General features: G+C 66.5%; 121 protein-coding genes, 2 tRNA genes and 4 pseudogenes (1 of these 127 cut by a window edge). 48 read left to right on the top strand and 79 right to left on the bottom strand.

Annotated elements, in window-relative coordinates:
- Window positions 1-136 precede the first annotated feature (136 nt).
- Together OHB12_RS33860 and cobC are read right to left on the bottom strand one after the other, a co-directional pair.
- The gene (locus OHB12_RS33860) at window positions 137-1258 is read right to left on the bottom strand and encodes a Nif3-like dinuclear metal center hexameric protein (RefSeq protein ID WP_327114247.1); all 1122 of its coding nucleotides are present in this window, start codon (window positions 1256-1258) and stop codon (window positions 137-139) included.
- Between the two features lie 65 nt (window positions 1259-1323).
- Complete coding sequence (gene cobC / locus OHB12_RS33855) at window positions 1324-2364, bottom strand: Rv2231c family pyridoxal phosphate-dependent protein CobC (RefSeq protein ID WP_327114245.1); 1041 nt, start codon at window positions 2362-2364, stop codon at window positions 1324-1326.
- Window positions 2365-2408: 44 nt separating this feature from the next.
- Here cobC and OHB12_RS33850 point away from each other — a divergent pair, with 44 nt between their 5' ends.
- Both OHB12_RS33850 and OHB12_RS33845 read left to right on the top strand, forming a co-directional pair.
- Complete coding sequence (locus OHB12_RS33850) at window positions 2409-2933, top strand: low molecular weight protein-tyrosine-phosphatase (protein ID WP_327114243.1); 525 nt, start codon at window positions 2409-2411, stop codon at window positions 2931-2933.
- Window positions 2933-3841, top strand: a complete 909-nt coding sequence (locus OHB12_RS33845; protein ID WP_327114241.1) for an SURF1 family cytochrome oxidase biogenesis protein — start codon at window positions 2933-2935, stop codon at window positions 3839-3841. Before OHB12_RS33850 ends, OHB12_RS33845 begins: the two co-directional genes overlap by 1 nt.
- A gap of 233 nt (window positions 3842-4074) precedes the next feature.
- Here OHB12_RS33845 and OHB12_RS33840 read toward each other — a convergent pair whose 3' ends face one another.
- Window positions 4075-4992 carry a cobalamin biosynthesis protein gene (locus OHB12_RS33840; protein WP_327114239.1) on the bottom strand — a complete coding sequence of 306 codons (918 nt, stop codon included), beginning with the start codon at window positions 4990-4992 and terminating at the stop codon, window positions 4075-4077.
- 149 nt (window positions 4993-5141) lie between these two features.
- Here OHB12_RS33840 and sigJ point away from each other — a divergent pair, with 149 nt between their 5' ends.
- Entirely contained in the window at window positions 5142-6104 is a 963-nt protein-coding gene (gene sigJ / locus OHB12_RS33835; protein ID WP_327114237.1) for an RNA polymerase sigma factor SigJ, read from the top strand.
- A 42-nt stretch (window positions 6105-6146) separates the two neighbouring features.
- Here the strand turns inward: sigJ and ald are convergent, their stop codons facing one another.
- Together ald and OHB12_RS33825 are read right to left on the bottom strand one after the other, a co-directional pair.
- Complete coding sequence (ald, locus tag OHB12_RS33830) at window positions 6147-7262, bottom strand: alanine dehydrogenase (RefSeq protein ID WP_327114235.1); 1116 nt, start codon at window positions 7260-7262, stop codon at window positions 6147-6149.
- 129 nt (window positions 7263-7391) lie between these two features.
- Window positions 7392-8165 carry an MBL fold metallo-hydrolase gene (locus OHB12_RS33825; protein WP_327114233.1) on the bottom strand — a complete coding sequence of 258 codons (774 nt, stop codon included), beginning with the start codon at window positions 8163-8165 and terminating at the stop codon, window positions 7392-7394.
- 140 nt (window positions 8166-8305) lie between these two features.
- Between OHB12_RS33825 and OHB12_RS33820 the strand changes: the two genes are divergently transcribed.
- From OHB12_RS33820 to OHB12_RS33775, 10 genes and pseudogenes are all read left to right on the top strand, one after another.
- The gene (locus tag OHB12_RS33820) at window positions 8306-9313 is read left to right on the top strand and encodes a GlxA family transcriptional regulator (RefSeq protein WP_327114231.1); all 1008 of its coding nucleotides are present in this window, start codon (window positions 8306-8308) and stop codon (window positions 9311-9313) included.
- Window positions 9314-9887: 574 nt separating this feature from the next.
- Window positions 9888-10163, top strand: coding sequence for a hypothetical protein (locus OHB12_RS33815; RefSeq protein ID WP_327114229.1), 276 nt, complete (start codon window positions 9888-9890; stop codon window positions 10161-10163).
- 633 nt (window positions 10164-10796) lie between these two features.
- Window positions 10797-12338, top strand: coding sequence for a hypothetical protein (locus OHB12_RS33810; RefSeq protein WP_327114227.1), 1542 nt, complete (start codon window positions 10797-10799; stop codon window positions 12336-12338).
- 11 nt (window positions 12339-12349) lie between these two features.
- Complete coding sequence (locus OHB12_RS33805) at window positions 12350-15244, top strand: DUF6603 domain-containing protein (protein ID WP_327114225.1); 2895 nt, start codon at window positions 12350-12352, stop codon at window positions 15242-15244.
- 24 nt (window positions 15245-15268) lie between these two features.
- Window positions 15269-17620: a hypothetical protein gene (locus OHB12_RS33800; protein ID WP_327114223.1), complete on the top strand. Its 2352-nt coding sequence runs from the start codon at window positions 15269-15271 to the stop codon at window positions 17618-17620.
- Window positions 17621-17654: 34 nt separating this feature from the next.
- Window positions 17655-21650 carry a hypothetical protein gene (locus OHB12_RS33795; protein WP_327114221.1) on the top strand — a complete coding sequence of 1332 codons (3996 nt, stop codon included), beginning with the start codon at window positions 17655-17657 and terminating at the stop codon, window positions 21648-21650.
- Window positions 21650-23245, top strand: coding sequence for a hypothetical protein (locus OHB12_RS33790; protein ID WP_327114219.1), 1596 nt, complete (start codon window positions 21650-21652; stop codon window positions 23243-23245). The genes OHB12_RS33795 and OHB12_RS33790 overlap by 1 nt, the downstream gene beginning before the upstream one ends.
- 18 nt (window positions 23246-23263) lie before the next feature.
- Window positions 23264-24439 (top strand): hypothetical protein, encoded by a 1176-nt coding sequence (locus OHB12_RS33785; RefSeq protein ID WP_327114217.1) that lies wholly within the window; start codon window positions 23264-23266, stop codon window positions 24437-24439.
- A gap of 394 nt (window positions 24440-24833) precedes the next feature.
- Window positions 24834-25019 carry a hypothetical protein gene (locus OHB12_RS33780; protein ID WP_327114215.1) on the top strand — a complete coding sequence of 62 codons (186 nt, stop codon included), beginning with the start codon at window positions 24834-24836 and terminating at the stop codon, window positions 25017-25019.
- A 267-nt stretch (window positions 25020-25286) separates the two neighbouring features.
- Window positions 25287-25889, top strand: a pseudogene (locus OHB12_RS33775) (TetR/AcrR family transcriptional regulator); the annotation flags it as partial.
- Here OHB12_RS33775 and OHB12_RS36560 read toward each other — a convergent pair.
- The 9 genes from OHB12_RS36560 to aceE all read right to left on the bottom strand — a co-directional run bounded on the left by OHB12_RS36560 (window position 25812) and on the right by aceE (window position 38514).
- Entirely contained in the window at window positions 25812-27710 is a 1899-nt protein-coding gene (locus OHB12_RS36560; protein ID WP_442799909.1) for an Eco57I restriction-modification methylase domain-containing protein, read from the bottom strand. The pseudogene OHB12_RS33775 and the gene OHB12_RS36560 sit on opposite strands and share 78 nt — an antisense overlap.
- A gap of 142 nt (window positions 27711-27852) precedes the next feature.
- Window positions 27853-28338, bottom strand: coding sequence for a winged helix-turn-helix transcriptional regulator (locus OHB12_RS33765; protein ID WP_327114211.1), 486 nt, complete (start codon window positions 28336-28338; stop codon window positions 27853-27855).
- Window positions 28339-28385: 47 nt separating this feature from the next.
- Window positions 28386-29759, bottom strand: coding sequence for a C4-dicarboxylate transporter DctA (gene dctA, locus OHB12_RS33760; protein WP_327121714.1), 1374 nt, complete (start codon window positions 29757-29759; stop codon window positions 28386-28388).
- Window positions 29760-29974: 215 nt separating this feature from the next.
- Window positions 29975-31408, bottom strand: a complete 1434-nt coding sequence (locus OHB12_RS33755; RefSeq protein ID WP_327114209.1) for an acyl-CoA carboxylase subunit beta — start codon at window positions 31406-31408, stop codon at window positions 29975-29977.
- Window positions 31409-31531: 123 nt separating this feature from the next.
- Window positions 31532-32782 (bottom strand): KasA/KasB family beta-ketoacyl-ACP synthase, encoded by a 1251-nt coding sequence (locus OHB12_RS33750; RefSeq protein ID WP_327114207.1) that lies wholly within the window; start codon window positions 32780-32782, stop codon window positions 31532-31534.
- A gap of 10 nt (window positions 32783-32792) precedes the next feature.
- Window positions 32793-33095 carry a meromycolate extension acyl carrier protein AcpM gene (acpM, locus tag OHB12_RS33745; RefSeq protein ID WP_327114205.1) on the bottom strand — a complete coding sequence of 101 codons (303 nt, stop codon included), beginning with the start codon at window positions 33093-33095 and terminating at the stop codon, window positions 32793-32795.
- 120 nt (window positions 33096-33215) lie between these two features.
- Entirely contained in the window at window positions 33216-34130 is a 915-nt protein-coding gene (locus OHB12_RS33740) for an ACP S-malonyltransferase (RefSeq protein WP_327114203.1), read from the bottom strand.
- A 128-nt stretch (window positions 34131-34258) separates the two neighbouring features.
- Window positions 34259-35593 carry a PucR family transcriptional regulator gene (locus OHB12_RS33735; protein WP_327114201.1) on the bottom strand — a complete coding sequence of 445 codons (1335 nt, stop codon included), beginning with the start codon at window positions 35591-35593 and terminating at the stop codon, window positions 34259-34261.
- An 11-nt stretch (window positions 35594-35604) separates the two neighbouring features.
- Entirely contained in the window at window positions 35605-38514 is a 2910-nt protein-coding gene (gene aceE / locus OHB12_RS33730) for a pyruvate dehydrogenase (acetyl-transferring), homodimeric type (protein WP_327114199.1), read from the bottom strand.
- A 211-nt stretch (window positions 38515-38725) separates the two neighbouring features.
- Between aceE and OHB12_RS33725 the strand changes: the two genes are divergently transcribed.
- The 4 genes from OHB12_RS33725 to OHB12_RS33710 all read left to right on the top strand — a co-directional run bounded on the left by OHB12_RS33725 (window position 38726) and on the right by OHB12_RS33710 (window position 40465).
- Window positions 38726-39283, top strand: a complete 558-nt coding sequence (locus OHB12_RS33725; protein ID WP_327114196.1) for a hypothetical protein — start codon at window positions 38726-38728, stop codon at window positions 39281-39283.
- Window positions 39284-39409: 126 nt separating this feature from the next.
- Window positions 39410-39832 (top strand): DUF3052 domain-containing protein, encoded by a 423-nt coding sequence (locus OHB12_RS33720; RefSeq protein ID WP_327114194.1) that lies wholly within the window; start codon window positions 39410-39412, stop codon window positions 39830-39832.
- A gap of 76 nt (window positions 39833-39908) precedes the next feature.
- A complete protein-coding gene (locus OHB12_RS33715; RefSeq protein ID WP_327114192.1) occupies window positions 39909-40373 on the top strand; it encodes a peroxiredoxin in 465 nt (154 codons plus the stop codon).
- A gap of 17 nt (window positions 40374-40390) precedes the next feature.
- Window positions 40391-40465 (top strand) — tRNA-Val (locus OHB12_RS33710).
- Window positions 40466-40584: 119 nt separating this feature from the next.
- Here OHB12_RS33710 and OHB12_RS33705 read toward each other — a convergent pair.
- Entirely contained in the window at window positions 40585-41400 is an 816-nt protein-coding gene (locus OHB12_RS33705) for a hypothetical protein (protein ID WP_327114190.1), read from the bottom strand.
- A 338-nt stretch (window positions 41401-41738) separates the two neighbouring features.
- Here OHB12_RS33705 and OHB12_RS33700 point away from each other — a divergent pair.
- Window positions 41739-42882 (top strand): IS3 family transposase gene (locus OHB12_RS33700; RefSeq protein ID WP_327114188.1). Its coding sequence is split into 2 segments (ribosomal slippage): window positions 41739-42004 and window positions 42003-42882, totalling 1146 coding nucleotides; the frame shifts between segments, so codons are not numbered across the junction.
- A 42-nt stretch (window positions 42883-42924) separates the two neighbouring features.
- Here OHB12_RS33700 and OHB12_RS33695 read toward each other — a convergent pair.
- The 26 genes from OHB12_RS33695 to OHB12_RS33575 form a co-directional block, all read right to left on the bottom strand.
- Window positions 42925-43149, bottom strand: a complete 225-nt coding sequence (locus tag OHB12_RS33695; RefSeq protein ID WP_327114186.1) for a hypothetical protein — start codon at window positions 43147-43149, stop codon at window positions 42925-42927.
- A gap of 1858 nt (window positions 43150-45007) precedes the next feature.
- Window positions 45008-45463 (bottom strand): hypothetical protein, encoded by a 456-nt coding sequence (locus OHB12_RS33690; protein WP_327114185.1) that lies wholly within the window; start codon window positions 45461-45463, stop codon window positions 45008-45010.
- Between the two features lie 38 nt (window positions 45464-45501).
- Complete coding sequence (locus OHB12_RS33685) at window positions 45502-46332, bottom strand: DUF2637 domain-containing protein (protein ID WP_327114184.1); 831 nt, start codon at window positions 46330-46332, stop codon at window positions 45502-45504.
- Window positions 46329-46685 carry a hypothetical protein gene (locus OHB12_RS33680; protein ID WP_327114183.1) on the bottom strand — a complete coding sequence of 119 codons (357 nt, stop codon included), beginning with the start codon at window positions 46683-46685 and terminating at the stop codon, window positions 46329-46331. Before OHB12_RS33680 ends, OHB12_RS33685 begins: the two co-directional genes overlap by 4 nt.
- Window positions 46682-47170, bottom strand: coding sequence for a hypothetical protein (locus OHB12_RS33675; protein ID WP_327114181.1), 489 nt, complete (start codon window positions 47168-47170; stop codon window positions 46682-46684). The genes OHB12_RS33680 and OHB12_RS33675 overlap by 4 nt, the downstream gene beginning before the upstream one ends.
- Window positions 47167-47652, bottom strand: coding sequence for a hypothetical protein (locus tag OHB12_RS33670; protein WP_327114179.1), 486 nt, complete (start codon window positions 47650-47652; stop codon window positions 47167-47169). The genes OHB12_RS33675 and OHB12_RS33670 overlap by 4 nt, the downstream gene beginning before the upstream one ends.
- A complete protein-coding gene (locus OHB12_RS33665; RefSeq protein ID WP_327114177.1) occupies window positions 47649-49349 on the bottom strand; it encodes a hypothetical protein in 1701 nt (566 codons plus the stop codon). The genes OHB12_RS33670 and OHB12_RS33665 overlap by 4 nt, the downstream gene beginning before the upstream one ends.
- A 2-nt stretch (window positions 49350-49351) precedes the next feature.
- The gene (locus tag OHB12_RS33660) at window positions 49352-50026 is read right to left on the bottom strand and encodes a hypothetical protein (RefSeq protein ID WP_327114175.1); all 675 of its coding nucleotides are present in this window, start codon (window positions 50024-50026) and stop codon (window positions 49352-49354) included.
- Between the two features lie 2 nt (window positions 50027-50028).
- A complete protein-coding gene (locus tag OHB12_RS33655) occupies window positions 50029-50553 on the bottom strand; it encodes a hypothetical protein (RefSeq protein ID WP_327114173.1) in 525 nt (174 codons plus the stop codon).
- A gap of 22 nt (window positions 50554-50575) precedes the next feature.
- Window positions 50576-50746 carry a hypothetical protein gene (locus tag OHB12_RS33650; RefSeq protein WP_327114171.1) on the bottom strand — a complete coding sequence of 57 codons (171 nt, stop codon included), beginning with the start codon at window positions 50744-50746 and terminating at the stop codon, window positions 50576-50578.
- A 38-nt stretch (window positions 50747-50784) separates the two neighbouring features.
- Window positions 50785-52896, bottom strand: coding sequence for a hypothetical protein (locus tag OHB12_RS33645; RefSeq protein WP_327114169.1), 2112 nt, complete (start codon window positions 52894-52896; stop codon window positions 50785-50787).
- Complete coding sequence (locus OHB12_RS33640) at window positions 52896-53678, bottom strand: hypothetical protein (protein ID WP_327114167.1); 783 nt, start codon at window positions 53676-53678, stop codon at window positions 52896-52898. The genes OHB12_RS33645 and OHB12_RS33640 overlap by 1 nt, the downstream gene beginning before the upstream one ends.
- Window positions 53675-54052 (bottom strand): hypothetical protein, encoded by a 378-nt coding sequence (locus tag OHB12_RS33635; RefSeq protein ID WP_327114166.1) that lies wholly within the window; start codon window positions 54050-54052, stop codon window positions 53675-53677. Before OHB12_RS33635 ends, OHB12_RS33640 begins: the two co-directional genes overlap by 4 nt.
- The gene (locus OHB12_RS33630) at window positions 54049-54468 is read right to left on the bottom strand and encodes an RRQRL motif-containing zinc-binding protein (protein WP_327114164.1); all 420 of its coding nucleotides are present in this window, start codon (window positions 54466-54468) and stop codon (window positions 54049-54051) included. Before OHB12_RS33630 ends, OHB12_RS33635 begins: the two co-directional genes overlap by 4 nt.
- Window positions 54465-54806 (bottom strand): hypothetical protein, encoded by a 342-nt coding sequence (locus OHB12_RS33625; protein WP_327114162.1) that lies wholly within the window; start codon window positions 54804-54806, stop codon window positions 54465-54467. The genes OHB12_RS33630 and OHB12_RS33625 overlap by 4 nt, the downstream gene beginning before the upstream one ends.
- Window positions 54803-55237, bottom strand: coding sequence for a hypothetical protein (locus OHB12_RS33620; RefSeq protein WP_327114160.1), 435 nt, complete (start codon window positions 55235-55237; stop codon window positions 54803-54805). The genes OHB12_RS33625 and OHB12_RS33620 overlap by 4 nt, the downstream gene beginning before the upstream one ends.
- On the bottom strand, window positions 55234-55386 hold the full coding sequence (locus tag OHB12_RS33615) for a hypothetical protein (protein WP_327114158.1): 153 nt from the start codon (window positions 55384-55386) through the stop codon (window positions 55234-55236). Before OHB12_RS33615 ends, OHB12_RS33620 begins: the two co-directional genes overlap by 4 nt.
- A complete protein-coding gene (locus OHB12_RS33610) occupies window positions 55383-55598 on the bottom strand; it encodes a DNA-binding protein (protein WP_327114156.1) in 216 nt (71 codons plus the stop codon). The genes OHB12_RS33615 and OHB12_RS33610 overlap by 4 nt, the downstream gene beginning before the upstream one ends.
- A gap of 159 nt (window positions 55599-55757) precedes the next feature.
- Window positions 55758-56612, bottom strand: coding sequence for a GntR family transcriptional regulator (locus tag OHB12_RS33605; protein WP_327114153.1), 855 nt, complete (start codon window positions 56610-56612; stop codon window positions 55758-55760).
- A complete protein-coding gene (locus tag OHB12_RS33600) occupies window positions 56578-57426 on the bottom strand; it encodes a hypothetical protein (RefSeq protein ID WP_327114151.1) in 849 nt (282 codons plus the stop codon). Before OHB12_RS33600 ends, OHB12_RS33605 begins: the two co-directional genes overlap by 35 nt.
- Before the next feature lie 102 nt (window positions 57427-57528).
- The gene (locus OHB12_RS33595) at window positions 57529-58626 is read right to left on the bottom strand and encodes a tyrosine-type recombinase/integrase (protein WP_327114149.1); all 1098 of its coding nucleotides are present in this window, start codon (window positions 58624-58626) and stop codon (window positions 57529-57531) included.
- A 541-nt stretch (window positions 58627-59167) separates the two neighbouring features.
- Entirely contained in the window at window positions 59168-60967 is a 1800-nt protein-coding gene (locus OHB12_RS33590; RefSeq protein WP_327114147.1) for a serine/threonine-protein kinase PknD, read from the bottom strand.
- Between the two features lie 655 nt (window positions 60968-61622).
- Window positions 61623-62288 carry a nitroreductase gene (locus OHB12_RS33585; RefSeq protein WP_327114145.1) on the bottom strand — a complete coding sequence of 222 codons (666 nt, stop codon included), beginning with the start codon at window positions 62286-62288 and terminating at the stop codon, window positions 61623-61625.
- Window positions 62289-62617: 329 nt separating this feature from the next.
- Window positions 62618-63094 carry a MarR family winged helix-turn-helix transcriptional regulator gene (locus tag OHB12_RS33580; protein WP_327114144.1) on the bottom strand — a complete coding sequence of 159 codons (477 nt, stop codon included), beginning with the start codon at window positions 63092-63094 and terminating at the stop codon, window positions 62618-62620.
- A 197-nt stretch (window positions 63095-63291) separates the two neighbouring features.
- Window positions 63292-63624: a DUF6463 family protein gene (locus tag OHB12_RS36555; protein WP_442799907.1), complete on the bottom strand. Its 333-nt coding sequence runs from the start codon at window positions 63622-63624 to the stop codon at window positions 63292-63294.
- 121 nt (window positions 63625-63745) lie between these two features.
- Complete coding sequence (locus tag OHB12_RS33575; protein WP_327114143.1) at window positions 63746-64360, bottom strand: DUF2867 domain-containing protein; 615 nt, start codon at window positions 64358-64360, stop codon at window positions 63746-63748.
- Between the two features lie 36 nt (window positions 64361-64396).
- On the opposite strand from OHB12_RS33575, the gene OHB12_RS33570 reads away from it, so the two are divergent.
- Complete coding sequence (locus OHB12_RS33570; RefSeq protein WP_327121712.1) at window positions 64397-65002, top strand: TetR/AcrR family transcriptional regulator; 606 nt, start codon at window positions 64397-64399, stop codon at window positions 65000-65002.
- 161 nt (window positions 65003-65163) lie between these two features.
- Here OHB12_RS33570 and OHB12_RS33565 read toward each other — a convergent pair whose 3' ends face one another.
- From OHB12_RS33565 to OHB12_RS33545, 5 genes are all read right to left on the bottom strand, one after another.
- Window positions 65164-65937 (bottom strand): hypothetical protein, encoded by a 774-nt coding sequence (locus OHB12_RS33565; RefSeq protein WP_327114142.1) that lies wholly within the window; start codon window positions 65935-65937, stop codon window positions 65164-65166.
- A 1508-nt stretch (window positions 65938-67445) separates the two neighbouring features.
- A complete protein-coding gene (locus OHB12_RS33560; protein ID WP_327114141.1) occupies window positions 67446-67979 on the bottom strand; it encodes a DUF3145 domain-containing protein in 534 nt (177 codons plus the stop codon).
- Window positions 67980-68074: 95 nt separating this feature from the next.
- Window positions 68075-68908 (bottom strand): serine hydrolase domain-containing protein, encoded by an 834-nt coding sequence (locus OHB12_RS33555; protein WP_327114140.1) that lies wholly within the window; start codon window positions 68906-68908, stop codon window positions 68075-68077.
- Window positions 68909-69144: 236 nt separating this feature from the next.
- Window positions 69145-70275, bottom strand: coding sequence for an NDMA-dependent alcohol dehydrogenase (locus OHB12_RS33550; protein ID WP_327114138.1), 1131 nt, complete (start codon window positions 70273-70275; stop codon window positions 69145-69147).
- Window positions 70276-70421: 146 nt separating this feature from the next.
- Window positions 70422-71411 carry a phosphotransferase family protein gene (locus tag OHB12_RS33545; RefSeq protein ID WP_327121711.1) on the bottom strand — a complete coding sequence of 330 codons (990 nt, stop codon included), beginning with the start codon at window positions 71409-71411 and terminating at the stop codon, window positions 70422-70424.
- A 330-nt stretch (window positions 71412-71741) separates the two neighbouring features.
- On the opposite strand from OHB12_RS33545, the gene pabB reads away from it, so the two are divergent.
- The gene (gene pabB / locus OHB12_RS33540; protein ID WP_327114136.1) at window positions 71742-73988 is read left to right on the top strand and encodes an aminodeoxychorismate synthase component I; all 2247 of its coding nucleotides are present in this window, start codon (window positions 71742-71744) and stop codon (window positions 73986-73988) included.
- Between the two features lie 196 nt (window positions 73989-74184).
- Here the strand turns inward: pabB and OHB12_RS33535 are convergent, their stop codons facing one another.
- On the bottom strand, window positions 74185-74676 hold the full coding sequence (locus OHB12_RS33535; protein ID WP_327114134.1) for a hypothetical protein: 492 nt from the start codon (window positions 74674-74676) through the stop codon (window positions 74185-74187).
- A gap of 129 nt (window positions 74677-74805) precedes the next feature.
- Here OHB12_RS33535 and OHB12_RS33530 point away from each other — a divergent pair, with 129 nt between their 5' ends.
- Window positions 74806-76845, top strand: coding sequence for a TerD family protein (locus tag OHB12_RS33530; protein ID WP_327114133.1), 2040 nt, complete (start codon window positions 74806-74808; stop codon window positions 76843-76845).
- 2 nt (window positions 76846-76847) lie between these two features.
- Here the strand turns inward: OHB12_RS33530 and OHB12_RS33525 are convergent, their stop codons facing one another.
- The 5 genes from OHB12_RS33525 to OHB12_RS33505 all read right to left on the bottom strand — a co-directional run bounded on the left by OHB12_RS33525 (window position 76848) and on the right by OHB12_RS33505 (window position 81429).
- Complete coding sequence (locus tag OHB12_RS33525) at window positions 76848-77567, bottom strand: TetR/AcrR family transcriptional regulator (RefSeq protein ID WP_327114132.1); 720 nt, start codon at window positions 77565-77567, stop codon at window positions 76848-76850.
- A gap of 8 nt (window positions 77568-77575) precedes the next feature.
- Window positions 77576-78805, bottom strand: a complete 1230-nt coding sequence (locus OHB12_RS33520) for a cytochrome P450 (protein ID WP_327114130.1) — start codon at window positions 78803-78805, stop codon at window positions 77576-77578.
- Between the two features lie 324 nt (window positions 78806-79129).
- Window positions 79130-80557: a DUF1254 domain-containing protein gene (locus OHB12_RS33515; RefSeq protein ID WP_327114128.1), complete on the bottom strand. Its 1428-nt coding sequence runs from the start codon at window positions 80555-80557 to the stop codon at window positions 79130-79132.
- Between the two features lie 124 nt (window positions 80558-80681).
- The gene (locus tag OHB12_RS33510; RefSeq protein WP_327114126.1) at window positions 80682-81110 is read right to left on the bottom strand and encodes a hypothetical protein; all 429 of its coding nucleotides are present in this window, start codon (window positions 81108-81110) and stop codon (window positions 80682-80684) included.
- A gap of 25 nt (window positions 81111-81135) precedes the next feature.
- Window positions 81136-81429 (bottom strand): hypothetical protein, encoded by a 294-nt coding sequence (locus OHB12_RS33505; protein ID WP_327114124.1) that lies wholly within the window; start codon window positions 81427-81429, stop codon window positions 81136-81138.
- Between the two features lie 411 nt (window positions 81430-81840).
- Here OHB12_RS33505 and OHB12_RS33500 point away from each other — a divergent pair, with 411 nt between their 5' ends.
- A complete protein-coding gene (locus OHB12_RS33500; protein ID WP_195033234.1) occupies window positions 81841-82116 on the top strand; it encodes a hypothetical protein in 276 nt (91 codons plus the stop codon).
- A 150-nt stretch (window positions 82117-82266) separates the two neighbouring features.
- On the opposite strand, the gene OHB12_RS33495 is transcribed toward OHB12_RS33500, so the two are convergent.
- Window positions 82267-83559 (bottom strand): vWA domain-containing protein, encoded by a 1293-nt coding sequence (locus OHB12_RS33495; RefSeq protein WP_327114121.1) that lies wholly within the window; start codon window positions 83557-83559, stop codon window positions 82267-82269.
- Window positions 83560-83856: 297 nt separating this feature from the next.
- Here OHB12_RS33495 and OHB12_RS33490 point away from each other — a divergent pair, with 297 nt between their 5' ends.
- Both OHB12_RS33490 and OHB12_RS33485 read left to right on the top strand, forming a co-directional pair.
- A complete protein-coding gene (locus OHB12_RS33490) occupies window positions 83857-84465 on the top strand; it encodes a TetR/AcrR family transcriptional regulator (RefSeq protein ID WP_327114119.1) in 609 nt (202 codons plus the stop codon).
- A 6-nt stretch (window positions 84466-84471) separates the two neighbouring features.
- A complete protein-coding gene (locus OHB12_RS33485; RefSeq protein WP_327114117.1) occupies window positions 84472-85932 on the top strand; it encodes a hypothetical protein in 1461 nt (486 codons plus the stop codon).
- 298 nt (window positions 85933-86230) lie between these two features.
- Here OHB12_RS33485 and OHB12_RS33480 read toward each other — a convergent pair whose 3' ends face one another.
- Window positions 86231-86911 carry a hypothetical protein gene (locus OHB12_RS33480; protein ID WP_327114115.1) on the bottom strand — a complete coding sequence of 227 codons (681 nt, stop codon included), beginning with the start codon at window positions 86909-86911 and terminating at the stop codon, window positions 86231-86233.
- 97 nt (window positions 86912-87008) lie between these two features.
- Between OHB12_RS33480 and OHB12_RS33475 the strand changes: the two genes are divergently transcribed.
- The 3 genes and pseudogenes from OHB12_RS33475 to OHB12_RS33465 form a co-directional block, all read left to right on the top strand.
- Window positions 87009-88151, top strand: a complete 1143-nt coding sequence (locus OHB12_RS33475; RefSeq protein WP_327114113.1) for an AI-2E family transporter — start codon at window positions 87009-87011, stop codon at window positions 88149-88151.
- A gap of 96 nt (window positions 88152-88247) precedes the next feature.
- Window positions 88248-88763 (top strand): OsmC family protein, encoded by a 516-nt coding sequence (locus OHB12_RS33470; RefSeq protein WP_327114111.1) that lies wholly within the window; start codon window positions 88248-88250, stop codon window positions 88761-88763.
- A 48-nt stretch (window positions 88764-88811) separates the two neighbouring features.
- A pseudogene (locus OHB12_RS33465) lies at window positions 88812-88946 on the top strand (O-acetyl-L-homoserine sulfhydrolase); the annotation flags it as partial.
- A 94-nt stretch (window positions 88947-89040) separates the two neighbouring features.
- On the opposite strand, the gene OHB12_RS33460 reads toward OHB12_RS33465, so the two are convergent.
- Window positions 89041-89889, bottom strand: a complete 849-nt coding sequence (locus OHB12_RS33460) for an RNA-guided endonuclease TnpB family protein (RefSeq protein WP_327114109.1) — start codon at window positions 89887-89889, stop codon at window positions 89041-89043.
- 83 nt (window positions 89890-89972) lie between these two features.
- Between OHB12_RS33460 and OHB12_RS33455 the strand changes: the two are divergent.
- From OHB12_RS33455 to OHB12_RS33445, 3 genes and pseudogenes are all read left to right on the top strand, one after another.
- A pseudogene (locus OHB12_RS33455) lies at window positions 89973-90243 on the top strand (PLP-dependent transferase); the annotation flags it as partial.
- 511 nt (window positions 90244-90754) lie between these two features.
- On the top strand, window positions 90755-91633 hold the full coding sequence (locus OHB12_RS33450) for a hypothetical protein (RefSeq protein WP_327114107.1): 879 nt from the start codon (window positions 90755-90757) through the stop codon (window positions 91631-91633).
- A gap of 175 nt (window positions 91634-91808) precedes the next feature.
- Window positions 91809-91982 carry a CsbD family protein gene (locus OHB12_RS33445; protein ID WP_327114105.1) on the top strand — a complete coding sequence of 58 codons (174 nt, stop codon included), beginning with the start codon at window positions 91809-91811 and terminating at the stop codon, window positions 91980-91982.
- A 52-nt stretch (window positions 91983-92034) separates the two neighbouring features.
- On the opposite strand, the gene OHB12_RS33440 is transcribed toward OHB12_RS33445, so the two are convergent.
- The 6 genes from OHB12_RS33440 to OHB12_RS33415 all read right to left on the bottom strand — a co-directional run bounded on the left by OHB12_RS33440 (window position 92035) and on the right by OHB12_RS33415 (window position 97469).
- Window positions 92035-92628, bottom strand: a complete 594-nt coding sequence (locus tag OHB12_RS33440) for a SanA/YdcF family protein (RefSeq protein WP_327114103.1) — start codon at window positions 92626-92628, stop codon at window positions 92035-92037.
- A gap of 172 nt (window positions 92629-92800) precedes the next feature.
- Window positions 92801-94858 carry an MMPL family transporter gene (locus OHB12_RS33435; protein WP_327114102.1) on the bottom strand — a complete coding sequence of 686 codons (2058 nt, stop codon included), beginning with the start codon at window positions 94856-94858 and terminating at the stop codon, window positions 92801-92803.
- A 236-nt stretch (window positions 94859-95094) separates the two neighbouring features.
- Window positions 95095-95907 (bottom strand): RNA polymerase sigma factor SigF, encoded by an 813-nt coding sequence (locus OHB12_RS33430; RefSeq protein WP_327114101.1) that lies wholly within the window; start codon window positions 95905-95907, stop codon window positions 95095-95097.
- A complete protein-coding gene (locus tag OHB12_RS33425) occupies window positions 95900-96334 on the bottom strand; it encodes an ATP-binding protein (RefSeq protein WP_327114099.1) in 435 nt (144 codons plus the stop codon). The genes OHB12_RS33430 and OHB12_RS33425 overlap by 8 nt, the downstream gene beginning before the upstream one ends.
- 120 nt (window positions 96335-96454) lie before the next feature.
- On the bottom strand, window positions 96455-96928 hold the full coding sequence (locus OHB12_RS33420; RefSeq protein ID WP_327114097.1) for a hypothetical protein: 474 nt from the start codon (window positions 96926-96928) through the stop codon (window positions 96455-96457).
- A gap of 115 nt (window positions 96929-97043) precedes the next feature.
- The gene (locus OHB12_RS33415) at window positions 97044-97469 is read right to left on the bottom strand and encodes a VOC family protein (RefSeq protein ID WP_327114096.1); all 426 of its coding nucleotides are present in this window, start codon (window positions 97467-97469) and stop codon (window positions 97044-97046) included.
- Window positions 97470-97619: 150 nt separating this feature from the next.
- Between OHB12_RS33415 and OHB12_RS33410 the strand changes: the two genes are divergently transcribed.
- Together OHB12_RS33410 and OHB12_RS36550 are read left to right on the top strand one after the other, a co-directional pair.
- Window positions 97620-98594: a GlxA family transcriptional regulator gene (locus tag OHB12_RS33410; RefSeq protein WP_327114095.1), complete on the top strand. Its 975-nt coding sequence runs from the start codon at window positions 97620-97622 to the stop codon at window positions 98592-98594.
- A pseudogene (locus OHB12_RS36550) lies at window positions 98587-98694 on the top strand (AraC family transcriptional regulator); the annotation flags it as partial. The gene OHB12_RS33410 and the pseudogene OHB12_RS36550, both read left to right, overlap by 8 nt.
- Window positions 98695-98789: 95 nt before the next feature.
- On the opposite strand, the gene OHB12_RS33405 reads toward OHB12_RS36550, so the two are convergent.
- The 3 genes from OHB12_RS33405 to OHB12_RS33395 form a co-directional block, all read right to left on the bottom strand.
- A complete protein-coding gene (locus tag OHB12_RS33405) occupies window positions 98790-99323 on the bottom strand; it encodes a DUF5994 family protein (protein ID WP_327114093.1) in 534 nt (177 codons plus the stop codon).
- Entirely contained in the window at window positions 99320-100627 is a 1308-nt protein-coding gene (locus OHB12_RS33400; RefSeq protein ID WP_327114091.1) for a fatty acid desaturase family protein, read from the bottom strand. Before OHB12_RS33400 ends, OHB12_RS33405 begins: the two co-directional genes overlap by 4 nt.
- An 84-nt stretch (window positions 100628-100711) precedes the next feature.
- A complete protein-coding gene (locus tag OHB12_RS33395; RefSeq protein WP_327114089.1) occupies window positions 100712-100885 on the bottom strand; it encodes a hypothetical protein in 174 nt (57 codons plus the stop codon).
- 250 nt (window positions 100886-101135) lie between these two features.
- Between OHB12_RS33395 and OHB12_RS33390 the strand changes: the two genes are divergently transcribed.
- Both OHB12_RS33390 and OHB12_RS33385 read left to right on the top strand, forming a co-directional pair.
- Window positions 101136-101792: a TetR/AcrR family transcriptional regulator C-terminal domain-containing protein gene (locus OHB12_RS33390; protein WP_327121709.1), complete on the top strand. Its 657-nt coding sequence runs from the start codon at window positions 101136-101138 to the stop codon at window positions 101790-101792.
- The gene (locus OHB12_RS33385) at window positions 101789-102292 is read left to right on the top strand and encodes a DUF5994 family protein (protein ID WP_327114087.1); all 504 of its coding nucleotides are present in this window, start codon (window positions 101789-101791) and stop codon (window positions 102290-102292) included. Before OHB12_RS33390 ends, OHB12_RS33385 begins: the two co-directional genes overlap by 4 nt.
- A gap of 13 nt (window positions 102293-102305) precedes the next feature.
- On the opposite strand, the gene OHB12_RS33380 is transcribed toward OHB12_RS33385, so the two are convergent.
- Window positions 102306-103016, bottom strand: coding sequence for a TetR/AcrR family transcriptional regulator C-terminal domain-containing protein (locus OHB12_RS33380; protein ID WP_327114085.1), 711 nt, complete (start codon window positions 103014-103016; stop codon window positions 102306-102308).
- Between the two features lie 263 nt (window positions 103017-103279).
- Between OHB12_RS33380 and OHB12_RS33375 the strand changes: the two genes are divergently transcribed.
- Window positions 103280-103741, top strand: a complete 462-nt coding sequence (locus OHB12_RS33375) for a DUF5994 family protein (protein ID WP_327114083.1) — start codon at window positions 103280-103282, stop codon at window positions 103739-103741.
- Between the two features lie 13 nt (window positions 103742-103754).
- Here the strand turns inward: OHB12_RS33375 and OHB12_RS33370 are convergent, their stop codons facing one another.
- From OHB12_RS33370 to hsaA, 3 genes are read right to left on the bottom strand one after another with little or no spacing between them, the layout of a single operon-like run.
- The gene (locus OHB12_RS33370; RefSeq protein WP_327114081.1) at window positions 103755-109505 is read right to left on the bottom strand and encodes a polyketide synthase; all 5751 of its coding nucleotides are present in this window, start codon (window positions 109503-109505) and stop codon (window positions 103755-103757) included.
- Entirely contained in the window at window positions 109505-110638 is a 1134-nt protein-coding gene (locus tag OHB12_RS33365) for a 3-oxoacyl-[acyl-carrier-protein] synthase III C-terminal domain-containing protein (RefSeq protein WP_327121707.1), read from the bottom strand. Before OHB12_RS33365 ends, OHB12_RS33370 begins: the two co-directional genes overlap by 1 nt.
- 2 nt (window positions 110639-110640) lie before the next feature.
- Window positions 110641-111780, bottom strand: coding sequence for a 3-hydroxy-9,10-secoandrosta-1,3,5(10)-triene-9,17-dione monooxygenase oxygenase subunit (gene hsaA, locus OHB12_RS33360; protein WP_327114079.1), 1140 nt, complete (start codon window positions 111778-111780; stop codon window positions 110641-110643).
- Window positions 111781-112116: 336 nt separating this feature from the next.
- Here hsaA and OHB12_RS33355 point away from each other — a divergent pair, with 336 nt between their 5' ends.
- The 3 genes from OHB12_RS33355 to OHB12_RS33345 all read left to right on the top strand — a co-directional run bounded on the left by OHB12_RS33355 (window position 112117) and on the right by OHB12_RS33345 (window position 115494).
- Window positions 112117-112854, top strand: a complete 738-nt coding sequence (locus tag OHB12_RS33355) for a hypothetical protein (RefSeq protein WP_327114077.1) — start codon at window positions 112117-112119, stop codon at window positions 112852-112854.
- A 723-nt stretch (window positions 112855-113577) separates the two neighbouring features.
- A complete protein-coding gene (locus tag OHB12_RS33350) occupies window positions 113578-114240 on the top strand; it encodes a CatB-related O-acetyltransferase (RefSeq protein ID WP_327114075.1) in 663 nt (220 codons plus the stop codon).
- Between the two features lie 291 nt (window positions 114241-114531).
- Window positions 114532-115494 carry a DUF389 domain-containing protein gene (locus OHB12_RS33345; RefSeq protein WP_327114074.1) on the top strand — a complete coding sequence of 321 codons (963 nt, stop codon included), beginning with the start codon at window positions 114532-114534 and terminating at the stop codon, window positions 115492-115494.
- A 154-nt stretch (window positions 115495-115648) separates the two neighbouring features.
- Here OHB12_RS33345 and OHB12_RS33340 read toward each other — a convergent pair whose 3' ends face one another.
- A complete protein-coding gene (locus OHB12_RS33340) occupies window positions 115649-118057 on the bottom strand; it encodes an FHA domain-containing protein (protein WP_327121705.1) in 2409 nt (802 codons plus the stop codon).
- Window positions 118058-118630: 573 nt separating this feature from the next.
- Entirely contained in the window at window positions 118631-118864 is a 234-nt protein-coding gene (locus tag OHB12_RS33335; protein ID WP_327114073.1) for a hypothetical protein, read from the bottom strand.
- A 425-nt stretch (window positions 118865-119289) separates the two neighbouring features.
- On the opposite strand from OHB12_RS33335, the gene OHB12_RS33330 reads away from it, so the two are divergent.
- Entirely contained in the window at window positions 119290-120105 is an 816-nt protein-coding gene (locus OHB12_RS33330) for an NAD(P)H-binding protein (protein WP_327114071.1), read from the top strand.
- A gap of 387 nt (window positions 120106-120492) precedes the next feature.
- Here the strand turns inward: OHB12_RS33330 and OHB12_RS33325 are convergent, their stop codons facing one another.
- Together OHB12_RS33325 and OHB12_RS33320 are read right to left on the bottom strand one after the other, a co-directional pair.
- The gene (locus OHB12_RS33325) at window positions 120493-120870 is read right to left on the bottom strand and encodes a hypothetical protein (RefSeq protein WP_327114069.1); all 378 of its coding nucleotides are present in this window, start codon (window positions 120868-120870) and stop codon (window positions 120493-120495) included.
- On the bottom strand, window positions 120867-121139 hold the full coding sequence (locus OHB12_RS33320; protein ID WP_327114067.1) for a hypothetical protein: 273 nt from the start codon (window positions 121137-121139) through the stop codon (window positions 120867-120869). Before OHB12_RS33320 ends, OHB12_RS33325 begins: the two co-directional genes overlap by 4 nt.
- A 198-nt stretch (window positions 121140-121337) precedes the next feature.
- Here OHB12_RS33320 and OHB12_RS33315 point away from each other — a divergent pair, with 198 nt between their 5' ends.
- On the top strand, window positions 121338-121622 hold the full coding sequence (locus OHB12_RS33315) for a hypothetical protein (protein WP_327114065.1): 285 nt from the start codon (window positions 121338-121340) through the stop codon (window positions 121620-121622).
- A gap of 255 nt (window positions 121623-121877) precedes the next feature.
- Window positions 121878-123752 (top strand): hypothetical protein, encoded by a 1875-nt coding sequence (locus tag OHB12_RS33310; protein ID WP_327114063.1) that lies wholly within the window; start codon window positions 121878-121880, stop codon window positions 123750-123752.
- 1399 nt (window positions 123753-125151) lie between these two features.
- Here the strand turns inward: OHB12_RS33310 and OHB12_RS33305 are convergent.
- Window positions 125152-125580 (bottom strand): phage integrase N-terminal SAM-like domain-containing protein, encoded by a 429-nt coding sequence (locus OHB12_RS33305; protein ID WP_327114061.1) that lies wholly within the window; start codon window positions 125578-125580, stop codon window positions 125152-125154.
- A gap of 97 nt (window positions 125581-125677) precedes the next feature.
- A tRNA-Ile gene (locus OHB12_RS33300) sits at window positions 125678-125751 on the bottom strand.
- 118 nt (window positions 125752-125869) lie between these two features.
- Between OHB12_RS33300 and OHB12_RS33295 the strand changes: the two genes are divergently transcribed.
- Window positions 125870-126322, top strand: coding sequence for a nitroreductase/quinone reductase family protein (locus OHB12_RS33295; protein WP_327114059.1), 453 nt, complete (start codon window positions 125870-125872; stop codon window positions 126320-126322).
- Here OHB12_RS33295 and OHB12_RS33290 read toward each other — a convergent pair.
- The gene (locus tag OHB12_RS33290; protein WP_327114058.1) at window positions 126307-126468 is read right to left on the bottom strand and encodes a hypothetical protein; all 162 of its coding nucleotides are present in this window, start codon (window positions 126466-126468) and stop codon (window positions 126307-126309) included. The two genes, OHB12_RS33295 and OHB12_RS33290, sit on opposite strands and share 16 nt — an antisense overlap.
- A 63-nt stretch (window positions 126469-126531) precedes the next feature.
- Complete coding sequence (locus OHB12_RS33285; RefSeq protein ID WP_327114057.1) at window positions 126532-127521, bottom strand: zinc-binding dehydrogenase; 990 nt, start codon at window positions 127519-127521, stop codon at window positions 126532-126534.
- A gap of 556 nt (window positions 127522-128077) precedes the next feature.
- Between OHB12_RS33285 and OHB12_RS33280 the strand changes: the two genes are divergently transcribed.
- From OHB12_RS33280 to OHB12_RS33260, 5 genes are all read left to right on the top strand, one after another.
- Window positions 128078-128590 carry a hypothetical protein gene (locus tag OHB12_RS33280; protein WP_442799906.1) on the top strand — a complete coding sequence of 171 codons (513 nt, stop codon included), beginning with the start codon at window positions 128078-128080 and terminating at the stop codon, window positions 128588-128590.
- A gap of 329 nt (window positions 128591-128919) precedes the next feature.
- Complete coding sequence (locus OHB12_RS33275) at window positions 128920-130311, top strand: WS/DGAT/MGAT family O-acyltransferase (RefSeq protein WP_327114055.1); 1392 nt, start codon at window positions 128920-128922, stop codon at window positions 130309-130311.
- A gap of 205 nt (window positions 130312-130516) precedes the next feature.
- The gene (locus OHB12_RS33270) at window positions 130517-131263 is read left to right on the top strand and encodes a glucose 1-dehydrogenase (protein WP_327114053.1); all 747 of its coding nucleotides are present in this window, start codon (window positions 130517-130519) and stop codon (window positions 131261-131263) included.
- A gap of 311 nt (window positions 131264-131574) precedes the next feature.
- Complete coding sequence (gene mbp1, locus OHB12_RS33265; RefSeq protein ID WP_327114051.1) at window positions 131575-131826, top strand: microaggregate-binding protein 1; 252 nt, start codon at window positions 131575-131577, stop codon at window positions 131824-131826.
- A 141-nt stretch (window positions 131827-131967) separates the two neighbouring features.
- Window positions 131968-132858 (top strand): DUF5996 family protein, encoded by an 891-nt coding sequence (locus tag OHB12_RS33260; protein WP_442800162.1) that lies wholly within the window; start codon window positions 131968-131970, stop codon window positions 132856-132858.
- 131 nt (window positions 132859-132989) lie between these two features.
- On the opposite strand, the gene OHB12_RS33255 is transcribed toward OHB12_RS33260, so the two are convergent.
- Together OHB12_RS33255 and OHB12_RS33250 are read right to left on the bottom strand one after the other, a co-directional pair.
- Window positions 132990-134477 (bottom strand): sialate:H+ symport family MFS transporter, encoded by a 1488-nt coding sequence (locus OHB12_RS33255; RefSeq protein WP_327114048.1) that lies wholly within the window; start codon window positions 134475-134477, stop codon window positions 132990-132992.
- An 11-nt stretch (window positions 134478-134488) separates the two neighbouring features.
- The gene (locus OHB12_RS33250) at window positions 134489-135418 is read right to left on the bottom strand and encodes a dihydrodipicolinate synthase family protein (protein ID WP_327114047.1); all 930 of its coding nucleotides are present in this window, start codon (window positions 135416-135418) and stop codon (window positions 134489-134491) included.
- A gap of 243 nt (window positions 135419-135661) precedes the next feature.
- On the opposite strand from OHB12_RS33250, the gene OHB12_RS33245 reads away from it, so the two are divergent.
- Window positions 135662-136363 carry a FadR/GntR family transcriptional regulator gene (locus tag OHB12_RS33245; protein ID WP_327114046.1) on the top strand — a complete coding sequence of 234 codons (702 nt, stop codon included), beginning with the start codon at window positions 135662-135664 and terminating at the stop codon, window positions 136361-136363.
- 331 nt (window positions 136364-136694) lie between these two features.
- On the opposite strand, the gene OHB12_RS33240 is transcribed toward OHB12_RS33245, so the two are convergent.
- Window positions 136695-230686: the 3' portion of a LacI family DNA-binding transcriptional regulator gene (locus OHB12_RS33240; protein WP_327114044.1), read on the bottom strand. It continues 15772 nt past the right edge of the window; only the last 93992 of its 109764 coding nucleotides appear in the window; its start codon lies beyond the right edge, outside the window; the stop codon is at window positions 136695-136697.

Raw genomic sequence — 230686 nt, 5'->3', positions numbered from 1 at the left:
TCATGCGCTAGTTGTACCCCGCACGAGCCGCGCAATTCACCCGAACCGACCACTGCATCCCCGCGCGAACGCGGTCACGCCCCGATCGTTACGACTCCGTTGTCAGGACAACGGCATTCGGGTCCCGCACCGGCGGTCAGCCGGATGCTCGCACCGTCCACGGGTCGGTGCGCAGCGTGGACACGCGGGTCTCCAGGTCGGGCAGCGCGGTCCGGACAAGCGATTCCGCCTGTGCACACCAAGGGAATTCGGTGGCCCAGTGCGCGGCGTCGACGAGGGCGGGGCCACCCCGGCGCAGGTGCTCGTCGACCGGGTGGTGCCGCAGGTCGGCGGTGACGTAGGCGTCGACGCCGAGACGGGCCGCGGCGGTCAGGTAGGAATCACCCGCGCCGCCGCAGACCGCGACGGTGTAGACGGTGCGGTCGGGATCGCCCGCGGCGCGCACGCCCCACGCGGTGGGTGGAAGTGCGGCGGCCACCCGATCGGTAAAGGCCCGCAACGACTCTGGCTGCGGCAGGGTGCCGACCCGGCCGATCCCCCGCGACGAGGGCAGCAGGGCGCGTTCGCTGATGTGGTAGGCCGGGTCCTCGTAGGGATGGGCGTCGCGCAGGGCGGCGAGCACCGCCGAGCGGGCCGCGGGCGAGGCGACCACTTCGACCCGGTCCTCCTCGACATGCTGGAGTTCGCCGAGGACGCCGTGCGCCGGATTCGCCCCGGCCACGGGACGGAATTGACTGTTGGCGGGCACCCGCAGTGCGCAGTCCCGATAGTTCCCGCTGCCGCCGGCGCCTGCGGCGAAAAGCGCGGCCAGCACCGCGTCTGTGTGCGTGCGCGGCACCTGGACCACCCAGTTGTCCACAGCGGATTCGGGCTTCGCATCCAGCGGACCGGTCACAGTGAGACCGAGGGCCGCGGCGAGCGCGTCCGATACTCCGGGATCGGCGGAGTCGGCATTGGTGTGCGCGGTGAACAGGGCGCAGCCGGATCGGATGAGCCGGTGCAACAGCGCGCCTTTCGGCGTGTCGGCCGCGACGGTGTCGACACCGCGCAGCAGCAGCGGGTGATGCACGACCAGCGCTTGGGCGCGCCCATCGATCGCCTCGTCGACGACGGCGGCGGTGGCATCGACCGCGAACAGCACGCGGGTCAGCTCCTCCGCGGGATCGCCACAGACCAGGCCGACCGAGTCCCAGGACTCGGCCAGCCGCGGCGGGTAGGCCGCGTCGAGCACCGCGATGAGATCCGCGAGCGTGGTCATCGTCCACCTTTCTTCGCTTCGGTCATGCACTCCCACATTCTGTTTCGTTCGGCTTCGCCCTTCGGTCATCGCATACCTGTTGACCGGATTGCGGCGACCAGCCGATCCACCTCCGGTCCGTCTCGGACCGCGACCCTCAGATGATTCGGGCCGAGACCGGGGAACGTGTCGGCCCGGCGAACCGCGATCCCCCGGTCTGCCAGATGCTTGCGCAGCAGTGCGCCGTCCGCGACGTGCAGCAGCAGGAACGGGCCCTCGGCGGGGGTGTGCACATGCACGCCGAGTTCGGTCAGCCGCTCGATCATCGCGGCGCGTGCCGCGGCGACGGCCTCGGCGCGCCGCTCGGCCTCGATGACCGCCGCCTCGTCGGCGGTGGCGGTGATCGCCTCCAGCTGCAGCGTGCCGAGCGGCCAGTGGGCTCGCCCGCGCTCGAGCCGAGCGAGAAGCGCGGGATCGCCGAGAAAATAGCCGCAGCGCAGACCCGCGAGCGCCCAGGTCTTGGTGAGGCTGCGCAGCACAAGGAGGTCGGGCGCCGCGTCCGCGGCGAGCGATTCGGGTTCGCCCGCCACAGCGTCCGCGAACGCTTCGTCGACCACAAGGGTGCGGCCCGGCCTGCGCAGCGCGCGAACGGCGTCAGCCGGGTGCAACACGGAGGTCGGGTTGGTCGGGTTGCCGAGCACCACCAGATCTGCCTCGACGGGCACCGAGGCGGAATCGAGCAGGTAGGGCGGTGGCAGCAGCACCCTGGTCACGGGAACGCCCGCGTCGCGCAGCGCGAGTTCCGGCTCGGTGAACGACGGATGCAGCACGGCGGCCAGCCGCGGTGCGAGGCGGGGCAGCATCGCGAAACCCTCCGCGGCGCCCGCGAGCAGCAGCACCTCGCCGGGAGCACGGCGGTGCCTCGCCGCGACCGCGCGGCGCGCGGCGTCCGCGTCCTCGGCGCTCGGATAGCGGCCGAGCGCTCCGAGCCGGGCGGCCAAGCGCTGCCGCAGCCACTCCGGCGGCGCCGCGCCCTGGACGTTCACCGCGAAATCGAGCATGCCCGGACGTGCGTCCACGTCGCCGTGGTGGCGCAGTTTCGCGCGATCGACACTGTCCTCGGGCACGAGACGACACCCTACGTGGCGGTCCCGGCGCGAGACCGGCCAGAATGGCAGTCGTGGGTCAGCTGCACGTGTCGTTCGTCTGTACCGGCAACATCTGCCGTTCTCCGATGGCGGAAAAAATCTTCGCAGCGCATCTGTACCGGTCCGGACTGGCCGACCGGGTGCGGGTGAGCAGCGCTGGCACCGGGTCGTGGCACGTCGGCGACGACGCCGACCCGCGGACCGACGCGACGCTGCGCAAGTACGGCTATCCGACCGGTCATGTCGCCGCCGCATTCGGCGCCGCACACCGCGACGCCGATCTGGTGGTCGCGCTGGACAGCTCGCACCAGCGAGAACTGGCCCGCCTCGGCGTATCACGGGAGCGGCTGCGGCTGCTGCGCACCTTCGACCCCGACGCCGACGACCAGGACGTGGCCGACCCCTACTACGGCAGCGCCACCGACTTCGATCTCGTCCGCGACCAGATCGAAGCGGCCGTCCCCGGCCTGCTCGACTGGGTGCGCGCCGAGCTGCGCACGACCGCCGAGTCGCCCGACCGGAGCCCCCTCCTCGACGGACGATCCTGATGCGCAGGCTCACCTTTCTATTGCGCCCCAGCTGGCTGATCCTGGCGGTGCTGGTCGCCGCGTTCGCCTACCTGTGCTTCACCGTGCTCGCGCCGTGGCAGCTCGGCAAGAACACGGCCACCTCGCATCGCAATCAGCTGATCGCCGATTCGGTGCGAGCCGACCCGGTGGACGTCACAACGGTGTTCGGCGACACGGCCGCTGACTCGCACACCGAATGGCGCCGCGTCACCGCCTCCGGCGATTACCAGCCCGACTCCACGGTGCTGGTGCGGCTGCGCCACCTCGACGGTGCGCCCGGTTACGCGGTGCTCGCGACGTTCCGGCTGGACGACGGGCGCGTGCTGCTCGTCGATCGCGGGCTCGTCGCCGCGGTGGACGGGTCCCGCCCACCGCGGATCCCCGAACCGCCCACTGGGCCACAGCGCATCGAAGCGCGGATCCGCATGTCCGAAGGCGTCACGCCCGGCAAGGACCCGAGCGTCCAGGACGGCTACCGCCAGGTGTACTCCATCGACACCGCCCAGGAGTCGACGGTCCTCGGAAAGCCCGTCACCGCCATCCCGACCGGCGAACGCGGCGGCTACCTGCAGCTGAGCGAGAACCAGCCGGGCGTGTTCACACCCACCCCACTCCCGCAGCTCGACGCGGGCCCTTATCTGTCCTACGGCCTGCAATGGCTGGCCTTCGGCATCATGGCGCCGCTGGGGCTCGGCTACTTCGTGTACGCCGAGATCCGGGAGCGGCGGAAGGAAAAGGGCGCCGCCACAACAACTCATGCCAGGACAACTCGCGCCGTGACGACTTCCGCCGAGGCAGGCTCGGCCGAGGCAACCCAGGCAACGCCGACCGAATCCGCCGCACCGACCGCCGAGGCCCGCCTGGCCGACCGCTACGGCCGCGGCTGATCAATACTGCGCACGACCACGTCGCCGCCTCCTGCGACGTGCGGAAGACCAGAATCCGACCAGCGATTCGGTTCGTTACCGCGCCGCTTCCGACCCACACGGCCGATCTGAAGGACGCTGGTGCCGCCGATCGGCCGGATCGGGCAGCACCTCAGGAGCGATGCTCGACGCCGAAGAGCCGCCGCTGTGGCGAGCGCCGGCCCAGCCAGGACCACCTGGACGCGCGAAGCGGATCAGCGCTCGACGGCGGCGACAGCGGCGGCGAGCAGGGCGGCGGCGAGTTGCACGGCTTCGGAGAGCCGGACCGCACGGCGCAGATCGTCGACGGTGGGTGCGGGGCCGTCTCCGAGCAGCGGGCGCTGCTCGACGCCGTGCGGATACTGCGTGCGGCCACCCAACCGGACGCCGAGCGCGCCCGCCATCGACGCTTCGACTACCCCGGCATTGGGGCTGGGATGCCCCGCGGCGTCGCGGCGCCAAGCGCGCAGCGCCGCGGTGGGGCGTCCGCCGACAAGGGGCGCGAGCGCGGCCGTGAGCAGCCCGGTAAAGCGGGCCGGGATCAGATTCGCCACGTCGTCGGCACGCGCGGCAGCCCAGCCGAAGCGCAGGTAGCGCTCGTTGCGGTAGCCGACCATCGCGTCGAGCGTGTTGATCGCGCGATACCCCAGCAAACCGGGCACGCCCGCCACGGCGCCCCAGACCACCGGAGCGACGGCCGCGTCGGAGGTGTTCTCGGCGATGGACTCCAGGGCGGCGCGCGCAAGCCCGTTCGCGTCGAGCACATCCGGGTCGCGACCGCACAGCGCGGGCAGCAGCGCACGAGCACCGTCCAGATCGCCGCCGGCCAGCCGGTCGGCCATCGCACGACCGGTGCGCGCCAGGCTGCGCCCGCCGAGGACGGTCCAGGTCGCGACCGCGGTCGCGGCTACCCCGCCCCGCCGCGCCACCACACCGAACCCGACAACCGAACCGACCGCGAGCACCTCGTGCACCAGCCCCGCCACGCGCCGGTCGGCATAGGTCACCGACTCCAGCGCCCCGGCCGCCGAGCCGAACCCCGCCACCGGATGCCCTCGCCGGGGATCGCCGAACACCCGGTCGAGCGCGAATCCGAGCAGCAGCCCGACTGCGGTGGAGGTCCCCTTCTGCACCTGGCGAGGCTATCGGGTGGGTCCGACGGTGGGAGCGCCCGGCCGGGGCGTCACCGCCGGGTGGACGTCACACTTGCGGCCCCAGCGTCATCGACCTGGTGACGCATTCATACACTCGCCCGTGGGGGCCCGACGGCGAAAGAACAGTAGTGACTTCCGAACAGTCCTCCTCCCCGGAGCCCCTCGACCAGACCGAGCTGGCCCATCGGTTCGAGGAACACCGGCCTTATCTGCGCAGGCTCGCCTACAGCACGCTGGGTAGCCTCACCGACGCCGACGACGTGGTGCAGGAGGCGTGGCTGCGGTTGCAGCGCCAGCACGAGGCGGGCACCGCGGGCGAGATCGACAACCTGCGCGCGTGGCTGTCCACGGTGACCGGACGGCTCGCGCTCGACCACCTGGGCTCGGCCCGCGTGCGCAGGGAACAGTACGTGGGCGAATGGCTGCCCGAGCCCGAGGTGACGAGCTGGGACGACCCGGCCGATCGGATCACCCAGGACGAGCGGGTCACCACAGCCTTGCTCGTCGTCCTCGAATCACTGTCCCCTGCCGAACGCACGGCCTTCGTGCTGCAGGACGTGTTCGGTATGAGCGGCCCCGAGGTCGCCGAGGTGGTCGGCCGCACCCCGGCCGCTGTCCGCCAGCTCGCCTCCCGTGCTCGCAAGCACGTCGAAGACGGCACCCCGCGCTTCCCCGCGTCGCCCGACGAGCAGGAGAAGGTGGTGTCGGCCTTCGCGCTCGCCTGGCGTTCCGGCGACTTGAGTGCCCTGCTCGGCGTGCTCGACACCAACGTCAGCCTCACCGCCGACGGCGGCGGCAAGGTGCCCGCGATCCGGAAGCCCGCGCACGGCGCCGAACTGGTGGCCAAGCTGCTGCTCGGCTGGTATCACGCCCCGTCCACGGCGGGCGCCTGGGGCCGCGCGGTGCTGGTCAACGGCCGGCCGGGTCTCCTGATCTTCGACGGCACGCACACCGGTGTCTTCTCCTTCACCGTCGACGAGGGCCGCATCGTCGCGATCGACGTGGTCCGCAACCCGGACAAGCTCCACGACCTGCCCACCAGCGGTCAGCCCGACTGGTACCTGGGCGAGGGCCGGACCGGCAACGCGTAGCCGCGTGTCATCAGCACTCGCCCGGCCCACGAGATCGCGAGATCAGCCCGCGATGCCCACCGGTCGCGGCGCCGTATACCCATGTGCGGCGGCGACTTCGACCGACACCAGCCCGCCCGCGTGCGCGGTGAGTCCGTGGGCCAGCTCGGAATGCGTGGAGCAGGCGTCCTTCCAACCGAGCTCGGCGATCGCGCGGACGTACGGCAACGTGGCGTTGGTGAGCGCGACCGTCGAGGTGTGCGGGACGGCGCCGGGCATATTCGCGACGCAGTAGAACAGCGAATCCGCCACGCGGAAGGTGGGATCCGCGTGCGTCGTCGGGTGCGAGGCGGCGAAGCAGCCACCCTGGTCGATAGCGATGTCGACGAGCACCGAGCCGGAACGCATGCCCGCGACGAGTTCGTCGGAGACCAGTTTCGGCGCCTTGGCGCCCGGGACCGGCACCGAGCCGATGACGAGGTCGGCGGCCACCACCGAGCGCCGGATTTCCGCCGTGTTCGACGCGACGGTGGTGACCCGGCCTGCGAACCGAGCGTCGAGTTCACGCAGCCGGCGCAGGTTGGTGTCGAGGACGCTGACGTGGGCGCCCATGCCCACGGCGACGGCGGCCGCGTTCGACCCCGCGACGCCGCCGCCGAGCACGACCACCTCGGCCGGGCGCACGCCGGGGACGCCGCCGAGCAGCAGTCCCGCGCCGCCGAGCGGGGCCATCAGGTGATACGCGCCGATTTGGGCGCCGAGCTTGCCCGCGATCTCGCTCATCGGGGCGAGTAGCGGCAGCGAACGGTCGGCGGCCGACACCGTTTCGTAGGCGATGGCTGTGATCCCGGAGCGCAGGACGGCGTCGGTGCACTCGCGCGAGGCGGCCAAGTGCAGGAAGGTGAACAGCACCTGGCCGCGCCGCATGCGCGGATACTCTTCGGCGATCGGCTCCTTCACCTTCAATACCAGGTCGGCCTCCCACCAGACCTGGTCGGCGCCCGCGACCAGCCGTGCTCCCGCCGCGGTGTAGTCCGCGTCGCCGAAGCCCGATCCGGCGCCCGCGCCTGCCTGCACCACTACCTCATGTCCGTGCCCGGCCAGTTCCCCGGCGCCCGCCGGGGTCAGGGCTACCCGGAACTCTTGCTCCTTGACCTCTCGTGGGACTCCGATCCTCATACCGCCATCGTGGCCCCGTCACCGAGCAGGCGCCACGACCGACGCGCCGATCGCGCACGACGAGCACCCGGCCATCTCCGTCGCGCCACTTTGCCCACCTGAGCGAGCAGATGGTGTACCGCGGCGTGCTCACCAGCCGAGGGCGGCCTCCTTGCCCAAGGGTGGGATGTGCAGCTGGCCGGCGCGGTCCGCGTAGCGGAAGACGCGGGCGAGGTGGTCGAGCGTCTCGCTGAAGTGGGCCCAGCCCTCGCCGTGTACCGGGATGATCATGGCGTCGCCGAGCAGTTCGGCGGCCAGCAAGGCGGTGCGGGCGTTCAGAGTGGCGTCGGCGTCTCCGAACCGACCGACATTGGCGGCGCCCACGTTGAGAACTGCGATGTCGATCCGGCCGATTCGCTCGACGATCCGCGCCACCACGTCGACGGAGGCATTGTCACCCGAGACGTATACCGTCGGCTCCCGGTCGGCTTGCAGGACGAAACCGGTGACGATCCCGCTGAACGGCTCGCACCCCTCCGGGCCGTGCAGCGCGGGCACGCCGGTCACGCGTACCCCGTGCACCGTCACGGTCTCCCAGTTCTCCAGTCCGCGCACCCCTTGGATCCGGGTCGCCGCGCCGGGCGTGGACAGCACGATCGGCACCGTGGTCAGAAATGCGCGACCGGAGTTGTCCAGGTTGTCGGCGTGCTCGTCGTGCGAGAGCAACACGATGTCCACCGGGCCGGTCTGCTCCGGCAGTACCGCGGGGCCGGTGAGTTTGTGCAGCGTGACGGGGCCCGGGTAGTCGCCAGGCTCGTCGAAGGTTGGGTCGGTCAACCAGGTGCGGCCCGCGTAGTGGAACCCGAGGGTCGGTCCGCCGACGTGCAGAACTTCGAGGGTGGCGCGTTCGATCGTGTCGCTCATGACTGCGCCTCGCCGGCGCTCGGCTCCGTCATGCGCATCGCGCGCTGTGTTGATGCTTCGCTCGGTCATGCCGTCGATCGTGTCCTGGCCGCGGCAACGTCAACAGTGGCCCGTGAGCCCACGATCGCTAAAATCGGGCCATGCGTACTGTGGCCGTCGTCGCCTTCGACGGGATCAGCCCGTTCCACCTGTCCGTCCCGACCCTGGTCTTCGGCCGGGTGGGGGTCGGCGGTCCGGCACCGTACCGGGTGGATGTCTGCGCCGAACAGCCCGGAAGCCTGTGCACCCCAGCCGGTTTCGACATCGACGTCCGGCACGGGCTCGAAACCGTTGCCTGCGCCGATACGGTCGTGATCCCGAGCTGGGAGTGTGACATGCCGCTGTCGGAGGATCTGCGGACCGCCCTGCACGACGCACACGCGGGCGGCGCCAGGATCGTCGGCCTCTGCCTCGGCTCGTGGGCAGTGGCGGCCAGTGGGCTGGCCGACGGACGCGAAGTGACCACACACTGGGCAACGGCCGCCCAACTGGCCCGCGCCTACCCAGCGGTCCGGGTCCGCGCCGACACGTTGTGGTCGGACCTCGGCGACATCGTTACGTCCGCGGGCGTGGCCGCTGCCCTCGACTGCTGCCTGCACCTGGTGCGCGGGGACCTGGGCAGCCGCGAGGCCACCGAGCTCGCCAGAGCGATGGTCACCGCCCCGCACCGCAGCGGCTCACAGGCGCAGTACATTCCGGTGGCGGTACCCGATGCCGCCGACGACGACCCGATCGAACGCGCGATGGTCTGGGCGCGAACACACCTCGGCGACCCGATCGACCTCGATGGCTTGGCACGGGTCGCGCTCATGTCGCGGCGCACCTTCACCCGCCGCTTCCGGGACCGCACCGGCAGCAGTCCACAGCAGTGGCTGCTGTTGCAGCGCGCCGACCGCGCGCGGCTGCTACTCGAATCCACCAGCGACACCATCGAACACATCGCCACCGAAGCCGGATTCGGGACGGCGGTGAGCCTGCGCCACCACTTCCACCGCATCCTCGGAACCAGCCCGGCCGCCCACCGCGCCAGCTTCCGGGGGGCACGGCTAGTAACAACCGACAACGCCGGAGCCCTGGGAAGCGGCCGCACTCACCCGACACGTCGATGACGACCTGAAAGTCGCTCTGCACGTCCTCGCCGGTCCCGAGGTACGCATCGAGATCTCCGGATTCGCCTCATCCCCAGATCCGCACGATCGAATGAAGCTCAACCGGAAGTAGATCTTCGTTCTACCAGCGGGAACCGGCCCGGACTCGAAGACGGTCAGGCTATTCCCGCCACTCGAGCATCCAAAATTGGCCTTTGTAGCAGTACTTGGTGATTACCGCCCACCCACTGTCCTGGAGCGCCTTCTGTTTAGCGAGGCATTGGTCCTTGTAGATGAACATTTCGGTCGCAGCGCTGGCCGTTCCGGATGCACTGAGCATCAGCGCCCCCGCAGCCATTGTCGCCGCTACCGATCGAAATAGGATCTGATGCCGACGCATCTTGGTGTGCATGAAGTTTTGCTCCTCTGCTGGTTATTGGACAACCCCGATTGGGTCGAACAGTGAAGATTCAACTGCATGGGCAGGTGGAAAGTCGACAACCAAGCCAGTTTTCTGCACCCTTTTACATATTCTTGAGCTTGGTTCCTCGTATTGACATGAAACGAATCGGTTACGCTGCTTGATATTTCGGGTGTGAGCGATGATCTTCGGATGGACATGCGCAGGCTTTCCCTGGCTCAGCAGGAGGCGTTGCGGAATCCGGTGATGGCAGCACTGTTCGGCCACCACGCGGGCTCCGAAGTCGTACCGGGTCATGACGTAAACCTCTCCGCTCTAATGCTGCGTTCCTCAAAGATCATGTACCTTGTTGCTGGTCTTGGTGGTTCGGGTGTAATCGAGGTGGGTTCTGCCGAAGGTATTGATTGCGCGTCCGGCGCGGGATGCATTGGAGGAGCGAAAGATTCGTAAGATTGCAGCGGCTCGGAATGCGCCTGGAGATTGGACCCGGCGGGCGCGGATGATCACAGCCAGTTGGGATGGAAAGTCCACCGCGCAGATCGCCGGCGAGCTCGGCTGTCATCCACAGATGGCTCCAATTCCGGGTTGGTCTCGTAAACGGGTACCGCTCACTAGCAGATCATCAAACCAAAGGCCGAGTAGGTAATTGCACGTTTGTCGTTGGGGCGGTCTCCTCTGGGTACAGCGGTTACGAAGTTGAGACCACGCGGTCGGGTTCGCTCTTCGGACCGCAATCTGAATTCATCATCGATTGCTCGCGGAATACGGAATCCGCGGCGTGCCGATGACAACCGGTCGGTATTATAAATGACGACTCGACCTAGGGGATTGACGCACTCAATATGCCTGTGTAATATAATCCGCAATTGCGGACTGCAAGGGTCGAAACATCGTAAGTTCAAGATTCAGTCGCCGTTCCCGACACAAGACACCATCGATGCGGAAATTCCCGCGAACAGGTTTCCCAGAATTCCGCCTCGGACAGCATCGCGCATGCCTGGCCTGAAAGGCCACATCGGCGAGACCGTCCGGCACCTGCCGAAAGCGAGACTCCAGTTCTCGTGGAGGAGTATCGAGTAAGATATGAAATCCTACGATGCAGCGTTCTCAGCCTCTTTTCATACCCCCTGGCAGAACGCCGACAGCAGCACCCACGGCGCGACGGTGCCTCCGAGTGCGTACTTCCTGTATGGCAGCGGAAATGGAGCCGATGGAGTTCGGTACGACCGCTATGCGTGGGCGGCAGACCAGGGAAAGCCGTGGCTCGGAGACCAGCCCCTCGACAGCGGATCACTGTTCGACCTGCTCGGCGGCATCAGCATCTTCACACCCGACAACCCCCGCGGCCTCGACGGTACCAAGCCATTGGACGCCGCGCTGTGCTTCGAAGGCGCATCCAAAATCTACCTATTTCAGGGCGGGAGTTGTTACCGGGTCTCTATCGCAAAACCCACCTCGCAGGAATTTGATACCGATACCCAATCCCGGACCATCAAGAGGGTGTTCGGGTATGATTTCGACGATGGCGAAGGTAAGGAATTCCCCTTCGGGTCGGTAGACGCAACCCTGTACTCCCCGAGAGATCATAAGATCTGGTTCTTCCACGATACCGACTGTGAATCCGTCGACTACCTCGACTTCAAACCGGACCACTGGAAGGATCCCTCCGCCGGCGGCACCGTGCCCAGCATCCGCGGCGCATGGCCCGACCTCCCACGCGAATTCACCGACGAGGTGGCCTGGGCCGTCACCCTCGTCAGCAGCGATGACGGCACATACCAAGACCGCGCATATCTCAGTAACGGCACCGCGGTGTGCGCCGTCATCCCCAGCACCCATGAGCCAGCCGGTTATACGGTCATCTTCACCGAACCGGGTGACCATCCCTTTTCCACCCCCGCGAATGTATCGCGAATCACCATAGAATTGTGGGGCCCCGGCGGCGCAGGCGGCATACGTGGCTTTGAATACGATACCGCCAACAACGTCGGTGGTAACGGCGGCGCCGGCGCCTACATCAAACACGTCATCACTTCCGTGCCATCCGGTCCGGTGACCGTCCATGTCGGCGGACAGGGCGAATACACCTGCTACCCCGCACAGAGCCCCACACTCGTCGCCGGTGGTGGTGGGGGCGGTGGTGGGGGCGGAGGCAACGGCAGCTACGACAGCTATGGCGGCTACGGCGGCTACGGCGGCGGTGGCAATGGCGGTGCCGGTGAGTTCGGCAACCTCGGCGGCAGCGGGGGCAGCGGTGGTGTTGGCATCAGCAGCGGCGATGGTGGCGGCGCCGACGGCGACGGCGACACCGGTGGCAGCGGCGGCAGTCCTGGTGGCGGCGGCGGAGGTGGAGGCGACGGCGAGGACGGCGGAGGCGGAGGCGGAGGAGGCGGAGGCGGCTACCAAGGCGTGGGCGCCGGCGGCAACGGCGGTGGTTGCCGTGGCGGTGGCGGTGGCGGCGCCCAAGGCCCGAGCCACTATCCCGCGAATGCTGTTTTCAAGCCGTGCGCCGATGGAGACCCACGGACCCCGTATACGCGGCTCAACAACAGTGCGGGATTCGGCGGCGTCGATGGCGACCAGGGAGGCGATGGCGCCGCCCGCATAACCGTCGAAATCAGCTGAAGAGGTGAGGCATGACCAGCTACGAGTCGGACGAGCGCACTGTGGCGGAGATATTGGCGGACTACGGCATTCATCCCGACGGTGTCGATTCCATGCCGGGGGTGTCGCTCGCGCCGAGGATCAGGACGCGACAGACAGGTAGCTTGACGCCGGAGGATCCTCTCGTGGTCTACGGGGAATCAGACGACGACGCGAAACGTTTCGTGTTCCTGCTCGCCGGCGTGCAGATGTCGAATGAGAAGCCCATCTATGTTGCGTTGTCTGCCAGCAAGACCGACTACAAACTGGGACACCTGCCTTTGGTCGGGGGCAACGTACCCGAATACGGGGACGTGGTTCTGGATTACGGCGGTACGGGACTGGTGACGGGTACGCTGGGGCCGGACGACCTGACCCGGATCAATCAAACGCTCAGCGCGGTCGATTCGAGCTTTCCGTTGCGTTTCCCTTCGAGATTCAAAGGTCTCGCCCGAACCACGGGGTGCGCGTTTCTCAATTTCAGGCTGCTCGACAAGGGGCATCTGATTTTCGTTCCGCATCTGACGCAGGATTCCGTGCCGGCCTGGACGGACGTCGATTCCGGGATCGGAAGCCTTTATGTGCGCCGCCTGGGATGCACGTACGAGCAACACGACGGCGGCCTGTTCACCCTGAAGGCATGGGTGGACGGCACAGTGGCGATAGGGAAAGCAGCGGATCCGGACCCCGCGGAGCGGAAGGACGCGCAGGCCGGCGACAAGGGAATTGCCCTCGAGGTGATCGGCCTCAGTGTGGGGTTCACCACCAATGCGGACTACACCTGGTCTCTCGCCGTGGGCCTGCCGGAGGGATACGGCCTGCACTTCGTGCGGAAACCGGTCGAGATCGGCGGCGGTTTCGCCGTAATCCACGACAGGCCGGAATACGAAATCCTCGCCGAGGGTGGAGTAATGCTCTCCATGCCCGGCCTGAACTTCGAACTCCTGGGCGCTTATGCGCGAGCCCACCCGGGGAATGTGTCGCCGGCTTTCCCCATGGTCTTCCTGTTCCTGCTGCTGCGGCTGACCGCCGAGTCGGAGAATACTCCGCCGCAGGGCGTGGAGGTATTTCCCGGCGTGATGCTCACCGGCCTGTGCTTCGGTATCGGGATGAACTGCGAGCTTCAGGTGCCCGGTCCGGCCCAGGTGTTGAAGTTCCCGCTCCTGACCCCGCTGATGTCCGGAGCCCCCGCCGCGAACAGCCCCTTGGAAGTGGTGGACCGCCTCACGAGCACCGACGGCGACCTCCACACCAGGTGGGTGACGCCTCAGGATGGCACGTTCTGGTTCGCGGTCGGTGTCGCGGCGAACATCGTCGAGGTGTTCGACATCTGGGCGCTTCTGGTCATCTCGCTCCCGCAGAGCGGAGAATGGGCCGGCGCCCTGATCGGGACGCTGGATATGTCGGAATTCAGGAATATCTTCAAGGTGAAGGCTGCCATCGAAGCCGAGGTATCGGCAGATCTGGTGGCCGTCGGCGCCACACTCGCACCCAATAGCTACCTCTTCAGCGAAGATTTCATCAGCATCTCGGGCGCGATCGACCTTTACGTGTACATCGGCGGCGATTATCGGAACCAGTGGGTGCTGACCGCAGGAGGATATCCGGTTGGGTACACGCGCCCCGGTTACTACCCGAACGTCCGAGACCGGCTCGGAATATCGGCCAGGACTCCGGTCGGAAAAAACCAGTGGCAGGGGGTGTCGGGGCAGGCATACCTGATGTTCTCCAATTCCGGGATGGCGGTCGGCGCCAGCCTGACGTTCACACTTGTGGACCTGAAAATTTGGAAGCTGAGCATCAAGGGCTGGTTTGCCGCCTCCTTCGACTTCTGGGTTCAGTGGCATCCCTTCTACATCGATGCTTCGGTGCGGCTGAGTGCCGGGCTCCAGGTGAAATTTCTGGTCACCGTAAAGCTGGAAGTATCGGTGGGGCTGTCCATCTGGATGCCCCGCTTCGGCGGCAGAGCAGAAATCAGGCTTCCCTTCGGTGTCAAGTTCTACCCCACGTTCGGCAACGATCCGGCGCCCCCAGCTCCGCTGTCCTGGGACGAGTATGTCCAGCAGATGCTGCCGGGCGATGGGCGGCTGCTGGCGCGGGCCGAGTCCGGGCTACTGCCGGTCCCGGGGACTCCCGACGCCGACGGCAGCACTCCGGGCCCGCGGGACTCCGGCCCTGACGATGTGTGGAATGTGTCGGTCCACGGATTCGTCTTCTCCACGTCGTGCGCGGTTCCCTCCACCAGCATCGTCGTCAACGGCTCGCAGAGTTCGGCGGCCCATGCGACGACCGACGCGGAGGATGGCCAGGGGCTGAGCGTGCGGCCGATGGGCCACGGTAAGGGCGAAGGTCTCGAGTCCATCCACACCGTGACCATCACCCACGAGGACACCGGTCATACCGTCGATCTCCACCAGCAACACTGGGTGGTGGACCATGTCGCCCAAGGTGTCCCCGAGGCGCTGTGGGGGAAGCCGCTGGACCGAGACGCCGCACCGGATCTGAGTTCTTCCGGCCTCGTCGACGCTTGCACCGGCCTGCGCGTCCGTATCCCCGACGCCACGCTCGGCGCCTGCATCCCGGCCATCGACTCGGAAGACCTCGACGTCGAGCCCGTCGACCCCGACAGCAGCCTGCCCATCAACCCCACCGCCACGACACCGCCCGACCAGCCGCTCCCGAGCGCCGGCCCTCAGGCCGTCACCGTCATCGCCACTACCCTCACCGCACAAGCCGCCGCACGCACCCGCCTGGACGCGGCCCTGCGGCGCTGCCGAACCCTCGCGGGAGACATCCAGGACTACAGCCCGCACACCGACGACGCTCTCACCCACTACGAAGCACGCGTCACGCACGGCCTCTACACCACCGACCCCCTCACGCTCTGAACACCGGGACGTAGGAGAACTCTCATGGCGACACCACGCCTCATCACCTTCTACGACTCCTACACTCCGTTCCTGACGGGAGGTAGGTATGCGATCACCATTCATCAGGAGGTTCGCGACGCCGGCGGGCATTCGCTCAGTCATCCCGGGGAAAGCGGCGATCAATTTCCCGAAGTCACGCAGCATTTCGAGGTGCATGCTCCGCGTTTCGCCCTGCAGCCCGGATTCGTGCACGCGGTGCACCCGCCGTCCGGCGCGGTAGGTCCCTTCGACAATCAGCTGGCGCATGTGAGCCTGACCCGGCTGACGCTGCCATGGGAACAGATTCTGGCCGATGGCACCGATGGAGAGTACGAAGGCGAACGCGTTCCATGGATGGCGCTGCTCATTTTCGCCGAGAACGAGTTGCCCGGAGACCCGCACGCACAAGGTAAGGCGGATACCAAATACACCGTCCAGGACGTGCTCGACCTGCACAAGGACCCCCGCTCCACCGTTCTCGGCCCCAAGATCGATCCCGATACGGTCATTCCTCAGGTGTTGCAGGGCCAATGCCGGACGATCGATGTTCCGGCGAAGGTGTTCACGGCGGTCATTCCTCGTTTCGACGAGTTGAATTATTTGACGCATGTCCGTGAGGTGACCGAGCGTCCCACGCTGTCGGCGAAGTCGAAGATGTCGGCGGAAGAATTCACCGAGACAGGGCAATACACTCTTGTGCTGGCGAACCGGTTCCCCCGCACCTACGGGAACTACGCCGCCCACCTCGTCTCATTGGAGGGCTTTGTCGACTGTCTGAAGCCGGAGGGGGGTCCTCGAACACCGGACGGCATCGGTTCCGTGCGGCTGGTGTCACTGGTGTCGTGGTCGTTCACGTCGCATCCGGACCCCGGGGGACACTTCTCCGAAGTCGTCCACAACCTCGCTCTGCCCGGCGAGACCCACGATGACGAGCAGCACCCGAATCCGGATCATGACAATGCGCTGTCCCTGCGACTGCCACCACCGGCCGACGAGGACACCGAAGAGACCGCGGAGGTGAACAAGCGCCTGCGGTGGGGGTATGCGCCGCTGTCGTATCTGACCGCCGAGGGAGAGCAGACCTTCGCCTGGTACCGAGGACCGCTGATCCCCGTGCCGCCGCCTCCGCTCCCGCCCGGCCTGCAACCCTTCACCCGAGCATCCGATTCCGGGGACCATCGCGCCCAGGCAGACGCGGCACCGGTCATCGGCACGCCCGATGGGTTGCTGATCTACATCCCGCAGTGGGGTGTGTTCGATCTGACCTACGCCGTGGCATGGACGATGGGGCGGCTGCTGGCACTGTCCCACGCACCGGCCCGCTCCGCCCAGAAGGCATTCCGGCGAAAGGCCCGCACCGCCTTCTCAGCAGCGGTGACCCGCCTGACGACCCCGCCCGAGATCAGCGGCCTGGACCCACGCACCCTGACCACCACGGCAGCCATAGCTCACCCGCGGCCCGCCACCGACCGGTTGCACACTCTCCTCGCCGACGGTCTGGCGAGGCGCCTGACCCGGCGGCGCGCCCGGCCCGGCGCCGTGTCGACGCCCAAGGCCCAGCCCCCCGCCGCGCCAACCCCAGCACACCGGTTGCGTACCGTCCTCGAGCGCGGCGAGGTTCATGAGGCGATCGCCCGCGGCTTGGCCGACGAGACGGGACCGGTCGGCGACATCATCGACGCTCTCGCGGCACTGGATTTGGTGCCCTTCGATCACTTGGTGGCCGACCAGCGGATGCTTCCCCAGGAGAGTGTGCGCTTCTTCTACGTGGATCCCACGTGGATCACCGCGCTCGTCGACGGGTTCGTCAACGCCGGTGTTCAGACCACCACGGACAACGTCCTGCAGGAGACGGTCCTGCGACGCTTGGCGGCCGAAGCCAACACCGTCCCATGGCCCGAGGCCGGGCTTCTGTTGCGCTCCCGGCTGGTCCGCGACTGGCCGGGACTGATCATCGAAGGCGACAAGGACGGGCGGCCGGTCGAGATCGTGCGCCGGGAATACCTTGCCCCCGACCTGCTGCTGTGCCTTTTCGCCGAAGTTCCCGACACGGTCACGCTCGCCGAGCCGCATCAAGATCTATATATCGGCGCTCAGGTCGAACACGGCGATCTCTTTCTCGACTTGCGATACCTGGCAGACAACGGCCGGACGGGCGCGCCGATCAGCGACGATGACAACGTCCCTGCCTATCTGCGTGCCGGGACCGACACCATGGACATCCATCGGATCGCGCCCCAGCTCACCCGACGCCTGCACGAACTCGGTCAGCTGCCGGACGGTGAATTGACACCGGCCGGGTTCGCGGTGCAGTTGATTCAGTCCCCAACCCGACAGACATTCAAGCAGCCGTAGCGGCCCACCGCCCTCGAGTACTGGGGAGCTTACGATGACCCACCCGTTGATCGTTCCCGTGCAGATCAAAACCTACCTCGTCAACACAGTGGCGAGTGAACGCGAAGAAGGCTACGGACATTGGACCCTCGACTTCACCGATCCCACGAATCTGGCGGTTCCTCCCGAGCCGTATCCCGACCCTCATCTGGATGACCAGCCCGAGGTAGGCGCACATGTGCACTGGTCGCTACCGCACGCGCTACGTGCCCACCAGGCCGAGGGGAACGAGTTTCCGCTGGTTCCCAACCGGTGGCTCGTCGTGCGCTCCAGCCGGCCTGCGGGCGCATCCCCCTCCTTCGAGGCCTGGGTAGCGGAAAGCGACAGTCTCGTCGATCCGGACACCGTCGAGGACTCGAACAGTCCGGGCCGCGACGCTTGGCAGAATTACCCGTGGCAGGGGAACCGTTCTCCCTATCCATTCACGGTGCCGAGGACGGACCAGTACTACACCCGGGGAGATCTCAAGGAGGGAGCGATCGGGCGGGCGTTCGAGATCAACGCCTGGGAGGAGAAGAAGACAACCGATCTTTTTCTCACCGCGATCGGTCCGGGACTTCCGGACTTCTGCGGTTTCCTGCCGTATCACCGCGGCGTCTTCTCGTTCTACGACAATCTCGACGGCGTCGATCGAGCGACACTGGATTATCTTGTGGTGGGCTGGTATTCGGACCCGGCCGAGGACATCCTCGCCGCACGCCGGAAGCAGCGTTCGGCGCTCGGGGCGCCGGATCTGACCTCGCTACTCGACGCGTTGGGCTGGGCACCCGGTCGCATCGAGACGGACAGGGTCTCGGTATACGCCGGGACGGCGTTACGGCTGCCGTGGGACAGAACAAACCGTGACTACCCCCAGGGGAATCTGCCCGACAGCGCGAGCCAAGCCCACCTCGCGGTGGGCCACAACACCGCCGAGGCCCAAACTGCCGACCTGCACAGTGAAAGTGACGATGTCGCTGTCGGCCGACTCCTGCATGCCTTTCTCACCGACGGCCTCGAAACACTCGACACCGCGCCGCAAAAGTTCGACGACCGTGTGCACAGCTCGTGGTTCATCCCGCACGACATCGGCCACGCCTGGACTATCACCGACGCGCCGGGATCTCGGACCTCCGTGACGGAGGACGAACTGAACAAGGAGCGGGAATGGCTGGCCGAACTCAATGAAAAGCAATACCGATACAACCTGCTCGCGCGCAACGAAATCGGATTGCAGAACAGGTTGTACGACCTGTGGCGGCTGGGCAAGATGCCGCCCGAGGACGGAGGTGCCGGACGACCGGCGGACTTCGACCCGGGTACGGCGATCGACAAGCTCGCGTCCGGACTGCGGCGAGTTCAGGATGAGATGAAGGGCCTGCTCGCCGAGGCGGACGGGATCCCGTACGGGGCGACGGCGGAGGAATTCGAGGCGAGCATCACCCGGTACGCCAGGGCTCAGGGTCTGGATCCGACGTGCCAGAATCCTGATGGGATCCACCGCGCGCTGAAAGCTGTCCCGCTCCCCCCTTTCTACGCACCCTATGATCCGGTCGTCGTGCTCGGCGGGGTGAATGCCGAGGAGGAGCAGTATCCAGAGGCGCTGCCGTGTCGTTCCGACGATCAATTGGTGGCCGCCATGCTCATCGACAACGATATGCAGCCGCCCCCGGAACCGCCGCCGCTGCCCGACTGGAGCGCCAAACTTCCGGGCCACGTGCGGGCGTGCTTTACCGGCCTGTTCCGTGAGTTCACGCTGCTGTCCCGGGCCGCAGCTCGCGGCACCGCCGAGGACAACGACCTGGTCAAAGACATCGAAACCCTGGTTCACGGCGTCTCCGAGGCCTTCCACGATGCCGCAGGGCAGGCGACGGGCCCGGGATACTTCACCGGCATGTGGGACCAGCCGTGGTCGCCGGTCTACCTGCTGTGGGAGATGGACTACTACCCCATCCCGGCCGACGCCAACGACGGCTACCACTGGGTCTTCGACGCCGGCAGCGGCCGTTACCGGCTGACGAAAACCGGTGCCCCGCAGCCGATACCCGCATGGAAGTTCGTCGGTCGTTCCGCTCTGACCGACCTGCCGCGGCACCTGGTGAACGGCGCTGTCGAACGACACCTGCGCCGCTACACCGATGCGCCCCTCGAAGCGCTCGAGGATCTGGCCGGTCGGCTCGGCGTCGGAGAGATCTCGCAGATGCTGGACGGTTTTCACCGGAACCTGGATCAGCGCATGCCGGGCATGGGGGTCAAGCCGAACGAGAACGACCCGAGCGAGAGCCACCTGTGTGACGTGCTTGCCGGCTACGACTACCCCGACAGCGGCTTCCCCTCGCCCGACCCCGACGTGATGGCCCCGACCGCGAAAATCCGGTTTTTCCCTGCCTGCGCAGGACAGTTCGTTGTCACCTTCGCCGGTGTCGTGGACTCCATGGGACGCAACTTCACCTACATCGATGCTGGCATCGGCGGCGAACTCAGCCCCGCACAGCGCCTGCCGTGGATCGCCGACACCCTCGAGCCCAGCACCGAGAACAACGAACCGATCACGGTGGGTGAGAAGTGGACGAACCCCGGCTGCTACGTGCAACTGGCACCACGCATCACCGGACCGACTCGGCTGCGATTCGACTTGGTCCCTGCCAACACTTCCGCCGCCGTCCCCGGGGCGGTCATCAACGACCCGCCGGTCGTGGCCACCTCGAGCGAACCGGCCCCGACTCCGGCGCTCGGGTGGCTGCTCCTGAATCACCTCTCCCAGTCCCTGCTCGTTCATGACGAGTGCGGGCGCGGCATCATGGAAGCCCGCAAGGGGATCGGCACCGACGGGCACACCGAAGGGGCGGCCATCGATTGGGCCACCCTCCCCTACTACCCCCACCACGACGACCCGACCGACCCGAACGGCGACTTCGCCCGCACATGCCCCGAGCTTTTCGGCTTCCTCACCGGCCTGCGTAACGGCGGCACCGAGGCTTTCGACGCCCTCATGCGGCGCATTGACGACTCGGCCGCCACCGCCCCGCCTCCCGGCAACGACGGCACGATGGTGGCGCCGCTGATCGGGATGCCCGTCGCGCTGCTGCGGGCCCGGCTGACTCTGGAGAGCTTTACGCTGCCCATCACCGATCCCAGCTGGGGCAGCGACTCCGCGCCGTACCCGGTGCTGGACTTCCCCACGCCCGACTACCTGAAAAAGCAGTGGAGGTGGAACATCCGGCTGGGCGGCCAGCAAGAGAACGACGACGGCGTCATCGTGACCACCGACGGCCTGATCGGCTACTTCACCCACAAGACCGACGGCCCCGACGGACCTGTCCTGCAGGGTGAGAACACCGATTACAGCGTCTTCCGCACCGCCGACGGCGGGGACAGCGGCTACGCCCGCAAGATCACCGCTCAGGACCTCGCGTTGCCGGTCAACCTCGCACTCATGCCGGAAAATCCGCATGCTCACGGTGACGACCCAGTCACACCGGTCGTCGCCTACGTGACGATGCTGGCCCACCCGTGGGCAGAGATCAACGCAGTGACCGACATCTTGCCCGCGGTCAGCGTCCGCCTGCCCGACGAAGCTTTCCGCACACCTCTGTCACGATTGCAGATCGCCTGCCGGGTCGGCCCGATCCTGGCCGGCACCCGGCCCGCCCCGACCAGCCAACCCGATCCGAACACCGGGGAGGTCACCCAGGTGACAGGCATGGTCATGCCCCGCCCCGACGCGTGGACCGGCATCTGGGACTGGTCCGAACCGCGCTCGGACGGCACCGGTCGCACGGCTCTGAGCCAGGCGGCGCAGACCGCCGTGCCGTGGGACCACTACCCCATCACCTCTCCCGACGTCGTCGCTCACCTCGACCAGCCCAATTCCGTCGCCCGCACCGGCTATCTGACCCTGGCCACCACCCTCGACCAGATTGCGTCCCCGACGCAAGACATGCCGGAGACGACGAACTCCTCGCAGGTTCCCATCGATGCGGCGACTCGTCCGCACCAGGAGCAGCCCTAGTGACCAGCCGCAACGAACCCCACCCCGCCGGCCAGGCTCCCACGGGGCCGCCGGTGCAGTTCTGGCCGACCGGCGACGACGGAACCTTCGAGAATTTCTACGCCGACGACACCCCGATAATCCGAGGCGAAACCACCACCCTGCATTGGACCTGCACGAACAACCCGGTTGTCCACTACTCCCTGTACTACAACACTGGTGGTGAAGACGCCCGGCAGGTCACGGTGAACGACACGGACCTGTTCCAGAGACAAGACCCCGACGACCCCGACAGCCCACTCGAATACGCACTCCCGAACCCCGGCGACCCTGGCAAACTCCTCGATTTCGCCTACCCGACCGAGCCCCTGGACGGCATCGCCGTGGGCTACCACCTCCAGGCCGTCTGCAAACAGCAAGGAGTCGAAGAAACCCAGGACCTGACCACCGCGACATTCGTCCATCGCGGTGATCTCGAAGCCGGCAGCATCAACAGCCTCACCGGAACCACCCACATCCTCACCGAGACCCAGGAAGGCTTTGCCAACAACACGCAATACCTCGCGCTCACCGACGGATTCCTGTGTGGTTCGGTCACCGACGACAGACTCTGGATTCAGGTCACCCCTGCGAACCCCAGGACAGGCGGGCGGGCCGGTATGCCCTCCACCTGGCATCTCCTCGTCGCCGACACCGACTCGCGGGGCGCATACAACTGCAACCTCACCATTCCGATCGGCAAGCACAGCACCCTCGCATTCGGGCTTCCCGACCCGCAGGCATACAGCCTGACCTGGCACCCTGTCGGCACCGGAAACCTCACCGACAACCTGGCAGACAGCGTCGAAGCGCCGCTGCGCGCCCCCACCGCCGCCCATGCCGACGAAGCTGCCGGTGCCCAGTGGCCGGAAGACCGGCCCGTCGAAGACTTCTATCCCGCAAACCTCACCGTCCATGCCGGTGACATCACCGACCTGCATTGGCACGGACCCGAGAACAGTGAGGGTTCGCCATTCGGCTATACCCTCACCTACAACGTTTCCAGCGGACCCGACACCCGGACGGTTCGCCTGGACAACGACCAGATCCGCGCCTATCGCACCACCGATCCCGGAAACGAGAAGCTCGCTTACTTCACCGTCCCCACCGAGCCTCTCAACGGCATCGGTGTCGGCTACCACCTCCGAGCCACCTATCAGCCCGACGGCGATACCCCTGCCTCCATGGACCTGACCACCGCCAGTGTGATCCTGGGTGGCGACCTCCGAGCCGGCCACCTCCGCGTCACCGGATCGAGCCGTATGCTCCACACCGGTCAGACGCCTCTCGAGCATGGCACCGACTACACCGCACCGACAGACGGATTCCTCTTCGGCTCCGTCGCCGGCGGCACACTCCGTGTCGAGATCACTCCGCCTGGCGCCTGCGGCCCCGTCCCGCCGGAAGGCTTCACGATCACTTCGGACTCCGCCGAGGACCTCCACGGCCGGGACAATCAGAACTTCACACTTCCCATCCGCAAAGCCAGCAAGGTCACATTCGCCACAACCGGAGACGCGGACCTGCAACACAAGCTCAGCTGGCACCCTCTCGGTCCCGAAGACCTCGCGCAATAGCACCCGGAGGAGCACACGATGAGCAACGGCGACGGCGGTCCCCTCCCCATCGTTCTCGAAAACTTCAGCACCGATCCGGAAACACCCAATGCCGGTAAGAACGTCACCCTCTATTTCTCGTTCAAGAACGAGACGAACAGCGACATCACCTGTCAGGAAATCGCCATCGACCTCAATCCCGGCGATACTCCCGAGAATCTTTGTACCGACCAGGCCGTCCAGGACTCCATAATCACACCGTCACATCCCGGTAGCTGGGATTTCAAGCACGCATTCGACAAAAATAAAAACGTTCACTACCTCTCCCTCACGCCACACAACAGCCGCCACCCTGTACTCGGCCCCGGTGACTCCCTGAACGTCAAGGTCACGGTCAAGGTCAGCGACAAACTCCGATCCGATGACCTCACGACAACCATCATCACGGTCACGGAACACATCGGTGACGCACGGCCGTCTCAGAACATCCCGCTCGCAAAATGCCCCGCGGGAACCGTATTCGACAGTTTCCGCGCCGACCCGCCGGACAAGGTCCTCGTCCGGCAGGGCGAGCACCTCCAGCTCAGCTGGTCGTGCGATCCGATCGGATTCGACAAGGGTGCAACCCCAGGCAAGCCGTACTACACCCTCACCATCGACTACGACCAACTCGCCGGCCCCATGGACATCACCGACCTCAACGACGACGGCGCAGGCGCGTACACGGGCCCCGGCGAAAGCCATTCCCTCACCCTTTCCCACACCACCCTCTTCATACTCACCCTCACCTTGTGGGACAAAACCCACCAGCAAAAACGCACCCATACACTGACCACACTGGTCACCGTCCAACCAACCGATGTCGACCTCGACAACCTCTCCATCGATTACACCGCCAGCATTCTGACGGATCCCCATCTCATCACCACTACCGGAAACCACACCGCGACCACCGACGGGCTCCTGCTGTGCACCGTCCGGGGCGAGCATTCCGGCATCGTGGTCAAGGTGACAGGCCCCGGTGAACAAGAAGTCGATTATGCGATCAACACCAGCACAGCGGACCCCTACAACGACCCCACCCAGTTCACCGGCCGCAGAATGGTTCTGCCCATCGCCCGGGACAGCAACGTCTCCATCAGCTCGCCAGAAAGCGACGGCACCTACCGAGCGGCATGGTATCCCCTCGGAACCGGCACCCTCGCGAAGCAGTGAGTGAAGGCGCACCAGGCCGCGCTGCTCACCGCCCCAGACGTCCGTTGCCGCTGTCCAATTCACGGCCGCTTCGGCGCTTTCGGATCGGTGCGCGTCAGCAGCAGGGGGACTGTAAGTGTGCCCGGCAAGGTCCGCCGCGAACTGGGCGAGTCAGAGCAAGGTCGCATTCGCCTGAATGCGACCGCCTATGTACACAACACAGCCCGTCACCGCACGGCAAATGAGGTGTGATACAGGCCACATTTATCGAAGGCATCACCAGAAGCGCTGATAACATTCAGCCAGCGTGCCCGGTGACCCGGGGTCTCCTGCCGGAACGGTTGTCGTGCGGCTCGTAGCGCAGTGGTGAACCAACCCGGGTCGCTGAGCGAGCGTGCAGGCAGGAGGTATCACGGTGTCGTACGTGCAGTCGGGTGTACACCGGCCCAAGGGGCGGATCAGCGTGGCCGACATCGCGGCCCAACCAGGCGGAGTCGAGGCACTCCAGCGTCGGGTTCATGAATTACGTTCCACCGGTGTCGATTTCGCCGCGAACGCGATCGAGCAGGAAATGGCCGAGTTGAATCTACCCCGCCAGTGACTCGAACACCATGGTCGCCGCGTGTCACGTTGCCACGGTGATTGGGACAAGACCGGCCGCGGCGTGCTGATCCAGCGCCATCAGCGCGGCCGCATCCGCACCCATTTGTCAGCCACCATCCAGGCGCGGACGCCGCGGTCTCGACGATGAACGGCAGGTGAAAAGTCCCGCGCGCAGGGCATTGTCGTCGCGTCGGATGGTCAAGATCGCCTGACGCTCGGTTCCCGTCGGGCATGCCCGACCACACGACGGTATCCCGGTGGAATAATGAACGTCCCCGTCCGCTCCGTCGCTGTGCCGCTCCGCGCGGCCGACCCGCCTGGCGTCCGCGCCGAGACCACTGGAGATCCGATGCCCACCGTTCCGCCCATACTCCAGCGCATCCTGGACAAGCCAGTCGCCGACGGCGAGAAGCTGCTGGAAAGCGCACTCTCGGCGTTCCTGGACTTCGGCATCAAACGGACCAGCATGGGCGAGATCGCGCGCCGCGCGGGCATCAGCCCGGCCACACTGTACCGGCGCTACGAGTCGAAGAACGACCTCGTCGAGGCGGTGAGCGTGCGGGAAGCGCAGCGCTTCGTCGCCGCTATCGACCGGCAGGTGCAGGCCGTTTCCGGCACCGATGATCAGCTTGTGGAGATCTTCGTCGCCTTTATCGGCGCCATCGCGGGCAATGAGTTGCTGCGCCGACTGCTGCGGACCGAGCCCGACCTGATCCTGCCCCGGCTCACCACCGACGCGGGACCGATCCTCTCCGTCGGCCGCGGCTATCTGGCCGAGAAGCTGCGCGAACTACGGGATGCCGGCAGCACGCACGACTTCGACGCCGACCTGGTCGCCGAGATCATGGCCCGGCTGGCGCTCTCCCTCGCGCTCACGCCCGACGGCCTCATCCCGGTGACCGACCAGGATGCCGCCCGCGAGTTCGCCCGCCGCACCCTGCTGCCGATGGTCGGGGTCGGGGTCAGCGCCTAGCCGGAGTCCGAACGCCGCCGCCACGCGCTCGTCCAGCTCGGCCTGGGCCGCGGCGTCGGGCGAACGGCCTTCGACCAACTCGCGGACCAGATCGACGACGCCCGTGGACCGGGCCGTGGCCGGGTCGGGTAGCGGAAGCCGCGACACGTACTGGGTGATCCAGCGCCGCCTGCCGGAGTACAGACGGTTGCCGCAGACCGCGTCGTAGAACCGTAGCCCGAGCGCCGAATTGGCTACGCCCATCAGCAGATACGCCAGCTTCTCCGCGGCGGGGCCTGCGCCGGCCAGGTCGGGCAGCGAGATCCAGTAGCAGTCGCCGTTGACCACCGCGCCCGAGCGGTCCAGCGCGAAACGAGGACGATCGCTGATGTCCGGGAAGACGAGCTTCGGCTCGCGCCACAGGTGCGGGCGCTGCGGAACCCAGATCTCGAACCACGCCCGCCCGCTCGCGGTGACATAGCGGCGAGCGGCGAGCGTCTCCTTGTTGGCCAGCAGATACGCCGCGGCGTCCGGAAAGTCGGCGAGATCGACGGGGGTGCGGTGTGAACGTGCCAGGTCGTAGGGGTACAGCACGCGGATGTCGCGGTGGCGGGTGGCCAGCCACGGGCCGAGATCGTGGTGGGTGATCAGGGCGAGCAGGAGTTCGGGCTCGGGGCACGGGTCGGCTTCGGTCCAGCGGTCGGAGATGAAAACGCTGTCCGCGGTGGTCTTGATGCCGACTCGGATGCGCGCGACATCACCGAAGCTGCGCCAGGTGGCGGCGCCTACCTTCGCCAGCCAGATGTCGACCGCGTCGTGCGACATCCGCCACGCGGCGTCGGGTTCGCGCGTGCCACGTGGCACGGTCTTCTGCTCCGATGCGAAACGCGGCGTCGACCTGTCCTGCGGATGCCGCCCGGTCACCAACCTGCCGACCTCGACGGCGAAGGTGCGCCCGTTGTGCTGGACGAGCGAGCGATGATCCGCTGTCAGCGCATCGAAAAGATCCTTTTCACCTGGTATTTCGCCGGAACTCACCTGGTACGCGGAAACGTAGCGGCAGTTGCCACGGCAGCTGTCGCGACGCGCGATGGTGATCGCGGGCAGCACAGCCGCCGCGAAGAGCTTGGTATCGCCCAGGTCGTACAGTTCGACCGGCGTCAGCTCACTCAGCAGCAGCCGCCGGATGTTCGCACCCGCCTTAGTGGTCAGGAATCTATTGGCGCACAACAGGCCGAGCATGCCCCCGGTAGGCAGCAGCCGTGGCAGCGTCGCGACGAACGGATGCGTCAGATCGATCCGTCCACACAACCCGAAACGCTTGCTCAGCAGCTGGGCCGTCGATCCGCCCAGCTGCTGGGTCCGCACGTACGGGGGATTGGTGATCACCGCGTCGAACGAACCGTCCGCGAGCTCCGCCTCGACCGCGATAAAGTCGGCCACCTGCCAGTCCACGACAATCCCTGCCGCACCGGCCCGTTCGCGCGCCACCGCGAGCGCGTCGCCGTCGAGGTCGTAACCGGTCAGGGCCAGCCGCGCGCCGGGAAATCGCGCCGCGACCTCCGTGTGCACCGCGAACAGCAGTTCGCCGTCACCGCAGGCCGGATCGAGCACGCGCAGGAGCCCGGATGCCGACGGCACGGCGTGCCGCAGCAGCCTGCCCGCCAGGAACCGCGCCAGCGCGGGCGGCGTGTAGTGCCTACCGTGCCGCTTTCGGTCCCGCGCCTCGGAAGCCATACCCGGATTCTGCCTCGTCCAGGCGCTGCGATCGCGACAATGCGAACAACCCGTTCGCCGACCGGCAGCGGCTCGTCGCGCTGGTCCGGATCGAGACATTCGATGCCGGCGTCGGGTCTTACGCCGCGGCGCCCAAGGTGATCTAGCGTCCTGTTTCCGCTGACGCCGCTACGCCGGAGGAGTCGGGCAGGCCGGGGCCCGGCTCCGGCGCCACCTCTCCGGCGGTGAGTTCTCTTCCGCACGAGTCACATTCGAGCCGCACGTGCGCCTCCCCGACGCAGTCGCGGTGACGGTAGCGCACCGGAGCGCCGTCGGGCGCCATGTGGGCGTCGTCCCAGTCCCGGATTGCCAGAAGAATCGGGTAGAGGTCGTGGCCCTTGGGGGTGAGCCGGTACTCCTCGTGCGCACCGAGGGCGGCCTTCCGCTTGACCAGGATGTCATGTTCGATCAGCCGGTCCAGGCGGTCTTGCAGTCGATTGCGGGAAATACCGAGTGCGCTGTGGAAAGCATTGAACCGGCGGACACCCGAGAAGCAATTGTTGAGGACCAGCAGAGTCCACCGGTCACCGAAGACCACGAGCGGGCGCGTGATCGAGCACGGCGCATCGGCCAGTTCTTCGTAGCGCACCCGACGATGCTACCGATAGGTCCCCCCGTCCCTGTGCCTGGGAAATCTCACGATCCCGCAGGCTGATCCCGGGTGTAGGCCACCATCGGATCCTCCTCCGGCCGCGGCGCCACCGCCTCGCCGTCGAGCACTGCGCGCATCCGCGCAAGGTCCAGCTGACCTTCCCATGCCGCGACCACGACGGTGGCGACACAGTTGCCGAGCAGATTCACCGTGACCCGCATCGAGTCCATGATGCGATCTGCGCCGAGCAGCAGCGCCACCGCCGCCACCGGGATGGAGCCGTGCCCGATGGCGCTGATCGTGGCCGACAGCGCCAGGAACGACGAACCGGGCACACCCGCCATCCCCTTCGAGGTCAGCATCAACACCCCGACCGCGGTGATCTGCTCCCCCAGGCTCAGGTCGACGCCGAGCGCCTGCGCCAGGAACAGCACGCAGATAGACAGGTACAGCGTCGCACCGTCGAGGTTGAATGAGTACCCGGTCGGGATCACCAGGCCGGTCGTCGCTCGGGAGCACCCCGCTTCGGTCAGCTTGATCATGATCCGCGGCAGAACCACTTCGGTGGAGGCGGTGCCGAGCGCCAGAAACAACTCGTCCTTGATGTACCGCACGAACTTCCACAGATTCACCCCGGCGAACACCCGCGCCACCACCGCGAGGACGAGCAGGAACAGCATCGCCGCGCCGTAGCAGCAGGCGATGAGCTTGCCGTAGCTGCCGAGCGAGGACAGGCCGTATTGGCCGACGATGTAGGCCATCGCGCCGAACGCGCCCAGCGGCGCCAACCGCATGATCCATCCGATGATGGTGAAGAAGATCCGCCCGATGTGGTCGACGGCCTCCAGAATCACCGGCGGGCCGTGCTCACCGAACTTGGCGAGGGCCAGCCCGAACAGCACCGCGAAGAACAGCACCTGCAGCAGCGCGTTTTCCGCGAACGCGGAGACCACCGACGCCGGAATGATGTTCAGCAGGAACTCGACGGTATGTGGCAGCTCGCCGCTGCCGGTCTTCTGCGCGATCTTGTCCGCACCGGTGGCCAGGGTCTGCGGGTCGATATCGAACCCGGCGCCCGGCTTGACCAGGTTGCCGACCAGCAATCCGAACAGCAGCGCGAAGGTGGTGACGACCTCGAAGTAGATCAGCGCCTTCACGCCGATCCGCCCCACCGATTTCATGTCGCCGACGTGGGCGATGCCGAGTACCACCGTGCAGAAGATGATCGGCGCGATCACCATCTTGATCAGCTTGATGAATCCGTCGGCCAGCGGTTTGAGATCAGCGCCGAAATCCGGCCAGATCGCCCCGAGCACGATGCCCGCCACGATGGCGACCAGCAACTGCACGAACAGCGACCGATACCACGGCGTCCGCGACCCCACCTCGTCGCCCACTTCCCCCGAGGATTCAATCATCACAGCCACGCGACGAACCCTACGAATCCCCCGTATCGTCCCGGTGTCCCCCGTGTTGCGTCTTCGCTACCCCATCGATATATCCCGACTTCACGCAACCGCTTACGTCTCACGCATGCGACGGCATCTGCGAGGAACCGAGCCGCCGTGCGGAGTCCGGTAGGAAACGCACAGTGGGCCCCGGATGACCGGGGCCCACTGTGGTGTGCGGTGGGTCAGAGCGGGATGTTCTTGTGGTTGCTCGCACGGGACGGCGCTGCCGCCAAGGCTGCGGCGATGACGCTGCGCGTCTTGGCCGGGTCGATGACCTCGTCCACAACACCGATCGCGACGGCACGCTCGACGCCACCCGCGATGCGCTCGTGCTCTGCGGTCAGCCGCTCGTGCAGCGCTTCGCGCTCTTCCTCCGGCGCGGCCGCGAGGGCCTTCTTGTGCAGGATGCCGACCGCGGCCTTGGCGCCCATCACGGCCACCTCGGAGCCCGGCCACGCGTAGACCGCGGTCGCACCCAGCGAGCGGGCGTTCATCGCGATGTAGGCGCCGCCATAGATCTTTCGGGTGACCAGCGTGACCCGCGGAACGCGCGCCTCGGCGAACGCGTGCAGCAGCTTCGCACCGCGGCGCACGACACCTTCCCACTCCTGGCCGACGCCGGGCAGGTAGCCCGGTACGTCGGTGACGACGACCAGCGGAATGCCGAAGGCGTCACACAGCCGCACGAAACGCGCGGCCTTCTCGGCGCTTTCGGAGTTCAGGCAACCACCCAGCCGGATCGGGTTGTTGGCCAGCACACCGACGGTGCGACCGCCGAGGCGGCCGATGCCGGTGACGATGCTGCGCGCGTAGCGGCCCTGCAGCTCCTCGAACGTCGACTCACCGTCGACGTTGTCGAGCAGTTCGTGAACGATCGGCTTCACGTCGTAGGCGCGCTTGGCCGACTCCGGCAGCATCGCCTTAAGGTCGATGTCGCCGTGCTCGGCCGCGGTCAGGTCGAACTCGCCCTGCTCGGCGAACATGGACACCAGACGGCGCGCCCGATGCATCGCGTCGGCCTCGTCGTCGGCGACGATGTGGGTGACACCGGACTTCTTGCCGTGCGTCTCCGGCCCGCCGAGGGTGGCCATGTCGACCTGCTCGCCGGTCACGCTGCGCACCACGTCCGGACCGGTCACGAAGATGCGGCCTTCCGGCGCCATGATCACGATGTCGGTCAGTGCGGGACCGTAGGCGGCGCCACCAGCGGCGAAGCCGAGCACCACGGAAATCTGCGGAACCAGGCCAGAGGCGCGGACCATGGCCTCGAAGACCAGGCCTACCGCGTGCAGGGCCTCGACACCCTCGGCAAGGCGAGCGCCACCGGAGTGCCACAGCCCGACCACCGGGATGCCGGATTGGATGGCGGTGTCGATGGCGTCGACGATGTGCTTGCAGCCCGCCACCCCCATCGCGCCGCCCATGACGGTGGCGTCGGAACAGTAGGCCACGGTGCGCACGCCGTCCACCTCGCCGATAGCAGCGAGCACGCCGGACTTGTCACGCGGGTGTAGCGGAAGAATGGTGCCGGGATCGAAGAAACGGTGGAGTCGACCCACCGGATCGCGCGGATCGGCTGTTGCCTCCTCGGGAAACGCGGGAGCGATGATTGTCATCGCGCTTTCTCCTCACCTCACTGAGTTCGCCGCTACTGCGGCTGCGTATGTCGAATCACGGCGGGGTCGTGCCAAATCCAGTTGGCCGACCCCGCCGTGATCCTTGTGCAGTCGATCGCGCGGCTATGCCCGACCGAAGGCGAGCGCCACATTGTGCCCACCGAATCCGAAGGAGTTGTTGATCGCGTACTCGATCTCCTGGCGCCGGGCCTCGCCCTTCACCACATCGAGGTCGATCTCGGGGTCCTGGCTTTCCAGGTTCAGCGTCGGCGGGACAATGCCGTCCCGGATGCTGAGCACGGTCAGTACCGACTCGAGAGCGCCGACGGCGCCGATCGAGTGGCCCAGGGCCGACTTGGGTGCGTAGACCGAGGCGTGGCTGCCGACGGCCTTGCTGATCGCGTTCGCCTCGGCGGTGTCGCCGATCGGCGTCGCGGTCGCGTGCGCGTTGATGTGGGTGATGTCCTTCTTCGTCAGCCCAGCGGTCTGCATCGCCCTGGTCATCGCCCGCGCCGCGCCATCGCCCGTGGGGTCGGGCGCGACCAGGTGGAAGCCGTCGGAGGTGATGCCGGCGCCGAGCAGGCGCGCGTGAATCGTGGCACCGCGGGCCTTGGCGTGCTCCTCGGTCTCGATGACCATGAGGGCACCGGCCTCACCGAAGACGAAGCCGTCACGGTCCTTGTCGAACGGGCGCGAGGCACCCTTCGGGTCGTCGTTGCGGGTGCTCATGGCGCGCATCATGGTGAACGCCGCGATCGGCACCGCGTCGATGAAGCCTTCGACGCCACCTGTGACGACGATGTCCGCGTCACCCATGACGATCATCCGCCACGCATTGGCGATCGCCTCGGAGCCGGACGAGCATGCCGAGACCGGAGTGACCACTCCTGCCCTGGCCTTCAGTTCGAGACCGACAACGGCCGACGGGCCGTTCGGCATGACCATCTGCACAGCCAACGGCGAAATCTTTCGATAACCACCGTTCTTCAGCTTGTCAACCGAGTCGATGAGAGCGTCGCCGCCACCCAACCCGGTGCCGATGGCCACACCCAGCCGCTCCGAGTCGACTTCCGGGCTGCCCGCGTTCCGCCACACCTCGCGACCGAGCACGGTCGCGAGCTGCTCGACGTACGCCATGCGCCGGCACTCGACACGAGTCAGCAGGGTGTCCGGCCGGACCTTCAGGTGGCCGCCGATGCGGACCGGAAGGTCGTATTCCTCGATGAAGGAATCCTCGAGAACGTCGATGCCGCTCTCGCCGTTGAGGAGTCCCTTCCACGTCGCATCGACGTCACCCGCGATCGACGTGGTCGCCGCCAGGCTAGTTACGACGACGTTGGGGAAGTTCCCGTTCAAGGTGGAAGGAGTGGTCACAGTTTCGGCCCTACTCGGCGTTGTCGAACTTGGCCTTGAGCTCAGCGGCCGCGTCGGAGTTCTCGGCCTCGAGCTTCTGGATGTAGGCGACCGCGTCGCCGACCGTCTTCAGGCTGGCCAGATCCTCGTCGGGGATCTTCACGCCGTACTTGTCCTCGGTCTGAACCGCAATCTCGACCATGGACAGCGAGTCGATGTCCAGGTCATCGACGAAGGATTTCTCGATCGTCACCTCGGACGGCTCGATACCCGTCACCTCCTCGATGATCTTGCCGAGCTCCTCGACGATTTGTTCCTGGGTCAGAGCGGCCACTTCGTGGCTCCCTTCTTGTTACTTTGCAGGGCTTTACTTGGTTTTTCGGATCGAGTAGGGCGATAGTTACCGCCCACTCGGTCACAACCTTGCATATGGATGCACGGTCGCGGAGGAAAGCTAGCCGGATGTGGTCAGCTCAGACAACGCGGGGAGGTCTTGCGGGGTCTTCAGAGCAAGCGTCGGCGTGCCCTTCAGCTCCCGTTTCGCGATACCGACAAGGGCGCCCGCCGGCGGCAGCTCCGCCACCGCCGATACCCCGGCCTGCCGGACGGTCTCCATGCACAGATCCCATCGAACGGGCCGGGTGACCTGCGCGGCAAGCTTGTCTATCGCATCCTGTCCGGACGCGACCGGCTTGCCGTCGAAGTTCGAGAGCAGGGTCCTGGTCGGCTCGTCCGGCGTGATCGTCGTTATGGCTTCCGTCACAGCATCCTGCGCCGGGGCCATAAAGGCGGTGTGGAACGCTCCCGCGACAGGCAACGTGCGAACCCTGGCTTTCTCCGGTGGGTTCGCGGCGAGCTCCGCGAGGGCGTCCAGCCGACCGGCGGCCACGATCTGGCCCACCGCGTTGCGGTTGGCCGGGACGAGGTCGAGGTCGAGGAGCCGTTCGAGCACGGCGGCCTCATCGCCGCCGAGCACCGCGGACATGCCGGTCGGCTCCAGCGCGCACGCCTTGGCCATTTCCGCTCCACGGATAGCGGCCAACTTGACCGCGTCGTCCGCAGAGATGACGCCGGCGACAGCGGCGGCGGCGAGCTCACCGACCGAGTGTCCGGCGATGATGGTAGTGGTCGGCAGGGAATCCTGCGCGATTTCGGAGAACGCGAGAAGTGCGGCGGCGACCACCAACGGCTGGGTAACAGCAGTGTCGGTGATCTCTTCGGCCGTCGCGGTGGTGCCGAGACGGACCAGGTCGAGGCCGGAAGCCTTCGACCACAGGGTCAAGCGATCATTCGCGCCTGGAAGGTCGAGCCATGGCGCGAGCATGCCGGGTGTCTGGGAGCCCTGTCCTGGGGCGAACAACGCGATCACGTCTCTAAGAAAACACTGTGAGGCAGGCCGCACGAGATGTCGACGCCACTGAAGGTTTTGAGCAGGTTTTGTGGGAGTCCCACAAATGTCCACGTGGCTGGTCCCGATCGAGCGATTCCACGAACCCGTTACAAGCCCTCGGGGCCCAGTGCGGCATGAGTGACCTCTGGGGTTGATGTTGACGATTCGTTACGGGTTCGTGTCAAACGACCTACTGTGGCGGCGATCTGCAACACATACGCATCCCGCGCATTCATCGGATCACGACCCGTGATCTCGGCGATGCGCTTGAGGCGATACCGAACCGTATTTGGATGGACGTACAGCTGACGCGCACACGTCTCGACCGCTCCACCGCAATCCAGATAGGCATCGAGGGTGTCCGCCAGCGACGACCCCGCCGCAGCCAACGGTAGGACAAGGTACTCGTTCAACGCGTCGATCGCAGCTCGATCGCCCAACAAGGCGCGTTCGGGCAATAGTTCCGTCGCGTGCACCGGCCGCGGCGCCCCGCGCCAGCCCACGACGGCCTCCATGCCGGCCAGCGCTTCCAGCGCGCTGGCGTGCGCAGCGCCCAACGTGCGGGTGGTCGGGCCGATCACCACGGGACCGTCGGAGAACACCTCGGCGAGCAGGTCGGCGAGGAACGGGGAGACATAGGAGGAATCGCCCAGATGCCCGGAGACGACCATCACCAACCGGGTGCCCTGGACCACGGCCAGCGCGGCGCGGCCATGCCGCGCCGCGATGGAGTGCACCGCTCCCACCGAGGAGACGCCCTGCTCGCCAGGCGGGGTGCCCACCAGCACCGTTGCCGGTGCGGTGGCGTCCCAATTCAGCGTCGCGGCCCGGGAAAGCATGTCCGGGCCGGTGTCCCCGCGCACCACGGCATCGACGACGAGCGCCTCCAGCCGGGTGTCCCACGCGCCGCGCGACTCCGCGGCGCTGGCGTACACCGAGGCGGCGGCGAACCCGAGCTCCCGCCCGTAGCGCAGCACCGCCTCGGTGAGTGCGACCAACTGCCGGTCGTTGCGCGCGAGGGCGGGCAACCACTGCTCGAAGAACTCCATGGCGACGCGAACCATGTCCACGGTTTGGCGCAGGGTGAGCCGCCGCGCCAGGTCCTGCGGGATCACCTGGAAGGCGTCGAGGCTGAACCGGATGTCGCTGTCCGGGTCCTGTAGCCATTCCAGGAAGTTCACCACCGCGGTCTGCACCAGCATCTGCACACCGGCACGCTGGGCGGCATCCAGATCGGTGAAGAACGGCAACCGATCCTGCATCGACCCCACCGCCTCGGTGGAGAGGCGGCCGGAGAACTGCTTGACGCGTTTGAGCAGCGTGTCCGGAAGGGGGTCGCGGGTCTGCCGGTTCGGGGAGAGCGCACCGGTCGGCAGATACACCTCGTGCTCGGACGAGCCTTCGGAGATCCGCCGCGGCCGCGGCGGTTTACGGTCCACCATCCAATGTTCCGCTACGCGAGTTCTTCTTCGGCGCTTGCCGCGGGCTTCGGCGCGGCGTCCACATCATCGATCCGGTACTTCGCCGCGGCCTCGACGGCCTTGGCGGGGTCGATCTTGCCCGTCCGGCCGAGACCCGCCAGCGCGGCGACCGCGATGGATTGTGCGTCGACATTGAACACCCGACGCGCGGCGGGGCGAGTGTCGGAGAAACCGAAACCGTCCGTGCCGAGCGTGGTGAAGTCGCCGGGCACCCACTTGCGGACCTGATCGGGCACCGCGCGCATCCAGTCGGTCGCGGCAACGTACGGGCCCTCGACCCGGGACAGCGCCTCGGTGACGTACGGGACACCCGGATCGGTGCCCGGGCTACGCAGCGCGGCGATCTCCTTGTCCAGCGCCTCCTTGCGCAGCTCGCCCCACGAAGTCACCGACCAGACGTCCGCCTGCACACCCCACTCCTCGGCCAGCAGCGCCTGCGCGCGCAGGCCGTCCGGCACGGTGACGCCGGAGACCAGGATCTGGGCGCGCACTGCGCCCTCTCCCCCACGCTTGTACAGGTAGATGCCTTTGAGCAGGCCGGGGATGTCCAGGCCTTCCGGCTCGGCGGGCTGCTGGTACGGCTCGTTGTACAGGGTGATGTAGTAGAAGATGTCCTCGCCGCCGAACTCGCCCGCGTTGCCGTGCGGATGGGTGCCGGGCAGCGCCACCGCACCCTGCGGGGGAGTACCGCCGCCGTACATCCGGCGTAGGCCGTCACGCACGATGTGCGCGATCTCGAACGCGAACGCCGGGTCGTAGGTCACCACGGCCGGGTTGGTCGAGGCGAGCAGCAGCGAGTGTCCGTCGTTGTGCTGCAAGCCCTCACCGGTCAGCGTGGTTCGCCCTGCAGTTGCTCCGAGCACGAACCCACGGGCAAGCTGGTCCGCGGCCGCCCACAATCCGTCGCCGGTGCGCTGGAAGCCGAACATCGAGTAGAAGATGTACAGCGGGATCATCGGCTCGCCGTGGGTGGCGTACGAGGTGCCCGCCGCGGTGAACGACGCGGTCGATCCCGCTTCGTTGATGCCCTCGTGCAGGATCTGCCCGATGGTGCTCTCTTTGTAGGCAAGCATCAATTCCGCGTCGACGGACGTGTACAACTGCCCGTTTCGGTTGTAGATCTTCAACGAAGGGAACCACGAGTCCATACCGAAGGTCCGTGCTTCGTCGGGGATGATCGGGACGATCCGCTTGCCGATCTCCTTGTCCCGCAGCAGCTCCTTCATCAGCCGCACCAGCGCCATCGTGGTGGCCACGTTCTGCTTGCCCGAGCCCTTGCGCACCGAGCGGTACGCCTCGTCGCCGGGAAGTTGCAGCGGCTTTGCCGCAGTGCGACGCTCGGGCAGGAAACCGCCCAGCGCTGTGCGTCGGTCGAGCATGTACTGGACCTCACGCGCCGCCATGCCCGGGTGGTAGTAGGGGGGCAGGTACGGATCCTTCTCCAGTTCGGCGTCGCTGATCGGAATCCGCTGCAGGTCACGGAAGTCTTTGAGGTCCTGCAGGGTGAGCTTCTTCATCTGGTGCGTGGCGTTGCGGCCCTCGAAGTGTTTGCCGAGGGTGTAGCCCTTGATGGTCTTGGCGAGGATCACCGTCGGCTGGCCCTTGTGCGCCATGGCGGCCGCGTAGGCGGCATACACCTTGCGGTAGTCGTGGCCGCCACGCTTGAGGTTCCAGATCTCCTGGTCCGTCAGATCGTGCACCAGCGCCTTGGTGCGTGGGTCGCGGCCGAAGAAGTGGTCACGGACGTAGGCGCCGTCGTTGGCCTTGTAGGTCTGGTAATCGCCGTCGGGGGTGCTGTTCATCAGGTTCACCAGCGCGCCGTCGCGGTCGGCGCCGAGCAGCGCGTCCCACTCGCGACCCCAGATCACCTTGATGACGTTCCAGCCCGCGCCGCGGAAGAACGACTCCAGCTCCTGGATGATCTTGCCGTTGCCGCGCACCGGGCCGTCGAGGCGCTGCAGATTGCAGTTGACCACGAAGGTGAGGTTGTCCAGGCCCTCCATGGCCGCCACGTGCGCGAGACCGCGCGACTCCGGCTCGTCCATCTCGCCGTCGCCGAGGAACGCCCACACGTGCTGGTCGGAGGTGTCCTTGATGCCGCGATCGTGCAGGTAGTGATTGAACCGCGCCTGGTAGATGGCGTTCATCGGGCCGAGGCCCATCGACACCGTCGGGAACTCCCAGAAGTTGCTCAGCAGCCGCGGATGCGGGTAGGACGGCAGCCCGTGGCCGGGGCCACCGTGGCTGTACTCCTGCCGGAACCCGTCGAGCTGATCGGCCGAAAGCCTGCCCTCCAGGAACGCGCGGGCGTAGATGCCCGGGGAGGCGTGACCCTGGATGAAGATCGAATCGCCGCCGCCGGGGTGATCCTTGCCGCGGAAGAAGTGGTTGAAGCCGACCTCGTAGAGCGCCGCCGAGGACGCATAGGTCGAGATATGCCCGCCGACGCCGATGCCGGGGCGCTGGGCGCGATGCACCATGATCGCGGCGTTCCAGCGGATCCAGGCGCGGAAGCGCCGCTCCACTTCTTCGTCGCCGGGGAACCACGGCTCGTTCTCCGTGGGGATGGTGTTGACGTAGTCGGTAGAGGTCAAGGATGGGATGGCGACACGACGTTCACCGGCCCGCTCCAATAGGCGGAGCATGAGGTAACGCGCACGACCAGGGCCTTCTCGATCGAGCATCTCATCGAACGACTCGAGCCATTCGCTGGTTTCCTCCGGGTCGATGTCCGGTAGGTAGGACGCCACCCCTTCGCGGATCACCCGCACCCGTCCGCCGGGCTGCGGAAGGTGCGATCCGTTCGGATCGCCGCTCGCGGCGGTGGCGGAGTTGGTGCCAGCGGATTTCGCTGGAGCGGAAGAGTGGATCAGGTCGGTCAAATCTGCTCCTCGTACAGGGGTGGACATGCTGATGGCGTCGGTATCCCGGGGCGGACACGCGTGGTCGGCGGACCGCCCGTTGACGAAAGGTTCGGGCGCACCACCCATCCTTCCCGATGGCGCGTCCCAGGTCATCATGTCAGCCGGAAATCCAGTACCGTTCGACAGGCAAGGTGTCGAGCCGTGGGAGCCGTGAGGAGCGGGGAGGACGATGAAGTTACTGGACCCACGTGGGTTCGGAATGGTGTGCGCGACCGGGGCGGTCGCGATCGGGTTGGTCGTCGCGGGATGCGCGAATCGGGTGGAGGGTTCGCCGAGTCCGAACGCGAGCGACCTGGCGGCGTACAAAACCGAGGCGACGTCCTCGTCGGCGGCGGCGACTTCCTCGCGGCGGGCGGCAGCGCAGGCCAAGGCGATCTCCGACAACTGCGGCCCGTTCCCCACCACTACCGGCGCCGGTGTTTCGAAGTACAACGAATTCGTCGACGCGCATGATTCGAACGCGCCCGACTACGTCGCCAAGCGGGATGGGGCCGCTTCCACCCTCGAGGACGCCGCGAACACGGTGGAGCGCGGCGTGAGCGCCGTCAAAGACACGCTGCCGCCCGATCTGGCCAGCAAATTCACCGAGTACGTGAACGCGGCACGCGCGCTGGCCGACGAGACGCGCAGGATGACCTACACCGCTCCGGTCAGCGCGCTCAACGACGCGAGCAAGCGGGTGAACGACGCTCGCAACGTCGTCCGCGACTCCTGCCCCAAACGCTGAAACAGCCGTTGACACTTCGGCACAACGCGACATTCGGTGCCTATTTCGTCGGATCAGCTTGCGCTGAAGCCCGTAACCATGTTCGCTTGCAACTAACTACTGTCGGGAGTTGAGGAGGACACCACCGTGGTCGCCGCGGCGGACGCGCAGAACTACGCTCAGAAGCTTGGCATCACACACGGCTTGGTTGTCCAGGAATTGGGTTGGGACGAGGATGTCGACGACGACCTGAGGGCCGACGTCGAGGACTCGATCGGCGGCGAACTCGTCGACGAGGATTCCGACGAGGTCGTCGACGTTGTGCTGCTGTGGTGGCGCAACGGGGACGGTGATCTGGTGGACGCGTTGATGGACGCGATCAGCCCGCTCGCCGACGACGGTTTCGTCTGGGTACTCACACCCAAAACTGGGCAGCCGGGCCATGTAGAGCCCAGCGAAATAGCAGAATCCGCACCTACCGCCGGTCTTACCCAGACCTCGGCGATCAACCTCGGCACCTGGACGGGTAGTCGTCTGGTGCAGCCCAAGGCGCCCTCGAAGCAGCGCTGACCCACTTCGCTATGGTTTTCACCGGGCGGTCTCGCACGGCCGCCCGGTGAAGACCCGACACGATGGAGGACTTGCGATGCCACTCGAGGTCGGCACTGTCGCCCCGGATTTCACACTGAGGGACCAGAACAACCAGAACGTCACCTTGTCGGATTTCCGCGGCAAGAAGAACGTGCTCATCGTGTTCTACCCGCTCGCGTTCACCGGGATCTGCCAGGGTGAGTTGTGCAAAGTGCGCGACGAGCTGCCGAAGTTCCAGAACGACGACGCGGAAATCCTCGCGATCTCGGTCGGCCCGCCACCCACACACAAGATCTGGGCCGCCGAACAGGGCTACACCTTCCCACTGCTGTCGGACTTCTGGCCGCACGGCGCGGTGGCTGACGCCTACGGCGTCTTCAACGAGAAATCCGGCTATCCCAACCGCGGCACGTTCGTCGTCGACCGCGAGGGCCGCATCCGTTTCGCCGAGATGAACGGCCCCGGCGAGCCCCGTGACCAGGCGGCTTGGGAGAAAGCGCTCGCCGCGCTAGATTCATAGACCGTCGGCAACGATCCGGGCGTATAGCTCAGCGGTAGAGCACTGGTTTTACACACCAGCGGTCGGGGGTTCGATCCCCTCTGCGCCCACCAACGTCGATGCAGCTAGAGGGCATCGGCAACGTTCGAATCGTTTGCCCCACGCACGTTTCGTGGGGCAAACGTGGGGCAGCGGAATCGCAATTGCCACGGATCGAGACCCCATTGCCACTTCAACCAGGCTGCAGCCTCTTCACAGGCGACCCCTCTGCGGTCAGAACTCTGGCCGCTTTTCGGGAGGCAGCGTCATACTCAGCCTTCGGCCGGAGGCGGACTTGCCGCATAGTGGGATAAGTCCAGCCCGGTTCTCCAGGTTCCGGACCCCAGTCATCAAGCCACCACGGCATGATCTCCAACACACTGTCGATAGATCTACCGTCGGGCCAGACTGCGAACTCTATTCCGAACATGCGTAGCGCATAGATGCAGTTGTTGACGTAGCTCAGGCCGGCCAGCACATCTCGCGCCTCATGCTCAGTGATGGTGACGGTTCGTCGACTGTGCTGCGCCCAGCCGTCGCTCTGCGTCATCTCGTCGGGCTCGCGGTATGGCACTCGCAGCAGAGTTACGGTCTGGTTAGGGGTAGCCCCTTCGATCGAGATGAAGTGCAGCATGTGGCCGAGATCATCGCGCATTGCCTTTGCGCTCTCGCACTCGGCTGTCCACTCGGTGTCGCTCGGCAGTCGGACGTTGATCTTTCGCGCGATTCTGCGCATGTCGCGGGCGACATGCTCGCCGTCGGGGTAGAAGAACGGCGGATCAGTCGGTGGGTCTTCAGCAAGTACGTAGCGGAAGAACCGGATCTGCTCAATCACCGTCTCCCACGCCCCGCACACCTGCCAGAGCAGACGCTCAATCGGCGGGGAGGGGATGAATAGCCGCTCCTCGGCCTGCTGGTCCGCTTCGATCCGCCGACGGATTTCGCGGGAAGTCATCAGTCGTGGCTTATCGCCGCCCTGATCGGGCGCGGGGTCATCTGCGGTGCTCACTTGGCCAGGGTCCTACGCAGGGTCGCACGACCGATACCCGGGGTCTCGGCGATCAGTGACATCGGCCGCCGTGGCCCGCATGCGCTCGGCGAGGTTGACGCACAGGCAGCAACTCGACTTGAGCGCACCCTTCCTGTTGTGGTCCATCCCTCACCTCGACCCGACCGCCACACTCGCGCCCTAACTGCGTTGCCTCGGGAGAGATTGGTTACACGCCCTGACGGTCAGCGGCGGCGCTTACTGGCCCGGTATGGCGATGGCCCGTTCCCAATGAATGAGACCACTCGGTATTAGAGTCCCGTTGGCCCTGGTGAGGGCTGGAAGGGACACTGAGGGACATGGCAGGACGTAAGCGGCATTCCGCGGAGGACATCGTGCGGAAGCTGCGCCGTGCCGACGAGCTCGCTGCCGCTGGGCAGACGGGTGAGCAGATCGCTGCTGATCTGGGAGTGTCGGCGGCGACGTTGTATAACTGGCGCCGCCAGTACGGCGGGGTGGACACCGATGCCGCGAAGGAGCTCAAGGAACTGCGTGAGCAGAACGCGAGGTTGAAGCGGCTGCTGGCGGACGCGGAGCTGGAGAAGGACGCGCTGCGGGAGATCGCGAGGGAAAATTTTAGGCCCGGCCAGCAAGCGGCGGGCTGTTGACATGCTCAAACAGGTGATGGGCATGTCGGAACGGTTCGCGTGCAAGGTGGTTGGGCTGCATCGGTCCACGTATCGGCAGCTGCCAGCTGCGCAGACCCCCGCCGATCCGGATGTCGGGTTGCGGGTCTGGCTGCGTTCCTATGCCACGAAACATCAAGGGCACGGGTTCCGGCGTGCGTGGGCGGCGCTGCGGTTCGATGAGGGCTCGCAGGTGAACAAGAAGAGGGTGCACCGGCTCTGGCGGGAGGAAGGCTTGCAGGTGCGGGCGCACTCGCCACGCAAGCGGGCGGGGTGCTCGACTACGCCGCTGGTTGATGCGGATGCACCGAAGGTGGTGTGGGCGTTGGACTTTCAGTTCGACTCCACCACGGATGGGCGCGCGGTGAAGATCGCTTCGATGATCGACGAGCACACCCGTGAATCGCTGCTTCACCTGGTGGAGCGCTCGATCACCGCCGAGCGGCTGGTGGCCGAGTTGCAGGAGGTGTTCACCGCGCGCGCTGGGCCACCGAAGGTGCTGCGTATGGACAACGGTCCTGAAATGATTTCCCATGCGCTGCAACAGTTCTGCGCCGACCGGGTAGGGATCGTCTATATCCCGCCCGGCACGCCGTGGAACAACGGCCATATCGAATCGTTCAACCGGCGGTTACGCAGCGAGTGCCTCAACCGCAACCACTGGACGAGCCTGCTCGAGGCCCGCGTCGTGATCGGCGACTTCAAGGACGAACACAACCGACGGCATCGGCATTCGGCGCTGGGCTATCTGACCCCTGCCGAGTACGCTGCCCGCTGCAGCCACACCCACCACCCCGTGGCCTGCAGCATCAACTGAATCCGGACGAAACAACCCGGACTCCAATGCCGGGTGGTCGCCTTATCGGGGACTGGTCAGCGACACATCGCGCTCGTCGATGTGCCACTTGGCTGGCGGGTAGAGCTGCCGGACGATGTCGATGTCACCGGCGAAAACCTCCGGCAACAGATAGTCCGGTACGAGCACGCCGAGCCCGGCAACCTGGTCCACATCGATAGGAACCTGCTCGGCCCGACAAAGGCGTTTGAGTGCGGCTTGCCGCGACGACGAAACCTTGCCGGTCACAACGAGATCCGAGTCCAGCATCGACGACAGGTCAGGGATCGAATGCGCTGTAAAAGCGCGCGAAGACCGCCACACTGTAATTGAGAGCAGCTATGACTGCTGGCGATTCCCGCGGCAGAGCTATCGAGCGGATCGAGGTATCGGGATGACTGAGCAAGCGCAGCCGACAACCGTGTCCGATCCCGAACAGTATCTCGCGGCAGCAGAGAAGCTGATCCTCGAGTTGCCGGTGCAGACAGAGTTCATCAACGCGGACGTACACAACGCGATGCGAGCCGACGGATGGCCAGAGTTATCTGAGCCTCGCCGGTTCGGCCCAATGCTCCTGCGGCTGCGTGGTGAAGGTTTCATCGAGAAGGTGGGGTTACGGTCCACTCGAGCGCGTTCACATGGGGGTATGACCTCGGTGTGGCGGCGCACAGCGAGGAATCAGTCAGGAACAGGTGATGTGAACGGCGCTCGGCATACCTGACCGACTGCCGACCGGTAGCTGTTTCCAACGCTGCAAAGTTGCTGCCGGGGTCACTACTGCACCGGGTCGGCACTCGGTCCGCCCGCTTGGAGCCGCGGTAGACCAACACATCTTGACTTGCGCACCCTGACCCTTTTGGGCGGCCTGCCTCCGCGGCGAGCGGATTCTTTTCCGCGGCCCCCGGGTCGCGCAGTTCTTCGGGCTGTAGCGATGGCTGGTCTGTGTGCTGTGTGTCCCTCTCGGTGTGGCCTGAGGGCTTCTCGATCGCCACGGCGGCGGGCGTCAAGGGTGGCGCAGCCATCGGCGCAGCCGACGCGACGTAGGAGCGCCCTTGATGCCCGGTGCCGGGGTGATAGCCCTTGTTCAGGCCACACCGAGAGGGACACACAGCACGCCCGCGCGCAGGCCCGCGCGACCGCCAGGTCGCGGTACCCGCTCCTGATCGCGCCGCGCTACGCACCCTGCCACCACGCACAGCCGCGTGCAGTAGACCGCAGCTACGCGTACCTGACGCCACCACCGTCACCGACTCTTACGCAACCATCTAGCCAACTTTCCGATGCCCACCCAACGCAACCAAAGTCTTTGTCTTTTCACCCCACCCCCATCTACCTCTCTGACCTGTTTTGATTTTGAATCTCTCCACCCACCCAGTTCCACATCTCGTCCCCGTTTCACGTAGTGGGGATGAGATGTGGAACTGGGTGGGTGGAGGGATTCAACGGCGCGAAGCGTCGTTTTCGCAGGTCAGAGAGGTAGATGGGGGTGGGGTGCGCCTGCGAAAAGTGGAGACAAGTTGTCTCCACTTTTCGCAGGGTTTTCACCCGGTTCTCGCCGGGTTTTCGCTCTCCGGCGGCGCGCGAGATCAACTGCTGAATCCGGAATTAGGACACAGGAATTCAGCCCAGTTCCTGGCGCTGGGCGGTCAGAACCGAAGGCTCTCGAGGTCTGCGGCGAGCATCTTCGGAGACTCTTGGCGCAGTGATCTGCTACCGATCGGCAATCGATCTGGATGGCGGCGCGGTGCGCCGTGCGCGGCCTTCGGCCGCGTGTCCCTGGTGCGGGGTCGCCTGCATTGTGTTCCCGCGCCACTCACGCCTCAAGGGCGCCTACGGCGTCGCCTGCGGCGATGGCCTGCGGCCACCCTTGACCCGTGAGCCTCTGCGCGAGAAGAGCAGGCTATAAGGGGCAGGCCGGTGGCCTGCCCCGGCGGAGGCGCACGCGCCCCCGCACCAGGGACAAAAACAGCCCGCCGACGTTTCGGTCGGCGGGCTGGTAGCGAAGAATAGGACGGGCCCGGACGCTGAGCTGCTCCGGGTACGCGAAGGCCCCTGCCGACTGGGACTCGGCAGGGGCCTTCTTGCTGGTCAGACGCGGGTCAGGCGACTACTCGTCATCCGCACCGAGGTACGCGGCGACCTCGGCGAGAGACGCGTCGTTCGGCGGCTCGTACTTGGCCTTGTACAGCTTGGGTGGTGCGTAGTCGGCGTTGAACGCCGTCCCGGTGCCGGTGTACTGGATAGTCACCCGGGCACCGTTACGCAGATCACTGTCGCCCGCGGCGAGGATCGCGGCCTTGAGCGCCTTCTGCAGGTTGCCGCGTACGAACAGCTTGCGGGCGCCGTCGTCGTCCGGGTCGGTCTGCCAACCGGTCAGGATCACTACTTCCAGCTGCCGAATTGGGTTGCCTTGCCGCAGTTTCGGCTTGCCGGTCTTCGGGTCCTTCTGCGCGGTCAGCTCCTGCGAGACGACCAGACCGGCCACGGTCGTGCCGGGCTCGTCGTTCTTGCCGAACGCGCTACGGATGACCTTCGGCTCCTCGGCCATGATCCACGATGTCATTTTGGTTACTCCTTGGTTATCGATGCTGGGTTGTGGGTTTATCCGGCGATCAGCCGGACGTTTTGGGGTGCGGGCAGCGCCAGCTGCTCCGTGTGGGTGTCGCCCTCGGTCTTGATGCGGGCGAGGATCTTGCCGACAGTGCCGTGATGCAGACCGACGATCGGGGCGATGTCGCGGTAGGAAAGGCCGGCCAAGTGCAGCCGGAGGATCTCCGCGTCGCGTACTGCTGTCGCATCGATCCCGACTGATGTCGCATCCATATCGGCGTATGTCGCCTCAGTGTCGCCGCTGTAGCGGGCGATGTCGCCGGTCGTCTTCTCGGCGACGGGTGCTGTCGCCTTCGGCTCCGGAATGCGCGGGACCTCCAGCAGGGCGGTGAGGGCGTGCGTGACGGCCAGCGCGGCCACCGGAGCGGCGCCAGCCACAGCCGCGGCGGCGAACTGAGGCAACTCCAGATGCTCCGCCTTCCACGCATGGACGCCATTGCCAATCAAAGAGACCAGCTCAGCGGCAGCGAGTTCAGCCCAGAAGAACCAGCGCGTGGCTTTCGGGATCCTCACGCCGATCTTCTCGCGCCGGTTCAACGCGACCAGAGAGAAGGCGGCCTGAACGATCGGGCCGTCCACGATCACCGGGGCGCCCCACGCCAACCAATCCGGGATCCCGGACATCATCGCCACCCCATGCAGCGCGATCGCCGACCACGAGAACGCCGCAATACTCACTGCCGCAAGCGACAGCAAGGCGACAACCTCAGCGACATTCCACGACGGCGGCGACGCCACCGGCGACATGTCGGCGGCGGTCGGCGACAGGGCGACGCTGGATGGCGACATGGCGGCGGCGGGGTGCGACAGGGTGTCGCTCATCGTTCGATCCCTTCCCGGTTGCGGTTGGTGACAAGGCCCGCGAACGCGTGCCCGTAGATCGGTTGCGGGACCAGACGCTCACGCTCGGCGTGCAGCGCGTTCTCACTCGCGAGATCCAGCGCGTTGTCAAGATCGCTAGCAAGCTCCCGGTTACGGTCCTCCAAATCGGCGGCGCGATGCTCGGCGGCATCCCTCTCCGCGATCACGGCAGCGAGCTGCTCCTCCAGCACCGCCGCACGCTCGTTCGCCGCAATGACCCGAGCTTCCAGCTCGGCGTAAGACTCCAGGGTGTAGGGGCGCAGCGGTTCGAATCCGTCAGCCTGGGACTGCTGACGGGTCTCGGTAGTGGTCACCGCTCCATCTCCTGCCCGCAGTCACGATCGTTGACCAGACCGGAGAACGCGTGACCCGGAATCGGTGCCCGGTCGGTCGAATCCTGACCGATCTCTGGCGACGAGATGTTCCACTCGCCGTTGCCGGTCAGTTCTCGGACGTGCAAAAGGCTGCGCTCCTGCATCGGGGTGAGTCCCGCTCGGTCGACCGCGACCTGATTCATGAACTGGTGCATGGTCTCCGGAGACCGCGACCAAGCCCTTTTGGCATCGAACAGGTAATTCCACGCCTGTCCGTAGTCGTCACCACGGTGAGCCCACTTCCTGAAGACCTGGTGAGCCTCGTCGGACAGCCCGTGCGCCTTCTCGTCGGTATCGGCCTGCCCCGCTGCTTCACGCAGATCCAACAGGCGGTCGAAGTCTGCCCGCATCAACATCTCGTTCGGGTCCTCGACTCGACCCACATAACGGTTGATGTACCGGTCATCCAGATCGTTGCTGCTCATCGCTCCATCTCCTGTTCCCGGTCACGACCGTTGATCAGGCCCGCGAACGCGTGACCTTTGATCGGTGTGCGGTGTGCCTCGGTCAGCGATTCCGACCAGGAACCGTGCCCGGTCAGCTCGCGGGCCTGCTGCTGGCTGCGCCACTCGGTGCCGGACAAGCCGCATAAGCCCGCGGCCTGGTCGATGTTGATCTGCTCGTGGAAACGGCACATTACTTCGGGTGACCGTTTCCAGTCGTCGTGGGCGTCTTGCAGGTACTGCCACGTCTCGCGCTCGTCGCTGAGCTGGCCGCCCCACCGCTGGTCGATCGCGTCGGCCTGGTTGCTGAGCTGATAGCGCTCTTCCGCGGTCTGCACGTGCGGCATGTTGTCGCGTATCTCCTGCATGCGAGCGAAGTCCGCGCGCATCAGCACTTCTTCTGGGTCGGCGACTTTGTCGACGTACTGGTTGATGTACAGGTCATCGAGTTCGTTGGTGCTCATCGCTCCATCCCTTCTTCCCGGTCGCGGCCGTTGACCAGGCCTGCGAAGGCGTGGCCTTTGATCGTCTGGCGGCCGTTGGTGTTTCCGTTGGTCGCGACCTGCTCGGCTTGCCGCTCCGGGCTGCCGTAGCGCTCGTGCGCCGGTGTGCGCTCGGCCAGCTTCTGCACGGCCTCGTCGCGTTCGCCGCGCAGTTGGTCACGCTCGGCGGTCATCGCGGTCAGCTGCCGCGTCAGCCGGGCGTTGGCGTCGGTCAGCTGGTTGTTGTGCTCGATCGACAGCCCGTGACGGGTGGTCAGTTCCGCGATCCTGTTGTCCCGCTCGGAGACCCGGTCGCGCAGCTGGTTGTTGCGGTTGGCGGCATCGACCAAATCACCGGATAGCTGCTCGATCTCGTTGGCGCGGGCGTAGAGATCTTCGGCGAGCTGGTCACGCTCGGCCGCGATCTGTTGCGGCGTAGCGGTCAGCTTCTGCTCGTCTCGCCAGCGTTCGTGCTCGATGCCTTCGCCCCAGTACGCCACCTCGTCGGCGACCATCGCTCGGCCACCCTCAGCGCGGAACAGCGGATCGGTGCGGTCCTCGGCGGTTGTGTCGTGGACGGCGACGTGCACGGTGGTCCCGGGCGCCGACCGAATATCGGCCATCTGCCGACGCGTCCACGCCGCAGACTCGGCCTCGGTCGCGTGGTGACCGGTCTCGTACACGACCTGGTTGGCGTTCTCGGGCAGGTAGGTGACGGTGCTGCTGAAACGTCCCGAATCCTGCTCGGCCTCACGGGCCCGCAGCTGGAAATCTTCACGGTGCACCTGACCGGTCAGCGTCCGCTCACGCAACACGGCCTCCCGCCCGGCCAACTGCTCGGCCACGATCTCGGGACGACCCCAGTCGCTGTATTGCGCAGCAGCGTTGAAGGTGTCGGTGGTCTCAACATGGAGGGTGGTGCCGTCGGCCCACCCCGTGTGGCTGATGCTGCGCTGCAACCAACTGGTGGCGGAGTGCTCGGTAGCGAACGAACGAGATTCGGTGAGCACACCACCATCCGGATCAGTCCACGTCATCTGCGCGCTGTAGCGGTAGCGGGTGACCTGGGCCGCGTCGATACGCGCGAGCAGCGCCTCCTCGAGATTGGCGCGGCGCGCGGCGTCCAGGCCCTTCTGCCAATCCTCACGCTCCCGCTCGGCGCGCTGGTTGACGTTGGCCGTCTCGCGGGCCACACGGGCGCGGTAGTGCAGCGCCTCAAGCCCTTTGACCTTGTGGGCGCGGGAGAACAGGTTGCCGGTCTTGAACTCCGGGAACACCGTCGCGGCGTCCAAACCGTCCAGGGCGATGCCCTGTTCGGTGCGGGTCAAGTGCCCGTCGCCGACGAACTGGCCGGCCAGGCGGTCACGATGCTCGGCCAGAGAGCGGGCGTCGCGGGCGCGGCGGTCATGATCCACGCGCGGATCGCCTGCCCGGTGTGTGACTGCTTCGGCGTGCAGCCGGTAGCGGTTCACCGCCTGGTTGGTCCAGGACAGGTGATGGGCGCGGGACTGCTGCTGCTCGCGGTGCTCCTGGCGGACCAGACGCGAGATCTCCTTGCGGGCCCGGCGGCGCTCCAGCCAGTTCGCTGCCTGGGCGTGCCGCTGCATCGCGGTCATCATCGCGGTACTGAACTTGCGTGCCTCGGCGACGATCTCGTCTTCGGGACTGCGATCGGACATGATCAGATCTCCTTCACGGAATCGGTGTTGGTGGCCTCGACGGCGTCGGGGCCGATGAAATCCGGGTACTGGTAGGGCGAATCGGCCGGGATCTCGACGGGTGTCGGGGCGGGCCGGGGTGCCTGCCTGGGCAGCGTCGGCGGCGCGAACTTCGCAGTGTTCATGCGGGTTTCGGCGGACTGCATAAGCTGTTGGTCCAGCAGCGACAGCCGCCGATGCACATCCCGGCCGCGGCGGCGGTGGAACTCATCGAGCAGCGCGGCGAGATGATCGCTCCAGGCACGGTGCTGCTCGACACCTCCGATCAGCCACGGGTTTTCGTGGACCTTGGTCTCGGCGTGCTCGATCCCCGTGATCAGCTGTGGCACCGACAGTTCCTCCAGCGAGGCAACCGGGTGCTTGCCGCCGATGAATCCCGGCACGAACTTCGCCCGGATCTCCGCGGTGATTTCCTGCCGGGCTCGGGTGCGCGCACGGGAACGGGAACGCTCGGCGTCCTCCAGCCGCTCCAGCTCGGCACGGTCGGCGGGCGAGAGTCGGCGACGGGCCAGAGCCCGTTCCGCCTGCCCCCACAGGTCCATGTCATCGAAAGCGATGACTCCGGCGACGGTGACAGCACCGGCGACAACGCCTGCGGTCACGCCGACGATCGCGGCCCGGAAGTCGTTGTGGTTCATGCTCAGTTCTCCTTCTGGTTGGGTTGTGCGGACTGCTGAGTGCAGGACGGGGTGGCGGTGCGGCGTTCTGCTGCGCGGGTGATGTGGCGTTTGATCCAGCTGGCGGAGTCGGCGATGGCGTAGCCGCTCATGCGCGCGGATTCGATGGGGCTGGGGCGCCCGGCACACATCCACACCGAGAACCCCGACAGTCCGAGGCCGTAGACAGCGAGCGGGCCGGTCATCGGCAGGGTGGTGGCGGCGACCACACAACCGGTGGTGGTGGTCAAGGCGGGAGCCCACAGCCGCAGGCCGTCCCGGATCCGGGTGGCGCGGTCGACGTGCGGGGCCAGCGCGCGACCGAGGTTGCCGCCGTCGGGGACGACGGTTTCCTGCCGCTGGATCCGCTCGACCAGCTTCTTGGTTGTGCGGCTGGACATGTCCTCGGCGAGCGGGGCCAACAGGTCCATCTCGGCTTGGCGCTGCTCGTCGGACAGGCCGGAGATTTCCTCTCCGTGGTCCTCGGGGTTGATGTTCGGAACAGACATGTGCGGTGATCTCTCTCTCGGGTTAGTCGTGACGGCGGTTGATCAGCGAGGCCAACAGGCGGGCATCCAGCGGGGACACCCGACCGAAGCGGGCACCGCCAGAGACGGCGGCCAGCACGGCCACGCGGTCGGCGAGCTGGTTCGGGTCGAGCAGGAACGTCCCGCCGTTCGTGTCGCGGTTCGGTTTTGACATCGGTTGTGCTCCTTTGGATTTCGTGGGTTCGTACTGGTTCAGGCGTGGCGGTGTTTGCGCAGGTCGATGACCGGCGCCAACGGTGAGGGTTCGGTGGTGACAGTCCGCATCTGGGACAGGCCGGGCAGCGGACGCAGCGAGGCCAGCTGCCTCTCATCGAGCGGGGACACCCGGCCGAAGCGGGCGACGCCACCGGAGACGTGCACGACGTCGCCTTTGCCCATGGCGCGCAACCGGTTCGGGTGGACCAGCAGCTTGTCATTGGCCTGCACGTTGCCTTCATCGCCTGCGGCTGAGCCGCCGATGAGCTTGCGGGAGAGGTCGAAATCGCGGCGGGTGCCGTAGTTTTCGGCGAGCTTGTCGCCCTTCTCCTGACCGCCGAGCAGTGAGCCACCCGAGGCGGCGGTGACCAACGCTTCGCGGGCGTCGTCGTCGTGACCGAGCCCGTTCCAGGACTGGGCGAACCACCAGGTGGAGATCCCGGCCTTACGCAGCCGCTCCACCCACGCCTTCGCCCGGGTCTTGCCATCAGACACCGCAGAGAACTCGTCCACAGTGAGGAAGGCCTGGCGGCCGTGTTTACGGTCGGCGAGCTGTTCGAGCATGCAACCCAACGCCGCGAACTGGGCACGGGCCCGGTCCGGGGACTTGATGCCCTCCAAGATGACGTAGAGGACATCGAAGTCGGTGAACAGCTTGTCCCCGTCGAACGCATCACCGAGTGACCGGTACAGGTTGCCGAACTCCGCACGCGCGGAATCCATCACCGGCTGCTTACCGGCCTTGGTCGAGGCGATCTCCGCGTCCACGCCCGGCACACCGGCCCACGGAACGGTGTCGTCCCAGGTCCCGCCCCACAGCTTCGCGAGCTTGTTGACATCGAACCGGGACAGGAACTCGATCCAGTTCCGTGGCGGGTTCTCCCCGACCGGCTTGCCGTCGACCACCTTCGCCGGGGCGTCCACGATCAGGTGGATCAGCGTCTCGCGGATCTCGTGGAAGTACTTCTCCGTATCTGAGGTGGGTGTCGAGCCGCCCGAGATCATCGCCGACAGGATCGAGCGCAGGTCATCGACCTTCGGTGTCGACCACAAGTCCAAACCGGTGGCATCGGGGAAGATCCCGATCCGCTCCTTGGGCACCCCGAGTGCCTCGAACCACGGCATCAGCTTGCTCGCGGCCTTCCGCGAGTCCGGGCCGCCGTTGCAGTCGATCACCAACACCAAAGGCCGGCCGGGACGATCCAGCCGCCACCACTGCCGATGACGCTGCCAACCGGTCACGAACCACGACACCAACATCCGGTTCATCAACGTCGACTTGCCCTTACCAGAAGAGGCGACGCTGGTCCCGTGCTCGTTCATCTTGATCCACGGCACGATCAGCCGGGTCTCGTTGCGCGCCAATAGTGCCCGCGTCCGCGACTTCGCTGGAGCCTGGGTCGACTCGGTCGCCAGGCGGCCGATCACCGGATGCGGGTTCAAACCCCCGGTGGAAAACGGCAGCCGGTAGCGCGACAACCGCGCCGCCGCGCGCTGCTCGCGCTGGGTGCGCAGCCACAACGCCCGCTCCGTGGCCGCAGGAGACTGCAACCCGTTGGTCGCGATCTGCACACGCCGGTTGGTGAAGGCGAACATGGCCGTGATCCACGCCGCCGGGATCAGCAGCACCGTCATAGCCGCGAGCCCGTGCGCGGGGTTACCGGCCACCAGCTCCGCAGCGCCCGCGGTGAACTGGGTGACCGGGGCCGACCAGTCGCACCCGTTGAGCATGATCGCTGAACCCGGCATCGCGACAGCCGCGCCGATCATCCAGTTCCGCAGCCGGGCCGGGGACCACGCCAACAGGTTGGCGACCAGGAAGATCGCGCCCGCCGACACCAACCCGAACACCGCACAAGTGCCCGCAATCATCAACGCGTCGATGAACCCGTCCAAGGTGATCTCCGGCAAGGTGATACCGAACAGATTGCCGTCGTGCCCGCTGATCGACGGGAACGTCGGATCGATATGCGGGGAACCGGTACCCGGAACCTGGGACTGCTCCGGGACGGCCGGTACCTGCGACGGATACGGCTTCGCGCACTCAGGACGGAAATCGATCACCTTCTGGCAGACCGAATCCTGGTGAATAGGGAAATCGGTGCTCATCACGACACCGCCTCTCCGGTGTCGCGGCCGACGAACGCGGCCTGGTTGATGTGGTCAGAGGCCCCGCCCTCGATCACCGATAAACCGGGACGAAGACTGCGAGCCGTACTGGTAGTGGTGGTGTCGCCGAGCACTTCAGCAAGCGCCGCCACCCGCACAGACGGGCCATCCACACCGGAAGCAGCGCGCGCAGCAACCTTGATCACGTTGCTGATCTCGCCGTTCCTGCAGTAGTAGATGACCTTGTCGCAGTCGGCTTTCCCCGCAGCCTGCTTCGCCTTGGCGACCGCAATCCGGGCGGCGGCTGCGTTCTTCGCAGTCAGCTCGACCTCGACCGCCCAGAACTCGCCCTCGCTGGTGTAGAAGCGGCCATCATGGATGTGCGGGCGCGACTCCCCCGCCTTGACCGGGCCAACCTGGGCACGCAACTCCCGCTCCGAAATCCACCGGTCCAGATCCAGCCCGACCAGCGCCAATCGCACATCCAGCACAGCTCGCACATGCGCAGCCATCTTCGGTGTCGGCGTCCAAAACTGTGTGCTCAGGCCCGTCAGACCTTCGATCGCCGACCGGGTCGGAAACACCCACGTCGGGCCCGGCACCGGCCGGACCTTCAACGACGAGATCAGCTTGGCCTCACGCCACTTCGCCACATGCCGATACGCGCTCGACATCCGCACACCCAGCATCTGAGCGACCGCATCCAGTGGCGCCCCATACATGAAGGCCAAAATCGTCAACACGGTCATCTGCCGCGGACCGATCCGAAATGCTGTCATCACCTCTCCCATCCCTCGCGATCTCGACTGGAGATCAGGCCCTCGAACGCGTGACCCCGAATCGGAACCCGGTCGGCCTGAACTGATTTCTGCTGCTGGCCCGCCTGTTCGGCCTGCTCGATCTCCGCGACCGTCACGTACTGCGGCGACACCGGCCGCAACCGCTGACCCGAACCCAGCCATTGACCCGGCCCACGGCCAGCAGTCCGGACCTGCTGCGGCTGCGGGTCATCCACCCGGACCTGCCGACCGGACTCACCACGACAGCGCGCACCCTCTGCCAGGTGCGGCAAATCGGTGACCGGAACCAGCCGAGACGCAGCATGAACCTGGGACTGCTCACGCTGCTGCGGCTGCGAGCTACGACGGCGGCTCACCGCTCCCACCCATCCCCATCACGACCAGAGACCAGGCCAGCGAACGCATGCCCCGCAATCGGCTCCCGCGCAGACGGGTCAGCCCAGCCAGGGCCGGGATCCCCGGCCGTTTCCAGCTCCGACCGGTCCATGCCGCGCCGCTCCGCAGCACGCAACTGGTGCTCCCGCGTCGCCCGCGCCAACGCCTCCAACTGCGCAGGCGTCGCCTCCCGCTTCGCAGCGGCGAGATTGACGTCATAGAGATATGCAGTCAACGGCTCCCGGTCGGCACGCCGACGCCGCTGCACCTTGGCCGCGATGTCCTGGCCATTCGGGCGCAAACCGTCGGCAGCCAACTGGCGACGGGTCCGCAAATGCGTAGGCGCGGTGCGCCATTCGTACACCGGGATACTGCCCTGCTGCGCTGGTGCGGTCATCGCGTCACCACCGGCGCCTGGGAGCCCGGGACGCACGACCCCGGCGGCTCCGCCGGAACCCCGGCATTGACCGGACGGCAGATGTTCGGCGACGGCGTGTAGTCCTGGTAATCGACCCACGCCGCCGTGCACCCGCCCATCGCGACGAGCAGCAGCAGCCCGAACGCTGCGAGCCGCACCGCCGGCGGCAAAACGCCCAGCGGCGCGTACACCGCGCCCATACCGGTGAACTCCGGACCAGCCATCGAATGCAACGGGTTATGCGGACCACGGCCACGGTCGAAATGAGTGACCGTGTACCCCTGAACAGGCGGGTCCTGCCGCCACGGCGCAGTCACCGCGACCACCCCTGATCACTCCCGGACCGATCATCCAACGCACACCCCGGCCGATACTCGGCGAGGGCGCTGTCCGGCCCTGCCTGCGCCGGGCTCGGAGTATCGGCCTGCTCACGCTCCGGCTGCGGATACTCCCGGACTTTTTCGGCCAGCTCCCGCGCCGACCCAAGCCAGCGCGCCGACACAGCGGCCATATCTTCGGCTGCGTAACCGAGACGCTTGACCGTCCCTTCGATGTTGACGCTGCCGAACTCCTCAGGGCACCACTCGGTCGGACCCGGCTTGTCGTACCGGTCGGCGTGCGCCTCCAACGCCCGATAGCGGGCCTGCAACACAACCGTCCGCTGCCGCAACAACTCCCGCTCACGGATGATCGCGTCCAACTCATCCAACAGGTCCGCCGGATCATGCAACGGCTCGCTCGTGCTCATCGCCGAACCCCCCACTGCCGCGATGAACGCCACAACGCCACCGCGCCCAACAGCAGCGCCGTGAACCCGACAACCTCCGGCGCCGTCAGCACCAGGTAGCCGATCGACACGGCAGCAATCGCGAAGCCGAACGTCCTGCCACGCATCACGCCGCGCCGCCTTCGCGCAATGGACGCACGAGCGCAAGCACCTGGTCGCGCTCGACCTTGATCAGTCGCGGGCCGACCTGGAAGCCCTCCAGCAAGCCGCCCTCGACCCAGCGCCGGACGGTCCTCGGGTGCACTCCGCCGGCCAGCTCCGCCGCATCCCGAAGGCTGATCAGAGTCGCGCGCTCGCTGACCGAACTGTTTCGTCTGCTCATGAATGTCACTCCTTTGACGACTTGTCATTGTGTATACCTAACAAGGTATACCTAGTTGGGTATACACACAAGAGTCTAGGTATACCCAGTCGGTGGAGTGCACGAAAAAGGGGCCCGACCAGGCAATATGGTCAGGCCCCTAAAGAAGACGAAGGAGAGCTAGGGCGCAGGAGCCGCTTCCGCCGAACCCGGGCCGGAAGCTCCAGGGAGGGCCATCCGGAAGAGGAATGCGGTGTAGAGGTCACGGGGGTATGAGATGGTCGAGATCATCAGAACCCCGCCGTCCGCAGTCAGATAGCGCTGATTTACGGACTTGACCAGCTCACCAGGAGTGGTTCCAAGCCAATCGGCATGCGTTACAGCGGGAAGCGAATCGCTGATCGTCTCCTCAAGGAGCGCCGCGGTTTCGACCCCCGGAGCACCGATCGGCTGGTAGGTGTCCGAGATCGAGATTGGACGCCTGTCCTCGCTCGCACGAGTGATCACATGGACCAGTTGAGCACCCACCTCGACGCCTAGCTTCTCGGCCAACTCATCCGTCGCCTCGACCGTCGAGGTGTCGCGCTCGACCACGACAGAACCATTCGCAGACTCGTTTCGGAACGTAATCTCAGGGTCCTCGAGCTGCCGCTCAGGTGACACCCGTGTGTGGTTCGGGCTATCCGCCACAAACGTTCCCTGACGACGCACCGTCCGGACGAGTCCCTGACCGAGCAGTAGCTCGACCGCCTTGCGGATCACGATCCGCGATACACCGTTCCGCTCCGCCAACTCGTCGAGACTGCGCAACTGTGTCCCAGGCGGAAGTTCGCCCGCCCGAATCTGGCGGGAAAGTTCGCCCGCGATTCTCACGTATGCCGGTTCTGTCATGTCATCCCCTATCGAATGGTCACGGTGGGTCAGAATCCCTCCGAGGTCCTTTGTATACACAACTAGGTATACATACAACCATCCTAGGGTGTCGGTCGGGTATCCGGCTTTACGTCCGCCGTGACCAGCACTGAGCCCGGTCATGCAGGTTCCACCACGTGACGAATTGTGCGTCTTCGTCCACAAGCTCCCACGCTGCTTCAAGTTTGTCGAAGAAGTCGTCGACTCCGGTCTTCCCCCCGCGCGGTTCGCCAATGTAGATCAGACGGTCGCCGCCTGCACGCTCGTATGAGTCCAGCGCATCTATGGACATGCGATTGCCCCACCCCGGCGGCCAGCACAGAAACAGCAAGCGACGCAACTCCTCGCCTGACTGCCGAGCCTCCGCCAGTTCGGCCAGATTTCCGACGTGCCCCCAAACAGACTGCTGCCCAGGACTGTCCCGGAATGACGCATTGGCTTGCTGGTCGGGTGGCTCCGAATCGAAGGCCAGAACGTCGAGTCCGATACGACGTAGTTGACTTGCCCAATAGCCGCGGCCTGCGCCCAACTCCAGCACTCCCCGACCGGCCGCCATCGCCGCCACCCATTTCAGGGTTTCCGGGGCGGGCACTGCGTAGGCGAATGCCTCCTGCAACACGGTCTGAGCGAACGCCAACCGAACGGACCCGGTCGGGTCGCCGCCGTTCACTTCCCGCCTGCCATCTCCCGCTGCAGCGGCACCGACTGACGGGCCAACGATGTCCCAGTACGGATTTGTGCTTTCGCCTCCGGCCATGAAGTGGAGTAGCCGAATGTCGAAAGCATGGTCCACGTCGGCGTTGCCGGTGCCGGACAGCCTGGGCGCCGTATCCAAGTAGTCGGCAACTACGGGATAGGTTGTGCGGAACCGCTTCTCGTCACCAAGTAGACCTGCCAGCTCGTCACGACGCTCCTGCGTCAGTAGAAATCCCGTCATACCGTCGATTGTGCCGATATCGACGAACGCCCGTTCGCGAGTTGGCGCAGTCGAGGCAACTCAGCGAGCCAGGCAGCGCCTCAACTCCTCGGCATCGCCGACCTAACCGAGAACGCCGCGCACGCTCTCCCACTGACTGTCCGCCAAGCTCGCGTAGCGCTGGGTCGTTCGTAGCGATGCGTGCCCGAGGAGAGTCTGAACCTGCTGGATAGGCACGCCCGCGCGTACCAGTCGGCCCGCGTACGTGTGCCGCAGATCGTGGGGCCGCACCTTTCCCAGTCGTCGTTTGTCGTCGCCCTCACCGACCCACGCCACACGTGACGCGGCCTGGAAGCGCTTACCGAAGTTGTCCGCGTCGTACGGCCGGCCATCGACATGCGCGAGAAGCAGTCCACTGCGGATCGATCGGCCCGCCACGTATCGCACTGGGGCCGGTTCACCGAGACCGTCCCGCTTGATCGCGGCCACCAAGATCTTGGTCAGCGTGTCACCAATCGGGATCACCCGCTTCTCGTGGTCCTTCGGAGGCTTCATTCGACGTGCCGCTTTGTCCCAAGCCCATTCGATCGAGATCGTCTTTCGCTTGAGGTCGATGTGCTCCTTGTGCAAGCCTTGGGCCTCGCCCATCCTCATGCCGGTTCCGATCAGTACGTCGACGATCAATCGATCTGCCGGTTCCAGCGGCTCGCGCAGTGCAGCGTATTCCTCGATCTCGAGAAACCGCTCAGGGGACGGACCTGCCTTGGGCAGGTCGATGTCTTGGCATGGGTTATCTGCGATCAGCTGCGCTTTGCGCGCGGCCTTCATCGATCCACTCAGTAGGTGGTAACACTTCTCCACGCTGGTCGGCGCCATGGCGTCGCGTAATTCTGCGACCCACTCCTGTACGTCCTGCTGGCTGATCCCCTTCAGCAGTACGTGCCCCCATCGGGGCGTCAGATGCTTGCCGATACGTTGATCGTCAATCTTCTGGGTGCCCTCTTCGACGGTCCGCAGGGCCTTCCATTTCGGCAGCCACTCACCCCAGGTCATCGCTGGAGCCGGGCGCGTGGGGTTCTCACGCTGCTGGTCTTCTTTCGCAGTCGCCTTGCGCTTCGCGAGATCCTTGCTCGTGAAGATCCCGGCGCTCCGCTTCTTGCCGAACGCGTCACGATAAATTCCGCGGTATCGCCCGCTCGGAAGCTTCTCGGCCCATCCCACGACTTGCCCCTTCCCGGTTCACTTCCGCCTGGGTGCAGCTGTTCACCGGGGCGCTGACACGAGTCACTGTACGTGGGGCAGCATGGCATCGTAAATGGGGCAGATCATGGGGCAGACAGGTGTCATTCCGTGTCACCCTGTGTCTAATTTGTCACTTGGCTGCGAGCGTGAAACTTGCTGGCCTGCACGGATATCCTGCGCCGTACACGCTGGCTGCCGACCTAATCGGTCCGCAACCACTGTGCTGGTTTTACACACCAGCGGTCGGGGGTTCGATCCCCTCTGCGCCCACCGAAGAAGTACCAGCTGAACAAGGGCTTTCTAGGCCCGACCTTCTGCTCCAGGCGCATTATGTGGAGCACGTAACCATTCCAGCCAAGCCGCCTGCCATCACCACGGGGCCGCACCATCGCCCGCTGCCACCCCAGATTCCGAACACTCACACATCCGCTCGCACGCACAGCGAAGCGATGAGTCATGCACCACTCCAGGTTCGGGATGTTGCGACGACCACTAGAACCCCAGTACGCGGAACGAGGGTTCAGCCGACCGCGAGTTTCACCACCGAATTGGGGCCCAGGTCGGTGACGTATATGTTGCCCGCCGTGTCTACCGCCACACCCTGGGGATTCTTCAGGCCGGTGAACGGCAGCGGGGTCGGCGTCGACGCGCCCGCCGCCAACCTCACCACCCATTTATTACCCCAGTCGACGACGTACAAGTCTCCCGCCGGGTCGACCGCCATACCCTGGGGATCTTTGAGCCCAGTGAACGGCAACGTGGTCGGCGCCGGCGCGCCCGCCGCCAACCTCACCACCCGCTCGGTACTCAATTCGGTGACGTATACGTTGCCCGCAGTGTCGACCGCCACACCCTGGGGATCTTGGAGCCCAGTGAACGGCAGCGGGGTCGGCGCCGACGCGCCCGCCGCCAACCTCACCACCCGATCATTACCCCGGTCGCCGACGTACACGGCTCCCGCCGTGTCGACCGCCACACCCTGGGGATCTTTGAGCCCGGTGAACGGCAGCGGGGTCGCCGTAGACGCGCCCGCCGCCAATTTCATCACCCGATCGTTACTCGTGTCGGTGACGTAAATGTTGCCCGCAGTGTCGACCGCCACACCCTGGGGATTATTCAGGCCGGTGAACGGCAGCGGGGTCGGCGTCGACGCGCCCGCCGCCAACCTCACCACCCGATCGTTACCCATGTCGGTGACGTATACATTGCCCGCCGTGTCGACCGCCACATCGGTGGGCAGGCTGACGCTGGTGAACGGCAGCGGAGTCTGTGACGAGTAGCCCGGGGCGATAGCTGTGGGCGAGTTGCCACCGCCGTCTGATTCCCGTTGGACACCGATGACGACAGCTACAGCAGCCGCCACCATAACCGCGACCGCGGCGGCGAGCAGCCCGGCGGTCTTGGGCGACATTCTGATTCGCCGCCCATGGCGCACAGCCACGCCCCGGGTGGTGCTGACCGCGGAATCGCCCACCGCGGCACAGGCCGCCGCGGCCAGCTCGCGCACGGTCTGGTAACGATCGTCCGGGTTTTTGGCCATTCCCTTGGCGATGACCGCATCGAACGCAGACGGTACATCGGGTGTAGTGGTGCTGGGACGCGGCGGCGGGGTGTGCAGGTGATGGGCGATCACACCCTGCACCCCCGCTGCGCTCGCAAACGGCGGTCGGCCGGTCAGGCACTCATACAGCACGCACGTCAACGCGTACACGTCCACTCGGGCATCGGGCTTGACCTCCGCGCCGATCTCCTCCGGCGCCATGTAGGCGACGGTGCCGATGGTCTCGCCGATCGTGGTCAGCGTACGGTCGTCGGCGGCGTGGGCGATCCCGAAGTCGATCAGGGAGGCGAACTCATCGACCCCTAAAAGGATGTTGGTGGGTTTGACATCGCGATGGACCAGCCCGGCGTCGTGGGCCGCCTGCAGCGCGCCGGCCACCTGTGTGATGATCGCCACCGCCCGCCGCGGCGACAAGGCCCCTTCTCGGCTGATCACCTTGCGCAGGTCGGTGCCCTCGATCAAGCGCATATTCAGGTAGAGCCGACCGTCGATGTCGCCGAAGTCGTGGATGGGGATCACATGCGGCTCGGTCAACTGCGCCACCGCCCGGCACTCCCGGCGGAACCGCTCACGCAGCTGCTCGTCATCGGCGAAGCGCTCGGGCAACACCTTGAGCGCCACCACCCGGTTGGTCAGCGAATCATGCGCCCGCCACACCTGGCCCATGCCTCCCTGACCCAGTAGCGACAGAAGCCGATAGCGTCCGAACGCCTCCGCTGACAAAGTGGCGTCCCCGCCACCCACTGACGTGTCATCCATTGTGCCGTCCTGTGACCACTCGACTGGCAAACGGTGTACTTGCTTGCATTCCAACCCCCGACTGAGCTGGTAGCCCCACGCTAGTTGCTTTAGCCAGGCCAGACAGTCGAGATTCGGCGCTATCGTCGGCGCGCGAATTTCCCAGCCATGCTCGTGCCCAGCAAGTACGCGGCCGGGCACTGCCCCGCCACCGGTGCGAGTGCGCGGACCGTGCCCGGAAATCCGCCAACAAACCTGTCGCAAGTTCAGCGTACCTCTGAGCCATACGACCAACTTCGTGAAGCTGGTCGTCCAGCACCACTCGGAGGCTACAAGGTACGCCTTCTCCACGTCCGTCTCCGCGATGAATTCGTATTTCACTGCTGGCGGCTCGCGACGAAGGCGGCCGCTTTTTCCAAGAATTCCGCCTTCATGCGCAACTCCCGGTTCCCCCGCTCCAGCTCACGCAACCGAACAATTCCTCTGCAACCGGACACCTCACGGCCACCGAGTCGCCGACTCGGATGAGATCCGGCGCGATAGGCGCTGCGGCGCTCTGAGCGACCAGGGCGACGCCGGGCATGATCGCCTGGCCGAACGGAATAACGCGTGCGCCTTCTGCAACGTCCTCCGGATGTCCTGCCAGATCACCGAGAACGAGCTGAACTTCGGCGATCTAACCATCGACGAACGTGACCGTCTCGTCGAGCGGCGCCCGGCCCGTACGGGCGTCATCTACCGTGACGTCCTCGAACCCGATCGACATGCCACAGAAGAGGATGAGCTCATCCGGGGGTGACAGGACCTCAGCGACGGTCTTGCGATACACCGACCACGCCATCTGCGGGCAACTGTGCAGCCCTTCGGCGCGGAGCAGCAGCATGACGGTCTGCAGATACATGCCGACGTCGGCCCATTGGGCCGGGCCCATGTCGCGGTCGATGTAGCAGAACAGGGCGGCGGGCGCGCCGAAACAGTCCCAGTTCGCGGCAGCGGCCCTCTGGCGCGCCTCCCAGTCCTCGCGCGAAATACCGAGTGCGCCGTAGCGCTGCTCGCCGAAGGCGGATCGGCGCTCGCGGTACGGCGATTTCAGCGCGGGTGGGTACATCTCGTACTCCCGCTCGTCCCAGGGGTCGCCGATGGCCACTCGCTCGCCGGCGCGCTTCTCGAGTTCGGCCAGCGGCGCGCCGGTCAACACGTAGACGTGCCACGGCTGGATGTTCGATCCGGACGGCGACCAAGCCGCGGCCGATAGCACACGCTCCAGAACCTCCCTGGGGACAGGCTTGTCGGTGAATCCGCGCACCGCTCGTCGGCTCGTAACCGCCTCATAGACGTCCATGATCACCTACCTCCAAGCTCCCCCTCTGCTCAACGCGTCCGAGTTCGTTACATCCATGATAGTATCATTCAATAGCATATCATTCAATACTATTCGGTAGCATAAGTGGCCCAGCACACCATAAGAAGGGTGGCTTATGCCGGAACCGACTACGAACATGATGGGCGGTTACTACTCCGCCACGGGAACGATCTTCACCCTGGCCGACGCGGACCGCGCCGGGATCGTCGGCGCGGAGCAACAACGGCCCCTGCCCCGAGTCCGGATTCGCCGCGAAAGCCGCGTGAGACGGCGCGCGCGCCCACGTGACAACCGCCACGCTGACGCGCCTAACCGTCAGCGGACAGGAATCGGGTGAGCAGATCCGTCAACTGCTCGGGTTCGCCGTGCCCCAGCACAGCAACCAGACGCTCGGCCAGGGGCTCCGCCGCCACGTGAGCGGCCTTGAAGAGCTCGAGGCCCTGAGGTGTGATCTCCACCGCCCGCACCCGCCGGTCCCCCGGAACGGACTTACGCACGGCCAGCCCCCTACCCTCCAGGTCGTCCACGACGCGCATGATCCCCGCCTTGTCCGAACCCGTCGCCTCCACCAAGTCCCGCTGTCCTGTGGGCCCGCGGTCGACCAGCACGATCAGCACGGCAAAATGCCGCAACTCGATGCCGAGCGGCCGAAGCGCCTCCGCCATCACCGCCGCCGCGCGCCAATGCGCCCGGCGCAGCAGCAACCCGAGAGCGAAGGGCGACGCATCCCCGGCGCGGCCGGTCGCGTACGAGGCGGTCGTCTGCTGAGAAATGTCTGCGGCCATGAGGCGACCTTACCAGAAATTAATATCACTCGATACGGTATCATTTGAAATTATCTACTGTGCAACCAGGCATTCAGCTCATCCGCGTCGTCGGCTTCCCGGCTCGGACCCGGCCGACTACCCGACCTCGGATACTTGCCTCAGCCGCACTGGCAGCACAAGAGATGGGCCCCACAACCGCCGCCGGCGGGCGCGAATCACACCATGTCCCTCTCCCGGCCTCGGGCTGCTCGCGACCGATCATCCTTTCGGGCCGCCAAGACGATGAGTGCCCCGGAGATGATCCCGGCGAAGAACGGGGACGGCACAAGAAGGACGCCGCCCAACACACACCACGCCGCGAGGCCCCAGCCGATCCCGGCGGGCACAGCGACCCCACGTCCAGCGAGATGCCATGTCAGGCAACCCAAGAGAATCAGGGGCACGGCGAAACTTCCAGGACCGCCCCAGAAGGTGACTTCATTCTGCAGGGACTCCACCGACCGAATTGCGTCTCCATCCGCGAGCACGAGCGGGACGGCTGCCCACATGCCCCGATCCACCCAGCGGTGATGTCCGACCAAGCGACGAGCGCCAGCAAAGATAAGTGCCCTACTCCCAGCACGAGCATGATCCCGCTCGCCCAGCGGAGCAAATGCTTTCCGGAGTTCATCATGACCTCTCTTCTTCACACTCGGCTGCATGATCGCGGTCGCACCAGGCTCGTTCCCATTGCCGGGTCAGGGCCGGGTAGACGATGAGGTATCGGAACGGGGCGATGGCGGCCATGTAGAGCCGCCCGAACCACCCGTTGGGCTTGACGAGGACGGCCATCCGCAGCTCATATTCGCCGTTCGCTCCTCGAACCCAGCCGAGATGCATCACGGTGTGCACCGTCTTGTTGGCAAGCTCGCGAGCGGACTCCTTATCGAGCTCGTAGACCGCATCGAGGGGCATGCCCTCGTTGTCCGGACCGCGGGAAGCGGCGCGGACGTCGCCAGGCAGGCGGTCGCGCAGCGAGGCAACCCGCGCACCGATGCCCGCTGACGGTTTGTCCCAGCCGAGGAGCGCACCGAGCTTCCACCGCACGGCGAACAGGAACCGCACCGGCCACGCCTGCTGCACGGGTCCACCAGCGGCTCGCATCGCCGCGAGCATCGCCGGGAAGTCGTCAGGCCCGGCTCCGGGAGTGCGGAACGCCCACACGTCCTCGACCGAGAAGTCGCTTGTCAGTTCGTGGATGCGCCACGACTGCTCGGTGTAGGTGGTCTTTGCGAGTCGCGGCATGAGTTGACCCCTCATCTATACGGTGCCGTACATTTCATATGTACGGTATCGTATAAATTCAATGCGCTCAATGGAGGTGTCCCGATTCCTGCCGTGCCCCGCACAACACGAGCCCGCTGGATAGACGCGGGCCTCGAAGCCCTCGCACGGGGAGGACCCGACGCAGTCCGCGTCGAAACGCTCGCCACCGAGCTCGGCGTGACGAAGGGCGGGTTCTATGGGCACTTCGATGGCCGTCCCGCGTTCCTCACGGAAATGCTCGACGAGTGGGAACGCCGCTCCACCAAAGACGTCATCGCCCAGGCCGACGCTGACGGCGGCGACGCCGCCGACAGAATCCGGCGCGCCGGCCGACTGACCTTCTCGGAAGACCTTCACCGGATCGATCTCGCGATCAGGGCCTGGGCCCACCGCGACCAGTCCGTCGCGACGCGCCTGCGGCGCATCGACAACGAGCGGATGCAGTTCCTACGGAAGATGTTCGGCGCCTTCATCACCGACCCCGACGAGATCGAGGCACGCAGCACCCTGGCGTTCGCGCTCGCGATCGGCCGCCACTTCATCGTCGCGGACCACCCTGGGTACACCAAACGCGAAGTGGTCCAACTTGCGGGAGAACACCTCTTGCGCCCGCAACTGTGAAACGTCCGATTCGCGCGCTCTCGCGGCCTTCGATGAACTGCGGGCCCACCGAACCCCTGATCACCATCGCGAGTCTGTCCAGCAGTCGCCAGCACAGCCACGACCAGACCTCAGGGGGAATGGGGCGCCATCCCCGGCACCCCGCAGCTCGGGAATCCCACCTATCCCTCTAGAGCTTTCCTTGCACGCTTTTCCAACGATTTGATGTACTCGTCCAGCAAAAACCCGCCGAAAAACCCTATAACAGATAACCTCCATCCGACCAGCCGGACGCTTTCCCGATCGAGCAGGATTCCTTTATCAGTGACAAAGACATTCACACCTTCTGCCAATATGAACACCGCAAATGAGACCAGTATCGCCTGAAAGAAGTCATAGAGACGTCGGCGCCAATCATATCTTCCCGAAGCTATCGAATGCCGCAGCATGACACCCAAATACGTAGCGAACAATATCATTGCATACGCCCATACAAGAGGGGGAATCAGACCCCCGTCCACTCTCAGTAAAGCCGCTATCCATCCGACAACCAAACTCAAACTGACAATCACAGAAGACACAGCATCCGAAGCTCGAACTTTGGCAATCGGATTACGTCGGGCAAAATCCACCGCAGCATCGAGCAGCTCACCGGCCCACGTCCCACTCTCTCGCCAAGGCCTCTGGAGCACCGCTACCTCTTCAGACGTGTAGAACCGCTTGAAGTCTCGCCATGCATGTTCCGATGCTCCACCGAATATCGGGACTACGAACACCGGCTTCCCGAGGGCTTCGGCAGAGTATATTACCGTTCCGGTGCCTCGCTCCGTCCCGGCGAGTGAGATAACTAAATCAGCCTCGTTAATTGATTTCAGATGAACTACTCGCCAGCCCCCATCCACGTAGCGCTGGTCGATTTCTACATTGTTCAGTGAACCGAACAACTCTGCCGTCACTCGATCCGCTAGCGGATCCGCGAGACCCCGATCCAATCTATAGAAAATTACCCGCGCCACTTCAGCAGTTTGATCCATTCCTTCCAGAACATATCTGTCGGCCGTGGACTCACTTGTCGAACAGAGTATCACCCTATGGTTTTGTCGCGCCAAGACGCTACCCAGCGCTCTACAAGCGGACCTGAAGTCATTCAAATTTTCATCCGATTGATCACGGAATGAACCTACAACCAGAATCTTCATCCTGAGAATCGCACTCCCCTTGTCAAGAACGTATAAGCAGTCCCCCCAACCACCACGCCTCCCTATCGGCCAGGCTTGCGGTTGCGCAGGGCACCCGTATCCCAGGGTGCTCAAAAGGATAGCCGCACTTGGGAACGGCACGCCGCCGCATTTCGCCCACTCGCCACACTGGCCCGCTTCCAAGACGCCCGAAGTGCGTCGGCGGGTGAGCAGACCACCGTTCCGGCCATCTCGTCCTCATCGGCGTCCTCACCGACCCTGCCCGCGAGGCAAGCGACCCCGCTGACGACGGGGTCGCTTGCCTCGCGGGTGTGCGTGGTCAAGGTTCTAGGTACAGACGCTCGCACGGAAGGCGAGGCAGCCCGGTGGCGTCGCCGGGGATAACGGTCACCGCGTCGGCGCCGACGGAAATTCGGCGCCGGTACTATGCGAGTAGCGCACGCGCAGCAGGTGAATCACGCCATCGCACACGCACCAGATAGCGGTCGCCCCGTCGTGCTCGGTGGTGCGTGTCTCAGCAATAGTCCGCAGCCCTACCGGGCGTCGCGCAGGTCCGGCACACGCGCGCACGGCGTCGACAACGGCGATCCCGGATGGCCGGAGTGTGTCGCGCGGTGGATGCACTCACATCCGCGAGATACTGCGCGAAGACCGCCTTCGGGCTGCGTGACAATGCTCGCGCCCTGTACGAACGCGTCGGCATCGCGGCCCATTGGAGTGGCGTGCGGCCGCTTCCGGATCTTCCGTTTGCAGCTCGCCAGCCCTCTCGATTCAGTTCCCGCTGACGGGCCGACGTCGTTGGTGGCCCTTCCAGCGCCATTGCTGGATGCGGGACTGTTCATAGATGTAGCGGTCTCGCTACCTCATCTGTTCAATTGAAGGTCGCGGAACCGTCTTGGGGTGGCCCGCTGAGGCCCTGACAAGAACGGTACGTCGAGCGTCGATGGAGAATAAGCGTCGGAACCGACATCTTTCGCGTGTTTTCCGACATCGTCACTTCCTCACCGATGAGGCCGGGTTGGAGCAGCTGTATTCGTGGCTGCCGATACCGGAATATCCTCGGTCCCAGGCTGGTGCCGGGATTCGCTGGTTCGCGGGCCCGGATGTTCTGTTGCGCGTGGACCGAGCAGGATGGCTGTTTGTCCGGGCACGCACTCCCGAAGCATTGGACCGGGTCCACCGCTCCTTGCCCGGAGATTGGTAGCTCGTCGAGAATTCTTGGCAGGGAGGTAGTTCGACGGCGCGCACGGATCGCGTGATTACGTCTATCCCACGTCGCGACGCAGCCAGGTGACCTCGGCGCCGGACTCGGTTCCGTAGCGGTAGATTTCGAGGTCCTCGTCCCAGTCGGTGCCGAGGGCGCGGTCGATTTCCGCGGCCAGGTCGTAGGAGGAGTACTTGCCGAGTTCGCGGGTGGCCTGCAGCATCGCGCGCAAGCGCATCTCACCGATGGTGACGTCGCCGTTGGCGCTGGTGGAACCGTGCCACAGACCCAGGCCGGGGACGAAACTGTAGCGCTCGCCGTCCACGCCGTCGCTGGGGTCCTCGGTCACCTCGAAACGCAGCACCGGCCAGGAGCGCAACGATTGGGCGATCCGGGAGGCGGTACCGACGGGACCGATCCAGTCGCTGGTTGCGCGCAGTTGGCCGTCGGCCGGTTGTGCGGTCCAACGCAGTTTTGCCGGGGAGCCGAGGGTCGAGGTGAGTGCCCACTCGACATGCGGGCACAGCGCGGCAGGCGACGAGTGGATGTAGACCACACCCGCCGTCGCATCCGCGAACTGACTCGATGCTCGCACCACCAATACCTCCAGCTTCGACGAGGAACGTCTTCCCCAACGACTCGTCGAACTGGCGTTGCCCGAGTGTACTGGAGTGCCCGAAGTTACACGTGTTACTTTGCGATCGTGTTGCGTGCGGCTTTCGCCTCCGCAATGACGGCATCGCTGAAAGGCGGCCAGGCCGCACGCGCCCAGTCGCCGAAATTCTCGTCGCTCAGCGCAAGGCATGCCACCCCTGCGATCGGGTCGACCCACAGAAAAGTCCCGGATTGGCCGAAATGACCATACGTGCGTGGCGAGTTCGTGCCACCGGTCCAATGCGGCGTCTTTCCGTCGCGAATCTCGACACCGAGCCCCCAGTCATTGGGGCGTTGCGAGCCGTAGCCGGGCAGCACGCCATTGAGTCCGGGGAATTGGACCGAGGTGGCCTCGGAGTGTGTTTGGACGGAGATCAACTGCGGGTCCAGCAATTCGGCCGCGAAACGCGTCAGGTCGGCAGCGGTGGACCGGCCCGCGTGTCCGGCCGGGCCCGCGAGGACTGACGCCGTCATGCCGAGCGGCTGGAACACCGCGTCGCGCAGATACTCCTCGAACGCGATACCGGTCTGCTCGGTGACGAACCCGGCGAGCACCTCGAAGCCCGCACTCGAGTAGATCCTGCGGGCACCGGGGGCCGCCTGGACATCGGTGGTGTCGAACGCGAGTCCCGACGCGTGCGCCAGCAGGTGGCGCACCGTGGCGCCCGGCGGCCCGGCGGGCTGGTCCAGTTCGACCGCGCCCTCCTCCACCGCGACCAGCACGGCGTAGGCCACCAACGGCTTGGTCACCGACGCGAGCGGGAACACCCGGTCGACCTCGCCCTCGCTCGCCGTGCCGCCGTCCACGGTGACCACCGCCGCCGCCGCGTGCCGAACCGGCCATTCCCGAATCTGTTCAAGTGAACGCACGCTGCGAGCCTACGAGAACCCCGCCGCTGCCATCGACTCACCATGCGTGACAAGCCCGAGATGCACTTCGCGGGCCGGCAGCAGCATGTCAGCCGATACCCGATCCCGGACGACGACGTGGCATTCGAGCGCACCTGGCGGGCGAGGGGGACGCTACGGTTCGACCTCGGCGAACCGGTCCCGTACGACCTGATCGCACAGACGCCACCCCGCTCGCCGAACAGCGCTGATCCGGTCTACCAGTCTGCTTCGGTGTACTTGATGATGCCGCGAATGTTCTTGCCGTCCAGCATGTCCTGGTAGCCCTGGTTGATCTCCTCCAGCGAGTAGCTGCGGGTCACCATGTCGTCCAGGTTGAGTTGGCCGGACTTGTACAGCGCGAGCAGGCGCGGCGCGTCCTGGCGGGCGTTGCCGCCGCCGAAGATGCAGCCTTTCACCGTCTTCTGCAGCATGGACAGCAGGAAGCTGTTCAGCTTGACGTCGCTCTCGTCCATCCGGCCCATCGCGGTGACCACCACGGTGCCCGCCTTGGCCGTGAGGATGAGGCCCTCTTCGATGTACTCGCCGTGCATCTCACCCATGGTGAGGATGACGTTCTCGGCCATCCGTCCCTCGGTGGCCTCCATCAGCGGCATGATGGCCGCGGCCATGCTCTCGTAGGTGTGCGTGGCGCCGAACTTCTGCGCCTGCTCACGTTTCCACGGGTTCGGGTCGATGGCAACGACTTTCGAGGCCCCGGAGAGCACAGCGCCCTGCAGCGCGCTCATGCCGACGCCGCCGATGCCCGCGATCACCACCGTCTCGCCGGGAGACACCTGGGCGACGTGGGTGGCGGAGCCGAAGCCGGTGGGGACACCGCAGCCGACCAGGCACGCCACCTCGAACGGAATACTCGGATCGATCTTCACCACCGAGGTGTGGTGCACCGTCATGTACGGCGCGAAGGTGCCCAGCAAGCACATCGGGATGACGTTCTCGCCGCGTGCCTGGATCCGGTAGGTGCCGTCGCTGATCGCCTGCCCCATCAGCAGGCCCGCGCCGAGGTCGCACAGCGCCATGCGTCCGGAGACGCAAGCCGGACAGCGGCCGCAGGCAGGGATGAACGACAGGATCACATGGTCACCGATCTGCAGGTCGGCGGGGGTATTCGGCCCCAGCTTCGTGATCACGCCCGCACCCTCGTGGCCGCCCATCACGGGATAGGCGGGCATCGGGGTCGCACCGGTCACGATGTGGTGGTCGGAGTGGCACATGCCGGCCGTTTCCAGCCGGATCTGCACCTCGCCTGCGACCGGGTCACCGACCTCGATCTCCTCCACCGACCACGGCTGGTCGATCCCCCACAGGATCGCGCCCTTCGTCTTCATTCCTGTCGACCCTCTCGCATGCACGTGCTTATATGTGACTGCACCCACAGTACGAGAAAAATGGAACGCGTTCTAGTACCGGCCAGAAAATTCAGCGATATGGCCGAACAAGCACTCCGAACGCGTTCCAGTCCTGAGCCGAAAGGTCATGCCATCAGGCGCTGCGCCCGCTCGAAAAGCTCCAGCGTGATGGCGTGCAGGAAGTCGCCGACCCGCTTGGGCGCCTTGCCCGCGAACGCGCGGGCGTGCGTGCCCTCCAGGACGATGCCGAGCTTGAAACAGGCCAGCACGGTGTACCAAGGGACAACGCGCAGATCGCGATCGGAGAACCGGCCGTAGTGCGCGACCATCTCCTCCGGGGTCGGCAGACCGCCGACCGCGCCGAGCTTGCCGACCAGGGCCGCGCCGGTGGTACCCGGCTCCGGCCGGGTGGCGATCTGCCAGCCGAGGTCGAGCAGCGGGTCGCCGATCGTGGACATCTCCCAGTCGACCATCGCCGCGACCTGCGGACCGTCGAAGGAGAACATCATGTTCGCCAGATGGCAGTCGCCGTGCAGGATCCCGGGCGTCCAGTGCGCGGGGCGGTTACGGTCCAGCCACTCCCCGACCCGCTCCACCCCGGGGATCTCCGGCCCCGGGTAGCCCTCGTTCACCGAGTACGACTCCAGTTCGCCGAGCCAGCGCGGCACCTGCCGCTCGAGAAAGCCCTCCGGCTTGCCGTAATCGGCCAGGCCGAGCGCCTGGTAGTCCAGCGCACCGAGCCGCGCGACGGCCTCGACCGCGGACAGGCCCATCTGCCTGCGGATCTCCGGATCGCTCGCGTGCGGTTCGGGCAGCTCGTTCTGTGGGTTGAACCCGTGGATCGGCTCCATCAGGTAGAAGACCGCGCCCAGCACTGATTCGTCGGGGCAGGCCGCGATCACTCGGGGCGCGCGCACCTCGGTGCCGTTGAGCGCGCCGAGCAGGCGGGCCTCACGCCGGATCACGTCGTTGCTCCTGGCGCGCAAGTGCTTCGGCCCCCGACGCAGCACATACCCGCGGCCGCCACGGACGAAGCGAAGCATGATGTTCTGCGTTCCACCACCCAGCACGGTCACGTCCTCGAAATCGCCGGCGGGAAGCCCCTGCTCATCCATCCACTTTCCGACGACGGCGAAGTCGACGACCGCGGGATCCACATCCGCTCCTCCGCCGCTCCGCGCCTTTTGCCGATCTGTCGGCGCCTCCGGAGTCGCGTCGCGGACCGGCGGTTCATCCGATCGCCCGGTTTTGGACGTACCCGGGGAGTTACCCATGTGCTGTTCCGCCTCTCCGAGGATTCAGACCGTGCCAGTCGGGTGGCACCGGATTCGCGCCAGTCGCGTGAGAGCATGAGCACCCATATCTAGCACGCCGTCACGAGCTGCCTCGCTCCCGCCATCGTAGGCGCGGGCCTCAGCCAGCCGTTGGCGTAGTGTTCTGCACAAATGCGCACGCTGTTGATCGACAATTACGACTCGTTCACCTATAACCTGTATCAGCTGATCAGCGAGGTGAACGGCGTCGAGCCGACGGTCGTGCGCAACGACGAGGTGCGGACCGTCGCCGAGCTGGAACTCGCCCGCTTCGACAACGTGGTCGTTTCGCCGGGGCCAGGACGGCCGGACGTCGCGCGGGACATCGGGATCTCCGCGGCCGTGATTCGCGAGACCGAGTTGCCGTTGCTCGGGGTGTGCCTCGGACATCAGGGCATTGTGGTCGCGGCGGGTGGCGTCGTTGCCGCGGCGCCCGCGGCAAGACACGGATTCCTCGACCGAATCGAGCACGACGACCGCGACCTGTTCACCGGAATCCCGCAGGGCTTCACCGCCGTGCGGTATCACTCGCTCTGTGCGCTGCGGCCGCTGCCGCGGGACCTGGAGGTCACCGCGGTGGCCGCGGACGATGTCGTCATGGGGGTACGGCATCGCCGGAGGCCGCAGTGGGGTGTGCAGTTCCATCCCGAGTCGATCGCCGGCGAGTTCGGCGCGGCGATATTGCGCAATTTCGCGAATCTCACCGCGGCGCACCGAGTTCGGTCGAATGCCGGGCGCGCCGCCGTACCGCGACACCCGGAGGTGGCGGAAGGCGAGATCGCTCCGGACGCGAGCACCGCGGGCCCACCCTTCCCCACTCCGATGTCTGCACTAGCGCCCGAGCAGTTCCCCGCCGCGGCAGTCCGATTCGAGCGCTTACGGGGCGAATCGTCCTTCGCGCGAGCGGTTTCGGCTCGCACCGAGCACTCGGCACCACTTTCCCGGACGTTCCGGCTCCAGCAGGAGGTGATCGAGCGGGCGATCGATACCGAGAGCGCGTTCGTGCGGCTGTACGGCAACTCCCCCACGGCATTCTGGCTGGACAGCGAGCACGTGGAACCCGGTTTGGACCGGTTCTCGTTCCTGGGTGACGCGAGTGGTCCCCATGCGGAGGTGCTGCGCTACCGGGTGGGCGACGGCGAGGTGACCGTGGAGTCGTCCGACGGCCATCGACGCACCGTCGCAGGCGGCATTCTCGACTACCTGGCCGCCGAACTGCGGGCGCGGCAGCTCGAACTTCCCGATCTGCCTTTCGATTTCGTGGGCGGGTATGTCGGCTATCTCGGCTACGAGGTCAAGGCCGACTGCGGCGGAGACGCGGTCCATCGCGCACCGACACCGGACGCGCAGTGGATTTTCGCCGACCGGATAGTGGTGGTCGATCACATGGGTGGGCGGACACATCTGCTCTCGCTCACCGACGCGACACCGGATACGGTCCGGGCGGGCGCCGACTGGCTGCGCGATACCCGAGAGACCCTCGAAACCCTTCCGACCTGGACGAATCCGCCGATGCTCGAGGTGCCATCGGACCGCGAGGCCGTCGCTCCGCTGCTCACGCGCGGCCGCGAGCGCTACCTCGCCGACATCGCGGTCTGCCAGGAGCGACTGCATGCAGGCGAGTCCTACGAGATCTGCCTGACCGACAGCGCGACGATCCCCGCCCGCGAAGACGACGGACTCGACTTCTACCGCACACTGCGGCGCTGCAACCCCGCGCCGTATGCCGCCTACCTACGCTTCGACGACCTCGACATCGCCTGCTCCTCGCCGGAGCGCTTCCTCAAGGTCGACCGCCGCCGCGCCGTGGAGAGCAAGCCGATCAAGGGCACCGCGCCACGCGGCGCCACCCCCGCCGAGGACGAGCGTCTGCGCCGCGAACTGGCCGACAGCTCGAAGACCAGGTCGGAGAACCTGATGATCGTCGATTTGCTGCGCAACGATCTCGGCCGGGTCTGTGAGATCGGCAGCGTGTACGTGCCGAAGCTGATGGCCACCGAGCAGTACACGACCATGCATCAGCTGGTGTCCACCGTGCGCGGCAGGCTGCGGCCCGAGGTCGACGTGGTCGACTGCCTGCGCGCGTGTTTCCCAGGCGGCTCGATGACCGGCGCGCCGAAACTGCGCACCCTGGAGATCATCGACGCGCTGGAAACCGAAGCGCGGGGGGTCTATTCGGGCACCATCGGCTTTCTCGGGCTCGGCGGCACCGCGGACCTGAACATCGTGATCCGCACCGCCGTGCGCTACGACGGCCACTGGCGGATCGGTGCGGGCGGCGCCATCGTGCTCGATTCCGATCCCGAGGACGAATACCACGAGGTCCTGCTCAAGGCGGCCGCCGCCTTACGCGCGGCCACAGTCCACGCGCCTCGCTGAGTTCGAGCGGGCCCCCGTACCGCGCCACAGGGTCCGGCCACCTGTCCCGCGAACTCCAACCTCCGCCTACCGCGGTGGCCTGACCCGTGAATTCCCTGCCGCGATACGGCGGCTATCGCGTGGGGGATGCCGCAGGGCCGACGATCACAGCGGTTCGCCCGCCCACCGGCTGGCGAACTTCGTGTGGCCGCCCATCTCACCTACGCCGCTTGGTCGACTTCGGCGGCGGCTCGACCGGCTTCTCCGGTGTGCTCAGGCCGGTCAGCTTGCCGAGCAAAGCTACGCCGGGCACCTTCGACAATCGGCTGAGCACGTCCTCGCCGAGCGCGATCATCGCCTCCAGCCTGGGCAGCAACCTGTCGTAGGCCGCGAAGGCCGGATCGGCCAGCGCCAGCGTCCGATCCAGGCGATCGATCGTGGAATTCAGCCGCTCGACGGCGATCGACAGGCTCTCGACCAGGTCGGGCAGCTGCGCGGCCAGCTGGGCCGATGCCGGAGGCAGCCGCACCGCTGCGTCGAACGCCGAACTCGCGGTCAGCTGGGCGGCTTCCAGCGCCTGGCCTGCCGCCGTCTGTGCCGCTTCGACCGTGGCCTGCGCGGCGGCCAGGATGTCGGAGGGACCGGGCACCCGCCCACCCGGCAGCTTCGGGGTCGAGGGCCTGCGACCCGGGCGTTTCGGGTTCGTCATGAGAACACTGTGCCGTACCGCACGGTACGAACGCGGTATTGCGGGAACGCGCGCGTTGTCCGCGCCCCGCCGAGGGATGGCACCTCGCGCGTTCGGCGTGTCGGAGGGTCGTGGCATAGTTCGAGCACGATGAAACTCAGCAAAGGCGCCAACGCGCCGGTACCGACATCCCTTCTAGCCGTGGTTGTTTCATGGCGGTCGGAGCATGCGGTGGACGCGCACGCCTTGCTCCTGGAGGGGTCCGGCACGGTCCGCTCGGACCGGGATCTGGTGTTCTACAACGCACCACGCCATGTCTCCCAGGCGGTGACACTGGACCAAGAGCCCGCGCCGCGGACGGCGCGGCTGAGCGTCTCACTGCCGCGCACCGAAGCGGACGTGGATCGGATCGTCGTCGCCGGCTCGGTCGAGAACGGAACCTTCGGCGACATCACCGGTTTGACCCTCACCGTGCACGCCGTCGACGGGGCGGTGGCGACCTTCGAGATCGAGGACGCGGACGCGGTGCGCGCGCTCATGTTCGGCGAGTTCTACCGCAGAGATGGGCGGTGGCGGTTCCGCGCCGTCGGCCAAGGCTGGGCCAGCGGCCTGGCGGGACTGGTCACCGAATTCGGCGTCCAGGTCGACGATCCGGCGGACCCGGCCCGCACGACGCACCCCACCGACCCATTCCGTCTGCACCGATCCGCCCGGACGTCGCCGTCGCAGGAAGTGCGCTCGGCGCGGTCGGCCACCGGCGCACAACCGGACCCGGCTCCCCCGGGCCTGCGCGATCGGCACGACCTCGCTCCGGTCCGGCACTTTCCACACGGGTCCTTCGCCTCCGATCCGCCCCGTAGGAGTGCTCAGTCGGCGCGAGAGGACGGAGCGACCGGGCTCACCTCCGATGACGTTGTGGTGCAACGGTTTTCTTCGAGTGACGACGACGCCGACGGCCGCACCGGACAAGAAGCGGCGCACAACCGGTCGGACGCAAGCGCCTCCGTCCGACCGCGCACTGACCTGCTCGACCGCGCCGAGACCGCCGCCACGCTCGGGTCGTACCGCCCGGTCGACCTGACTCGGCACACATCGGAAACCGCACCCGCCGCGCCACCACCGCCCCCGAATCCCGATCTGGCCGACTGGCATTCGGACCCCGAGGCACCGGAACGCCTGCGCTGGTGGGACGGCACGGAGTGGACGAGCGCCACCTGCCAGCACCACCCGCCGAGCAATCGACACTGCGCGCGCTGCGGACATCCGCTCCGCCGCAAGCTGCTCGGCGGTCTCGCGCCCTGCCAGAGGTGCGAGCTGGAGATCGAGGAGTACCTCACCCATTGGCACACCCAGGCGTGGCGGGTGCTCACCACACACGGTCCGCGCGGACCCGTATGGGCGGCACTCTGGGCATCGTTGCGCTACCAGCGGATAGACGCGGACGCGGGCCGCCGCGCCTTGCGCGCCGTGGCGCTCAGCTACGTGGAGCGGCTGGTCACCTTCACCTTCGCCGACGGTGAGGTCCAGCACGCCGAACTGGAGCTGTTCGAGCAGGCGGTCACCGAGTTGGCGCTCGGCGGCCCGCTGATCGAGGACCTGCGCAGGCGGATGCACCGCGGACGCACCCTTTCCCGGCTGCGTGCGGGCGATCTACCGGTGGTCCGCACGCCGGGCCTGCACCTGGACCCCGAGGAGAAGGTGCACGTGGATCTGCCCGCGACACACGTGCGTCAGCTCGCCCGTGGCCCGAAGCTCACCGAGGGCAGGCTGATCGGCAGCAACAAGAAGCTGCGGTTCGTCGGTGCCGGCGCAGGCACCGAAATGCCGTGGTCCCGCATCATTTCCGTGCACGCGGAGCAGGAGACGGTGGTGATCGCGGCCACCTCGTCCCGTGGCGGTGGGACATTCGCCGTCGCCGATCCCGACTACGTCGCCGCCGCACTGGAAGGCGCGTTGCGTGTGGCCAAACGCCTGGTGCTCACGCCCGGGCAGCGCGACACCCGCAGCATCCCGCAGGAGGTCAAGGCCGAGGTGTGGCAGCGTGATGGCGGCAAGTGTGTCGAATGCGGCGACGGACATTACCTGGAGTTCGACCATGTCATCCCGCTCAGCCGCGGCGGAGCGACCAGCGCGACCAATCTCCAGATCCTGTGCCGCTCCTGCAACCGCGCCAAGGGCGCGCGCATCTGAGCTCAGCCCGCGATCAAGCCCGCCGTCCGTCCCAGGTCGGCAAGCATGGCGTCGAACAGGATCTCCGGATTGGCCAGCGGGATCGGATAGTTTCCGAAGACCTCCAGCGTGACGTGCCCGTAGAGTCTGGCCCAGATCTGGATCATCAGGTAGGTCACCCCGAGATCGAGCTTCTCGGCCGGGAACTTCTGGCCTGATTCGGACAGGGCCGCGAGCAGTTCGGTCTGGAAATGCAAGAGATCCTCCCGCAGTCCTGGCGGGATGACATCGGTGGGCGGGGTGACGATGTCATAGGTGGCCAGCAGCCTCCCCGCCGCACCTAGGAAGATGCGGCCGAACGGCTCATCGAACCGGCGCAGCGCCCGGTCGGCACCGGGCGAGGCGAACACCAGGGTGAACTCCCTGGTGTGTGCCAGCGCCCAGCGCCGGAAACCACGGCAGATGGCGAAGAACTGCACCGCTCCGTCGTCGGGCAGCGTGGCGATCTCGGTGGTCAGCTCCCCGGCCAGATCGGCGCAGAAGTCCAGGCGCAGCCTGTCCAGCAGATCGTCCAGCGACTTGTAGTACCGGTACAGCGCGGGAGCGGTGACACCGAGCTCACGCGCGATCGCGCGCAAGGTGACGGCGGCGGGCCCCTGCCCGACCAGCAACGTGCTGGCGACCCGCCGGATATCGGCGTCGCTCACCACCGGCGAGCGGCCCCGTGGTTTGGATTGATGCACCAGTCGATTCAAGCGTATTCGACTTCCCAGCGCTTGATCCCGTTCAGCCAGCCCGAGCGCAGCCGCACCGGATCGGAGACCTGCCGCAGGTTCGGCATCACGTCGGCGATGGCGTTGAACATCAGGTCGATCTGCAGCCGGGCCAGGTTGGCGCCGACGCAGTAGTGCGTGCCGGTGCCGCCGAACCCGACATGCGGGTTCGGGTTTCGCAGCACGTCGAAGGTGAACGGATTCTCGAACGCGTCTTCATCGAAATTGGCCGAGCTGTAGAACAATCCGATCCGCTGGCCCTTCTTGATCTCTTGGCCGCCGAGCACGGTGTCCTGGGTCGCGGTGCGCTGAAACGCCGTCACCGGGGTGGCCCAGCGAACGATCTCGTCAGGTGTGGTGCGCGGACGCTGCTGCTTGTAGGTCTCCCACTGCTCCGGGTTGTCCACGAACGCCTTCATGCCATGCGTGATCGAGTTGCGGGTGGTCTCGTTGCCCGCCACCGACAGCAGGATGACGAAGAACGCGAACTCGTCCGAGCCGAGTTGCTCACCGTCGATGTCGGCGTTGACCAGCTGGGTGACAATGTCGTCGGCCGGGCACGTGCGCCGCTGCTCGGCCATGCTCCACGCGTAGCCCATCACCTCGGCGGTGGCGGCATGGTGGTCGCCCTCGAATTCCGGATCGTCATAGGAGATCATCTGATTGGACCAGTCGAAAATCTTCATCCGGTCTTCCTGCGGGATGCCGATCAGCTCGGCGATGGCCTGCAGCGGCAGCTCGCAGGCCACCTGTTCGACGAAGTCGCCACCACCGGACTTCTTGGCCTCGTGCACGATCCTGGCGGCGCGTTCGGTGAGCGCGGCGCGCAGGTTCTCCACCGCGCGCGGGGTGAAGCCCTTGGAGATGACGCGGCGGATCTTGGTGTGCTTGGGCGGATCGAGGTTCAGCAGCAGCATGTCGCCGAGCATGTCGATCTGCTCGCGGGTGGTTTCCTCGTTGAACCGGATGATCGCGGTGTTCTCCTGCGAGGAGAACACCTCCGGGTTCTTCGAGATCTCCTTGATGTGGTCGAGCTTGGAGACGACCCAGTACCCGCCGTCGTCGAAGCCGCTGGCGCGGCCGGACTGGGCACACCACCACACCGGGGCGGTGCGGCGCAGCTCGGCGAACTCCTGGATGGGCAGGCGGCTGGCGAGCAGGTCGGGGTCGGTGAAGTCGAATCCGGTGGGGATCGAGGGCGTGGTCACGGCTAACTCCTACCGGTCTGAGCGTGGCGCAGACCTCACGACATTGTGTGGAACATGGTCCAAGAGGAGATGCAACCACAGAACAGGCCCTCGTGAACAGTGTTTAGTAAAACCTGTTTACTTTCTATGGCGAGGACGCGCAGGTCTACCTGGAGACGTTCGAGGAGGCGGGACTACTGGGCAACGAGGACTTCCGCACAACCGTCTACGAGGATGTTTCGTTCGGATCGCGAGTGGCCCAGCAGAACTCGCATGCGACGAGCGACGACGAACTGCACCCGACCCGCGAGGTCCCGCGCTGGACCTGGGCGGGCGAAGACCTGCTCAGGGCAGCGGTAGAAGCCGCGGGGGTAGCCAACGTCCGTGCAACGCTTCCTCTTTCGGCGCGAACATGGCAAGGCTCACCGAGAACTGACCCGCTTCCGGGATAGGCAGCCAGTTGCCCCTGAGGATGCTCGGTCCGGGATCGTTGTGCTGGAGCGTGAGGTCCAGGGAGCCATCCGCATTGAACACGACCGGAGCGTGATGGCCGATCGCGTAGATCTCGGCCGGGTTGGGCACCAGGTAGCTATCGGCGCCATAGGCGGTCAGTGACCAGAAGGCGTTGACCGGCGGCAGCTGGCCGGGTGCGAAGTGCAGCCCGAAGCGGCCCGTGCTACCGGCGGCGTCCGCCGTGGCGAACAGCGTCGGAAAAATGGAGTCCTCGGGCAGAGTGGCGCCGAGACCTATCCAGGCGATGACGGCGCGCAGCAGGTAGTTGGTGCCATACCTGCCGATGTCAGGGTCGAAGACCCAACCGTTCTCGTTGACCGTCCGCGCACCCAGAGACACCGGGATCTGCTCCTTGGCGGTGTCGGCCGCGGCAGTGAGTTCGCTGTCGGAGATGCCCTTGACCTTGCCACCCGGCCGGATGCCGATGGTCGCGAAGCGTCGCATCGCGGGCGCGTCGTCGGGCGCGGGCGGATTGATCGACATCACCGCGCACATCCGGTGGAAAAAGTCGCGCGCGCCCATCTTCGCGACCTGCTCGGCCAACGGCTGCGCCTCCGTCCACCTACTGGGCGGCCCGGCGGGCGCGGACGGGCCGGTTCCTGCGAACCACGCGCTCAGCGGCATCAGCTGCAACTCCTGCTGCAGCTCGTGGACGACGCGGATGTCGTTGTTGCCGCCGACCTGTATCCGACAGGTCAGCCATACCGTCGGCGTCGGCATCGGCATCGGGGTGAGACCGTCCGGCAGTACGCCCGACCAACCGGGACCGGTCACCACGTAGGTGTACGGCGGCGTGGCCGACTTGGCTTGCGGCCGAAGGCTGCTCGGGTTGTGCACGTTGTTCGTCCAGGCATCGAGCAGTTGCACCAGCCAATACCGCCCTCCGCCCATCTCGGGGACCCGCAGCACTATCGGCTCGCCCGTCAGATCGAGCCAGGCGGTCGAATGCAGGGTGTCCAGGTCCGGCCGCACCACGTCTCGTTGCGCGGGGGTGGGCAACGCCGAAGCATGCTGGAACCGGTTGGCGGGTGCAGTCGCTCCGTCCGCTGCGCGGGTGAAGTCCATCAGCACCAGCGGATAGCCGAAAATATAGGCGTCTTTGGCGATCGTCGCGGCCTCGCCGGTCCCGGTGCGGGCGGTCGAGCCGTCCTCGTCCGATCCGCCGCACGCCGCCACGCCGATCGCGGCCACCGACGTCACCGCCATGCCGAGCACGGCGCGCCGCGATACCACGGGCCTGTTCTCGGTCCTGTCGTCCATGGTCCTGCTCCGCCTCCGATTCTATCGGGTACCGCGCGAGATCCGCACCGGAGTATAGCTACCCTCCGCCGCGAAAATCGCTGGTCAGCGCCTTGAGGCGCAATAGACCCGAGCAGCACGGTGATCAGTGCGTCGACCAGGTCGGTGACCGGCGGGCGCGCTCAGTGCTCCACCGGTGCGCTGGAGCACTGAGCGCGCCGAGGAATAGGGCGTCGCCATCAGGCACCCGCCCGGCGGAAGGTGGCGCACGCCCGACCGCGCGGCAAGTTTTCGCGAAACCGGCCCTGGCGTGCGTGCGGCCGGGTCGCCGCCACCGCGTCGCCGACGCCGACAATCTCTTCCCATCCCAGTTCGGCCGCGGATCGATGGCCACGGCGTCGAGGCAGAACTGCCCGCGCGACAGCCGCGCCACCGCGCAGAGATCGATGACCGAACTCTGCGCGTAGGCGTCCGCGAACTGCGCACGAGGCGAGACCTGTCGCTGCGATCCGGCAGCCACTACGTTGCGCTCGGTGCCGCTCCCCTTGCCGCTGATTACAGCCCGGACCTGCACCCGAGGATCGAGGAGCGGTCCTCGGTCAGATCTCCAGGATAGTGTTCATGATCGTGCCCGCGCTGGTGGCGACAACACCACCGATCATGGCTCCCGCGATCATCTTCGGCGACTGCAATGCGCCACCGGTCCACTTCTCCCAGGCGAATCTGCCGCCCGCGTAGACGATGCTGACGATGCCTGACAGCAGCGCGAACCAGGTCAGATACCGGACGAACTGCAACAGCTTGTCCGACAGAGGAGGCGCCTCCGGCGTCGGATTGCCGATCTGCGCCAGTGTTGTGATCGATTCGCCGACCGACGCCAGAATGATGCTCACCGTCTACTCCCTACGCTTCAGTACAACCTTGCCGTCGCCGAGCTGCCACACGAAAGCTGTTCGACTACCGAAGAATTCGATCGTGAATGAGAATACGGGTCCGGCCGCGCCACCGTGTGCGCGTTCCGCCGAGCAGGCACGGTACCGGCCGCGAAACCCGGTGCGGGGATCAAAAATCGAACCACGCCCAAGTGGTCACAGCAACCGCCGACGAGTCCGGCGGCGCACCATAGCCACGTGCTCGATCGCCGTGCCCCACTCGTCTTCCAGAGCTACGACCACCTGGCAAGGCCGTAGGATGCACGAACTCCCCTGCGCCACATCGACCCGCCTGCATCACGACGGACAAACGGATACGATCGTCAGAGCGAATCACTGCCCCTGTCCCGAATCCAGAATGAGCGAACGACAATGATCCTGGCCGCCGCTTACGACACCCTGGCGCAGATCGGCAACCCCACCCCCGAGGCTCCGCCGATTTCTGACAAGTTCCTTCAACTCGTCCGCTACCTGACGTGGTTCGTGCTCCTGTCGGGCGTCTGCGGCATCATCTACGCGGGCGGCCGCTTCGCCTGGGAGAAGTGGACCGGCGGCGGACTCGAGTCGCCGAAGATGGTGGCGGGCGCCATGATCGGCGGCGTCATCGCCACCAGCGCGGGCACCATCATGAACGCCGTCATCGGCTGACCCGGACCGGCACGGCGCTAAGCAGAACTCCCCGATAGCTTCTCGCTATAATTTCTGGTGGTGTCGAGTGGGACATGGCGTCGCGACTTTCAAGATTCTCCGCGAATGCCCCACGCACGCCAGATTTCCTGACGTACGAGCCGAACGGTTTCAGCGCAGGATACCCGCGACCCGCGCGGCACGCAGCCAGTCCGGGAACTCGCCGAGCAACCGTGCGTACAGCACGGTGTCGTCGATCTGATCGATGTCGTCGAGAGCGAAGAAGCCCGCGTTGTCCACCACCCGGTCGGTCATCTCATCCAGCGAGCGTAGCAAGCCGTAGTTGGCCCGGCCGAGGCCGATGAACTGCCAGAACGCGGGCAGCCGTGAAGCTTCCCGCATCAACGCGGCGATCTCGCGCCTATTGGCGAAACCGCCGTCGGTGAAGAACAGCACGAGGGTGGGGCGGTCGCCGGAACGCAGGGAGTCGATGATGTCACGCATGATCGGCAGTTCGTCATTGCGGCCGCCGATCCGGTTGTAGTCGATACCCGCGTGGGTTCCACTGAGGTGCAGGAAGGTCTGGGCCCATTCGTCGCCGTGTTCCACCTCGATATCAGGCAGCTTTGCGAAGAAGCGGGCGTAGAGGTACGCCTCCAGGGTGCCGTCGTCATCGAGCTGAGTGGCGACCGGAATCATCCGCTGCACGACGCGATGCACCACCTGGTCGCGGTACTGCCGGTTCATGCTGCCGGTCTTGTCGATGACCAGCACGACGCGGGCGCGAATTCCGAAGGCGTCCTTATCGATCAGGACTTTCGCCACTTCCCGCTTGCGCAGATCCAGCTTCGCCCGCTTCTCCAAAGAGAGCTTCGCTTCACCCGGCACGGTGAAAACCTCAACCGGGCGAGCGGACCGGGACGGCGCTTTCGATTGCGGCGGCGTCGAAGGGGCTCGGTCTGCGGGCTCGTCGTCCACCGTCACACCGTGATCGGTGACGAGCGCGGCGAATCCACCTGCGTAGCCTTGACCGACTGCCCGCACCTTCCATTGCGCGTTCCGCCGATACAACTCCAGCGCGATCACCACCGATTCACTGTCGAGCCCCTCGATTCGATACTCGTACAACACCACCCCCGCTGTGTCGGCTACCGTCGCCACCGCCGCCGCGAACCGGCCGAAGGTCGCCGTCGGATCGTCGAGCGTGAGCACCGCGCGCAACTGTGCGATGCCCTCAGGCAGTTCGGCGAGCGAAACCTCCAGCGTGGCAGGCGTTCCCGGCTGTAGCGACACTCCCGGCGCACTCGGCTGGTTGAAGAACACGAAGTCCGCGTCCGATCGCACCCGCCCGGCTTCGGTCACCAGCAGCGCCGACAGGTCTACCGCGGCCTCGGTCCGCACCGAAACCAACACCCGATCGGCCCCCAGCGTCCCGTTCTGCCCCTTCACCAATGCAGCGCCCACCGAGACTCCCAGCCGAATCAGATCGAAATCGCTACCACGACCAGCCTCAGCCTAGGACAGCACCGGACCCGGCCCACCGACTTCCAGTTCGCCGGATCGAAAGAAGACCTGCGATACGAACCACATCCGGTGCGCCTTGCGCGCGATCACGCACCCCCTGGACCGACCCCGGAGGACCGCCGAACCTACTCCGCACCCGACCCGACCGACAGTTTGTCGCGCCGCCAGATACCGGCAGATAGATACGTTGTCGTAGCTACGATTGCATAGCTACGACATAGTTGCTAAATTGCTCTCGTGAGCACGCCACGCACGCCGAGGGGCCGGCGCACCAAAGCCGAACTACTCGATGCCTGCCGATCCGCCGTCATCGCCGAAGTCTGCGAATTCGGGCTCGGCCGACTCGGAATGGAAGGTGTCGCACGACGGGCCGACACCGCGAAGACCTCGCTGTACCGGCATTGGGACACCGCCGAGGACCTACTGCTCGACGCGCTGCGGCATGCACACCCGGTCGAACTGCCGTCGCCGGAGGGCGGTCAGCTCCGTGCGGATCTGCTGCGCGCACTGGCGCAGTTGACCGGCTGGCTCGCCAGCCCGGCGGGGGCGGCGACCGCGGCGGTCCTGGCCGAACGGGCACGCCGCCCGGAGCTGGTAGAAGCCATGTACCGCACCGTGTTCGACTCGCGCGGTGGCCGGTTCACCCGCACGGTGCTCGAGCACTACGCGTCGCTGGGCGAACTCGACGCCCGGCTACTGACCCCCGTCGTGACCGACATCGGCGAGGCGCTCGTCATCAAGTACCAGATCGACAACGGGCAGTTGCCCGACGAACGGGCCAGGGCGGCGATCGTCGACCAGGCGATCCTGCCCGCGCTCGGCTTTCGCCGTTTCAGTGAGGAGTAACCCGATATGACACAGCCACTTCCCTGCCCGGTCCAGGTGGACTGGACGACGACCACCAGCACGTCCCGCACCACACTGACCACACATCTGTGGACGGCGCCGCCGCTGCGCCGCGATTCCCCCATCCACGACAAGGCATTCGACGCGCTGCGCACCCTCGACGCCGATCTCGTCCGCTTTCTGCCGTGGTTCTCCCATCCGCGCCTCGCGGTCGCGGAGCTGATGCCGCCAACGGAATCCGAAACATCCTGGAACTTCGACCTTCTCGACCCGATGGTCGAGGACTTCGTCGCCGCTGCCGACGGACGGCCTATCGTCGCGAACTTCGCGACGATCCCGGCGTGGATGTTCCGCACGGCGGAACCGGTTGCCGTGTCCGCGGATCCGAACGAGATCCATTGGGGTTACGAAGAGGGCACCGAACTCCGCGACCCGACACTGAACGAAATCGCCGACTACTTCTACCGGGTCGCCAGCTGGTACATCGCAGGCGGTTTCACCGACGAACTGGGACGCTGGCACGAATCGGGCCATCGGTACCGCTTCGCGTACTGGGAGGTGCTCTGCGAACCCGATCTCAACCATCGGATCTCCCCGGAGCTCTACACCCGGCTGTACGACGCGGTTGTCGAACGTCTGCGCCCCCTCGATCCGGAGATGAAGTTCATCGGATTGTCCCTGAGCCACGTGCATCACGACCCCGAGTACTTCTGGCACTTCCTCGACGCCGCGAACCATCGGGCGGGCATCCCGATCGACGCGTTCTCGTACCACTTCTACGCCTCGCCGGAGATCGTGAATCCCTTTGCCGCGGAGGGCAACGCGCCGTACTCATCCTGGCGCGACATCTTCTTCGCCCAGGCCGACGGCTTCGTCGAGCAGGTGCGCTACATCGAGTCCGTCCGCCGCCGCCTCGCGCCGGACACCCGCACGTTCATCAACGAACTCGGCACCTTTCCCGCCGATGTGATGAACCCGGAACCCGATATCCCCGAGGAGTACTGGGCGCTCAGCGCCGCTGTGCAGTCATATCTGTGGGCCCGGCTCGTAGACGTCGGGATCGACCTCGTCGGCATCGCCGAGTTCATGGACTATCCGGGCATGATTCCCGGTACCACGTTGCTCGACTGGGAGACCGGAACTCCCAACCTGCGCTACCGAGCGCTGGCGCTGCTGCTCGAGCACTTCGGCCCGGGAGACCAGTTGGTCACCACCGCGACCGGGGTACCGGTGATGCCCGACAGCCGGGTGTACGCGCAAGGGTTCCGCACCGCGTCGGGATCGCGAAAAATTCTGCTGGTCAACAAAACCGGCAGTCCCATCACGGTCGCGATCTCCGGTGACACCCCGGCGATCGGTCATCTGGCGCAGATCGGCGCGGCCGGCACCGACGCTCCGAGCACGGCAACCCTGTCCGAACCGAGCTTCGTGTTGGACGGCTTCGCCACTGCGGTCGTCACGTACTGACCGGCCCCACTCCCCACAGGCCGGTAGTTGCACGACCGGCCCCGGTTCGCCGCGGCCCGCGGTCGACAGCTCGGTTCGACCGGCTGGACCGCGGCCCGGCGCATCGCCGTGTGCGGAACGAGTCCGCGGCTCCGGTGCTGTTGCGCGCATGCGGCCGAAGACGACCGTGCGAAAGGTGAGATGGATTTCCAGCACAGATCTGCGGGTTCGAACATGGCGCTGCCGGTAGCCGGCGCCGACGTTCGCCGCCACAGCCGGTTCACGGCGGGGGTCGGTGCGCCCACTCGCCTCCCCCGGTTCACGCTCCGACGAACTCACGATCGCCGTACCGCACTGTGACGAAATCCCAAGTTCCGCCGACCCTTTCGACGAACCGCCGGGTCGGCTCCAGATCGGCGATGTCCGCAACCAGGATGAGCGTATTCTGCTCGGTGACCGAACCGCCGACCAATCGCTCGCGCGCCACCGGATCGGCGACCAGCGCGTCGTGGAACCGCCGCAGGTCGATGTCGGCGACCTCGACGATGAACGCATCGATTCCTGGCGCACCGGCCGCGCGGTGCTCGAACGTCAACACCGACTCCTGACCGAACCGCGCCCGCACCTGCTGCGCGATCCGTCCGAGGTCGGCACCGTCGACGCAGGCCAGATGAAATTCGCGCGAGCGCTCGTAGGTCGCGTGGTGCCGCTCCTGCGACCAGAAAACCCCACTCACCAGCGTCGACCCCACTGGAAGCGCGACATTGCGCACGGCGATCGCGTCGACCGCAAGTTCGAACCCCTCCAGTCGATTCCGCAGCCGATGATCCGCCGGATCGGTGATCGTCTCGGTGTTGTCGGTGGCGAACAGCTCGGCGGTGGGACGCAACGGATCGCCCGCCGCACACGCCCCAGGCGCGGCCTGCGCCGCCCCCACGGCCCCGACCGAGGACCCCACGAACACCACCGCGAAAACAGCCGCGACCCGTGCTGCGATCATCCGTTCCTCCCGGCTGGACGACTTCCCGACAAAACACTGCACCTTATCTCCAGGCTGAGCCCTGCTCGACACCGTGACCTCGTGCCAGACTTGGCCCGTGAGCGAACCGAACAAGGACCAGGTACCGGATGACCGCGCGACGCGGGATCGGGGCGACGTCATCGGCGCGGGCATCCTGTGGCTCGCCAAATGGGCGCTGTGTGTTGTCGCGATCGCGGCGGGTGCGTGGGTGCTCGGCTTCCTGGTCGCCAAGCTGTGGGTGGTGATCCTGCCGGTGGCTCTGGCGATCGTGGTCTCGACCGTGCTGTGGCCGCCGACGCGCTGGCTCACCACACACGGCCTGCGGCCCGCCGCGGCAGCCTCGATCGCGGTACTCGGGTTCATCGGCCTGCTGGCCGGGGTCATCGCGCTGATCGTGCCCTCGGTGGTGGACCAGGCACCCGAACTCGCGGACAAGTCGACCGAGGGTGTCAACAAGGTGCGCGACTGGCTGCAGGGTCCGCCGCTGAGAATCCGCGACGAACAACTGGATTCGGCGGTCGACGCGATCGTGTCCCGGCTGCGGTCGAGCTCCGAGCAGATCGCGACCGGCGTGTTCAGCGGCGTGAGCACCGCGACATCGATGCTCGTCGCCCTGTTCCTCGTGCTCATGCTCACGTTCTTCTTCGTCAAGGACGGGCCGCGCTTCCTGCCGTGGCTGCACCTCGTGTCCGGCAGTCGCAATGGCAAGCACCTGGCGGAGGTGCTGAACCGGATCTGGGTGGTGCTCGGCGGGTTCATCCGCACCCAGGCGCTGGTCAGCCTCATCGATGCGGTACTGATCGGGGCGGGTCTGGTGATCCTCGGAGTGCCGCTCGCACTGGTGCTCGCGGTGATCACCTTCCTCGGCGGATTCGTCCCGATCGTCGGCGCGTTCGTCGCGGGCGCGCTCGCGGTGCTCGTCGCGCTCGTCGGCAATGGGTTCGTCACGGCGCTGATCGTGCTCGGCATCATCGTCGCCGTGCAGCAGCTGGAAGGCAATGTCCTGCAACCGGTATTGCAGAGCCGCAGCATGCGGCTGCACGCCGTCATCGTGCTGCTGGCCATCACCGCGGGTGGCTCGCTGTACGGCATCATCGGCGCCTTCCTCGCGGTGCCGGTCGCCGCCATCGTCGCGGTCGTCCTGCGCTATGTCGGCGAGCAGATCGACGCGGCAATCGCTGCCGTACCGGAGCCGGAAACCGAACCTACTCCCGAATAGCCGCAAGACAATTGGGGGAGGTCGGCGCACCACTGTTGGACTCAGCCCGAGTGTAACTATCGCCATCGCGCGGTGTCGTTCCTAGCGTCAGTGCGTATGACGACCGACCTGCGCACGCCGCTCAACGACATCGCCGACGCCACGGCACGGGCCGTCGCGGACGACCCGGCGAACGCGCTGGTGGTGTTCCGCGCTTCCGGCACACCAGAGGGAACGGTGGGCAGCGCGGTCACTCTCGGCAAGCACACCGTTCGAGTGGACGAGCCGCCCGCGCTCGGTGGCGCGGACACCGCGCCCAACCCCGTCAAGGTCTACCTGGCCTCGCTCATCGCCGGCCAGGTGGTGACCTACCGGTTCTGGACCCAGCGGCTCGGCATCACGATCGACGATCTGGCGGTGACGGCCGAGGGCGATCTCGACGTGCGCGGGCTCTTCGGTCTGGACGACGCCACCCGCCCGGGGTTCCAGGCGGTGCGCGTGACTGTGCGGGTCAGCGGACCCGAGACCGAACAGCGCTACGCCGAGCTCCAGCAGGCCGTCGACGTGCACTGCCCGGTCCTGGATCTCACCACCGGAGCCACTCCGGTGGACACCACTTTGATCACCGCCTAGCCGCACCCCCAGCACGACCCGATCGCCCACACGAAGGAGGACCATTCGATGACCGAACCCAACCTGTCCGACAACTGGAGCTTCGAGACCAAGCAGATCCACGTCGGACAGATACCCGACGGCGCGACCAACGCCCGCGCGCTGCCGATCTACCAGACCACCTCGTACACCTTTCGCGACACCCGGATCATGAACCGTTGCGTGAGTTTCAGCGCTTGTCGGCGCTGAGGTTCTTCCTGCGTCGTCGACTGCTGCCCGGCCCGGAAGGGCCGTGGTCTTACGCGGTCTCGGCGAGGCGTTTCACCTCTTCGGGGAACTTCCCGGCGAGGACCACATGGTCGGGTTCGGTGTCGGCGAGCATCGCGGCCAGCAGGTTCCCGGCTGCGTTGTCGTCACGGTCATGCACCACACCGCAGCCGCGACACTTCCAGGTCCGGTCATTCAGGGTCAAGCCGTGTTCGACTCGCCGGCAGGCACCGCAGGTCTTCGACGAGGCGAACCAGCGGTCGGCCTTCCACACCCTGGACCCGTACCAGCCGACCTTGTACTCCAGTAGACGCACGAACTCAGCGAACCCGGCATCGGAAACCGCGCGCGCCAGTCTCCGGTTGGCGGCCATACCTTTGACATTCAATGTCTCCACCGCGATGGCCGTCTTGGTTCTCGCCAACCTCGTGGTGGTCTTGTGCAGAAAATCCTTCCGCTGGTCGGCGACCCGCAGATGCCGCCGCGCCACCCGCACCCGGGCCTTGTTCCACTTGTTCGACTTCGGTCGGCAGCGTGCGAGTTTCCGGTTCGCGCGGTAGTTGGCGAACCCGGCCGCCCGAACCCGGCAGGCCTCCTTGGGCACCCGCGACGACAACATATTCTCGGTGAACCACGGAAACCGGGACCGATGCGCTGCGCGCCATTCCTTTTCCAGCGCCGGCGCGGTCCACGGTACCTCGGTCAACTGATCACCGGTGAAACCGTAGGACTCCTCGGCCTTGCGCTGCGCCCACTTCTTGGCCACCGTCTCCAGGCAGAAGTTCTCCACCACCCGTGACAACCCGGCATGCCGACCCATTATCACGGCGTGCTCCGGATCGGGAGCGAGCTCGAAACGCACCCCCTGTTTGTGACTCACTCACGCCCCTCTGCGATCCCCCAGGTCCGCACCGAATCGAACATACAGACGATAGCCGAGAAACACAGAGGAACAAGCGAACAGTTTCGAACCCCACCGATGACGCGGTGGAACAGCGCATCGCCGCACTCGAAGGTGGTGTCCGCCGCACTGCTGCTGGCCTCCGGCCAGTCCGCGGAGACCTTCGCGATCCTCAACATCGCCGGAGCGGGCGACCACATCGTCGCCAGTCCACGGCTCTACGGCGGCACCTACAACCTGTTCCACTACTCGCTGCCCAAACTCGGTATCGAGGTGAGCTTCGTCGAGGACCCGGACGACCTCGACCAGTGGCGCGCGGCGATCCACCCGAACTTGCCTCGCAGACCGTTGGCCGGTTGAACGTTTCCATTACGGCAGCGAATCCGACATCGGCAACGCCGTCCACTGCGACGCCTCGGTCGCATACGGTACCAAATGTGTCGTCTCCGATGCTCGATTGTGATTGGCACGCGCCCTACCTTGTGCGGACGATCGCATCGTCCGGTGTCGCCGTCGAGCCGCCGACTAGTTGGGGGCTTCCGACGCGGACAGCGGGGCGAACACCCGTTTCGATCTGGTTTTTCGAGCTCAGACCCGAAGAGTAGGCGGAAGAAACATTGTCGTATCTGGCAATTGCCACCTGAAATAGGTACGTCCGACCGCGAAATGCGGCGATACCGCGATCTGGTGCGGTTTCGGGTATACGAATCGTCACGCGAACCGATGCCTCGACCGACCGAAAAGACCGACCGGAAAAGAATTCATTGCGATCTTCGCATCCAGAAGACACCGCAGATCCGAACTAGAAAGGTAGGTAGGAACCCCGGTTCGAAATGAGGTAAGCATGGGCACAAAGCCGCCCGGAACATCTGTTCATCCCTTCTACCGTCGCGCCGCCTCCCTCATCGTCGCGGGGGCGATCCCGCTCTCGGTGACCGTGGCCGGAGCCGCGGCCGCCGCGGCCGATCCACTAGCACCCGACATCACCATCCAGATCCCCTTCGGACGGGTACCCGCCATCGCCACGGTCCCAGCCGCCGATCCCGCCGATCCCGGCTCCGTACCAGGTGACGCCGAGATACCTCCCATACCTCCGGCACCTCCGATACCTCCGGTAACTCCGGAATCTCCGGTACCTCCGGAACGCCCTGCGTCGACCGGCCGCAACGACATGAGCGCCACTCGGCCGATGCCGGACCCCAACAAGCTCGCGCCCATCGATCCCCAGCGCCTGCATTTCCCCAACCCCCTCGCCCCCGCTCCGCCGGTCGCACTGATCGAAGCCCCCGCGGGCACGCTGCGGGTCGGCAGCCTCATAATCGGCAGGCCGGACTGGTTGACTCCCGAACAGGGCAAACAGTTCAACGACGCGATCGCGGGCTCGGAAGCCGGCATGGCGCAGAGCCTGGATTCGGCGGGCTTCGAGCCATCACGCTCTGACCGGATCGCCGCCGGCGTACTCGGCGCCACCACGATCGGCGCGTCGGTAGGCAGCATCGTGGCTGCTCCGGTCGCCTCGATCGGAGCGGGTATCGGCGCGGTCGCCGGCGCCATCGCCGGCATACCGATGTTCCCGACCGGAACGGTGGCCACCACCATTTTCGGCGCCGCCGTCGGCTACGCGTTCGTCGCTTCCCCTGCCATCGCCATCGGCGCGGCTATCGGTGCGGCGGTCGGCGTCGCCGAAGGCCTTCTCACGCCACCCACGATTCCGGCCTCATAACCCGGCTTTCCGGCAAGTTTCACCAGCGCACGATTCGACCAGGAAGACCCGGTTTCGGCCGGGTCTTCCTGGTTGCGGTGACAACACCGCACGTTTGGCCCCGTTGTGACGGGTTATGGCCCAGTAAGACCGGCCGGATATGGCAAGCCGGTCTCCGCACCGAGGAGGTTGTGACATGGGCACAGTCGACAAGGCGAAGAACAAGGCCCAGAATCTCGCGGGCAAGGCCAAGGAAAAGGTCGGCGAGACGACAGACGACCGGGAAAAGCAGAACGAGGGCCGCGCCGATCAGGCGAAATCCGACATCAAGGACGCGGGCGAGAAGGTGAAGGACGCCTTCCACCGCTGATCGAGCACGGCTGGCAGACCGAGCGGATGGCCGCACGCCGCGGTCATCCGCTTCAGTTACGCAAAACGGCTTTCGGCGCGGCAAACCACTCACGAATAGTGTTGCGGAACTTTGTCACCCTACGCGCTTCGCAGGGGGCCACCACTCCGTCGGCGTCGATGCCCGCGGCCCGACACAGTGCCACCGCGCGCGGGAGATGCCGCCGCTGGGTGACAATGATCGCGCGATCGATGCCGAACAGTTGTTTCGCTCGCAGGCATGTCGCCCACGTCGACAGTCCTGCGCCATCAGCGCGGATGAGCGCCGGGTCGACGCCGCGTTGCACGAGATAGGTTGTCATCGAGGCGATTTCATCGCCCGAGGCGCCGGCCGCCGCTCCGGACACCAGGATCTCCCCGGCCCGGCCCGCGCGCACCAGCTCGATCGCGGCGTCCAGCCGCCCACGCAGATACGCCATCGGCGAACCATCCGGGGCGATCTTCGCTCCGGGCACGATCACCACGGGAGCGCTCGGCGCCTCCGGGGCGGCGAATCGGTGCCCGGACGACAGCCGCCACAACCGCAGGTTCGACCCGATGACCAGAAGGGCCGGTACCACAGCGCCGCCGACGAGCACCCACCGTGGGTGCGCTCCCCCACCGGCCATGCACCCCTCCCCGTGTCTCGTCATCGGTTCGCTGCGCTCGCGGAAAGCATCGCGCCGCATCGACAATACGCAGCGCACGACAGCGCCGGATTCCTGCTGGTTCCGCGTGCCCATCTGGGCTGGTCGACGTGTGCACCGACCGCGACCCCGGCTGGTCACGGACCGACCGCGGTCAGCTGTCCTCCTCGACGCGCCACAGGTCGCTCGGCCACCAGACGCTCCGCCCGATCAGGCTGAACAGCGCGGGGATGACCACGGTGCGGACGACGAACGTGTCGAGCAGGATGCCGAGGCCGACCACGATGCCGATCTGGGTGAGCGTGATCAGCGGCAGTACGCCGAGCACACAGAAGACCGCGGCCAGCACGATCCCTGCGCTGGTGATCACCGCGCCGGTCGCCGACACCGCGCGGACCATGCCCTGGGTGGTGCCGTGCGACAAGGTCTCCTCGCGGGCCCTGGTGACCAGAAAGATCGTGTAGTCGACCCCGAGTGCGACCAGGAACAGGAACACGAACAGCGGAACGCTGATGTCCAGCGCGGAAAATCCGAACACGTACTCGCTGATCCAGCTGCCGAGACCGAGCGCGGCCAGCGCACTCAGCACGGTGACCGCGACCAGCAGCAGTGCGCCTGGCACCGCACGCAGCAGCGCGAGTAGCACCACGAGCACTACGACGAGGACCAGCGGAATGATCACCATCCGGTCCCGACCGGCGGCGGATTGGATGTCCAGCGCCTGCGCGTCGGTGCCGCCGACAAGCGCGTCGGCCCCCGGCACCTCATCGACCGAGGCACGCAGCGCTTCGATCGTGTCGAGCGCCCGCGCGGAGGCCGGTGGCGCATCGATCACGACCGCCCACCGGGTCAGCCCGGTCGGCGAGGTACCTGTCCGCCATATCTGTACCACGCCCTCGGTTCGATGGAAGGCTTCCTCGACACCCGCGGCCGAGCCACTCCGGGCGAGCACGATGGCCGGATCGGACGCGCCGGGCGGGAAATGCTGCGCGAGCGTGTCGAAACCCGCCACGGACTCGGCGCGGACGCGGAACTGTTCGATCTGCGGAAGTCCGATCTGCACGGTCAGCAAACCTGCCGCACACACGGCGAGCACCGCCATCGCACACCCAGCGACCACCGCGGGCCTGCGCACCACCCCGGCCGCGACCGTGTGCCAGATCCCCTCGTTCATGGTGTCCCGGTCGTCCGCACGTGGCACGAACGGCCAGAACACCTTCCGCCCGCACAGCGCGAGCGCAGCGGGCAGCGCCAGCAGGACGAACACGACGGCCACGAGCAGGCCCGCCGAGGCCATGGTCCCGAGGCTTCGCGTGCTGGGCAGTGCGGCGAGCAACAGCACGAGCAGCGCCGCGACCACCGTCACGTTGCTCGCCAGAATCGCGGGTCCGGCCCGGCGCACCGCCTGCCGCAACGCCGCCCGGTGATCCGATTCCCGGTGCAGCTCATCGCGATAGCGCGACACGAGCAGCAGCGCGTAGTTGGTTCCCGCGCCGAAGACCAGCACGCTCGTGATACCGGCGGTCGAGCCGTCGAAGGTCAGTCCGGTGAGGTCGGCCAGGCCGGTTCCGACGCCGGTGGCCACCCGGTCGGCCGCGCCGACCACGGCCAGCGGCACCACCCACAGAACTGGAGAACGATAGGTCGCGATCAGCAGCACCGCGACCACGGCCGCGGTCGCCGCCAGCAGGAGGACGTTGGCGCCGGAGAACGAATCCGCGATATCGGCACCGAACGCGGGACCGCCGGTGACCTGCAGGATCAGCCCGTCGGGCAGCCCGTCCGCCGACGCAGCCCGGATGTCATCGACGCGGTCGGTCAGGGCGAATCCGGTCAGCTCGGCAGACACCGGCACCTGACCGATCGCCGCTTTCCGATCCGGCGAGGTGATGATGGGCCCCGCGGACGGCTGCCCGGCGGCGCGGGCCGTCGCCGCGGCCGCGGCGGCGCGGTCGTCATCGGTCAGGTCGCCGCCGTCGGCGCGGGTGACGACCACGATCGCGGCGTACGAGCCCGCGTCCGGAAACTCGGTCAGCGCCTGCTCGACCCGCGCGGACTGCGCCGACGTCGGCAGCGACATGGGCGCCTGCCCGGCTGCTTCGTTCTCCCCCACGGCGCCGATCAGCCCCAGCGACGCGGCGACGATCACCAGCAACAGTACCCAGGACTTGCGAGCGGTCACCAGCGACGCGTACCGATCCCAAGCATTCACCTGGCAACCCTCTCAGCTTCCGAAATATCAAGCAATCGAGACACTCGCCTGCTGACTCCCGTGTGCGAGAGGACACGATGTCGCCGAAGGACCAGCCACGCCGGAGCCGAACACGACCGATCCGAGGCCGATGTATCGCTACGACCTGCTGGTACAGCTGTACCAGATGTCCACGACGCGCCGGCGGGGCCGCGCGGCGACGAGGCTCGAGCTCCCCGGCCGAGACAGCCTGGGTGTCAGTCTCGTAAAGCCTGCTCGCGCAACGACTTCAACGTCTTGGACAGAATGCGCGACACCTGCATCTGCGAACAACCGATCCGCTGGGCGATCTGCTCCTGGGACATGGAATCGAAGAAGCGCATCACGAGCACCTGCTTCTCACGTTCCGGCAACGCGGCGAGCAGCGGTTTCACCGCCAAATAGTTCTCGACGGTGCCGAAGTCGGGGTCCTCGGCGCCGAGGGTGTCCAGCAGGGAGAAGCCGCCCGACTCCGCCTCGTCGGTGTCGGACGCGGCGTCGATCGACGAGGTTTGATAGGCGTTGCGGGCGATGAGCGCCTGGGTCACCTCGTTCAGATCGGCGTCCAGTTCGTCGGCGATCTCCCGCGCCCGAGGCATGCGGCCGAGCCGCTGCGACAGAATCTCCACCGTGGGACCGATCGTGGACTGGATTTCCTTGAGCCGACGCGGGACTCGCACCGACCATGCGTAGTCGCGGAAATGCCGCCGGACCTCGCCCATGATCGTCGGCACCGCGAACGACAGAAATGTGGAGCCGTGCTGAGGATCGAACCGGTCGACCGCGGCGAGCATGCCCACCCTCGCGATCTGCAGCAGATCCTCGAAGCTCTCCCCGCGACCACTGAACTTCCGTGCGATGTGCTCGGCCAGCGGCAGACACCGGCCGATCAGTTCCGCGCGCACGGTCTCCCGGCGCGGATCGTCCGCGGCCAGCGCGGCCAGCTCCGCGAACAGCGGTTCGATGTTGTCGTAGCTGTCTCCCCTACCCGGCTTCCGCCTGGAAGCACCCGGATTCGGCTCGCTACTCATTCGAGCCGCCGCGGACCCAGCGGAAGTCGACGACAGTCGGGTAGCCGCCTACAGCGGCGTCGTAGACATCCTGCGACGTGGCTACCGAGTCGGTCAGCGTCGCCACGATATGCCAGCCGAAGCTGGTCTCATCCGGACTGGAGTCCGACACCGCGACCGAGGCGACTCGCACCTGCACCGCTTCGTCGTCGAAAGAGAACGCACAGTCGATCACCGACCCCTCTACCGCGTCCAACACCAGCGCACTGGCGACCTCGTCCAGGGCAAGTCGGATATCGGTCACCTCGTCGATGCCGAAATCGGCCATGAGCGTGACGGTTTCGGCCAAGGCACGCAACATCGCCAACTGCTCCGACTCCGCGGGCACCTGCACGCTGATCGTCCCGGTCCTCGTCGTAGCGGGAGGAGTCCCCTCACTCTTGCTCATGCACCGCTCCCAGAAGTCGCACCGTCAGTCGGAGCGACCAGCCTACGCCCTCTCGCGCGCCGGTCCGAAGGGACATGGCACGATGCGAGCATGTCGCACGGCGGGCCGGGCGGCAGGATCTCAGCCGACGCCGCCGACAGCAACCGGCGGCAGACAACGGCGACCGTCCCCGACCTGTTCGACCAAGTCTCCGTAGGCGATCTCCAGTTCGGCCAGCCGGGTCCACTCCGCATGCATCTGGTCGCCGCCTGGATCCTCGTGCATCAGCAGATGGAACGCCCGGTCCGCCACGGCCGCGATCCGATCGATCACCTCGCCCAGGCTCGCGTCGTGCAGGCGTGCGCCCACCGCTGGGCACGGCAGGTGCAGCGTCGCCCACGTATTGATCCGATCGACCAATTCGGCGCGGCGGCTGTCGATGTCGACACCGGGCCGCCGCTGATGGCGGCTGCGCCCGTGCAACTCGGTCAGTTCACGGGCCCACCGGCTCACCGGTCCGTCCACATGCTGGCCGCCCAGCGCGCACAGCAGGGTGCTCGGGCTCGGCAACGCCGAACCGGTCGCCTTTCCCTCTTGCGCACGCTGGACGAGCATCGGCCTACCTCCTCGGCACAACCACGCCGATTCCGCGGCCGGTCGTCAGGGCCTTCATCAGGACGTTTATTCCGGGTAGTTCATGCTTGGGCCTGCGCCATCCGGTGACGGGCCGTCACAGTGGCGAGGTGAGTTCGAGATGGATGCCGTCGGGATCGAAAAACGCCAAGATCGCGATGCCGAAATCCGCCATTTCGGTGATCTCGCCGTGTTCGATTCCGGCCGCGGCCAGACGGGCGGCCGCCGCGACCAGGTCGTCGCGGGACGGAACGGTGAAGCTGAGATGGTCGAGCCCGACGCGGTCGGCATCGAAACGATCCGTCGCGGGCGCCACCGGGCGCAGGCCGAGCAACATCCCGTTGGCCTGGAACACCACCCCGCCGAACAGCTGCATAGGGTCATTGCGCACCACCGGGTCGTCGGGGCTGCCCGGAGATTCGGCGGCGATCGGGAATCCGAGGACATCCCCGTAGAACGCTCGGGATCGAGCGATGTCGGTCACCGTCAACCGGACGTGGTGAGTGCCGGTTGTATCGATCATGGTCACGCAAGCTCCCCAGGTGAAGAGGTACGGTGGGCAAGTCGGCCGCACCGGCCCGCGGGGCCGGTGGCGAGCCGCGTCCGATGACAGTAGGACAGATTCCAACCAAAACGGAGTGTCGCAAACGACATGTTCGGTACTGTTCCCGACATGGACGTCGCTGTCTTCGTCGTGGACGGCGTTGCCGACTTCGGGTTCGCCGCCCTCCTGGAGACCTTCAACACCGCAAATGCCGTGCGATCCGAACTCGCCGACCCGCCGCAGCCGTGGCGGGTCCGAACCGTGTCGTTCAAAACCGACATACGCTCGGGCAACGGCTACACCGTGCCGACGATTCCGCTCGACGAACTCGGCGACGAGTTCGATCTGATGATCGTGCCCGCGGTGAACGTGCTGGCCGCCGAGGCGCTGATCGAACTCGTCTCCGCGCGGGCCAGTCGCCCCGTACTCGATCGCTTGATCGCGGCGCGGGACCGGGGTGTGCACCTCGCAGGCGCGTGCACCGGAACGTTCTTCCTGGCCGAGGCCGGAGTGCTGGACGGCTCACCCGCGACCACGAGTTGGTGGCTCGGCCCAGCCTTTCGCCGTCGCTACCCCCTCGTCGAGCTGAACGAGAGTCGGACGCTGTGCCGCGGCCGTAACGTCATCACCGCGGGCGCCTCGCTGTCGCACATGGACCTAGCCCTGTCGATGATCGCCGCGAGGAGCCCCGCGCTGGCCGAGCGCGCGATGCGCTACCTGGCGGTCGGCGCCGGGCGACCGCAGCGCGAGTTCATTATTCCGGAGGTCGTCGCCAGGGGAGATTCGATGACCGCCGCGTTCGAACGGTGGGTTCGCGACCATCTCACCGAGAACTTCCGGATTTCACACGCCGCCAAGGCGATCGGTGTCACCGAACGAAGCCTGCAGCGCGCCACCCATGCCGAACTCGGCATGTCTCCCAGCGAATTCGTGCACGACATCCGACTGGAGCGGGCAATGCACCTGCTGCGGACCACCTCCCTCACCGTGGACGCGGTCGCGGCCAGGGTCGGCTACCTCAACGCAGGCACCCTGCGCAGCCTGTTCCGACGCCGCCGGGGCATGTCGATCTCCGAGATCCGGACAACCCGCGTCTCGTACTGACGACACCCTCGGCGCAATCGCGCGCCGAGTCGGCTACAGCGACGGCTACGCCCTCAGCGTCGCCTTCGCTCGGGCCAAGGGCGTACGGCCCGGCGAATTCCTGCTCAAAGGTGCCGAACGGACGCGACTGATACCGCGGTGACCGACAGTGCTGCGCGGCAACGAGACCCGTGCCTCAGCACACCGATCTCACGGTCAATGCTCCGCGCCACCTTCGGAAACCCAACGTTGCTCGGCGGCGGCTCGTTCGGCGCGGTCGCTGCGCTCACGTACGCCGATCATCAGCAGTTCGTCGACTGCCGATTCGTCATTCGTGGCGGACGCGGACGTCATCATCGCGAACGCGTCGTGCGCGTCGGTGTATGGCGGGACCACGAGCAGGACCAGCCTGCAATCCTTCACACCGAGCATTTCGACAGTGTGAGCAGTCCCGTATCGATATCCGGCACATCGCACCGTCCGGCCGGCAACGACGAGTTCGCTGGGCGTTCCCGCCCATTCGCCGAGCGGGTACGCCACATGATGGACCGGGCCGATCCGGGCAGCCAGGACCGCGAGTAGCGCCGGAAGTTCACGCACCAGTACATCACTATGCGGCCACCACGCTCCGTCAACGTAGCCGGTCTTCGGCGTTGTGTAGCCGGTCTTCGATGTCGGAGGCTTCAACTGCACTCGCGGTGCGAGGTCGCCGTGCGACCGAATTCCGGCGCGGGCCTTGGATTGCTTCATGGCCGGCGCCCCTGTCTCGGCCCCGAATCGGCCGACTCGATTCGGATCGGGCGATAACGCGACATGAGCGCGCGCGAGGTGACGCCGATATGTCGACCGTACCGGCTACGGCCGGCCCGACGTAGCGCTGTACGCAACCCGCTTCGTCCGAGTGGGTGGTCGGTATCGGATGCTTCGACGCCGTCGAACTTGCGTTCCGACGCGGTCTCGGGTGCGTCGTCGGAGGTGGCGATCAGGAAACTGTCCGGAAGGGCCAGTTTGTGAATGGTGCGCAGGGTCAGCAGGTACTGGCGAAGTAGAGACCCGGAGGTGTAGGGCAGGTCGTATTTGTCGCACAGTGCCCGCACTCGAACGGCGATCTCGGCGTAGCGGTTGCTGGGTAGGTCAGGGAAAAGGTGGTGCTCGATCTGGTAGCAGAGGTTCCCACTGAGGAAGGCGAGTAGTGGACCCGCGGAGAAATTCGCGGTGCCCAGCATCTGCCGCAGGTACCACTCGGGTTTGGTTTCGTGCTCCACGACGGTGGGTGCGAACTTCTCCGCGCCATCGGGGAAATGACCGCAGAAGATCACCAGATACGCCCACAGATTGCGCATGATGTTGGCACTCGCGTCCGCGGCAAGTGTTCGCCGCCAGCGTCGCCCGCTGAACGCGGGGAACAGCACATAATCCTTGCCCGCCTGCCGCGCGATCTTCTTGACCAACGCCCTGATGTGGGCGGACTTCTGCGCGGGTGTCGCGGCACGGTCGCGTTCGGAGTACAGGTCGTGCAGCGCGATACCCCACTCGAAGGTGGCCGCCAGCAACAGATTCTGTAGCGGCTGCAGCAGGTGTGCTGGGCGCCATCGCTCGTCACGGGTCACGCGTATGACGCCGAACCCGATGTCCTCGTCCATCCCGAGAACGTTCGTGAAGACATGGTGGCGGTAGTTGTGCGCAAAGCGCCACTGCGACGACAAGCCCGCCATGTCCCACTCCCACGTGCTGGAGTGGATTTCCGGATCGTTCATCCAGTCCCATTGGCCGTGGCAGACGTTATGACCGAGTTCCATGTTCTCGATGCTCTTCGCCGTCGCCAACCCCGCTGTGCCCAGGAGCCAACTGGTCCTGGTCCGACCGAAACAGATCGTCGACCTCGCGGCGGCGTCGAGTATCCGCTGAAACGCGATCGTGCGGCGGATGTACGTCGCATCCCGCGCACCGCGCTGATCCAGAATGTCCTGTCGAATCGCGTCGAGCTCACACCCGAGCGCCTCGATATCGGCCGCGGTCAAATGCGCGTACACAGCGACTTGCGTGATTGCCATGCTTCATGTCCCCAGTTCCTGAGTGTTCGCCGAATGACCGGCGGATGAATTCGGCGACGCTGCCGCTGGTCGTGTCGGGACAGGTCAGCGGTGAAACGCACCTCGCAGCTTGCCTATGGCTTGCTCGAGGGTGCCATGAGCCGGCCTGCCGCCACTGTCGGTGCGGCGACGGCTGTCTTCGTCGGTTCTGGCAAGAAGCTTCTGCGCACTCGCCCACACTGCCCGCAACCAGTGCGCGATCTTGTTCTCGATGGTCATCGGCGTAATCCCACCTCCGCGCGTTCCTGCGACTGATCTGCCGGAACGAAGCGGTATAGCCACAGCATATGACCTAGATACATCGTATGTCTACAGTGTAGTGTTGACTTGTTGACAAAGGCTGCACCGAACTCGTGAGGCGATGGATTCGATGGATCGAATCAGAGCCAGACCAACCGACTACACAGACCTTCCGGACCATCGCGCCGACCGTGAGCGCAACCGGAACACCCCTCTGACGCGGGCCGCGATGCTGGCCGCCGCACTCGAGATGATCGACCGCGACAGTGTCGCTCGACTGTCGATGCGACGTCTGGGCCAGGAGCTCGGTCGTGACCCGATGGCGCTCTACCGGCACGCCGCCAACAAGGCCGCACTCCTCGATGGAGTCGCCGAGATCGTGCTCGCGCAACTGACGGTCGACACCACCGATCCCGACTGGCGCCACCAACTACGGATCGTCGCGCGCGACTTCCGCAAGCTGGCAGTGGCCCACCCGAACATGGTGCCGCTGCTGGTCACCCACCCGCTCGCCACCCCGCTCGGATTGCGGCCGCTGGGCACCCTGAGACCACTGGAACACATCCTGGATCTGCTCACCCACGCCGACTTCGACAACGCCGACGCCCTGCATATCTACCGGGCTCTGTTCGGATTCCTCTACGGACACATCCTCAACGAGTTGCAGGAAATCGTCGAATGCCCAGAAGAAGCAACCGACCTGCTGCGTCTGGGACTACACCGGCTGCCGATCGCCGAATTCCCCCTGCTGCGCGACCTGGCACCGGCGCTGGCCGCCTACGACGGCGCCGCCGAACTGGAACGCGGCCTCGACATCCTGATCGCCGGACTCGGCAAGACCATGACACCGGCCGTTATGCGGCCGAGACGGGAGCGGCGACCATGACGCCACAGCAGACCGCAACCGATGCCGGTCGGCGACCGGCGCCCATACGGCGGCCGACTCTGCTGCTCGCGCCCAGAACGATCGGAAACACGTCCACCGACGGGACTTGGTGGCCGTACAGCCATGACCTGAGCGCCGAGCTGCCGGGCCTGCTCGCAGCGCTCGGGAATCGACTCGGTCCCATCCATCGGGTGGTCTACCACCTCGACGAATGGGACACCGCGCCAAGGAAACTCCAGAATGCCGGACGTCGGGTGCGACTCGACGGCTACCGGCACAAGCCGTCCCGCACCCTCGACATCCTCGGGGTCGGCGGCACCAGAATTACCTTGCTGGTGAGTCGCCCGCGCACCGATGCCGACTCTGCGCGCACGAGCATGATGGATATGGCCGACCCACACGGCGCACCGACCATCGGCGATCCGCTGGGAGTCGACGACATCGAAACCTTTGGCGCACAACAGCGTTGGGATTCCGAAGGCGGAGCCGGAGCACGCTGAGCCGGTACGGTCATCAGCGGCGGCCGAGCAGTGTGGAGGCGAATCCGGTGAGCAGGATGTCGAGACCGCGTTCCAGTTCGGCGACGCCGTCGTAGTCGGCCAGCACCGGTGCGAGTTCGCGGAGCAGGGGGAATTCGCCGATCGGCAGCCGGTGCAGACCCAGGCGCAGCACTTCGTCGGTCTCTTCGGGCTTCTCCACGATTTCCTGCAACTCGTTGAGGATGTGTCCGTAGAGGAACCCGAACAGCGCGCGATAGATGTGCAGCGCGTCAACTCCGGAGAAGCCGGCGCGAGTCAGTAGCGCGAGAGTGTCTTCCAACGGCCGAACCACAGACCGTGGCCGCAGCCCCAAAGGCGTCGACAACGGCCGAGTCACCAACAATGGCACCACCTTCGGATGGGTCAGTGCCAGCCTGCGGAAATCGCGCGCGACAACCCTCAACTGTCCAGCCCAGTCCGCATCGGTCGCATCCACCGACAACTGCGCGAACACGATCTCCGCGACACCGTCGAGCACAGCGGCCTTGTTCGGCACATGCCGATAGATCACCATCGGATCCCGACCCACCGCGTCGGCCAGCCGCCGCATCGACAACCCGTCGACCCCGTCACGATCGACGATCTCCAGTGCCGCGGCCAAGACCGCGGCCCTGGTGACCGGATTGTCGCCCCTGCGGTGGGTTCCGGTTCTGACATGCGCGCGGTCGATCGGCGGTTTGGCCATGGCGGAACTGTCTCCATCCCTGTGGAAGCATGTAGATAGGCAGTGTAGCCCTACAACGTTGACATGCCGATGCGAGCGGCGTCTACTGGAGAATGACAGAGATCGGCGGCACCCACACCGGACCGATAATTTCGCCGTATTCGGCTACCACGTCATCGTCGTGGTCATCGGTTCGGTGCTCATCCTCGCAGGCACCAGCGCCTGGTCCGCGGCCTGCCGTCACTACCGACCGGCCTCTTCCCAACCTTCGAGAAAGGACTGACATGCGATTTCGCAGCAGCCAGAACAACCGCATCGTCGTGGCGTCGGCGCCTCTTCGCCCGCAGTCCGCCCGACATCGAGTTCCGCCCGAGTACACGCCTCGACTGAGGCTCAAAGCGAAAACCGAACGCGGCGGATACATCGACGGCGCATGGTGGCCCCGATCCGGCGACCTCACCGCCGAACTACCAGACCTACTGGCGGTACTGGCAGTTCGGCTGGGACCCATCTGGCGAGTCGTCTACGACCCCGCGGGCTGGTCGTCGGCACCCCGGCAGTTGACCGTCGGCGATCGCGCGATCCGACTCGACGCCTACCCATTTCAGCTCTGGAACACGATGTATGTCTTCGGCAGCGACAGCGACTTGATCGTGCTGCGGGTGATCCCATCGGCGACCGAAGACGAACCCGCGCATTCGGCCCTGATGGCCGCTGTCGGTCGGGAACCAGCCACCTCCGGATGAGCAGCGGCCGACGTCACAATCGCTCATCGAGCCATTCGCGGATGACCTGGGCCGTCTGCGCCGAATCCGGCCCCACCAGGCCGAAATGGTTCGATCGCACGGTCCGGAGATCATGTGTCCGTTCGAAGGGCTTCGCCAGCCAGCGGGCCGGGTCACCCGCACCCGGCACGACCGGTTCCGAGGCCTGAACGAACAGCACCGGCACACCGAGCGGAGTGAATTCCATGCCGGACATCGTCGCGAGCCAGCGGCCCATCGCGGAGAGCCGGTCGCCGGTGATTCCGCCGAAACCATGGGAATCCGCGAACATCTCGCGCAGGATCGTCTCGGTCGGCACCGTGGGGTCATCGATCCGGAAAGTGTCGATCATGATCACCGCGGACGGCCCGGTCTGCTGAACTTTTTCCAGGTGGCGGGCCGCGGCATACGCCAGCGCACCGCCCGAAGAATATCCGAGCAGTACGAACGGCTCGCCCGCAGCGGCCCGGTGCACGCTTTCGGCCACCGCGGCGACCGCGGCCTCGGCGGACGCCGGAAGCTTCTCTTCCGAGACGAACCCGAGTAGGGGCACCGCCGAGACACGCATCACGCCCTGGAAATGTGCGGCGAGCCTCGCATGCTGGTGAACACCACCGTTCGCCATCGGCGAGCTCACGGCGATGAGCCGCGTGCGTCGCGGTCCATCGGCCAGAATCGTCGGTGCGGGAAAGGAGCCGAGATCGGCGACCGCGCCGAACGATGGCCGAAGGTCCGCCACCGCACGCATCAGGCCGAAGGCCGCATCCGGGTTACCCATCGTGACCGCGTGCTGGATAACAGTCCGGACGGACTCGTCGTACCGCGGTAGTGGCGCGATAGGCTCCGGCTCGGGAACACTCGGCTGTTCGATCAGCTCATCGAACACTCGCCTTGCCAGTGCCGCGGGAGTCTCGGCCTCGAATACGGTGATGGGCGGCAACCGGAGGCCGATGACCTGGTTGAGCGTGTCTTGCAGCTCCGTCACGGTCAGCGAGTCGAAGCCGATTTCCAGGAATTTGTGATCCGGCGCCACCGCGGACGGATCGCGATGGCCCAGCAAAGCAGCGGCGCGGGCACGTATCAGGTCCTCGATGAGCCGAACCTGCTCGGCCTTGTCGCGCCCGGTGAGCTGACCGCGAAAAGCGTCCGATGGTGCGGCGGCAGCGGTCGCTCTCACCGGCACGGTACCGGTGTCGACCAGTGCACGGTCATCGGCGGACTGCCGTCCGGCCGCGTCTCGCGTGACGTCATGCCGACCGGGTCTGGCCGGCTGCTTCGTTTTCGTTCGACCGAGCCAGTAATGGCTGCGCTGGAACGGGTAGGTGGGCAGGTCGACCTGGTCGGCTCGGGAGCCGTCGAAGAACCTCGCCCAGTCGACCGGCAGCCCCCGGACGTACGCCTTGGCCAGCGAAACCGCGAACTGGCCGATGCCACCCTGGCCACGCCGCAAGGTTCCCACGGCCAAACCGGCTTCACCCACCGTCGCACCGATCGCTGTGGTGAGCACCGGATGGGGGCCGACCTCGATGAAATAGCCGAACCCCGCCGCCGCCACAGTAGTCACCGTCGACGCGAACGAAACAGGCTGCCGCAGATTGTCATACCAATAGCGGGCGCCTGCCTCGGGACCCGCCATCAGTTCGCCGGTGACTGTCGAGTACCAGGGAATGCGGGCGGGCTGCGGGCGCAGATCGGACAGGTCTGCCGGCAGGCGGTCGCGGAGAGGCTCGACATGCACCGAGTGCGACGCGAAGCCGATCTGCACGACGTGGGTCGGCACGCCGAGGTCCCGGTAGTCCGCCGCCAGCGCGGTGACGGCGTCGACGTCGCCCGCCACGACGGTCGTGGACGGACCGTTGCGCGCGGCGATGCTCACGCCGGGGTGGCCGGAGATCCGTTGCTCGACGTCTTCCGCGTCCGATTCGATGGACAACATCCGACCGCTGAGACCCGCACACAGCGCGCCACGGCAGACGATGGCCCGGACGGCGTCGCGCAGCGAGAGCACGCCAGCGACGTGCGCGGCGGCGATCTCGCCGAAAGAGTGGCCGATGACCGCGTCCGGCACGACCCCGTGCCGCTGCCACAGCCGCGCTAGCGAGACCGTCACCGCGAACAGCACGGGCTGAACGACTTCGGTTCGGCGCAAGGCGGATTCGTCCGCGATGACCTCGGTCAGAGACCAGTCGACGAACTCGCTCAGCGCCTTCTCACACTCGGCCATCGCGTCGGCGAAGACCGGGGACGAAGCGATCAGCTCGACCCCCATCCCCGCCCACTGCGCGCCGTGCCCCGGGAAGACGAACACGATACGGCCGTGGAGATCGGCGCGACCTGTCACCGCACCACTCGGCGTCCACGACGCCAGCGCTGCCAGGTCGTCCCGATCGAACACGACCGCTCGATGTTCGAGCCTCGCGCGGGTGCTGGCCAGTGAGTAGCCCACGTCCGTGGGCGTGGCACCCTCGCTGAAGAGGGAATCCAATCGTTCCGCCTGAGCGGCCACGGCCTGTTTCGTCGCTGCCGAGAAGACCAGCGGCACCACCGGCACCGACGTGCGTGGTACAGCGGCTGCCTCTGCTGTGTCTTTTCCGGTGGGGGCCTGTTCGATGATGACGTGTGCGTTCGTGCCGCTGATCCCAAATGCGGAGACGCCCGCGCGGCGCGGTCGTCCGGTCTCCGGCCACGGCACCGCGTCGGCGGCCAGGCGTACCGCTCCCGCGGCCCAGACCACATGTGGGGACGGCTCGTCCACGTGCAACGTCTTGGGCACCGAACCATGCCGTATCGCCATGAGCATCTTGATCGTCCCGACGATCCCCGCGGCGGCCTGCGAATGCCCCAGGTTCGATTTCAGCGACCCGAGCAAAAGCGGCTGTCCACGGTCGCGCCCATAAGTCGCCAGGATCGCGTTCGCTTCGATCGGGTCGCCGAGTGTCGTCCCCGTGCCGTGCGCCTCGACCGCGTCCACCTCGGACGGCTCGAGCCCGGCATCGGCCAGCGCCTGCCGGATCACCCGCTGCTGCGCAGGACCATTCGGCGCGGTCAGCCCATTCGAGGTGCCGTCGGAGTTGACGGCCGACCCGCGAATGACGCCGAGCACGCGATGGCCAGCGCGGCGCGCAGCGGAGAGACGCTCGAGCACGAGCACGCCGACCGCTTCTCCCCAGCCCGTCCCGTCGGCCCCGGCGGCGAAGGGCTTGCATCTACCGTCGGCCGCGAGACCGTTCTGCTGGGCGAATTCCACGAAGGCGGCAGGTGTGGACAGCACGGTCGCACCCCCGACCATCGCCAGTGAGCATTCCCCGTCACGCAGCGATCGGGCCGCAAGATGCAGCGCCACAAGAGAAGACGAGCACGCGGTGTCCACGGTGAGAGCCGGGCCGTGCAGCCCTAGCACATAGGAGATCCGGCCGGACGCCACACCACCGGCATTACCGGTCATGGCGCCGATGTCGGAATTCTTGACCGTCTCATACGTACGCGGCACGTAATCCGACGCCATGATGCCGACGAAGACCCCCGTGTCGCTGCCGCGCAGCGAGACCGGGTCGATCCGGGCGTGCTCGAGCGCCTCCCACGCGGTTTCCAGCAGGAGCCGCTGCTGGGGATCCATGGTGACGGCTTCGCGCGGCGAGATCCCGAAGAAGGCGGGATCGAACCAGGCGGCGTCCAGGAAACTTCCGCGCCGCGCATACGTGGCGTCCGGGTCGACCTCCCAGCCACGATCGGTGGGGAAGTCACCGATCGTCTCCCGACCGTCCGCGAGCAGGTCCCAGAACTCGGCGGGAGACGCGACGCCGCCCGGCAACCGACATCCCATGCCCACGACGACCACCGGGTCGTCCTCGGCCGGTCGTGGCCGGTTCGGCGTAGCCAGGTCGAGCGGGTCCGGGGTCGGGCCTGCACCGAGAAGGGCACAGAGGTGGCGGGCGAGCAGATTCGGCGTCGGCAGGTCGTAGGCGATGGTCGTCGGCAGATCGAAGCCCGTGGTCTCGGCCAAAACGGCGCATAACCGGACCGCGGTGAGTGACTTCAGGCCGTAATCGGTGAACACCTGGTCCGGCCCGATCGGCTTCGGTGCCTCGAGCACCGCGCGGACCTGTTCGCGCACCAGGTCCAGAGCGTGCCGCAGCCGTTCGGACGGTGGCAACGCCCGCAGCCGCTGCGCCCACGGCGACTGCGTGCGCGCGCCACCGCGGTCCAGCATCGCGACAAGCTGACTTCGCGCGATCTTGCCGGTCGGCGTGCACGGCATCTTGTCGAGCACGACCAGCTCGACCGGGAACTTGTACTCCGCCACGCCCTTGGCTGCCAGATGTCCGGCAACGTCGTCCAGGGTGACCGAGGCGCTCTCACGCAGGGTGACGACCAGACATGGATACTCGCCCAGACGATCGTCCGGGCGGCCGACGACGGCGATCAGGCCCAGTCCCGCCATGTCGTCGAGTAGCGTCTCGATCTCCGGCGCGCTGAATTTCACGCCGCCGACATTGATGACCTCGACGTCCCGGCCTCGGAAAGTTACTGTGCCGTCGTCGTTCATACTGGCGCGGTCACCGGTCCGCAGCCAGCCGTCCGCGGTCAGCGCGGTCCTGGTCAGCTCGGGGTCCTCGAAATACTCTGCGAAGAGAAAAGGGCTGCGGAACTGGAGTCGGCCGGTCGCACCAGGAGCACACGGGCTACCGTCCTCGGCGACCACCCGCACCGCACCGCCGGAGATCGGGCGGCCGACGCTGCTGGTCGCCGCTTCCAGCGGATCGCCCGGCCGGGTGAACAGGCCCGCACCCAGCTCGGACATGCCCCATTGGGCGATCACTTGCGCCCCGAGCAGTCGGCGGGCGTCTTCGATGAGCGTGGCGGGTACGGCTGCGCCGCTGGCCCGGACCTCGCGCAGCCGGACTGCACCGGTGTCGGCGGACGAACCGAGCCTGGCCACGACATCACGGATCTGGGCAGGCACCGCGAACAGCACCGTCGCCTCGCTGATCTGTGCCAGCCGGAGGAACTCCCCCACGTCCCAGCTGCTCAGCAACGCCTGGCGGCCTCGGGTCACCAGGCTGAGGTGGACCGAAAGAAGGCCGAAAAGGTGCGTGAAAAGGCTGCCGCTGAGGATCGTATCGGTACCACGGGCTCCGGCGTCGGCAGCGACCGTGACGGCGTTCGATATGAGGCCGTGGTGGGTGTGCACGCAGATTTTCTGGCGCAGCGAGGTCGTGCCGGACGACGGGAGAAGCACGAGGGGGTCGGTGGACGCCACATCTGTCGGCAGGGGCGCGGTCCCCGCCCACCGCAGCACGATGTCCTCGAGCGACAGCGCGTTGCTCGACGGGTCATCGACGTCCCCGACCACCAGCACGTTTCTCAGTGCAAGGAATTCCCCGCGAAGTTCTGGCATGAGTTCGCGCCGACGGTCCGCCGTGACGACCACCGTGACGGCCCGCGTCCGGGCGAGGAGCGAACGCAGCTCGTGCACCCCGAGGCCCATGTGCAGCGGAAGCATCACCGCGCCCGCAGCCGCGACAGCGATATGAACGGTCAGGAACTCCCAGCAGTTGGGCAGGTGTACGGCGACCACATCGCCCTTCCCGATTCCCAGGTCCTGCAGCCCGCGGGCCAGCGCGTCCGCCTCCGCACGCCATCGCGCCCAGGACCGGTATCCGCCGTCGGCGAACACCGCCGGTTCCGCACCCGCGGCCTCGGCGGCGGCGTTGAACAGCGAAGGAAGTGTGTACCGCGGATGCACTACGGAGCCCATCCGCCTTCGGGGACCGTCATCGTGAATACGCCGCAGCCGAAGCTCAACCCGAACGCCACGAGAATTCCCTGCCCGGCCGGGCGGTACACCGGCTCCGCCAGCATCAAGGGAACCGAGCATCCGAGGGTGTTGCCGTAGTCGCGCAGCACCCGATACGACGAGACGACCACCTCATCGTCAGGGTCGACGCCGAACCCCTTGCACAACGCGTTCAGGATGCGCACGCTGCCGGTGTGCATGAGCAGCACCGAGGCATCAGCCGGCGATGCCAGTTCGCAGGACTCTTCCTTCAGCGCCATCCGCACGGTCTCCCTGGCATAGAAAGCTCCACGCGGCGTGACGAGAGGACTCAGGGTGTACGCCCGGCGCCCGTCCACCACGGGGATATCCGAGCCGCCGTCCGGGACGGTGCCGAGTTCGGCGTCCTCAGGGAGGTCGTTCGTCAGGTTCGCCACCGGACCGAACGACGGTCCATCCCCTTCCGCGCCCAGCACCATCGCCACGGCCGCGTCCGCGAACAGAAAGCCGTGCATCACGTTCACGGTGTCCTGACGCTCGTCGAGGCCTACCTCAGAGAAATGCGAGTAGAAGCCGGGGAGCGGCGGTGACAGTGGCGTGGTGGCTTCCGCGAAGCAGACCAGGACCCGCTTTCCGGGGTTGCACGTCAGATACCACCGCGCCGTGTCGACGGCCTTCGCCATCGCCGAGCAACCCATGTACTCAATACTCAGGTTGTGCGCGGTCCTGGGCAGTTCCGGCATCCGCGCAAACATGTCGCACACCAGGCTCGGCACCAGTCGGCCTGGGCTGCTCGACACACCGAGCACCAGACCGATCGTCGCCACCGGAATATCGGCCCTGGCAAGACATTTGCGGGCCGCCCTGACCGCGAGATCGACCACGGCGATACCGCGTTCCGGTTCGGCGCCTCGAAAGAGAACGTCCGGATAGTTGGCGAGGACGGAGTGCCTCTTCTCGACCCCCAGGCTGCCGAGCATCGTCTCCAACTTGTCGGACAGATGCCCGCGGCCCGCGGCGAGCAATTCCTCGGTCGAATGCACGGAACGGGGAAGTTCGGTGGCGATCCCGATGAGGTGGGGATCAATTGTGGCGGTGGCCATGCTCACAGGATCCGATCTTCCACCGGCAGCTCGAGTTCGCCTCGGCCGAAGTTCGCCAATGCCCGCTCGGCGGCATTGGCAAGATGCAGACTCCCCGCGTGCGCATCGCGCCAATGGCGTTCCACCACATTGGGCGTGCGTGCCCCCCGGCCACCGGAAATCCTGAAGAGCAGCTCGATCGCTTCCACCGCGCGCTCGGTGCCGCGTACTTGATCGCGGCGGGCACGCAATCGCAGTTCGATCGGAATATCCTCACCCACTTCGGCGTAGCGCAGTTCCTCGGACAGATTGCGATCCATTTGCAGGACCGCGGCGTCGATCTCCGACGCGGCGCGGGCGATGTGCACATGAGTAAAAGGGTCGGTGGCGGTGGCACGCTCCCGCATTCGCTCCAGGTACGCCTCGTAGGCGCCCTGTGCAGCACCGATGACCGGCGCGGCGACGCCACTCGGCAAGATGCTGGTGAACGGGAGCCGGTACAGCGCGGGGACATCGGCAGGCACGCCGAGTTCCGCATTGTGGAGTTCCGCATCGTGGGTCCGGTGGACGGGCACGAACGCCTTGTCGATCACAATGTCATGGCTGCCCGTTCCCGACAGACCCACCGCATGCCACACGTCGTCGATCCGATAGTCGCCGCGGGGCACCAGCAACGTCAGATGGACACCCGGTGCACCGTCGGCACCAGGCGCCAACGCACCCACCATGACCCAGTCGGCGTGATCACAGCCGGACGAGAACCCCCATCGGCCGGACAATTCGAAGCCGCCGTCGACAGGTGTCGACGTTCCCGCAGGCACATAGGACGTCGACACCAAGGCGTCGGGGTTATGGCTCCAGACGTCATGCTGGGCTTCCAGCGGGAACAGTGCCAGCTGCCATGCGTGCGTACCGAAAACCGAGGCGACCCACCCTGTCGACGGGCACGCCGCCGCGATAGCGCGGATAACTTCGAAGAAGTCCACCGGCGATGACTCGTCGCCACCGAAACGGCGGGGCTGCAACATCCGGAAAACGCCCGCGTCGGTCAGTTCGCGGACCGTGTGCTCCGGCACCCGCCGCTGCCGCTCGGTATTCGCAGCCCGTTCCCTGATGTTCGGGACGAGGTCCCGCACTCGCTCGAGCAACTTGCCATTGGTCATAGCCGTTCCTGATGAGTCTGATCGGCCATGCGGCTGATTTCAACGAAGCGTGGAACACCTTCGTGAGCAGGGAATTCCACTCCGATAGACATGTCCACTGACGGATCTTGCCATAGCGAGCCCAAGGGCGCTGACCAAGCCTGGTGTGACGCAAGATGTAGCGAAGGAACTACGTTGTCCGCTCGCTCGGCTTCTCCGCCGCGCAACGTCATCGAGGTCTACGTTTCGCGTTGCGGGAGTCGGTTCCACCGGGAATACTTCGCACTGGCAGATTTCCGCACCAGTTCTCCACGCTGCGCCGCGCTGGAATTGCTTCACCGGACAGGGCCCCGCACGATGGAACTATCAGATATCGATAGTGTCGAAGCCGCCGCCGGGGCCTATGGCCTCGATGCGACAGACAGCGCCAGGCTGGCCCGGTTGGTCGAGTACATCGCGTCCATTTCTCCGCGGGTCATTCTTTCGACCTTGTTGGCACTGGATCGCGGGGGCGAGCCGCGGGGCCCCCTGTGGGATCGATGTGTTTTCGACCATGGTGCGGTCTTCTTGTTTCCGGCGGATGCCGAGGCCATGCGCAAGCACCTCGTAACAGCGGGCTTCCTGCTGGGCACGACGGTGCCGAGCGTCGTCGTCCAGCGACGGGTCTGCACTCGCTACGGACTCGACTCGGACAGCTATCGCATTCACATCCTGCACGCCCGACGCCGACACCTGGGCAGCCCCAGCCGCGAGCAGCGAATCGAGATCTTCTTCCCCGTCGCATCGGCCGCCCACCTGTGGGCGCGCGAGGACGAGCGGCGCCACAACCGGGAGACCCACTTCGCTTTTGCCGTCGAGGGCTTGGACTCGAGCACCTATCTGACCATGCGGCGTGAACTCGCGGAGTCGGCGGGCATGGTCCCCGACGGCGGCGGATTCAACCCGCATGACCGCAACCACGGCCCGGGCTGTTCCACGTTCTATTTCACCGGTCCCGGCACGATGGGCGAACACCCATGGCCCCGTCGGCTGGAGCTGCTGTGCGGCGGACGACTCGAGTCCGCACTCGCCGCCCACAGCACACCTCGCCTCTGACCGGACGGCGCCTTCAATGCGAGTTCCGTCGCGACACTCACTGCGGGGACCGACCAGAGCGATCGCTGATTCAACCGCCACATCGATCATGTCAGCGATCTCGTTGCCGTCCTCGACGGTTGTCGCGATGAGTTCGCGGAAGCCACCGAGCATGATCGTCGCCACCTGACGGGAGGGCGGATGCAAGCCGGCGGCCGCGAATTCCGGTGTGTCGGTGAGCTTGGATCAGAGTGACATACGCGTCGCCGGTGTCGCGCGGCAATTACCACGCGTCCTCGCCGAGCGCGGGGACGACGCGGATCCAGCTGAGTGTGATCGAGGGGTCCTCCTGCGCGGAACGGATCCACGCCTCGATGCCGTGGCGCACTTGCGTGCGCCACGGCGCATGCGGATCGACGCGGCATCGATCTGGTGGATCGCCCCAGGTCCGCACCCAATCGAACACACAGCCGATAGCCGGGAAACCGAGAAACCGAGACGACACAGAAGGACGAGCGAGCAGCTTCGGACCCCTTGCGCGACAACAGCTGAGCGAGCTGCGGCCGATTCCGGAGGCCGCGCCGGTAGTCATGACCGGGCGGCCGGACAGCGGCCTATGGTGCGGGGCATCGGTGCTTCTGGCTTCGGGTCTGCAAAACGCCTCTTACCATCGGCTACGTCAGCCGCCGCACGTGTCCACCCGTTCACGCACGCAAGGTAGAGGCGGTCAGAATAATGGACGGCATGTCGGTACCGGATCCTCGTCAGCTGCACCCCTCGACTCGTCCCGATCTGACCAACGTGGTCTTCCTCGCCAACCAGGTCGATTCCGAGTTCATCGAGGTCGGTGACTACACCTACTTCGACGACGAGGGATCCGGCGTACCGTTCCAGACGGCGAACGTCCTCTACAACTACGGCCCGCAACGCCTGATCATCGGCCGGTTCTCCGCGATCGGTCCGCGGGCGACTTTCCTCATGCCCGCGGGCAACCACCCCATGATCGGGCCCTCGACCTATCCCTTCACCATGTTCGGCGGCGCTTGGGCGGAGAACACCCTCGACACCTTCCTGTCCATTCCGCCGGTACCGAACACCGTCATCGGCAACGATGTCTGGATCGGCCGCGAAGCGACGATCATGCCCGGCGTCACCCTCGGCGACGGCACGGTCGTCGCCGCACATTCGGTTGTCACCAAAGACGCTGCCCCCTACGCGATCGTCGCGGGCAACCCGGCCCGCCCCATCCGCACCCGCTTCGAGCCGGAAGACGTCGAACTGCTGTTGCAAGCCCGATGGTGGGACTGGTCGATCGAGCTGATCACCGAACACGCCGCCATCATCATGGGCGGCACACCCACCGACATCGCGCGCATAGCCGAAGAACGGTCTCGGTGGCCCGTCTGACTCCGACTGCGGCCGGACGAGCCCGGATGCCGTCATCGTGACCGTGGGGCCGTGCTCCGTCGGACGGGCTCCTTACATGATGTTCAACGCAGAGGACTCGGGAAAGACAACCGGCAAAGCCGACACCCTCTGCTGGGCAGGCCACCGGCCATGACTCACCCGCCCATAACCCGAGTCACCGGACGCTGACTCAGGCTCACGACATGGCTCGCACGAGGGCCTCGTCCGCGACTCCGAGATTGTTGTGCCGCGTTGCGCCGAGATATCGGCTGCGCGGGGCACACTATCGGGGTGTTACACCTGCGGATGCTGGTTCCGGCCGAGCTGACCGATGACGTGATCAAGATTCTCGAACAGGACGATGCCGTCAGTGGCCTCGCAGTCATGCGCAGCGCCGCCCGGCGGCCAAGCGGTGACATGGTGCTGGCCGATGTGGCGCGGGAAGCGGCGAATGACGTAATCGAGCGGTTGCGTGCGATCGGACTGCACCGTACGGGCAGCATCGAGATCGAGCCGGTCCATACCTGGCTGTCGCGCAGCGGATTCGATTGCGAGGTACGCACGCCTGGCAGCAGTGCAGACGCCGTGGTCTGGGCCGATGTCGCCCAGCGCTCGTATGAGGAAACCGAGCTGAACTGGACCTATCTCAGCTTTATGACCTTCGCCACGGTGATCGCCGCGATCGCGATCGTGCTGGATTCCCAGATTTTGGTCATCGGGGCCATGGTCCTCGGTCCGGAATTCGGGGCGATCGCAGCGCTCGGAGTCGCCCTGGTACGCCGCCGATTCGTCTTGCTCTGGCTCGCCGTGCGCACGCTGCTGCTCGGCTTCGCCACCGCCATCGCCATCACCTTCGCACTCGTCTTGTTTGGGCGCGCACTGGGCTGGATCACTGTGGATGCCGTGACCGGCCCGCGCCCGGGGACGGCCTTCATCTACACCCCCGACAAGTGGTCGTTCATCGTCGCCATCGTCGCGGCCGCCGCCGGAGTACTCGCGCTGACCTCGGCCAAGGCCGGGGGAATGGCCGGCGTTTTCATTTCGGTGACCACGGTGCCCGCCGCGGGCAATATCGCGCTCGGCGCTGCCTTCGGTGTCGGGTCGGCGATCTGGGGCAGCACCCTGCAACTCGTGGTGAACCTGTCCGGGATGGCGCTGGCGGGCTGGGCCACTCTGGCATTACAGCAGGCGGTGTGGTCGCGGGTGTCGGTACGCCGCGCCAAGGCGATGAGCAAGCCACGTCGGATGTTGTAGCCACCACGCGGTCAGCCGAGCCGTGCACCGGCACGGAAGGCGGCACACTTGGCGCGGTCGTCGCACAGCCTCATATCGCACCAGCTCAGAGGAGCCACCCGTTGACCTGCGGAAACCAGCCAGTCGACGAGCCACCGGTTCGCGTCGCCGGGCGTCAAAGCCTCGCGCGGCGGGCACCTCGGCGCCGTGGACGCAGCTGGTACAGGCGGTACCAGGCCAACGCCAGGAAGACGGCCCCTAGGCCGGCCACGGCTCCCATGTCGAACAGCCACGCGCCGAGGGTGTGTTCCCAGAGCGGATCGGGTCCGCCTGTGTGCGGTGAGAGGGTGTCGAGGTCGAGGCTGGCGGCTCCTGCGCCGTACCCCCAACGAGACGGCGATAGGTAGGACAGTTGCTGCAGGACGGGTGTGCCGGGGAGCCGCACCAGCCCGCCCGTGAGCACCAGTTGTGCCATCGACAGCACAATCAGCAGCGGCAGTGTCTTCTCCGAGGTGTTCACCGACACCGACACCAGCAGGCCCAACGCCAGCGATGTGACGCCGAGCATCGCCATCGCCAGAATCAGCTCCAGCTCGAATATCGTGAAAATCCCTTTGGGCGGCAGATCCTCACCAATGGTGCCGATCAAGACCAACACCGCCGCCTGAAGGATGGTGATCACGCCCAGGACCAGCAGTTTCGACATCAGGTAGACCCCCGCTGACAGGCCTGCCGCGCGTTCTCTGCGGTAGATCGTCTGCTCCTTGACGATCTCGCGAACCGCGTTACCGGTGCCGACGAAGCATGCACCGAATGCCAAAATCATGAGCTTGGTCGGGGCATCCGTGTTGGTTCCCGGCGACCCGGTGAACCCCTCGCCCGACGGCACCGCGGCGATCAAGCCCCCAAGAAGCAGGGGCATCACGCCGAGGAGCGCCAAATAACTTCGGTCCGAGGCAATCACCGCCAGATAGCGCCGGCACAGCGTACTGAGCTGGCTGAGCTTGGACTGCTGCGCGGGCGGCGGCGCCGGTGGGTGCACTTCCGCTGGGCCGACATCGTCGGTCAGTCCGACCGCCACGTAGTTCTCGAAGCGTGGCGAAGTCCGGAACTCGCCGGCCCAGTCGCGGTCGTCCTCGCGCTCGAATGCCTGGAACACCTCAGCCCAAGTGCGTTGTGCGAACTGCTGCAGCCCCTCCGCGGGCGGCCCGTAATAGGCCAGCCGACCACCGGGCACCAGGACCAGCAGGCGGTCGCAGTAATCCAGATTCGCCACGCTGTGCGTGACGACGATGACGGTCCGGCCGTCGTGCGCCAGTTCGGCCAGCATTTCCATGACCGTTTTGTCCAGGCCCGGGTCGAGGCCGGAGGTTGGTTCATCGAGAAACAACAGGGACGGTTTGGTCAGCAACTCCAGTGCGACGCTCACGCGTTTGCGCTGCCCGCCCGAGAGCCTATCGATGCGGGTATCGGCGTGCCGCGCCAAGCCGAGCTCGTCGAGGACCTCGTCGACCCGCTGCTCGCGCTCCTCACCGCGCGTGTCACCGGGGAAGCGCAGTTCGGCCGCGTAGAGCAGCGCGCGCCGCGTCTGAAGCTGGTTGTGCAGGATGTCCTCCTGCGGGACCAGCCCGATCCGGTGCCGGAGCTCGTCGTAATTGGCGTACAGGTCGCGTCCGTCGTAGCGGACGGTCCCCTCCGTCGCCGGCCGCAACCCGGTGACGGCGCCGAGCAGCGTCGACTTGCCCGCGCCACTGGGCCCGATGACCCCGACGAGCGAGCGCTGCGCGATGGGGAAACCCAGCCCGTCGAGGAGCACCTTGCCCTCAGGGGTTCGCACGGTGAGGTTCTGCACCGAGACCGACACATCACCGGTATCGACGGACTCGCGCAGCTCGTCGCCGACGAGCCGGAAGGTGGTGTGCCCCATGCCGATCAAGTCGGACTCGGACAGGTCTGCGGCGTCGACCCGGGAGCCGTTGACGTAGGTGCCGTTGTGGCTGCCGAGGTCGACGATCCGATACCTGCCTGCGCCGATCTTGTGCAGCTCGGCGTGATGACGGGAGACCATGAGGTCGAGCGCGACAACGTCGTTGTCGGTGGCGCGACCGATCCGAAGAGTGTCCGATGCGATCTGGACGACCGCGCCGGGGTGGCCCGTCGGATGTGACGATCGTGAAACTCGCCGGGGCAGGCTCGAGTAGGACCTCGTGACCGTTGCTTCATCTTCGAGGTTGCAGCCGGGATCGGGGACGACCATCGTGTCTCCACCGATATCGCGGCCAGATGGTGCCTCCACCGAGCAGGCCAGCTGCTCGCCGTCCACGGCGTGCCCGAGCTGGAACGTCTCCTCTCGGTCGATCACCATCCGGTCGACACGGTGACCGGCGAAAAAGGTGCCGTTGAGGCTGCCGAAGTCATCGATTTCCCAACCGTCCGCACCCCGCTCCAGAACTGCGTGCAACGAAGATACACGCGGATCGGTCACTACGATGTCGGCCGTCGGATCGCGACCGACATTATATGCACTCCCAGCGTGTAACCGATAGACGCGTTCCCTCGTCTGCACCACAAGAATCGGCGCCATGAGGAATTCCGTGGAGGACGACTGTCCGGCCATAAAACGAGTATACGACTCTGCCGCACTGTCGCCGCAATAGTCGGCCTCCCACGATTCCGTCGCGATGTTTGCCCGTCTCCGCCCCCGCGCTCACCACCGCGCTAACCCAGCTGAAACCAGTCTGAACAGCACAAACCGACCTCAGGAGCAGAAAGGGCAACCACATCCGAGCCCGTGAAACCCGGCAGCCGACCCGCCGAACGGGCCGCCACCCGCCCCACAAAGGAAATCACGGTCGAATTGCAAACCGAACACGATCAGGCCGGAAATTACTTTGAGCGGCGGTATTCGGCTTACGGAAGGTTGAAAATGGAGCCGCTCGTTGATGATTGCCCGGAAGTCGTCTCGGCATCATTCGGCCGCCGCAACCCTGTTCCGCAGACCTTCGATGGCATCGGCTTGCTGCTCGGTGTGCGCTCCGACCAGTCCGCCATGGTTGCCCACTCCGCCCTCTTATGGTCCAGGAATGCCCACACGAGTTCATCTGTGACCCAGGTGCCGTCGACTCCCACATGGTGCGGAGCCATTCCTCGGTCGCTGTCACTGCTTCTTCTTCGTCTTGTTCGGCTTCTTCTTCACCTTCGGTTTGTCGTGGTCAGGCTCCCACTCGTAGCCCGACAGGTTCTGCTCACAGTGCCAGTTTTCGACGACAACATCGCCCCGGTCGAGTTCGCACCATCGTTCTGTCTTGCCACACGCGGAGAGGCTGAGTGTTGCGGCTACTGCGATGCCGAGGGCAACCATGGTGGCATGAATTCGTTTACGGTGTACCATCGTCGGCTTACTCCTTCAGGTTTGCTGCCGAAGAGTCGTCAGCGGCCGTATCGTTCGGCGCAGGAACAGCATTCGGCTATACGCACGGAATGTCCAGCGACACCTGCCCATCCAGCTTCTCCGCCAGCGCTCTGCCCGGTCAACCGGCTGTGGCCCCGCGTCTTGTCCAGGTCAGGGACGGTAGGTAATCCGGCTGCCGGATCTTGGAGTTGACGGCGAAGTCGCGTTCGGTCTCGGCGTACTGGTTGCGTCGGCGGATGTATGCGGCGACGGCGTCGTCCTGCGCGCGTGGCGAAGCGCTAGATCTGTCACTTCGGCAGGATTCCTGTCACCGAACACGGGGTCGTCCGGCCGGGATGCGTGGACGTTGCCCGAATTCCGTTGGCAGGATGGGGTGTTCAGCGACCCATGCCGAAGAGGTACAGATGACCATCCTGGTAACCGGAGCCACAGCAAACATCGGCCGCAAGGTCGTCGACCACCTGCTCGCCCAAGGCGCCACCGATATCCGCGCCCTCACCAACAACCGGCGGAAGGCGGCGCTGCCCGCCGGGGTGCAGGTGGCCGAGGGCTCCCTGCGGCGACCGGACACCCTGCCTGCGGCGTTCGCGGGCGTGGAGCGGATGTACCTCGCGCCGACCCCGGACAGTGTCACTCAGGTGCTCGCGCTGGCCCGCGCGGCCGGCATGCGGCATGTCGTCGACCTGTCCGGCGAACCGGAGAGCTGGTGGGGCAGCGTCTGCACGGCTGTCGACGACAGCGGTCTGGCCTGGACTCACCTGTGGCCCGGCGATTTCATGGAGAACACCCTGATCTGGTCGCACCAGATCCGCGCGACCGGCGCCGTCCGGGAACCGCGGCCCAACGCAGCGAGCGCGCCCATCGCCATGGACGACATCGCCGCCGTCGCCGCCACCGCTCTGCTGACCGACGCCCATCTGGGCCGCGCCTACCCGCTGGCGGGGCCGGAGATCCTCTCCCGCACCGACCTCGTCCGGCACCTGGCCGACGCACTCGGCCGCGACATCGCCTTCCACCGGTCCTCGCGCGAGGACACCGTCACCGCCTTGACCCCCACGATGGGCGACAATGCGACCTGGTACGTCGACAACGTTCTGACCGGTTTCGACCCGCAGCCCGCAGCCCTGCCCATCACCAGTGTCCAGGACATCACCGGCCGACCCGCGACGACCTTCGCCCAGTGGGCCGACGACAACGCCGCGCGCTTCGCCGCCGTCTGACTTCGTTCAGCGGACGGGTACGTGCAGCTACGGAGCCGATGTGAACTAGGTAGATGTCGGTCGCCGCGTTGCTGCGGTTCTTTCGCCGCGACTCGGTCGCGAAGTCGTTCTTCAACTCACGCAGATCGAGCATCCCTATGGGCCCAGTTCGCTGCCGAAATCCATGGCTGTGCATGCGCCGTACTGGATCAATTCGGCTCTTGACCCGACAATCTCCGCAGGTCAGGTAGCATTTGTGGGGCGGGTGGGGCTCGAACCCACGACCAATGGATTATGAGATCAAACACTGCGAACGGTGTGCTGACCAGCAATGATACTGCTCAAAGAGAAGCAAACTCGCAAAATACATTGCTGACGGAACGGGACTGGATGTACCGACTGCGCGCCCTACAGGGCTTCCAGGTCGATCGGCACGTTGAGGTGCTCGTAGGCCACAGGGTTGTCTGTGAGGACTGGGTACCCGGTGACTTGAGCTTCCCAGGCGACGTGTGCGACGTCCGACGCGATCGGCGCGGTGGCAGTCTGGGCGACCAATGCCACACCCGGGACGATGGCTTGGCTGAGCGGAATGACTGTGAAACCGTGTGCGTCGAAGTCGGCTGGATCGGCGCCGGCCAGCACCGCGGCGTAGAGGCTAGTAGCGGGGATCACCAACGGGCGCCGCTGGCGCATGCTGATGCCAAGCACGGTTTGCGCGAAGATGCTGCGCGGTAGAGCGACCAGCGCGGACGCATCGAGGATGGTTCCGGCGGCGGTGGGCCTCATGCGGCGCCGTAGCTGCGCTGGCGGCGGTCGGCGCGGTCAAACATCGCTCGTGCTCGAGTTTCAGATTCTGCCAGTTGCTCGACGGTCGGTTCGCCGTGCTCGGCACGCCACCGTGCAACGACCTCGTCGACCGTGGTCCGGGCTTCGCCGGATCCAGCCGCGGCGGCGATGTAGGCGCTTACCGAGCGGGCCTGGCCGACCTTGACGGCGTTCTCGGCCCGCACCACCAATTCCTCCGGCAGGGTGAGGCTCACTTTCCGCGTGCTCATAACCAGAGATCCTACCTTTATCGCACCTGAGGGGCGAGCACCCCAGGCCCCTTCCTTTACGGTCCTGCATGCGAGCACGTTGCCGTACTCGCAGTGACCGGCGTAGGTGACGTGTTCCTGGAAACCCTGTATGGCGGTGTGTGCGTGCTCGTACCGTGGATTGTGTACGTGATTGCGGGAGGGGATCGAGGTGCCGCAATGACCCAGTCATCCAACGCTTTTGACCATGACGAGCGCTACCTCGAGGTAGCAGCACAACTGGTCATCGCCATGCCGGCAGGCAAAGAGTTCATCAGCGCGGACGTGCTGGACGTCATGCGCGCCAACGGGTGGCCGGAGTTGTCGGAGCCCCGCAGACTAGGGCCGATGCTGCTACGGCTACGCCACAGGGGCTACGTGGACAAAGTGGGCGAGCGTTCCACTCGCGCACGATCCCACGGGGGAGTCACCTCGGAATGGCGACGCACCACGAGAGAAGCATGAACAAGCGCACTACTCCCCTCTCGGGCAGTAACGGATCTCCCCACATGAGAAGGTAAACGACTGTGCAGGCTGGTGGGTACGTCGCGGTTCAGCGGTGGTTCTGGGCTCCCAGCTTGATTGCGGCGGCACTTTCGGATGCCTTCTCCCTCCGCGCGCAGTGAGTTTCGGAACCATCGAAATCAATCGTCCCGAGTTCGCTAACAGGACCTCGAAACAGGGCGATTTGACGGGAAGAACCATCGAGGGGAGCCCCAAGTGTCCGACCGCCAGTATCCGATGCATACCTTCCAGGGCGCCACTGGGAGCGGCCTGCCTCTCGGGATCCCCGGGCAGCGACCGCCGTGGTTCAGCTCCAACAAACAGTACGAAGCTTTCCTGAACACGATGGCCCAAGACCTCGGGCCACAATGCATTACCGCGAACAGTATCGATATCGAGCACCTAGACGAGCAACGCCGCAAGGAGCTGCTCGCTGGCCATGCGTTGCTTCCCACCCTCAAGTTCGTATGCACGACCTTCGCTCAGTTCGACGACGCGGCAATGTTTTCCCGGGTCGGCGCCTTTGAGAAGCAGTTCGTCCGCAGGCTGACTGGAACCCTCGCAGCCCAGGTCGGCAACGCCGTCAAGAACAGGTCCGTTGTGATGCCGCCGCCAGCGTTAACCCAATTAGTCCGTGAGGTCATCGAATGGTGCTCCCATGCCGATGGGGCTGCCTCGGGAGCCGCTGACGCGCATCCACCCCTGGCAATCAACGACTTCGTCCATCTCGTGTTGTCGATCAACGGTGACCAAGAACGCCAAGACGTCCCGGACTTCTTCCAATCCTGGCCACCCACTGCCGAAGAGCTCACACAGTACAACGCCGCGATGTCGGTCGATGACGACATGATGCTGCGTGAGTTTCGGCGGCAAATGGTCTCGGAGCTCGCCCGGATGCAGGCCAACGCGACTACGGTTCCCCATGTAGTCCTCGGCGACACTTACGACACCTGGTTCAAGAGCTGGCCAAAGGCAGCACCGCACGACCTGATCGGCGACGCACCCGAAGATGCGTTTCGTGCCGCTACCAACGTGCCATTGGATGAGTTCATCAGACTGGGGCTTCGACTCTGGGAACACACCAAGACCGGTGAGGTGACGTTCAGCACCGTGCCGATGGAGGGTTCGGTCGATCCCCAGGCACTGGGCATGATGCAGAACGCGGTCTCGCTGACCGTCAAGGAGTACCGGAAACGGCTTGAGCGGGAACGCAAGAGAGGATTCCTCGCTCACCGCCGCTACACCTTCACAGAGCGACCGCTGGTGCGTATCGGTGACAACGAATACCTTGCGCTACGACCGGCCTGGATGCTCGACCGCCTCTGCGGCTCCCAGCTGTACTGGCAGACGTTCTTCGACTTCGGCACCGAACAGGATCCACGCGGTGAGCAGTTCAGCCAGGCAATGAACTACGTGTTCGAGAGCAGCGTCGGGTACTTGTTCCGGCGGGTAACCCGCCGAGCCCGCTCGTTGATCACGCTGATCACCGAGGAACAGATGCAGCAAGCGTGGACACGTGGGGGCCGCACACCATCGGTGTGCGACTGGGTGCTCGTGGCCGGAAGGTACTGTCTTCTGGTCGACGCGACGAACCACTGGCTCGACGAGAAGGCAGCGCAGGGCTTCGGCGACGCAGAGGACTACCAGGAGGACACCGAGAAAGCCTTCGTCAGCAAGAAGTTCCTTCAGCTGAGGTCGACAATTGAGCTGCTCGCCGATAACGGCTGGGAGGGGTGCTCATTCGACGACCAGACGGTCTACGTTCCGCTAGTGATCGTGCCCAATGCAGGTATCCCGCCCACCGTGCTCGCTGACGTGGACTTCAAACTTCGGTCGCACTCCGTGCTCGGGCAACTTGGCAAGTTCGTGACCTCGCCGGGTGTCCTCATCTACCGCGAACTGCAGGTATTCGAAGGAGTCAGCGAACACCGCGCCCCCAAGGCCTTCGTCGAGATGATCGCTCAGTGGCGCATGCTATGCACGAAGTCGATGCCCGTCCGGCCACAGACCTTTCTCGACCTTGCTGGCACCGATCGTCCCATTGGCAAATACCCGACAATTGCGCGGTCAATGCTCATGAACAAGCTCTAGTTGCGCATACCCAGGCGACTGGTTACATGGTCCCGCGACAGCGCAACTAATCGATGAAGCTGGACAGCATTCGCATTGGTTATGGAACGATACTTCCGCGCTGGTGGTAGGCCTGTTGACCGACGACCCTGCGGTATGCGCATTGCGGAAGGCGCAGTGGGCCAGCGTCCGAGCAGCGCCCGGGTAGTCGAACTCACTCGTTCACGGACAACATAGAACGAACCGGACCGGATCCGGTCGCGCACAGCTCTTGAATATGGTGGACATAGCGGTTGCGCTGCATGTTCACTCGCCGGAACCAGCCCAAGTTCGCGATTCAGTATTGAGGAATTCTTGAAGAATTGGTGTTGACTCGGGCTGCGGCAGACTTGCCGACCGGAGTTTGGCGGGTGTTCTTGCCCCTGGGTGGGGCCGCCTGCGGCAACTCCACCGGGCAGGCCACCGGCCTGCCCGTTATAGCCTGCTCTTCGCGCGTAGAGGCTCCGGGGTCAAGGGTGGCCGCCAGGCCATCGCCGCAGGCGACGCGAAGCGCCCTTGACGCTGGAGGGGCGCGCGAACACAATGCAGGCGGTCCCACCCAGGGGCACACGGCCGTCAGGCCGTGGAAGTTCTTCCGCGAGCTACGCTCGCGCATCCAGTCGCATCACGTGGCGCGCCGTGCAAATCCGGTGTCAGGTCCCGATCCGTGGATCGGTAGACCGCCGCCGACACACACAAGCTGATCAGCTGCAAGCAGCACCGCCAGGTGCTGAAACGTCTCTTACGCAACCGCATCGCAAACCTGCCGATACCCACTCAACGCAACCAGAGTCTTTGTCTTTTCACCCCACCCCCGGTTACCTCCCTAACCTGATTTGATCTTGAATTCCTCCACCCACCCAGTCCCCAATCTCATCTTCCGTTCACGTAGTGGGAGATGAGATTGGGGACTGGGTGGGTGGAGGAATTCAACGACGCGCAGCGTCGGTTTCGCAGGTTAGGGAGGTAACCGGGGGTGGGGTGCTTCTGCGAAAAGTTGAGACAAGTTGTCTCAACTGCGAGCTGGCGTTTTACCCGGATTTTCACACCTCGGCGGACCTGCAAGATCAATTGTCAAACCAGAACCGGGCAGCAGATATCCAGCCTCAACTCTCAGCCATTTGCCGGTCGAACCGAAGGATCGCGAGACTTCCGTGGGCGGCTTCTAAGCCGCCCACGTGTAGGTTCCTGCTATCGATCGGCAATCGGTCTGGATGGCGGCGCGGTGCGCCGTGCGCGGCCTGCGGCCGCGTGTCCCTGGTGCGGGGTCGCCTGCATTGTGTTCCCGCGCCACTCACGCTTCAAGGGCGCCTGCGGCGTCGCCTGCGGCGATGGCCTGCGGCCACCCTTGACCCGTGAGCCTCTGCGCGAGAAGAGCAGGCTATAAGGGACAGGCCGGTGGCCTGCCCCCGCGGAGGCGCACGCGCCCCCGCACCAGGGACAAACAGCCCGCCGACGTTTCGGCCGGCGGGCTCATCTTGTCGAACGGATTCGCGTCGATGATCTCCTCGGCTGCAAGGTATTTGAAGAACTGTTGCAGCGACCGGTACTGACCGCGTGCGTACTCCGGCGACAGCGGCTCGCCGGTCCGCTGGTTGGGCCGCGTGAGCAGGTCTTCGATGTAGCCGCCGATGTGGGCGCGGGTGATGTCGGGTGCCGTGGTCGGCAGCTCGCGCTGTTGAAGGAAGTCGGCGAAGTACCTGATTCGGGTGAGGTAGCCGTCGATGGTCTGCTTGCTCCGGTTCTTGCGGCGCAGCTCCGTCGCGAAGTCTTCCGCAAGCTCTCGGATGTCGTCCAGATCCAGCCCCATGTCCGGATTCTACCGGCAAAATACATTGCTGTCGGAGCGCTGTTCTGGACTAACTCGGCTGTCGAGTGCAGCGTTTCCGCTGATCAGGTAGTGTTTGTGGGGCGGGCGGGGCTCGAACCCGCGACCAATGGATTATGAGTCCACGGCTCTAACCGACTGAGCTACCGCCCCTCGCCGCGGGGAATCCGCGAGCGTTGGGGATGCTACCGGGTCGGGTGGGGTGGGGACCAGTCGGATGGTCGGTGGCTCAGGGTGTGGTTGGTCCGGAAACCTTACTGGAGGGTCAGATATGGCCGGTCTGTTCATGAACGTGCTGAGGGCGCATCAGTGGGTGTATGAGCACAGCGGTGGGCTGGTGGGGCATCGGCTGCTGCTGGGGAATCCCACGTTGCTGCTGCGGACGGTGGGCCGCAAGACCGGCGGGGAGCGGACCTCGGCGCTGACGTACGGGCGCGACGGCGAGGACTATCTGGTGACGGCTTCCAACGGTGGCTCACCGCGGCCGCCGGGGTGGTTGGCGAATCTGAAAGCGAAGCCGGAGTGCGAGATTCAGGTCCGGCGGCGGAGACTGACGGTGCTCGCGCGGCCGACGCTGCCGGATGATCCGGACTACGCTCGGCGGTGGGCGATCGTCGACAAGGTGAATCGGGGCCGCTACAGCGCCTACCAGAAGCTGACCAAGCGGCCCATTGCGGTCGTGGTGCTCACCCCGTCGGCTGAGCGGGCTCAGCGTTCGCGGTAATCGCCTTCCCAGTCGTCCTCGTAGTCCTCGGCGTCACCTCCGCGCCAGGGCTCGATATCTTTCGGCGGTCTGCTGGCGAACTGCACCACAGCTACGACGATGCCGAGGACCACGATGACGGCACCGACGACTATCAGAGTCTCCACGCAGGCACCCTAGCGCCGTCACCGACGCCACGCACTACAACAATTGTCCAGTTACGGGCTAGTTCACACTGTTAACAAAGTGCGCCCTGAGGTAGCCCGGGATTCGATGAGGGCGTGCGCCCGATCGGCCTGGTCGAGCGGGAAGGTCTGACCGATGACGACCTCCAGGCGACCCGCGGCCACCTCAGCCTGTGCACGCTCGGCGACCGCGTGCCAGTCGGTGTCGGCGCCGGTAATGTCGAACAGCCCGTACACGGTGATGCCGCGCGCCGTGTACACGTCGCGATCGAGTGTGGCGAATTCACCTGCGGCGGCGCCGTATCCGAGGAACCGGCCACCGTCGGCGGTGGCCGCGAGCGCGGCAGCGCCCAGTGCGCCGCCCGCGCCGTCGAAGACTACCTGCGCTCCCCCGCTGGCGGCGTGCGCCTTCGCCGACCAGTCGGGTTCCGAGTAGTCGACCACGGCATTCGCACCTAGTCGTGCGGCCAGCTCGAGCTTCGCGGCACCGCGGGCAGCGGCGACCACGTTCGCGCCCGCTGCCCGGGCGAGCTGGATCAGCAAGGTGCCGAGCCCTCCCCCGGCGGCGGTGATCAGCACCCACTCCCCTGGTTGCACGGCGGCGCGGTCGAACACCGCCAGCGCGGTCCTGCCGTCGTGCACTAGTGCGACAGCCTGCGGCAGGCTCAGTCCATCAGGCACGGTGACCAGCGTGTTCGCCTTGGCAAGCGCCTTCTCGGCGTATCCGCCGATCGGCAGGCCGCCGCCGATCCCGCTGGCCGCGGTCGGGGTGGACACTCGCTTCCCCACCCAGGCCGGATCGACATCCGGGCCTACCGCCGCGACCACACCAGCGATCGCACCGCCTGGCACGTACGGTGGCTCGATCGCGAAGAAGTCGGTGCCCCAGCCGCCGCGCAGCCGGGTATCCAAGAACATCACATCGGCGGCCGCCACGTCGACCACCACCTCACCTGGTCCGGCCACCGGTTCCGGCAGCTCGCGCACCGCGAGCACTTCCGGTCCACCGAACTCACTGGCCTGCACAGCCCGCATGACACAACCTCCATCGTTCCTTGCCGCATCGGACACCGATCAGCATGAAACCTGAAGCGCAGTTGAGGTCAAATCGTGCGCAAGCGGGCCCGATCAGGAGCCTCCACCGCAGCTGCTGCCGCTACTGCCACCGCCGCAACTACTACTGCTCCCACCACCGCAACCACTACTGCTCCCACCACCACCGCAACTACTCCCACCGCCACAGCTGCCGCCATGGTGATGATGACCGCCCCCGTCACCGGGATTCCAGCCCCCGCTACAGCCATTCGACCGACTCGGGTCGTAGCCGCCCCCGAGACCAGCCCCACCAGCCGCCCAGAACGGGTCCGAACTGCTGGGCGCCCCACCGTAATATCCTTCGCCGCGATGTCCCGCGCGCCACGGCCCGTACGGCGGCGGAAGGTCCCGGTTGCGTTGCGAGCGGAGCACGACGAACACCACGAGCGCAGGTGTGGCCCCGAATACGACCACCATCGACACGAGGAACAGGAGAATGATGGTGGCGCTCATATCGAAACGCTAGCCGCGGAAATGCGCATGCGTACAGTGAACTGTGGCATTCTTCAGCTTCCGCAAGTCCACGATCGACCTGACGACGGTGCGCACCGTCGTCGACGCGCTGGAACTGCCCGAGGCCGTGTACAAGACCTGCCCGTGGCAGCCGCGCGAGCTGGTGGAGACCGGCCTGCGGCACTGGCTGCGCTGCTGTGGCGCCGCGATGCGCGACGACCAGGTGATCGGCATGCCGTCGCACGCGGTGGACGAGGCATGGCACGGATTCATCCTGTGCACGCAGCGCTACGCCCGGTTCTGCGCGGCAGCCTACGGTCGCTTCCTGCACCATTTCCCGGAAGGCGCTGGGCCGCCGGATAGTTCGCACGGCACGATGGCGCAACAGCTCGGCCGCACCGTGGTGGCATGGTCACTGGTGGCGGCGCCGGACGAGGAGTGTGTGCTGTGGGACCTGGACCGCAGGGTCGGCGTTGACCAGCCGTGGGGCATCGAGGCCGGGCGAGTCGAAGCCGTCGAGGCCGAACTCGCCCGGACGACGCACAACCTCACGTGAGCTTCACCGGCCTTCTCCTTGAGCGAATTGATCAGATGCGAGGCGATGGGCTCGGTGGCAGCCAGCGCAGCGGCGGGCCTGCCCAGTCGAATCGCACGTTGCGGGCATGCAGCGCCACGTCGCCCGGATCCGTGTCGGGTCGCCGCCCAGCTCTGCGAAGTAGCTTCATCGGCACTCCTCGATCTTCACTCGTCCGCGCGACCGACCGCCTCGTCCGCGCGTTCCTGCATTGCTGTAGCAAAGATCATACACATACATAGAACTTTCAGTAACACACAAATGCGGCACGAATCGCCGGGAATTAGAACGCGTTCCAGTAGGCTTTCGCTATGGAACGATTGACGGGATTGGATGCCAGCTTTCTCTATCTGGAAACCGGGACCCAGCACTTGCACGTATGCGGCCTGCTGATCCTGGACCCCTCCGCAGGGGACTACTCGTTCGACAAATTCAAGGCCGAACTCGGTCGTCGACTACCCCTGATTCCGCAGCTGCGCCGCCGGGTGTACGAGGTGCCGTTCCACCTCGACCACCCCGTCTGGGTCGAGGACCAAGATTTCGACCTGGACTACCACGTCCGCCGCATCGCGATCGCCGCACCGGCCGGCGACCGCGAGCTCGCCGAACTCGTGGGGGATATCGCAGGCCGCCCGATGGACCGCGATCGCCCGCTCTGGGAGATGTCCCTGGTAGAGGGCCTCGCCGACGGCAAGGTCGCGGTGATCTGCAAATACCACCACGCGGCGGTGGACGGCATCGCCGCCGCCAACATGATGACGCACCTGTGCGACCTGGAACCAGGCGTCACCAGGCCGGAGCCGAAGCAGGACCGGCAGCCCGAGCCGAGGCCCAGCGAATGGCAACTACTGGCCGAGGCGGTAGTGAAGTTCCCGGCGAAGATGGGGATCGTCGGCATGGTGCCGAAAACCCTCGGCGTCGTCGCCGGTTTCGCGCAGCGACGCCGAAACAACAAGACCGGCATGGCGATACCGTTCTCCGCTCCACGCACACCGTTCAATCTCGCCATAACCCCGCATCGCGCCGTCGCGTTCACCCAGGCCGAGCTCGGCGCGATCAAAGAGATCAGTTCCACGTTCGGGGTGAAGGTCAACGACGTGGTACTGACCATCGTGGCGGGTGCGCTGCGCGATTATCTGGAAAAGCACGACCATCTGCCGGATCGCTCGCTCATCGCGTCGGTGCCGGTGTCGGTCCACGAGTCGACGCGACACACCGCGGGCATCAACAAGGTGTCCACGCTGTTCGCGCGGCTCGGCACCGACATCGCCGATCCGGTGGAACGCCTTCGCCAGGTGGCCGAGGCCAATTGCGGAGCCAAAGAGGAGCACGACTTGATGGGCTCGGACTTTCTGCAGGACTGGTCGAAGTACGCTCCGCCGAACACCTTTCGGCTCGCCGCAAGGATGTACTCGTCGCTGAAACTGGCCGAGATGCACCCGGTAGTGCACAACCTGGTCGTGTCCAACGTGCCCGGTCCGCCGATGCCGCTGTATTTTCTCGGCATACGCGTGGACGGCATGTACCCGTTCGGGCCGGTATTCCACGGCGCGGGGCTGACCGTGACCGCGCTGTCGAACAACCACAAGCTGTATTTCGGTTTCATCGCCTGCAAGGAACTGGTGCCCGACATCGCCGAACTGGCCGACGCGGTTCCTGGCGTTGTCACCGAATTGCTGTCCGCGGCACGGAACTCAGTCTGATCGCCGGTCATCCGGCGGATTTTCCCCCGGCGCCCTGTTTGCCACCGCCGCCAGACCGGGCCGCCTCAGCGAATCTCGATCCGCCGCAGTAGATCTCGGGACGGCGACCGGCTTTCAACCACACCTGAGCTACTGTCGCGGGATGCGCAAACGGCGCATTTCTGTGACGTGTTGCAGACGATTTCAGAGAGACGGAGGTACCTCCATGGGTCGGTTGACCGGCAAGGTGGCGTTGATCAGCGGCGGAGCACGCGGCATGGGCGCCGCGCACGCCAAGGCACTGGTCGCCGAGGACGCGCGCGTGGTACTGGGCGACGTGCTCGACGACGAGGGTGCCGCGGTCGCCGAGGAACTGGGTGACAACGCCGCCTACCTGCACCTCGACGTGCGCGAGCCGGAGCAGTGGCACGCGGCCGTCGCCGAAACCGTGCGGCGCTTCGGCTCGCTGAACGTGCTGGTGAACAACGCAGGCATCGCCAACGGCAACCTGCTCGTCGCCTTCGAGCTCGGCGAATGGCAGCGGATTCTCGACATCAACCTGACCGGCACGTTCCTCGGCATGCAGGCCGCGACGCCCGCCATGATCGAGGCGGGCGGCGGCTCGATCGTCAACATCTCCTCCGTCGAGGGCATCCAAGGCAGCCCTGGCCTGCACGGATATGTGGCCACCAAGTTCGCCGTGCGCGGGCTCACCAAGTCCACGGCGCTGGAGTTGGCGCAGCACAAGATTCGGGTGAACTCGGTCCACCCCGGCCTGATCCGCACCCCGATGACCGAGAACATCCCCGAGGACTTCCTGCAGATCCCGCTCGGCCGCGCCGCCGATCCGTCCGAGGTCTCCGCCCTGGTGACCTTCCTGGCCAGCGACGAATCGTCGTACTCCACCGGCAGCGAGTTCGTCATCGACGGCGGCCTGACGGCGGGCATCCCGCACAAGGTCTTCGACAGCTGAAGTGTCATGCCCGGCCGTGGCGCGCGACTTTTCGGCTGCCGCGTGGACAGAATCCGACTGTGACCTTCCCTCGCTCGGCTGGACCGGCGGCGGGCCGATCGGGCGGTACTCGGGTGCGCACACTCGACCTCCGAACGAGGCCGAACACTTCGCCTGGCTCGATCGACGACGGGGCTACACGGCCGCCGGGACAGCGGGCGGCCCAGAGGCAGCGAGTCGGGCCGGTGTCGGACTCGGGTCACAGCTTGATTGGGCCCCTCGGACCGGGGTATGCGGTCGGTGTCAGCCGACAAACGATTCGGAGGTATGTCATGCCGGAGCACAAGAGCGGACCTCGGGAAGCTGTCGAAGGTGTCGTCGAGGACATCAAGGGCAAGACGAAGGAGGCTGCGGGCGTCGTCACCGGCGACGAAGACCTGAAGAAGGAGGGACGCGCGCAGCAGGACAAGGCCGAATCCCAGCGTGACGCGGCCCAGAAGGAAGCGGAGGCCGAAAAGGCACGCGCGGAAGCCGATCTCGACGAGGCGCGCCAGAGCGCGCACCAGAGCGGCAAAAACGTCTAGTTTCCGACGCGGGGGCAGGGCGGTACGACCCCTTCCCACGGAGGTGCAGCAGCGGTGACAGACACTGAGCCCACACGTCAACGGCGGGCGTGGCCGGCATTGCGCGTCGACGACTGGACTCCCACCCGCGAAACCCTGCATATGTGGACGCAGATCGTCGGCAAGATCAGACTTTCCCAGGCTCCGCTGGTCAACCACTGGTGGCAAGTCACCTTCTACGTCAGCCCGCGGGGACTGACCACCTCTGCCATTCCGCACGCTGCGGGTTCATTCGACATCGAGTTCGACTTCATCGACCACACGCTGCACATCCGATCCAGCGATGGCCGGACCCGGCAGGTTGCGCTCGAACCCAAGCCGGTAGCCGCCTTCTATGCCGAAACCATCGGCGCCATGGGCGAACTGGGCGTTCCGGTGCAGATCCAAGCCAGACCCAATGAGGTCGATCCGGCGATCCCGTTCGCCGAGGACCACGAGCATCGGTCCTACGATGCCGCGGCCGCCACCGTGTTCTGGCAGCAACTGGTCGCCGCCGACCGCGTCATGCACGAGTTCCGATCGCGCTTCATCGGCAAGGTGAGCCCAGTGCACTTCTTCTGGGGAGCGATGGATCTGGCGTGCACCAGATTCTCGGGGCGGGCAGCGCCGCAGCACCCGGGTGGCGCCCCCAACTGTGGCGACTGGGTCATGGTGGAGGGCTACTCCCATGAGCTGAGCAGCTGTGGATTCTGGCCGGGCGGCGGTGCGGAAGGTGCCTTCTACGCCTACGCATATCCGGAACCCGACGGATTCGCCGACTATCGCGTCGGGCCGCGAGAAGCCTTCTACAGCCGAGACCACCGTCAGTTTCTGCTGCCGTACGAGGCGGTGCGGACCGCCGAAGCGCCGGAGCAGGCGCTACTCGAGTTCTTTGACACAACATATGAGGCCGCCGCCGAACTCGGCCACTGGGACCGCTCCGCCCTGGAGGCCGACCCGGGGCGCTGGAACCACGAGCGCCGAATACACAACCCATCGGAGGTGCGGCCATGACCGACCGCCACGATCTGCCAGGCCCCGAACACGGGTTGATCCTGACGTGGTGGAAGATCGTCGCATCCGTCCGATGTCGATCTGATCCCGGCCCGATAGCCGAGGCCGCCGGTCCGACCCGCCGAACATAGTCACTCGAGATCCGGCTGGGCGGGAGCCGCCCTGCGCGTGCTGCCGTCGATGGTGTCTCCGACCCACACCGCATCCGGCCGCAGCCATCGCTGTACGCGGGTCGGGGCGTCGGCCGCAATGAGCATCATGACCACGAGGGTCAACCCGAATGACAACATCGCCAGCGCGGCACCGAGGCTGATACGCCCGGTCAAAGCGACGCCGAGGACCGGTGCCACCGCACCGCCGAGAGCGCCGACGTTGTAGGTGAACCCCAAGCCCGCGGCGCGATCGCGGACGGCGAAGTATCCGCCGATCCATTTCGGTAGCAGGCCGGAAATCCCCTGGCCGAACACCTGCTGGAGAAACAGCAGAACGCCGAGCAGGACCAGACTCGCGCCGCCGACAGCGAAGACGGGGAAGATCAGCAGCTGCGACAGCGCCAGGCTTACCCAGTATGCCCGCACCGTCCCGAACCGATCACCAGCGAATCCGGCAACGCAACAGCCCACGGCCGTACCGAATCCGGCGAAGAACAACACCATACTGGTGTGGCCAGGGCTGTACCCGAGATCGCTCTTCAGGTATGTGGGCAGTAGTGCCTGGATCGGCCACGAGTACAGGAACGCGGCGAATACGGTGACCATCAAGGTAATGGCGGTCGGCCAGCGGGCACCATTGAGCTGCACTGTGTACGACACGAAGACCAGTGCGGTCGCTACGGCGAGCACAGCCACCACGACGCCATGCGCCGTACTGGTGAATATCAGCAACAGTGCGGCGAACGCCACTGCGGCGAGCACGGCATTCACCGCCGCCCTACCACCACGAAACAGCACATGCAATGCCGAGGGCGACTCTTGCGGACCGACTGTGGCTTCCCAATCTCGTGACTCAGGCAGACTGCGCCGCAGCCAGACGGCGACAATGATCGGCGCGACTCCGATCAAGAACAACGCGCGCCAGCCGAAGAGGGGAACCACCAGGGCATAGGCACCGGCCGCCACTACGGTTCCGATCGAATAGCCGGAAATCAGGAACCCACTCGCCTTGTTCCGCAGCTGCGTCGGCCAGGACTCGATCACATAGGTGGAGCTGGCGCCGTACTCACCAGCCATCCCGAGCCCGATGATCAGCCGCGCGACGAACAACACACCGAACGAAGGCGCCAGCCCGCAGCCGAGGGTGCCGAGGCTGAACAGTCCGATCGAGGCCACCATGGCGGGCCTCCTGCCGTAACGGTCGCCCAGTGCGCCCAGCGCGAGACCACCCGCCCAGCGGGAGATGAACGTGGCCGACACCAGGCTCGCCGCCCGGGCCGTAGTCAGCCCGAAGGTATCTTCGACTTCGGTCAACACCAATGTGATCAGCACGAAATCGAAACCGTCGAGCAGGTAGCCGAGCCAGGCGGCGGTGAACGACTTCCACTGCCGCACATCGATCTGCCGGTACCACGGAAGTGTCCGGGCCCGAGTGGATTCCGCATCACTTGTCACGGGACTGCCCACACCGAATCTCGTCAGGGCAGCAGGCCGGTTTCGGCGAGGATCGCCTCGATTTGCTTGACCTCTTCGTCATCGAGCGGAACCTGCGGTGGCGCCGTCACGGCGTTGTCGATCACTCCGCGCAGCTTCATCGCGGACTTGAACGCGCCCAAGGCGGCGGAGCCGCGGCCCATCCGGTCCGGTGCGCCGATATCGATGATCGAGAACAGGCGCAGCAGCCGCTCCTGCTCGGACCGCGCCGCAGCCGAATCGCCGTCGCTCATGAAGCGATGGATGGCGACGAAACCCACCGGATCCACGTTCGCCAGCCCGGGGACCGCTCCGTCGGCACCGAGCGCGAGCATCGTGTCGACCAACAGCTCCGAACCGGTCAGCACGGCGAAGTCGCGCAACCCGCGATCCCGTTTGCCCAGCACGAGGGCACGGAACGAGGCATCGGCACCGCTGGAGTCCTTGATTCCGGCCAGCACTCCGTCCTCGGCCAAGCGGAGCACCAGGTCGGAGTCCAGTTTGCTGTGTACCGCGGTCGGTATGTCGTAAGCGACGATGGGCAACTCGGTCCGGTCACGCAACATCCGATAGTGGAGCTCGATTTCGCCGGGATGGGTCCTGGCATAGAACGGCGCGGTGACCACCACAGCGTCCGCGCCTGCTTGCCCGGCCATGTCGATGTGTTCGGCGACACGCAACGTCGTCGTATCGATACATCCGACGAGCACCGGTACACGTCCGGCGACATGGTCCACCACGGTCTCCATCACCAGCGCGCGATGGCGATCGGGAAGATAGGCGACTTCGCTGGTAGAGCCGAGTACGAAAAGACCGTGCACACCCGCGTCCAGCAGGAAATCCACCGTCCTGCACAGAGATCGCACGTCGACACCGAAGTTGTCGCGCAGCGGAGTGCACACCGGCGGGACGATGCCCCGAAACGTCGTTGCCATAGTCGGCTCCAATGCCTCTGGATGGGTGAACCGGTGTGCCGCAGCACGCTCGGCGCCGATTGAACAATCCGTCATCCCGACCACAAGGCGGAACGCCTTGGACATAGGACGTAGGATGTCCCACGACAGTAGGGGGCGGGCGAAAGCGAGTCAAGACCGGCGGCCACCACCATGGGAATCAGCTCGCCATCCGAGACGAGCCCCGAGACGTACCATGTCCTATGAGACGAACAAGTCGAGGGCATGGTTGCCAGAAGAGGTCCGCAAGGGATGTCACTGCAGGAGCGGGTTGTCAACCTGATTCTCGAACGCGGTCTGGGACCGGGCGATGTGGTGCCGCCGGAACCGCAGCTGATGGCCGAACTGGGGGCGAGCCGCAACTCGGTGCGCGAGGCGTTGCGGGCCCTGCACACGCTGGGGATCGTGGACATTCGGCACGGCCACGGCACTGTGGTCGGGCATGCGCCGATGACCGCGATGTTGCCCGCCTTGCGGTTCCGGGCACAGCAAGCGGTCCGGCATGACGCCGACGATCTGGCCGAGTTGGTCCAGGTGCGCCGAATACTGGAGGTCGCGCTGATCGACGAGGCGGCGCGGCTGACCGACGACCAGTTCCTGGCGGACCTCGAAGAGGCGATCGCCGAGATGGAGACCGGGGATCTGGCCGAAACGGATCGCAAGTTCCATCTGACGCTGTACCAGCGGGTGGACAACGAGATCGCCACCCAGCTCATCGATCTGTTCTGGACTGTTTACCACCAGATCGACGCCGACCTACGTCCCACCACGTGGAAGCGTTCCGAGATCATCGCCAAACACCGCCTGATCCTGCACGCGCTACGCGCAGGTGACCCCGAGGCCGCGCGAGCGGCGATGTCGGCTCATTTCGCCGATATCGAGACGCGCTCCAGGCGACTACCGCGGCCGATACCCGCGTCGGCCTGACAACACCGCCACCGGCATGCCTGATACTCGAGGGTGGTGAGTTCGAAGCTGATGGCTGTCCTACTCGCGTCCGCGGGCTTTCTGCAGTCTTGTGCTGGCCTCGGCGCGCGTCGAGCCACTTCTGACACATGGTGACAGGGCGCAACCATTCCACGACTTCGGAGGTGGTCCCGCCGTCAGCGGCTATTCGTACCGGTAGACGATTCCCGTCGAGACTCGGCGACGGCATCCGCGTCAGCGCACGATGCTCCGGAGTGGACTCCTCCCATCCCAGCTCCGACAACGCCGCGACAAGTCGACGCCGGAACCGTTCGAAAACGGCGTCGGGCTCTCACCCTCCCGCCGCGGCTTGCTCGGGAAGCCCGGCGATGGCGCCCTCATCGGAAAGTCGTGCCCCCGGATCCGGTAGCTGCTTGCTGCCGGGCGGCAGTCCCGATTCGTCCGGCTCCGCAGCAGTCGGCGGCTCGGCGGAGCCGTCCGGATCGGGCGGCTCGACATCATCGGGGCGGTGACCGACCCATTCCGGGATACTCGCCTCCGGGTCGAACCGCGGACCGGTCTCCGGATCCACCGGATCCATCGGCCGCTTGTCCTTGCCGATCACGATCCCGGCGTAGCCCACCACGCCTTCCGGTGGCACCCAGTCCTCGACCGCGACGTCTGCTTCGACGCCATCCACCTCCTCGTGCACCATCACCACACCGGTTTCCGGGTGCTGATACACCACGAACAGATGCCCACCCAGGTCACCGCCGAAGTTCACCGCACCGAACACCGTCCCGCCCATGGCGGCCCGCTCGGCCATCTGCCCGATGTCGTCGAACCCGTGCCAATTCCCTTTCGCGGCAACCGCCACCGCAATACCCGACATGCCTGCGGTGCGGATCCTGGCATTGCCTATTTCCGGCACATCCACGTCCAGGCCCAGCCGGTCGTGCGCGAACCGAAACGCCACGGGGCCGCAGATCCGTGGCAGGGCCCCAGGCAGAAAGACTCGCGGAATCGGGCTGTCCGGCGCCGAGGCCCGGGTCCGGTTGGCACTGCTGTCGCGCACCACCCCCGCACGGACCGGGTGATAGTCGAGTCGGCGCACCACATCGAGCACCCGCTGCCGCTCGGCGGGATCCACCTCGACTCCGCCCTGCAGCACCGCCACCACAGTGGCGCGCCCGACCCCGGCTTCCTGTGCCACGTCCGGCAGGCGGGCCCGGCGCAGCCGGCCGCCACCGGTGTAGCGCTGTTCGAGATCGGCGGGCAACATGTCGAGCAGTTCGGTTGCCAGCCGACGCAGATCGGCTCTGACCGACCGTGTTGGGGATCCCTTCTCCGCGGCAATCTCCGACGGCATCCAACCGTCCGCGAAATAGCGGTCGAACTGCGGGTGGTCCTCCTCGGCCAGCCGCTCGGCACACGAGCGCAGCAACTCCGGTTCACTCGCCTGGACCGCTTCGATCAGCAGCACCGCCGCGTGGTCCAATCCGGTATCAGCTGCCCCATGGGTCCGGATGTCCTCGGGCAGATCGGCCAGATAGCCGCTCCACAGCTGCCCCGGCAGCCCGCCGAGCAGAGCGGTGGCCAGGTTCTCCAGCCGGTTGTGCAGTGCCACCCACTCCGACATTGTGTCCCGTGCGACCCGCGACGGCTGGTGTCCCTGGACGAAGCAGCGGTTGTACAGCTCCTGGTCCTCCGTGGACAACCGCCCCAGCAGCGGTTCCAACGCCGCTGAGTGATCCCTTGCCACCCCTTTCAACACCAATACGCGGGCACGCGGGGCAATCCGCTCCCCCAGCTGCGCAATCCCGTCGTCCAGCAACTCCTCGACCGCAGCCTTGCTCACCCCCTTGCGGGTAGCCACCTGCGCTGCGGTCCTCTCCTGGACGTGGAAACGCAGCCGGAAAATCTCCTGCCAACCCACGGGCAATGACCGGAACGCAGCCAGGAAATCTCGATCGCTCGCCCGCGCCAAGGTCTCCCGCACCTCAACAGGCTGCGCATACTCCTGCACCGCCTGGCGGAAACGGATGTGTTCGGCGTACTGCTGCCACTGCCGCAACACCTGCTCGGTCACCTCGCCGAACCACCGCGCCACATCCGTGTCCGGCTCCAAGTCGGACACGCCCTGGCGTACCCGCCGCTGCACCTCCGCCGTCAGCTGCACCCGCCTCGGCTCACGCAACCGCGACAGCAACCGGTCGACCACGCCGCGGTGATGGTCCCACAACAGATCCACCGCCTCCGCAACGCCTGACTTGGCAGCAGTGACGAGTTCGCGGTCCCTCGACCCGAATACCGGCACGACACCAGCCGGCGTCTCCATCACAACCGCCTGGTGCTCCACAGTCCACCCCAGGTAATCGGCCGCCTCGCGCGTCCGACGCACGGTAGCCGCAGGGATTCTGGCGAGCTTGTCGGCGTAGTTGTGCAGTATCGAACGCACCGTCGGCACGCTCAACCCCACCCGAACGGCCACATCCTCCAACTCGACCCGCCGCAGTCTTCCCCGGGTGTACCACTGCATGAGTTCCACCGGGATCTTTTCGGTCAACAGCCGAGCGATCCGGACAATTCGATCGTAGGCGACGCCTCGGCCGAGCCCTTCCCGTGCCGTGATGTCTTCGGTGCCGAGGTGATCGACGTAGAACTGCTCGAAAAGCGCTTGCCGGTCCGGGGAAAGCTCTGCCGTCAACGGCCGCAGCACATCCACGTCGTGCTCTTGAATCACCTCGACCAGCAAGATGACTTCTCCGTCGCTGAGCAACGGGCGGCCGGAAAGAAGAATCGCCAACGACATCGCCAGCTGGTAGCGCCGCTTGATGGCGAGGCGTGTGGCGCATCCCCACCGTTCGGCTACAGCGGCGGGTTTCAGCTTGTCCAGGAACAACCAGGTGGCGAGCAGCTGGTCGTCCGGATCCTTCAGCCGGGCAATGCAATCGCGCAGCATGTCCCGATCGGCCTCATTGACTGCCCGCAACTGTGGGCTCTCCCGAAGAGAAGGCGGCGGTGTTTCGGTTCCGGTCACCACCGGAATCGGGGTCCGCTGTTGTATCTCGTCCACGTCCACGTCCGCGGCATCGACAACGATGACACGGCGGCCGGTCTGGAACCCGATTCGGCGCTCCGACGACGCTACCCGCTCCCGCACCTCGGGATCGATTCCCCGCGCATCACCACGCACCCGCTGCACCATCCGCACGCCCACCCCCGCATCCGCAGCAATATCCGCCACAGTGGCCAGCCGAATCACCCCACCGGCAGTGAAACGTTCGAGAGTGTCAGCAGGCAGCAACCCCAAAAGTTTCTCGGCAAGGCTGTTCACCCGCCGTCGAACCGCGTTGCGGTTCCTGCCGATCTCCTCCCCGATCGGATTGAGCTCGTCGCCGAGCTCGAAAAACCGGTGGAACAACCACTGTTCGTCCTCCGACAGCTGTGCCAGCAGCGGCGCCAGCAGGCTCGACTGGTATTTCTGGATCGCCTCGACCAACAGTGCTGTCTCGTCTCCGGCAGCCCGCCGGGTACCGACCCACTCCGGGATGCTCACCTCCGGGTCGAACCGCGGACCGGTCGCCGGATTCACCGGGTCCACCGGCAGCTTGTCCTGGCCGAACACGATTCCGGCGTAGCCCACCGCACCGGTCGGCGGTTTCCACTCGGCATAGGGGATAGTGCGTTCGGTGTCCCCGAGTCCCTCGTGCACCATCACCCTGCGGGTCTTCGGATCCTGATAGATCACGAACAGGTGCCCACCCCGGCGGCCACCGAAATTGGCCGCGCCGAACACCGTGTGCCCGTTCTCGGCCAACTCCGCCATCTGCGACACCAGCCGGAAGCCCTGCCAGTTGCCGTCAGTGGCCTCGACGATCTCGCGGCCGGACAATCCCCTGGCCCGAATCTGGGCGGTCAGCTCCTGGACCCGCACCGGCAGGCCGAGCTCGTCCCGGCCGAACCGCAATCCCACCGGACCACAGGTTCGCGGAACCCGATCTGGATCGGGCAGCGGCACCGGCTTGGCCATGGCTGCGTCCATAGCGCCGACGGCCGTCGAACCGCGCCCGAAACCCAGCCGGGCAACCGTGTTCCGGATCCACTGCCCGACGCCATGGTGGCGCCCGATCCGGCTTCGCGCGGTGTCCGTGGCGAGGTCCATCGCCTCCTGGCCTGCCGCCGTTTCGGCAACATGCGCACCGACCGTGTCCGCGGCTTCGGAGCCTTGGCGACCGAATTCGGCCGCCGCCACCGTGTCCGGCGGCAGCGACAGCGTTTCCGGCGCATCCGGACCGCCGTCGGGCCTGCCGTCGCCACGGGGCGTGAGCCTGCCGTAGATGTTTCCGTAGCCGTTCTCGTCGGAGAAGGCACGGGTCACCTGGACGTCGCCGCCGTGGACCAGCCGCAGACGCGGGTTGCCGTCGATGTCCGACTCCCACTGCACCAACGTGCCGCGGGGTACCCGCAGATACCCGATGTTCCCGTCCGACAATCGATCCGACGGGCGAGCTCCGATCTCGGCGACGGTGTCTGGGGGGAGCTGTGCTACGGCGGCTGGAATCGCGTCCGGGATCGCGAGCATGATGATCAGGGCGTGGGTCAGCGGTAGTCGTTGCCCGGCCTGGGGCTGGGCAAACCGGACCGCGTCGGTGTCGGTGTCGAAAGCCCGGATGTCCTGGGATATTTCGGCGCGGGCAATGGCGTGCTTGCCGATGGCGGGCAGCCGGTCGAAGTTCTCCGGCGCGTCGAACACCGGTGGGATCGTTTCGCCGGCCCGGTCGCGGATTTTCGCCAGCACCGCGTCGATCGCGTCCTGCCTCTGTCTGCGGACTCCCCACAGGTTGTGAGCCCGGTGGATACTGCGGCGAACCCGCCGCTCGACCGCGACGCGGTCCGCGGACGTCACCTCGGGCGAGATCAATTCGATCAAGCCGGACAGGACGTCCCGAACGACCAGGAAACCCCGGTAAATCTCGGCATTACCATCGGCCGACCACGGCACCGGTAAATCGGAATTCTGCAGCACCGCCCAGGCATAGGACAGGTCGCCCCACAGCAACGAGATCCCACTCCCGGTGATGCCGGTGATCACCCCGTTGCCGAACAGGTAGTCCTCGGACCCCAGCGCCCCGGGGATCAGCTGGAGCGGGTGCTCGGCCAGAGCTTCCCGCTGCACAAGTACCGGAGCGAACGGGTTGTCCGGGATATCGAGCCAGCCCAGCACCTCCTGCAGTGCCTCCCGGTGCCGGTCGAACACCGCCATCGCGGTGTCGACGAGCATGTCCAAGAATTCCGCAGGACGTCTCGGGTATCCCGCGGGCAGTGCGGGCAAGGTGTCTTCCGGCACCGACGCCAGCTGTGTCAACAGCGTCTCGGTCACCGTGGTGACCTCCCCGCCGAGCATCTCCAGCTCTTCCCTGGTGCCCGAATGACCGGGCAGGCGCTGCATGATCAGCACCCGGCCGCCCGCCGCGACGTGCAGCACCCGCGGCGTCAACGCGACGTGCGGGGTCATGGCGATCAGCACGCGATGCCCGTGGTACTGCCAGGGTTGCGGGCTCATCTCGTCGGGATGCCGCGGTCGCGGCCGAGCCACCCAGAAACCGTCGCCGACCGCGGTCCCCCAGCTGTGCACGCCTTTGACCAGCGAACCGGTCCCATTGGCGTCCGGACCGGTCAGCACGGCGACCGCTTCGTCCTCGGTCATGGTCGGGCCGGCCCCTGGGAGCAGCCCCAACGGCCGGTAGCGGTGCGCCGAGGTGTGGGTGGGCCGCAGCACGTCCGCCGGCAGCGCGCCGGCGACCTCGTCCGCCCGAGTCGCGTCGAAGACCGCGGTACGGATCGCGAAACTGAACGACCAGGCAGCCCAGCCTTCGTGGCGGTCGTCCAGCGCCGCCGCGGTCACCGTGTGCAGGTTCCCCTCTACGTCCTCGGGCAGCTGTTCCGGCAGATACGGCTGCGAGCCGGCGTAGAGCACCCGCACGTGCAGCGTCCGGTTCCATGCGGGAGCGGCGATCTCGTCGACGGTAACCATCACCCGGCCGGTGTCGGTGATGTCCAGCGCATGCCGGACCACCGTGCCCAGGGCGGCCGCCGCTGCCCGCACGTGTGTCGGGCGCGTGGGCGACCAGCGCGCCAGTGAGCGGCGCAGGAAATTGCCCGCATCCTGCACCGCATCCCGCGTCTCGGCCGCGCCGATCCGCTGCCCGTCCTCGCGTACCAGGTGGCTACGACGCAGCGTGTGGGCTTCGGGCAGCTCGGCCGCCAACCGGCTCTCCGGTCCAGCGACCACCGCGGTGAGCAGCTGCGCGCTGGTATCGGTAGGCAGTCCCCAGAACCTGCGCGCGGCGACGAAACGTTCCAAGTACGCCGGGTCGGGGTCGGTGCCCAACTGGTCGAACGCCCGCTCGATCACCTCCTGGACAGCGTGCAACTGCCGCCAGACCGCCCGGTTGGGGTGGTCGTCCGGCTCGGAAACCGATGGAATACCGATGGATTCGAGCATGGTCAGGTCCCACGACGAGGGACCGGGTCGGGCCTTGTCCCAGCCGGTGACCTCGATCAGGTTGCCGTGGTCATCGATCGACAGGTTTTCTGGGCGCAGCGCCGTGTGCAGAATCCGGATCGTTTCCACAACCAGCGCGCTCTCCAATTCGTAGAACGGATGATACGGCCTGTCGGGAATTTCCAACCCGCGGAACACGGTTCCCAACCCGCCACCCCACCGGTGCTCGAAGTCCGTTCTCCGGGCACCGAGTTGCGACCACAGGAACGCGACCACATCGCCGCAATAGCGGTTCCCGGGGAGATCCAGCTCGGACACCCACCGCCGCAACCACGTTGTCATCTCCTCCAGTGGAATCCGCTCCAGCTGCGCGGCCTGCTCCCGCAGGGTCGCCATGATCCGGTCCCGATGCCGGTCGAACTCCTCGGCCGTGGCGACATGGGCGTTCGGGTTGCGGCGCAGAAGGACCACCCGCGAGGATTCGTCTGCCACCAGCCCTCCCGGCAGCCGGATGCCGCGCGTCCATCCGCTCGGTATCCGGCTGCCGCCGTCCCGCATCTGTCCCACCGGGTCGTGGCCGCCCAGGACACAGAGCACCTGTGGCAGCCATTCGACGCCGTGCCCGGCCAGGAATTCCACCACCTCATGCTGAGGAATCCGCTCCCACGGATACCCCTGCGCCGGCTTCTCCACTTCGACCCGGTAATCGCCGAACTCGTAGGAGTAGGTACGGGTGTCCTCGGTGGCCTCGCCGTGGTGCAGCACCGTGGCGACGATCTCGACGGCCTCGTCCGGGGTCATGTCCCGTCCGGTTGTCTCCCCAACCGCCCGGAACTCGTCCCCCGGCGGCAGTTCCACCACCGTGACCACAGGGTGCTCGGGGCTTTCCTCCGCAATCGCGAATACCTGCTCCGCCGGTTCCAGGCTCTGATCCGAGGCCATGTCGATGACCCCGCGCATGAGCCGCCACGTTCTGAGGAAATGGATGTAGATCAGGGCGTTGCCGTCCAGGTGCTCCGGTGGCACCGTCAGATTGGCGCTGTGCAGGTTCGCCCAGAGCCAGGACGGGTCACCCCAACACAGCGCGCCGGTGATCCCGGACACCCGGTCGTTGGTGAACAGGATGTTGGTGGGGTCGAAAATGCTGGGCACCAACTGCAGTTCGCGCAACTCGAGTTCGGTTATCCGGGCGGACACCGACCGGAACGGGTCGGCAGCGTCGATGATCCCCAAGGCGGCCGCCCGCTCCCGGTGTGGTTCGAACGCCGCGCGCGCGTGGTCGATGAGGTGCCGCAGGAAGTCTCGGGAGTTGGTCGGCCAACCCGAGGGCAGCGCGGGCAGCGTCCCCACCGGCACCTGTTCCAGCTGGCGCAGGTGCGCCGATGCGGCATAAGCGATTTCGTCGGACATCCGTTCCAGGGCGTGGCCGGTGCGCGGCTCGCCGGGGATCCGCCGCATGATGAGCGCCAGCCGTGGCGGATTGTCGCCTTCGAACACCTCCTGGCCAGGAAAGACCCGCAGGACCTGCGGCGCCAAGTCCACCTGGGCGGCTACCAACGCCTGCGCCACTAGGTGTTCACGGCCCGCGAACGGGCGCAGCCCCAGAGGATTGCCGGGCGATTCGGTCCGGTCCGGGATGTCCCAGCACACCCAGTACCCGTCACCGACCGCGACGCCCTCCCAGTGCGGCCCCTCCACCCGGCCGACCGCCCACTGCGCCGCTAGCTGCAACAGGTTCCACGCCTCGTCTCGGGGCAGTTCGCCGCGGAGGTCCTGCGGCACGCCCAGATGCCGGTAGTAGGAGTCGGGTTCGGATAGGAGTCGGTGGAAGGAACGCGCCATGGCCGCCATCGCTTTGTCGGCGCTGATGGTGCCGAAATATCTTGTTCGACTGACGAATACGGCCGCATTGGTCAATCCCTCGTAAGGGTCGGTCACGAAGGACGATTCGCATTCCCCGAACCAGTCCCGCATGTCGTCCGGGAGGAAGGACCAGTCCAACAGCACCGGGGCGTCGCTGGACACGGTGAACCGCACCATGCGGTTCCATTCCGGCAGCGCCGCCTTGTCCACCATGACCACGACTTTCCCATGCGATTCGGTGAGCGCGTGGGAAACCGCCAGGTTGACAAGGTTTCTGATCGCCGAACGTTTGTAGGACGGCCATTCCGCCACTTGGTGGCCGACGAATTCGACCGCGGCCGCGGCGGCCTGGTCGATGAGCTCGTCGTTGTAGACGACGCCCTCCTCCCGGAGGATCAGCATGGTGATTTTCGGTTCGGTTCCGATATCGACCCGGGGTACGCTGCCGGTAGCCCGGCGCACCACTTCCGCGGCCCCCCTCGGATTGCGGCCGTGCAGCATGTGCAACACAACCAGACTGGCCAGGTAGGTGGTGTCTCGACCGCCCGGGACCTGGCGGGAGGCGTCGTCCACGGTGCGCGCGATGTGGCACACCAGCAACCAGAACCACATGTTCGGCCCGCCCAGGCTGCTGGGAACGTAGCCGGGGACACCGCGGTAGTGCAGGATCGCCCAGTTGTACGATTCCGGGGCAAACAGCCCCAGCTCCCAGTCCAACACAACCTGCAACTCGTCGTCCGCGATCAACATGTTGTCCGGAATCCAGTCGCCGTGCCCGGGCCAGAGATCTTCCGGCACCAGCAGCGGGATCAACGGCTCCAACACCGCGTACGGGTCGGCGACATCATCACTGACGATGCCGAGATCCCGGAATTTTCCCCGCATCCCTGCGGCCGCGAACTGCCGGAAGACTTTTCGTCGTTCGGCAATGAGGTAACGGGCGAACTCCCACACGTTCGTCGGGGTGTTCGCGGGAAGGTAGCGGCGCAGTGGTTCCTGGTCGACCGTGCGCAACTGCTCGGTCATCGTTTTCAGATCCCGGAGGATCTTCGGCCGTAGCCGATAGAACTCCTCCTGCGTCGGCACCCGCCCGCGTTTCCGCTCCATGATCAACACCGGTGCGGACTCGTCGACCACAGTGCCTTCCGGCAATCGGAAGTTTGTCAGCACGTGCAACACTCGAGTTGATTTCACCACCCCGGCCCTGGCCAGTTCCGTCAACATCACGTGCTGTGGGAACTGCTTCGGGTCCACCCCCTGCACCGGTTTCACCACCAGCACCACGTATTCCCCGATGTAGTAGATGCGGTTGTTGAACCCCTGGGCGATGTGGTTCGACTTTATCGCCGCATCGGCGATCAGCATCGCGTGGTCGCGGGGCATCTGCAGCCCGGAATCGCCGCCGAGCGGGCCGTATTCATCGACCAGCAGCACTCCGTGCGGGTTCTGCGCCCGCCACCCGGCGCTGTCGTCCTCCGCGGTGACCACGGGCGTCTCGTCGATGTCGGCGGGCACCTGCTCGTGCGAGAGGTTCAATGCCGCGGCCAGTTCGGGCCTCGGCCTGCCCTGTTCGTCCACCAGCACACTCGGGTCGACGGCCGCCTCGGCCACCGGCTCCTCTGAAGGTGGCGGCAACGGCAACGGCGCCGGCTCGGACCGGTCCGTGCCCGCGCGCTCGGCAGCGGCGGCGATCCGGTCCTGCAGGTGGCGATGCAGGAGGTCCTCACCCGCCGTGCGCTCCAGGTCGAGCTCGCCCAGCATGAACGACTCCACCACTGCCTCAGCCGGATCGAAAACGCCTTCGGGGAAACAGGATTCGGAGAACTGGGTGTGCAACCAGTCGTCGAACCCGACCTCGCCGGTGTCGATCGACCCGAACAGGGCTCGCAGCTTGTCGACTTCGGGCTGGATACCCGGGTTGTCGATCGCGGCCTGGTCGGGTTCGACCAAGTCGGACACCCAGCGAGCGAGCGCGTTCATGATCAGCCCGGCGGTCGGGTGTTCGGGGTCGCCGCGCCGCCTGCCTGCGGCGAGGTCGGCGCGTACCCGGCGGCGCAGTTCCTCCGGCGCCGCCGCCCACAGCGGGTTCAGGGCGATCCGGCCGTCCTCGTGGAATTCGACCAGCATGTCCGCCACATCCGACGTGCCGTCCATCTCGCCGTGTGGCACATCGATCCACAGGTCCGGCCAGCCCAGCATGTCGTACCGCTCCAAGGAGTCGAGAAAGCGGTATCGGTCCGCCAGGGTTTCCACCGTCTCGACGTATTCGCGCACGATTTGGACCGGGATCAGCCGGTTGTCGAATCCCCAAACGTGGAAGCCGCGGTCGGTCAACCGCTTGGTGAGTTGCTGCTTGGCCTGCTGTTCCGCCTCGGACGCGGTGCGGTGTTGCGCGGCGATGGCCGCGACCCACTCCTGCCGACGGATCTCTTCCCGGCCGCTGTCGCGCAGCAACGTGTGCAAGACCACGTCGCCGTCGGTGGCGGTGTCGTCGCCACGTTCCACCGCGGCGAACGCCTCGACGAACAACGCCGTTTCGTCGACCGCGCCGTTCGGGAGGCGACCGAATTCCCTGAACTGCGCGTAATACCAGGCATCCAGCGCCATGGAGCTGCCGCTGGCCGCGTGCCGGGCGGCCAGGGCTTCCATCATCGAGGCGATGGGGGCCCAGCCACCCGTCATGACCAGGGTTGCGGCGATGGCGCGGTCGGCCATCCCGGTCACCGGGTCGTCGACCGGGCCACGTATCCGCCCCTCCGCCACCGCCTGCGCCCAGTCGTGCGCCAGCCGCCTCGGATCGGTCAGATACCGTTCGTTGAACGTGATCGACCGGGCGAAAAACCATCCCACCCCGAAAGACATTTCGGCGCTGTCCAGATCGAAGTCGACATCCCAGAACACGCCCAGGTCCATTGGTTCGAACCGTATCTCGCGCACGTCGAATCCGACATGCTCGACCAGTGCATGGCACAGCCGGCGCGCGATCGCCGCCACCCGGTTCCGGTCCGAGTTCGCGGTGTCGACCCCCACAGCCCGAATTCCGTGCTCGCGCAATATGCTTTCCGCATCACGGCGGTCGGGTTCGCCGACCTGCTCGGGCGGCGAATCCGGTTGCTCCAGTGTCGCGTCGAGCTCACTGATCCGCCCGGCCAACCACTCCGCGGCCTCCTGATCGCCTTCCGTGCGCAGCCGATACTGCCGTGCGGCCAACGCGGCGCGTTCCCGGCGCGCCCGCGAAACACCCGCCACGTACGGGTCGAATGCGTGCGCATCCGATCCGAGGTGCGGGTCATGTGCGAACCAGACTCCGGAATCAAGCATTCCCCGCCTGCCGAACGGGTTCGCGATCGGATTGGGCTCCCGCTCCCGCTCCGGCACCCCCAGCTCGTCCATGACATCGGCGACATCCCGCGGTGTCCCGAGCGCCGGGCCGAATGCCCATGTCTCATGGCCGATTCCGGGGGTCGCCGCGGCGAATGTCGTCGGGGCGGCGGGAGGATTCCGCTTTCGTTCCGCCAAGGCGCGCAGATCGGCGGGGGTAGGGCGGAGTCGCGGCCGTTCGCCGGTGGCGGGTTCTCGGGGTGGCGCGGGTGGGATCGACTTCGGGTCGGGGGCGGGTCCGGCGGTTGCCGCCGTGCCGCCGGTGTCCGGCGGGAGCAAGGACATCGGCGGCCGCACAGCGATGCTCGCCCACGCCGGGTGCCATTCCACAGCGGCGGGCCAATCCACCGTCTCCGGCGCGGGTCCATGCACCACAGACCCGAGCACCCCCGATTCCGCGGGGAGCTTCAGGAGGGCCTCGCTGGTCAGTTGCACTACCAACCCGTAGGGGTCGGACCTCGGATCCAGCTTCGCGACGATCCGAGCCAACCGAGCCGGGTGCACAAGTTCGGCGACCCTGCGTTCCGCGTCCTCCCCAGGCTGCAGCGGCGATCCCACGATGCGCCATAGCATTTCCTCTATCCGCGACAGCATCAGCAATGCCGGGCCCGGACCGCCGTTGCGGATCAGCACCGGGTGAACAGCTTCAGTGTCCAGCGGGAAATAGCTCTCGACCCTACTAGACAAAGCAGTCCACATCGGGTCGGCTCGCAACTGCGTGCGGAAGGCAGCGCCCCACCGCTCCAGAATGGTTATCGACCGCCACGCCTCGTCGTCCGCAGGTTCGAAGACGGGCAGGTGGTATGTGAGGTATCCGTACCGCAGTCTCAGCCAGTTGAGCGCGCAACCGATCTCGGTCAACGCGGCCGGGATCTCGTCCTCTACCAGGTCCGGCAACCGAACATGCTGCAGCACAGGAGATTCGGTCGACACAGCTGCGACGGAAAGCCGGTCGACCACCCCCTGCAACGCCGCATGAAGCAACCTTTTCGCCTGCTCGACGGAGATATCGAGTGACCTGGCCAACAGTTCCGGCAATCGAGATGGCCCGTGTCGCAGCAACAGGTCGACAGCAACCGAGTGACTCTTGACCGAGCTCGTGTAGAGCTGTTCTTCGATGACGGCCGTCAGCAATTGAGGCTGGTGGTGTTGGGCGTGCTCGATGCGCGCCACCACATCGCCCAAGGTCGACGACTCGGCATCGACAACGAGGTCCGAAACCGGCGCCTCCGGGCCCGTCAGGTCGATGGTGATCGGCGCGGACAGGGCCCTGGCCTGCTCGTGTCGGTCCGGGGACGGCCAGCTCCAGGTGTCGGGGACCGGCGACCGCAACACGTCCGCGAAGAACTCCGATTCCGCGGACAACCTGGCCACGAGGGTCGCCATCCGCTTCAGCCGCGCCGCGTTCCGCGTGTCGACCGGTTCCAGCACCGCTGCGATCGCGGTCAACCGTTCTGGTCGAACACGTTCAATGGCTTCACGCACCGCATCCTCGGACGCGTTGAAAGGGAACCCGAGCTCGTAGATCACCGCCAACTCGGCAGCCATTATCCACAGCGTGCGTGGGCCGTGTCCGTCGTTGTGGACAGCCACGCCGCCCGCCGGCAACGGCTCTATCCGGAGGAACTCGCGGAACGCCGCGTACAACGTGTCCAGGGGCCGGTCGGAGGCCAGTGTCTCGGCATACCGGTTCGGCCAATGCTCCAACACGGTGCTGGGATCCGGCCGGTGGCCATCGGGATGCGGGTCCAGGTCGCGGATGCCGTGACGGGTAGCACCCCACCACATGGCCAGCCACTTGAGCCAATAGCCCGCTTCCGCGTTCGCGACATTCGCCGTCGCGATATCAGGCGGGACCGCGGCTTCGACCCTGGCTTCCGACCATCGCGCCTGAGCAGCAGGTGACGTGTCAGGCACCGTCACTCGATCGACCTGGCGGTCGAAACGTTCCCGACGTTCTACTTCCGCCACCGGATCCAGTTCCGTCGCCAGCCAAGAAGCCAGGCGTTTCGCGGCGTTCTGCAACGCGGGCTGATTTATGAACCGGCGTCGGGCGGCGGCCGATGCCACAGCCTCGTCGGCGAGCCACGTTCGGATCAGTCCGCACTGTACGGCGCTGTGTGCATGAAACAGATCCAGCACCCGGTCCAACACATCGCGATGGTGGTCGCGGGCATGCACAAGCAAGATCGCCGCCGTGCCCAACGGCATTCGATCGTCGAAGAACGTTGTCAACCATTCCACACCGAGACGCTCGTGGCGTATCACCGCTGCTGCGGAGATGCCCAATTCCGCGGCGAACCCCTCGAGCGACCTGGGGACGTCCACCAGTATCCGGAATTCGACGCACGCCAGATGCAGTCGATCATGCGCACCCAGTTCGCGAAGCGCGACCACACCTTCCCATGGGCGTTTACGCAAAATTGTCTGTAGCCGGAATCTCTTCTGCGCGTTCAATATCTGGACCGGAATCGCCAACTGCTCCAACGTCGCGGCGATCCCCTGCCGCAGCTGGTCTGCCTCCCCCGGGGACAATCCCAACCGTCGCGCCGCCCCATCCACCGACCTGGGCGGATCTGCCACGAAAACCCGCTGCAGCAATTCTCGTTGTGGCTCAGCCTGTTCCGCGATCACCGACAACACTGCTTCGCGGTCAGCCGCCATCACGGTACGCAGCAACTCGGCAGCCGGGCCGTCCTCCACCGAGGCTGGTTCTGCCGAATCCGAATGCCGCGTTCCGCGTTCGGCGGCCGATGGCGGCCGCTCATCATCGGGATTCCGCCCGAAGGTCTCATCCAGCGGCAACCCCTTGCCGATATACGATTCCGGCAGAATCCCCGAATATTCTGCCGGCCTCTCGGATTCGAGCGGATGCACCCGACTCTTGTCCGCGGCAAACAACGTCGACCACGAGCCCTTCAACCGCCGCCCGGCGACCGGCGGGTATTCGTGGACCCGGCCACGCCCCGGATCCCGCACCTCGATCCGGTGCCCGTCCACATTCACCAATCGGTACATGTGGGCGCCTACCGGCTTCCCGTCGACCATGTCGTGATGCTCGTCGGCGTACTCGTCGACGATAACAGCCTGTGCACCCTTGCCGAGCTGAATCAGTTGGCGCTTGACCGCCGCATGCGGATCGTCCGGGCGGTCGGGATCGACCGGGATCTCCAGCATCCAACCGGCCATCGCATCCTGGGCGACCGGTGCCAGAACCCCCGCCAAACCGACATTCTCGAGTATCCGCACACCCGTCACACCGGAATCCGCCAACTCTCCCAACACCAATGGCACGCACCAGTTGAGACTGTGCGCCGATTCCACATACTCGGCCGCACCATCATCCACTGCCGGAACCGGCGACTCCGCGGGCGGCCGATCGGGCAACGTCCGCACGGCCGTATGGGTTTCACCACTGCCTGGCTGATACCCGAGTACCTCGGCGGCGGCCAGCAGACGTCGCACAGTGCTCGGGTCCACCGGATTCGCACCCCTGAGCACCAGGTCGACCGTTTTCCGGCTCACCCCGACCACTCGGGCCACATCATCGGCGGTGGCTGGTCGGACCGTACCGAGGACGGTGTACTTTTCACCGTCGGGAAGCAATGCGGCCATCAGCAGCACTGCCAATTTTCCGACGGCGCGGTCCTGCAGCTTCTCGACCGCAGACTCGGATTTATCCATAACGGCCGCAATCGCGCCGTGCTCGAGGTTCTCCAGGAATCGCAGTTCGACGAGCCGCCGCTCGTCAGCGTTGAGTTGATCGGTGCCCAGCTCCCGAACAAAACGCTCGAAGCCCGCTGCGTCGTAGCGCTGAGCCGCCCTGACCCGCGCCCTTGCCTCAGCATTCGTCAGTGCCCTGAAACCGGTGAGTTCTTCGGCCAAGTTGCGGATGGCCTTTTTATACAGTTGGCTGAGCCCCGCTTCGCTGCGCTTCGCATCTGCCATCGCCGTCACCATGTCGGCGAGAGAAAGCCCCTCGATAATCCGCAGCCGGATGGACTTCCGCTCGAAGCGGGTGAGTCGCCCCATCGCGACAAGCACTGCGGCGCGGTCGTCCCGCCAAGCCGCCTTTACCAAATCCAACGCCCGGTAGCGGCCGGTGACCGACGCCTCGCCACCACCAGCCGCACTCGAGTCACCAGCTGGGCTCGAGCCCTCGATCGCGGCGCTGGTCTGCTCGGCAGGCGCTGGTTCGGCGCTTTTGCCGACCTCGGCAGGAAGTCGCTCGGCCAACGCCGTCCCGGCACGGTCCCGTAGCCCCTTGACCCGCGCCAAGGTGCTGTTGCCCATCGCCGTTGCCGTCTCTTCCAGAGACAAACCCTGGAAGATCCGCAGGGCACAAAATTTCCGCTGGTCGGACGATGGAAGGCCATCGATAGCACGTAGCAACGCCCCGAGATCGCCTGCCATCGCATCCCGAACCTTCGGATGCACCCTTTCCTCCACCGCTGACAGCAACTCCGCATACTCCTGCGAATCCACCGGCGGCAGCACGTCCACACCATGCTGATACGCCGGCCCATCCGGCTCAGGCTGGTCGACAGGAAGATCTACGCCGAAATCGGCAGCAATCAACTTGGCCGACAACCCACGGATCGCATCGAGCTCCAGCTTCGCGATCGTGTCCGCGCTCGCACCACCCAAGCGCCTCGCCACCGCAGCCTCGGCCCGCGACTTCCCCTCCCTGAACCGCAACACCAACCATTGGCGCCAGCCGGAGCGCAGCTGTGCCAAGCACTGCTCGATCGTCACTGTGCTCGTCTCGGCCAACACCCAGTATTCCAGCGCGGATTCGGCTACCTCCGCATCCCGCAACGCCGCCAGAATCCCCCCGCGCAACCGCTCGAACATGACGCGATGAACGACCTCACGCAGCCCATCGGCGAGACCACGCTTTTCGGCGATCACCCCGAGACGAGACTCCGCATACGCAAATACATCTCGGGTTATCGCCTGCGCCAACCCCCGATCACCCACCTCGGACAACACCATCCAGAAAATCTCCGGCCCGAATTGATCACGCACCTCACCGAACGTGCGCGCGTGCGGTTCTCCCGGGGGAACACGGCCGCCACTTGGCGGTTCAGTATGTGTGGCGTCGGGAGGGTTATCGGAGAATTCCGGTTTCTGTCCGAAGGTCCTGTCCAGTGGGAACAGCGGCGACTCCGGCTTGCCCAGGCCGATCACAAGATCGCCGTTCTCGTCGACCACAGCCGCCCACACACCAGTCGGATCCGGACGATCCCTACACCACTGCTCGAAGTCCGTCTCCAGGTCACCCTCACGAACCACAACCCGACCAGCGCCCTTGTGCACCAAAAGCACCGCATGCCCCATACCGGTGTCGTCGTACACCTCGAACATCACCGCCGCGGCATTCACACCACGCCCCGCCACCTCCCGAAAAACCGCCTCGCGATCAGCGAAACCTTCCGGACGATGCCGCAACACATCAACAGCCCGATCGGCAACACCTACCGGCCGATGCCGCCGCAACGCACCAACAATCCGACTACCCGACACACCCTCCGGCCCGACCGCACCCAACCCCGACCAATCCACCAACCCCGCGCCATGCACCCGCTCCAACTCCCCGAACGCCACCGGCACACAATCATTGCCATGCCCAGGAAGGCCGTGCCGCACCCAGACAACCGGCTCGGCCACCACCGGATCGGCCAGCGGCAGCCCACCGCCGGGACGGCGCGCTGAGGCGGAGGGGTGATACGGCGCGGAACCATCCTGCGGTGTAGAAGGTCCACTGTGCGCACGCAGTTGCCCTGCGAGTACCTCGAAACCGGATTTGCTCCAGGGGCGGTCCATCAGGACAGCGGTGACGTTGTCGTGTTCACCCATATCGATGGCGTGCTGCACGATCGCTCTCGACGCGCCGAGCAGGCTACCCGAGGATTGCTCCAGCTTGTGCCTGACGCTGTCCGCGATCTTCTGTTCGACGGTGTCCGCGCTCGACTTGTCCTTGGAATGGATCTTCACGGCGCCGTCCGAGAACAGCGCCACAATTCCTCTGCCGGTGAGGTTGTGGACCTTGGGCTCCGGCCCTCGCCATTCGAAGTCCTTACCCAGAAAACGGGTGGAGACCGATGGGTTGAACCCCGATGCCTTCAGTGCCTCCACCGTCGTGCCGCGTCGCTTCGCCAATTCCGCGAGATAGAAGTCATCCTCGGTCAGCCGGATCGCGGGTCCGCCGTCGAGCGGGATCCAGTACGCGATGGAATCGCCGACCACGTCGGTGAGAATCTGTGTCGGAGTCACCAGCGCCAGCACCATGGTGCATCCGGGAGGAAGTTCGGAGTCGGCGTATTTCTCCGATATCAGGGCGTGAACGGCACGGTGCGCGGCCTCGGCCGCTATTTTCATGGTCTTCACCGGGTCCGGTCTGCCGCCGGCCCGGACACGGGCAGCTTCCTGATGCAGAACAGCAGTGGCTGCTTCGGCAGCTATCTCCGCGGCTTCTTCGCTGTGGCCCTGGCTGGACACGCCGTCGTTTACCGCTGCCAAAGTCCACTGCTCGCCGGCGATATCCGCCGTTGTGATTGCGAAGAAATCTTCGTTCACCTTGTGCTGCCGGCCGGGCTGCCCGCCCCTGTCCGTCACGCCCGCAGCCGAGATCAAATCGACTTCGTGATGATCTCGCCATTGGGGCGAGCCGACCACGACTCGAGGATCGACTGCCCCGCTCTGCCCTTCCGTTCGCGGCCCTTGTTCTCGTGCAGGCGGTGTCGCCTGGTCGGGTCCGGAAGTGGATCGCGGACCCGGCTCGGGGACAACCGTCGCCTGAATCAGCCACTCACCGCTACCCTGGTCTACGACCCTGTCGATGCGGTAGTGCATCCCGCGGGCCAGCAGGAGGCCGGGAACGGAATGCTGGGTGGGTGACAATCCGGTCAGGAACAACGCCGGAGTGCCCGCGGGAACGGTCAGTTCTAGGTGGAAAAAGAGTCCACTCAGTCTGGGGAGCTTCCCGATCACCGCTGGCACGAATTCGTCCAGTCGGTGGATTGTTCCAGTTAGATCGCTGGTCATGTCCAGTGCAGCGTCAGGGATAGCGTGGGTCACCATGATCGGCTCGGCCACCGGACACCGAGTCAGAACGTCGTCGATGATCTCGATGATCCGGGCCAGCTCTGGAGTGAGTTCACGCTCTCCGCGCAACGTGGCATCGACCAGAGCGACGAATTCCACATCGGATTGCGCCAGCGACGCGAAACGACTCAGCAAGGCGCGCTCGTCGTCGGTCAGCTGACTGACCACCTCATCCCAGATTTCGTGCCCGTACCGCGATCGTCTTTCGAAATCCCAGGCCTCGTGACCGTCCCGAAACCGAACTCGCTGCGGCGCATCGCTACCGCCATACTTCGGCGCCGATTGCTCTGGCTTCTCCAACGCCTCGGGCGCTACCGCTCGGGGATCGGGTGCACTGCCGGACTCGGCCGCGCCCAACGCGTCGGCGAGAGCGCGGACTCGGTCGTCGGCTGTTCGGTAGCGGTCGACAGCTTCGACTGCCCGTCGTTCGTGCTCGTCGATGCTGTTGTCGGGGACCTGCCTGAACAGCGAAGTTGCGTTGTCGGCGCTTACCAATGCGTCGAACCACTCCGCGACGGCGTGGAAGTGGTGCACAAGCAACCGAAGTCGATCCGACCTGACGATGGGATCGGGTTGATAGACGACGGCGCGCAACTTATCGAGCCGGACAACCATGTCGCGCAACCTCTGGTAGCGCTCCTCATCCTCGGGCAACGCCGTCTCGAGCCAATCCAATGCTGCGGCATTACGTTCCGCAACGAGGCTTTCGCGCAACAACACCAGCCGTTCAGGGTCGACAGCCTCCAGCAAGACGGCAACGGCAGGGTCGCTACCGGGCGGAGCGGGTCGCGCCGACCGGTCCTGGCCGGACGCGCCGACACGGAAGTCGCGATGACTGGTCCACACAACGCCGTCGGCGTCGGCGACTTCGACCCGCTCGCCGTCGGCGTCGAGGAACATGCCGAACACCGGACGCCCAGCCGACTCCCGCGACTCCACGAAATTGGGTTGCAACACTCCCTTGCCCGGGTCTCGCCGCTCGATCCGGACGGTTCCGTCCGCGTCCACCCGACGAACCAGCCAATACATGTGGCCGACATCCCCGCGCCCCCTGCGCTTTCCGGAATGCGTCGGTTCGAATACCAACAGGCCCACGTCCTTGCCACTGCCCGGGTTCTCCTCATCGCGCCGCGCACCCCACTCCTCCAACCGGGCGACGGCCTCGCCGATGTTCGTGAAAGCTTGCTTGCGACCGCCCATCACCTTTTCGATGCGACTGACCCGCATCCCCCCGAGCCCAGCGGTGAACTTGTCGAGACCAGCCCTGCCCGTCACCGCGCCGACGTCGTGCATCGTCAACGGACCACACAGGTAGTCCTCGTGCGACCACGGCACAGACGGACGCGCATACGCCCCGTTTCCCTCGGCGGCGGGCGCCGGAGCGGGCACTTTCTGCACCAACCGCCGCAGGAAACTTCGGCTCCCATACGCGACGCGCAGTCGCGTATGCTCCCAGTCCGCCATGGTGTGCGCGAACTCTTCCGCGCCGAGTCCATGCGACAGCCCGTATGCCACCCGCGCCGGATCGTCCAACGCCAAAGAGGCGTCCCGTGCCCCGGCTACGCCCCCCTCCGCCAGCACCTCCTGTTCCTTCCACTCCTTTGCCGGGTCGCCATCGACGAAGACATAACGCGGAAGCAGCCACGACCAGCCGACGAATGTAAGGGGCGACGGCGGCAACCCGCGGCTGTGAAAAACGTCGAAGGCCCTATTCATTCCCGCTATCAAGCTGCCGCGAGACCTGGTGATTCCGCGAGACCGATCCAACACATGAATGAACTCGTGACGTAGGAGATGAGAGATCAGGCCCCCCGGCGACCGGCCCCACCAGAAGGTCTCCCGCCCGTTCTGCAGTGTCTCGGCGGACCATTTCCGGTCGGTCACCGCCTTTCGATCGATCTCGATGACCGAGTAATAATTCGCGTGTGTCGCGGTATAACTGGTCCCGAAGGAACTCGCCAGTCCCACGGCTTTTTCCGAGATGCGGTTCAACACATCCGGATCGACGAAACGCACTTCCCGAAGGTTGTGCCTGCCACCGTATTCCGCGATCAGGTCACGCAACTCGCGGTCGGCGGACTCCAGAGCGTCCACCAGAACGTCCTCGGCCTCCCATCCGAGCAACCGGACATGGTGATCGTCGTACAGTTTCTCGACCACCCGTCGCTTGGCCTCGAAATCCCGTGTCGCCTGGTCCGGAGGCTCGGACACCTCGTCACCGTCGACTCGGCTTCGCGCCGGCTCATCCACAGCACGCGGCTCTTCGAAATGCGCCCAGGCTTCCCCGTTGGGCTCGACCCCCGACCGCTCGGCGGCCTTCAGCGACCGGTAGACCTCCGCCCCCACCGCGGCGGCACTGTGATGCGGGACAAGCTCTTCTACACCCAAGAAGAGTTCTTCAGGCAACGGCCCCTGCATGCGGTATTGATTGCATTCGACAGATACAGACAGCGATCGGATATCGGCATCCTCCGACCATCGCACCGTCAGTAGCACCCACGGCGTCGACAAAATGCGCCGAATGGAGACGTGTTCCATAGCCTGTCCGATGCGAGCGCTCTGAAATGCTCCGTCGAACCCCGCCAAGTTTCCGAACTGTTCCAACTCCTCCGGTTCAGGGAATTCCCGGATGAATTCCAGTGCACCGAGTCCGGCGTTACGCACCACCTCCATCGCCGCGGCGATCCGACCTGGGTCACGCCAGCCCCACTCCCGCAGCTTGTCCCCCAACGCCGACGCGGCAGCTTCGACCGCCCCTGCTTCACCCCAGCTGAACCCCACGGTCGCTTCGCGCTGGTCTGCCGACCAACTCTGAATTATTTGCACGGGATCGGATTCATTCGGATCCGAAGTGTCGACACGATGTTCCACCACGGCATCGTGTGTCACGATGGCCCGCTCCGAATGGCTTACCGACTCCGACTTTTCGACGTAGAGGATCTGCGCCGCGGAGAGCTCCCAATAGTCGTCATCGGGAATCTGCCCCTGCAACCTGTCCATCTCGGTCTCGGCTCGCGCCTCCGACCGCAGCGCCACCAGGTCGGCTGCCGCCGCGGCGGCAGCTTCACGCAGACTCCGCAACGCTTCCTGCCGACTCAGTACCGCGGCAGCATGCTTCGTCAACAGCCGGTGCCGAAACGGCGCCGCACCTTTCGACACCCCACCAAGTTCCTCGAGCCGGCGAACCATCGCGGCGACCTCGCGGTAACGAAGGGTCGCCGTTCGCAAGTCGGTGTCGTAGCGGTCCGCGTCGAAGACCCCTTGTTCGTCCAGGCGCTGCCGAGCGGCTTCCAGCTCTTGTTCGAACCGATCCGACTGCAAGGCATCCAGGTCGGCGCCTGTCTTCGCAACCGCCTTCGCCAATTCCGCCGCTGCCTCGGCCCGTTCGACGACCAAATCCTCGTGTGCCGACCGAAATACTTCCGGAACCGCATTCGGCCCGACAGGTTCTCCAGACGGCGGGACATGTACCTGGCCAGGCGCAGCCGTGCCGTCACCGACCCATGGAACGTCCTCCCCGCCCGAGAGGAGCGCCCCGTCGCGTTGTCCGCGGCCGATTCGGGGCGCCGGCTTGCCCTGGCCGCCGCGACCAGGCTCCGGCACATCCTCGACCTCCGAGCTGTCGTCGCCGGTCGATGGGAGGCCAATGGGGTCTCCGAGGCTGCGGGGCGGCCTCGGCTGCGGCAATCCGGCCCCATCAGCCGTGGCACGGACTGATTGCAGTTTCGCACGCCGACCGAACAAGCCGCGGATCCGGCCCCCGCCCGGATCCGGCCGCGCGCCGATGTTGGTGTCCTCGAAGTCGACACCGACCTGCCCCGGTTCTTCGCCGTCGGCGAGGGGGAGGGCGGCGGTGCCGTCGGCGTTGAAGACGAAACCGAAGATGCCGGCCACACCGTCCGGGCGCACCCAGTCGTCGTAGTCGACTTCGACACCGTCGTCATCCACGACGACGACGCGGTCGCCGACGAGTTTCACGCACACCGCGTGGGCACCTACGGTCATGTCCCGGAAGCCGTCGAAGACCATCACCGCGACCACCGCGCCGCCATTGGCGATCAGGTGTGCGCGGATGTCGTCCATCGAGTCGAAACCGCCCGGATGCCATGTGGCGCGCAGCAGTTTCGCCGCGTCGCGGGCGGTCACCCCTTCGGTGCCCGCGACGAAGCCGGCCAGTCCCGGCGGGATCGGCGCACCCACCGCGTTCATCGCGGCTCGGCCTGCCATCGGCAGGCAGTTGCCCGGCAGGACCCGGCGGTCGGAGTCGGGGGGCAGGAAGTCGGTCGAACTCAGTGAAAGGCCTTCGGTGGCCACCGATTCCGAGGTTCGGTCGGCCAGTTCGGCCAGACCGGAGTCCAGGTGACGATCTTGCTGGGCCAGCATCGCGGCCAGTTCGTTGCGGCGGGTCGCCATTTCGGCCAAGTCGCCGTAGCCGATCACCTTCGTAGCTGCGAAGCGCAGCGATTCGTGCCGCGGCAGCAGCAGGTCCCGTAGCGCGGGCACCCGCCGCAGGGGCAGCCTGCCCTCGACGAGTTCGCTGCGCAGCACGTCCGAATCCGAGTCCCGGACCAGCTGCTCCAGCTCTTTACGGGCCTTTTCCCGTTCGCGGCGCAACGTCCTCGGGCGGGTCTCGCTGTCGGTGGGCGCCACCCCGAGCCAGGCGGCGAGCACTGCGACCTCGTTGCCGACCCCTGCGTGCAGACCGGCGACCTCGCGTCGGCGCACCACAACGCTCTCGAGTCGTTGCGCCTGGGCCGACAATCGGTACCCGAGCAGGTCCCAGCTATCGTAATCCACAGCGGCACTGTGCAATTCGTGCAGACTCAGGTACCGCTCCGCGGTGTCGAGCTGTTCACCCGCGTCCGGCCCGATCCGCTGCACCCAACCGCGAACCGCGGCGGGGGTCGCAGCAGGCTCGCTCCACCCCGGCAACTGCGTCACTGCCACGAAAGCTGCCCTGAGCTGTTCTCGCAACGCCGTCGACACATGGTCCGGCCGCGGCGGGAGTTGCTTGTCACCAAAGCGTTTCCGATGGGCGCGGTGAGCTTCTGTGTACCGGGTGCGCGCCACGCCGCGCTGGGCGGCCACCTGCGCCAACGCGGCTTCGGCGGCGTCGATCCGGCGCACCCGATCGTCCGCGGCGACGAAGGCATCGAGCACCCGCAGGAGCGTGTCGAGGTCCTCCAGCCGCCGCACTGTCGCTTCCCACGCCAGGCCGGCTTCGCGGTCGAACAATTCCACCGCTGTCGCCGCGATCAGGCCCGGTGTCAGCTGTTCCGGCGACACGCCGAGCATCGCGGCGATACCGGCCAGCTTCAGTACCCGTTCCTCGTGCAGCCGGGCATGTTCGGCCCGCAGGTCCGTCCGGTCGACCGGCTCACGCAGGGCGGCACTGGTATCGGAGAACTGCTCCCTGGCCGTACCACGCGCCACCAATGCTTCGGCCCTGGCGCGCAGCAATTCGGTTCCCACGGTGACACCGGCCGCGTCCCGGACCGCACCGACCGGGTCGAGCGCCAACTCCTCCAGTCCGGTGCGCAACTGTTCGCGCAGTTGCGTCAGCTGCGCGGCCCGTTCGGCGTCGGCGGCAAGATCCAACTGCTGCCCGATCGGTGCCCGGAAGTTCTCCAACTGCCGGATCCGGCCTGCCACCGCGTCGAGTCGAGCAGCCTGTGCGGTCAGCCGACGGATACCGTCGACGGACCCTACACCCTGCTCGAACCGCGCCCGGGCACCGCGCAGCGCCTCGGCCAACGCGCCGATCTCCTCGGCCCGTCCCTGCAAGCGGCCGGCTTTCGCGACCCACTGCATGATCTTGTGCAGCCGCTCGAATTTCTCCTCCACCTCGCCGTTCGCCCCTCGCCGGTTCGCGAGTTCTTCCTCGACCGCGTCGTCGTCCATCAGCTCTTCCGGCGATATCCCGAACCACGCGGCCAACGCATCACGTGCCCCCGAGAGCTCGGTGAACCAGAAATGCCAGGTCAGTGACCCGGGAAGCAGCAGATCCGCCACGACATCCGCCGCATCCACGGTCGTGTCCAGTCCGTAGTGGCGGCGATACAGGTCGATATAGTCCTCGAGGTCGCCCCGGAAGCGCTGTGGCTCGTCCCGCAGGTCGCCGTACAGGGCAACCAGCTGCGGCGGCAGCTCGAACGCCTCCGCTTCGACGGTGGCGGCCGCGGTTTCGGGATCACCGGATTCAGGGTGTGGCTGGTCGCGGGGTGCGGTCGGCAGCGTCGAACCATCGCCTTCCGGATCGGGAACAGTGGCCGATGGCTTGTCGGCGTGCCGTTCGATCTCGTCCAGCGGGCTGCGAGATTCGGCTTCCAACTGGTCGACGGACGGGTCTGCGTCCTGCTCCTCGGCCATCCGTCCGGGGTCTGGCTGTCGTCCCTCAGTGCCGTCGCCGGGGGCGTCCGTGTTCGACGGGTCCGACGGATCTGGTCCCGCTCCCAGCTTCGGCGCCGGACCTCGCCGTGCCTGTACCTCGGCGGCGAGTTCATCCTCACGCACCATCGCCGAGCCGTCGGCATCCAGGCCCGCCACGTGGACCTCCGCGAAACCGACCCAACCGGAGACCACCCAGTCCTCGACCGCCTTACCGCGCAGCAAACCACCTCCGGCGTTGTCGAAGACAACCACCTCGCCCACCTCGAAGGCCTCACCACGCGCCGAGGCAGGCAAGGCGTTCATCTTCCTGGCGAAATCCTCATCCACCCTCGCCACAGCGAAGGCGTGACCGAGACCGTTACCGTCCGGGTCGACACCGCCGACCAAAACCCCACCAACTAGGCGTACGTGCTCGACCATGGCGGCCAGGCCCGCGATACCGATACCGAAGTGCTGCTCGGCCCAACCGATATTCATGCCCGCGACGAACTCGACCTTGTCCATACCGGACATCGCGATAGCCTGATCGTTCCAATCCGCCGGGGCCATCGCCGCGCCCGCGCTGCCGGGGGCGGCATCGCGGACGAACCACTGCACCAGAGGACCGCAGTTGAACGGACCGCCCTTGACATCCGGCGCGTGCCCGGTGACGTTCATCCACTCCGCGACGCCATCGCCTTCCGGCGGCAACGGCAAGCGGCGGGCCTCCGGATCCGGCGACAGCCGAGGGGGCTCCGGGGGTTCAACAGTCCGCGGTGCGGGAGCGTTGCGGGCGGCACCGGCAAGCTTGTCGAGCGTGATCCGGTGCCATTCGCCCCAGCCGACCCGCTGCAGCGCCGGGCCCAGCGCCTGCAGCTGTTCCCGCAGGTCGTCTATTTCCGACCAGAGCATGCCTTCGGTGTCGAAGCCGATGTCATAGCGGGTGTTTCGGTCGACGATATGCACCCGGTCGGTCAGCGGGCCCAGCACCTGCTGCAACAGCGTGCGGTCGAGGTCCTGGAGCAGCGACCGGTAGGAGCTGTCGAACCCGGTCGAATACTGCGGCGCTTCGGTCCGGCCGGAACCGTGGAGCAGGCCGTAGGCGGCACGGTGCAGCTGATCCGCATCGGCGGTATTTCCGGCTCGCAGTGCACCCGCACGCTCCCGGGTCAGCGTGTCCAGCCGCGCCCGGACCTCGGAGTCCATCGGGTGCAACGGATTACGGCCGAAAAACACGAAGCCTTCGGCCACTTCGACATCCACGCCTGCGTTCGGCCGGGCACCCTTGATCTGCGTACCCCAGTCGACGACGATGATCCGCCCGCGCACGTTGACCATCGCGTACACATGCGCCCCGGCCTCGCCCCGGTAGTTGTCCGAGATCAGGATGGACGCGCCGTCGCCGAGGGCCGACAGCACCCGCCGCATCTGTTCGTCTCCACCCGGGAATCTGCGCAGCTGGGCGCCGAGCACTGCGGCGGTCGCGTAGTTCGGGGTGCCCCGTTCGCTGTTGTCCCAATCGAGTCGCCCGATGTCCGGATTGCCGGTCACGGTCGCCAGCACCATCACCGCCGCCGCCGCACAGAATCGGTCCAGGGCGCCGGGGCCGACCGCAGGGTCCGGCAGCGCCTCGACGGCCGCGGCGATCTGTCGGTCCAGCTCGCGCACCTGCCCGTCCAGTCGCTCCAGCTCGGCGGCGAGCAGGGCCAGCTCGGACCACGGTTGCGTGGGCATCGACGCATCGGCTGCCCGCTGGAACTCGTTGTCGCGTTGTTGCACTGGGGGCATCGGTGTCCGACGCAGCTGCGCCAGCTGCTGCTTGCTCAACGTCCGGGAGTCCAGGCCGAGTTTCTTTGCCAGTTCCTGGTATTCGAGCGTAGTGACGTGGTGGTCCAGCATCGCCGTCAGCCGCTGCGCGGCGAGACCGTCCAGCCGCCCGAGAGCATCATCGATACGCCCGTGCTGCTGCAGCTGAGCCTGGGTGGCGGCGTAGAGCCGGAACGCCTCTTCCCGACGCTGTTCCAGCGAGCTGGTCGGGTCGAACTGCGGGGCCGGGTCCCAGTCGCCGTCCTTCGGATGAACCGGACCGTCCGGACCGTAGAACGCGCCTTCCAGGATCCGCCGGTCATCGGAGTCGGGGACGAACGGCGCCACTTCCCCAGTGCTGCGGTCGATTTCGAGAATCACACCGTCGCGGTTGGTCAGCACGTAATAACGGACCCCGGTCGCGGACGCGTCCACCACCAGCGCAGCAGCACCCGGGCCGAGGTGCACCAGCTCCCGCACCAGGTAGTCGTGGCTCGGATAACGCAGCATCCGGGCATCGAGGCTGCTGGGCACATCCCCGGGGGAACTACCGAAGGCCACGTAATCCGGACGCCGGACGTGCTCGTCACCGACAACGTCGGCCAGCGTCTGCACCGCCGCCACAGCTTCCGCGTGGTGGCCGAGGCCACCCTCACGGATTCCCAACCGCGCCACAATGTCTTCCAGCTCCTGGGCCGCGGCCGCGACCCGTGCCCGGGCTCGGTGGTGGGTGGCGACATCCACCGTTTCCGGGTCCTGGGTCGCCAGTGCCGCCTGATCCGCCAGCGCGTCGGTATGCGCGCGGCTCGCCTCGCGCAGCCGCAGGTGCAGTTGCTCCTGGTCATCGAGCGCCCGCAGCTGATCGGTGGCCTCGGGCCGGGTCGCCAGCTGCTGCCGCAGTTCAGCCAGGGGCCGATTCGGGTTCAGACCTGCTTCGAGGGCCAGGTCAACGATCAGATCGTCTCGTTCGCGGCGCAGGCGGGCATACCGCAGATCGGCGGTGTAACTCGCCCCAGCCAACCTGCTGACCTGCTGCAGGTCACTGTCGACCTCCCCGCCGATCGGCGGCAACATCCCACCCAGCCGACCATCCGGATCGGCAACCCCCGCCCGACCATCGCTCTCACCGTCACCGTCACCAATCGGCGGCAACATTCCGCCCCACTCAGCGTCACCGTCACCAATCGGCGGCAGTTCCCGCCCGATCCGGGTGCGCGGCTTGTCGACCCCGGCTTCGCCGTTGTTCTCGGTGTATTCGGCCCGCCCGTGCTCCGGTGGCAGCAACGGAGTGTCGTCCGCGAAGCGGAACATCGCGTAGGCCCTGTGCACGTCGGGCCGGTCCACGCCCCACACGTAGCGGGTGTCGACCTTCTTCGCCTTCGGGCGTTCCAGAGTGCCGGTCGTCGCCTCGGTTCGCACCCAACGCCGTTCGATGATGATCGGGCGGCCGAGGTGGTCCTTGCCCTGGTATTCCAGTTCGTAGGTGTGCGCGCCCACCACATTCGCGGATTCGGATCCCCTGGCATATTCCTCGACCACCGTGGCCACCGCACCGGGGAACATCCGGGTCAGCTGCAAGGCGATCTTGTCCACCGCGGTCGAGGTTTCGGATCCGAGGCCGCGCGGATACCACAGACCCTGCCGCGCCTGCGGCAGGTCGTCGGATTCGAAACCGAACCACACACCCTGCATCCCGGCGCTGAACTCGTCGGCGGACCACCCGGGCAGGTTCGAGCCACGGATCGACTCCGGATCCACTCCGGCATTGATCATGACCTGGTCGGCGCAGTCCGCGGATTCGCCTTCCAAGGCATGCTCCAGCAGCGACAGCGCCCTGGACCGGTTCGGCCCACGGTAGTCCGCGAGCCCCTCGAAATCGGCCGGAACCGGTCCCGGCACTGCCGACAAGCCCCCCCAGGCTGCGTTGTCGGCCTCTGTCCGCAGGTCGACAACGGGTGTGCCGACCCACCGGTGCGGGTCGTAGAGCCGGCGGGTCGGTGCCCAGCGCCGGGTTTCTTCGGTCACGTCGGCCCCGAACTCATCGGGCTCGGTCAACACCACCAGCGCCGGCTGATCGGCGTCCTCAGTGGACAACACGTCCAAGAATTCCGGTGCGGCAAACGCGATCCCGGCCGCCATGGGCCTGCGCTCGTCACGACGGTGCACCGCGATGTGATCGGCGGTGTCGATGTCGCCGAAGGCCAGCACCATTCGGTCGATCCGCAGCAGGTGCACCGCCGGATGGCCGGGCAGCCGCACCGCCTGCTGCTCCGCTTCGGCCAGCTTCGCCAGTTCCCGGCTGATGTCCTGGCCGGCGGCCTGGCGCCGGGCGAGTTCGTACCGGTTGATCCGATTGCGCCAGCGGACGGGCAGACTCGCCACGTCGACGGCGTGGTCCGGCAGGCCACCGGAGACCAGCGCCCACCGCTCGTCCTCGCTCAGCGCGACGAAAAACTCGCCGACACTGTCGAAGTCGTAGACCCGCTGCCAGATCCGGTCGGCCCGTTCGCGTGCCCCGGGCGCCGGCAGGTCCGGCAGCACCGGCCGCAGTCCGACCTCGGCGGAATAGTGCGCGAGGTCCCGGTCGAGCTGTTCAACCGCTCCGGACGACTCGAGGTACTCCTCGGCCGCGGACTGCAGGTCGTGCAGCGCCAACAGCCCGCGGATGTTCTCGTGCAGACCGGGTTCCCACCGCGAGCGCGGAGCCACCGCCTCGAGCAACTGCTCCAGTTCATGACGGAAGAAGTGCCGCGGTGCGTGCCCACCGAAGAAGTCGGCCAGCCGCCGGGCGCTGAGCCCACCGCGCACCTGCTCTTCGAAGAACCCGATCCAGTATTTCGCCACTTTCGGCCACAGTTCGACCGGACCCAGATCCTCCGTCTGCCAGTCCAGCCGCGCGGCGGCCGCTTCGCCCTTGCCGAGTTCTGCTTCCGCTCGGCTGTGCTGCGCCAGGCGCTGTCCAGCCACCTCGTCGAGATGCCGGGCCAGTCGGGTCAGCCGCTCCAGCTCGTCGGGATCGGTTTCCGCCCGCAGCCTGCTGTCCAACTCGTCGACGCGCGCCAACAAGATGTCCGCGGTGATGAACTCCCGTTCCGCCGCAATAAGCCGGTCGGTCTCTTGCAGCCGGGGGCCTGCGCCCGGATCGCGGTTCAGAGACGACAGATCGAGAACCAGCTCGGTGACCCGCGTCGGCGTCAACTGCGTCGGCAGTACCTTGCACTCCCGGGCGAAAATCTCGGCCAGGCTGTCGCGGCGCGCCTGCAGCCACGCCAACCCGTGCGGACCCAGCACCGATTCCCGGGACAGCGCCGGGTACAGCTGTAGCTGCCGCTCGTTCAGGAAGCTGCGCAGCTCCAGCAGCTTCGCCCCCAGGACCGGAGGTTCGGGTTCGGATGCCGGGTCGGGCTCGGGTTCGACCCCCGGATCCGACACGGGGCGCAAGTGCCGATCCGGCCGAGCCCCGATCGGTCCCACCGGACCACGGCCGGACGGCCCGTCGCCGTCCAACGGAAGGTCCGGTTTGCCGTCCGCACCGAAGACGATGCCGTGCACCTCTCCGACGCCCGCACCCGCCAGGCGCACCCAGTCGTCCACGTCCGCACCGCGGATCAAACCGCCCACGGCGTTGTCGAACACCACGATCTCACCGACGTGCAGGCCCAGCTCCGGATGCCGGGCGGCATAGTCCTCGGTGACCTTGAACACCGCGAACGCGTGTGCACCCTTGCCAGGGAACTCCATCGCTCCGGCGACCAGCCCACCGTGCGACCACACATGGCGTACTACCCCCGCCAATCCTGCGGAGCCGACCCGGAACCGATCACGCGCCCAGCGCCCCTTGAAACGTGCCGCGAACTCACCGGCGGTCATCCCGGCCTCGCGGAAGCGGAATTCGTTCGAATCTGCCGGGTCGATGTCCGCACCGGCCGCGCCAAGGAACTCCTTGACCTGCCACTGCACCAACGGCCCACAGTTCTTCCGGCCGTCATCCAGATGCGCGGCCGGATCCACCCAACCTCCGGCGAACACCCCGTCGTTCACCACTTCGGTGACCCGCTTGCCGAACACCTGCTTCGGTTCGACGGTCTCCCGGGACGGCAGTGTTTCCGGTGGGGTGCCACCAAGTGCCTCGATGGCCTCATGCACTCGGATTCGGGTCTCGGTGCTGCTCCATGGATGACCGGCAATCGCATGGGCCACGGTGGCGGCCGGGATACCCAGATGATGAGCCACCGCATGCACCGACAAGCCGTGGCCGAGTTCGACACCTGGCAGCTCGGCGAGTTCCAGGATGGCCCGGCGGACCCGCTGCCGGGTTTCGGTGGACACCCCGGGCAGGTCGTGGACGACACGGTGCACGGTGGTGGCGCCGACCCCGGCGTGCCGGGCCACCGCACGCCGGGTCGGACGGTCCCAGCCGGCCGTGTTCGCCTCGAACTGCTGCTGTCGCACCGCTTCGGCGACGGTCCTGGCCACCATGCGCAGCGTTTCCGCCGCCCGTTCCCGGGTGATCCCCAGCTCGTCGGCGGTCTCGGTGATCGTCTTTGCTGCTCCGAATCGGAGTATCGCGGTGTCGCGCAGCTGCGCGGGCAAGGCCTCGAAGCCCTGCCGGATCGATATCGGATTCGCTTGCGCCAACACCCGCCGGTCGCCGTCGTCCTCCGCGGCGTCGAACATCCGCCGCTGGAAATCGGAGAATTCGCGCCGCAACGGGTCGATATTCTCGACTTGCCGTGTCGATTGGTAATTCCGGGCAAGCACGGTCGCGTCTTCCCCACGCGACACGGCTTCGGCGATTTCCGCATAGCCATGGATACGCAACAGGTGCCGCGCGAACTGGCTCACGATTGCGGTGCCGTACTCCCCCTGGACGGCTGCCCACCACAGACCGTTGCCGCGGACCTCTTCCATTCCCAGCATCACATCGCCGGGAATGCGATCACTGGGCACTATCCGATGTCGCACGGTCTGCTCGGAACCATATCTGGCTTCGACGGCCGCCAGCTCGGTGCGCCCGAAGATATCGATGACATCGCCGTCGGGAGTGAGTACTCCGCTGTGCGCCGGTACCCAGTTCCCGTCCTCGAGTCGGTCTATCGTGACGACATCCCATCCGGTCATGCTGCGCAAGGCACCAGCCAGAAGATGGCAGGCAGACCTACCGAGCAGTTCCTCGGCCTGCCAGTCGACGACATCAGCGGTGAGAACGAGGCTGGAGTGCCCGTTGGCTGTGGGAGACGCGAGATCGAGCGGTGCCGAGCCCGAGAATTTTGCGGTCAGCGCATGCCGGTACCAGTCCGGTCGCACCTCCCGCGCGGCCGGCGCCGCGACTGCGCCGGCCGCCATGACCGCCTCGGCGTCCGCCACAATATCGGCGAGTTTGCTGAACGAGCTGCTGTCGACAATGGACTCCAACTCCGCGATCGCCCGCAGATCCGCATCCGTGTTCTCGGATCTGCCCCGTAGCTCGGCCACCAGCTCGCCGAGGTCGATGTCATCGGTATCGGCCTCGACATTCATCTCCCACAGGATCGCGTCTATCTGCCGTTGCAGCCTCCGCCCTTCTCGCGCCGTCTCCTGATAGTGCGACACCAGGTCATCCAGCGTGCTGCGGGCGGCATCGCCCAGACGGTGCTCTCGATCACCGTGGCGATCGAATACGAAGCCGCGCAGCGGTACTCGTTCTTCTCGGGGCGTCGGCGCGAATTCGGTGCTGGTAGCGCCGAGGACCCCCACCCGTCGAATCCCATGGCCGCTGTTGACCACAACGTAGCTGCCGTCGTCGTCCGAGTGATCGTCACAGATGACTACCGCGGCACCAGGTCCCAATGTTCCCAAGATATCGACCACGTCGTCGTAGTCACCGAATTCCTGTGGCCGCGAACCCAACGCGGCCGCCAACTCGAACACCGGCGCCCCGACATAGCCGACGTCCCGGGTCAGCGGGCGGATCTCCGGATTGCCGGTGACCGCCGCCGCAGTCGCCACCACCGCGGGCCCTTCGGTATTGCGGATCGGCGGATCGGGCAGCCGCGCAATCCGGGTCGAGAGCCAACTCAGGCCACCGTCGAGACGAGTGATCTTCTCCTGGACAGTGTGCAGCCGGGATACCACCTCGGCGATCGCTTCGGGGGGTGGATCCGGCAGCCGCTCAGGATCCAAGCCATGCTCGGCCGCGTATAGGTCGCGCTCCAACCGAAGACCTTCGAAGTCCAGTTCGGCCAACACTCGTTCACCGTGCAGCGCGTGCGAGCGACCCGATACTTCATACACCCCCCGGTATTCCTGCAGCGCTTCCGTCAGCACCCGGATCTGCTCGGCACGAGCGGGTTCGATCTCACCCGGCTGTGCTGCCCGCAGTTCCCGAAGAGCCTGCGCCAGTGATTCCGGGTCCTGCCGTTGCGACGCGAGCCCCAGACGCGCGGCCATGTCGAGGACGCCTTCCCGGACACCGGCCAAGGCCATGTCCAGCGCGTAGAGCCAACGGAACTCCTCGACCCGCGCCACGGCGCGCGCCTGAGACCCGACCACCTCGGGACCCGGCGGCTGCCCGGGCTGCGGAGCAGCCTCGGCACTGGGCTCGTCGCGGGAACTTCCACCATCGGAAGGCTCCTGTCCCAGCGGCTGAGTCGGGCTGGAAGCCCGATCCCCCATCGGCGATGTGTGGGGTTCGGGTGGGTTCGCGGCAGGCGGCTGGGTGAGAGTCACCACCACCGAGCCTGTCGCAGCGCCTGTGTCGGCGCTGACGGCTCCGGTCACCGTCACGGCGGTAAATCCGTAGCGGGCGGCGTTGCCGCCGAGCTCGGTCGCCGCCGCGGCAGCTTCGGGGGAACGACCCGACTCGATACCGCCCAGGAAAATCTGGTAGTCGAAGTCCCCCGGCAGCCACATAGGTTGTATTGCCCGGACGTGGTGGCCGACGGCCTGCCACAGTTCGTCGAACATCACGTCGCTGGGTGGAGTGTTGTCCGTCGGAGCGAGCAGGATACTCAGTATCCCCTCGCTGTCCACCTCACCGTTGATTCCCTCGAACGGGCCGGACCCGTCCCAGCGGTCGTCGGAATATATGGCCACCGGGGTGGCGTCCACCTCGGTGTCCAGGTAGGCGAGCAGTTGGGTGTGCTGCTCGACTTCCCCGATGCTTTCGAAAGTGGTTCGCAGCGCAGCGAATTGGTCTCGCAGCTCGACCAGCTCGGAACGCGATGCGCCTTCGGTGAGCAACACGCACCGGCCGTTGCGCCAGCCCAGCTTGTCGGCGATCGGGCCGACCAGCTGCCGCCAGGCCGCGGCGGCCGGTTGCTCTGGCTGATCGGTGCTGAACAGATGCTGCCAGTCGGCCAGTCGGGGGTCGGCCAGCGCCTGCTGCAGCACGGCGGCGCCGTTGCCGTGCCCGGTGAGGTCGATCCGCGGCAGGGTCAGCATCGGATCACGGTCGGCAATCCTGCGCCGCAGCTCGAAAATACCGACCAGCTCCGCCACCAGCTCGTCCGCCATGTGCCCTTGGGCGACGACGTCTGCCCACAGCCCGCCCGTCGCGGCCCGGCGATTCTCCACTGTCTCTTGCAGCGCGTTGTGCAGCATTTGCGTGGTCTGCGGGCCGCCGAACACGTGTATCCGGATCTGCTCGGCTGTGTGCACATCATTGAAAGCCACCAGCGCGGGTCCCCAGCCGTCGTAGCTGTCCACCGACAACACCGTGAGCTCCGCCTCGCCATGGCCGATCCGGGCCAGCGCCCGCCTGGCCCGGTCCAACACGTTCACGGTGGCGGTGAAGCGCTCGTGCCACCGCGGTGCCGCTTCGCCTTCCGAAAGGCCGTCCACCTCCGTTTTCTGGTTCCGCAGCACCTCGACATGGGCGTCGTGCCGCCACCGCCACGGCACTCCGGGGAGCGTCCCGATGTGACGGAGTGCGCCCCGGACAATCGCCTCTTGCAGCTCGTCCAGTTCTTCGCATAGGTCGGCGATACGGCGGATGATCTCCGGGTCGGCGTCCGCGGCGCCTGCGATCCGGTCCAGCTCCCGCACCGTCTCCGCGGCGGCGAGCTGCTCCCCTGGCGAGAGTTCGCGACGCTCGTCGGTGGATCGGGAACCGCTTTCCAGCACAGTCCATTCCGTCACACCGTTGGCTGAATCCACTTCACCGAAACGTAAGTCGCTCAGGAACGCGGCCTGCACGACATCTCCGCCGTCTCCTGCGCCGTCGAGCAGGGTGATGAGACCGGTTTCGGCGGGAATTCGCTCTCGCCGACCGGAATTCATGGTTCTGACGAACCGCTTCAGGTTGTCGATATCCTTCTGCAGCCGGGTTTCCAGCACCACGTCCAGCTGCCCCGGTATGTCGGCAGTGAGTTCCAGCCGCAACACCGCCAGGTACGCGGCCGTTTCCGACAACTGCTGTTCCTGCTGGAATCGATCCATCGTCCAGCGAATGTTCTCGGCGAGTTCGTCCTCGTCCCGCGCGGTGTCGGGAACGAACACGGTCGCGATCCCGGCGGTGCGCGGCCTGCGGAACGCCACCTCGATCTGGATCCGGTTGTGGACCGGTGTCCCGTCGGCTGCGGTGTCCGGGAGATACCGGTAACCCAGCAGCTGTACCGGCAGTGCCGCACCCATGCTTTCGCCTCGGTACCCCACCTCCTGCAACACCAGGTCGACCTGCTGCAACAGCACCAGCTGCTGCCACTCATGCGGTTCGAGCTCTTGCCGGCCGACCTCGTTCAGCCGGGTATCCAGCCTGTCGTAGTCCTCCCGGAACTGTGGGATCAGGTCCTCTCCCGGTTCGGGTGCTGGACCGTCGTCCCCATCCGGAGGCGTTCCCCACAGCGGCAGGTCGCGCTTGCCCAAGCCGGGTACCGGCCTGGGTTCGCCGCCCGGAGTGATGGCGTCCACGGCACGCTTGCCCGCGCCGAATTCGATCGCGAAGACCCGTTCCGGGTCGGCCGGTTTGTGCTTCCACTCCTCGAACCGGACCAGCCGCTGCACGTGCTTGTCCTGTTCGAACACCCAGACCTGTTTTTCGCGGTCGCGGAACACCACGAAGAGATGTCCGGCGTCCATCCCGGGCCATTTCACGGCACCGAACATCGCCCCGCCGTGCTCACCCACATGGCGGTAGATCGCGTCCACCGATGCCATCTCGCGCACATTCGCCCCGGCTGCCACCATGACATCGCCCAGAAGCACCCCGCCGACCAGCGCGGCGTCCGCGTCGAAGCCTTCGACGCGGGACAGGTCCACATCCAGCCCCAGCTCATCGGCGGCGAACCGGAACCCACCCAGCACGCAGTTTCCGACCCCGTCGGCGGCGATGCGTTCATATCCGACGACGCCCTGGTCGCCCGCGCTGCCCGGTTCCGGCAACCCGGGGTCGTGTTCGGCGACCTTTCTCTCGAAGTCGTCTTGGCGCGGGTAGAGGTGAACGACTTCGCCCTGCTTGTCGATCGCGATGACCTCGTGCAGGCCAGGGATCGCCGGGCCCTTGCTCAGCCACGATGCGAGCTCGTCGATACCGACGCTGGTGTGGGCCAGGTTGACCACGATCCGGTCGGCCTGCTGTTTGACGACGACCTTGTACCGAATCCCGTAGAGAACGGTGTCGAGGTTGCCGGTCACCGGTGTGTAGCAGTCGAAAATCCGCGCCCCGTGCACCGGGTCGGTGATCAGGTAGTCCGGATTGCGGCTGCCGGGCACCTCGGGGTTCTGGGAGATCGCATAACCGTGCCGGGCCAACACTTTTGCCGCATCCGCTTCGCCTTGCAGCTGTTTCAGCTGTGTCGGGTCGGTGAGCCCTTCGATCGAGGTGGGATAACCTCGGGGCTTCGCGTTCGGGTTGTAGTCGGTGAACCGGCTGGTCGGCTCCCACTGGGCACGGCGCTCGGCCTCCGACATCGGGCGCGACGCCACCGGAGCCTGCGCACGCGGTGAGCGTGGCGCGAACTCGGTGATCCGGACGGGCGGGCGGGCAGGCTGCGGCAACCGCTGCTGTCGCGCCGAGCCGGCGGTGAACTCGTCGAGGACGACCATCGCTCCGCGCGGATCACGCAATCCCACTCCGCGCAAGCCGTCGCCGAAATCTTTCTCCTGCAACGGATACACGGCCAGTCGCACCGACTCGGCACCGGAACGACAGGTCAGATATTCCGCCTCCAGCTCGGTGCTGCCGTCGGCCATGCGCCGATGGTTGACCACCGCCCTGGCCCGCAGATCGGTGTCGAGCTTGTCCTGGGTCTGTCCCCCGGACAGTTCCGGATGGGCGTGCCGGGCCAGGGCCCGGGCAAGCTGCGCGATGGCACGGGACCGTACCGCTATGGCGAGCTCACCTCGGTGGACCACGCGCAGATGCGAGGTGCGCTCCAGCAATACACCCAGCCACTTCGGGAGCTCCAGCGATTCGTGGAACTCGAATCGGATCTCGTATCCGGGTGCCTCGCTGTCGACCTCCACCACCTCGACCTCGGAGGTGGTGATCACCGGGTTGTCGAGCACCGCGGCGGGCAACCGCAGGCCGTTGCCGGTGCGAACGACGACCTGCACACCCCGAGCAGGCCGTTGTCCGGTTTCGGTCAGCGCCACTGTGATCCGGCCGTCGGTGTGCGCGACCATGTGCTCGATTACTTCGGCCAGGATCACCCCGGCATCGTCGACCGTCGTCGAAGCCCAATCCGACAGCTGATGCACCAGCCAGAGCCCCACCTGCCCAGGCTCCATCACCCCCACGGCATCCGGGCGCACCACCAGTTCCGCGGTCCGGTCCCCCCACGGCGCGGTACCGTCGCCCGGTTTCGACTGTGGCGCCTTCTCGGAGAGCGCAGACTCACGTGCGGTTCCAGCGGCTGGGTCAGCGCGGCCGGGGTCCATGCCGGTGATCTGGCCGACGCGCGGGCTCGGGGCCGGCGGGGCGGTGAACTGAGAATCCGGGTCCAGTGGGTCGGCAGGGTTTCCTTCGGCGTCGACGGCCAGCGGCTCGGCCGGTTTGCCGTCCGCGCCGAGTTTCACACCGTGCACGGTGCGAACCAGGTCGGCACCCTGGGCCGGGGTGAACTCGCCGACCAGGTTGCCGGTGCGGTCGAACTTCACCAGCTCGCCCTCGTGGTTGACCACGAAATAGGCGTGGAAGTGGTCCTCGCTGTAGGACTCCACCACCAGGACACTGCGCCCCGAAGCGTCTTTCCGCTGCCGCTCACGCTCCTGCTCGGTCAGGGGCTGCCCTGCTTCGGCTCCGGTCAGCCATGCCTCGACCTCGGACAACCCGTCGACGCCCGCGCCGAAGTGGCCGAGGTGCCCACTGGCCTGCCACGACATCGCCGCACCCGGAGTACCGCTGTCCTCGGCGCTCGTGGTGGCATGGTCGACCGGTTCGTCCGGCAGCGTGACCGCACGATCACTGCCCAGCACACTGCGGTACCCGTCGCCCAGCACCGCGCGGTAGTAGTCATTGGCGGCCTGCCCAGCCAACGCCACACAGTCGCCGTCCGGCTCCGGCAGTGCGACCGGACGCGGCCGGCGGGTCGGGACGATGCGCTCGGCTTCTCGCGCCCTCCGAGCGCGGTAGATCTGGTCGACCTCTGCCGCGAGCGCCACCTGCATCCGCTCGGCACCCGACTTGTCGGCCCGCCGCACTTCTTCGGCCGCACGGCGGTATTCGGTGAGAGCCGGGCCGATCGCGTTGAGCGCATATTCCCTTGCGCCCCAGGCTCGCAACCGCTCCACCGTCGCGGCCGGATCGGAGAGCAACGCCGCAAGTGTCGCCTGGACGCCCGCCCCGTCCCGGATCGCCTTGGGCAGGCTGTCCCGCAGCATCTCGGTCACATCGGCGAGCGTCCGTCGTCCCTGGGCCAGCGCAGCATCCGCCTGCTGGTAGTCCGCCAACGCCGATTCGACCGATGCCAGTGCCTCGGATGTCGCACCGTGGGTCCGGAACCGGTCGATCGTTCCCTCTGGATCGGCCAGCAGAGCCGATGCGAGCTGTTCCCTGTCCATCGTCGGCCGCATCGCCTCGGGCAAGCCGGCGCGTGCCATGCTCACCGCGTCGACCAGGGACAGATATGCCTGCTTCCGGGCGCTGTCCGACTGTCGATACCCCGTCACTGCGGATCCGACCGCGGTGAGGGCGTATTCCTTGGCGCCCCAAGCCCGCAACCGCTCGGTGGTGACCTCCGGATCAGCGAGCAGCGCCGCGATGGTGTCCTGGACTCCCGCTCCGCTCCGGAGCAAAGCGGGCACAGTGTCGCGCACCATGTCCACCACGTCGGTCAGCGACCGCAACGCCTGTCCCCGCTCGATGTCCAGTCCGAGGCGGTCACGCCAACTCTTGCTGGGCGGGACATGCGGCACGCTGCCGTGCAGCGCAGGCAGATCCCCGACCCGGAAGTCCGCGTTCCCTCCCCGCAACGGCTCGACGCGGCCGGTGAGCGCACTGAGAAACGTCCCGGACGCAAGTTCGCCGGTGGGGTCCCAGGGCGGCCGCGACGACGGGTCACCCAGGATGGCTTCCGGGGCAAGGCCCTCGGGCAGCCCCATCCGAGTCGGGTCCAGCAGATCGAGGGTCTGCTGCAGCCAGTCGTCCAACTCCATCTCAGCTTCGAGGTACCGCCCGACCATGAGCCCCGCCTGCGGGTCGGTGTCCGCCATGGCGGACAGCTCCCAGCCGTCACGAGCGGTAGGGCCGAGCTCACCCAACCGCTCGGCCACCCTCTCCCAGGCCTGACGGCGAACGCATGCCTTCGTTTCCAGGTCATCGCGCCTGAGCTGCAACATGTCTCGGCGCCGCTGCAAACGCTGCTGTTTCTCCAGCGCCCGCCTCCGCTCCGGTGAATCCGGAGCGTCCCGCTGCAACAGCTCGACTTGCAGCTCGGCTTCCTGCAGTTGTTCGTGGATCTGCCACAGCTGTCCTTCCAGCTGCTCCAGCACGCCCAGGCGCACGGTGTCCACCAACGTCAACTCGGACACCGACGTCTGCACGATATCCAGGGCGGCCAGCCGCCGCACCACCCTGTTCTCGTCCGGCTCTTGCGCGTCGTCGGGTTCCGGACCCAGTTCCGCATTACGGGCCGCAACCCACTCCGGGGTCAGCTGCTGCTCGGGGACATCTCCGAGCAGTCGCGCCAATTGCCTGACCAGCTCCGTCCGGCGATCGTCCAGCTGCTGCCCCACATCGGCGGGCAGATTGTCCGGGTGGAAGCCGAATTGCCCACTCGAGCGCGACAGGAGTTCGTAATATTGTTCGCGCTGTTCGGTTTCCGCCGTCCGGAGGGCGATCAGCTCACTGCCCAACCCGACCGTCGCGGTGTTCGTCGGAGTCTGCGCGGGAACGTGAACGGCTACCGCGCGCAGCTTGTCGTCCAGTTCGGTTTCCAGCGCGTCCAGTCGATCCAGGGCTGTGACCACCTCGCGCAGCCGCACGAACTTCTGCACCTGCGTGCGCAGCTCGGCGGGCACCTGCGCGGCAGTCACCGTCATCAGGTCCACTTCGGCCAGCTCCGGGTCCAGTTCCAACTCGAAGCCGAGCAGTGCGAATTCTTCCCGCAGCTGCGCCTCGACTTCGGTGTCCGGTCGCACTTGTTCGGGCCGCCAACCGTATTCCAGGGCCAGGAGCACCTGTTCCTGCCCGGGTCCGTCACGCATTTCGGCTCGCTGGCGCGCCGCCAGTGCCAGTTCGGCAACGTCCTCGGCCTGGACGCGGAATCCCTCGGTGTGCGCACCGGCCAGGTATTCCTCGGCCAACCGGGCCTCCACCCGGTCGAGCCGCTCGATCCGCTCCTCGAGCCGATCGGCCTCGGCCAGGATCATCAGGTCCTTGTGCAGGTCGGGCAGGGTGCCCAGGATGGCCTGCGCCTGCATGTCACTGGGCTCCAACGCATCCAGTTCTTGTTGCAGCCGCAGCGGATCCGACTGCAGCGTCCCCCGATCCAGACCCCGGATCTCCTCCAACCACATAATCTGATGTCGGTACATGTCCTGCAGGACTTTGCGCCCTGGCGAGGAGCGTTCCAGCGCGACTTTGTGGCGCCTGGGCAGCAGCTGTGCATGCAGCCGTTCCAATTCCGCGACCTCGGCACGCCGCAACGCGACCAGCGACTGCGGTAGCCGCCCGTTGTACGGCTCCCCGGCTTCCGGCGGCGGCAGTGGCAACACCGGCCGGTCACTGTCACCGATCCGGCTGTCCCGGGCAGCGGGTCCGTCCTGGTCGTCGTCGCCGGGCTGATCCGGTGTGGCGGCGTTGTCCGCGGTGTCTTCCGACAGTGCGGCCACCGGAGTCGGCGACGGAACTGCCAGCGCCACCTCGGTCAGGCGCAACTCGTCATTCAGTTCCTGTTCCCGGGCTTCGCACTCCCGGGTCAGCGCGAGCGTCTCCGGATCGGTTTCCGGATCCACCCCGTAGAGGTCGGGTCGCAGCTCGAGCAGCCGCTCGTCCAGCCGGTTGCGCGCCGCACGCCAGTTCTGCAGCCGGATCTCCAGGTTGGCGCGATGCCGGTGCAGCTGTTGCTCCCGCTGCGTCAACTGCGTGTATTCCGCGGTGGCGTCGGTGAGATCCGCTCCCTGGCGCTGCAGCAGCTCGAGGCGGCGTTGCGCCTGCCGCTTCTGGTCGTGGGTCAGCCACAGGTCCGCCTCCAGCTGCTGGAGCACCTTCAGCCGCTCCCGATCCTTCGCCACGAACTCGGTCGCGGCCTGGGTCACCATATCCAGGCGGCCCAGCTCCCCCAACACCTCGACCAGCTCCGGGTCGTCCACGTCGAGGTCCAGCTCCAGGTTCTCCTGGGCAACCCATTCCGGTGTCATCTCCTGTGTTGTGACGTCATGGCGCAGGGTCGCCAAGCGGTTGGTCAGCTCGGTCCGCTGCTCTTCCACCCACTGCTCCACATCGTCGGGCAGGTGGTCCGGGTGGATACCGAACCGCCCACCCTTGGCCAGCAGAAGCTGATACAGCGGTTCCCACGACTGGGATTCGCTCAACCGGAACCCGATCAGCTTGCGGCCCAACCCCACCACCGTGCTGTTCGGCGGCTGTTCCGCAGGCCGGTGGGTGACCACGGCGACGAGTTTGTCGCGCAATCGAGCTTCCAGCGCAGCCACCTGTTCCGCGTCGGCGTCGAGCTGGCGCAACATCGTCACCAGCGTGCGCATCCGCCCGAATTCCCCGACCTGCGGTGCCAGTTCCGCAGGCACCTGCGCCGCGGTCACGGTGTCCAGGTCCACCCCGGACACGCCTGCCGCGTCCAGCACCATCTCCAATTCGACTCCGGCGACGGAGAATTGCTCCCGCAGCTTCGCCTCGGCTTCCTGGCTCGGACGCGAATGCCCGGACGGCCAACCATATTTGGCGTCACCGAACACCTGGACCGGGGTAGGTTCCCGATCGAGGATCTCCGCCCGCTGCTGCGCCAGCTCGGCTATCTCGGCAACCGTCTCGGCGTGTTCCAGGAATTCCGCGCGGTGCACACCCTTGCGGAATTCCTCGTCCAGCCGCCCTTCCAGCTGGTCGATCCACCCGATACGCGCGGCGAGCCGATCGGCCTCGGCGAAGCGCTGCATGTCCCTGTGCAGTCGGACCAGCGGCAGCAACTGCTGCACAGCAGGACCGAGCTTCGACTCCAGTTGCTGGTATCGCACACGGTCCTTACCCAGTGCGTCCACTTCCCGTTGCAACCGTTGTGGATCGGACAACGAACCCTGCTTCAGGTCACTGCCTTGCTCCAACAATGTGATCAGGCGCAAGTACTGCTCCCGCAGCGAGTCGCGCGCCACCGATTCCGGCTTCAGCGCCTCCTCGGGCCGGCTGGTCAACAGCTCCGCCTGCAGCCGCTCGAGCCGCTGCACGTCATCGCGGCGCAATACCACCAACGGCTGCGGCAGCAGCCCATCGGACGGTTGCTCCGGCTCCGGTTCCGGCAGCGGCGGCCCGTCTCCGTCGCCGACTCCGCTGCCCCCGGAATCAGGCCCGTCGTCGTTGTTGTCGGTGGGCTCGGGCCGCTGCGTGGTGCCGTCCTGCGCCGGGGCGAGGTCCTCCGGGCCCAGCTGCACGACGGTGCCGAATCGGTCGATGGCGACGACCTCGTGCAGCCCTACGATCGGCCGGTCGCCCAGCAGCCGGACCAGATCCGGGATTTCGACCGTGACATCGTTCAGGTCGAGCACAACCCGCCGAGCCCGGGCTTCCTCCATGACCTGCTCGACCCAGGAACCCAGTCCGTTCACCCCGACCTCACGTGGCGTGATCGGTTCGAACACCTCGCCGTCCAGGCGCAGTTCTTCCCCGCCTTCGACCCGGAAGCCCGCACGGGACAGGGCCACCGCGGCGGGCCATTGCGACAGCAGTTTCCGCTGCTGCCAGATGGTGGCCACTTGCCCGCGGATGCGGGACAGGAACCCGGCCACCGCGCCCGCCTGCCCGCTGTCGCGGCGGCCGAACCGCAGCCCGCGGACCCGGCCGTGCGGCGCGGACCGGGCGATAATCGCCTTCCGGTCCCGGCCCTCGACAAACGGCTGCCCCTCGACCCGCTCGCCGACGACGATGCCGAGTATCCGGCCCGGCTTCATCTCCGCCCGCGAGTCGAACCACTGCCGCACCTGTTCGTCGCCGACCCAGCGCTGCTCCTTCCCGCCGACCATCTCGAACACTTCGACCTTGCCGTCGGCGCGCTTCTTCATCCCGAACGCGTGCGCGCCCTCGTCGCCGAATTCCATAACCCCGGCCACCGCCAGGCGGTTCTTCGAATTCCTGACCAGATCCCACGCAGTGCGCAACCCGGCCGCGCCGAACCCGAAACCGTCGTTCTTCCACTCGAACCCGACCCCACGCGCGATCGCCTCTTCCAGCACGCCCTGTTCCCGGGCATCTCGCGAATCGTCCAGCCCTGGGCCGATTACTGCCTTGATCTCGGCCTGGAACTCGTTGATGAACGTCACCATCGGCGGTGCACAGTTGAACAACGGGCCTTCCCGGAATTCCTTCGGGAAGACGAAAGTGGTGGTTTCGGCACCGAGATCCGGCAGGTCGGCAGTCGCGACTCGACCGGCCGCCGGAACATCCGTCGGGATCCCGACGCCCTGATCGGCCACTGCTATGTCCGACTGCCGTCGTTTCGGCGGCTCGTATCCGAGCCGTTCGGCCACCTGCAGGATTCGCTGTCGGTTTTCCTCGGTGATCGAGGTGGCGTGGCTGAACGCCCGCTCGACAGCGGCCTTGCTCACCCCTGCGGTGGCCGCGACTTCGAGGACATTGACCTTCCCCGGCGCACGTTGGACAACGCGCAGCTGCGGTGGCACCTTCTCGGCCAACTCGAGCGCGCCCCGCAACACGGCAACGGCGACCGCATCCCGGTGCCGGTTCACTGTCCGAGAAATCGCGGCGATGTACCGACGCGAGCCGCTCTCCAGCAACCTACGCAGGCATTCGCTCCGGAAGGAATCCAGTCCGTCCAAGTCCGTGGCCGACAGCGCCCCGTTCTGCCACGCCGACCACACCCATTCCAGCGCCACGGCCGGGCGCAGCGAACCGTCGAAGGCCTGGACGTCGTCGACATCGGCCGAGAATTCTTGCTGGACAACCGGTGCCGGCTCAGAAGGCGATTCCGCGGTCTCCACGAACGACGTGAGCTGTTCAGGTCGGTATCCGTAGTGCTCCACCGCCGAATAGCGATCGATCAGATCAGCCAGTTCCGGCGACACGAGCGCCACTGCCTGTCGCGGTTCCGTCCGCAGGTGCTGTGCATCGTCCGCGCGCGAATCGGCCTTCGACAGGGTACTCAGGATCTGTCGCAACTCATGGTTCGACCGGTCGGTGCCCGCGGCAATTGCGCCTTGGAGTCGCTCGAACAACCTGATGCGGGACTCTGTCGACCGCGCACTGGCCTTGCTCGAGTTTTCCTGGTGTGTCTGTGCGGTTGCGATCAACCGCACCCGGCCGCCAAGCCAAGCCGCGACTCGGGCGGCCACGTCCGGATTGCGCGACAATTCCTGCCACTGCTCACGACCGAGCGCGCCGATCCCGCCTTGCAGGATCGCCAGCGCCTCACGCAGCCGGACTTGTGTCAGCTGTCCCGGCTTCAGCCGCAGCTGCCGCGACAACTCGGCGATCAGCTCCGCGTGCCGCGCGAACCCGGGCGGCTGTGCCGCCGGATCCACCGGACCGGCCTGGCCCACCCGCAGGTTCCGTGGGTCCGGGCCGGGGGTTTCCCCCGGCAAGGTGAGGACGTTGCCGTTGCGGTCGAAGGCCATCGCCCAGATGTTGGACAGGCTGTCCGCGTCCACCACCGGGTATTGGCCGAAAGTGCCGTTGGTCGGGTCGCTGGGGTGGATGACGAGTTTGTCGGTGTGCTCGTCGTACTCGGCCACCAGCTGACCCACGTGCACGGTCACCCCGTAGCGGTCGGAGAATTGCGAGCCGTAGAGCACGTGCACGCTCGCGCCGTTGCGGTCGGCCTTGTCCATCCGCGACAACATCAGCCGGAATGCCTGCTCCACGATCCGGTGCGGGTTGTCCTGGAAGAGCGGGAAGTGCTGCGGGGTGGCCTCATTCGCCGCATCGGCGTATTCACCGACGGTCACCCCGGCCAACCCAGCGCTCAGTACCCGGACGTTCGGGTTGCTGGTGGTGTTACGCAGCACTCTGAGGTTGTCCGGGCCGCACTGGTTGACCGTCACCTCGGCGTCGGGGGATTCGTCCAGCGCCACGGCCAGGTCGGCGTGCAGTTGCCGCACCCGGTCCTCGGCGGCGTGCATCCTGTCGATTGCCGCGACCAGTTCCCGCAGCTCCTGGAACCGGGTGACCCGCTCGGCCCGGTGATCGCGCCGCCGGCTGGTCATCGCGTCTGCCCAGTCCTGCGCGCCGACTTTCTCCGGGTCGGTCGCCAGAATTTGCGCCGCCCTCGTCCAATGCAGCTTCGGGCTTGCCGCCATTGCCTCCAAGTAGCTGTCGCTCAACCGCATCGGGTCTACGCCCAACAACCGGGTCGTCGCCTGGTGCGCCGTGGTCAGCTCCCGCCGCAGCCTCGCCTCGACCGCCGGATCGGCCAACTGCTCCACCCCTGCGACCTTGTGCCGGGCCAGGGTCTCCTCGACCGTGAAACCGCGCACCGGATTCGGCTGCGGTTGCGGATCACGGACATCCAATAGCTGTGCGGCGAGCCCGTCCACGCGGAACAGCAGCTGGTGGGCCCGGCTCAGCTTCTCGTATTCGGCCGCACCCTGTCGGAATTGCTCGGAGACAGCGTGGAACTCGGGTTCCAGTGCGGCGAGCCTGCGCACCAGGAGCTGCCGCCGTTCGATCTCTTCCAGCTGGATCATCAGCTCGAACGGCTGCTCCAAGTCCGGCGCCACCGCACCGTTGCGAGCGCGCAACGACGCGACCACACGCTGCATCTGCACTACGGAGGCGACCTGGTTCGGATGGAACCCACTCTTCAACAACTCTTCCCGAGCGGTTTCCCGCGCCTGCTGCAACAGCAACCGCTCCGACGACCGCGGATCCAGCAACGGGTTCTCGCCCAGCTGCGCCAACACTTGCGCATGCTGCTCCCACAACCGGACCAGCGGCCTGGGCTTTGCCGTCGCGCCTGCCGGCACCTGCGCTATTGGACTGAATGGCACATTCCGCTGATCCGTTGGGTGCGATGTGACATTCAGCCCAACCGGTTGGTCGAAGTACATGGCCAGGTTGCCGTGCTCGCGGGTTGCGACAATGACATCCAGGCCTTCCTCGGACAGTTCCATGGTGAATTCACCATCGGCGCCAGCCAGTTTCATCGCCGACGTACGGCGGGTCACCGCGGTGTACACGTCGGTGGCGCGCTTGCGGTCACTCCAGCCCGAGGTCAGATCCAAAAGCAACTCGTTTGCGGTGAGCACCCGTCGTCTCTGGTCGGCACGCAGATGGGTGCGCACCGTCACCACCCCATCGACGACCTCGATGTCAGTCCAAGGGCTACCGTCGGTAGCGCGCAGCTGGAAGCGATGGGTATCACCACTGCGCTCGAGCCTTCCGACCAGTGTTCCGGAAGCCAGCATCTTGTTGCCCAGCGACACGATCGCAGCCCTGGTCTGCACAGACAGACCGGGTAGCGCGTCCACCATCTCCACCAACCGAGCCTGGTCGGCTGCCTTCCGCTGGGCGGCGAAATCGCGTGTAGCGTCCGACGCCGTGGCCGGCATCGGTTCTGGAGCAGAAACATCGGGTTCGACCGGCTGCGTGGGCGTGGTCTCCATGAGCGCGGCCAGACCGCGCGCATCCAGCCGACGGACGGCCGCATCTTGTTGCGGGAAGGCCAAGAACTGCTCGCACAGCTCCTTCATACGGTCGCCTGCCGCGGTTCCCTTCAGTTCGGTGTTCGCCTTGATCAGCAGTCGAGCCGCCGAGGAGGTGGTTACCGCATCCGGATCCTCGTTGAGGAAGGCCGCCAACCGTGTCCGAGCCTGATCGTGTTCGGCGTGCAAATCCTCCCAGTGCTGGTAGCCGGCAGAGATGTCGCACACCCGGTTGAACCATGCTTGCGCGTGGTTGAAAGCATCGGCTCGGCGAACGAGGTCGGCCTGGCTCGGATCCCGCCGCAGCATTTCCAGGTTCACCGACAACAGGGCGAGATCCGCCGACTTTCTTGCCGACAACTCGGGCAACTCGCCACGCGCCCGAGAAAGTGCACGTTCCGCTTCCTGCCATTCCTCGACTACTGCTGCTTTTCGCGCTGCAACCGTGTTCGCATCCAATACGACATCGATTTCCGGAATATTGCCGTGCGCTTCGTCCCAGGAATCGAGGTAGATTTCCGAGTAGGTTCGGCTGGAGAACATCGGTGTGCGGTGCCTCAGGAACTCCCGCAACGCTTCGAACGCCGCATCCCCGTCGGATTCGGCGTTGTACACCTTCTCCTCCGGGGTTTCCTGGATATCCCGATCAGATCGTCCGAGCTCCCGGAGCGCGTCAATTCCCATGATGTGCGCCGCGGTTTCCTCGTCGAGCATCTGGTCGACATAATCGTCGCGAGACATCTGCATCCGGATCCGGGATGCCGTTCCTTGCTCCCGGTTGCGCTCCAGGTCCAGATAGCCGGCCGCGCGTACCATCGCGGCCATCAGTTCCTCGTCGGTGGCACCGGCATCGAGAATCAAGGTTTTTCGTGCCGGATACAACTGTTCGCGTCGTGTTGCCTCGATCAAGAAGCGAATACCGTTGTCCGCCAAAATTTCCGCAGCCCATTGCCCGGTCGGGGTCCGGGCCAGCAACCGAAGAACTCGTTCCGTTCGCTCTTGGGATGCTTTCTCGGCGAGATCGAGCCGTGAAATTTCCGGCTCCTCGTTTCGGGAGGCGGTCTGTGGTGTGCTGATCCGACCGGCCAGCACAACCCCCTGATAATCGACCGTGACCCGCAGATACTCGATATCGACCTGGCCGCGGTCGATGTTTCGAGCGAGACCCGGTCTGGCACTCTTGATTTCGTCGAGAATCCGGACATAATCGCTGCTGCCCGACGCGATAAGCAGCCGCTCTCGCGCGCCGCCGGACACTAGCACTGCCTGATGATGCACTGGTCGGCCCTGAAGTTTCTTGGTATACGCCGTCATCACGTCGCCCACGGCCAGCTGTTCCAGATCATGAGCGGCTTTGCGGGCGCGTGCAGCCGTCTGCGAGCGCAACGCGACCAGATCACGCAGGATCAAGACCCCCTGCTCGTGGCGGCGCTCATCACGCTCGGACATCGCATCCGGTGATGTCATAGCCAACCGTTCCGACTCCGCGGCAGCCGAGCGGTCAACCACCTGCAGATCGCGGGCAGCAGCGAATTTCTGCAGCGCCAGCTCTCTCAGCTGCTCGGCGATCTCCGTCGTGGTCGCCTTGTGCAGCAGATGGGCTTCTTCATCGAAGGTGTCCCAATCTTGTTCGGCTGCCCGGGTGTAGGAGTAATTCGGAATGCTCAACCGCTTCTGTAGGGCTTGCAATCCCTCCGCATGGGCCCTGTTTCGTAAATCGTCCTTGGACAGGGTCGAGTCTTCGTTCCCGGCTTTCGCATAAGCTTCGTCGAAGGTTTTGAGATAGAGACTTTCTTCCTCGCGCAGCGAGGCCGGGTATCCGAGCGCCCGCAAGGCCTGCACCGTCCACGCCTGTCGGGCAAATGCCAATGCCTCTTCCCGGATCCGGGCATAGACATATTCTTCCCGAGTCATTGTGCTCGGGTGCGGAGTCTTCCCGGACAGGAAGAGCTCGGCGTGCACAAGCTCATGGATCAGCGCCTTGGCCTGGTATGCGTGATCCAGGCCTCGGGTCGCGATCTCGGCTGTCACGAGGTCATAGACAAACGATCCGTCAGTGTGGCCTTGGAGCGTCGGACGATGGCTGATCCGGAGCGGAGTGTCAGCGTCCAACACCGGACTTGCCGGCTTTCCGGGTACGGAATCCGCCAACTCCCGCACTATGTCCTTCGTGGTGTCCAGCACGAGGCCGACCGCGAAAGCGTCGTCGTCGCTGCGCAGTTCGACACCGCCGCGCTCGTCCGTCACCGAGAGCGTCTCCCCGCCGGCGGTGACGAACAACGCCAGCACCCGCCCGATCGGGTCCGTGGCAGACGGGGTGAAGTCATCGATGGTCACGCCCGCGTCGCGCTTCTCGACCCGGCGGGTGCCGTCGGATTCCACGTGCAGTACCAGGCGGTAGGCGTGGCCGAGACCGGTGTGCGAGCCGTTGCCGAGGTGGGCTGGCTCGAAGACCAGCACCGAATCGCCGTCGCGGCCGTTGGCTTTCAGCAGCCGCCAGGCCTCGTCGACGCCGGACAACTGCTGCGAGCGCCGGACATCGTCCGGACCGACCCCGGTCTCGGCCGGGTCGGCAGTCGGATCGACGCCTGCCAGGGCCGATTCCACGGCGCTGACGTACGTACCTGCCGCACCGGCTCGTGGCAGCGGCACGATGTCCTCGCGCCCGGTCTGCGTCCGGACGTCGTCGACCACCTTCGGGGCGCACTGGAACTGGTCGAGCCCATCGTCACCGGTCTCGTCCACAGCCTGCCGCAGCGAAACGTAGCCGACCTGCCCGTCGAACTGCCCGGCCGAGTCCCCGGACCAGTTCGTCACGGCCTGTCTGATGAGATCGGTCAGCGAGAAACCTGCGTTCCCGTCATGGCCGTACTCGCGAAGAAGGGAGAGGATCCGTGCCCGGTCCGGCCCGATCGCTCCGCCGAGAGCACCTGTAGCAGCGGCGACGGCAGCAGTGCCACTCCAGTAGGCCGCGATCCCTTCCAGCGACGTGGCAGCGGAGGGTGACGCGCCCAGGTCCTCGGCGGTCCTCGGCAACCCGTCGGCCGAATTCTGCCGCGAGTGCACGACCGCGTCGGTCCGGTCACCGCCGAACGTCAGATCCGCGAACTTCATCGCCTCGGGGTCCACCGGGGCACCGATCAGCTCGACGACGCCTGCGGTCGGGCGGATGTCGACATCGACGACCGCGTCGAGGTCTTCGTCGAACTCGATGCCCTTGATCACCGGGTCGCCCTCGGCCAGCTGCCCCATCCAACGGGCGATCGCCTGTTCCCCGACGATCCACCCGCCGTGTGCGTTGTCGAATCCCACCAGGTCACCGACGGCCACGTCCCGCAGTTCCGGGTGTTCGCGGAGCAGGTTTTCGGTGACGCGCATGAACATCGCGGCGTGTGCGCCGAGTTCGCCGTGGTCCGCCACCACCGCGATCGCGCCACGGCGGTCGGGACCCTCGGCCTGCATCGCGTCGTAAACCGCCTGCATCCCGGCAGCACCATGCCCGAACGGGGCTTCCCGCCACCCGGCGCCAAGGCCGCGTGCGAAGTCCTCGGCGCTCATCCCGTTCAGGAACAGCTCGTCGCTCCACTCGACGGGGTTGCCCTTGCCTCCCGACAGCGCCCAGAAGGCCAGCTGCACTTCGCGGCCGCAGACCTTCCCGATCTCGTCGCCCACCCAGAACACCTCGTCGCCGAGCAGCTCTTCGGTGCGGGTGATCGGTCTGACCGCTGGGGTCTCCGGGAATCTGTCGCCGGTAGCCGGGTCCACCGGCAGCGGCTGCGTGCTGTCCTCCTTGAACTTGCTGAACCACATCACCTTGCGGTAGGGCCCGTGCTCCCCAGGGGCAAGCGGGTATTCACCGACGCGGTCCGACATCTGCATGGCCAGCCGCCTGCCCCGGCCCCGTTCGTGCTTTTTCTCCTCGATCTTCGACGCTTTGTGGTGCTCCGCCGCCACTTCCGGGGTGGCGGCCGGATCAGATTCACCAGCGGCCGCAGCCGACTCCGCATCCGATTCCACCGGCACGGCAATCGGCACATCCCCGAAATCAGCGTCATCAGCTCCCAGACCCTCCAGAACAGCATCCAGATCAATCGCGGCCGCAGCGTCTGTTGCCGACTCGGCGTCGGACTCCACCGACACGGCATCCGGCACATCCCCGAAATCAGCGTCATCAGCCCCCAGACCCTCCAGAACAGCATCCAGATCAATCGCAGCCGCAGTATCCCCTGCGGGTTCGGCGGCCGATTCCGCATCCGGTTCCGCCGCCGTCACACCCAGACTCGCGTCCAGCACGACGGAATCGATGGCCTTCTGGCTGGTCCCCTCGGCCACCGCGTCGAGCTGTTCCTGCGCCGCCGACTTGCTGCTGGGCGGCAGTGCCGGTGGGAACTCCGGGCTGGTATCGAATACCTCCACCAACACCCGGTCCGAGGTGAAGGTGGCACGCAGCTTCACCGGACCGTCCGTGTGATTCATGGCGTTACCGCCCCATTCGGACATCGCGACGGTGGTGTCGTAGGTCCTGTCGCGCGTCCAGCCGCGCTCGAGCATCAAGTCGCGCAGCCAGTGCCGCATCTTGCTGACGTCCGCTTCGCGTACATCCGGACCGATTCCGAAGACCTCTTCGTGCTGCTCGAATCCGGGCACTTCACGGCCCTCGGCAGGGCGCTCGAAGAACTCGAAACGCAGCGTGTCCCGCCGCCGGTTGGGGGTCTCCCCCCGCTGCCACCGTTCGGAATCGGCAGCGACAGTCGCCAACGAAGCCTCGGTCAGCCGCGCCCCGATGAGCTCGAGGTCGATCTGCAGTCGGCGACCACCGGCTTCGCCGACAATCCGGGGGCGCATCTCCACCCGCGCGTGCGGGCTGTCGGAGAAGATCGCATCCAGCGTGGCAGCCAACGCCTTGGCGGCCCGCCCATGCTTGTTCGGATCGGCGGCCAACACGGCATCGGCCCGACCTGGACCTTCCCGGTCGCCCCAGCCGTGCCAGCGCACCAGGTCCTCGACCCGGTCGAGCACCTCCGTTCGACGTTCCTGCCAGGCCAGCTGGTTCAGCCTGGGTGGTTCGAATATCTCGACCGCCATCCGGGCGGCGGTCATGCTCTTCACGCGTTCCGGAGCGGCGAGCTCCTCATCGGAGGTCAAACCTTCGAACGGCCGGGTCTTCGGCTCGTCCGCGGCGGTGCTCTTGCCGAGCTTCCTGGCGAACACCTCCGGGTTCACCCACTGCTCCTGCAGCTGTGCGGCGATGAACTCCAACGCCGTCGGGGAGCGTAGATCCGCACCGTTCGCCTCGGCGGCCATCACCAGCCGCAACGCCTCCCGCGCCTGCACCCGGTTCTTCAGCCGCCAATGCGGTGGCAGCTGCGCATAGGTCAGGCTCGCGATATCGACCAGTTCGCTTTCCGGAGTTTCGGTCCCGATCGGCTCACCCGTGCGGGTGCGCAGCTGCGGGGAGTGGCTGCCGTCGGCCCGCCGGTACAGGTCCCGGTACGCCTCGTGAATCGCAGCCGCGATCTCCTTGACCAGCAGCTCGGATGCGACCCGGTCCCGCGCCGAGGCAGGTGCCGCCGCCTTGCGCGCGGCGATCTGGTTTTCCCGCCTGCTCTGCCAGTTCCCGGAGGATTCGACAGGTTCGTCGAATCGGACAACCAACTGCCGCACATCGTGGACGAAATCGCGGACCGCCTCGCGAACGAAATCCTCTTCCAAGGCCGCGGCCACCTGCTCCGCGGGCACTTCCTGGTTCAGCGGGAAGAGCTCCCGGAAGATCTCACGTTGGTCCGGAGTCAGCCGATCCAGAGCGGACTGCAGGTTTTCCGGTAGCGCACCGGCCAGCCAGCCACGCGTGACCTCGGGAGCGTCTGGATGCGAGAACGCCGCCCACACCCGTTCGGTGAACGACTGCCACCGCCGGCCTTCCTCGGGTTCGACGGCGGGATACCGGGGATCCTCCCGAAGCGGGTACTGGTCCTCCCGAATGAGATCGCCGATATCCCGCATCAGCGCATAGGGGTTGGCCAACAGCGTCACGTCGTGAACGAAATCGCGGATCGCCTCGCGGACGAAATCCTCTTCCAGGGCCGCAGTCACCCGCTCCGCGGGCAATTCCCGGTCCAGCGGGAAGAGCTCCCGCAGGATTCCCCGCTGTTCCGGAGTCAGCCGGTCAAGAACGGTATCGAGGATTTCCGGTGCGACACCGGCCAACCGGCCGCCCTTGACCTTGGGGACATGCGGATGGGCGAACGCTGCCCACATGCGTTCGGTACGCGACTGCCACTGCCGGTGTTCCTTGACCACCGAGTCGACCAGACTGCCGACCTTTGTGGCGATCCCGTCATCCTCGGGTACCAGTTCGGCGAGTATCCGGTCGTGCGCCCGCTCCCGCAACCGCCCTGCCACGTTCTTGTCGGTGATGTTGTTGGCCGCCAGCCCCCCACGAACCGATCCGTCGAACTTCTTCCGAAGCGCACGCAGTGCGTCCCGGTCGCCTTGTCGAGCCGCATCCACCAGCTCGGCGAGGCTCGGCTCGGGAACCCGCGCAGCCGTCCCGTCCCCGACACCGTTCGGGACCGGCTCCGACCCCCGGTTCCCGCCGCTGCCGCCTGGGAACTGCTGCGCCGCCATCAGTCCGGCCAGCCCCAGGATGGTGGTGAACAGGCCGAAGCCACCGGGTCGCCCGCTCGGGAACACCAGCTGCCGGATCGCGCGCGCTACCTCCGCACCGTCGCCGTAGGCGGTTACCACGGTTCCAGCGAGCACCTCGGTGACGGTGTCCGGGGACACCTGAGCCTTCCGGGCGATGTCGCGCAGCGCGGTGTCCATATCGGCCCAGTGCAGCCGCACCACCGACGTCAGAATCAGCGCCCGCTGTGGGCCGGTCCTGGTATTGCCTTGGAGAGCATCGGTGACCTCGGCAACGCGCACCCCGGCGGCCTGCGCCACCGCATTGATTCCGACCCGCGCCAACGCATGCTCCGGCAAAGCGTGCGCGCTCGGGTTCGCCAACACCAGGCCGTAATCTTCCGCTACCGCTCGGATCCGCTGCAGCGCAGCACCCTCGGTCAACATCCCGAAGACCGCAGCCTGCACCGCCCGTACCGTGACCCCTGTTTCCGCCGCCACCGCCGTCCACAGCGGCAGCTGCGGCAACCGGTAGCCAACCCGCCGGGCAGCCTCCCGGATCCGCCGCACGGTCTCCGCGCCCACGGGCAGACCCGTGGTTGACATCCCGTTCTTGACGACACGCACCGAGGCAAAGCTGACCCCCACGAGCCACGCCACCGCATTTCGCGTTCCCGGCCCCGGCACCGGATAACCACGCGCCTGCGCTGCCCGCCGGATCGCTTCCCGCTCGACATCACTGATGTCCTCACCGGCCAGCATCGCGACGACAACCTCGACTGCCACCCCGGCGTCGCGCGCAACCGTAACCGCCTTGGCCTTGGGAGGCAGTTTCAGTTGTGGGACTTCATCCTGTTCCGGCTGCGGTTCGACAGTGCTCTCGACCGCACCGTCACCGACTTCTGAAACCCCGTCGAGCGCACTCGACATCCGAGTGCTGGGCGAACTCACCTCCGGTGCGGGCGAAGACACCATCCGGCGGATGGTGTCGAGCACCTTCGCTCCAGTGGGCAAGCTCATCGACATCCGACCATCGAGTAGCTGCTGCACGATTGCCTGCGACAGCCCGGTTTCCGCGGCGATCGCCGCGGGGCGCTCCAATACCGCTCGCAGCTCTTCGGGCATTCCCTGCCAACCCAATTGCACGGCCGCGGACAGGCACCTCCACTGTTCGAGCCGGTTTCTGCCCAGCTGTTCATCGCCGAACGCCGCCGCAACCTGCTCTGTTACAGCCACCCCGGCACCGACCCGAACATGCTCGTCCGTCACCTCGAGCTCGGTTTCGCCTACGACCGGCAGCACCAGCCCGTGTCGCCGCATGGCGACCGACATCTCCCGCCGCAACCTCGCCGGGATGGAATGGCCTTCGAGAGCAGCCACCACATGGCGGACCGATGCTGTGGTCTCGCCGGCGATCGCCACCCACAACGGCAGTTGCGGCAACGGGAAACCGAGTAGACGCGCCGCCGTATAAGAGCGCAGCTGACGCTCGTGGAGCCTGGCTTTTTTGCCGTGCTTCAGATCGCTGACTTCCGGGCTATCCACACCGGCCAACCAGACAACCGCCTCGGCAGTACCCGACTTCGGCACCTTGTATCCGAGCTCGACCGCCGCCTGCGCAATCGCAAGCCGATCCGTAGGAGCCACCTTCCTCCCCATGAGCAGCCGGTACACCGCCGACCACGACACCCCGGCTCCCACAGCAACCTTGGCGGCCTTCGAATCCGACTGCTGTGAAAGGACTCTGATGTCGGCGAGTTGCTGGGCGGGCGAAATCACCCAGTCGGTGCCCGGCAGCGGAGGCGGAGGGCCGACCTCGGCGACGATCGCCCGCAACCGCGTCGCAGTGTGAGCGGGGCCTTCTGTCGGCTCCACCGCCGCGGCGGGCACCGACGGCGCGGTGGCACCGGCATTGTCTGCACGCCCCCGTACCTGAACCCGGGTGACGATCCGCACGATCGCGTCGAACACCTCGCGGCCAGGCCCCGACAACGGCGACAGCTCACCCGCCAACACCTCGTCCACTACTGCCTTGGGAATCACCGCGGACACGGAGATCGCGTTCGAGGTGATGCCCAGCTCGCGCAGCCGCGCGGGCAGCTCGCCCCGCAGCTGCAACTCGGCCGCGAGCACCAGCCATTCCACCTGATGCACCGGCGCCCCGCGATGTGCCAGCACCCGACGCACCGTCACAACATCCACACCGGCCGCCAGAGCCACATCCGCGTCGGTGGCACTCGACTGCGCCCTGGTTTCCGCTGTTTCCGGAAGGGTGAGGCCGTGTGCCCGCGCGGCGTCATGCACCAGTCGGCGAATGTCCGCCGGCACCGGATACCCGCCGACCAGCGCCGCGACAGTGCTCACCGGGAACTCGGCACCGTCCGCGGCCCTGTTCCACAACGGCAGTTGCGGCAGCACAACCCCGATGTCGGCGGCCATGGAGTGCACTCGCGGCGCGTGATCCGACGACAACAACAACTCGAGCACAAACGGCGGCATGGTCCGCCACAGTGTTTCGAAATCGGTCGATCCCGATCGGCGGACCCATTCCAGTGCAGTTGCCACCACTCGGATCGGGTCGCTCGGCCATGGCGACGCCGCGGGCGCATTCGGCTGCGTCGGCACCGTGAGCACTCGCAGGTGCAACCGCGCAGCCTGACTGACCTGCTGTCGCAGTCCTTCGGTGATGTCACCGGACAACACCAACCGCAGTCGATCGCGGTTGGTGTTGTCGGCCAGGAAGTCCACGACATCCCGCACCAAGGTCTCGGCCGGCCCGGACCGCAGCACCGAGAGCGAACCCGGCCCACGTTCGGCCGCCTTGGTCATGACATGCACCAGATCCGGGTCCGCGGGCCCGAACCCGGCTTCGTTGCGGTGCACCGAATCCGCGGCAGTCGCGGAGGCGACACGGAAGTCCACCGCTTCGGTGGCCTTGCCGTCGCCGACCACCAGCATCATGGAACCGGGTTGCCCGGGCAGGGCGAATCGCAGCAACCGCACCGACGGATGTCCGGGCAGCATCGAGGCCCAGCGTTCGGCCACCGTCAACCGGTCCTCCCAGGCGTCCAATTCCGCCAAGGCGGCCAGGTTCTCCGGCGTGGCCGGGAGCTCGTACAACCGCTCCCGTTCCAACTCCAACTGAGCCCGATGGACCTGGTCGACCACCATCGAGGACCGAAGAAACGGCTGCCGGGGTGGCCGTTCTTCGAACACCTGGGTAGCCACAATCTCCGCTGGCAGCACCAGACCAAGCCGATCCGCCGCCTCGACAACCGCTCGATGCATTGCCTCCGGCACGGGCAACCCACCGAGCACGCGCCACAGCACAAACAATGCGACTCCGGCTTCCGTGGACAACTCCTTCCATCGGAATTCCGGGGTATACCCGTGGATCGGAACCACTTCACCGTCACGGAACTCGTATTCGAGTTCCGTCATGGCAGCCGTTACCCTGTCTCGGAAAGTCGCAGGGACGGGTTCCCCCTGCGCCATGCGCAGCACCACATGGGAGCGCACTCCGGCAACTTTCGCGACGTTGCGTGCGGTGACCGTCTGGGGAACTCGCTGTTGCCTGGCGACTTCGTCAGGAAGGACATATCCGATCCGGCGCGCGGCTTTCACAACTTGTTCGTGGAAACGCGGAATGACCGCCTTGTTGTTCAGGACGAGAATGACCGTCGGCATCGGCAACCCGGCCGCCGTGGCCAGATCCTGCACAGTGGATGGCCGATCGGAATCGACGACTGTCGTATGCCGGGTGTCATCACCGTCCACCACTGCACCGACGGCCCAGCTCTCGGCTCCGTTCGGCTCGGTCGCGGTTGTTTCCTGCCGAGCCTCGCCGAGTATCTCGGCAAGTCGTACCTGGGCAACGCCCTTCAATCTGTGCGTCGTCCTCCGGGTCAGCATCAATGCCCGACTGACGTCGCGTACAGATTTGTCTTTCAAAATCGTCTGGTAGAAGATAGCGCGCTGCTGCGGAGAGAGTTTCTCGGCAGCCAAGGCTAATTTCGCAAGATCACCGGTGAATAACTGTCTCAGCGACGGAGCCAATGCCTCGGTAATTCTGGCGCTCAGGCTGTCGTACTCGGCACCTGCACCGGGTAGCCCGTCCACCCATCCGGCGATATCGACAACCGGTGGCTCGGGAATCGGGAGCAACGCGATCATCAGCTGATCTGTGATGACCGGTTCCCATCGTATAAAGGATCGCAGGTCCGCAACTCCCATGACCTTCAACGCCGCCTCCCGGGAAAGGCCGCGCAGGAAGTGCAAGTTGAAATATTCCTTGTCGCGCCCGGTCACCTCTGTCGCAGCTTGTTGCAACCGGACCAGATCGCCACCGAGCTCCTGCACTACTTCATCCGGGAATCTTTCGCTCACAAGATGATTCAGCAGAAGATGCTGCGCGGTTCCTGGCTCGGGCAAGTCATTCAGCGAAATCGGGTACGCGGTGATCACCGCGGAAGCCAAAGCGCGGGCAGCAGCGATGTTTCCTCTCGTCCCGTCCGACAATCCCAAGCCGATGTGCTGCCGCAGCCACTCCCGGTGCGGCCGGGTCACCACGTTGTTCAGCACGTGGCCGATGACCACCACCGGTGCAGACGCCAACGCCTGGATACCCATGGATGCCGCGGCGAACGAATCCGGGTCTTCGCTGTCGATGTCGGGTCGCACCTGCTGCACCGCGAAGTCGCGTACCCGTTCGGCGATCCGGCGATCGATTGCGCGGCGAGTGAAACCCAACAACCAATCGCGGACGTTCTTGTTGTTTTGCAGCCGCCAGCGATGTTGGTCCGCAGTGGCGATCGCGTCGTCAATGGCTTCCCGAACCAGATCTATAGCGCGTGGATCAGCGACCATCGCCATGGCATCCGGGAAAATCAGCCGGGCGAAGAATTGTTTAGCCGCAGCATCTCCCGATTTCGCTCGCGCCAAGTGCATCGCCAGCACGCGCCGGGTCGGGTTTGCCCAGGGCTCCCGGCGGAAGCCCTGGTCCACCGCCGCGGTCGGGTCGATCGGGACTGTCGGGCGCGGCGTCTGCACTGCCGGATCCGGCGGCGTGCTGGTCGGGGGTTGCAGGTCCTCCGGCCGGACGCCGAGGCGTACCTTCTCGAGTCCTTTGGGTACGAACCGCGGCTTCTCGCCGGGGGCCAACGGGTGCTCGGCCGCACCGTCCTCGTTGACGATGATCGCGAACACTTGGTCTATCACCGTGCGGCGCAGCGCCCAGGTGTCGAACGGGATTTCCTGACCGTCCTCTACGACCACGACGGACCCGTTCGCAGCCCGTTTCACGAGGACCGCATGCCCGAAACCGCTGATTTCGGTCAGCCCCTGGAAGGTCACCGCCATGAGCACAGCCCCACCGTGCTCAGCGACATGATCGTGGACCGCCCGCGTCGTCAGCTCTTCCTCGTGCCAGCCCGCGCGCATCTTCGTCGCGCCGTCGGCCGGGTCCATCCCGGCGAGCCCGGCATCGAAGCCAGCCAGTTCGGCGGGCGGTTCGACGCCCACCGCGGTCCAGACTCCCACCCCCGAATCGACGAAACAGTTCTTCGACGCCGCGCCCTCGAGGTGGACGACCATCTCGGCGTCCCGCCTCCCGAACCGGCCGCGTCGCGTGAACGGGGCGACGGCGGGATCCTCCTGCACGAGCCTGGCGAGGAGGACCAGCGCGGCGTCCACTTCACCGTCGAGACGGTGTGTTTCGCCGACCAAGCGCTGTTCCTCGGCGAGGGTGTCGGCCAGCTCGTCCGGCAGCGACTGCCCCTCGGTGTGCTCGGACAGTTCCCGTAATCGTGACCGCACCGTCTCCAGCCGGACCCCTGCCATCCGACGCCGCTCGACGAGCGCATCAAGCGCGCGGGTGCGCCCTGTGATCAGCGCGAACAGCCGAGTCAAGTACTCGCGTTCGCGGACGGTCGCAGCCATGTCCTCGAGTAGCCGGTAGCTCTGGCTGCGTTCGAGCCGTCGTCCGAGCACGCCGGGGCGCCGTCGCTGCATTCGGGCACGCAGCTCGGCTATCTGGTCGAGCACATCCAAGCCCGTTCCCAGCCGCTCGGCGTCCCGAGGGCGTCCCTCGAGGTAGTCCTCTCGACGGCTGACGAAGCGGGCCTCCTCCGACTGATACATCGAATGTATCTGCTCGAGAGTGGACTGTAAGTATTCGATCAGTTCCTTTCGAGAATCGAGCCGATGGTATTCCCGCCCCTCGGCGATCACCCGGTCGAGTTCACGCACCCGTGACCACACGTCGAGTGCGGCCTGATTGCGCTGCTTCCGCAGCTCGGCGCCCACAGCGTCCATCCGCTCCGGCGTCAACGCCACCGGGGCTTTCCCTGACAGCGTGGCCAATGTCTCCGCGGTCTCGGCGCGCCTGCGTTGCAGCCCTGCCAACCTGCGGTAGCTCATCCGTGTCGGATCAATCGCGGACGGGTCGGAGTCAGCGGCCGCCGTGTCGGCGAGATCGGGATAATCGTTCTCTCGCAACACATGCCGCACGAAATGACTGGTGACCTCGACGAAATCGATGTGCTCGTCAGCGGCCCACCAGAACTCGTCACCGCGCCGGGCTTCGTTGCCGATTATCACGTCACCGGGCATCAGCAGCACGTCAACCACCCGGTGATCGGTTCCACCGTATCGCGCCATGAGCGTGTCCAGGCTGTTGCGCCCGGTGATATCGAGCAGGTCGCCATCCGGGGTTCGCACGGCACTGTGCAAAGACCCGTATTCCCCGTCGGAGCGTTGCCCATCGATGGTCACAATGTCCCAGCCGGTCACATTGTGCAACGCGGCAGCGAACCAGTGGCAATAGCCATACGCGAACAGCGATTCGACTTGACTGTCGACATTGTTCTGGGAAACGGAATACGCTATGGGCCCGCCGAACTTAGGGTGATGCACCCCGACCGCGGTCTCTTCGTCGAAATCAAGCGTCAACGGAGCACGGCGCCAGTGTTCTTCGGTCCTGGCCTGCCGACTCAGAAACTCGTGCAGCCGACGCAGCTCGTTTTCGAATCGCTCCGGCGACGGCGGACCCGACACCGAGGTATCACGGCCGACATCAGCACTGAGGTCGGTACTCCCGTCCCCGACTTCGGCGAGCGACGCGGCAGAATCCGCCGGGTCCGGCGGTGTGGCACCGACCGCGAACTCCGCCCGCCGCCCGGTCTCCTCGACGGCCCCGTCCACCTGCACCGCATTGCCCTGGCTGTCCAGGAACAGACCCCACACCGGGCCGTCCGATACATCTCGCGGCACAGCGAAATTCGCCTGCAACTGACCCTCGCCCGGATCACGGCGCTCGATCCGCACCGAACCGTCCGACATCACCCGACGCACCAACCAATAGGCGTGGCCCAGGTCGTTGTTCCCACCCCGACCCGACGCAGTCGGGTCGAAAATCAACACACCGATACCGTCGCCACTACCGGGATTCCGACTGTGGAGCTGCTCACCCAAAGCATTCAGTCGAGCCACAGCTTCGGCAACGCCACCGGTCAGTTCCTGTTCTCGACCACCGATCCGGTTGACGATGTCCCGGACCACCATCCCGGCCAAACCGACATTGCCCGGGATATCCAGGTCCAGTTCCAATTCCGCGGCGACATCCCGCAACAACAACGGACCACACTGATTCACCGCCAACCTTGGCGGCCCACCGGGCCTGCGGTAGTCCGCGAGATCCACACCCGGAATCAGATTCAGGGTGCGTGTGGTCAGGTTCCGCGCTGCGCTCACCAACCGGTCGGTGACACCGCCGCGCAACTCGGCATGCCACTGCGCCCAGTTCGCCAACGTCTCCGCAGGCGAAGACCCGTCCCGGGTCACCGACGTCCAGTGCACGATCCGAGCGGGATCGGTCAGCGGCAGCGACGGATCCAACGCACCGGACACCGCCGCCTCGGCGTAGGAATCCGCCGGGTAGAGCCCGTAGTTGTCACCGACATAGTGGGTGGAAAATCCGGGCAGACGCAACTGCCACCGACCGAAACTGGACCCCAGTACCTTGCGCTCTCGGTAATGCTGGAAAGCACCCTCGAGCTTGTCCGCCACCATGTCGGCGAAGCGAACGCCGGCGTCGTCATCGGCGACGACGCCATCGAAGAGCGCACGACTGTCGGCGTGGTAGTAATGCTCTTGCGACGAATCGGATCGATCCGCGATGCGGTCGTCGAAATCGACGAGCATGCCATCGATGAACGCGCTGCTGACGGCGTGGTAGTACAGATCTTCCGGCGAATCGGATTCGTCGTTGAAGGCGCCTCGCAGCTTGCGCGCCTTGGCCGCCGCCTCCGGATCGACGACCAATTTCCGGTTGAATTCGATGACCCCGTATCGGGTTTCCTGGTAGCCGCGCAGGCCGAACCGGCGGTGCTTGGCGATCGGAGTCCGCGTCGCCCCGAACTTGTCCATGACCCTTGGCATGTCGGTGATCACCACCACCCGCAGCGTGCCCCGGCCGCCGTATTCGGCTGTCCGGTCCCCGATCGCACGCACCATAGATTCCACCGCTGCCACCGGGACCTCAGGATCCTCCCAGCCCTCGAGACGAACGTGGTGTTCCCGGTAGAGCCGCTGGACCAGCTCCGCCTTCGCCTCGTATGCCTCGGTCCGCGCGGCAGTTTCGGGTCCGCTAAGGACTGTCGTTTCCAGCCCGGTCGCACTCGGCCCACCGAAGTCGCCCCACGCCTCACCCCACTGTTCGAAGGTGACATCGGTTGCCGCCTGCGCCCATTCCGACAGCGGCATCCGACTTTCCCGGTGCAGCTGGTCGAATCCCTGGAATTCCGCGAACGCCAGGTCCATCAGGTTGTTGTAGAAGTGGACGGCGGAACCGGCATCCAACGGCGGACTGGACGAATCGGCGTCGGACTCGGCGCCCCGCGACGGACGGTACCTGGTGGACTCGGCATCCAGTGGCGGCCGGTAGATGTCGGCGTCGACCGAGACATGCAGTGACTGCGCACCATTCTCGTCCGCGGATATCCGCAGCGTCAGCACCGCCGAGAGCCGACGCATGATCAACTCCACGTCGCGCGACCGGCTCACCACCGCCGCCACTGCCGCGACGTATCTTTCCAGGTAGACCAGCACGTCGCGCCCGGCGTTGCGCACCAGATCCAGTGCGGGCGCGGCTTGTCGGGCGTCCCAACCCAGCTCGTGCAGCCGCTCGTCCAGTTCCTGCGTGAACAGCTCCAGCAGGTTCATCCCGCCCGGCAGGACACGCACGGTCAGGCTCGGCTCCGCCGGCGCCGGGTTCACCGGCAGCGTGTGGATCGATTCGACGATTGAGGCCAGCAGTGCGACGGCATCGACAACGCGCGCACCCTCATCCGTGTCGACACCGTTCCGTCCGTCCAACACCAGCTCGACCATGTCCGCGTCCACCACGGCCACTTCACCGATCGCCGCGGCCCGCTGTCGCACTGTGGCCAACCCTTCGGGCAGGTCGAAGTAGTTCAGAGCCAGCGCAGCGGCCAGCACGAGACGATGCGACGGGTCCTGCACCGGACCGCGCCGGGACAACACCTCTCGCACCGTCTCGGCCGAAACCCCGGCCGCCGCAGCCACTTCCCGAGTCGTCGCGCCCGAACGGGGTGCCTGCACCGCATTCGGTTCCACCACCGTCTCCTGCGGCAACAGCAGTCCGCGCCGCTGCGCCGCCTGCTGCACCTGCTGCGCGATGTCCGCGGTGACCGGAATGCCTTTCAGCACGCACAGCACCGTCTGCACCGGCACATCGGCATCCACCGCCACCGCCCGCCACATCGGCAACTGCGGCAGGTCGTAGTCCACATCCGCGGCCGCCTCGCGCAACAGCGCCTCGGCCTCGGCGTCGACCTCGCCACCGGCCAGCCACCGCGCGATCACCGCACGTGCCACCCCAGCCGCTTCCGCCCGCTCCTCGAGCTGCCGGCCCAACTCGGTGGTCCACTCGACAGCCAGCTCCGGGTTGCCGACGGTTTCGGAGAAGTCCCGCTCCGGGGAGCCGTCAGTAGTCCCGTCCGCGTCGTCCCCGAGGGGCTGGATTGGCGGCTGGTCCGCTGTGTGACTCAGCATCCCCACCACGGCAGCTGCCGAGACCGCATCGGCGGCCGCGGATTCCGGTTGCGACGCCTGCTGCCGGTCGTCGACTTCATCGGACAGCAGCGTGTGTAAGTACGCCAACGCGTGCGGGATCACCGGATCCGCAGTAGTCGACGTCCCGCTGCCGTTGTCCGCTTGCATCACCGCGATGGCATCCTTGCCGAGTGCCTTCAGGATGCCCTCGCGCAGGTCAGGTTCCAACCCGGAATCAGCCAACGCCGACATTTGCTCTGCGACTTTGCGAACTTCGCGACGTGCGAACCCCGACAGCGCCCGCTCCGGTTGGCCCGTTTCGCTGTAGATGTAGGCACTGATGATCGGTTTCAGGTTCCCGCGCGGCATCGGCGGGTAATCGTGCAGCTCGATACCGCCGTTGTTGACCACCAGCAATAGGCCTGCAAAGGACACCACCACGAAGGTGTGGCCGCCCACGCCCCCGTCGTATTGTTCGGTCACCTCAGCGAAACCACCGTCTGGGATGGCCTGTCGCAATTCCTCGTAGTCGGTGAACGCTTGCGATTGCGCCCCGAGCGCCGCAATCGTCAAAGCCTCGTAGGTACCCCGGAGTTCGGTGGAATGGTCCATCAACTCGATATCCGGGTTGCCGGTGAGCAGCGACATCACCGTCACCGAGGTCGGGGCGCAGAAATTGCGGGAGATCGTCTCGGGATCCACCGGGTTCGCCACCCGCGCACGCGCGGCCAGCTCCGCATCCAGCTCGTCGACGAGCCCTTCGACCTCCTGATTCACTTGGTCCAGGGCGGTTCTCAGTTTTCCGGCGCTACCACCGGACGATTCCACGGCACTGACCCTGGACTGCAGGACGAACTGCGCCAACACCGCCACCCACCGTCGGCGTTCCAGCGCCAGCAACTGCTCGAGTTCCTGGGAGATCTGCTGGTGGACCGCCAAGGCTTCGTCCAGCTGCACGGCGAGCTCGGCCGTCTCCTTCGGTCCGGCCCGCAGCACAGCCAGGCGAGCCTCGACAATCTTCCCGTACTCCGGATGTTGCCTCATCTCCAGGCCCAGTCCGCTCGGGTCGGTCTTCAGCAGACTCGCCAACTCACGGATCCGTCGCCATTCCCGACCGCGTTCGACATGCGTGGCGAACACCTGCTGCACCTGGCTTCTGCGCCGAGCGGACAAGGTGATCTCGGTTTGCGGCGGGGTGTGCCATTGTGTCCCGACCGGGTGCAGCCGGATTCCGCCGGGGCGGAACACGACCCCGAAAGTCGCGGCTTGCGAATCCTCGGTCAGGCTGAACTCTTCGTAGACACCGTGCGCCCGGGCGTCTTTCACAATCACGTCATTGTGATTGACGAGCGTGTACTCGTCGACGGACGCACCGTACTCACGCACCGTGATCGACGCACCCGACCCGAGTCGCAGCAACATGGCGGCCATGTCCCGACGGCCACCCAACCGGACCACTCGGCCCCGGGTGCGGGCTTGCAATCGGGCATCCTTCGTCTGCCCCGATGCAGTTTCCGCGGCCGAGACGACAGCATCCGGGCCGTACTGGTCGGTAATCGTCCGTACCGCGACAGCGACGTCACCGACCTCGTGCTCGGTCGACATAGACACCACGGGGGCGGCAAGCTCGGCAAGGCCTTCCGTCAGCTTCGCCCCGAACCGGCGAATCTTCTCGTCCGCCTCGCGCAGCTTCTCCAAAGCGCGTTCCAAGGACACCAGCTCGGTGACTTTCTCCTGCCGCCTACCGGCGTCCCACTGCTGGGTGCTCTCGGCGATCTGGTGCGCCAGGGTCTGATCGTCATCGATGGGGATACCGACACTCGACATCATGTTCCGGATCAGGCACGCCCAGTCGGTGCGCTCCAGCAACGCCGTGCTGAGCTCGGCGCTCACCCCGTCCAACCAGATGCGCGCTTGCTGCAGCTCGTGGAACCGGTGCACCGCTGCCACATCCGCGTCGCCGGTAGCGGGATCACCGACCTGGACGACATGCTCTTCGACCGAGTCGGTTTCGTCGAGCTTCAGCCGACGCACCGCTTCCCGGTATCGCTGCGCCGCATCGTGCGACTGGATGTCGGCATCCCGCTGCCGCAGCGACGCATTCTGTAGACACCGCAGTGTCTCGTCCGTGATCCGCTCGTGCCCCCCGTCTGCGGGCCATTCCACCGGTTCCGGTGCCGTGTCGGCGGTGGTCGCGACACCGGCGAGCCAGACACGCAACCGATCCGGAATTCCCCGCAGCAACTGACGGATCCGGCCCCGTCCCGGCTCAGTCGCGTAGCCGACCGTGCCGGACACCTCGTCCGAGATCACCGAGGCATCAGGATGCTCACCTGTCGCACTGGGCTCTCTTCCCAGAGTCACCGGCGCTGCGGGCCTTTCCGCAGTCAGATACCCCGACAGCGGCTGCAGACCGGGATCCGGAAGCTCGAAGCCGAGGTCCCGGGCAATACCGTCCAGCAATGCCGCGGTTTCCGGGTCGATTTCCCCGCCGCCGAGGAACGCTCGGACCTCGGCCGCAGCGACACCGAACAATCGGGCGCGCCACTCGAACTGCTGTCGCGGTTCTGCTGCCGAATCCCGGTCCGCGGTGCCCGGGAGCTGTGATTCTTCGCGCAGTGCGGCGATTTCCGACGCCAGCCGAGCCCAGCGTGCCTGATCCGCCAGCTCATCCGACAGCTGCTCACCGAGCAGCTGCTCGGCCGAGGTCTGCAAGATCAGCTGCCGGGTCTGCTCGTCCAGCCCGTCCCACGCCTGCCGCAACACCTGCGCCCGCGGCACCGCATCGGTGACCTCGGTGTCCAACCGCCGCTGCAACTCCTGCCAGGCGGCCACACCCTCGGCGCGGTCGGCGGCGGTGAGGTTCGAAGTGATCGCGGGCACCGTCGGAGCATCGCCGGGCCGACCGCGGGAGTGCGCAACCCGGAAGTCTTCGGTGCGCAGCACCACTGTCTCGCCCGGTTCCACCACGTCCTGCGGGTCCACCGTGTCGCCGGTGTTGTCCAGGAACACCGCTGTGACCGGTCGCCCTGGCGTCTCGGGTCCCGGAACGAAGTTCTCCTGGAATACACCCATGCCGGGGTCGCGGAACTCGATCCGTGGTCCATCCGAACCGACTCGCCGGACCAGCCACACAGTATGGCCCAGACTGCCGTGCTCGCCGGAACCCTCGAGCGCCGGAATGAACACCGCAACCGCGATTCCGTCCCCGCTGCCGGGATCCTGCGCGTCGCGCTCGGCCCCCAGAGCCTCCAAACGCTCTGCGGCTTCGGCGATTCCACCGTCCAGCACCATCGACTGCTGCCCACCCAGCGCAGTCTCCAGGTCGCTGACCAGCGTGCCTGCCAGTTCCCCTGACTCGGGTAGCGGCCCGTACGGCCGCTGGTATTCGGCGGAGATATCCGCCAACAGCATCGGACCGCACAGGTCGAGGCGGTGCAGCCAGGACCGGTCGGGTGTGGCCGTCGAATCGCTCGGCGCAGTCCATTCCGTGAACGCGGAGTGCGGCAGGCCCGCGTAACGCCCACGTTGATACCAGAATTTGTGCTCGCGCAGCGTTGTCTGCACCCGGCGTGCAATGTCGGGATCTTCTTCGACCCCGTTGAGCACTCGCCGGAATGCGCTCTCGGGAACTTTCTTCGGGACTCTCTCCGGGTCTTCGGTCGCATCGATCAACCGGAAATGAGAAGACGGTTGTGGGGTGAAGGAACCGGAGACGAGTTGATCCGCACCGAAGTGTGGCGGCACGAACCGATGCGCCACGAACTCCGGATCGATCGCGTTCATCAACTCGCTCGGCAGTGGATATCCCAGCCACAACGCCGACACCAATGCCCGCTGCGCGGGCTCTGTCGAAGTCGGACCGTTTCCGGACAGCAGCTTGCGTATCGCTGCCTTGGAGACACCGGACAACGCAGCGACGTCGTCCAGCGCCGGCGGCTTGTCCACCTCCCAGTCCCCGAAATCCAGGAATCGTTCGGCCAACTCGATGAGCCGGAGATTCTCCGGACTCTCGGGTTGGGCGTCGATCCTGGTCAACTCGCCCTCGACCCGGGTCCGGTCGACCAGGTTTACTCCCAATCCGAGCATCTGAGACAGCTGCAGTCGCAGCGCGCGCACTTCTTCGACCCGGACTTCCCGTTCGATGAACTCGCCACGAACGAAGTGGCCGCCCTCGAAGTGTCCGGGGATGAATCGGCGTGCCGCCAACCGCAGGTCGATATCGCCCTGCAACGCTTCCGGGACCGGCATACCCGACCACCACATCGCGACAAGCACCTGCTGCCTCGTCTGTCCGGAGACCGGTCCGTCCTCGAACAGCACCCGGTGCACTGTCGCCCGGTTGACTCCTGCCACGTCGCCTACCTCGTCCAGCGTGGCCGTGCGGGTCAGCTCCCGTTCATCCAACTGCAGGAACCACTCGGTGAGCTGCACCAGCCGGGCCAACTCGGTCGGCTGCCCCGCTCGCTCGACCAGCTGCCGCAGCTGGGCCAACGGCTCACCCGGTCGGGGTACCTGGCTCGGGCGGCGTGCTTGGGAGACCGCGAGCAGCCGGGCCAGGTCCCTGTTCAGTTCGGGATCGACACCGCTTTCACCCGCCACCGCTTGGCGGCCCATCCACATCCCGAGCTGCGAGATCCGCCCGGACCGGGCCACTCGTCGCCATTCGACGTCACTCGAATTCCGCAGCTGTGTCTCGACCGCGGCAGCCGCCCAGCGCACTGCACCTTGATTCAGCTGTTCGGGTTCGATACCGAGCAGATCGGCGAGCTCGATGAGCAACGACCGCAGCTGCTCGAAAGGCAGCGATCCTTCCGGGATCGGATGTTGTGTCGAGTCCGACCAGGACTGTGGTTGCGAAAGATCGGAATCCTGCTCCGCAGTTCGCGACGCCAATGCGGCGTACAGCAATTCCGGCACTTCTCTCTGCAATTTCCGGATGGCGTCTCGCGGCATCGCCGCGGCAGCCCGGAACTCCGACTCGGGAAGTCCACCCAATCCCTGCAGGTACACCAGCTCCGCCAGCCGACGATGCCGCTCGGTCGGCAGTGCCGCGATCGCATCCAGCAGCGCGGTGAGATCGCCGTCCAGCACGTTTCGCAACGACACCGGGAGCCGGTCTTCGACCGCCGCTACCAATTCCGCATACTCCGACACGTCCAGTGCGGAAAGATCGTCTACTCCCGGCCGGAACACAGGGCCACGAGTCAGCCAGGCCTCCAGCACTTCCGGGATGAAACCGCGAAGCTTTCTGATCGTATTGAATTCGGCACCGAGCATGCGCGCCAGTTCCGGAGCCGGAAGTTTTTGTTCGTGGAAGTATTCGAGCTCGGCGAACGTTCTGCGCTGTTGGGTGCTCAGCAATTCGACGGCGTTGATGAACGCGTGCAGATCGCCGGCTATCGCCTCGCGCAGCGATTCCGACACGTTCCCCTCGACCACGGCAAGCATATTCACGTATGCGGGTGAGCCGGCGGGTGGAACCTCGTCCACCCCCAACCGGAACCCCTCACCTCGCGTCAGCAGCACAGCCAACGCTGCGGGCACAGCCTGACGCAAACCATGAACCGCACGGATCTCGATACCCATGAGTCCGGCCAGCTCGGCATCGGGCAACACGTTCCCGCCGTGGAAGTACTCGTACTCGGCGAAAATTCTGCGCTCTTCGGTTCCCAGCGATTCGACGGCATCGATCAACGCGTTCAGGTCACCGGCCATCGCATCCCGAACGGACAGCGGCAACCGCTCTTCCACGACCGTCACCAGATCCGCATACTCCGGCGAATCCGCCACCGGAACCTCATCCACCCCCAACCGGAACACCGGGCCACGCGAGAGCCACGCCGTCAATGCCTGTGGAACGTATCTGCGCAGGGCACTGACCGTGTTCATTTCGAGGCCCATGAGCCGGGCCAGCTCCGCACTACCCAGCTCGTGTCCACCCTGGAAGTACTCCATGGCCGCGAAGAGGCGCCGCTGCTCGGTGCTCAGCGATTCGATGGCCGCGAGGAACGCGTTCAGATCACCAGCCATCGCATCCCGCACCGACTCCGGCACATCCTCCTGCACCGCAGCCACCAGATCCGCATACTCCGGCGAACCCACCACCGGAACCTCATCCACCCCCAACCGGAACACCGAACCCCGCGTCAACAACGCATACAACGCCGCAGGCACGCTCTGGCGCATGGTTCTGACGGTCGAAATTTCGACCCCCATGAGCCGGGCCATCTCCGGGGTCGGCAGGGCCCGTCCGCCGTGGAAGTATTCGAGCTCGGCGAAGCTCCTGCGCAGCGGTGTCCCGAGCGAGTCGATCGCGGCGATGAACGCGTTCAGATCACCAGCCATCGCATCCCGCACCGACTCCGGCACATCCTCCTGCACCGCAGCCATCAAATGCGCATACTCCGGCGAACCCACCACCGGAACCTCATCCACCCCCAACCGGAACACCGAACCCCGCGTCAACAACGCATACAACGCCGCAGGCACGCTCTGGCGAAGCCGACCGACCGACTTCCCCTCCGAGCCGATGAACCGAGCCAATTCCGGGGCGTCCAAAGCGTGCCCACCGCGGAGGTATTCCCACTCGGCGAACAACTTCCGCTCATCCGTGCCGAGCGATTCGATGGCAGCGACAAACGCATTCAGGTCGCCGGCCATTGCATCCCGCAACGACTTCGGCAATACCCGTTGAACCGACTTCACCAGCGTCGCATACTCCGGCGACCCCACCGCCGGAATCTCATCCTCCCCCAGTCGCAACAGCGAATTCCGTGTCGACAACGATGCCAGACTCCGCGGAACCACATCACTCAGAGAACTGGCCGAATTGTATTCGATACCCAGCGCACGGGCCTTGTCCGCGAGTGGCGAAACCCGACCACCGTGCAGATACTCGAACTCGGCGAATTTTCTTCGCAGTTCAGTACCCAGCGAATCGATAGCCGCGACCAATGCATTCAGATCACCGGCAATCGCGTGACGCACAAATTTCGGCAGCCGGCGTTCGACCGCCGCGAGCAACTCCGCATATTCCGGTGTACCGACCTGGGGCATCGTGTCCACCCCCAGTCGCAGCATGGGGGTTCCGCGTTCGTACTCCGACTCCGGCAGGGCCAAGTCCGCGGTAACGTTGCGGAGCAGCCGGTCCACGATTCGGTTCTCGTAGTTCGCGACTTCTTCTTCCGACAAATCGGAAAGCAGCTCGTTCTCCGCTACTTCGGCACGTCCCTTTCCGAGCCAGAACCGGTCCGACAGCCATTCCTGATGCGCAGTGGTCATCGAGTCGAACTGCCGCTGCAACACGGCACTGCCCGCCTGTTCCAGGACCTGGTAGGCGGGGTTCGACTCCGGGATCCCACGCTCGTGCAAAGCGGCCAGCATTCCGGTGCGGACGCGCTCGAACTTGACACGCTCTGCTATGCGGCGGGCCTCATCACGCAACCACTGCCTGACATCCATCCCCTCCGGGACCGGCCACCGCTCTTGTTCGGCGTGCTCGAACAGCTCGACGTTGATCTGCTGCACCAATGGAACCAGCCGGCGATCCGGTCGCGCGCCCGCCAATTCGCGGAAGATGATTGCCCCGAATCGGTCCCGCAACCTGGCGAACGCCGCTGGGTCACCGTCTCCGGCCGCCGCCAAGTCAGCTTCTACCGCAGGCGGATTCGACTGCCGCCCGATATTGACGCGCTGCCCTTCACCCGGCGGGTTCGCGGTGGCTTCGCGGTACTCGACGACCGCGGTGCCGTCGGCACGGCGGAAGGCGGCGTAAGTGCGCAGGACGCCTTCCATCTCCTGTCCGCGGACGGCCTCACGGATCTCGATGGTGTTCGGGCGGTGCCGGGTATGGCGTTGGGCCTGCTGTGGCTTGCGATCGCGGACTTTCACCTTGCCGTCGGTGTCGACGAACCGGATGTGGGTGTGCGCGCCGACAGCGTCCGGCTTGTTCCGGTCGAAGTGAGCGTGTTCGTCGACCACGAAGGCCCACGCGCCGATGCCCATCGCGCGTAGTTCGTCGTCGATCTTGTCGTGCGCGGTCGATTCGTCGTCGGTGGCGAATTCTGTTTCCGACCAACCGAGTTGAACCAATTCCGCGTATTCCTGCGGGGTGCGACCGGAGGTGCCGACCTCCTTCGGCACGGGCAGGCCCAGGTCCGGCCACTGCTCGTGTTGAGCGTAGGCGGTGTCGGTGGTGCAGTTGGCGTCCTCGCCTTCGAGCAGCTGGTCCAGCAGCACCAGGGACTCGGTGTCCGGCAGCTGATACCCGAGTGTGCCGTCGCCGACGATCTCCGGCATGGTCGGTCCCCAGGCGACGACCACGTCGTCCGGGAGCACGCCTGCCCGGTTCCAGGCAGTGCCGTGGATGCGGGCCCCGGTCGAGTTCGCGTTCACCTCGACGGTGGCCATAGGCAGGCCCAGCGCACCCGTCCGGTACGTACGCTGCACCGCCAGCAGGTCTTCCAGGTCGGTGAGCAGTTCGACGGCCGCCACCGCTACCGGGTCGATTGCCGACGACAGCCCGGTTGCCGGATCTAGATCCTCCGATGCGAAGTAGGCAATCGATGCCCCGGTCCCGCTCGGATCGAAATCTGATGCGGCGCGGTCGATGCCCTGGTCCAGGTATCGGTTCCACGTCCAACCCGCGATGGTGGTCTGGATCCGGCTCGCCTTGTCCACGTCGTTGAACGCGATGATCAACCGCCCCGGCCGACCGTTGTCCGTCGACCCCACCGCCAGCAGGTGCACCGGGGGGTGGCCGGGCACGGTGGTGGCTTTCGCTTCGGCGCGCTGCAACGCGTAGTACCACTTGTGCAGCTGCGTCAGTTCGGTCTGCTCGTCGATGCCGAGGTAGCCGCCGTACCACTGCTGCTGCTGCAGCTCGTCGATGCGCTGGGTCAGCAGCATTCGGTTGGCGCGGTCGCGCCACCGTGCCGGCGCACCGGGCTGCTGGCCGAGCTGGTCCGGCACACCTTCGGTGAGCAGCCAGCGCTGCTCGCTGCTGAGCGTGCGCCATGTGGCGGCGAAGGATTCCGCGTCGATATCCGTCGCATTACCGAACAGATCCCGCCACAACGTTTCTGCTCGTTCCCTGACCGCATCCAGGTTTGCGGGCAGCAGCGCCAGCACCTGTCGGAGGGGCTCCTGGTCACCGAAGACGAACACACCGGAGCGGATATCCGGCAGCCGCACCCCATCCGACTCTTCGCGCCCATCCGCGAGGCGCTGTTCCAGCCGGCCTGCGACCGTCGAGTCGGGGGTGAACTGCAGCCGGTGTAACTCCACCTGGTTGTCTGCCAGTGCCGGGACCAGAAGTTCCCGGTCGGCGTCTTCCCGGGTCACTACCCGGATCCGCAGATCGGGGCGGGCCATGGCCAGACCTGTAAGGTCGTGGGCCAACTGCTGCGGGTCGGCGCCCTGCCACAACAGGTTCGTCTGCTGTCCGTACATCAAACCTTCGTCGACGAGGTGGCGGTACACCTCGTGCAGTCCGGTCCGCAGCGCTTCCGGGGTCGGTTCGGTCGCGGTGACGAACACCGTGATCTCTTCGGCGTTTTCCACGCGGCCGATCGCCACGAACGAGCGAGCCTGCGGTCCCTGCTGCACCGGCAGCGCCAACGGCGTCTCCGGCGAAGAGGAGTCCCATCGCTCCCCCATGCGGCGGCGGGCGCGCTCCAATTCGGCGGTGAAAGCCCGCAGGCGAGCGGCTTCCACCGGATCGGTCTCCGGGTTGCGCAGCCGTGCCGCCACTGCGTGCATCACCGCGAGGGCCCGCTCCGGTCCGGCCAGTCCTTTCAGGTTCGCCACGAAATCGGGCATCGCGACACAGAGCAGCCCCCGGTCGCGCACCGCATAGCGCTGCCACAACTGGAGCGCGGTGACCGGGTCCAGATCCGGTGCGAACCCACCGCGCACTGCCTCTGCCCGTTGTTGCCATTGCGGAATCAACGGTGCGAACTGGTTCGGGGCGAACACCTCCGGCATGGTGTCTTGCCGGTTGGGCACCTCGAACGTGTCCACCACGGCATCCCCGAGCCACTCGGCCACGAACTCGACCACTGCGAAACCGTCGCCGCTGCCAGCGAGTTCGATCTGCGGCAGGGTGCCGCTACTCGAACGGGTGACACGCAGGTCGTTCAGCTCCTGCACCAGCACATCCGCGTCGGCTGCGTCGAGGTCGAGCTGGTGCGGCGCCCGGCCGCGCGGGGACTGATCCGGATCGCTGCGCAGCATGACGAGCACCGCGACCGTGCCGTTGCGGATGTCGGCACCGATCAGGTCGATGATCTTGTCCGGCTGCTCCAGCAACAGTGCCAGGTCGGTTGCGGTTTCGGCGACATACCCGAGCACGGTGTCCGCCTCGGCCCCATTTCCGAACTCGAACACCATCCGACCCCGGTCGCCCGCCCGGTCTTCCCGGTCGAATCTGAGCAATCGAACCAGCCCGACACCTTGGTCACCGGTCCGCAAGCCGATCTGATTCCAGACCCGTTCCACCGCTTGCAGTTCGGCTTTCCGTGGTGAATCCATTTCTGCAGCAAAACTATTCAGCTCACGGGCCAGCGCGGTGAGGTTGTCCTGGTGTTGGCGGTCGGCGATTCTGCGCCGCAGCTCGGCCCGCATCGCGGCCAGTTCGCCGGGTTGCCCGGGAGCGCTGTCGGTATCGGTGAACTCCCGGGCCATCAGTGCTTGGAAGGCCGCGTCCGTTGCAGCGCGCTCGGATTCCGCCGTGTTCGGCTCCCACACGAACTCGGCACCGGACTCGCTCAGCACTGCCGTGTTCAATGCCCGTTGCACGAACCCGTCCGTGCCGGGGGGGGTGACGATGCGGATCCTGGTGCCGGGTTCCCGCATCCGGTTCAGGTCGGCGGCCAGCTGCCCCGCCCCCACTCCCTGCCAGACCGCGAACGCCTGCCCGCCGACCCCACCGTCGGCGAGCCGGGTTTCGAACTCGGCGAATGCCTTGTCCACACCGGTGCGCAGCAAGCCAGGGGTCGGTTCGCCCGCGGTGACGTAGACAGTGATCTCGGCCCGGTGTCCCGCGTCTCCGAACAGCACCAGTGACCGGTCGGTGAAGGAGTCGTCTCCGGTCGGCACCGCCAGCGCGCGGACCACCATCGGCATGTCGAGCGGATCCGCGTCCCAGACCGCTTCGATCTGTCGCGCCAGCCGGGACATTTCCGCGACGAAGGCCCGCACCCGCGGCAGATCCGCCTGTGGATCCTGCAGCAGAGCGGCCAACCAGAGGCCGATAGCGTCGGCGCGGCCAGCTTCACTGATGCTGTCCAGCTCGGCGAGCAGGTCGCCGGCATGCTGCACCAACAGCTCTTGCTCGGCATACGACAGCCGCTGCCAGATCCCGGCGATGTCGATCGCGGTGAGATCCCGCGCTGCGAACAGCGCGCGCAGCCGGGCCAGCTGGTCGTGTTGTCCTTCCTCCAGCGGAACATGTTCCGGCACTGTGAAGAACGGCTGAGCGTAGCGATCCTCGGGTTCTTCCTGCACGGCAGCGATCCGGTTGCCCAGCACGGCGCGGACGGCGCGGACAACCTCGACCCCGTCGCCGATGCCGACCAGCTCCATCCTGGCCGCCGGATGAGCCTCCTGAATCCCGGTGAGTTCCTTGATCAAAGCGTTGGCATCACCGGCCACCAGATCGACGGTGTGATCGGCCTGCGGGTACGCGGCGCTGTCTGGGGCGTTCCGGTGGACGACGAGGACCGATACCGTACCGTCCCCGGTGAGGGATTCGAAGCCGGCGAACTCGGCGGCAGTACGCAGCACGGCATCGATCTGCTCCGGTCGGTGCACGGTGTCGACCACGTAACCGATCACCCGGTCCGCCACGGCCGGGTCCACACCGATCTGGAAGATCACTCGTCCCTGGGCATCCTGGCCTCGGTGGATGCGGAGGAACTCGCTGGAATTGTCGAAGTCCACCAACCGGGCCGGAGCGACACCGGCATGCTCAGCTGCCCTGGTCAGGCTGCGGGTGGCGGCAGCGACGTCTTCCAGCTCGGATTCCCTGGCCGGGTTCGGGGGGTTATCCAGCAGAATTTCCAGATCCGCCCGGTTCTGAGCGTCTCGCCCGGCGTAGTGCTGGTCGTCACGGGGCATGTTCCCCAGGAAGCCCTCCGGTGCTGCACCGTCGGCCACGAGGCGTTCGTTTTTCACGAACGGAATCGCCGCGTTCCCCTCGGCGTCGACGACGATGCCGCGGATCCGTAGGATGCGCAGCTGCCGCTTGTCCCGCAGCCATTGCCGCACTTCCTGGTCGCCGCGGTGGGTGTGCTTTACGCCGTCGACATATTCGTGCAGGATCAGCAGGCCGTCTTCGTTTTCCACCTCGATCATGTGCTCGCCTGCGCGGCTGTTGTGGTGCCAGCGCAGCGCGGCCGCGATCGCGCCGCCGTGTCGTTTCACCTGCCGGACAATGGCTTCCAGGGATGCGGACAGCTCCTGCCAGTCGGCATCGGCGACGTCGGCGACGTCGGACTGCAGCGCCCCGGCCAGCCCCGGTGCCATGGTGAGCCTCGGCCATCCCTGCGGCAGCTTGCCGCGCCGCTGCCGGAACGCCACCAGGTCGTTGACCACCTCCGCACACTGGTTGTGCACCTCGCCCGCAAGTCCGGGGGTCTGGCTTGCGGCCCGACTGTCCCCGCCGGTGGCCGCCGTTTCCGGCACAGTGGTCGCCGGCACCGCTTCGAACCGGACGGTGACGTCGTCCAGCACCGCCTGCACCCGCACGTCGTCGCCGTCGCGGGCGTGGGTGCCCAGTGCCTGTGCCTGAGCGAGCAGCCACCGGTAGCGGCTGTCGATCTGGGCGAAGTTCTCGACCGCCGCGGTCCGCCGGTACTGGGCCAGGTAGCGCTCCGCTGTCCGGCGCAGGCTGTCGGTCGGCGGAAGTAGTTCGACCCGTGCCATGATCGCGGCAACGGTCATCTCGGCGGAGGCCATCTCGGCGGAGGTCATCTCGGCGGAGGTCATCTCGGCGGAGGTTCCCCGGAACCGGGCGGTGAACTCGCCGGCCAACTCCCGGAACAGCCTGCCGCGTTCGGTGCGCGCCCAGCGCAGCGCACGCGGCTGGGCGAGCTGATCGGGTTCGCCGAATTCGGCGAGATCACGCTGCGCGTTGTGCAGTTCGCGCAGGGTCCGGTCCAGCGCGTCGGTCAGCGTGGTGACCGCGGGCAGGTTCGCCTGACGTTGCAGGAAGGCGATTTCCGCGTCCATGACTGCCAACTGCGGCAGCAGCTGCACCAATTCGGTGATCCGGGCCAGGACCCGCTCGGCATTCGGTCGCCCGACCACGTCTGCCGCAATAATCGACAGGAGATACGAGATCCGTTGCGGGTCGGCGTCGTCCAGGTGCAGCGGCAGGTCCAGCCGGTAGCGCAGCGGAAGAGCCCGCACCCGGCTCGGGTTCTCCCGGGAGACTCGCTGCGCCAGGTCTTCGACCGCTTCCAGCAAGGCCGCTGCCCGAGCCTGGCGACGGGTATAGACCGACACCAGTTCCCGGGCCGCGACCGGCTGCGACCGGTTCCAGTGGTCCGGTCCACGCTCGCCGGCCAGGTGCCGTTCCAGCCCGAGGATCCGGGCGTTCACCTCCGCCAGCCGAGTCGCCCGCTCGAACAGGCCGAGCAGGGTGGCCTGGTCCACTGCGCCGCCCGCCTGGTCCGACAACCGCTGCAGCGTCACCAGCAACCGGTCGAACGCCAAGTCTGCCGGGTCGAGCTCGCCCAGCGCTTCGTCGATCCTCAGTTCGACGGCCAGTGCCGCGACAGCAGTGCGCAGTTCCGCGCGGCTGCGGTGCAATTCGGCGAGCATGTGCCGGATCTCCCGGTCCGGGTTCGCGAACCAGGACTGGTCGTTGCGGACGGTCATCGAGTCGATCTCGGCGCCGACCCCGGTATCCGGGTCCAGGTCAAGGCTTATGTCGGAGTGGAGAACCGAATCACCGACGTGATTTTCCGGCCGCCGACCATACGGGTCCTGAGCCCGGCGCACCGCGTTGTAGGCCACCAGCCTGCGCGTCAGCACTATGCCGTCCGACTGGGCCCGCTGCGCCACCGGCACCAGACTGCCAACGACCCCGCGGGCGACGACCACGATGGCGGTCTCGCCGTCGTCGACCTCGGCGAAGACATCGTCCAGGTCCATCGCCACGGCCAGATCCCGGTCTTCGACGACCATCCAGTGCACCCGCCGTGCGTGGTCCAGGTCGCCGATCGCCACGGTCAACTCTTGGACTTCCCCGTCGACGCGGTGGTCCAGCCGCTGCACCGGCAGGCCGCGGGCACCCGCCTGCAGCACCAACCGGTGGATGTTCCCGTGCGCGGCGGCCTGGTCGTCGGCCACATCGGTGCGCCTGGAAAGGCTCTGCTCGACCAGGACCAGCTGGCCTGCGATGTCGCTGACCGAGGTGGGCAGCCCGGGAGCCTCGGCCAGGACGTGCGGGTAGTGCTCGAACAGCAGGTCGTGGATATACGGCGGCAGGCTGCGCCAGATCGCGTCGTTGGTCACCGCCCACGCCCGCACCGCATCGAGGTCCGCGTCGGCAGGCAGCAGCATCTGCCCGATCCCGCGCAACCCGGTCCACTCCACGGCGGTGAGGATCGCGCCCATCGGATCGTTGCGCAGGTTCGCCTGTGGGAGCGTCGCTTTGGCACCGGGGTCGACGCTGGCGACGCGCACCGAGGAGGACAGCAGGGTGTTGCCGGTCGCGTCGAACATCTGCTTCGCACTGCGGGCGAGCGTCTCGGTCCGCTGGTCGCGGTCGCGGCCGACGAGTTCCACGACCCGCGGCAGCGGTGCGGCCTGCGCCGAACGGGTGGTGATCAGCCCGGAAACCTGGGCGACCAGGGTGGAGGCATCCGCCGGGTAGCTCAACACCACCGCACGCGACCGCGCCGGTGCGGCGGACATCGCGTTCATGGTGCGCACCAGGTCCGGGTCCGCGACCGGCGCACCGTCGTGCGCCACCGCGGTCTCCGCGCGCACCGGGCCGGTGGCGACCTGCACGGAGATTTCGTCGGCGGTGCGCACATCCCCGACCACCAGCATCGGACTGCCCGCCTGCCCCGGCCCAGGGAAGGTCGGCAAACGCACCGGGGGGTGTCCGGGGAGCTGCGCGGCCCAGCGCTCGGCGACGGCCAGCCGGTTCGCCCACAGGTCCAGTTCCGCCAGTCGCGCGGCGTTCCCCGCGGTCGGCTCGGCGGTGCGCAATCGGGTGCGTTCCTGCGTCAACCGCATCCGGTTGACCTGGTCAGCCAAGGCGTCCGGCAGATCCTGGACGGACAGATCACCGGCCAGGGTATGCAGGATCCAACCCCGATCGGACGCGAAATCGTCGGCGTTCCAGAGCTCCTCGATCAACTCCAGCCGTCGCACCCGCTGCAGCCGGGGCCGGTCCAGCGGCTCGGCCACGTCGAACTGGCGGCCATCGATCTCGGCGGCGAGGGTGTTGTTCACTCTGCGCAGCAGATCCGACCAAGCGCTTCTGGCCACATAGGTGTGCTCGACGGTGTAGGCGGGGTCGATGCGCGGCAGCGCCGGGCGCGGCTGGACATAGCCGGGGATCGGCAGGCTGCGGCGGCGCGCGCCGACGCGGACATTCTTGAAGTCCAATCCCGCGATCGCCCGCGACTTGCCGCCCGGGCCGAGCGGGCGGGTCGGGATGCCGTCGTGCAACACCATCCCGGCCATGCTGTCGATGTCGGCAGCGTTGGCCTCCATCCACTCGGCGAAGTCGACGCCCTCGTCCACGGCGACATCCGGATCGATCTCGGCATCCGCGGGCGGGTCGATCACCACGACTCGATTGCCGACCCGTTTCACACAGATGGCGTGCGCGCCGACCTCGTCGGATCTGGTCAGCCCGCGCAGGCCGACCACGGCGACCACCGTATTCCCGGCCATAGCCAGCTCGTATATCGAGCTGAACGTCAAACCGTTCGGTTCCCAATCGGATCCGACGACTTCCGGGGCTTCGTGCCCGTCGACACCGTTCGTGCTCGCAGCCGTGGTCCTGGCCTTGTCCGGGGGCCGCTCGCCGGTCCCGGCGTAGGCGACGGCAGTGGCCTGCTGCAGGCAGACCTTCGGCTGCTCACCACTCAGATGCGCTCGCAGTCCGGTGTCCGGCATCTGACCGGCTGTGATGTCGGCGGGCCGGTTTTCTCGCAGCCGCAGGGCAAGCTGATCGCCGAAGTCCGCGGTCAGCGCCCGATCGATGCGGGCAAGTTGGGCGGTTGCGGTGTCGGCCGCGACCGAAGCGTCGAGCACCTGCTTCCAGCTGCTGAAAGCCGCTGTCCGGTCGAAGAATTCCGGGTTTCCGAACAGTTGCGGCCCGGCCAGCTCCAATACCTGATCCGGGGTCAGGTCCGCGGCCGACAATCCGGCCTCGGCGAAGACCTCCTCGCCGAGCAGCGTCGCCACCGCGTCCCTGGCCTGCTCGTACGCCGTACGGGCTTTGGCGGTGCGACCGGCTTCCACGGCAACCCAGGAATCTTCCGTCACTGCCAGGGATCTGATGATGGCGCGGGTGGCGGTGTCGTGGTCGCGCTGCACCCGCGCCCGCTCGCCCGCGATGGTGTCGAACCGGGCGGCCAGCTCCTGCAGGGTGGCCAGGCGCCGGGTCAGCTGCTCGAGCCGGTGCGCGAGTTCCGCTGCCGCGGCGGCGTCGCCGTCGATCGCGCGCTGCAACTCCAACAGGCGCACCACTTCCCGGCGCGCCTGCGTCTGGCTCAGCGCGGCCTCCAAGCCGCCGAGGCTGGTGAGCCGGGCGGACAGGTCGGCGAGCTCGCGCAGGATGTCGATGCGCTCGTCCAGCTCCTGCAGCCGACGGGCGGCATCGACCCGGGCGGGCAGATCGCCGTGCCGCCGCAGCCGCCCGGCCACGCGCACAACCTGTTCCTTGGTCAGCTGCTCGGCCGGAATCCCCAGCATCCGTGCCAGCTCCCGAGCCGCTTCGGGACGCCGGCGGACCGCGGAATTCAGGTCCTCGGCGATCTGCTTCCCAGCAGTGTAGTACCGGCCGTTCAGCTGTCGGCTCGCCCGCAACTCGGTGTAGCGCCCCGCATCCGACACTGCCAGCTCGGTCAGCCCGGTACCGGCCCGGACCGTCGGCTCGATGCTCTCCTCGCTGCGCACACCCAGCTCGGCCACGGTCCGCAGCACCTGCTCCAGGTGCTCGTCGAAGCCGTCGTAGTTTTCCTGCAGACTGCTGTGCACCCGAGTGGCGGCCGCTTCGTCGTCTTCGAGCCGCAGCAGCATCTCGTCGTTGTTGATCTTCGCGGCCCAGTTGCGCAGAAGCTCCAGTTCCCGCTGCAGACGCCCGAAGTCTTCGTCGGACACCAGGTCGTGGTAGACCCGCTCCTGCACCTGGTAAACAGCCCGCTGCAGCCACTCCAGTTGCGCCGAACGCCCGGTTTTGTCCGCCTGGCCGGCCAGCGCCTCGGCCGAGAAGAAATCGTCGAGGGTCGCGCGGGTGTCCACCAACCCGGCGCGGCGCAGCGTGTCCACATCGATGCCGAGCCAGGGCTCGACCACCGGCGGCTTCACCTCGACAGGCGCCGTCTGCTGCTGCCCGGCAGCCAGATACCGCGCCAGCCGCCGCAGTCCCGACGCGCGAACGACTTCCGGTGCCGATTCCGCTGACGCCATATCGCCGGAATCCGGTCGGCCCGGCTGCGCGTCGGCCGACCGCACCGTGTCGACGCCATTGCCGAGCAGCTGGTCCGCGGCAGCGTCCCAGACCTCGCGACCGTCGCCGTCGGCGACAACCTCCACGGTGACCGCGCCCGCGCGCACCGCATCGTCGGCACTGGTCCGGCGCACCAGAGCGGCGGCGGCCGCGGCGGTGTCGGGCGCGGCGTCGCCGTAGCGCAGCGTCACCTGCGTCGCGGTCGGGCGCTCGGGCCCGTGTTCGGCGCGCGCGAACTCGGCGGCTTCCCGCGCCGCCGCAGGCAGCTCGTCGGCACCGTCCAGCTGCCCGGGAAGCAGTCGGATCTCGTGCTGCGCGAACAGCTGTCGGTCCCCGACCTGCAAGACCACCTCACCAGGGGTGGTGCTGTCTTTCTCCGGGAACGACAGCAGGAAGACCGGCAGCCCTGCGGGGGCTGCCGCATCGCGAGCCGCTTCCCAAGCCGACCGGATCGCGAACAGCTCCTGGTAGCGCGCCAGCTCGTCGTCGTTCAGCGCAGGCACCCGCAGCGCAAGCCCGTCGTATTCCCGGTCCAGCCGGTCCTGGTTGTGCCGGTCCAGCCAGGCACTCGGCACGGTGTCCAGCGCGGCGAAGATCCGCGGGTACTCGTCCTGGAACGCCGCGCGCTCGGCATCGGTCATCCGCTGCCAGAACGTAGTGGCCAGCAGGGCTTTCTCCCGCACATCGGCAGGCGGGGCCGCAGGGGAAACGACCAGCTGTCCCACATCCAGCAGCCCGGCCTTTTCCAGCCCGGCAGCCACCAGCCTGCGCCGCTCGGCCGACTTCGCGGGATCCGGTGGCGGGGCGCCGGACACCGCCATCGCGGGCATGTCGCGCACCGGCTCGCCCGGCGAATCGCCCGGCTCCAGCCGGTGCTCGGGGCTCGGGGGCGGCCCTGGCTCAAAGACGATGCCGTGGAACTGCCCGGACGGTGTGCTCCACTGGGTGAACGGCACGTCGACGATCTCGTGGCCTTTGCGTTCGTGCACCCACACCGTGCCGTCAGGTCTGCGGTACAGCACGAACGCATGCGCGCCGAGATCTCCGTAGGTGACCGTGCCGAACACGATCTCGCCGTTGGCCGCGCGCTGGCGCATCTCCGCGAGATCGTGGAAGCCGCCCTCGTGCCACTTCGCCTTCAGCCGCCGCGCGATGTCGGTGGGCATCATGCCGCCGGCCTGGATCGCGCTGTCGAACAGCGACGGCAGGTCGATGTCCTGCACCCCGAGGACGGTCGAGAGGAACCACATCGAATCGGCGGCACAGATTTTCGGCACCCCGCCGTGCAGATTCACCGCCTGCCCGTCGCCCAGCGGTCCGACCCACCCCAGTTCCCCGCTGAAGAGCTCCTCGACGTCGGTCGGAATCGGCGGCCGCTGCGGCGGCGCCGCATCCTTGATCCCGTCGGTGTGAGTGGCCGCCGGTTCGACCCTGGTACCCGGGTTCGTGTCGAGCGGTAACGCGGTGATCCGGGCCAGTTCCCGGTCGATCCCGTCGAGTTCGGCTGCCGGGTCGACATCGTCGCGCTGCCCGACCACCTCGTCCAGCCGCCGAGCCTGCTCGACCACCGTCCGGAACTGCTGTTGCAGCCGGTGGTGCTCCTCGACGATCCCGATCATCTGGCGCAACTGGCGCTGTCGCCATTCCTGGCCGTGCTCGGTGGGCGGGTTCGCGGCCAGCCGCTGGTGCAGCCGGTCAGGGATATCCGGGCCCCAGCTCAGGTATTCCGCATCGCCGGATGAGTACTTGACGAACTCGGCCCGCTCGGTGGAGAACTGCTGTTTGAGCTGCACCAGCCGACGCTGCCCGTCCCGCAACTTCTCGGACAGCTTCCTCAGGTTGCTCGTCCGGTCGAGCACGCCGCGGTGTCGCGTGACCTGCGCGAGGAAGCTGTCCAGCCAGCGCAGCTCGGCAACCGCGTCCAGGTCGGCTGTGCCGTGCCCACGCTGTCGCAGCAGCACGGTCAGGTCGGCGTCGGGTTCGGTCGCCGCGACCCGGCTCGGGGTCAGCTCCGCGGGGTCCATGCCGAGCCAGCCGGCGATCTGCGCACCGAGGTCCGCGCGATGATCCCGCCAGGGAACCACATCCTCCGGGGTTTTCAGCTGGTACGGGTGCACCGTCGGTCGCGTTGGACGTTCCTGCTGCATCATCTGCAGCGGCCCGACCAACGAGTCGGACTGCACGAGCAGCGCGCGCAGATTCGGCCCCATCTGACCTGGAGCGGGTGGCCGTTGTTCCGCCAGGCGGGCCAGGTCGGCCAGCCGGTTGTCGAACAGACTGTGCAACAGGTTCGTGTGGACTTCCCGCTTGGCGAGGTCCAACACTTGCTGCAGTTTCGCGGCTTTCCGCTGCGCCTCCTGGTCGCCTTCGACGAGGTACTTCAGCTCGGCTTCGCGCTGCTGCCCGGCCAGCTCGGCCATGCCCCGACGACTGTGTCGCACCGAATCCGGGGGAAGCCCGAGTTCTTCCAGCAGCGCGGCTTCCTCGCGGGGCCGACCCTCCATGCCCATTTCCGCGGTCAACAGCCGCAGTGCCAGTTCGCCCAGTTCCGTAGCGTCCGAGGCGAGCCGGTCGCGGTCGTCTCCGGTGTCCTCGTCCCGGGCCGCGCGCAGCTGTGCCGCACGCAACCCCTCGTCCACCGTGATCAGTGCCTCGACCCGCTCGTCATAGCGGACGTACTCCGTGAGCTGCGCCTGCAGCTGGTGGTAGCGGAGGAATTCGATGTAGGCGTCGCGTTTCTCCGAATCCGCGTGCCAGGAGAGGTCGTCGTACAGGTCTTCCAGTTCCTGCCCGGCCGACAACCGGTCGGTCAGCACCTGGGACAGCCGCTGTGTTTCCGCCGACATCTCCTGCGCGGCGATCTCCCCCTCGGCAAGCAGGTCGGCGGCCATCAGCCGGGCGACCTCGGTGCGCGCGTCGCTCAGGCGCTGTCGGAGTTCGTCGCGCGCGGTCCACACACGCTGTCCGGATTCGTCGCGCTCCGGGCCCGGGTGCAGCAGCTTCTGCCAATCCAACCCGGCCTGTTCGGCGGGCACCCGCATCCCGGTCGCGACGGCAACGCGCCGGCGTTCCGCGCGCACCGCCGCATTCATCAGTTCCTCGTCGAGGAGATTCCGATCCGCGCCGGTGCGGACCATGCCACTGCCCACCCTGAGGGCGGCGAAGGGATCGGACGTGCCCGACTGCACGGCCCGCACAGCCTGGGCTTCGAACACCGGGGTGACCGCATCGATCACCTGCCGCAGACTCGTTGCGCGGCACATCAACCCGGCCAGCCGCTGCCCCGATCGCAACGAATCGGACGCCGCTTGCAGATAGGACGCCTGGTAGTGCTCCGCGCTGAGTTGCAGCGCCCGGTCCAACGATATGTCGCTGTCGCCGTATCCGACACCGCTGTTCAGGATGACGTAGATTTCCAGTTCGGTGGCTTCGTCGAGATCGCCGAAGGCAGCGACCTCGCCGTCCCGGTGCAATACCGCCACCGCGGGCGAACCCGGCAACCGGTCGACGGTGCGATAGAACCGCCGCCACGCCCACTCGATGTCGGCCCGCTCCCGGGCCCGGAAGGTGGTCTCCGGCTGCGCGAAGCCGTTCTGCGCATACTGTTCCAGCGCCTGCTCGATGACGTGCTGCTCGGCGAGATACTCCGGCAGGGTGGCCAGATGCCGCGCCCGCAGCGGGGCACCGGGCAGCTTCGCAACCAGGTCCGGATAGGACCGGGCCACCTCCACCAGGTCCCGCGGGCTGCTCCCGGTCTCCTCCAGCACCGAGATGACCTGCCAGACAGTGGGTTCTGCCGGCAAGTCGCGCAACGCCAAGACCAGCCGGTCCACCACGGCCTGCTGCGCGCGGTTGAGCGCGGGCTGCTCGGGTTGCACCGTCGGGCCCCACTGCGGCGACGCATCGACTTCGTAGTGGTGCACCGCGTCCATCCCCGGCAGCTGAGCCGCGCCTGCCGCCACGGCGGCACCGCCACGGCGCCCGACCAACACCGTCTTGGCCCGCGGCCTGCCCGTGCGGACTTCGAACACCCCGTTCGCCAACGCGGCCTGCCGTGCCTGGGTCTGCGCGTCGTAGCCCTCCCTGGCGTCCAGCATCGCCGCCCATTCCCCGGCTGGTTCGTCGACCGCGGCGAGGTCGCAGTCGACGGTCAGGACCATCGCCATCGTGCCGGTCTCGCCCTGCTGCCGCCGCTGTTGCTGGTTCAGCAGCACCGCAGCCGCATCCTGCGCGGTGTTCCCGATCCCATCGGGGTCGGACACCGTGCCTGCGTGGAAGTGGATCAGGGGGTCGGCGTCGGACACGTCGCCGATCGCGATCCGGATCTGATAACGGCCACCTGCCGGTAGCTCGTTCCCGTCGCCGTCGCGATCCGCCAGCAGCTCACCCGACAGCACCCGCACCGGCCCGGCGATCCCCACCGTCGCCTGCTCGGTGAGTTCCAGCAGAAGCCCCACCGCCTCTTCGGCCCGTTGCAGTTTCGCCAACTCTCGCCGCTGCCGCGGACTCCGCTGCGCGACAGGCACCAGCTGGATCCGATTCAGCTGCACCGTCAGTGCGGACCCGACCCGCTCGTGCAACGTGCTGTCCGGCACCACCCCGATCATCCCGGACAGCTGCGGGTACTGGTCCAACAGCTGCGTCGTCAGCCCCGCCCGTTCCGCGGAGCGCCACAGGCCCATCACGGTGCGGCCGAGATCGGCGGCGGTGTCGGCATCCATCGGCTGCCGGTTCACCCACGGCTCGAGCAGCCCATCCAGCGACTGCTCCTCGACTGTGTCCAGCGTCGCGCGCACCAGCGGGACGAGTTCCGGTGCCGGTGTGGTCAATTGGACCCAGACGGTGCGGCCATCGGCGGTGCGCGTCACCCCGGAGCGGTACCACTGCGAGCCGACCTTCTCGCGCTCCGGCGTGGGCAACAGCCCGGTGCCTTTGTCGGACACCGCGATCCGCACCCCGTCGGCGGTCACCTGCAACTCGACGTCGATCTGCCCGCCGTGCGTCCGGCGCAGCGCGGCGACTGCCTTGTCGAACGAAGTCAGAGCCTGGTCGGAGTAATCTATCGGCCAACCGCGCATCTGCTCGATCAGCCACCCCCACACCTCGGCACCGACCTGGATATGCTCGACGTCGGTGCCCCGCATGGTGAAGCGGGCCACCTGGCCATCCGATCCGTCGAACCGTGCCTGCGACCCGTCGCTGCGATCGAGGTCTTGGGTCGGGGCGGCAGCATGCTCGTCGGCCCAGGCCGCGTCGGATTGCGCCAGCCAGGCAGTGATCCGCTCGTGCACTCGCCGCAGCACCGGTTCGAACCGTTGCTGCTGTCCGTCCAGCTCGGCCTGGTGGTAGTGGGCAACGACCCGACGGCCGTCCGGACCGGTTGCCAGCTCCACCGCGACCTGGACCTGCGCGCCGCCGAACTCGATACCCAGTCCGATCGCCACCCCGGCGCGGGTGGTCTGCACATCGGTGACCCCGACCCGGAATTCCTCGCCATCCACCGTGCCGATGCCTGGGAAGACTTCGTCGGCGTTCACCCCGCGCTGCGCCAGCATCTGCTGCGGCGGCGAGGATTCGGTGGAGACACCGTCGTCGAGCCACATCGACCCCACCATCCCGGGCAGCACGACCCGGGGGCGGCGCGGCTGGGCCTGCGGCTGCTCGACATCGATGCGGGCGTGCTCCCGGTCTATTCCCGGGATCCGGGCGGCGAAGGTGACCGCGGCGCTGCCGGTGCCGCGCCCGACCAACACCACGTCCGGCGGTGCCGCGTCCAGCCGGGTGGTGCGGCCCGCGGTCGCCGTGACGACCTGCGCTGCCAGGTTGTCGGCGTCGATCCGGGCACGGACCTGCTGCCGCGCGATCCGGTCGCCCTTCGCGGTGCCGTCGGCAGGCGCGAAGTCGTAGTCGACCAGCAGCACCATCGCGACGCTGCCCGGCGGCTTGCCCTGCTGTTGCTCGCGCAGATACCGCACCGCGTCCCGGGTGGAGTTCGAGACGCCGTCGGAATCGGACACCGTGCCGGGCTGGTACCAGATCACCGTGTCCGCTTTGTCGATGTCGCCGACCGTCATGCGCAGCTGGAAACGCCCGCCGTGCCACCTGCGGCTCTGCGCCGAACCGGGATCCGGCACATGCGTTCCGGACACCACATGCACCGGCATGTCATGCACCATCTGCCGGACCGACAGCTCCGCGGCATCGACGATCCTCGTCTCGACGAAGTCCAACCGGTCCCGCACCCGCTGGTTCTCCGGGCTGTAGACCCGCTCCCGCTCCGAGGACTCTTTCCGCAGCTGCTGTTTCACCTGCCCGGCGACTTCTGTCGGCGGCAGGGCACCGATCATCCCGCCCAGTTCCGGATGCAGCCGCAGCAGATCCTGCTTCACCTCGGGAGCGTCGACCGCGTCGACCGCCTGCCACAGCGCGACGGCCACTCTGGCGCGGCTGCGCGTCACCTTGACCGTCTGTGCCTGGTCACGGCTGGACTGCGACAGCTGCGCCACGCTCTCCATCCCGGCCGCGCCCAACACGCTGCGCGCCACCGGCACCAGCGCCCGCGAGCCGGGCGTGAACTCGAGCCGGACTTCCCGGCCACCGGTGTCCAGATCGCGATACGCCCCGCCGCGGAAGTGTTTCGCCGCCTCGCGTGCCGGGTCGAGGGCGGGCGCGTAGCCGCGCTCGGGGTTGCTGTCGGTCAGTGATATCCGCAGCCTGCCGTTGTCGATCCGCAGCGCGACACCGATGTCCCGGCCGGCGTTGTCGAACGCCATGCCGCGCATCGCGCCCGCGAGCTCGGCCATGACATCGTCGACGTGCCACACCGACCAGCCCAGCATCTCCTGCCGCAACCAGCGGTGGATATCGCTGAGGAAGCGTTCGTCGACATCCCCGGTGGCCGGGACGGCGAATTGCCTGCGCAGTTCCCGTGGCGACTCGAATTCCGGCGCGGCGTCGGAATCCGCGCGCGGCCGCATCGGCGCCTCCGCGCTGTCCGGATGCCAGCTGCTCTGCGGGCCTGCCAGCCAGCCGGTGAGCTTCTCGTGGAGTACCTCGAACGCCGTGACCGCACGCCCGGCTGCGGTGCCCGGGTCTACCATGCGGTAGCGGACGAGGGTGTGCCCAATGGTGTGACGCAGCTCCAGCACAACCAGCGCCTCGGCACCGTCGCCGAGATCCAGGCGCAATGCGAACGTCAGCGTGTTCGGTGCCGTCTCCACCCCGTCGACGCGCACCCGCACCCGCCGCGTCCCGTCCACCAGCACATCACCGTTGAAGACGGCCTCGGCCTCGGCCCCCCGGCCCGCCGCCACCGTGCCCGGCGTCAGCCAGGCGAAATCGCCGTCGTCCCGCCAGATCGCACCCTGCCCGTCGTCCGGCAGCCGACCGGCGATGCGAACATCCAGGTAGTCGAGCCCAGCTACTGCCAACGACTCGGCGTCGCTGGTCACCGGGTGTCCGGCCTGCCCAGGGCGGCCGTTCACACCCGGTTTCAGCCACATGCCCTCCACCCGAGCAATTCCCTTGGGCGCCCGGGTTTTCAGCCATTCGTCGAAGTCGATGTCTTCGCCGTATTCGTGGACCACCACCCGGTCCCCGACCAGCTTCACGCCGATCGCGTGCCCGCCGACCTGGTCGGGTTTGGTGATCCCTTCGAAAAACAGCACCGCGATCACCGCGCCACCGTTGTCCTTCACGAACTTGCGCAGCTTCTTCAGGTTGCCGAACCCGGGTATGTGCCAGCCCGCCTTGACCCGTCCCTGTATCTCTCGGCCGCGAACACCGTTGGCGGGGGCCTCGTGATCCTGCCCGGTTTCCGGGTCCCGCAAGGTTTCCGGTATTGGGCCACCCACATGCGCCCAGGCGTCGCGAGCGGTGTCCGGCACGCATTGGCCGGGTCGATAGAGGCCATGCAGATGCATGTCCATCTCCAGCCCCGGGCTCTGCACCAGCTTCGGCGGAGCATCCAAGTCGTGCACCGCCGCGACCAACCCGTCGTAGAGCTCCCGGTCGATACGCACCAATTGCCGTTCGCGCCTGGGCCATTCACTCTGCGGCAGATCCAGTCCAGCAAGCCGCACACGTTCGCCGACCAGTTGTTCGAGCCGGGCAGCGGCGCGTTCGATACGGTCGATGCGCAACTGGTAGCCGCGCGCGTCTGCGACTGCCTTCCCCAGGTCTTCCAGCGCTGCCCGGTACGGGTTCAGCGACTTGGTTTGCCCCTCGCCGCGATACAACTGCTGCAGTTGCGCCTGCAGGTCGGCCAGACCGGTAGCGAACTGCAGTTCACCTTCCGGATAGAGCGTGCGCACCGATTCCTGATGGGCGGAAATCGAGCGCATCGCGGCGTCCGATTGACCTCGCGCCAACAGGTACTGCGCCCGCAACGTCTCGACGGCGCCTGCCAGCGTCTCGGTGTCCAGGTAGAGCTTGACATCCTCGATCGCCGAGGCAAGCTCCGGACCGCCCACCCTCTGGTGCAACCGCTCCAGTCGTCTCAGCTCACCGGGCCCCAGCGTCGCCGGAACGATGCCGAACGCCGGGTCACTGAGCCCGAGTCGGATTCCCGCCCTCTCATGGTGGGCACGTGTCGCTATGCCGAAGCTCCGCAGATACTCGACCGTCGGCCACCGACCATCGGCCGGTCGTCGGATGTTGGCGCCTTCCGCGTCGAACTCGACGACGGCTTTGACCACCGCCGCGCGTGCCTCGGGGTTGTCCTGCGGCCGGGCTTCGGCCTCGTTGACTTTCCCGGCCTGCCGGTCCAGCTCTTCCAGATCCGACCGGATCCGACGATAGTTCTCGACCGACGCCGGATTGCGCAACTGCAGCGCATACGCCCGGTAGAGCATCTCCTGGTGGTAGTCGATGTGCTCGACCCGCCGCTGCCACCGGTCGGCTTCCGCGGCCATGGTCAAGGTGGTGAACACCGATTCGAACTCGTCGAGATCGGCCTGGAACGCCGTGCCCGCGGCCCGGATATCGGCCAACTTCGCCCGAGCCATCCGAGCATCGGCGAGGTCGGTCAGCAACACCTCGGGCATGCCGATCTTCCCGGCCGCCGCACGCAGCCGACCGTCCCACTCCAGCCGGACCGGCGAGCCCTCGTCCATCAGCTGCGTCGGTACCGGTCCCTGCGGCAGCCGCACCTGCAGCGCATTGACCAGTTCGAAGCGGTGCAGCTCCATAGTGCGGCGCAGCTGGACCAGGTTGTCCCCCAACACCGGCACCTGCCCCTCGGCCGGGCCGTTGAGCAACCGCCATGTCTTGAACGGCAGCCGGTCGAACACCTTGTGCAACCACTCCCGCACCGGCGGGCCCCGGCCGAACGGCAGCCTGCCCAGCGCCACCTGCGGGATGTCCTCGTCGTAGGCGATCCGGTGGTCGCCTTCCACCAGCGGGATCACGATGTGCCCGTCGACATCCGCGAGGATGCCGTGCACCTGCAGGATATCGTCGCGCTCTGGTCCTTCCCGCTCCTGGATCCAGGCCTCGATCTCATGGTCTTCGAAAATCCGCGGCTCGCCGTCGACTTCCTCGCGCACCACCACCCGGTAGTGCCCATCGGCGTCGACTTCTCCGGTGTCCTCGATCTCGAACACGTGCCCGCCGATCGGGCCCGCGTGCTTGAACACCATCGCACCCGCGGCCGCACCACCGTGCAGGCGGATCTGCTTCACCAGGTCCGCCAGCGACCGGAATTTCTGCCAGTCACCTTGTACCGCACGGGCAACCTGGATTTCGGCGAAGCCGTCGAGACCGGGCTCGACATTGTCCAACCCCGGTGGGCGCTGCGCCAGTGCCCCGCGGGCGACCTGGAAGTCCAGTAGCGCACCGGCGCCGAACCGCGCGCACAACGGCGGATTCTCCTGGTGCGGAACGACATTACGCGGCGGCACCGCGGTCGGCTCGACCGGGGCGAAGCGCGCGGCGACTTCGGCCAGGATCGCTTCTATCCGGTCGTCGAACTCGCGGTGGACTGCGCCCGGGGCGACCTCGTGGCCGGCCAGGACCAGGGCGTCGCGATGCTGCTCGAACGCCTGCTCGAGCCGGCGGACTCGATCCAGCAACCACTGGTAGTCGCTGTTCTCCCGGTGATAGCCCTCGATGTAGAAGACCCGCGCCCAAGTTTCCAGGTACCCCAGGTATCGGTCGGCCAGCTCACGTAGCCGCGGAGACAATTCGGACAGTGCCTCGCGCATGGTGTCCGGATCCACCGAGGTCGTGGACACTCCGAGTTCGCGGGCCAGCTCACGCAGCCGCGGAGACAGCTCCGACAACGCCTCGCGCACCCGGTCGGGATCCAGCTCGGCGGGAAACTCCCCGAGTTCGCGGGCCAGCTCCCGATGCAGCCGGGCACGCTCGAGCCGGTGTGCCTGCAGCTTCAGCGGGTCGAAGGCCGAGGCGGCCGACGTCCGCTCCACGACCCGCCGTTCGGCTTCGGCCCGCATATAGTCCGCCGACAGGAACTTGTCGCTGAGCATCGTGAGCGCGGTCACCGGGGTGTCGCGCCGGAAGTAGCCGGCCTCGGCCTCCTGCGCGGACCATTCCGGGACCGACTCCAGCAACACCAACAGTTCGGACAGAACATCGTCGTCCACCCGCATCGCCAGGGCCGCGAACAGATCCGGCAACTCTCCCGGGGCCAGATTCTCCGGCAGCGGCAAGCCGACCTCGACGTTCAGCTCACGGATCCGGTCGTACAGCCGGCGCACCGAGGCCAAGTTCGCCGACACCGCTGCGATATGCGCTCGCTTCGCCTCCGGTGCGGGCAGCTCCCAGTGGTCCGGGTCCGACCTGGCGGCCAGGTATCGCTCGTGGTGGCGCACTTTCGCCTCCGCGGACAGCCAGTCGAACGCCTGCCCCAACAGCAGCCGCCTGCTGTCCTCGTCGACGCTGTCCGCCGTCTGCGACAGCTGCCGGATGGTGGTCAGCAGCGCCACCGGCGTCAGCTGCTCCAGGTCGATCACCACCGGTTCCCCGTCGAGCCGGCGCAGAGTGCCTGCCATCTCGACCAGCTGTGCCCCGAACAGACCACGGGAACGCCGCGCCCGGGCCAACTCCAGCTCGATCGCCGAGTTCGGGGTGCGGTACCAAGCGGTCACTTCGATACCCGTTGTCACCGAATCGATTTCGTTGCCCAGTTGGGCCCGCGCGTGCTCGACGGTGTCCGGAGCCATCTGACTGTGCGAGTGAGCGGCGGGGCGGCGACCGTACGGGTCGCGCTGCCGCGCGGCGGCGTTCTCCGCGGCCGCGGTGCGGGCGAGGTCATCACCGTCGGCGACCGCCGACCCGGCATCGTGTCCGATGATCGAGGTCGGGATCTCTTCGGTGTGCACAATCAGCGCGGTCTCGACGAAGTCCACGATCACCGCGGTGTCCGGCTGCCCATCGTGCATCCAGTCCACGTTCAGGTGCACCGGGTTCGCGCCGTACACCTCCTCAGGGGACAGTGGCTGCGGGTGGTTGAACACCATCCGGTGCACCCGGGCCGCGGTGTCCGGGTTGCCGAAGGCGACGGTCAGCCGCAGCCGACCGTCGGCGGTGTAGCCGTGCGAGAGCCGGTACACCGGCCCATACCCACGGTCCCGGCTGAACTCCGCCAATTCCACCAGGGCGGAGCGCATCCGCGCGAAGCCCTCTACCCGGTCACTGAGCTCACCGTGGTTCGCGCCGGCCAGCATCCGGGCATTGGCCTCATCGATGGCCTCGTCGAGCTGCCTGCCCAGCACCCGCCGCCCGGCCTCATCTCGCACCCCGGACGGCAGTCCCGAGCCTTCGGCCAGGATGTGCAGGAAGCGCTCGGACAGCAGGTCCCGCACGAACTGCGGCCACTGTCGCCAGGCCGCCTCATTGCGCTCGCCCCGTTCGCGCGCCACGGTGAGGTCGTCGTCCGGGGACAACAGCATGTCTCGCAACACGGTCTCGAGGTCGCGACCGGCCATGTCGAACCCGGCCCACTGCAACGCGGTGCGAATGAGGTGTTCGTCGTCACCGGCCAGCGGTGGCTTCTGCACGAAGTTCGCCTGATACGGGTCGGCCTCCTGGATATCGACGTGATATTCGGACAGCAACCCGCCGGCATCCGCGACCGCCGCGATCGCCCGGCCCCGGACACCGTCGACGACCAGGTGCAGTTGCGCGGCCTGCCCGGGAGCCCGGCTGCCCACGGCATCGCCGATGTCGGCTGCCAACAGCTCACTCATGTCGTCGGCCGACTCGAGATCGCGATCGACCGCGGGTGCGTACCACAGCATCGCGGCCTTCGACTGGATCATCTCGTTCAGCACCCGCCGCAGACCGGAATCCGCACCGTCGGTGTGCTCCGCCGCGCTCGGCTCTGCTGCGGCACCGACGTGCACTGCCACCGACTCCGCTTCCGGCAGTTCACCGAACCCGAGCACCGTCCGCCCCGGCGCCTCGGGCACCCCGACCGCGAGCAGGTACACCGACGGGTGCCCGGGCAGCTGGGATGCCACCCGTTCCGCGACGGTCAACCGGTCCACCCAGGTATCCAGCTCCGCCAGCCGCGCCACGTTCTCGGGAGTGGGCTCCTGCCGCAGCAACTCCTGCCGCGCGTGTTCCAGGCGGGCCCGGTTCACCTTGTCCAGCAGCGAATGCGACAGCGTCCGCTCGCCCGCGAGATGCGCGCGGTACATCTCGTCGGCCGCAG

The organism is Nocardia sp. NBC_01730, from assembly GCF_035920445.1.
Taxonomy (GTDB): domain Bacteria; phylum Actinomycetota; class Actinomycetes; order Mycobacteriales; family Mycobacteriaceae; genus Nocardia.
Note: the sequence above shows the minus strand (reverse complement) of the source record. Positions and strands in the feature narration are given on the sequence as shown.

Coding starts and splice junctions, on each gene's coding strand:
- OHB12_RS33860 (WP_327114247.1), bottom strand. CDS start 1,258: ATGACCACGCTCGCGGATCTCATCGCGGTGCTCGACGCGGCCTACCCG.
- OHB12_RS33850 (WP_327114243.1), top strand. CDS start 2,409: ATGGCAGTCGTGGGTCAGCTGCACGTGTCGTTCGTCTGTACCGGCAAC.
- OHB12_RS33845 (WP_327114241.1), top strand. CDS start 2,933: ATGCGCAGGCTCACCTTTCTATTGCGCCCCAGCTGGCTGATCCTGGCG.
- ald (WP_327114235.1), bottom strand. CDS start 7,262: ATGAGGATCGGAGTCCCACGAGAGGTCAAGGAGCAAGAGTTCCGGGTA.
- OHB12_RS33825 (WP_327114233.1), bottom strand. CDS start 8,165: ATGAGCGACACGATCGAACGCGCCACCCTCGAAGTTCTGCACGTCGGC.
- OHB12_RS33820 (WP_327114231.1), top strand. CDS start 8,306: ATGCGTACTGTGGCCGTCGTCGCCTTCGACGGGATCAGCCCGTTCCAC.
- OHB12_RS33810 (WP_327114227.1), top strand. CDS start 10,797: ATGAAATCCTACGATGCAGCGTTCTCAGCCTCTTTTCATACCCCCTGG.
- OHB12_RS33805 (WP_327114225.1), top strand. CDS start 12,350: ATGACCAGCTACGAGTCGGACGAGCGCACTGTGGCGGAGATATTGGCG.
- OHB12_RS33800 (WP_327114223.1), top strand. CDS start 15,269: ATGGCGACACCACGCCTCATCACCTTCTACGACTCCTACACTCCGTTC.
- OHB12_RS33795 (WP_327114221.1), top strand. CDS start 17,655: ATGACCCACCCGTTGATCGTTCCCGTGCAGATCAAAACCTACCTCGTC.
- OHB12_RS33785 (WP_327114217.1), top strand. CDS start 23,264: ATGAGCAACGGCGACGGCGGTCCCCTCCCCATCGTTCTCGAAAACTTC.
- OHB12_RS36560 (WP_442799909.1), bottom strand. CDS start 27,710: ATGGCTTCCGAGGCGCGGGACCGAAAGCGGCACGGTAGGCACTACACG.
- dctA (WP_327121714.1), bottom strand. CDS start 29,759: ATGATTGAATCCTCGGGGGAAGTGGGCGACGAGGTGGGGTCGCGGACG.
- OHB12_RS33755 (WP_327114209.1), bottom strand. CDS start 31,408: ATGACAATCATCGCTCCCGCGTTTCCCGAGGAGGCAACAGCCGATCCG.
- OHB12_RS33735 (WP_327114201.1), bottom strand. CDS start 35,593: ATGGTGGACCGTAAACCGCCGCGGCCGCGGCGGATCTCCGAAGGCTCG.
- OHB12_RS33725 (WP_327114196.1), top strand. CDS start 38,726: ATGAAGTTACTGGACCCACGTGGGTTCGGAATGGTGTGCGCGACCGGG.
- OHB12_RS33715 (WP_327114192.1), top strand. CDS start 39,909: ATGCCACTCGAGGTCGGCACTGTCGCCCCGGATTTCACACTGAGGGAC.
- OHB12_RS33690 (WP_327114185.1), bottom strand. CDS start 45,463: ATGACATCGTGGATCATGGCCGAGGAGCCGAAGGTCATCCGTAGCGCG.
- OHB12_RS33685 (WP_327114184.1), bottom strand. CDS start 46,332: ATGAGCGACACCCTGTCGCACCCCGCCGCCGCCATGTCGCCATCCAGC.
- OHB12_RS33675 (WP_327114181.1), bottom strand. CDS start 47,170: ATGAGCAGCAACGATCTGGATGACCGGTACATCAACCGTTATGTGGGT.
- OHB12_RS33670 (WP_327114179.1), bottom strand. CDS start 47,652: ATGAGCACCAACGAACTCGATGACCTGTACATCAACCAGTACGTCGAC.
- OHB12_RS33665 (WP_327114177.1), bottom strand. CDS start 49,349: ATGTCCGATCGCAGTCCCGAAGACGAGATCGTCGCCGAGGCACGCAAG.
- OHB12_RS33660 (WP_327114175.1), bottom strand. CDS start 50,026: ATGAACCACAACGACTTCCGGGCCGCGATCGTCGGCGTGACCGCAGGC.
- OHB12_RS33655 (WP_327114173.1), bottom strand. CDS start 50,553: ATGTCTGTTCCGAACATCAACCCCGAGGACCACGGAGAGGAAATCTCC.
- OHB12_RS33650 (WP_327114171.1), bottom strand. CDS start 50,746: ATGTCAAAACCGAACCGCGACACGAACGGCGGGACGTTCCTGCTCGAC.
- OHB12_RS33645 (WP_327114169.1), bottom strand. CDS start 52,896: ATGAGCACCGATTTCCCTATTCACCAGGATTCGGTCTGCCAGAAGGTG.
- OHB12_RS33630 (WP_327114164.1), bottom strand. CDS start 54,468: ATGACCGCACCAGCGCAGCAGGGCAGTATCCCGGTGTACGAATGGCGC.
- OHB12_RS33620 (WP_327114160.1), bottom strand. CDS start 55,237: ATGAGCACGAGCGAGCCGTTGCATGATCCGGCGGACCTGTTGGATGAG.
- OHB12_RS33610 (WP_327114156.1), bottom strand. CDS start 55,598: ATGAGCAGACGAAACAGTTCGGTCAGCGAGCGCGCGACTCTGATCAGC.
- OHB12_RS33605 (WP_327114153.1), bottom strand. CDS start 56,612: ATGACCGGGCTCAGTGCTGGTCACGGCGGACGTAAAGCCGGATACCCG.
- OHB12_RS33600 (WP_327114151.1), bottom strand. CDS start 57,426: ATGACGGGATTTCTACTGACGCAGGAGCGTCGTGACGAGCTGGCAGGT.
- OHB12_RS33590 (WP_327114147.1), bottom strand. CDS start 60,967: ATGGATGACACGTCAGTGGGTGGCGGGGACGCCACTTTGTCAGCGGAG.
- OHB12_RS33585 (WP_327114145.1), bottom strand. CDS start 62,288: ATGGACGTCTATGAGGCGGTTACGAGCCGACGAGCGGTGCGCGGATTC.
- OHB12_RS33580 (WP_327114144.1), bottom strand. CDS start 63,094: ATGGCCGCAGACATTTCTCAGCAGACGACCGCCTCGTACGCGACCGGC.
- OHB12_RS36555 (WP_442799907.1), bottom strand. CDS start 63,624: ATGTGGGCAGCCGTCCCGCTCGTGCTCGCGGATGGAGACGCAATTCGG.
- OHB12_RS33575 (WP_327114143.1), bottom strand. CDS start 64,360: ATGCCGCGACTCGCAAAGACCACCTACACCGAGCAGTCGTGGCGCATC.
- OHB12_RS33550 (WP_327114138.1), bottom strand. CDS start 70,275: ATGAAGACGAAGGGCGCGATCCTGTGGGGGATCGACCAGCCGTGGTCG.
- OHB12_RS33545 (WP_327121711.1), bottom strand. CDS start 71,411: ATGGATGAGCAGGGGCTTCCCGCCGGCGATTTCGAGGACGTGACCGTG.
- pabB (WP_327114136.1), top strand. CDS start 71,742: ATGCGCACGCTGTTGATCGACAATTACGACTCGTTCACCTATAACCTG.
- OHB12_RS33535 (WP_327114134.1), bottom strand. CDS start 74,676: ATGACGAACCCGAAACGCCCGGGTCGCAGGCCCTCGACCCCGAAGCTG.
- OHB12_RS33530 (WP_327114133.1), top strand. CDS start 74,806: ATGAAACTCAGCAAAGGCGCCAACGCGCCGGTACCGACATCCCTTCTA.
- OHB12_RS33515 (WP_327114128.1), bottom strand. CDS start 80,557: ATGGACGACAGGACCGAGAACAGGCCCGTGGTATCGCGGCGCGCCGTG.
- OHB12_RS33500 (WP_195033234.1), top strand. CDS start 81,841: ATGATCCTGGCCGCCGCTTACGACACCCTGGCGCAGATCGGCAACCCC.
- OHB12_RS33485 (WP_327114117.1), top strand. CDS start 84,472: ATGACACAGCCACTTCCCTGCCCGGTCCAGGTGGACTGGACGACGACC.
- OHB12_RS33480 (WP_327114115.1), bottom strand. CDS start 86,911: ATGATCGCAGCACGGGTCGCGGCTGTTTTCGCGGTGGTGTTCGTGGGG.
- OHB12_RS33470 (WP_327114111.1), top strand. CDS start 88,248: ATGACGACCGACCTGCGCACGCCGCTCAACGACATCGCCGACGCCACG.
- OHB12_RS33450 (WP_327114107.1), top strand. CDS start 90,755: ATGGGCACAAAGCCGCCCGGAACATCTGTTCATCCCTTCTACCGTCGC.
- OHB12_RS33445 (WP_327114105.1), top strand. CDS start 91,809: ATGGGCACAGTCGACAAGGCGAAGAACAAGGCCCAGAATCTCGCGGGC.
- OHB12_RS33440 (WP_327114103.1), bottom strand. CDS start 92,628: ATGGCCGGTGGGGGAGCGCACCCACGGTGGGTGCTCGTCGGCGGCGCT.
- OHB12_RS33430 (WP_327114101.1), bottom strand. CDS start 95,907: ATGAGTAGCGAGCCGAATCCGGGTGCTTCCAGGCGGAAGCCGGGTAGG.
- OHB12_RS33425 (WP_327114099.1), bottom strand. CDS start 96,334: ATGAGCAAGAGTGAGGGGACTCCTCCCGCTACGACGAGGACCGGGACG.
- OHB12_RS33420 (WP_327114097.1), bottom strand. CDS start 96,928: ATGCTCGTCCAGCGTGCGCAAGAGGGAAAGGCGACCGGTTCGGCGTTG.
- OHB12_RS33415 (WP_327114096.1), bottom strand. CDS start 97,469: ATGATCGATACAACCGGCACTCACCACGTCCGGTTGACGGTGACCGAC.
- OHB12_RS33410 (WP_327114095.1), top strand. CDS start 97,620: ATGGACGTCGCTGTCTTCGTCGTGGACGGCGTTGCCGACTTCGGGTTC.
- OHB12_RS33405 (WP_327114093.1), bottom strand. CDS start 99,323: ATGAAGCAATCCAAGGCCCGCGCCGGAATTCGGTCGCACGGCGACCTC.
- OHB12_RS33400 (WP_327114091.1), bottom strand. CDS start 100,627: ATGGCAATCACGCAAGTCGCTGTGTACGCGCATTTGACCGCGGCCGAT.
- OHB12_RS33395 (WP_327114089.1), bottom strand. CDS start 100,885: ATGACCATCGAGAACAAGATCGCGCACTGGTTGCGGGCAGTGTGGGCG.
- OHB12_RS33390 (WP_327121709.1), top strand. CDS start 101,136: ATGCTGGCCGCCGCACTCGAGATGATCGACCGCGACAGTGTCGCTCGA.
- OHB12_RS33385 (WP_327114087.1), top strand. CDS start 101,789: ATGACGCCACAGCAGACCGCAACCGATGCCGGTCGGCGACCGGCGCCC.
- OHB12_RS33380 (WP_327114085.1), bottom strand. CDS start 103,016: ATGGCCAAACCGCCGATCGACCGCGCGCATGTCAGAACCGGAACCCAC.
- OHB12_RS33375 (WP_327114083.1), top strand. CDS start 103,280: ATGCGATTTCGCAGCAGCCAGAACAACCGCATCGTCGTGGCGTCGGCG.
- OHB12_RS33365 (WP_327121707.1), bottom strand. CDS start 110,638: ATGGCCACCGCCACAATTGATCCCCACCTCATCGGGATCGCCACCGAA.
- hsaA (WP_327114079.1), bottom strand. CDS start 111,780: ATGACCAATGGCAAGTTGCTCGAGCGAGTGCGGGACCTCGTCCCGAAC.
- OHB12_RS33355 (WP_327114077.1), top strand. CDS start 112,117: ATGGAACTATCAGATATCGATAGTGTCGAAGCCGCCGCCGGGGCCTAT.
- OHB12_RS33350 (WP_327114075.1), top strand. CDS start 113,578: ATGTCGGTACCGGATCCTCGTCAGCTGCACCCCTCGACTCGTCCCGAT.
- OHB12_RS33340 (WP_327121705.1), bottom strand. CDS start 118,057: ATGGCGCCGATTCTTGTGGTGCAGACGAGGGAACGCGTCTATCGGTTA.
- OHB12_RS33335 (WP_327114073.1), bottom strand. CDS start 118,864: ATGGTACACCGTAAACGAATTCATGCCACCATGGTTGCCCTCGGCATC.
- OHB12_RS33330 (WP_327114071.1), top strand. CDS start 119,290: ATGACCATCCTGGTAACCGGAGCCACAGCAAACATCGGCCGCAAGGTC.
- OHB12_RS33325 (WP_327114069.1), bottom strand. CDS start 120,870: ATGAGGCCCACCGCCGCCGGAACCATCCTCGATGCGTCCGCGCTGGTC.
- OHB12_RS33320 (WP_327114067.1), bottom strand. CDS start 121,139: ATGAGCACGCGGAAAGTGAGCCTCACCCTGCCGGAGGAATTGGTGGTG.
- OHB12_RS33315 (WP_327114065.1), top strand. CDS start 121,338: ATGACCCAGTCATCCAACGCTTTTGACCATGACGAGCGCTACCTCGAG.
- OHB12_RS33305 (WP_327114061.1), bottom strand. CDS start 125,580: ATGGGGCTGGATCTGGACGACATCCGAGAGCTTGCGGAAGACTTCGCG.
- OHB12_RS33295 (WP_327114059.1), top strand. CDS start 125,870: ATGGCCGGTCTGTTCATGAACGTGCTGAGGGCGCATCAGTGGGTGTAT.
- OHB12_RS33285 (WP_327114057.1), bottom strand. CDS start 127,521: ATGCGGGCTGTGCAGGCCAGTGAGTTCGGTGGACCGGAAGTGCTCGCG.
- OHB12_RS33275 (WP_327114055.1), top strand. CDS start 128,920: ATGGAACGATTGACGGGATTGGATGCCAGCTTTCTCTATCTGGAAACC.
- OHB12_RS33270 (WP_327114053.1), top strand. CDS start 130,517: ATGGGTCGGTTGACCGGCAAGGTGGCGTTGATCAGCGGCGGAGCACGC.
- mbp1 (WP_327114051.1), top strand. CDS start 131,575: ATGCCGGAGCACAAGAGCGGACCTCGGGAAGCTGTCGAAGGTGTCGTC.
- OHB12_RS33260 (WP_442800162.1), top strand. CDS start 131,968: ATGTGGACGCAGATCGTCGGCAAGATCAGACTTTCCCAGGCTCCGCTG.
- OHB12_RS33250 (WP_327114047.1), bottom strand. CDS start 135,418: ATGGCAACGACGTTTCGGGGCATCGTCCCGCCGGTGTGCACTCCGCTG.
- OHB12_RS33245 (WP_327114046.1), top strand. CDS start 135,662: ATGGTTGCCAGAAGAGGTCCGCAAGGGATGTCACTGCAGGAGCGGGTT.